We start from the raw sequence: 218,153 nt of genomic DNA on the forward strand, positions 1-218,153 counted from the left end.
ATCCTTAACTGATCGGCATTCTACGCTGTGCGGTCTTTATTTCACTTAGGGAGATCAAAGATTGGAGAAATTGAATTTCAATCTTAACAGTAGATATATTGATTAAATATCAACCCGTTGAACATATAAACTCGGATTATGGTTTTATTTGTCATACAAATAAATATAATAGGCGCTTCCGATGTAGGCCCGTATTCTTCGCCTGTACCACGGGTCTGGTTTAGTACAGGCGCTTTCTTCTAATACCTTCAGGAGCGCTTACGCGGCATCATGCGCAAAAGCGTGTTGTCTTTCCATAAATAGTGGTGTGCCAGAGCAGCAGCCGCATGAAGCCCGATAACGTAATATCCCAGATTGGCCAACGTTTCATGCCACCACTTTAATCTATCCACCAGGTCAAAATTGGCCTCTGACGCGTAAGGCATTGTCAGACCAAACGCAAACCACGGATTACCCCGGTTATACATCATCACCAAACCAATCACTGGCAATACAATAAACAGGAGATAGATCACCAAATGTCCCAAATGAGCGAGTCCCGTCATCATGGGCCTGGGTTTCGGTACAATGGGCGGCGTTGGGTATTTCAATCTGAGTAACAGACGAACCACCATCAGCACGAGAATTGAGATGCCACATGAAACGTGGATCATGTTGATCACCGGACGATCGCTACGCGGGAAAAATCCACGAAACTCCATCGCACAATAGGCTGCAATAACCAGCAAAAAGACCAGCCAGTGAATGCCAATTTGTAACCTTGAATATCTAATTCCCATAACATTTCCTGCTTTAACACAATTTGCCGTTAACATAACGAGCTTTTCTTAAAATTTCATTAAATATTGTTCACCCGTTTTCAGTACGTTACGTTTCATGGCAAAAAGGTAGATTGCCCATCCTGTCATCCTGGTCTAAGCCTGGAAAGGACTAATTTTTACCCACAAGTTCTTGACTGGAGAAAACCATGAGCAAAGTTGGCATTAACGGTTTTGGTCGTATCGGCCGACTGGTATTACGTCGGCTACTTGAGATTAAAAGTAACATTGACGTTGTCGCCATTAATGATCTTACGTCTCCGAAAATTCTCGCCTACCTACTAAAGCACGATTCAAACTACGGTCCTTTCCCCTGGAGCGTCGATTTCACAGAGGATTCACTTATTGTTGATGGAAAAAGTATTGCGGTTTACGCCGAAAAAGACGCGAAAAATATCCCCTGGAAAGTAAAAGGTGCTGAAATTGTCATTGAATGTACCGGTTTTTATACTTCCGCAGAAAAATCCCAGGCGCATCTGGACGCTGGCGCGAAAAAGGTGTTGATTTCCGCACCGGCAGGAGAAATGAAAACCATCGTTTATAACGTCAATGATGGCACTCTGGATGGCAACGACACCATTATTTCTGTGGCGTCATGCACGACCAACTGTCTTGCGCCGATGGCCAAAGCATTGCATGACAGTTTTGGGATAGAAGTTGGCACAATGACAACGATCCATGCCTATACCGGCACCCAGTCTCTGGTGGATGGTCCGCGTGGTAAAGATTTACGTGCATCGCGGGCAGCGGCGGAAAATATCATCCCCCACACTACCGGTGCGGCAAAAGCCATTGGTCTGGTGATCCCGAAACTTAGCGGCAAACTTAAAGGCCATGCGCAACGCGTGCCAGTGAAAACAGGTTCAGTGACCGAGCTGGTGTCTATCCTTGGGAAAAAAGTGACTGCTGAAGAGGTGAATAACGCACTTAAAAAAGCAACGACCAATAACGAGTCATTTGGTTATACCGACGAAGAGATTGTCTCTTCCGATATCATTGGCAGCCATTTTGGTTCGGTGTTTGATGCGACCCAAACGGAAATCACCGCAGTGGGCGATTTACAACTGGTGAAGACCGTCGCCTGGTACGATAACGAGTATGGTTTTGTCACTCAACTCATTCGTACTCTGGAAAAATTCGCCAAACTCTGACCCGCACTGGCGGAGGAAAAACCTCCGCCTCTTTCATATCTTACGACTGCAAATAGACCACCTGAGTCTGTAGATACTCATGCAAACCATGTTTGCCATCTGCGCCGCCAATACCCGACTTACGCCATCCTGCATGGAAACCTTGCATAGCTTCGAAGTTTTCTCGGTTGATGTAGGTTTCGCCAAACTTGAGTCCTTTGATGGCTTTCATCGCCACGTTAAGATTCTCGGTATATATCGATGACGTCAGGCCATAATCGCTGTCGTTGGCCATGGAGATAGCCTGTTCCAGCGTGTCAAAAGCAACTACCGGCAGCACTGGCCCAAAGGTTTCTTCGTGCATAATGGACATTTCCTGGCGGACATCCAAAAGCAACGTTGGCGGATAATAATAACCTTTCCCTTCTACAGCCTTACCACCCAACGCGATTCTCGCGCCCTCTTCTACTGCCCGCGCTACCTTTTGTTCCACCCTTTCCAGAGCCGCAGCGTTAATCAGCGGCCCCATCGCAATGTCGTTACGTTCGGCGGGGTTACCAAATTGAACCGCCTGCATTGCCTCGCCCAGTCGATTAACAAAGCGATCGTAAATACCTTTCTGCACATAGACACGTTCCGCACAGTTACACACCTGCCCGGTATTTATCACGCGTGAATCAACAATGGCTTTGACGGCCAATTCAAGATCGGCGTCATCCATCAAGATAGCAGGGGCTTTGCCCCCCAGCTCCAGACACACTTTGGTGATATTTTTCGCCGCGGTCGCCATGATTTTTTCTCCGGCAGCGACGCTGCCTGTCATGCTGACCATAGCGACTTTTGGATTACCTGCCAACTCCTGACCTACCGTTTCACCGCGTCCTAACACAAGGTTAAACACGCCGCGTGGTAGGCCAATTTCGTCGACGATTTTAGCAAATGCGATCGCATTGTTTGGCGTAAATTCGCTCGGTTTGATGACGATGGTATTGCCTGTGAGAAGAGCTGGCGCCATTTTGCGAGCGATCAGGAAAAACGGGAAGTTCCACGGTAGGATACCGGTCGTTACGCCCAACGCACGTTTAAACAGCAGGATGTTTTCCCCTGGACGATCACTTTGAATAATCTCGCCCTCGTAGCGACGAGCCCATTCCGCCATGTAATCGATATAGTCAGCAGTAAAAGCGACTTCGACTTCGGCCAGCTGTTGAATTTTGCCACCTTCCTCGACGATCAATGAGCTAATTTCACTGGCCCGTTCGCGGATCCCCGCAGAGATTTTCCGTAACCAGTTCGCTCGTTCAATCGCGGGTAATGCTTCCCATTCTGGCTGCGCTCGCTCTGCCGCATCGATTGCTTTGCGAGCATCTTCAGCCTGGCCATCAGGAATGCGGGAAATCACTGCCTCTGTTGCGGGGTTAACCACATCAATCCATGTGTCGCCGCGCCAGGTGATAAACTGTCCATCGATATACATAGGATGTTGAACGGGTACAGACATGGGCTACTCCTGCGATTGATATATTTATATTTTGTAATTCATATGTTAATTAACATCAATCACAGCAGAGAAGGCATCGTGGATGTGCAATTTTGTGAAAGGCTTCATAAAAAGAGATACGACGGGAATAAAGAGAGGAAGAAAAAGATCAGATTATTACCCGTTTGCAATCATTTGTTCACAAACGGGCAATTATTAGCGCAGTGAGCGACTCTCCATTGCCTCAATAAGCACAGCGTCATACTGTAATAGCTGCCATGCCTGCATAACTTCTGACGGAAAATCGACGTGAACGATAAAATCGCGTCCGCGCGGTCCATAGCCATCGCTGTCATCGCGCAAGCGTGGCAGCTCGCCAGTAAGTAGGGACAAATATCGCTCAACTGGCCATAGTCCTGTCAGCGGATTAGCAAACGTCACGCTGCCTGCATCATTTCCCAACTGTGGTACGAATCCCGGATAACTTAGCCAGCGAGGTGCATCAGGATTATCTCCGGTAATACGACGGAACGTCGCCATGGTTCGGCGTTGCATAGTGGGATCCTGGACGACAATCGTGGTATGGACTCGCTCTGCTAACTGATTCAATAATGCGATACTGAAACGGGCATTTTCTCCACAGTTAGTTGACTGGTCTTCAATCCAGATTTTTTCCTGCGGAATGTGCCAGAACTGATGAGCGATATCCGCCAGGATGGTAGCTTCTGCCCTGCCAGTGGTGCTGATAGTGTTGTAGTGCGGATGCTGTGCGATGGCGCTATACAAAAAAGTTGTCGAGTGACCTATACCACCACTAATCAGTAAAGGAATTTGCTGATCTCTTGCAATCTTACAAGCGGCATCGATAGTGGGAATGACAGCATTGCCTGCAAGTATCACGCAATCGGCCTGATACGGAGCTTCACCGGAGAAATCATCCTGCGCCAGCCATCGACCGATAACGTTTATAGCATCAATGGTTGACGCTGAAAGCGTCGGAAACGGGTTAATATTCATGGTCCCTCCTTATCGTTCCCTTAAGAATACTGCGTGAGATAATAATGAGAAGCGGAGCACTCTGAAAGGAGGAAGCCGTATTTCCTTAACCACCTCTCCGCAAGCCTGACATGTCTTTTACGGAAAAGCTGTAGATAAACATTATTCATCTTGCAGCAGAGAATTGTATTTTTCTGAATTCCCCAATTTTTGCCTTTACCGTTTTTAGAATGAATAAAAAACCCGGCGCTAAATGCTTACCGGGTTTTAGATTTATCAGGCAAATAGCAGAGTTAACCGCTAATCTGCTCCATCGCCTGCAAAATACGCTTATCCGATATAGGATAAGGTGTCCCCAACTGTTGAGCGAAGTAACTAACGCGCAGCTCTTCTATCATCCAACGGATCTCTTTCACGTCTTCATCCTCACGACGTGCAGGCGGCAGTTTGTTGAGCCATTGCTGCCACGCCTGCTGGACGTTTTCGACTTTCAGCATCTGCACACGGTCGCGATGTGGATCAATCGCCAGTTTTTCCAGTCGTTTTTCAATCGCCTGCAAATATCGCAGCGTGTCGCCCAGCCGTTTGAAGCCGTTACCAGTAACAAAACCGCGATAAACCAGCCCGCCCATCTGCGCTTTGATATCCGACAGCCCCAGCGCCATCGTCATATCCACCCGCCCTTTTAGGCGTTTGTTGATATTGAAGACTGCCGTAAGGATTTGCTCGACCTGCTTCGCAATATCCACCACCGTGTCGTTCAGTTCAGCGCGCACTTTTTCATGCAGCGCAGCAAAGCCTTCTTCCGTCCAGACCGGGCCACCATTGGCGTCGATCAGTTGATCCACACCGCAGGAGATACAGTCGTCAATCAGCTCCAGCACTTTCCCATACGGGTTAAAGTACAGTCCCAGCTTGGCTTTGTTCGGTAACTTTTCATGTAAATACTTAATTGGCGATGGAATATTCAGCAGCAGTAGACGGCGAAGACCGTTCCACATTGCCTGTTTTTGCTCCAGCGGGTTATCAAACAGTTTGATCGCCACACTGTCGCGCTCATCCACCAGCGCTGGCCACGCCTTCACTTTGTAGTTGCCGCGCTTCTGCTCGTAGCTTTCCGGCAGTTGCCCAAAACTCCAGATATGTAAGCCGCTCTGCTCTATACCGTCATCGGCCACCGCAGACAGCGTTTCCTGCACTTTGCCTTTCAGCGCATCTTTCAGATCTTGTAGCGAGCGCCCTTCTTTTAGCTTCTTGTTTTTGTCATCCACCACGCGGAAGGTGATTTTCAGGTGATCGGGCACCTGATCCCAGTGCCAGTCTTCGCGGTCAACGGTAACGCCGGTCATCCGCCGTAACTCGCGCTCAAGGCTGTCGAGCAACGGTAACTCCAGCGGGTTGACGCGGCCTAAAAACGCTTCGGCATAGTTTGGCGCAGGTACAAAATTACGGCGTACCGGTTTCGGCAACGATTTAATCAGAGCAATCACCAGTTCGCGGCGCAGGCCGGGGATCTGCCACTCAAACCCACTCTCCTCAACCTGGTTAAGTAACGGCAGCGGAATATGTACGGTCACACCGTCAGCATCTGCGCCGGGCTCAAACTGATAGCTCAAACGCAGTTTGAGATTGCCCTGATGCCAGAAGTTCGGGTAATCCAGCTTGCTGATTTTTTCCGCACCTTCTTTGATCAACATACTCTTTTCAAAGTTGAGCAAATCAGGCGTTTCGCGGCTGACTTTTTTCCACCAGCTGTCGAAGTGGCGTGCAGAGATCACATCATGGCTGATGCGCTGGTCGTAGAACTCAAACAACGTTTCGTCATCAACCAGAATATCGCGGCGACGTGATTTGTGTTCCAGCTCTTCCACTTCTGCCCGCAGTTTCAGGTTTTCGCGGAAGAAAGCGTGACGCGTCTGCCAGTCACCTTCCACCAGCGCATGGCGAATAAAGAGTTCACGACACAGCGCAGGATCAATCTGGCTGTAGTTAACCTTACGCGCGGCGACAATCGGCAAGCCATAAACGGTGATTTTTTCCGTTGCCATCACCGCGCCCTGCGCCCGTTCCCAGTGCGGTTCACTGTAGGTGCGTTTAATCAAATGCTGAGCGACGGGTTCCACCCATTCCGGATCGATGCGTGCCGCAATGCGCCCCCACAGGCGGCTGGTTTCTACCAGTTCCGCCACCATCACCCATTTCGGCGGCTTTTTGAATAAACCGGAACCGGGGAAAATGGAAAAACGCGCGTTACGTGCGCCGGTATATTCTTGTTTATCGGCATCTTTCATGCCGATATGGGAAAGCAAACCGGTCAGTAAGGCGATGTGAATTTCGCGATACTCCGCCGGTTCGCTGTTCACCGGAATGCCGAGTTCTTTAACTACCTGGCGCAACTGGGTATAGATATCCTGCCATTCGCGCACGCGCAGATAGTTGAGATAATCGGTACGGCACAGGCGACGGAAGGCGTTCGAAGAAAGCGTCTTTTGCTGCTCGCCGAGATAATTCCACAGATTTACAAACGCGAGGAAGTCAGACTCTTTGTCGTGGAAGCGACGATGTTTTTCGTCCGATGCCTGCTGTTTATCCATCGGACGCTCGCGCGGATCCTGAATGGAGAGCGCGGACGTGATAATCATCGCCTCACGCACGCAGCCATGTTTTTGCGCTTCCAGCACCATACGCGCCAGACGTGGGTCGACAGGCAACTGCGAGAGCTGGCGACCGAGCGGCGTCAGTTTATAGGCACTGGCCTGTTCATCCGTGGTGATCGCGCCCAGCTCTTCGAGCAGACGCACACCATCCTGAATATTGCGTTTATCTGGCGCTTCAACAAACGGGAACGCGGCGATATCGCCCAGCCCCAGCGCGGTCATCTGCAAAATAACCGATGCCAGGTTAGTACGCAGAATCTCCGGATCGGTAAACTCCGGGCGCGAGAGGAAATCGTCTTCCGAATAGAGACGAATACAGATCCCTTCTGACACACGTCCGCAGCGGCCTTTACGCTGATTAGCTGAAGCCTGTGAAATTGGCTCAATCGGCAAACGCTGCACTTTAGTGCGATAGCTGTAACGGCTGATACGCGCCGTACCTGGGTCGATAACGTACTTTATACCCGGTACGGTCAACGACGTTTCCGCGACGTTGGTCGCCAGCACAATGCGCCGTCCGCTGTGCGGCTGGAACACGCGGTTCTGTTCGCTGTTCGAAAGCCGCGCATAAAGCGGCAAGATTTCGGTATGGCGTAAGTTCAGCTTGTTCAGCGCATCGGCGGTATCGCGAATTTCTCGCTCGCCGCTCATAAAGATCAGAATGTCGCCAGGGCTTTCCTGGCTCAGTTCATCTACGGCATCGAAAATAGCCTGCAACTGGTCGCGCTCGGTGTCATCGGCTTCTTCAACAATCGGGCGATAGCGCACTTCCACCGGATAGGTCCGACCGGAGACTTCAATAATCGGCGCATTATTAAAGTGGCGCGAAAAGCGTTCCGGGTCGATAGTCGCGGAAGTGATAATGATTTTTAGGTCAGGACGCCGCGGCAGCAACTCTTTCAAATAGCCGAGCAGAAAATCAATGTTCAGGCTACGTTCGTGCGCTTCGTCGATGATGATGGTGTCGTACTGCATCAACAGGCGATCTTGCTGGATTTCCGCCAGCAAGATACCGTCGGTCATCAGCTTGACCATCGTGTTATCACTTACGTGATCGCTGAAACGCACTTTGTAACCGATGCAACCGCCCGGCTCCGTTTTCAGCTCTTCCGCAATACGGTTCGCCACCGTTCTTGCCGCCAGGCGACGCGGCTGGGTATGGCCGATCAGCCCTTTAATCCCGCGCCCCAGCTCCATACAGATTTTCGGTAGCTGGGTCGTTTTACCGGAACCCGTTTCCCCGGCGACGATCACCACCTGGTGATCACGAATTGCTTCGAGAATGTCCTGTTTTTTCTGACTAACCGGCAAATTGTCCGGGTAAGTAATTTCCGGTCGTGCCGCTTCACGCAGCAGGACTTTCTCTGCCGCCTGGTCAATCTCTTTAGCCATCTCCTGGAAAATGGCCTGTTGTGCATCAGGATTTTTAACCTTCTTCACGCCGTGCAGACGGCGAGAAAAACGCAGTCCGTCACGCAGCATCAGCGAATCCAGCCGTTGCTGTAAGGCGTTAAAGGTCAATTTTTGTTGTTCTGTCATAACGTTAGCGGGCAGTAGGCTGCCTGATTAATTTTCTTTTAAATGATAGATATAGAGTACCACATCGCAGCTTTTTATGTGTTGTTCAATAAATTCGAACATAGACTTCGATATATTGCGCTATCTCTGTGGCAGGATTGTGAATAAAGTGTCAACAAGCAACGGGGCATCGCCCATTCAAACATCTATAAGGAAACACCATGAGCAAGGTATTAGTTCTTAAATCCAGCATCCTGGCAGGGTACTCTCAGTCTAATCAGTTGTCCGATTATTTTGTTGAACAGTGGCGTGAAAAGCATTCCGCTGATGAAATCACTGTTCGTGACCTGGCTGCAAATCCGATTCCGGTCCTGGATGGTGAACTGGTTGGCGCTCTGCGTCCGAGCGATGCGCCGCTGACTCCGCGTCAGCAGGAGGCTTTAGCGCTTTCCGATGAGCTAATTGCCGAGCTGAAAGCCCACGACGTTATCGTTATTGCGGCACCGATGTACAACTTCAACATCTCGACTCAGTTGAAAAACTATTTTGATCTGGTTGCACGTGCAGGCGTTACTTTCCGCTATACCGAGAACGGTCCGGAAGGTCTGGTAACGGGTAAAAAAGCCGTTGTTATTACCAGCCGCGGCGGTATCCATAAAGATGGACCAACTGACCTGGTGACGCCGTATCTGTCCACGTTCCTGGGCTTTATCGGCATTACTGATGTGAAATTTGTTTTCGCCGAAGGGATTGCCTACGGTCCGGAAATGGCAGCAAAAGCACAGTCTGACGCGAAAGCAGCCATTGACAGCATTGTTGCTGCATAACCGGACACGATCTTGATGTGGACTGTAGTTCAGTCCACATCTCAATCCGCTAACCTGTTTTCCCACAATCTCAGCATCGCTTTGTGCTCTTCCTTCAGCACAATCTGCGAGCGTCTGGCTCGTTATTCTCGCGAAATACCATCCAACGTAAACAACACTTCCTCAGAAAGATGCAGTTTTTCAGCAGCCATATTCTCCCGTAAATGCGCGACGGAAGACGTCCCAGGGATAAGCAAAATATTCGGTGAACGCTGTAACAGCCATGCCAGCGCCACCTGCATCGGTGTCGCATTAAGGCTTGCTGCCACTTCCGAAAGCGTGGAGGATTGCAGCGGCGTGAAACCACCGAGCGGAAAGAACGGTACGTATGCAATGCCATCGCGGGCCAAAGCATCAATCATTGCGTCATCAGCACGGTGCGCGATGTTGTATTCGTTCTGTACACAGACGATTTCGGCAATCTTACGCGCCTCTGCAACCTGCGTCGGTGTGACGTTACTCAGACCAATATGTTTTACCAGCCCTTGTTGTTGCATCTCCGCCAGCACGGTCAGGCTGGCTTCAATCGATCCTTCCGCTGGGCCATGACCATCGCCAAACATAACGCGCAGGTTAACCACATCCAGTACGTCCAGGCCGAGATTACGTAGATTATCGTGCACCGCTTTTTGCAGCTCTGCCGGAGAAAAAGCGGGCAACCAGGAAGCATCCTCACCACGCCGCGCTCCAATTTTAGTGACAATTGTCAGGTCGTCAGAGTAAGGATAAAGCGCTTCACGGATAATCTGATTGGTGACATGCGGACCATAAAAGTCGCTGGTGTCAATGTGATTGACGCCCAATGCCAGTGCCTCACGCAGCACGGTTATAGCAACGTGGCGATCTTTCGGAGGGCCGAAAACGCCAGGCCCAGCCAGTTGCATTGCACCGTAACCAAGACGATTAACGGATTTTGTACCGAGAGTAAATGTGTTGCTGCTCATAACACCCTGCCCTGTAATAAAACGGAATACGAAAAATCAGTATAGAAATGAAAAACGAAAAAAATGCGAAGACGTAAACAAGATTGCCGGATGTACTGCACATACCGGCGCAGGGAAAAGCAGCAAACCGTTGGCTGGATAAGACATGCCAGGCGTCGCATCTGGCAATAAAAAACCGCAACCTGAATCAGCGTTGCGGTTTTCTTCACGACCTAATCATTAGAACGTTTTCTTAAAGTTCAGCATTACGCCTTTATCGCTGATGCTATCCTCTTTCCAGTGGTAAGCATCCAGATTCAGCGAACTTTCTTTACTGCTGTACTTCACGCCAACGCTTGCAAGATTATTAATACCGCCGCCTTTCTGACCGTCATCAACATTAAAGTGCTGACTGCCTGCGCCGGCAAGGCTTGCAGTACGCTGGCTCTTCGCATAACTCAGGTTTGGCCCACCTTCCAGTGTCGCGTTCGCGCTCCAGCCGTCTTTGCCTGCGTAGTCCAGTTTCAACCCGACGATACTGTCTACTGCCGTTTCGCTGCCGCTGTTCATACTCAGGTTAAAGTCTCCGGCATTTCGCTCCTGATAGCCACCTTCCAGTGTGTGACGCAGTTTTACACCCGCATATGGTGTGAGCTTCAGCCCCTCGCTCGGCTCGAAGGTCTTCGCTCCTTCGCTACGGAACTCAAGGTACTGCTGTTTCACATCGGTATCTGCCGTTTTGCTCGTGTTGCTAAATGCAATTGAACGACTGCTGTCGAGGTTATGCACGTCATAACGCAATGCGTTATTCCAGCTCATGCCATTCTCGAAGGACATCTGATGTTTCAGGCCAAAGAACTGGCTGTAGCCGCCAGTCACCCCGTTATCACCCGCTTTCTGTGCACCATCGCCATCGAGACGAGCGATCCCGTACTCCAGACTCATCGTCTGGCTTTCACTCAGGTCAATGGTTTTACGCAATGCCAGCATGTCGTACTCGGTGTTGTTGCCCAACTCGGCACGCGGATCGCCTTTTGCGACTACATTGAACGCCAGACCGTTACCCACCTTCGGTGCCGCATCCGCCAGCATACTGAAGCGATTACTTAACACGCGCGCTTCACGGAACACTGTCGTGGCCTGGCTGCCGCTGATTTGCTTAAGTGCGCTATTCAATTCTGCCGTAGTACCAACGTTAAGGCTGGTGTACAGCTCGTTGTTGGTATAACTCGCATCCAGTGCTTTCGCGACGTCATTCACCGAAGCATCAGTTGCCACCTCGGTGTAGGCGTTTTTACTCATGGTGACGTCAACGTTGCCATTGACATCGGTGCTGCCTTTAGCGTTCCAGACAACTGAGGAGGAAGTAATATTCTCCACGCCGCTGATATTTTCACCTTTGAAAACATCATCAATCACTACGCTGGTATCAGCAGTACCGGCACTGAAGCCGGTATTGACCGTGACGTTGTCACTTATGACCAGATTATTGGCTCTCAACGTGCCGGAACTTCCGTCACTGTTGGTACCAATGGTGTAATTGGTGAGTTTTTGCTGGGTAACTGACTCAACAGGCGCAGCAGGTACATTGCCTTGTCCTGGTATCGCAGAAGCATTCGGTACGGTGATATCAGTAGTACCATCATGATCATTTCTCGTCCCTGTTGTATTTGGTGCATAAATATCGCAACCAATATTACACAGCAGGTTGATAATACCGTTATTGACGATCGCTTTAGTGGAACCACCAAACGCCCATGAATTATCTGCGTAAAGATTAATAACGCCGTCTTTAGTGTTATTAATCGTCGTTGCAGAACCATTACCTTTAATGCCAATCAGGCCTTCACCGTTGCTTCCATCAGCTTTGCCCTGTTCAGTACCCACGTTAATCGTGCCACTGTTCACCAACTGGATTGTGTAACTGGTAGCTCCTCCACTAATGGCAACTGCACCATCACCCTGAATATTGATTGTTCCGGCATTTGCGAAATTATATCCACGGCCTAAATCAATCAATGGCGCAGTTGGATTAATACCATTAATAACGCCAGTTTCCGTATTCCAGATCCACTTACCATTACTATTTGAACCGGTATTAGCGGTTTTAATCGCGCTGTAACCATTAGTCGCGGTAATAGTACCGCGGTTAACCTGGGCAAGTGAATCACCAGTACGAGTCACATTAACGATAGCATTTTCCCCTCCCGCAATAGCATTGCCGCTATTTGTGAGCGTCGAACCTGCGTCATTATAAAGCAAGAAACTACCGTTTATTAAAGAGCTACCATCAGCAGTTACTGTCATATCACCAGTGTTAACAATATTTTGTTTATAACTAGTTCCATTAATAACACCGCTGAAAATACCTTCATTATAGAAGTTTATTCCACCATTCAACGTTAACATATCGGTTGTGATACTTCCCGAAGCACGGTTATAAATACTGGTACTAGCATTGATGGTGTCGGACTCCAGCACTCCTTTATTTTCCAATCCTTTTATGATATCCAACTTACCATTAACCGTCAGACTGGCATTTTCTTCATTGTACAACCAGTTTGATGCTTTTAAATCACCATTCAACGTTTCATTACCATTATTAACTAATGGCGCAGTAATGATAAATCCATCCTTAGTGGATGTCTTGGTAACTGATTCACCACTCTTGCTCAGCTCTCTTAATAGATCTTTGTTTTCTGTTGTAGCCCCCATATGTGGATCAGCTTCATCCATAGGAACACCAAACAGATTAATAGCACCATAATTAAGGATTGTACCTGTGCCATCGTTATAAAACGCCTGACCGGTATCAACATTAATATTAATAATACCTGTCTGGTCGTTGATAGCAGTACCATAGTTATAAACAGCCATCCCTACCAGGGTGTTTGCTGCCAGGTTTGCATCATAATGACTATTTTTCTCAAGATTAATCGTCCCCTGGTTTATGACGATATTGCTCGCACCATAAGCAGCCATCCCTGCACCGGCGTTATAGACAGTGATGACCCCGCCTTGCTGGTTGGTTGCAACTGCGTTTTCTTTTGGGCTACTACCTGTATCGGTACCCACAGCCATACCTACGCCAAAATCTCTGGCGTCAGCGGAGCCAATGTTATTATTCAACGTAGTTGTGTCGTTTACATCAACCCACAACGAATCCAGACTGATTTTCCCCGCATTATCTGCAGTGGAATTATCAATGGCCAGCATACCGATCGTGCCGCGTCCATACAAATCAATAATTCCGTCTACAGTATTGACCACTGAGCCATTGATGAACGACTCCATCCCTGTAGTGCCAGATGCTCTATTATAGAACGCAGCTGGGGTTGTACTTCCAAGGTCAGAATAGATATTCATCACACTCTGTTGCTGCATTATTTTTGCGGTAATTGTCCCATTATTTGTTGCATTACCATCTTGTGTCGCAAAGAATCCAGCACCAGCAGTTTGTACTTGCCCATAAAAATATTGTTCCAATGTAATGGAACCATTGTTAATACCGGTAGAGTCAGCGTTTGATACTGTTGCAAATCCAATGTTTCTTAGTGCTATGTCACCATTATTTATTGCACTCGCTCCTGAATTAACACCTATGAGTCTTGATTCTGGCGTGTTGTAATGATCATAAGAAGTAATATCACCCATACTTAGTGTGGCACCAACATCGACCTCAAGTATAGCTTTATTATTTAACTGAATGATACTTTCATAACCTAATGGGAAATCACCACTTATTGTTGAATCCCCTTTAAGATGAACAGTGGATTGGCCATCAACACTAATGACCTGAACATCGCCATATCCCTTGCGCTGCGCAGCTATAGCAGAACCATCGGTTAATTGATTGGCCTCACCTACCAGATGAATGCCACTATTTAAATTAATTGTATTGTCATCACCTGTCACTACCAAACCAGAGATATTCTCCTGACTACCATCATATTTTAAATATGACTGGGTAGTCGTTTCACTATCGGCAACAACTGTCAATTTACCATCGACATTTGTATTGTTATTATTGCCTTTAATACTAATGCCAGTAGAAGTATCGTAAAATTTTTCAGCACCATTATCCGCTAACTGATCTTTATCAACCTTGATGTTGCCAGTGATATCAACGTTATTACCATCACCATTAACATTAACCCCAGTGGCCGACTGCCCGGTTACATTCAGATCGGTCGTAGCCAACGTTAATTTGTTGTCGTCACCATTGAGCACAAGCCCCGTGGAGAAATCACCAATCTGCATATCGCCAGCCACTGAGACATCCCCATTATTAGTAGTGATGCTAAACCCGGTAGCTGAATTCGTAACATCAACCTTGCCGGTATTCGAAAAGGTCGCGTTCTCACCTTCGATCTGAATACCGATCGAACCCTCATCTGTAACGGTTATGGTGCCCTTGTTATTCACCGTCGCACTGTCACCGGTGATATCCATTCCATGAGCCCCGCCACTTACATTCAGATCACCGTTCTGATTGACTGTCGCATTATTTCCAGCGATTTCTGTGCCGGTGGAGTCCTTGCCGTCAATGGTGGTTTTGCCGCCGTTATTCGCCGTGGCGTCGTCACCGTTAATCTGTGTGCCGGTGCCGCCGTTGATGATAGTGCTGTCACCTTCGTTATTAACAACCGCCTGGTCGCCGTCGATCTGAATGCCGATAGATTCCGGATCGGTCACGGTCATGGTGCCGTTATTGTCCACCGTCGCGCTGTCGCCGGTGATATCAATCCCGTGACCGCCGCCGCTGACGTCCAGATCGCCGTCCTGAATAACGGTGCCGTTATTGCCGTTGATTTCCGTGCCAGTGGCATCGTTGCCATCAACGGTGGTTTTGCCGCCGTTATTCGCCGTGGCGTCGTCACCGTTAATCTGTGTGCCGGTGCCTCCGTTGGTGATAGTGCTGTCGCCTTCGTTGTTAACAACCGCCTGGTCGCCGTCGATCTGAATGCCGATGGACTCCGGATCGGTCACGGTCATGGTGCCGTTATTGTCCACCGTGGCGCTGTCGCCGGTGATATCAATCCCGTGACCGCCGCCGCTGACATCCAGATCGCCGTCCTGAATAACGGTGCCATTATTACCGTTGATTTCCGTGCCAGTGGCATCTTTGCCATCAACGGTGGTTTTGCCGCTGTTACTCGCCGTGGCGTCGTCACCGTTAATTTGTGTGCCGGTGCCGCCGTTGCTGATGGTGCTGTCACCTTCGTTATTAACAACCGCCTGGTCGCCGTCGATCTGAATGCCGATGGACTCCGGATCGGTGACGGTCATGGTGCCGTTATTGTCCACCGTCGCGCTGTCGCCGGTGATATCAATCCCGTGACCGCCGCCGCTGACATCCAGATCGCCGTCCTGAATAACGGTGCCGTTATTGCCGTTGATTTCCGTGCCAGTGGCATCTTTGCCATCAACGGTGGTTTTGCCGCCGTTATTCGCCGTGGCGTCATCACCGTTAATTTGCGTACCGGTGCCGCCGTTGCTGATGGAGCTGTCGCCATCGTTATTAACAACCGCCTGGTCGCCGTCGATCTGAATGCCGATGGACTCCGGATCGGTGACAGTCATGGTGCCGTTATTGTCCACCGTCGCGCTGTCGCCGGTGATATCAATTCCGTGACCACCGCCGCTGACATCCAGATCGCCGTCCTGAATAACTTTTCCGTTATTGCCGTTGATTTCCGTGCCGGTGGAGTCTTTACCGTCAACGGTGGTTTTGCCGCTGTTATTCGCCGTGGCGTCGTCACCGTTAATTTGCGTACCGGTGCCGCCGTTGCTGATGGAGCTGTCGCCATCGTTATTAACAACCGCCTGGTCGCCGTCGATCTGAATGCCGATAGATTCCGGATCGGTGACAGTCATGGTGCCGTTATTGTCCACCGTCGCGCTGTCGCCGGTGATATCAATCCCGTGACCACCGCCGCTGACATCCAGATCGCCGTCCTGAATAACTTTCCCGTTATTACCGTTGATTTCCGTGCCGGTAGAGTCTTTACCGTCAACGGTGGTTTTGCCGTTGTTATTTACTGTGGCATTATCACCCGTAATTATGAGTTCACCATTGTGATTATATTGCCACGTTATTGCGCCATCTGGGCTCACCCCTTCAAGGGCTACGGTATTATTTGCTTCATCAATCTGCCAAAGATTAATCGTTGCCTTACGCCCATTGCTATCTTGCAGAGAAATAGTCCCGTCAGCATTTTCGCTGTAAGTAAAAACGGTATCGCGAATCGTTAACGTTTTTGCTGTTTTATCGAAGATAACGTCATTATTGAACGAAATGGGTTTGGGGGGCGTAGGGGGATCATCTTGACCATCGTCCGGGATTATATCATCTCCGCCAGGCGTTGGGGGCACTGGCGTATCGCCTGAATCATCATCGGGTGGTGTCGGCGGTACAGGGGCATTGTTGCGATGATGATGATTACCATCATCGTTTAGTTCGACGACCGCCAGCGCGGTGATTAACGCAAAGGCACCAGAGGCAACCCACGGCATAAGGTTTTGTTGTACTTGTGGAGAACATTCGGGAGGGATTTGCTTTAACGCTTCCGGAGTCAGCTTGTCAGGGTCTGCCGGACAAGTCACATTGGTATTTTTCTTTTCGCCTATGGCCGTTTCTGTCTCTGTAATATTAGCCGCCCAACCCTGACCACTCAGAGCTAATGCAATACAGGCTGATAATAGGGTTTTCCTTTGCATAATAAATCCTTCTGACAAATATAAAGAATGCCAGGATTTATAAAAATTATTGAAATCAACAACCTTTACAAATACCTGACCATGAAACATTCAAAAAACATATGCAAGGCATTCTATATTGCTATTTGAACATTATTCAATCTATTTTGTCAGTATCGACTAATTATAGTTTCAATGAATATTTAAATCATAAAAAGATAATTTTTATATATAATTAAAAACCATCTCAATGATGATAAAGATCTCGATATTAAATTCACAAAAAGAATATTATAAGCTTTCAATATTGATTGAGATGATTTATTTAATGGGAAGCAATTCACTATAGTTGCGAACGCATCTCCTTTAAGACATTCATCTTTTTCTCAGGAATGTCGGTGTAATCGATGTTCTCCTTTGCAGCGACACAGTGCACTATGCTCTTGTGAACTAATACCCTATTTTTCACCGACTACTACCAAATGGTGTTTGAACTACCGTTGTATGTTATTTCCGTACCCACATACCATTTATGCCCTGCACGTATTCACCTGGTTTTGCCTTTTCCACCAGCTTCGTCCCTGCCAGATTCGCCACTTCCTCCAATGGGATATTATGGCTTTCAGCGAGCTTCTGATAACTCTCTTTCCGTGCTTGGTTGATATTTGCTACCAGCTCGCGTGTTTCCGGATCAGTGCTTATAGCCGCAAGGTAGCCATTATGCCTTTCACCTACCCGCCCCTGACTTCTGGCTTCATTCAGGGTTAATGCCATCGCACTACTGCTCACCAGGCCAATAATCCATACCGCTATGAGTAATGTTCTTTTCATCATTACCTCAAAAAAGATCGCTACGGGTTTTGAGCAAATCTTCAACGTCTTTGTCCGCCTTGATAATGATCTCATGCTCAATTTTAACGTTCATATTAATGGTGATTGGCTCTTTCGGTGCAGCCACTTCAATGCGCGGCGTACAGCCAACCAACATAAAAGAGGACGCGAACGCGGCTATCACTATTTTCATTGTTTTTCCTCACACTCTTTTCCTGATGGGCAGCCAGTTTCCGGGAGTCGGGCATTCTGTTCCAGCCATGCCTGGAGATTATCGCCAAAGCGTAAACTGCGCCACAGCGTGAAAATATTCTCTTCATGGTTGTAATTGAGATTTACCGTACCGGTTTTACCATCGACGCGACTATTACCACTGATCGTCGCCTGCATGGTTAACACGCCGAGATTATCTAAATTAATTTTTGTCGATGAACGGCTAATTTCCATATAGCGCAACCAGTTGATGGCAGTTCCTGCGGTCATATTGTCTTTTGCCACTGCATCGGCGGTGTCTTTATTCAGGCGCAAAGTCATGGGACCTGCGTTTGCCAGCCAGCCATCTTTCACAATCCATTTTTCATTGTTAAGCCATAGCGGCAATGCACCACTAAATGCCCCTGACATCGCGAATTGCTTCGGATTGACGGCGCTAACCAGTTCACTGGAAGAGAGATTATTCAGTCGCAACAGCGCCGGATCGTGTTGCGGCATACGTAATTGTTTCATCAGCACGTTACCGCCCAAAACATCAACACTCACATCGGTCAGTAACAAGGGTTCGTCTTCGGTCCACGGATAACGGCCCTGAAGATCGGCAGTGATATTTTTTGCCGTCACCAGGTTAACCACCTCAGCAATACGTAATGACACAGGCCGCCGCGTTCCCAGGTGCCACGCACCGTCGGCAAAACGAAATGGCAAAACAAAGTCGACACCGTTGACCTGGTTGTCTGGCATCCACGCGCTGCCACCTTTCAACACGCCATGCCCACCCGCACGGAAGCCCTGCTCAGGCGCAGCAGAAAATGCCACCTGGGCATACAACTCGCCATCGCGTAAGTTCATCTTCCAGTCTGGTGGCACCAGCGGCTGGAATACGGTCAGTGATTGTTTAGGCCACCAGGCGTTGCCGCGCAGGCGAATACCGTCCCAGCGACCATTCACCCGTACCGGACCAATCTCACCAGCATGTAAATCCCCTTTGAAGAGGAAATACGTCGGATCGCGCCCATCGACACTAAATTTTAACGTTGATGGCGGTAACACACTGCCGCCCGTGAAAAGTGTTTGTCCTGCATCCAGCGAAAGCGCGCCACTAAAAGACGGATTCTGGGCGTCGCGCACCCAGACAACGGGTTTATCAAGAATTAAGCGCGGTGTTTCCACGGTCATCGTGCCATATTGCAACTGATCGAACCCGGTTGAGAGATCGGTCAGCGTAATCGTGCTGTCCTGCCACTCACCTTTTCCTGCAACATCCCAGGTGGCGTGCATTGGGGTAAAACTGCCCTTGCCCCAGTAACGCCACTGCCAGCGGCCAGCGTCAGGAAGAAAATCATTCGCCAGTCCATCCATATGCAGCACAAAGTCGCCCAATTCATTTTCATGAGCCTGCAAAATAGCCTGCAAGCGCCCGTCAACGCCACGTTGAGTGACTTTTACCCCTGCTAAAGGCCAACGGATTTCATCGATGTCCAGCGAATCAATGACTCTCCCTTTAGAGCGTAATAATGCGCCCGGTTCAAAGGCCAGCGTTGGGTCAGCCAGACTTCCGCTTAAGTGAGCAGGTAAGCGAGCATATAAAATGAGATCTGCCTGCTTCGCTTCACCGGTCAGTTGCAGCGGCATCTGACTGTTATCCATGCTTAATTTTCCTGGGCCGAAATTAAGCACAGCGTTACCCTTACCCGCTTGCCCCTGGGTCAGCACACTCAGTCGACCACTAACCAACGCGTTCTCAAGGCCTGCCTGCCAGTTGTCGACTTTGATACCCAGCCGCCCACTCAGGGGAAAACCTTCATACGGCCAGCTCCAGCGACCATCGCTAACGGTCAACTGTTGACGGGTAATTTCCCACGGCAAATCGAGCAACGGATCGCCGTTATCTCGAGCCATTACAATCAATTGCCCACTATTTTCCTGCCACTCCAGCTCGGCATCCACCAGTGATGGTTCCTGCGGCAGGTTCAACGTTGCTGTAGCATGACCACTTACCGGAAGCCCATCCGGCACAAGCGGCATGGTAAATTCTCCCACCAGTTTTACTGGCGGCTGATTTGCAAAGGCGGCAACATCCAGTTCACTGACCGTGAGTTGCTGTCCTTTAAGTTGGCCTTGAAATTTAACTTTTTCGCCCTGATAACGCAGTTGCTGGATATCGGAGGTCAACGATAGAGAGAGTTTTCCCTGCCATTCCTGCCAGGGAGAAAAAATCAGTTTATCAATATTGATCCAGGTGTTAGGCAGCATGGATTGCCACTGCGCAAGAGTTTTCGGCACGGCTGGCGAGGGTTCTTCCTGTGGCAATTTCGCCAGGCAAGTGGAGTCAAGTTCTACTGTACCGACGTTCAATAACCAGCGACTGGGATGCGAAAGACTGGCATCGGTGATGTGTGCCAACTGGCAATCCGCCACCAAATAACGAAGATCGGGAATAATTAAACCTTTACGCGTAATGCGTGGGCTTTCATCCAATGCAATGCGTGTACCGAGCGGTAGCCAGATACCCGCCAGCGTGGGAACCCACAGCCCGAGCGTCATCAGCAGCGTCAACGGCACAAGAATAATCAGTAATAGCAGCGCGAGAACGGCTTTATATTTACCCAACATGGGTAGTTAATATCCTGATTTAGCGAAAAATTAAGCAGTCAATACAGGTATTGTGGCATGTTTAACCGTTCAGTTGAAGGTTGCGCCTACACTAAGCATAGATGTTCCTGGAATTTTCAATATCGCCATAACTTTCAATTAAATTTTAAATTTTGTAAAATATTTTTAGTAGCTTAAATGTGATTCAACATCACTGGAGAAAGTCTTATGAAACTCGCCGTATATAGCACAAAACAGTACGACAAAAAGTACCTGCAACAGGTGAACGAGTCCTTTGGCTTTGAGCTGGAATTTTTTGACTTTCTGCTGACGGAAAAAACGGCAAAAACCGCCAATGGTTGCGAAGCAGTCTGTATTTTCGTAAACGACGACGGCAGCCGTCCGGTGCTGGAAGAGCTGAAAAAGCACGGAGTTAAGTATATCGCCCTGCGCTGTGCCGGTTTCAATAACGTCGACCTCGACGCGGCAAAAGAGCTGGGGTTCAAAGTGGTACGTGTCCCGGCTTACGATCCGGAAGCCGTCGCTGAACATGCGATTGGTATGATGATGACGCTGAACCGTCGTATTCACCGCGCGTATCAGCGTACCCGTGACGCCAACTTCTCTCTGGAGGGGCTGACTGGTTTTACTATGTACGGTAAAACGGCGGGGGTGATTGGCACCGGTAAAATCGGTGTGGCAATGCTGCGTATACTGAAAGGTTTTGGTATGCGCCTGTTGGCATTCGATCCGTATCCAAGTGCAGCAGCGCTGGAACTCGGCGTGGAATATGTCGATCTGCCGACCTTGTTCTCTGAATCAGACGTTATCTCCCTGCACTGCCCGCTGACGCCGGAGAACTACCACCTGCTGAATGAGGCGGCGTTCGATCAGATGAAAAATGGCGTAATGATCATCAACACCAGCCGTGGTGCGCTGATTGATTCACAAGCCGCGATTGAAGCACTGAAAAACCAGAAAATTGGCTCGCTGGGAATGGACGTGTATGAGAATGAACGCGATCTGTTCTTTGAAGATAAATCCAACGATGTGATTCAGGATGATGTTTTCCGTCGTCTGTCAGCCTGCCATAACGTACTGTTCACCGGACACCAGGCGTTCCTGACGGCAGAAGCCCTGACCAGTATTTCCCAGACAACGCTGCAAAACTTGAGCAATCTGGAAAAAGGCGAACCCTGCCCGAACGAACTGATTTAATCTCACCGCTCCCCTGTCATACAGGGGAGCTTATTCAGATAATCCTCAAAGATATTTGATCTTCTATTCTTAAAATATGTTTTAAGGACGGATAAGACGCAATCAGCGTTGTATTCGGCAAACAGCACCAAATTTATACCTTAAGTAGAGAACTAAAATGAAGAAAGTTGCCGCGCTAGTCGCACTAAGCCTGCTGATGGCGGGATGTGTAAGTAATGACAAAATTGCTGTAACGCCAGAACAGTTACAGCATCACCGTTTCGTACTGGAAAGTGTAAATGGTCAACCTGTTGCCAGCGAGAAAAACCCACCAGAAATCAGCTTTGGTGAAAAGATGATGATTTCTGGCAACATGTGCAACCGCTTTAGCGGCGAAGGTAAACTTTCGGACGGCGAACTAAAAGTTAAAGGACTGGCAATGACTCGTATGAGGTGTGCCAATCCACAGCTTAACGAACTCGATAACACCATCCGCGAAATGCTGAAAGAAGGTGCGCAAGTGGATCTGACCGCGAATCAGTTAACGCTGGCGACCGCAAAACAGACATTAACGTATAAGCTGGCGGATTTAATGAATTAATAACTGCCACAACTTCCGGCGGCAAGCGACTGTTCGCTACAGCGTTTGCCGTTGGGCAATGCACACATCCCGATCGCTGTACCATCCAGTTGACGGGCAACGGAAAGCGAACCGCCAATCATTGCACAATTTGCCTCTCCGCTACTCGACATTGACGCTTTTAAACCTGGGGCCACATGCGCCGCGGTCGCCTGCTGAACAGGTTCACTACTACACGCCGACAACAATAAAACGGCAGCCCCTACGCACAACATTACTCGCATCTTTACTTCCTCAAATCTTTAAGTCCAACGAAACCGCCGTAATAATAGGCAGCTCAGGCGGCTACGTCGAGAACTGTATGTGAATTGCAACGTTTTTTTACTATTTTGTGGCTATTTTTTTGCCCGGGATTTGATCAAAACATTCATTACGCTGATATAGAGAACACAAAAGCGAAAATGCAGCAGAAAGCCATTTGCTAAAATTAAAAGATTACTACTGGGCGCGCAGCTTTTTCGTGCGCCCCTCATTTGCGCAATGTAAGGGTGTCGTATGATCACAATTGACGGAAATGGCGCGGTAGCTTCGGTGGCATTTCGCACCAGTGAAGTTATCGCCATTTACCCTATTACCCCGAGTTCCACGATGGCTGAACAGGCTGATGCCTGGGCCGGAAACGGCCTGAAGAACGTATGGGGAGATACACCTAGTGTGGTTGAAATGCAGTCAGAAGCTGGCGCTATCGCAACTGTGCATGGTGCTTTGCAAACAGGCGCTCTTTCGACATCATTTACATCGTCGCAGGGTTTACTGCTGATGATCCCGACGCTGTATAAACTGGCAGGTGAGCTAACGCCGTTTGTACTGCATGTGGCAGCGCGTACTGTGGCCACTCATGCGCTCTCTATTTTTGGCGATCATTCAGATGTGATGGCGGTACGTCAGACTGGCTGCGCCATGCTGTGTGCAGCAAACGTGCAGGAAGCCCAAGACTTTGCTCTCATTTCGCACATCGCAACGCTGAAAAGCCGCGTACCATTTATTCATTTCTTTGATGGTTTCCGCACTTCCCACGAAATCAACAAAATTGTCCCACTGGCCGACGACACTATTCTTGAGCTAATGCCCCAGGCAGAAATTGATGCTCATCGCATTCGCGCACTTAACCCGGAACATCCGGTAATCCGCGGTACGTCGGCTAATCCGGACACTTACTTCCAGTCACGTGAGGCCACTAACCCGTGGTACAACGCGGTCTATGACCATGTTGAACAGGCGATGGCTGATTTCGCTGCCGCTACAGGTCGCCAGTATCAGCCGTTTGAATATTATGGTCATCCGCAAGCGGAACGGGTAATTATCCTGATGGGCTCTGCCATTGGCACCTGTGAAGAAGTCGTGGACGAATTGCTGACCCGTGGCGAAAAAGTGGGCGTACTAAAAGTTCGCCTGTACCGCCCTTTCTCCGCCAGACACTTACTGCAAGCATTGCCGAACTCTGTACGTACTGTGGCGGTGCTGGATCGCACCAAAGAGCCTGGTGCGCAGGCAGAACCCCTATATCTGGATGTAATGACGGCGCTGGCTGAAGCCTTTAATAATGGCGAGCGCGAAACACTGCCGCGCGTTATTGGCGGGCGCTATGGTCTTTCATCCAAAGAATTTGGCCCAGACTGTGTACTGGCGATATTCGCCGAACTCAACGCAGCTAAACCGAAAGCGCGCTTTACGGTTGGTATTTATGACGATGTGACCAATTTGTCGCTGCCATTGCCGGAAAATACTCTGCCGAACTCCGCAAAACTGGAAGCACTCTTTTACGGGCTGGGTAGCGACGGCAGCGTTTCCGCAACTAAAAACAATATCAAAATTATCGGTAATTCCACGCCGTGGTACGCACAGGGCTATTTTGTTTACGACTCTAAAAAAGCGGGTGGCCTGACGGTTTCCCATCTGCGCGTAAGCGAACTGCCGATTCGTTCCGCTTATCTCATTTCCCAGGCTGATTTTGTTGGCTGCCACCAGTTGCAGTTTATCGACAAATATCAAATGGCCGAGCGTTTAAAACCTGGTGGCATTTTCCTGCTTAATACACCGTACAGCGCCGATGAAGTGTGGTCGCGGCTGCCGCAGGAAGTCCAGGCCGTGTTAAACCAGAAAAAAGCGCGTTTCTATGTGATTAACGCGGCGAAAATCGCCCGCGAATGTGGGCTGGCCGCACGCATTAACACCGTCATGCAGATGGCTTTCTTCCACCTGACGCAAATTCTGCCTGGCGATAGCGCCCTGGCCGAACTTCAGGGCGCCATTGTCAAAAGTTACAGCAGCAAAGGCCAGGATCTGGTGGAACGCAACTGGCAGGCTCTGGCGCTGGCGCGCGAGTCCGTTGAAGAAGTACCACTGCAACCGGTAAATCCGCAAAGTGCCAACCGTCCACCAGTGGTATCTGATGCCGCACCTGATTTTGTCAAAACGGTTACCGCTGCGATGCTCGCCGGACTTGGCGACGCCCTCCCCGTTTCGGCGCTGCCGCCAGACGGCACCTGGCCGATGGGCACTACTCGCTGGGAAAAACGCAACATTGCCGAAGAGATCCCTATCTGGAAAGAGGAACTCTGTACTCAATGTAACCACTGCGTCGCGGCTTGCCCACACTCCGCCATTCGCGCGAAAGTCGTACCGCCCGAAGCGATGGAAAACGCTCCGACCAGCCTGCATTCACTGGATGTGAAATCTCGTGATATGCGCGGGCAGAAATATGTGTTGCAGGTCGCACCGGAAGACTGCACCGGTTGTAACCTGTGCGTAGAAGTTTGCCCGGCGAAAGACCGACAAAATCCAGAGATCAAAGCCATCAATATGATGTCGCGTCTGGAACATGTGGAAGAAGAGAAAATCAATTACGACTTCTTCCTGAATTTACCAGAAATCGACCGCAGCAAACTGGAACGTATTGATATTCGTACTTCGCAGTTGATCACTCCGCTGTTTGAATATTCTGGCGCTTGCTCCGGTTGTGGTGAGACGCCGTATATCAAATTGCTCACTCAGCTCTATGGCGATCGGATGTTGATTGCCAACGCTACTGGTTGTTCTTCTATTTACGGCGGCAACCTGCCCTCCACGCCATATACCACTGATGCCAACGGTCGTGGACCGGCATGGGCGAACTCGCTATTTGAAGATAATGCCGAATTCGGCCTTGGTTTCCGCCTGACAGTCGATCAACACCGTGTCCGCGTGCTGCGTCTGCTGGATCAATTTGCTGATAAAATCCCTACTGAGTTACTGACTGCGTTGAAATCAGACGCCACACCAGACGTTCGTCGCGAACAAGTCGCTGCTCTGCGCCAGCAACTCAGAGATGTGGCTGAAGCGCATGAACTGCTGCGTGACGCAGATGCACTGGTGGAGAAATCAATCTGGCTAATTGGTGGTGACGGCTGGGCTTACGATATCGGCTTTGGCGGTCTGGATCATGTGTTGAGTCTGACGGAAAACGTCAACATCCTGGTGCTGGATACGCAATGCTATTCCAATACCGGTGGTCAGGCATCGAAAGCCACCCCGCTTGGCGCGGTAACTAAGTTTGGTGAACATGGCAAACGCAAAGCACGCAAAGATCTTGGTGTTAGCATGATGATGTACGGTCATGTTTATGTCGCGCAGATTTCTCTTGGCGCACAACTCAACCAGACGGTGAAAGCGATACAGGAAGCAGAAGCGTATCCGGGTCCATCGCTGATTATTGCTTACAGCCCATGTGAAGAGCACGGTTATGACCTGGCATTAAGTCACGACCAGATGCGTCAACTCACCGCAACTGGCTTCTGGCCGCTGTATCGCTTTGACCCGCGTCGAGCCGATGAAGGTAAACTGCCGCTGGCGCTGGATTCCCGCCCGCCTTCAGAAGCTCTGGAAGAAACGCTTCTTCATGAACAGCGTTTCCGCCGTCTGAACACGCAACAGCCGGAAGTGGCCGAACAGTTATGGAAAGATGCCGCCGCTGATTTGCAAAAACGTTATGACTTCCTGGCACAAATGGCCGGAAAGGCGGAAAAAAATAGCACCGAGTAACCTTTCTGGATAACTATTATCCAATTCAAAAAAAAGCCCGAACGAAAGTTCGGGCTTGTCTTTTTATTCGTTGGAAAAACATTAGTAATGCAATGGCCCAACCAAAAATAAAATCTGTGACAATAAAGGCATATAACCCGCGCAGAATAACCCATGCTTTATTAAATGTATAATTTTTATTTTGCATGATTCCCCAGAAACACATTCATCAAACTTATTACTATTTCCATAGAATTATTTGATTAAGGTTTTACTTAAGGCGTAACAAATGATATTTATCTGCTAACTGAACTTCTCCTTTAGGATGTTTTCATTCCCCAAACAGGGGAAATTAAGGCAAATAAAATAACTAAAGGATTTATTCAATGAAAAGCAAAGTACTGGCGCTCTTAATCCCTGCCCTGCTCGCCGCAGGTGCTGCACATGCAGCAGAAATTTATAATAAAGACGGCAATAAATTAGACCTGTACGGCAAAGTCGATGGCCTGCATTATTTTTCTGATAATGCGAATAGTGATGGCGATCAAACTTATGTACGTTTTGGTTTTAAAGGCGAAACTCAAATTACCGATCAACTGGTTGGTTATGGTCAATGGGAATATAACGTTCAGGCTAATGGCTCTGAAAATGATAAAGGCGACTCCTGGACTCGTCTGGCATTTGCTGGTCTGAAATTTGGTGACTTCGGTTCATTTGACTATGGTCGTAATTATGGTGTGATGTACGACATCGAAGGCTGGACAGATATGCTGCCTGAATTCGGTGGCGATTCTTATACCAAAGCCGATAACTATATGACCGGTCGTGCAAACGGCGTCGCGACCTACCGTAACACCGATTTCTTCGGTCTGGTTGATGGCCTGAACTTTGCTGTGCAGTATCAGGGAGCGAACGAAAACCAGGTTAGTCATGAGCAAGAAGGTACTGCAAACGGCGGCAGTCGTAATATTAAGAATGCCAATGGCGACGGTTTCGGTATCTCCTCTACCTACGACTTAGGTATGGGGGTGAGCATTGGTGCTGCGTATACCAGTTCTGATCGTACCAACCAACAGGCTGAATTCTCTACTGCAAAAGGCGATAAGGCTGACGCATGGACGGCAGGGGCAAAATACGATGCTAACAATATCTACCTTGCAACCATGTACTCTGAAACCCGTAACATGACGCCTTACGGCAATTCAGCAAATACGATTGCCAACAAAACCCAGAACTTTGAAGTTACTGCCCAGTATCAGTTTGATTTTGGCCTGCGTCCGGCTGTCTCCTTCCTGATGTCTAAAGGCAACGATTTAGTCGGTACTGATGGCGATAAAGATTTGGTTAAATACGCCGACGTTGGCGCAACATATTATTTCAACAAAAACATGTCCACCTATGTTGATTATAAAATCAACCTACTTGATGATGATGACAGCTTCTACGCTGCGAACGGTATCTCTACCGATGATATCGTTGCTTTAGGTCTGGTATACCAGTTTTAATCTTGCCTGCCCGCCGTTTGGCGGGCATTTTCTTCATATTTCTCCTCCCTTGATCTAAATTAAAAATGTGAACTCCGTCATTACACAAAATGAGTCATCTGGCGTTACACTTTATGCGGATACTAAAACAGGAGGTTTTATGAACAGAACGATTCTTGTCCCTATCGATATTTCAGATTCAGAATTAACTCAACGTGTGATTAGCCACGTTGAGGCAGAGGCAAAGATTGATGATGCAGAGGTTCATTTCCTGACGGTAATACCTTCGCTACCCTACTATGCCTCTCTGGGATTAGCGTATTCCGCAGAGTTACCGGCAATGGATGACCTGAAAGCGGAAGCCAAATCGCAACTGGAAAAAGTCATTAAAAAATTCAAACTGCCGACTGACAGAGTGCATGTCCATGTTGAAGAAGGTTCGCCAAAAGACCGTATTCTGGAAATGGCGAAAAAAATCCCTGCTCACATGATAATCATTGCTTCTCATCGACCGGATATCACCACCTACCTGCTCGGCTCTAACGCCGCTGCCGTAGTACGTCACGCCGAGTGCTCAGTGCTGGTCGTGCGCTAACACTAACGCCCGCAGACCGCTGCGGGCTTTTTGATTCATTTCGCAAATGTGCTGACATTTTCCCCTCTAATCCGTACCATACACGCCACAGTTTTTATATCAGATTTCTTATGCTGGGCGTTCCGGCATGACGCATACTTTTCTGATGCCATATAACGAATTGAGTCGCTATTAAATGTCGCAAAATCAAGAAATTAGTAAGAAAGAACAATACAATCTCAACAAATTGCAAAAACGTCTGCGTCGTAACGTGGGCGAAGCCATTGCTGACTTCAATATGATTGAAGATGGCGACCGCATTATGGTTTGCCTCTCCGGGGGCAAAGACAGCTATACCATGCTGGAGATCCTGCGTAATTTGCAGCAAAGCGCGCCAATCAATTTCTCGCTGGTTGCCGTTAACCTCGACCAGAAACAGCCTGGTTTCCCGGAACACGTCCTGCCGGAGTATCTCGATAAGCTGGGCGTTGAGTATAAGATTGTTGAAGAGAATACTTACGGGATCGTAAAAGAGAAAATCCCTGAAGGAAAAACTACCTGCTCGCTCTGCTCTCGTCTGCGTCGCGGTATCCTTTATCGCACCGCAACAGAACTGGGTGCCACGAAAATCGCACTGGGTCACCACCGCGACGATATCCTGCAAACACTGTTCTTAAATATGTTCTACGGTGGCAAGATGAAGGGGATGCCGCCGAAACTGATGAGCGATGATGGCAAACATATCGTGATTCGTCCGCTGGCCTACTGCCGCGAAAAAGATATTCAGCGTTTTGCCGATGCGAAAGCGTTCCCAATTATTCCGTGCAACCTGTGCGGCTCGCAGCCTAACCTGCAACGTCAGGTGATTGCCGATATGCTCCGCGACTGGGATAAGCGTTATCCGGGACGTATCGAGACAATGTTCAGCGCGATGCAAAATGTAGTGCCGTCTCATTTGTGCGATACCAGTCTGTTCGATTTCAAAGGTATTACCCACGGTTCAGAAGTGGTTAACGGCGGTGATCTGGCGTTTGATCGCGAAGAGCTCCCACTACAACCGATGGGCTGGCAGCCTGAAGAAGACGAAAATCAGCTGGATGAACTGCGGCTGAATGTGGTTGAAGTGAAATAATCAGGATAACGCCCGATGCGTAAGATTATCGGGCTACTCTTATGCATGCCGGATAAGACGCGGCCAGCGTCGCATCCGGCGAGATGTTTAGCCTTGCATCAGGCAATTCAACATATCGTTATTTTAATAACCGTACCCGGCAAGTTTTTCCTTTAATCTTGCCGCCCTGTAACTGCTTCCATGTCTTATGAGCAACAGCCTGTCGCACTGCGACATAGACATGCGCTGGGTGCACGGTGATTTTGCCAATATCCGCACCATCAAGCCCGATATCTCCTGTCAGCGCGCCTAATACATCACCCGGCCGCATTTTGGCTTTTTTCCCACCATCGATACACAACGTTGCCATTTCTGCCTCCAGCGACACAATGTCCCTGCTGGCTGGTAACGTTTGCCAGTTAAGTTTCATCTGCAACATGTCGGCAATGATATTAGCGCGCTGTGCTTCTTCTGGCGCACAGAAACTGATTGCCAGACCGCTATTCCCGGCACGCGCCGTACGCCCGATACGATGCACATGAACTTCAGGATCCCACGCCAGCTCAAAGTTCACCACCAGCTCAAGCGATTTAATATCCAGACCACGCGCAGCGACATCGGTCGCTACCAGCACACGAGCGCTACCGTTGGCAAAACGAACCAACGTCTGGTCGCGATCGCGCTGTTCCAGATCGCCATGTAACGACAATGCACTTTGCCCTACTTCATTCAGCGCGTCACACACAGCCTGGCAATCTTTTTTGGTGTTACAAAACACCACACAAGACGCTGGCTGATGCAAACTTAATAACCGTTGCAACAACGGAATTTTGCCCTTGCTGGATGTCTCATAAAATTGTTGTTCAATAGGCGGAAGAGCATCTGTTGTGTCTATTTCAATCGCCAGGGGATCTCGTTGCACACGACCGCTTATCGCGGCGATCGCTTCCGGCCAGGTGGCAGAGAAGAGAAGCGTCTGGCGAGAAGCTGGCGCAAAACCGATGACTTCATCAATTGCGTCGCTAAACCCCATATCTAGCATACGGTCGGCTTCATCCATGACCAACGTATTCAACGCATCTAACGAAACAGTGCCTTTTTGCAGGTGATCCAGCAAACGCCCCGGCGTTGCCACGATGATATGCGGCGCGTGTTGCAGTGAATCGCGCTGAATACCAAACGGCTGACCGCCGCATAAGGTCAAGATCTTGGTATTTGGTAGGAAACGCGCCAGCCGACGTAACTCCCCTGCGACTTGATCCGCCAGTTCACGAGTCGGACACAGCACTAAAGCCTGAGTCTGAAACAGCGACGCATCAATTTGCTGTAACAACCCGAGGCCAAATGCCGCGGTTTTTCCGCTGCCGGTTTTCGCCTGCACGCGAACATCTTTTCCAGCAAGGATCGCCGGAAGTGCGGCGGCCTGCACTGGTGTCATGGTTAAGTAACCCAACTCATTAAGGTTAGTGAGCTGGGCGGGAGGCAAAACGTTCAGGGTAGAAAAAGCGGTCACAATCTATTCTCGTGGTCATCAGCGCAAAGTTAGCAGGCGCGTATCCTCGCAGATCTACGCTCACGTTGCGACAATTTAATCGGTTCTTCATCGGGCGGCGGGTCGGGCATAGGTTGTGGACGAGGGATTGGATCGGGGACTGGGACGGGATCGCCAGGAATCGGTTCAGGGACAGGAATTTGCAAATAAATGAGTGTCATCATATTTCCCTTTGGTCATTGGGTAGACTCTTAAAGGGTAGACGTTGACAGATAACAGACAAAAAAAAGCCGACTTATCTAAGTCGGCGTCGTACGAATCAATTGTGCTATGCAGTAATTCAAAAAAGGAAGTAAGACAATATGGAGCGCAACGCCCATCGCTTGACGTTGCATTCACCTGCGTGGAAGATATTGCCCTGATTGGGTAGAGAGTTTATTGACCTCGCTCAAACTTTACGGCGTTTTTGTATACAGAAACCCGGGGAAATTGCTTTTGTTACAACCATTTACTACGATGCAACCATAAAGCAACACCACCAATAAGAACAACTAACAGAATACAAAAAAGCGAAAAACCAAATTGCCATCCTCCACCTGGAATACCGCCGAGGTTAACGCCAAATAACCCGGTTAAAAATGTACTGGGTAAAAAGACCATTGCCATCAATGACATTGTGTAAGTACGGCGGGCTAAATTTTCCTGCATCACTTGGGCGATTTCGTCCGCCATCACGCCAGTTCTCGCAATGCACGCGTCAATCTCATCCAGACCGCGCCCAAGACGGTCAGCAATATCCTGCATTCGGCGCCGTTGATCGTCATTCATCCAGGGCAGGCGCTCACTGGCAAGACGAGCATAAACATCTCGCTGCGGCGCCATATAGCGACGCATAACAATGAGTTGTTTTCGTAGTAGTGCCAGGAAACCGCGCGGCGGAATTTGTTGATCAAGTAAATTATCTTCCAGGTCGATAATTTTATCGTGCAGTTGCTCTATAAACTCATTGGAGTGATCGGTTAATGCATCACACACATCCACCAGCCAGCCTCCGCAATCAGTCGGGCCGGTCCCCTCTTCCAGATCGCTAACTACATCGTCTAACGCCAGTACTTTACGTTGTCGGGTCGAGACAATGAACCGACCGTCCATATAAACACGCATGGCGACCAGCTGGTCGGGACGTTCATCAGTACTGCCATTAATGCAGCGCAACGTAATCAACGTCCCTTCACCAAGACGGCTGACTCTGGGTCGCGTGCTTTCCCCTGCCAGCGCGTCACGCACGTTATTTGGTAGCAATGGTGTCGTTGCCAGCCACTGCGCGCTGTCATGGTGCACATAATTAAGGTGGAGCCAGCAGGGATGCTCTTCATCTATCTCATCTGTATTTTCCAGCGGTTTAACGCCGCCTTTACCATCCAACATCCAGGCAAATACTGCATCCGGTACATTTATGTCCGCTCCCTTAATCGTTTCCACAGTGCCTCCATTATCAATGCTTTATTTTGTAGTCTAGTCTTCTGGTCATCTTACGCAACATCTCCTCACCCCATTACCCTGAAATGATTAATAAAATCCTGTCAAAACTAAATACAGAAAGCAAAATACTTTTCATGATTAGAAAAGGGGTAAAGTGTTAAATAGCGTCTATCATTATCAGAATTATCTGATCATTCGTGGTGGCATTTTTGCGATCAGATAACAATAGAAAATTGATAAAAATAACGGGATTTCAATGACTACGCACAACTTCAATACCCTGGACTTATTAACCAGTCCTGTCTGGATCGTTTCCCCCTTCGAGGAACGGTTAATTTATGCCAATAGCGCTGCGCAACTGTTGATGCAAGAACTCACTTTTAGTCAGCTACGAACCGGCCTCTATTCCGTCTCCTCCCAAAACGAACTACCAAAATATCTCGTAGACCTGCATAACCAACTCGATATTGTAGAAATTCTCACGGTCAAGCGTAATGGTGAAGAGACAGCACTAAGCTGTCGGTTAACCCTCAAAGAGATTGGTGATTCTGGGGAAGTGATTATATTTGAAGGGATGGAGACACCCGCAAGTCTGGGCTTAAAAGCCAGCCGATCTGCAAATTATCAGCGTAAAAAACAAGGGTTTTATGCGCGTTTTTTTCTGACTAATTCCGCGCCAATGCTGTTGATAGATCCCTCGCGTGATGGCCAAATTGTCGACGCCAATGTGGCCGCACTCAATTTCTATGGCTATAACCATGAAACAATCTGTCAGAAACACACCTGGGAAATTAATAGTCTTGGGCGTCGCGTGATGCCTGTCATGCATGAAATTTCGCGTTTACCCGGCGGACATAAACCTCTTAACTTTGTCCATAAGCTGGCAGATGGTTCCACTCGCCATGTGCAAACTTATGCCGGGCCAATTGAGATTTATGGCGACAAGTTAATGTTATGCATCGTGCATGACATTACCGAGCAAAAAAGGCTGGAACAACAACTGGAACACGCGGCTCACCATGACGCGTTGACGGGGTTACTTAACCGCCGACAATTTTATCACATCACCGAGCAAGGCCAGATGCAGCATCTCGCAATCGCTCAGGATTACAGTTTGCTGCTTATCGACACCGATCGTTTTAAGCATATTAATGACCTGTACGGTCACCAGAAAGGTGATGAAGTTTTATGCACTCTGGCTCGTACGCTCGAAAACTGCGCTCGCAAAGGCGATATGGTGTTTCGATGGGGAGGTGAAGAGTTCGTCTTGTTATTACCCAGAACTCCGCTGGATACCGCAATTTCTCTCGCTGAAACTATCCGATTGAGCGTGGCAAAAGTGAGTATTTCTGGCTTACCGCGTTTTACGGTCAGCATTGGCGTGGCACATCACGAAGGCAATGAAGGTATCGATGAATTGTTTAAACGCGTAGATGATGCGTTGTATCGGGCGAAAAATGACGGACGCAACCGCGTACTGGCGGCTTGATATTTTCAATAGCGCGGAAGCGTCAATGAATTATCGACTGCGTTTAGCGTGACGCTCCCAGTTTTCTTGTTTCGCCTGCGCTGTTTTACGCAGTGCAACGTAACACGCCCCGCTGCCGCCATGATGCGGTAGCGCGGTGCAATAAGCCTGTACATCATCAAACTCTGTCAGCCAACGTGCGACATAACTACGGACAATGTTGGCGTGAGACTTATCTTCTCTGCCTTTGCCGTGAATAATAAGTACATTACGCAAACCATCCGCCCGCGCCTGATGAATAAAACTAAACACCATTTTGCGGCACTCTTCCACCGACTGGCGAAGTAAATTCAGGCTAGCCTGTTGCGGATATTTGCCGCTGCGTAGCTTATCGATCACCCCATGTTGCAAACCTTCCCGACGAAATTCCAGGGGCTGATTTAGCGGGATGATGTCGAGAAATCCTGTGGTGAGGAAATTATCAAGTTGCAGCGTGTCTATACGCTGTGGCGCACGTTGGTTACGCACAGGATGCCAGTGGACATCAGTAGCACGTTTCAGTGGTTGGACATCTTCCATGGCGTCAAGAAACAGCGATTTGTCGTCAAGGTTCATGTAACCTCCTATGTACCTTCGCACGTCGTGATCCAGACGAGTTAATTTTTCATACATCTGATGCTTGCTGTATCGTTCACTTCGCAAGTTGAAGCAACATCTTGCTCCATACAGGCTAGTGTCCCCGCAGGCGGGGCATTTTATACCAGCCTGGTTGCAGTATCGAACAGTTTAAGCCGGGAGTGAGCCTGCACAGGCCCTAATTAAGGCGATTTGTCCATCACAGCAACCAATATATGATGACGGTAATTTGTTGCACTTCGCCTGAAATATACTTCAGCAAATCACTCTGCAATATGTTTAAACGCCGCACAGGTTAATCATCCGCTAAATTCACCAGTCGATTAACGATGCATGATTATTCAATCAGGAGATGACCGTTTTAACATATATTTTCGTGAAATCTGTCACTGAAGAAAATTGGCAACTGATGGGCAAAACCGTTATAACACTGTCACCGGCTGACAGGAAGCAGGCCGGATTCAAGACGCGGATGCACTGCTGTGTGTACTGTAGAGTCTGGCGGATGTCGACAGGCTCTATTTTTTTATTCATTTGTTTGCATTGCAGAAAACCACATTCTCGCTGGTGTCGGGAGAAGTAACGAAGCGGCAGACGCATTTAGCCCGGAAATCCACCTCAGCGCTATCGATCAAACCGGAAACTAATCCAGGTACCTACTATTCATTAGTCGTACCGTACCCTCTTATCTTCTTGTGGTATGGCTGCTAATGTTGCTTGCATGGTATCTTGTCGGTCTGCTGATTAGTCGGGGGTTTACCCACATTTATCTTAAGAGAGAACGGATGCTGAGATTACTTGAAGAAAAAATTGCCACGCCACTGGGTCCTCTGTGGGTTATTTGCGATGAACAATTTCGTCTGCGGGCGGTTGAGTGGGAAGAGTATAGCGATCGCATGGTGCAATTGCTGGACATCCATTATCGCAAAGAAGGTTATGAGCGTATTTCCGCCACCAATCCCGGCGGGTTAAGCGATAAACTTCGTGATTATTTTGCCGGTAATCTAAGCATTATTGATTCCCTACCCACTGCCACCGGCGGTACGCCATTTCAACGGGAAGTATGGAAAACGCTACGCACTATCCCGTGTGGACAGGTAATGCATTACGGTCAACTGGCAGAACAACTAGGCCGCCCAGGGGCCGCGCGTGCCGTCGGCGCAGCCAACGGTGCAAACCCGATCAGTATTGTGGTGCCTTGTCACCGGGTCATTGGCCGAAACGGCACGATGACAGGATATGCAGGCGGAGTGCAGCGAAAAGAGTGGCTATTGCGCCATGAAGGTTATCTTTTACTGTAAACATTAAGCAATTTGTGCCTGCGTGTTCACAGTTTTACGTAAAGTTACCCTTAACAATCTAAGGTTTTTCAATTAGATAGACATAAATTTACATCTATTATCGGAATTCTCCGCTGTTAAGGTTTGCTTAGACTTACTTGCTCCCTAAAAAGATGTTAAAATTGACAAATATCAATTACGGCTTGAGCAGACCTATGATCCCGGAAAAGCGAATTATACGGCGCATTCAGTCTGGCGGTTGTGCTATCCATTGCCAGGATTGCAGCATCAGTCAGCTTTGCATCCCGTTCACACTCAACGAACATGAGCTTGATCAGCTTGATAATATCATTGAGCGAAAGAAGCCTATTCAGAAAGGCCAGACGCTGTTTAAGGCTGGTGATGAACTTAAATCGCTTTATGCCATCCGCTCCGGTACGATTAAAAGTTATACCATTACAGAGCAAGGCGACGAGCAAATCACTGGCTTTCATTTAGCAGGCGATCTGGTGGGTTTCGATGCCATAGGCAGCGGTCATCATCCAAGCTTCGCCCAGGCGCTGGAAACCTCGATGGTGTGTGAAATTCCGTTCGAAACGCTGGACGATCTGTCCGGTAAAATGCCAAATTTGCGCCAACAAATGATGCGTCTGATGAGCGGCGAAATTAAAGGTGATCAGGACATGATCCTGCTGTTGTCGAAGAAAAATGCCGAAGAACGTCTGGCTGCATTTATCTATAATCTGTCCCGTCGTTTTGCCCAACGCGGCTTCTCCCCTCGTGAATTCCGCCTGACGATGACTCGTGGCGATATCGGTAACTATCTGGGCCTGACAGTTGAAACCATCAGCCGTCTGCTGGGGCGCTTCCAGAAAAGCGGCATGCTGGCAGTCAAAGGTAAATATATCACCATCGAAAATAACGATGCGCTGGCCCAACTAGCCGGTCATACACGCAACGTCGCCTGATTTTTCCGCATAACTCACTATCCTTCTGTCATATCATTAAATTTTTCTCATTTATTGATCTGGCAGAAGGTTCATCACTGTTTCATTCACCAGATCTAGGTTACTCTTTTAATACAAACTGCATTGACAGTTGTTGTAAGGAGACTCTGTATGGCTATGTATCAGAACATGCTTGTTGTTATCGATCCTAATCAGGACGATCAACCCGCATTACGGCGAGCTGTTTATTTGCATCAACGGATTGGTGGCAAAATTAAAGCCTTTTTGCCTATTTATGACTTCTCATACGAGATGACTACCCTACTCTCCCCGGATGAGCGGACCGCCATGCGTCAGGGCGTCATTAGTCAGCGTACTGCGTGGATCCACGAGCAGGCGAAATATTATCTTAACGCTGGCGTTCCCATTGAAATTAAAGTGGTCTGGCATAACCGTCCTTTCGAAGCCATCATTCAGGAAGTACTTAGCGGTGGGCACGATCTGGTGCTAAAAATGGCGCACCAACATGACCGCCTGGAAGCGGTGATTTTTACGCCAACAGACTGGCACCTGTTACGCAAATGCCCGAGCCCGGTGTGGATGGTGAAAGACCAGCCGTGGCCGGAAGGGGGTAAGGCGCTGGTGGCGGTGAATCTCGCCAGCGAAGAGCCGTATCATAATGCGCTCAATGAAAAACTGGTGAAAGAGACGATCGAACTGGCGGACCAGGTCAACCACACCGAGGTACATCTGGTTGGTGCTTATCCAGTAACCCCCATCAATATTGCGATTGAACTGCCGGAATTTGATCCAAGCGTTTATAACGATGCTATTCGCGGGCAACATTTACTGGCGATGAAAGCCCTGCGGCAGAAATTCAGCATTGACGAGAAAATGACGCATGTCGAAAAAGGTCTACCGGAAGAAGTGATTCCCGATTTAGCGGAGCATTTACAGGCAGGGATTGTGGTTCTGGGAACCGTAGGACGCACTGGTATTTCTGCGGCATTCCTTGGCAATACGGCGGAACAAGTGATTGATCATCTTCGCTGCGACCTGCTGGTGATTAAACCCGACCAATACCAGACACCTGTCGAACTGGATGACGAAGACGACGATTAATCGTTCGTCACTTACTTTCAAGGCCCGAAGTTACGGGCCTTTTCTTTTACTTACTTTTCCTCTCCACCGAGGAAATAAATACCCAGCGGGATTGCCAGTAACACGGTAAAGACCAGACTATAGACAAAAATCATCGATGACTGAATCACATACATGGATGTCGTCCATTCGGACAGCGGGATATTGTATTGTTCAATAACACCACCGATAGTCGCGCGAGTCACTACCGACGCCGCAATAATGAAAACCGCCAACAAACCTATGAGAAACTTTCTCCCTTTCGCTGACTTCAGTTTCGCCATGATCATAATATAATCCTTTTGCAGATAAACCCTTTGTTACTTGTGTGTAACAATACCATGACATTTTGGTGTTGTCTGCCCTGAAAGCAATAGATTGTCGCGTAACATATCATCAACTCGTTGATAAATTAGCTAATGTTGCTACTTCCTTCCCTGCCTATTGATGATATGCATGAATTATCGCGATAAAATAACCCCGCCAGGGGTTTCCGGCATGACGTCAACAATCTGGAGGAGCCTAATAAAACAATGATCGCTGAACTGTTTACAAATAATGCGCTTAATCTGGTCATTATTTTCGGTAGCTGCGCAGCATTGATTCTTATGAGCTTTTGGTTTCGCCGTGGAAATCATAAAAGAAAAGGATTCTTATTCCACGCAGTGCAATTTTTAATCTACACCATAATTATCAGTGCTGTTGGTAGCATCATTAATTATGTCATCGAAAACTACAAACTCAAATTTATCACACCGGACGCCGTTGATTTTATCTGTACGTCACTGATAGCCCTTATCCTGACGGTTAAGTTATTCCTTCTAATCAATCAGTTTGAACGGAAGCAGATTAAAAAAGGCCGCGATATTACCAGTGCACGGATTATGTCGCGGATCATCAAAATCAGCATCATCGTCGTCATTGTTCTGCTCTATGGCGAACATTTCGGCATGAGCCTTTCAGGCTTGCTGACTTTTGGTGGTATTGGTGGCCTTGCAGTAGGTATGGCCGGTAAGGATATTCTGAGCAACTTCTTTTCCGGCATTATGCTCTATTTTGATCGCCCCTTTAGTATTGGCGACTGGATCCGTTCTCCTGACAGAAATATCGAAGGAACGGTGGCAGAAATTGGCTGGCGAATGACTAAAATCACCACATTTGATCATCGTCCGCTGTACGTGCCGAACTCACTGTTTTCATCTATCAGCGTTGAAAACCCCGGTCGAATGACCAACCGTCGTATTACTACGACCATTGGTTTACGTTATGAAGATGCGGCTAAAGTGGGCGCTATTGTCGAAGCGGTACGCGAAATGCTTACAAATCATCCCGCCATCGACCAGCAGCAAACCCTATTGGTTTATTTCAACCAGTTTGCCGATTCGTCGCTAAATATTATGGTTTATTGTTTTACTAAAACCACGGTTTGGGCCGAATGGCTTGCCGCCCAGCAGGACGTATATTTGAAAATTATCGATATTGTACAGTCGCATGGCGCGGATTTTGCCTTCCCCAGCCAGACGTTGTATATGGAGAATAACACACTACCAGAACAGGTGAAGTAATAACCTGCAGAAACTGGATGGCGATATGCTTATTCGCCATCCAGTCTTATTTATTATTCAATTAACAGCAGCCAGCGCGACATTATTCTCGCCAGCTTTAAACTGAACATATTGTTCCTCAGTACCAAAGAAAACTTCAGACTCCGTACTGTGACCGATCCCCGGTACCGTTTCATTCCCTGAATATTGCCAAAGCGTCCAGGGATTGCGTCCTTCAAGCTTCACACCAGCTTGTCCCCAATACCCCATCCACACCATATACTGCTCGAATCGACTATCCATGAAATGTGACAGGTTATTATGATTTCCATAAAATATGGGGGTTTTGTGATAATTTTGGTAGATTAAATCGGCAAAACGCAAAATATCATTACGTGCATTAGCCATTCCCGATTTTTTAAAGCAGTTTAGTTGAGTTGTATCTTCACCTTCAGGATTTACCAATAAAATGCCGGGCGGTAACATTTTCGGCTCTGCGGGCAGGAGACTTTTTGCCGTTTCCAATTGCGCCTCAGGTGTGCGGCAAAAATCATATTTGAAATAACCTCCACGGTCAAATTTGGAATCTGCTAATTGTTTCCAGTGAGACTTAAATGATGAATCAGGACCTCTCCAGCCAACTACTCTCGCATACACAAAACGCGCAGACGATTTTTCCTGGAATAATTTCCAGTCTATTTCACCATCGTTAGAAGAAATATCATGTCCGTGAATTGGGTAAATTTCCGGCGTTTTAAAAATACGAATGTCAGGACGGTTGGGAATTGCACTTACGGGGCCATAAGGAATCTCAATCGATTTATTATCATTTTCCTGATTATCTGCGGGGACAGGGGCTGACTTATCAATCGAGAATGAGGCTACATCAATATTCGTAAACTCCCCTGCTTTACCCGCAGCCAGCTGAGTCTTATTATCCAGACGACTTGCCGCAGGTTCATTGATGAAGAAGAATCCCCCTGGACCCGCTGGCATTTCTGTTGCACCTATCCAGGCATCGCTTAAATGTAATCCTTTACCTTGTTCATCCAGTTTTTCATTAATATCTGAATATTGATCATTAACATAGATAAATAAACTCAACGTTCTGGTTATTCCTGCGTAGTATTCCTTTTTTCCATCTACTTTTACCATATACGACTTACCAAAACGTTCGTCGGCAACGCCATTCGTTACTCCTTTGATAATTGTATCGAAAAAGACACTGCCGCGCTTTGCCTCCAGTGAGTAAACCTCTGTTTTATCATCACCGGCAGCTATTGCATAGGCACCAGGATTACTGTACGAGTTAGAATTACCCGCGCCGATAGTCATGCCATACAAGCCAGAACCAAAGCAGGCATTGACTAAAGTCAGAACATGGAAATAACGCTTTGCCAGAATATTAAGTTGTGTGTTCAGAGCTGGCATTTCATACATGCCTTTTGAACCATCAATATCCGTAGCGTTGCTCAATACAAATGCAGGTGCTTTATCAGAATTACCATTTTGAGTGCCAAAACGACCATGGCCTGAATAAGCAATTAACAAGCGAGCTTTCTTATCAAACATCATCCCTCTGGCAGGTAAATATTCCTTTAAAAAATAATTAATATTATCTAATGAAGCTTCCTGATCTCTCAATAAAATAACCTCATCAAACTTCTGTCCGTTGATCAGAAAATCAGCCATTCTTTGGCCATCCACCGCGGCTGCCGGAATATCTGCATGTAATAGTGGATATTTTGAAATTGCAATAATCAACCCGATGGAGCGCGTTTTCGCTGCATCCTGATCGGGTATTTTTAACGCATCACTGATCCGGATATCCAGTTTCCCTGGGTTCTCTGGCCCATAGTGGACAAAAAAATGACAATATTCATCAGGGACCATTGCGCCATTTTTGCAAATGTCATCTGCGCGGGCATCAGTCATTCCCAGTGATATTCCTGCAATTAACAGCCCCAGGACCGTTTTACATAAATTTGGCCATCGCCTGTTCATGATTTAAAACTCCTGCACACCCAGAGTGGAATAAAACTCAGCGGTCGGGCCCTTGTATATACTGGCATCGAATTTCTGACTTGATCCCAAATTAAGCTGCGCAGCATCGGTAAACTGCCAGATTGCCCATTTTGTCTGGTTAATTGAACGCGGCGTTTCGCTGGCCTGTGCCTGATTAGAATAATCAGCCAGCCACAGATTATGTTCTGCAACCTGGGCAAAACTTTTTTCTCCGCCGACGGCATCTTTCCACCACGCCCGCGCAGTGTAGATAACCGGTTTACGCCCTAAATCGGCTTCTACCTGCGCGGTGAATGCCTTGATCATCGTGATTATTTCAGTGGGTTTACGCTTCTGCCAGCGGTCCTTACCTGTTGATGAATCTACATCCCACTCAACATCCACCGCCGGTGGCATATCTGTCGCCCTTAACCCGCCATTGGCTTTAATAACTTTAACAAACGTCATTGCCTGCTTGCGTCCCCACAATTCCGCGTCGTCTGCCGGTGTGCCACTGGAAAGAAAGTGGTAGGCCCCACGGTGAAGTTTTATCCCTCGCTCAGTATCCCCAGCCCGCTGCCAAAAACCGGCGAATTCAGGATCAACATAACGCGTTCCTTGACTGGACTTCATATACAAGAACACAGACTTATTTTTTGCCAACAGTTCGATCGGGAAGTTTTTACCGTTATGATGGCTGATATCCACACCAAATAAAGAACTGGGTCGTGGTTGATTCAATACCGAATCGTAAGCGACATCAGCCGGAAATTTAAAATATTTTTTTACCGCAAAGGAATCAAACTCTTTATCACGAGATGGATCCGATTCCAGTATTTTTACAAACAATTCTTGTCGTGAGAGATCATTCGTTAAGTTTTCCAGCCCCAACGACGTGGCATCGGGCAGTGATTCTGCGGCCAGGCTTAAAGAAGGATAATGAAGGAGTAATAACGAGATAACTAAAGGAATAGCTAAGGATTTTTTCATTTTACCACCCCATTTTAGCTGTGTGTCTGTTTGCGAATGAAAATTTTCACAAGGAACGCAATACGTCTTGCGTTGTAAAGAAAAGTAAAGCACAACTTATATTGGGAGTATGTAATACACCTTTTAAATAAAATATTTGATTATTATTTATGCTGGACATTGGCAGAAAAATTCAAATAATTATCTTGGGTGTGATTTTTATAGGGGGGATTTTAAAAAAGAAGGTATTTTATCGGGGTTGTTAAATCTGGCGCGCATAAACGCGCCAGATGACATCATATTAATGCTTCACAATATACATTGTGCGACTATACGCCACATCTTCCGGGTTATTAATTGGATAACCTTTCAACCACGGTTTGATTAATCTCCCATTGGTATACTGGTAAATCGGTGCAATAGGCGCTTGTTCTATGAGAATTTTCTCTGCCGCGTTGTAATCGGCATTGCGCGCTTTAACGGTATTTTCAGTCGACGCCTGGGCCAGCACTTTATCGTATGCCGGATTATTAAACCGTGAAATATTTCCCGAGTGCGTTGACGTTAACAGCGTCAGGAAGGTAGACGGTTCATTATAGTCCCCTACCCATGATGCGCGGATAACGTCAAAATTACCGGTGTTACGGCTATCGATATAGGTTTTCCATTCCTGATTTTGCAATTTGACGTCCACACCAAGATTCTTTTTCCACATCGACGCTACGGCAATCGCAATTTTCTGATGGTTTTCTGAAGTGTTATACAACAGCGTCAGCTTCAGCGGTTTTTGCGGACCATAACCGGCTGCGCTCAACAAAGTTTTTGCCTGCGCATTCAGTTCTTCCTGACTCATTTGTTCAAACGGCGAAGGCTCCGGCGTAAATCCGGCAGTAACATCTGGCGTAAAATGCCATGCTGGTTTTTCACCGGTGCCTAATACTTTTTCCGTCATCAGGCGGCGGTCAATCGTCATACTTAATGCCAAACGAACGCGTTGATCTGCCGTCGGACCTTTTTGCGTATTGAAGGCATAATAATAAGTCCCCAGCTGCGGCGGTGTATAAACCTGCCCTGGAATATCCTTCAACAGCTTTTGATACATATTTTTCGGGAAGGACTCAGTGATATCAATATCACCTGCAAGATAACGTTTCGTGGCAGCGGACTCCTGGTTAATCGGCAGGAAAGTCACTTTTTGCAGTACCGTTTTTGCGTTATCCCAATAATGGGTATTCGGTACAACCACCAGCTTTTCATTCACTACGCGTTCTTTAAGCACATATGCGCCGTTTCCGATAAGTTTCCCTGGTTTTGTCCAATCTTTACCGCTTTCAACGTTGGCTTTTTGCACCGGGAAGAAGGCAAAGTTGGCCGTCAAATTAACAAACCACGGCAATGGCTTATCAAGCTGGATTTTCAGGGTATGGGCATCAACGGCAGTGACGCCAAGTTGGTCAGGCGTGGCTTTACCATCAATAATCGCCTGAGCATTGTTTACCCCCGCCAGCGCGGCAAACCAGGCAAATGGGGACAACGTTTTCGGGTCTACCAGACGTTGCCAGCTATAGACAAAATCCTGCGCGGTAACCGGTGTGCCATCTGCCCATTTAGCATCATCGCGCAGGGTAAAGGTCCAGATACGGTTGTCATTGCTTTTCCACTGGGTGGCGACGCCGGGGACAATCTCCCCTTTTTCATTCTGATTCACGAGTCCTTCAAACAAATCGCGAATCACCTGAATCTCCGGCAAACCAACCGCTTTCGCGGGATCCAATGATGCAGGCTCATCCTTAATATGACGCACCAGCTCCTGCTTGTCTGCCAGTACTGTGCCGCTCGGAACATCAGCAGCATACGAAAGAGAAATGCTGCTGACTAACAGCGCACAACAAGTTACTGAAACAGAGTGCTTCATAAGTTACCCTCAAACCGACGTTAATATTGATGCGTAATTATTTGTTTCTCCTTAAAGAAATGCAAATAACTTCCGGCAAAAAAGTGATAAAAGATCGATAACATATCGTTGTCGAAAAGGATTTGATAATCCACAAAATTTGCACAACACTGCCTGTAATACTTCTATTGTCAGAGACGATTATGACCGTGACTCGCCCACGCGCCGAACGGGGCGCTTTCCCCCCAGGAACTGAACATTACGGACGTTCATTATTGGGTGCGCCGCTGCTCTGGTTTCCCGCCCATGCCGCCAGCAGCGAAAGTGGTTTGATTCTTGCTGGTACCCACGGCGATGAGAATTCTTCCGTCGTCGCCCTCTCCTGCGCATTACGCACATTAACACCGTCTTTGCGCCGCCATCATGTGGTGCTGTGTGTGAATCCCGACGGTTGCCAGTTGGGTCTACGTGCCAATGCTAATGGTGTGGATTTAAACCGAAACTTTCCCGCGGCGAACTGGAAGGAAGGTGAAACGGTTTATCGCTGGAACAGTGCCGCCGAAGAGCGCGACGTTGTCTTGCTGACCGGAGATAAACCCGGCTCCGAACCTGAAACCCAGGCGTTATGCCAACTCATTCACCGCATTCAGCCCGCCTGGGTCGTCTCGTTCCACGATCCGCTGGCGTGTATTGAAGATCCCAGACACAGCGAATTAGGTGAATGGCTGGCCCAGGCATTTGAATTGCCGCTGGTAACCAGCGTCGGCTACGACACCCCCGGATCCTTTGGCAGTTGGTGTGCAGACCTGAACTTGCACTGTATCACTGCTGAGTTTCCCCCCATCTCCGCCGATGAAGCCAGCGAAAAATATCTTTTTGCGATGGCGAATTTACTGCGCTGGCATCCTAAAGATGCAATTCGCCGGTCGTAAACTGAAGAGCCGGTTCCACATCCACCGCCAGCCAGGTCGGCCCGTCGAGATCGGCGAAGCTGACCTGCGGCGCCAGCGGTAATGCTGCGCTAATGGCGCGTGAGGTGCATAACATGCAGCCCAACATCAGGCTGAAACCTTGTGCACGCGCTTCTGTTGCCAGCGCCAACGCTTCCGTCAGGCCGCCGGTTTTATCAAGCTTGATATTAACCATCTCATAGCGCCCTTTCAGCGCCTTCAGGTTGCTGCGGGTATGACAACTTTCGTCCGCGCAAATAGGCAATGGATGGATAAAATTCTCCAGCGCCGCATCGTCCTGAGCCGGGAGAGGTTGCTCCAGCATTGCGACGCCTAAATCGGCCAGCAACTGGCATCGAGCCGCCAGTCCTTCCGCACGCCAGGATTCATTAGCATCAACAATTAACGTCGCATCCGGCACTGCCGCGCGAATCGCCACCATCCGCTCGCTGATAAGATGATTATCCAGCTTCACTTTTAGCAGCTTAGCCCCAGCCTGCCATAGTGCTGCGGCACTGGCTGCCATCTGATCCGGCGTACCGATCACTACCGTCTGCGCAGTGGTGATCGTTTCAGGAAGAGAGATACCGTTAAGTACAGCCAGCGTCTGCTGCTGTTGTCTTGCGGCCAGATCCCACAGCGCACAATCCAGCGCATTACGCGCTGCACCGGCAGGCAGAACTTTTTGCAACTCTGCGCGCGTCAGCCCTTTTTCCAGTTGTGGGACCACGCTCATTATTTGCGCCATGACTGAGGCATCACTTTCGCCATAGCGCGGATAAGGCGTACATTCGCCCGTACCTTTGACGCCATCTTCTTCCAGTTCAACCACCACCACGCGCGCTTCACTGCGGCTTCCTCGCGCAATAACAAACGGGGTATGTAACGGCCAGGCTTCCTCAAATACCTTAACGGTTCTCATCTTTACTCCTTGTTGCCGCGGTGGTCTGCGGATTAAGCGCAAATAGCGATTGCTGTGTTATTGACAGTTAGCATAAACTAGGCGTGACGTTAACTATATGTAAACAGGAAAGATAATCATGTCACAAATCGTTCATTTCCAGGGCAACCCGGTTACAGTCGCCAATTCCATCCCGCAAGCGGGTAGCAAAGCGCAGACTTTTACTCTCGTGGCAAAAGATCTGTCTGACGTCACCCTCGGTCAGTTTGCGGGCAAACGCAAAGTGCTGAACATTTTCCCGAGCATTGATACCGGTGTTTGCGCCGCATCAGTACGTAAGTTTAACCAACTGGCAACCGAAATCGACAACACGGTTGTGCTGTGCATCTCCGCCGATCTGCCGTTTGCTCAGTCTCGTTTCTGCGGCGCGGAAGGTCTGAACAACGTTATCACTCTCTCCACTTTCCGTAACGCTGAATTCCTGCAAGCTTACGGCGTTGAGATCGCTGAAGGCCCACTGAAAGGTCTGGCAGCACGTGCGGTTGTCGTTATTGATGAAAATGATAATGTGATCTTCAGTCAGTTGGTCAATGAAATCACCACCGAGCCGGATTACGAAGCAGCTCTCGCGGTACTGAAAGCGTAAATTATTATGCCTGATGGTATTGCGCCATCAGGCATTTATCCCACTTATTCTTCGCTCTTCTTCTGACTCAATCCATATTCCCGCAATTTATTGGCAATCGCGGTGTGTGAAACGCCCAAACGTTTTGCCAGTTTGCGCGTACTGGGGTAATTGCGATAAAGCTGGGTTAATACCGAACGTTCAAAACGGCTGGTGATTTCGTCCAGCGAACCTTCCATCGCATCTTCACCAACGGCCACAGTTGCAGCGTCATAATCTGGCAGCAAAATATCCTGCGGACGCAGTTCATAACCTTCCAGTTGCGTCAGTGCGCGGTAAATGGCGTTTTTCAACTGCCGCACGTTACCCGGCCATGCATAACGTGTAAGCACGGTATTCAGATCTGCAGCTAATTTCGGACGCGGCACGCCCTGCTCGTCAGCAAATCGCGCAACAAATAGCTCGGTTAACGGCATGATGTCCTGCGGACAGTCCCGCAGCGGCGGCAGATTTAACGTCAGCACGTTCAGACGATAATAGAGATCTTCGCGGAACATGCCTTTTTGCACCAGCTCGACCAGATTCTTCTGCGTCGCGCAAATTACCCGCACATCCACATGCACTTCGTGGTCTTCCCCAACGCGACGGAAAGTGCCATCGTTGAGAAAACGCAATAATTTTGCCTGCATTCGCGGCGACATCTCGCCAATCTCATCCAGCAAAACCGAGCCGCCGTTCGCCTGTTCGAAGAATCCTTTTTTCCCCTCTGGCGCATGCCCGAACAGTTCACTCTCTACAGCATCTTCTGGAATAGAAGCACAGTTCAGCGCCAGATAAGGTTTGCTCGCACGCGGGCTTGCCTGATGGCAAGCGTAAGCAAAGAGATCTTTACCCGTGCCGGTATCACCCGTGATTAGCAGCGGCGCGCTTAACATTGCTAACTTTTGCGCCTGCTCTACCGCATGCTTCATTTTAGGACTGATGGCGACAATCTGACTGAAAGCGCTGACATCCTGGGCAGCCACATTTTGCAACTGACGGCCCATACGGATTGTTGAGCGCAGCATCACTACCGCACCGGTCAGGACATGCTGGTCGTTTTCATCCTGAAGATAGACTGGCGTTATCTCCATCAGAAAATTTTGTCCATTAATCACTACATGTTCGTTATGTGAATCCTGCGGGTCGCTCTCAAGCCAACGTAAAAAATTAAATCCGTTAATCAATTGCGCAGCGGTATGATTGCGTAAGCGATCCAGTTTTTGCCCGAATAGCTGACAGCTCGCCGGGTTTGCCATGTCCACCTTGCTTTTCATATCGACAGAAAGCACGGGTTCAGGCAATGCTTCAAGCAATGCGCTCAACGCCTGATGTTCTCGCTCGGAAGGCATCCACGGCACAGTGCGCACATCGGTAACGCCCGCAATACGGCGTATTTCCGCCATCAAACTGCTGAAACTGTCAAAATCCAGTTCGGCAAAATTCAGGTAAATCCGCCCGATTGGGTCAATCTCAATACCGCGTAAATCGATGCCTCTTAACACCAGTAGGTCGAGCAATTCGCGGGTCAGACCGAGTCGGTCTTCACAAAAGACTTCCAGACGCATGGGAACCTTCACATGAAAAAGAACAATAAATATGATGATATGACACTATTCGAGTGGCAGGAAGGTTTCTGTCAACAAACATTGACACAACGATGGATAAACGGGCACTTCGGCGTAAAGGTATCCGATCAGTGCCCGAAAGTGCACTATTTTTCGCCGGACGTTTTGCTCTTTTGTAACGTCTCTTTTACCTGACCGATGAGCTGACGACGGAAATCACCCAAACGTGGTTTGTCATTGTCAATCCACGGCAGCGGGCGGCAAAGTTCCATAGCTTTGATCCCCAGTCGTGCGGTCAGTAAACCGGCACCTATTCCCTGAGCGGCGCGAGTAGACAAGCGCGCGGCGAGATCCTGCGACATCCAGTCCATCCCCACTTCACGCACCAGTTCGCTGGCACCCGCGAAAGCGATATTCAGCAAGACCAGTTTAAACAGGCGCAGGCGGCTGTAATACCCCAGTTCAATGCCATACAGCGTGGCGATGCGATTAATCAGGCGCAAATTACGCCAGGCGATGAAGGCCATATCCACCAGCGCCAGCGGGCTGACCGCAATCATCAACGTCGACTCCGCCGCTGATCGGCTGATTTCGCGCCGCGCCTGGGCATCTAAAACCGGCTGGACCAGGTGAGCATACAAACTAACCACTTCACGATCGTTCTGCGTTTCATGGATTGAGGCATACCAGCGCTGCAGCGCCGGATGAGACTGATCAATACCCGCCTGCTGCGCCAGTTTTTCGCAAAATGCGCGGCCTTTACCCGTGCCGTGGCTGTGCAACAAATCGCGTGCTTCGTCGCGTTCGTGTGCACGCTGGCGCAAGCGCCATAAGCGCCGCCATTCTGTTACCACAGAACCCACGCCAGCGCCGATTATCAATGCCCCAGCGGCACAACCGCCCAGCGCCACCCAGTCCTGAGTTTGCCAGGCGTTCATCGTCCACTGCACACCCTGACCAACAACGCTTGCGCCAAACAGCGCCAGCCCGCCCATCACCATTTTGCGCCACAGACTGCGTTTCGGACGTAACGCTGCATCCATTACCGCTTCGACTTGCCCCTCTTCTTCCTGTGCTTCTTCGAGCGTTGCCGGGGCAAAATTTTGCGCCTGATTTTCGTCAAAGGTCTGCTGCGCCCTGAATTTTGGATTCTGATCGACCTCCAGCGGACCGTCGAAATCAATACGTGGTTTTAACGGCTCGGTCATCGCAATTTATCTCCTATTAAAAATTCCAGCGCAGCATCAAGACGAATATGCGGCAGCGGTTTGTCGACATCCATCACCTGCGGACGAAACGCCTCAAACTGGAAGCCTTGCTTATCCCAGAACGCCTGACCAGGCAAACGTGCGGGAACTTCGCCAGGATAAACAGTGAGCGGTGCGCCATCGCTGAGTCGATTACCGCGCAGCGCCGGGATTTTCTCACCGTTAACATCAATAATGCCGCTGGTGGTCGCCTGAACTGACGCCAGCCCCAGGCAGTCCATGCTGATCCCTTCGAACGCCGCATTTTGCCAAGCATCCTGAATCAGTTGTTGCAGTAATGAAACCATATTGGCGTGCTGATCGATGGTCACATGGTCCGCTTTAGTAGCAGCAAACAACAGTTTGTCGATTACCGGCGAGAACAAGCGCCGGAACAGGGTACGCTGCCCGTAGTGGAAACTTTGCATCAGCTGCGTCAGCGCCAGACGCATATCATTAAATGCCTGTGGCCCACTGTTGAGAGGTTGCAGGCAATCCACCAGCACAATCTGGCGGTCAAAGCGCAGAAAATGATTCTTATAGAACCCTTTCACCACCTTCTCACAGTAATAATTAAACCGCTCGCGCAGCATTCCGGCGTTGGTGTGTTTATCGGCCTGCGCCAGTTTGGACTCGCCCCAGGCATCGACATCAGGCCACGGGAAGAATTGCAGCGCGGGCGCTCCAGCCATATCGCCAGGCAAAACAAAGCGCCCTGGCTGAATAAAGTGCAGCCCCTGCTGTTTACATTGGTGGAGATAATCGGTCCACGCGGCGGCAATGTCTGCCAGTCGGTTTTCGTCGGCAGGCGCTAACGGATCTAGGCCTTCGCACATCATTTGCCATTTCGCCGACCATTCGCCGCGCTGGCCATTGAGTAAGCCTGTCATCTGCCGCGACCAACTTAAGTAATCCTGCGCCAGCATCGGCAGGTCGAGCAGCCATTCGCCGGGATAATCCACAATCTCCAGATACAGCGTGGAGGTGTCTTTGAAGTGACGCAGCAGTGAATCATTCGATTTAAAACGTAGCGCCAAGCGGATTTCACTGACGCCGCGCGTTGGCGTCGGCCAGGCGGGAGGATCGCCATATAACTGCGCCAGCCCTTCATCATAGGTGAAGCGCGGAATACCAAAGTCACGCTGGGGAATGCGTTTTACGCCCAGCAGGCGCTCTTCACGCACCGCGCTTAATAGCGGCAAGCGTGCTCCGGCATGAATATTGAGCAACTGATTAACCATCGCGGTGATAAACGCTGTTTTGCCGCTGCGGCTAAGTCCGGTTACAGCGAGGCGCAGATGTCTGTCGACACCCCGATTCACCAGCGCATTAAGTTCATTTTTAAGTCGCTTCATTGCTGTCCTGTGCCAGAAAGCCGTAGAAAGGATTAGATACTGGAGATAATAATGTGGGTTAATTTTGATTTATCAAATGAATAAGCGGCGTTATTTACACCGCTCAGGCAATAATTTGTTAACCTTTGACCTTCGGCATTTCGATGTCTTTCAGTCCACCGACGTTCTCAACGTGGGTATATCCCATCTCGTTGAGGATCTCTTTTGCCTGCCCGGACTGGCGTCCGGCGTTGCAATACACTTTCACGGTGTCGTTTTTATCCGGAACGGCGGTGGCTATGCGCTCTTTCACTTCCTTTAGGGGAATATTGATGGCCCCCTGAACGTGCTCTTGCTGATACTGCTCTGGAACACGAACATCTATCCAGTGTTCAGCGGCGAAAACAGGCAGTGAAAACACCAGAGTCAGAGCAAGTAAGCCTTTTTTAAACATATAAATATCCTTCTATGGATGAAAATTGCCATCCATTATACGCCTGAGATCTAACAATATTTGCGGAACTCCCCTCACCTTTTATAACGCTGCGCCAGTTTATTGGCCGCCCGACTTAATAGCGGTTCCAGCGCCACAGCCAGCAACATTTTCAGCGGTCGGCGAGCAACTGATTTTATCGCCCAACCAGCCACACCCGCCGGGCCATAGCGCAGTGCGGTAAGAAGTACCAGCTTGCCTGCTAATTTGAAACCAGGCTTCATCTTTTGCCCGGCCTGTTGCCAGCGAGTATTCATAACTTTCCTCACAGTTGACGGAAACGACTACGTAGCGTGAAGGTGTCGGAAGTGACATAACGTTCCATCTCGCGTAAACGCGTTTCACTGGCCGCCAGTTCACGGTCGACTTCATCCAGCAATTCGCTGCTGGAAGGTTGTTGTTCACCAAACGCCATGTTGTCAGGCATCGGGTCAAGCGCAAATGACAAAATGATGTAAGCAACCAGGGTAAACAGCGCCAGGCCGAAGAAAATCGACAGCACCACCAGAATACGTACCAGTTTTACCGGTACATCAAAATAGTTAGCAATCCCGGCACAGACCCCGCGAACCATGCCCTGTTGTGGAATGCGCCATAATTTTTTATTGAGATTAATACCCGCCATTAGCGATCCCTCCAGTTCGGATGTTCAGCATCAAGAATGGATTCCAGCGCCTGAATACGCTCGCGCATCCGTTTTGCTTCATCAGCCAGTTGCGCTAATCGCTGTTGTTCGCTTTGCGAAAGCTCTCCACGACTGGAGCGGTTGCTGTAATGCAGCCATAACCAAATCGGTAAAACAAACAGCACAAAGATGGTTAACGGAATAGCCAGAAATAGCGCGCTCATAAGGACTCCTTAAGGGATGAGCGGCGGCGTGTTCGGACGCCGCCAGGATGTTATTATTGATTGTCTTGCTTCATTTTGGCTTTTAATTGTGCCAGTTGCTCGCTGATTGCATCATCAGCTTTCAGCTCGGCAAACTGATCATCCAGCGATTTTTGTTTGCCGAAACTGTGGCTTTCCGCTTCTGCTTCCATCTGGTCGATACGGCGCTCGAAAGATTCGAAACGGGCCATCGCTTCATCCAGTTTGCCACTGTCCAACTGACGACGCACATCGCGCGACGAGTTTGCGGCCTGATGACGCAACATCAATGCCTGCTGGCGAGCACGAGTTTCGCTCAATTTGTTTTCCAGCTCGCCAATCTCTTTCTTCATACGCACCAGCGTATCGTCCACCAGCGTCACTTCATGTTCCAGGGACTTAATCAGATCGGTCAGTTTCTGTTTTTCAATTAACGCCGCACGCGCCAGGTCTTCTCTATCTTTCAGCAGTGCCAGTTCGGCTTTTTCCTGCCACTCAACTTCACGCGCCGACGCTTGTTCAATACGGCGAGTCAGCTGTTTCTTTTCCGCCAGCGCACGTGCCGAAGTAGAACGCACTTCAACCAGCGTGTCTTCCATTTCCTGGATCATCAGACGCACCAGTTTCTGCGGATCTTCCGCTTTCTCTAACAGAGCGTTGATGTTGGCATTCACGATGTCGGCAAAGCGAGAAAAAATACCCATAATGTTGTCCTCTTGATTTCTTCGTTCAGGATTGTCCTGCTGAACTGTTAATACAATTTGCGTGCCAATTTTTTATCTTTTTGATTTATAAAGATCTGATTGAAGAATCAACAGCAACATGCCAGGATGAATTAGCGAATTACACTAACAAGTGGCGAATTTCATCATGGCAGAATACAAAGATAACTTACTCGGTGAGGCGAACAGCTTTCTCGAAGTTTTAGAGCAGGTTTCGCATCTCGCACCGCTGGACAAACCGGTGCTCATCATCGGCGAGCGCGGAACAGGTAAAGAGCTGATCGCCAGCCGTCTGCATTATCTCTCCTCTCGTTGGCAAGGGCCGTTTATTTCCCTTAACTGCGCGGCGTTAAATGAAAATCTGCTGGATTCCGAACTATTTGGTCACGAAGCGGGGGCGTTTACCGGTGCGCAAAAACGTCATCCAGGGAGATTTGAACGTGCCGACGGCGGTACGCTGTTTCTTGATGAACTCGCTACGGCACCGATGATGGTGCAGGAAAAATTATTGCGCGTGATTGAGTATGGTGAACTGGAGCGCGTTGGCGGCAGCCAGCCATTGCAGGTGAATGTGCGGTTGGTATGCGCGACAAATGCCGATCTTCCGGCGATGGTCAATGAAGGTACTTTTCGCGCTGACCTGCTCGACCGGCTGGCTTTTGATGTTGTGCAACTGCCACCACTGCGCGAACGCGAAAGCGACATTATGTTGATGGCAGAACATTTTGCCATCCAGATGTGTCGGGAAATCAAACTGCCTCTGTTCCCGGGTTTTACCGAGCGCGCCAGAGAAACGTTGCTGAATTATCGCTGGCCGGGAAATATTCGTGAATTGAAAAACGTGGTGGAACGTTCGGTGTATCGCCACGGCACCAGCGATTATCCGCTTGATGACATCATTATTGATCCCTTTAAACGGAGTCCACCTGAAGAAGCCATCGCCGTTTCAGAAACCACCTCGCTTCCGACGCTGCCGCTGGATTTACGTGAGTTTCAGATGCAGCAGGAAAAAGAGTTGCTGCAACTCAGTTTGCAACAGGGGAAATATAACCAGAAACGCGCAGCTGAATTGCTGGGATTAACCTATCATCAGTTCCGCGCGTTGTTGAAAAAGCACCAGATTTAGCGAAGTTGGGCAATACAACTTGCCGGATACGGCGTGAACGCCTTATTCGGCCTACATAATCAATACGTTATTTGTAGGCCTGATAAGCGCGGCGCATCAGGCATTATTGCGTTGGCCTTCGCTTCTGCGTATTAATCTCTCAGCGCATCCTGCAAAATTTTCATTGCCGCATCGAATTGCGCATCCGGGATGGTCAGCGGATACAGGAAACGAATCACGTTGCCGTATGCGCCACAGGTCAGGAGTAGCAGCCCCTGCGCCAGCGCACGTTGCTGGATTTTCTGCGCAATCTCCGCTGACGGTTCGCCCGTTTGCGGATCGTTAAACTCTGCTGCAATCATCGACCCCAGACCACGTACTGCCGCGATCGCCGGAACGTTTTCTTTGGCCTCAATAAGCGTGTTTGTCAGGCGCTGGCCCAGTTGATTCGCGCGTTCGCAAAGTGATTCTTTGTCGATAATGTTGAGCACCGCGTGCGCGGCAGCCACCGCCAGCGGGTTCCCGGCGTAGGTACCGCCAAGCCCGCCCGGCGCGGGGGCGTCCATAATATTCGCGTTACCGACCACGCCTGAAAGCGGCATACCGCCCGCCAGGCTTTTCGCCATGGTCATTAAATCCGGCTTATCGGCGTAATGATCCATGGCAAACAATTTACCTGTACGCGCAAAACCGCTTTGCACTTCATCGGCAATCATCACGATGCCGTGTTCGTCGCACAAGCGGCGAATGGCAGAAACCAGCTCTTTTGGCGCCACGTTGAAACCACCCTCGCCCTGCACCGGTTCGAAAATAATCGCCGCCACCTGCTTCGCTTCAATGTCCGATTTAAACAAGCGTTCGATGGCGTCAAGGGAATCTTGCGTCGAAATGCCCTGTAAATCTGACGGATAAGGTACGTGATACACCGAACCGGGGAACGGGCCGAAACCGATTTTGTACGGCGCGACCTTTCCAGTTAATGCCATAGTCATATACGTACGACCATGGAAGCCGCCGCTAAACGCAATCACGCCAGGGCGTCCGGTATGGGCGCGGGCGATTTTCACCGCGTTCTCAACCGCTTCCGCACCGGTGGTGAAGAACGCGGTTTTAGCCTGCCCGCTCACCGGGGCCAGGGCGTTGATTTTCTCCGCCAGGGTGACGTAGCTTTCGTATGGCACGATCTGATACGCCGTGTGGGTAAACTGTTGCAGTTGCTGTTCCACTGCCGCCACCAGTTCAGGATGGCGATGTCCGGTGTTCAGCACCGCGATGCCTGCGGCGAAATCGATATATTCGTTGCCTTCAACATCCTTCAGCGTGGCATTTTCAGCCGACTGGGCGAAGAAGTTACACATCACGCCAACCCCGCGCGGAGTGGCAGAAAGACGACGCTGATGGAATTCATTGTTGCTCATGTTTCACACCTTTTGACTCTTCACTGTTAATCGGAATTTAAACGCCCAGACGATCGCGCAGGCTGTAATAAGCCGCGCCCATCGCGGTAAACGGCACGCGCAGCGTACGCCCGCCGGGGAACGGGTAATGCGGCAGATTGGCGAAGGCGTCGAAACGCTCGGCGTCACCGCGCAGCAGTTCGGCAATCAAACGCCCAGCGAGATGGGTACAGGTCACGCCGTGGCCGCTGTAGCCCTGCATGTAATAAATGTTGGTATCAAGGCGACCGAACTGCGGCATCCGTGAAAGGGTCAGCAGGAAGTTGCCCGTCCAGCGGTAATCAATTTTCACGCCCTTCAGCTGCGGGAAGGTTTTCAGCAGTTTCGGCACCACAAGACGCTCAACGTCATCCGGGTCGCGCGCGCCGTAGACCACGCCGCCGCCGTACAGCAGGCGGTTGTCGGCGGTAAGACGGTAGTAATCAAGCAGATAATTACAGTCTTCAACGCAGTAGTTTTTCGGGATCAGCGAACGGGCTAACTCATCGGAAAGCCGCTCGGTGGTGATCACCTGAGTGCCGCACGGCATGCTGCGTTTCGCCAGTTCCGGCTCCACTTTATCGCCCAGGTACGCATTCCCGGCGACAATCACATACTTCGCCGTCACCTGGCCTTTGGCAGTGCGCACCACCGCTGGCGTGGTGTGCTGGATCTGAGTCACCGCAGAGAGCTCATACACGCGCCCACCGTTCAGGCGGATGGCGTCCGCTTCGCCAATGGCGAGGTTCAACGGGTGGATATGCCCGCCACTGTGATCCAGCAGCGCGCCGGTGTAGCGATCGCTGGCCACTTCGCGGCGAATGGCGTTGGCGTCCAGCATCTCCAGCTGTTTATTACCGTAGCGTTCCCAGTTCTCTTTCTGCTCTTCGAGCGTGGCGAGCTGTTTATCATTCATCGCTACAAACAAGCCGCCGGGGCGGTAGTCGCAGTCAATCTGATAACGTTTGATACGTTCGCGGATGATCTCACCACCCTCAAACATCATGCTGCCGAGCATACGGGCGGTGTCCATGCCGTAGCTTTTTTCGATAACGTCGATGTCGCGGCTGTAGGAGTTCACAAGCTGCCCGCCGTTGCGCCCGCTGGCGCCAAAGCCGATACGTGAGGCTTCGAGAACCACCACGTCAAAGCCCGCTTCTGCCAGATGCAGCGCGGAAGACAGCCCGGTATAGCCGCCACCGACCACGCAAACGTCGCAGGAAATCGACTCATTCAGCGTGTCGAATTGCGCGTATTGATTCGCACTGGCGGCGTAGTAACTGCTGGTATGTTCGGTCATTTCAGGCCTCCAGGCTTATCCAGATGGTTTTAAGTTCGGTGAATTTTTCCAGCGCGTGCAGGGATTTGTCGCGACCATTGCCGCTCTGCTTATAGCCGCCAAACGGCACGGTCATATCGCCGTCGTTGTAGTTATTGACGAAGACGGAACCAGCTTTCAGGCGGCGGCTCATGCGGTGCGCACGGGAGAGATCGCGCGTCCATACCGCCGCGCCGAGCCCGTACTGGCTGTCATTAGCAAGCTGTAGCGCCTGATCTTCTGATGTGAAACGCGTGACCACCAGCACCGGGCCGAAAATCTCTTCGCGACTTAAGGACGCATTCGGGTCCACATCCACAAAGATGGTCGGGCCGATGGCCGCTGCCAGTTCGGCGTTGCGTCCATCCAGCAGCAGTTGCCCTTTGCCTTCGCCTTCACGAATAAAGCTATGCACCGAGTCGGCGTGAGCGCTGTCGATTAAGGTGCCCATGGTGGTCGCGGGATCAAGCGGGTGGCCCGGCTGCCAGTTTTGCGCCTGCTGTTTTAACAGGGCTAAGAATTCATCGGCGATGCTCTCTTCCAGCAACAAACGCGTTCCGGCGATGCACACCTGGCCCTGGTTGTAGAAGATACCTGCGGCTGTTGCGCTCGCCGCTTTTTGCAAATCCGGGCAGTCGGCGAAAACGATGTTGGCGCTTTTGCCGCCCGCTTCCAGCCAGACGCGTTTCATGTTGCTGTCGCCAGCATCTTTCAGCAGCTGTTTCCCGATGCGGGTTGAACCAGTAAAGGCAATGGCGTCGATATCGTTATGACGCGACAGCGCCTGCCCCGCTTCATGACCAAACCCCGTCACCACGTTCAGCACGCCATCCGGCAGACCTGCCTCTTTCGCCAGCCCCGCGAGACGAATCGCACTGAGCGGTGATTTTTCAGATGGTTTTAGAATCACGCTGTTCCCTGCCGCCAGCGCTGGGCCAAGCTTCCAGCAAGTCAGCAGCAGCGGAAAGTTCCACGGTACAATGGCAGCAATCACGCCGACCGGTTCACGCACGATCATCGCCAGCTCATGGCTACTGGTGGTCGCCACTTCGCCATACACTTTGTCGATCGCTTCGGCGTACCAGCGAATGGCGCGCGCCGCGCCGGGAATATCATCACGCAGGCTGTGACGAATCGGTTTGCCGGTGTCGAGAGTTTCCAGCAGTGCCAGCTCTTCGGCGTTGGCTTCCATTAACTCGGCGAGTTTATTCAGCACCGCTTTACGTTTTGCCGGGGCGGCCTGCGACCAGTCGCCGCGTTCAAATACGCCGCGTGCTGCGCTCACCGCACGGTCGATATCGGCGCTCTTGCCGCGGGCAATTTTCGCCAGCGGTGCCTGGGTGACCGGATCAACGGTTTCAAAGGTTTCATTTTCCGCCGCAGCGGTATATTCACCGTTAATAAATAAGCGGGTTTCAATGGCGAGGCTTAACGCTTTATCCTGCCAGTAAGCCAGATGATGAAAATTCATTATGACTCCTGTTTCACGTCTATCAGATATATGCAGTTTGTGAACGTCAGGGCGCAGAGATCCCCGGGCAATGAGCCCGTTTATTTCCGGCGACATTCTTTATATACACTTCATCCTTCAAGCCGCCTCTGCCTTGGCTGCGTTCGCTCCCCCGAATCACTTAGCTGTGTAAGCTCATCGGGATTAATGAGAGACATCCATGTCTCTCACCGAAGGCCAGCCTGTGGCTGGTCAAATTCGTTCCTGACGAATTTGTCACTCACTTGCCGCCTTGATGCAACTTGAATGATTTTGTGTATAGATTGCCGGGCGCATTGCGCTTACCCGGCTTACAGAACAAAAAGATTAAAACGTGGTGGGCGTATGGGCGCTGATAATTCGGCAAATGCCTGCCGACGTATTACTGAAACTGTGCGGGATGCCGGTATTAATGGCATAACTTTGCCCCGCGACGAGGTGGTAATCCTGACCATTAATGGTCAGAACAATTTCACCTTCCAGTACAGTGCCTATTTCCTCACCCTGATGCTTAATTCTTTCCCCAGTGGTTGTGCCCGGCTGGTACGTTTCAAAGATCATCGCCAGCGTGCGATTCGGGTTACCGTTATGCACCAGCTTCATCGACACACCCTGACTGCCCATTTCTATTAAGTCGTCCTGATTAATGACGACCTGCGGTTCATCAGGTTTTTCCGGCTCGGAAAAGAATTCCGAGAGTGACAGACCATACACCTTCAGCAGCTTTTGCAGCGTACTGATAGCTGGGCTGACTTTATCCTGCTCTATCGTACTGATAGCGCTGTGAGTCAGCCCGGAGAGTTCGGCGGCACGACGTTGTGAAAGTCCCTGCTGCTGGCGGATTTCCGACAAGCGTTTACCCGGTGCCAGTCCGTCATCACTCATATTTGCATTTCCTTAACTGTAGGGGTCAGAGTCGCTGTTTTTCAGCGATATGGTTCTGACAAGCGGTGATAAAGCCCTCAAACAATATACGCGAAAGCGCATACTCGCTACTGTTCCATTCCGGGTGCCACTGCACGCCCAGCGCGAAGGGGTGATTGATGACGCTCACCGCCTCAACCAGGCCATCCGGCGAGCGAGCTTCAACACGCAACTGCGGGCTAACGACCTTCGCCCCTTGTCCATGCAGAGAGTTTACCCAAAAGTTGCTACATTCAGGTAACAATGCAGACAGTAATCCCCCCTCTTCAACCTGAACTTCGTGCGACGGCGCATATTGCTGCTCCACCGGCAGTTCGGGATCTTCACGATGTTCCAGCAATTCAGGCTGTTCGCACAGTTTGCGATGCAACGACCCACCGGTTGCTACCACCAGTTCCTGTAACCCCCGGCAGATGGCGAAAATGGGGATGCGCCTTTCGAGTGCGGCATTAATTAACGCCATGCTCAGAAGATCACGCCCGGGATCGGCGTCAGGCTCATCGCCGTTTTCACCATATAGGTGCGGCTGCACATTGCTGGGACTACCTGGAAGATAAATGCCATCGAGTTTCGGCAGCAGTTCTTCAAGTAATGACGGTTCCGCCAGCGCATGTGGCAGCGCAATCGGTAAACCGCCCGCGTGGACGATGGCATTCAGGTACTTTTCTTGCAGAGTCTGGGTCGTATGACCCTTAAGCCTGTTCCTGCACATTACGACACCGATAACCGGATTGTTCATTATATTTTCCATGCTCAATCTCACAAAGTGGACTAAATTATCGCCATTACTGCGGTTTAAATGACCTTTATGTTCAATATTTTTTCAATCTAGCAGTCGGTTTTCATTTTTGCAAACTCAATTTAACATTTGACAAACATTTAGTTTGCATACAGATTCGAATGGTGGTCATTATATTTTACGCTTTGCTAACGAGCGGAAAACAAACCAAAGGCGAAGAATCATGGAAACCAATATCGTTGAAGTAGAGAACTTTGTTCAGCAGTCAGAAGAGAGGCGGGGTAGCGCCTTTACGCAGGAAGTGAAACGCTACCTGGAGCGCTACCCGAATACACAATATGTTGATGTTTTACTTACTGATTTGAATGGTTGTTTCCGTGGGAAACGCATTCCTGTTTCAAGTCTGAAGAAGCTGGAGAAAGGGTGTTATTTCCCGGCCTCGGTGTTTGCAATGGATATTCTGGGCAATGTAGTAGAAGAAGCGGGCCTGGGTCAGGAAATGGGTGAACCAGATCGTACTTGTGTGCCAATACTCGGTACCTTAACCCCTTCTGCCGCCGATCCAGAGTTTATCGGTCAGATACTCCTGACCATGGTCGATGAAGATGGCGCTCCCTTTGACGTTGAGCCGCGGAACGTACTTAACCGCCTGTGGCAGCAGCTACGCCAGCGCGGATTGTTCCCGGTTGTAGCGGTAGAGCTGGAGTTCTATTTACTGGATCGCCAGCGCGACGCTGAAGGGTATCTGCAACCGCCCTGCGCGCCCGGCACCGATGACCGCAATACACAAAGTCAGGTTTACTCGGTTGATAACCTCAACCACTTCGCCGATGTGCTCAATGATATTGATGAACTGGCGCAGTTACAGTTAATTCCCGCCGACGGTGCGGTCGCCGAAGCCTCGCCAGGCCAGTTTGAAATCAACCTTTACCATACCGATAACGTGCTGGAAGCCTGCGATGATGCGCTGGCGCTAAAACGCCTGGTGCGCCTGATGGCAGAAAAGCATAAGATGCACGCCACTTTTATGGCGAAGCCGTATGAAGAGCACGCGGGCAGCGGGATGCATATCCATATCAGTATGCAAAATAATCGTGGCGAGAACGTGCTTTCTGACGCAGAAGGCGAAGATTCGCCGCTGCTGAAAAAGATGCTCGCCGGGATGATCGACCTGATGCCGTCATCAATGGCGCTGCTGGCGCCGAACGTGAATTCCTATCGCCGCTTCCAGCCAGGCATGTATGTGCCAACGCAGGCGTCGTGGGGCCATAACAACCGCACCGTCGCCCTGCGTATTCCGTGCGGCGATCGTCATAACCACCGCGTGGAATATCGCGTGGCAGGTGCCGATGCCAACCCATATCTGGTGATGGCCGCGATTTTTGCCGGTATTTTGCATGGCCTTGATAACGAACTGCCGTTGCAGGAAGAAGTAGAAGGCAACGGGCTGGAGCAGGAAGGCTTACCCTTCCCGATTCGCCAGAGCGATGCCCTGTGGGAGTTTATCGAGAACGATCATTTGCGCCGCTATTTAGGCGAGCGTTTTTGCCATGTGTATCACGCCTGTAAAAATGATGAGTTGTTGCAGTTTGAGCGCCTCATCACAGAAACAGAAATTGAGTGGATGTTGAAAAACGCATAGTACCCCTTGCGGGGTTGTTTCATCGGCCTGAGCGGAGCCAGGCCTGACATTTGCTGGTAATCCAGACATTTCCCGGATGTCGCGTTATGGAGCGCAGGCGGCAACGGGCTTCCGTTAACGATTAAGACTGTGACGAGGAAATGAGATGATGCCGATGATTAAATTCCCGCATGGCGAGGGAGGCTGCGTGTGCGCCCTCCCTGCGACTGACTGGACTCCGCCCCCTTTGCTTCCCTTGCTAAACAGGTTTGATTTCAGGTCGACACGACCGCAAACCTTATTACGCAGGGGAGGCAACAATTATGGCTATTAATTCACCACTGAATATTGCTGCGCAACCCGGCAAAACTAAACTGCGCAAGTCGCTGAAGTTGTGGCAGGTGGTGATGATGGGGCTTGCCTATCTCACGCCAATGACCGTGTTCGATACGTTTGGCATCGTTTCCGGTATTAGCAACGGTCACGTTCCGGCATCTTATTTGCTGGCGCTGGCAGGCGTGCTGTTTACCGCTATCAGCTACGGCAAACTGGTTCGCCAGTTCCCGGAGGCAGGTTCGGCCTATACCTACGCGCAAAAGTCGATTAACCCGCACGTCGGTTTTATGGTCGGCTGGTCATCGCTGCTGGATTATCTCTTTTTGCCGATGATCAACGTCTTGTTGGCGAAGATCTATCTCTCCGCCCTCTTCCCGGAAGTGCCACCGTGGGTGTGGGTGGTGACGTTCGTCGCCATCTTAACTGCCGCGAACCTGAAGAGCGTCAACCTGGTGGCTAACTTCAATACCCTGTTTGTGCTGGTGCAAATCTCCATCATGGTGGTGTTTATCTTCCTGGTGGTTCAGGGACTGCATAAAGGTGAAGGCGTTGGCACCGTCTGGTCACTTCAGCCGTTTATCAGCGAGAACGCGCACTTGATCCCGATTATTACCGGGGCGACGATTGTCTGTTTCTCGTTCCTCGGTTTCGATGCGGTGACCACGCTTTCGGAAGAGACGCCGGACGCCGCACGCGTGATCCCGAAAGCCATCTTCCTGACGGCGGTCTACGGTGGCGTTATCTTTATTGCGGCGTCGTTCTTTATGCAGCTGTTCTTCCCCGATATCAGCCGCTTTAAAGACCCGGATGCCGCGCTGCCGGAAATTGCGCTGTACGTCGGCGGCAAGCTGTTCCAGTCGATTTTCCTCTGCACCACGTTTGTGAACACGTTAGCGTCTGGCCTGGCTTCACATGCCAGCGTGTCGCGTCTGCTGTATGTGATGGGGCGTGACAATGTGTTTCCGGAGCGCGTGTTTGGCTATGTGCATCCGAAATGGCGGACTCCGGCGCTGAACGTCATTATGGTCGGGATTGTCGCGATGTCGGCGCTGTTCTTCGATTTAGTTACCGCCACAGCGTTAATTAACTTCGGCGCGTTGGTAGCGTTTACCTTCGTTAACCTGTCGGTGTTCAACCACTTCTGGCGGCGCAAAGGAATGAATAAAAGCTGGAAGGAACACTTCCACTACTTACTGATGCCGCTGGTTGGCGCGCTGACGGTGGGTGTCCTGTGGGTTAACCTCGAAGCCACCTCGCTGACGTTAGGGCTGGTATGGGCTTCGTTAGGCGGCGCATATTTGTGGTATCTGATCCGCCGCTATCGCAAAGTGCCGTTGTATGATGGTGACAGATCGCCGGTGAGCGAAACGTAATATCCAGGATACACGGCGCATTATCCTGCCTGAGGGTAATGCGCCGCGCCATTAACTATAAAAAGATGTATGACCCGGATCACGAGTGCTATCATCCGCCCTTATGCTTAGCGCATTAACTCCAGGGGCAAACAATGAACCACGATATCCCATTAAAATATTTCGATATTGCCGATGAATACGCAACTGAATGCGCAGAACCTGTCGCAGACGCAGAACGCACACCGCTGGCCCATTACTTCCAGTTACTACTCACCCGTTTGATGAACAATGAAGAGATCAGCGAAGAAGCCCAGCATGACATGGCCGCTGAAGCGGGGATTAATCCCGCGCGCATTGATGAAATCGCAGAGTTTTTGAATCAATGGGGTAATGAATAATTATTTAATTGCAGACGCTCGGTCAGTATCGTTGCCCGGATAAATCGTTCACGGCGCATCCGGCTATAAATGACACGCACCGCAGCCCGCTTTAATGGGTTTCTCACGATCGTCCCGCTCTGCTCTTCGCTAAGTTGTTCTGTGAGTTATAGTTATAGAGAAATCACGGGTACGAATGTTGAACAGATGGCGACGCTACCTGTTCAACGACCAACCACACGGCCCTCATTACGACCCCTGAACACAAACGGTAATGGCAAATGTCATTAAATATTAGTAAGATAGCCTCTTTACATAAAATCCCTTAATATTATGCGCCAGGTATTATCGTCTCTTTTGGTGATTGCTGGACTTGTGAGTGGTCAGGCAATAGCCGCGCCTGAATCCCCCCCGCATGCCGATATCCGCGACAGCGGTTTTGTCTATTGCGTCAGCGGGCAAGTCAACACCTTTAACCCATCCAAAGCGAGCAGTGGGTTAATTGTCGATACCCTTGCCGCCCAGTTTTATGATCGACTGCTGGATGTCGATCCGTATACCTATCGCCTGATGCCAGAACTTGCCGAAAGCTGGGAAGTGCTCGACAACGGCGCAACCTATCGCTTCCACCTGCGTCGCGATGTCCCGTTTCAAAAAACCGCCTGGTTTACTCCCACTCGCAAAATGAATGCCGATGATGTGGTGTTTACCTTCCAACGGATTTTTGACCGCAATAATCCGTGGCATAACGTCAACGGCAGTAACTTCCCCTATTTCGACAGTCTGCAATTTGCCGATAACGTTAAAAGTGTCCGCAAGCTGGATAATCACACCGTTGAGTTCCGTCTCGCCCAGCCGGATGCATCCTTCTTATGGCACCTGGCGACCCACTATGCGTCGGTAATGTCTGCCGAATACGCCCAGAAATTAGAGAAAGAAGATCGCCAGGAACAACTCGACCGTCAGCCGGTCGGTACCGGGCCGTATCAATTGTCGGAATACCGCGCTGGGCAATATATTCGCTTACAACGTCACGATGAGTTCTGGCGTGGCAAACCGTTGATGCCGCAGGTGGTGGTGGATTTAGGCTCCGGCGGCACCGGACGATTGTCGAAACTCCTGACCGGTGAATGTGACGTTCTGGCCTGGCCTGCCGCCAGCCAGTTATCCATTTTGCGCGACGACCCGCGTTTGCGTTTAACGCTACGCCCGGGGATGAACGTCGCCTATCTGGCGTTTAACACCGCCAAACCGCCGCTAAATAATCCGGCTGTCCGCCATGCGCTGGCGTTGGCTATCAATAACCAGCGCCTGATGCAATCCATCTATTATGGTACGGCTGAAACTGCGGCCTCTATTTTACCGCGCGCCTCGTGGGCTTATGACAACGAGGCTAAAATTACTGAATACAACCCAGCGAAATCGCGCGAACAACTGAAAGCGTTGGGGCTGGAAAACTTAACGCTGAAACTGTGGGTACCGACACGATCGCAGGCATGGAACCCCAGTCCGCTGAAAACTGCCGAACTGATTCAGGCGGATATGGCGCAGGTTGGCGTGAAAGTGGTGATTGTGCCGGTAGAAGGTCGTTTTCAGGAGGCGCGGTTGATGGATATGAGCCATGATCTGACGTTATCTGGTTGGGCGACGGACAGTAACGACCCGGACAGTTTCTTCCGTCCGTTACTGAGCTGCGCGGCTATTCACTCGCAAACCAACCTTGCCCACTGGTGCGATCCGAAATTCGACAGCGTGTTGCGTAATGCCCTCTCCTCGCAGCAACTGGCGGCGCGTATTGAAGCTTATGATGAAGCGCAAAGCATTCTGGCGCAGGAACTGCCCATTCTGCCGCTGGCCTCATCACTGCGCTTGCAGGCCTACCGTTACGATATTAAAGGTCTGGTACTGAGCCCGTTCGGTAACGCCTCCTTCGCGGGGGTGTATCGCGAGAAGCAAGAAGAGGTGAAAAAACCATGATTATCTTCACCTTACGTCGTATTTTGTTATTAATCGTCACCTTATTCCTGCTGACCTTTGTTGGCTTCAGTTTGAGCTATTTCACGCCACACGCGCCGTTACAAGGCGCGTCACTGTGGAATGCCTGGGTGTTCTGGTTTAATGGACTGATCCACTGGGATTTTGGTGTTTCCAGCATTAACGGCCAGCCTATTGCCGAACAGTTAAAAGAAGTCTTTCCGGCAACGATGGAGTTGTGCATCCTCGCCTTCGGTTTTGCGCTGATTGTCGGGATCCCGGTGGGCATGATTGCCGGGATTACACGCCATAAATGGCAGGATAACTTGATCAACGCCATCGCCTTGCTGGGCTTTTCCATCCCGGTGTTCTGGCTGGCGCTTCTGTTGACGCTGTTTTGTTCACTCACGCTAGGTTGGCTGCCCGTTTCAGGGCGTTTCGATCTGCTCTATGAAGTGAAACCGATTACCGGCTTTGCGTTAATTGATGCCTGGCTTTCGGACTCACCGTGGCGGGACGAAATGATCATGAGCGCACTTCGCCATATGGTATTGCCCGTGATAACCCTGTCAGTTGCGCCAACAACTGAAGTGATCCGATTGATGCGTATCAGCACCATCGAAGTCTATGACCAAAACTATGTGAAAGCGGCGGCGACTCGCGGTTTGTCGCGCTTTACTATTTTGCGTCGCCACGTGCTGCATAACGCGTTACCTCCGGTTATTCCTCGCCTGGGCTTGCAGTTTTCCACCATGCTGACGCTGGCGATGATCACCGAAATGGTTTTTAGCTGGCCGGGTTTAGGGCGCTGGTTAATTAACGCCATCCGCCAGCAGGATTACGCAGCCATTTCCGCCGGAGTGATGGTGTGTGGTTCATTGGTCATTATTATTAACGTGATATCTGATATTTTGGGTGCCATGGCTAACCCTCTGAAACATAAGGAATGGTATGCCTTACGATAGCGTATACAGCGAGAAGCGCCCGCCGGGCACGCTGCGTACTGCCTGGCGCAAATTCTATGGAGACGCCGCTGCGATGGTCGGCCTGTACGGCTGCGCGGGGCTGGCGGTGCTGTGTATTTTTGGTAGCTGGTTTGCGCCTTACGGCATCGACCAGCAATTTCTTGGTTATCAATTGTTGCCGCCGTCATGGTCACGCTATGGCGAAGTCTCGTTCTTCCTTGGGACCGACGACCTGGGACGCGACGTTTTAAGCCGTTTATTGAGTGGCGCAGCACCTACCGTGGGGGGCGCATTTGTGGTGACGCTCGCCGCGACGATTTGTGGTCTGGTACTTGGCACCTTCGCCGGTGCAACGCACGGTCTGCGGTCAGCGGTGCTAAACCATATTCTGGATACTTTGCTGGCGATTCCGTCCCTGCTGTTGGCGATCATCGTAGTAGCATTTGCCGGACCGAGTTTATCGCACGCCATGTTTGCCGTCTGGTTGGCACTGCTGCCGCGTATGGTACGTTCGATTTACAGCATGGTTCATGACGAACTGGAAAAAGAGTACGTTATCGCCGCCCGTCTGGATGGCGCAACGACGCTGAATATTCTCTGGTTTGCGGTGATGCCTAACATCACCGCCGGACTGGTCACCGAGATCACTCGCGCATTGTCGATGGCAATTCTCGATATCGCCGCGCTGGGCTTTCTTGACCTCGGCGCACAACTGCCCTCGCCTGAATGGGGCGCGATGCTTGGTGACGCGCTGGAACTGATTTATGTCGCCCCGTGGACCGTAATGCTGCCAGGTGCGGCAATTATGATTAGCGTGTTGTTGGTTAACCTCCTTGGCGATGGCGTTCGTCGTGCGATTATTGCGGGGGTGGAATAATGCCATTATTGGATATTCGTAACCTGACTATTGAATTTAAAACCGGTGATGAATGGGTTAAAGCCGTCGACCGCGTGAGTATGACCTTAACCGAAGGTGAAATTCGCGGTCTTGTTGGCGAATCCGGCTCCGGCAAAAGTTTGATTGCGAAAGCGATTTGTGGGGTGAATAAAGATAACTGGCGTGTTACCGCTGACCGAATGCGTTTTGATGATATCGATTTGCTGCGTCTCTCCGCACGCGAACGGCGCAAACTGGTTGGACACAACGTGTCGATGATTTTCCAGGAACCGCAATCGTGTCTTGATCCATCGGAACGTGTGGGTCGCCAGTTGATGCAGAACATCCCGGCCTGGACCTACAAAGGCCGTTGGTGGCAGCGTTTTGGCTGGCGCAAACGTCGCGCCATTGAGTTGCTACACCGCGTGGGGATTAAAGATCATAAAGATGCGATGCGCAGTTTCCCGTACGAGTTGACCGAAGGTGAATGCCAGAAAGTGATGATTGCCATCGCACTGGCGAATCAACCGCGTCTACTGATTGCCGACGAACCGACCAACTCGATGGAGCCAACAACGCAGGCGCAAATTTTCCGCCTGTTGACGCGTCTCAACCAAAACAGCAACACCACCATTTTGCTTATCAGTCATGACTTACAAATGCTTAGCCAATGGGCGGATAAAATCAACGTGCTTTATTGTGGCCAGACAGTGGAATCCGCGCCAAGTAAGGAGCTGGTGACAATGCCGCATCATCCTTACACCCAGGCACTAATCCGTGCAATACCGGACTTTGGCAGTGCGATGCCGCATAAAAGCCGCCTCAATACCCTGCCGGGCGCAATCCCGCTGCTGGAACAATTACCGATTGGTTGTCGTCTGGGGCCACGTTGCCCTTATGCACAACGAGAATGCATTGTGACGCCACGTTTGATGGGGGCGAAAAATCATCTCTATGCCTGTCATTTCCCGCTGAACATGGAGAAAGAGTGAGATGATAGAAACTCTGCTCGAAGTGCGTAATTTAAGCAAAACGTTCCGCTACAGGACCGGTTGGTTTCGCCGTCAGACAGTCGAAGCGGTAAAACCATTGAGCTTTACGCTGCGTGAACGCCAGACACTGGCGATTATTGGTGAGAACGGTTCCGGTAAATCGACGCTGGCAAAGATGCTGGCAGGAATGATTGAGCCAACCAGCGGCGAGTTATTGATTGACGATCATCCGCTGCATTTTGGCGATTATTCCTTCCGCAGTCAGCGTATTCGTATGATTTTTCAGGATCCTTCGACATCGTTGAATCCCCGTCAACGTATCTCGCAAATCCTGGATTTTCCACTGCGTTTGAACACAGACCTGGAACCAGAACAGCGCCGCAAACAGATTATTGAAACAATGCGTATGGTCGGACTGCTGCCGGATCACGTCAGTTACTATCCGCATATGTTGGCCCCTGGGCAAAAACAGCGTCTTGGTCTGGCGCGCGCGCTGATATTGCGCCCAAAAGTGATTATTGCCGATGAAGCCCTCGCCTCGCTGGATATGTCGATGCGTTCGCAGTTGATTAATCTGATGCTGGAATTACAGGAAAAACAGGGCATTTCGTATATTTATGTTACCCAGCATATCGGAATGATGAAGCACATCAGCGACCAGGTTTTGGTGATGCATCAGGGCGAGGTTGTCGAACGCGGTAGCACCGCGGATGTGTTGGCATCGCCGCTGCACGAACTCACCAAACGGCTAATTTCCGGCCACTTTGGCGAAGCATTGACGGCGGATGCGTGGCGTAAAGATCGTTAGTATTCGGTACCTCATTCTGACAGGGGAAATCCCCGTCAGAATGAGGTATTCATTACTTTTGATTGTCGATTCTGGTGAGAGCAACCAGCAATGCCAGCGTATAACACACCATAATTGCCAGGCTCATTTTTAACAGCGTTTCCCCACCAAGCCCCGACAATGGCGCGGCTATACCGCCGAAGACAAACATGCTCATCCCCATCAACGCAGACGCCGTTCCAGATTCCTGCGTCCCTACTGCACTCATAGCCTCTGCCCCGCCAACAGTGCCGATGCCGCTACAAAATGCGATGGTGAAAAATAATGCCACCAGTGCCGGAATGGGTAACTGCAACCATGCGCATAAGACCGTGAGCAATGCACACAAAATTGCCGCTATCAGACCACCTCTCAGCAATATAATCGCGTTAACTCGTCGCGCCAGGCGCGAGAAGATCCATGAAGCGATGATAAGTCCGATGCCGTTAAGGCCAAACACCAGGCTAAATTGCATTGGACTAAAGCCAAATTCTTTCTGCAACACGAACGACGAAGAGCCGATGTACGCAAACAAGCCTGCCAGCATAAAACTTTGAATCAGGCAAAAGCGCATAAAACGGCGGTTCTGCACCACGCTTCGTCCGGTTAATAGCAATGATGAGCCCCTTTTATTTTCTGGCAAGGTCTCATTAATAAATAACAGGCAGCCCAGCAACAGTACGGTGCTAATTTCAGCCATTACCCAGAATAAAGTGCGCCAGTCAAAAGTGCTAACAATGTACCCGCCCAGCACTGGCGACAACACCGGTGCCAGGCCATTCACCGTCATTAACAGCGCAAAGAACTGGGTCAGCGTTACTCCCTGATATTTGTCACGAGCAATAGAACGAGAGAGCACCGAACCACCTGCCCCCGCGATCCCTTGAATAAAACGCCAGACCACCAGCCAGTAAATATTGTTCGTTGTCGCGCACAAAATGGAAGAAACAATAAACAATAGCAACGACAAGATTAACGGGCGTTTACGCCCTATTTTGTCGCTCAGAGGGCCAAATAACAGTTGTCCGACGCCAAGACCGATCAGTGATGCGGTCAGCGTTAATTGCGTTATGGTCGTGGTTGCCGCCAGTTGCTCAGACATCTCCGGCAATGCCGGCAAATAAAGATCGGTACACATCGGGCCGATACCGGCTAAAAGACCAAGAATCAACGCCCATGAAAGAGAGACTCTAGCCATACTATTCCTTACTTGAGTGATGACATGCCGCCGCCCAGCGACTGCCAGATCGTGATCCGGTTCGTAAAATCAGTCAGTTGCAATGCCAGCAGCTCCTGCTGTGCGCTCCACAAGCTGCGCTGTGCCGTCAACACGGTCAGGTAATCACCAACACCCGCCTGATAGCGACGCAGGCCAACATCGACCGTTTGTTGTTCAGCTTTAACATACTGGCGCTGTGCATCCAGTTGCTCTTCAAGCGTGGTCCGCCGTGCCAGTGCGTTAGCGACATCTTTAAACGCGCTCTGAACGGTTTTCTCATAGGTGGCAATGAGTCCACGCTTTTGTGCTTCTGCGTAACGAAGCTGCGCCAGATTACTACCGCCGGTGAACAGCGGTAATGTGACCGATGGCGCAAATGACCAGATCTGCATTCCGTGGCTGAACAGCGATGACAATGCGTCACTGCCAACACCAGCGCTGGCAGTCAGCGAAATCGTCGGGAAAAAGTTAGCCCGCGCGGCGCCAATATCGGCATTGGCGCTCTTCAGATTATGTTCCGCTTCCTGGATATCCGGGCGACGCAGCAGAACGTCAGATGACACTCCCGCAGGAACCAGGCTTATCATCTGTTCCGGCAGGCTTTCCAGTGTTCCCGGTAGCAGATTTTCCGCAAGCGTTGTACCGGCCAGTAAGTTCAGAGCATTTTTATCCTGCATCACTTGTGTCTGATAGCTGGCAACGCTGGCGCGCGCTTGCTGATAAACACTCATCGCCTCACTGACATCTGTCGCTGCCGCTGTGCCAACCTGTTGCTGGCGCTGGATAATTTTCAATGAGTTTTCTGCACTGGCCATCGTTTCTTTTGCCAGGGCCAGATTGCTGTTATCAGCCGCCAGGGTCAGCCAGGCGGTGCTGATTTCAGCAATCAGCGTTAAACGAGTGTTCTGGGCTGTAAATTCACTGGCAAGCCAGGTTTCCCGCGCCGCCCGAGATAAACTCTGATTACGACCAAACAGATCTAACGTAAAACTGGACACCGTGCCGTCAGCCTCGGCAGTGGTTCCCGTACCATTCGTCAGCGAACGACTGCGGGTCGAACTTAAGGCCGCATTCACCGTCGGGAATAACGACGCATTAGTTTGCCCATAGAGCGCCCGTGCGGAGTCAATATCAGCTATCGCTTTTTGCACATCGCGGTTACTGTTCAGAGCAATGGTCACCACCTGCTGCAATCGGGGATCGTGGATCACCTGCTGCCAGTCATGGCTGATTGCCTTTCCCTGGCCCTGTGCTCCCGGCAAGGTCGCCGGGATTGGGGATTCAGGCGTGCTGTAGTGAGGATCGAGCGAGACACATCCCGCACTCAACAGCACCAGAAAAATAAGAGAACGACGCAACATAACTTACTCCTGACGGCGCGGTTTACCGGCAAACAAACGTTTCACCAGTACAAAAAACAGAGGAACAAAGAAAATAGCCAGCAACGTAGCGGTCAGCGTACCGCCAATAATGCCCGTACCAATGGCGATACGGCTGTTCGCACCTGCGCCGGTCGCCATCGCCAGCGGCATTACCCCCGCAATAAACGCCAGCGAGGTCATGATGATTGGGCGTAAACGAGTCTGCGCCGCGCGTAATGCCGCCCGACTCAGGGAATGGCCCTCAGCAACTGCCGCTTCAGCAAATTCAACAATCAGAATGGCGTTTTTCGACGACAAGCCGATAGTGGTTAATAGCGCCACCTGGAAGTAAACATCGTTGTTTAAATCACGCATCCAGGCCGCCAGCGCCGCGCCAAGAAGCCCCAGTGGGATCACCAGAATGACCGAGAACGGAACTGACCAGCTTTCGTACAGGGCTGCAAGACAGAGGAAAACCACCAGAATAGAGACTGCGTACAGACTTAATGCCTGACCACTGGCCAGTTTCTCCTGCAATGACAAACCACTCCAGGCCCAGGTCGTTCCCGCAGGAAGACTGTTTGCCAGTTCCTCCATTTTTGTCATTGCATCGCCGGAACTAAAGCCAGTCGCGTTTTCGCCCTGAATTTCATAAGCCGCAGAACCGTTGTAGCGAACCAGTTTTTCCGGGCCATAGATCCAACGTGTAGTGGCAAAAGCAGAGAACGGCGTCATGGCGTTATCGCTACCGCGCACAAACCATTTCCCTAAATCTGACGGCGCGGAACGAAATTCACTGTCGCCCTGAATGTAGACTTTCTTCACACGACCACGGTCAATAAAGTCATTCACATAAGTACCGCCCCACGCGCTGGCCAGCGTGTTGGTGACATCGCTTAAGCTCAACCCCAGCGATACGGCTTTATTGTTATCGATATCTACCTGCAATTGCGGCATTTGCGGCAGGTCATTGGCGCGCACAGAAATCAATTCAGGGCTTTGATTAGCCTGTTCAATCAACTGATTACGCATTTTAAGTAAGGTTTCACGGTCAGTCGCACCACTTGCCATTAATTCAAACGTAAAGCCATTGCTTTGCCCCAGTCCGTCAACGGCTGGCGGCGTCATGGCAAATACCGTGGCATCACGAATTGTGCCCAACTCTTTGGTTGCCCGTAAGGCGATAGCCTGGGCGGTATTTTCTGCCCCTTTACGTTGTGACCAGTTTTTCAACGAGACAAACGCCATCCCGGTATTCTGTCCGCTGCCGCTAAAACTGAAACCATCAACGGTAAAGATGACATCTGTATTTGCTTTTTCGTTTACCAGGAACCAGTCAACAATCTGGCGATTCACTTCTGCTGTACGAGCCGCGGTCGCCCCAGCTGGCAGCGTGTACTGCACCATGATTTCGCCCTGGTCTTCAGTGGGTAAGAAACTGCCCGGCAGTTTCCACATCATCAGGGCCATTCCGCCACCCAGCACGGCATAAACACCCATCGTTCGGGCAGCACGGCGCAGGACATAAATTACGCCTCGCTGATATTTATCTTCAGTACGGCGGTAAAAGCGGTTAAATGCGCCGAAAAAGCCTTTTTTATGCGGTGGAACATGCTGAAGGACGGAACCGCACAGCGCGGGAGTCAAGGTCAATGCCACCACCACGGAAAGCAGCATTGCGGAGATAATGGTTATCGAAAACTGACGATAAATTACTCCCGTAGATCCCCCAAAGAAGGCCATCGGCAGGAATACGGCTGACAACACCAGCGCAATAGCAATCAGTGCGCCAGAAATCTCGCCCATTGATTTTTCCGTGGCTTCACGCGCGGGCAACCCTTCGTCACGCATAATGCGTTCGACGTTCTCCACCACCACAATGGCATCGTCCACCAACAAGCCGATCGCCAGCACCATCGCAAACAACGTCAGGGTATTAATCGAATAACCAAACAACGCAAGAACGCCGAATGTGCCCAGCAAAACAACGGGGACAGCTAACGCCGGAATCAGCGTGGCGCGCAGGTTTTGCAGGAATAAATACATCACGCAAACCACCAGTACGATGGCTTCAAACAGCGTCTGAATTACGTCCTCTACGGAGATTTTAATAAATTCAGTGCTGTCTTTCGGGTATGCGACGGCGTACCCCTGCGGCATATTGCGCTGGAATTCGGCAATCTTATCCTTGACCAGCGTCGCCGTATTCAGCGCATTCGCACCGGGCGAAAGCATTACAGCAACCCCGGCAGACGGGTGACCGTTAAGTTTGCCGATCGCGGTATAATCTTCACTGCCCATCTCAACGCGAGCCACATCTTTTATGCGAACAACTGCGCCGTCTGACTGGCTTTTCACGATAATATTTTTGAACTGATCCACCGTCTGCAAACGAGACTGCGCACGTACTGTCGCCGTCAGTTGCTGAGTATTCGGTGAAGGCAATGCCCCAATTTTCCCGGCAGTAACCTGCACGTTTTGCGCTTCGATAGCACTTTGCACGTCTGAAGGCATCAGCGAGTAAGACGCCAGTTTGGCCGGGTCAAGCCAGATGCGCATAGCATATTCTGCGCCAAAGACTTGCAGACTCCCCACACCTTCAACGCGCGCCAGCGGGTCCTGAACGTTACTGACCAACCAGTCGGCGATATCCGAACTGGAGGCTTTGTCAGTGGTGTCATACACGGCAGCAATCAGCAAAAAGTTGCTTTGTGATTTTTCCACTGTGACGCCCGTTTGCTGCACTTCACTCGGTAAGCGTGACTCAGCCTGCTGAATTTTATTCTGCACCTGAACCTGTGCAGTGTCGGGATCGGTACCTTGTTCAAAGGTCACATTAATACTGACCGAACCATCAGAGCTGCTGGTTGAGCTAAAATAGAGCAAATTATCCAGCCCGGTGAGTTGCTGTTCGATAACCTGGGTCACGCTGTTCTCCAGCGTTTCGGCTGAAGCACCGGTATAAGTGGCTGAAATTTTTATGGTCGGCGGCGCAACGTCAGGATATTGCGCGACGGGTAATGTGCGAATGGCCAGAATACCCGCCAACATAATCAAAATGGCGATAACCCAGGCAAAGACCGGACGGCGAACAAAAAAGCGCGAAAACATCAGGCGTTGCCTCCATTAGCCTGAACTTCAACAGCCTTGACGGTCTGCCCTGAAGTTACTTTGGCGGAACCTTCAACAATCAGTCGGTCGCCGTCATGCAGGCCGTTCAGCACCAGCCATTTATCACCATACGTTTCTCCCGTTTCGAGCGTTCGCTGCTCTACTTTATTGTCTTTATTCACCACCAGCGCAGTTGCATTGCCTTTAGCATCGCGCGTGACGCCCTGTTGAGGCGCGAGAATAGCGTCTTCCATCACGCCTTCATCGACACGAGCGCGAACAAACATGCCTGGTAATAACTGTTGTTGTGGATTGGGGAAAATCGCCCGTAATGTCACCGAGCCGGTAGACTCATCCACAGCGACTTCGGTGAGTTCCAGACGCCCTTTTTCGCTGTAGGTTGTGCCATCTTCCAGAATAAGTGAGACGCTCATGGTGTCACTGTTGGTCGCCAGTGACTGTTTGCGCAGACGTAATAAATCGACACTGGAGCGAGTGAGGTCGACATACATTGTATCCAGACCACGAATGGTCGTTAACGCCGTATCCTGCGACGCGGTCACCAGTGCGCCAGGGGTCACCGACGAAATGCCAATACGCCCCGAAATCGGCGCGGTTACCGTGGTCCAGTCAAGATTAATGCGCGCGGTTTCCAGTGCGGCTTTTTTCGCTTCAACACTGGCTTTATCTTGTGCGCAGGTAGACTGAGCATCATCAGCATCCTGTTGTGAGACACCGTTATCTTTCACCAGTCGGGCATAACGCTGCGCTTTCTGGCAATCGGCTTTTACCAGTGCCTGTGCCTGTTGTAATGCTGCCCGGGCTTCATTCCATGCCGCCCGATAACTGGCCGCATCAATTTGGTACAGTGGTTGTCCGGCCTTAACCAAATCGCCTTCAGTAAATAGGCGTTTCTGGATAATTCCCCCAACCTGCGGACGTACTTCAGCACTGAGTGCCGCACTGGTGCGCCCGGTTAATTCACTGACTACCGAAACCGGTTGAGATTTGAGCGTAACAACGCCCACTTCAGTTTCCGACGGGGATGAATTGTTATTTTGCGTATTATCACAACCAGATAAGAGTAGCATTGCCACTACAGACGTTGCCATATACTTCATTATTTTCTCCAGGGTGAACAATACCCTCCTCATTAAAATTAATGAGGATATGCCAAGGATATTCAGATATAACGAACCCGCATCGCGAAATGAATTTCGCAATGAAATAAGGGGGATTAATATCCCCCACTATCGGTTAATTCTTTTCTTATTAATTTATCAACATACTAACAATGTCCTGATATATTTTTTGCAGACGTTGGGGATCGCTTTTTTGCGGTGTCAAGCGACGATAAACCGTACCTTCCATCATGGTGGCAAGCACTTCAACGCAGCAACGAATGTGCTCATCGCTAAGATGGGGATGCATTCTTTTCATATGTGCACAACCGTTAGCGAACATTCTGGCGTCAGCTTCCTCGAGCATCGCCATCACCCGTGGGTTGCGTGTGGCTTCTGCAGCCACTTCCAGCATCAACGCGTCGTCGTCCTCATTTAAGGATTTCCGCAAAGCAAGAACTTCCGGGAAGTGATCGGTACGCGCGTCAATGTCCATCTGGGCAATACGAAAGTCGATGATACGGCGAACCATCTCTTCAATAATGGCGTCTTTATTGGCGAAGTAACGATATATCTGACCCACGCTAAGCTGAGCTTCGCTGGCAATTTGCGACATACTGGCGGCGTGAAAACCGCAGCGACGAAAACACCGACGGGCGGCGTTGATGATTTCATCCTGACGCTGTTTGTGACGTATCTCCAGCTTGCTGGTCATTTCTGTCTCCTGTCCTTCCACTTAGTGAGAACGATCATTCTCATTTTTGCCAATTATACATTTCTCCAAAGTGAGGGAAAGTATTTTTATCTTATTCATGGTGTATATTCTGATAATGAAGAGATTGTGGAGATTCTGTGAAGATAGTTGACAATATTAATTTGGGGGCTATTTGTCAGAGATAAGACAGCGACTGATTGGCGCCAGAGTATTAATCGCCGATGACACAACAAACGCCGGACCTGATAAATCCGCGTCTGTTTTATCATCAAACTTACCGGAAGTAATACGAATAGTTTTAAAGCCAGACGCTATAAGATATTTCCACAACCTGCCCCTTGCAGGCGTCGCAAAATGCTCTGGACTGCTGATTCTCTCCGGTACAGAAAGCGCAACTATAGCCACCCACAGCCAGGTTGATTATAATAACCGTTTATCTGTTCGTACTGTTTACTAAAACGACGAATCGCCTGATTTTCAGGCACAACAAGCATCAACAATAAGGATTAAAGCTATGGGTTTTCTTTCCGGTAAGCGCATTCTGGTAACCGGTGTTGCCAGCAAACTGTCCATCGCCTACGGTATCGCTCAGGCGATGCACCGCGAAGGAGCTGAACTGGCATTCACCTACCAGAACGACAAACTGAAAGGCCGCGTAGAAGAATTTGCCGCTCAATTAGGTTCTGACATCGTTCTGCAGTGCGATGTTGCCGAAGATGCCAGCATCGACACCATGTTCGCTGAACTGGGTAAAGTTTGGCCGAAATTTGACGGTTTCGTACACTCTATTGGTTTTGCACCTGGCGATCAGCTGGATGGCGACTATGTTAACGCCGTAACTCGTGAAGGCTTCAAAATTGCCCACGACATTAGCTCCTACAGCTTCGTTGCAATGGCAAAAGCTTGCCGCTCCATGCTGAATCCGGGCTCTGCTCTGCTGACCCTTTCCTATCTGGGCGCTGAGCGCGCTATCCCGAACTACAACGTTATGGGTCTGGCAAAAGCGTCTCTGGAAGCTAACGTGCGCTATATGGCCAACGCAATGGGGCCGGAAGGTGTGCGTGTTAACGCCATTTCCGCAGGTCCGATCCGTACGCTGGCCGCTTCCGGCATCAAAGACTTCCGTAAAATGCTGGCGCACTGCGAAGCCGTTACGCCGATTCGTCGTACCGTTACCATCGAAGATGTGGGTAACTCCGCAGCGTTCCTGTGCTCCGATCTCTCTGCCGGTATCTCCGGTGAAGTGGTCCACGTTGACGGCGGTTTCAGCATCGCTGCAATGAACGAACTGGAACTGAAATAATCGTTCTGTTGGTCAAGATGGGCGGCGTTCTGCCGCCCGTTTTCTCTGTTATACCTTTCTGATATTTGTTATCGCCGATCCGTCTTTCTCCCCTTCCCGCCTTGCGTCAGGATAACGATTTCCGTTATGACCAAGGAGCGCCCATGGAACAACGCCACAGTTCAGGAAAAAGCCATTGGTATCATGAAATCCAATCCAGCACTTCAGAGCATAACGTTCTGCCACTTGTACCCGAAGCCGCAAAGGTCAACGACCCTTTTTTGCTCGACGTGATTCTTGAGGAACAAACGCTGGCCCCCTTTCAGTCATGGCTGGCACCCGCACGTGCACTCGCTGGAACATTGTTCCCGGATCAGCTGGCCGTGACCCGCTTGCAGACATTCACCGCTTATGAACGCCTGTCGACTGCCCTGACTGTTGCTCAGGTCTGCGGCGTCCAGCGGTTGTGCAACTACTATTCCGCGCGCCTGACACCACTTCCCGGACCGGATTCCTCCAGGGAAAGTAATCATCGGCTGGCGCAAATCACACAATATGCCCGCCAACTGGCCTTCTCTCCATCTATTATCGACGGTCGATCCCGTGAGCATCTTAAAGATGTCGGCCTTACCGCCTGGGACTGTGTGTTCATTACCCAAATTATTGGCTTTGTCGGTTTTCAGGCGCGAGTGATTGCCTCATTGCAGGCTTATCTTGAGCAACCAGTTCGTTGGCTACCCGGTCTGGAGATGCAAAACTACGCCGATGCATCACTGTTTGCGAATGAATCAACTCGCTGGCGTACCTGCTACGCCGTAGAAAAATCATGTGAAGATGCGGTGAATAGTTCGTCGGTTGAACTCAGCCAACTGACCGAAATACTCAATCTTCACCCAGCTCTACTTTCACGCCTTGAGGAGCTATTCGCCAGCACATTGGTTAGCGCCAAAACCAACCATCAACTTGCGACGTTGTTAACCGCGCGGATTAATGGCAGTGCCGCTTGCTTCGCTAGCCAAACATATTCAACAGCAGAATATAAAGAAGCAATCCTCATTCTACGTCAGGGCGAAAATGAAATTAATCGGTGGGCTGATAGCCATTGTGTTGAGCGCGCTACCGTTCAGGCGATACAATGGCTGACCCGAGCACCCGATCGCTTTAGCGCCGCCCAGTTCAGCCCATTACTCGAACACGAAATATCATCAACACAGGTTATTAATTTGTTGGTATGGAGCGGGCTTTGTGGCTGGATCAATCGCTTAAAAATCGCGTTGGGTGAAACATATTAACCTTGCTGCGTCAGACAGAATCGCGTAAAACTGTCAGCCGCTCTAATGGCCACCAAAATAGACAATTATGTTTCAGGACAACCCGCTGCTAGCGCAGCTTAAACAGCAACTGCATTCCCAGACGCCCCGCGCTGAAGGGGTGGTAAAAGCCACTGAAAAAGGCTTTGGCTTCCTGGAAGTCGATGCACAAAAAAGTTATTTCATTCCGCCGCCGCAAATGAAAAAAGTTATGCATGGCGACAGAATTATCGCAGTCATCCACAGCGAAAAAGATCGTGAATCTGCCGAACCAGAAGAACTGGTTGAACCTTTTCTAACCCGCTTCGTGGGTAAAGTTCAGGGCAAGAATGACCGTCTGGCCATTGTCCCTGATCATCCATTATTGAAAGATGCCATTCCTTGCCGCGCAGCCCGTGGCCTGACACATGAATTTAAAGAAGGCGACTGGGCAGTTGCCGAAATGCGCCGTCATCCATTGAAAGGCGATCGTTCTTTCTATGCAGAACTCACGCAGTACATCACTTTTGGCGACGATCACTTCGTGCCGTGGTGGGTAACTCTGGCGCGTCATAACCTGGAAAAAGAAGCGCCGAACGGCGTTGCTACTGAAATGCTCGACGAAGGTCTGGTGCGCGAAGATCTGACTGCACTGGATTTTGTCACCATCGATAGCGCCAGCACGGAAGATATGGATGACGCCCTCTTCGCGAAGGCGCTCCCGGATGACAAACTGCAACTGATCGTGGCGATTGCCGATCCAACCGCGTGGATTGCAGAAGGTAGCAAACTGGACAAAGCGGCAAAAGTTCGTGCATTCACCAACTATCTGCCAGGTTTCAACATCCCAATGCTGCCGCGTGAGCTTTCCGACGATCTCTGCTCCCTACGCGCCAATGAAATTCGCCCGGTAATGGCGTGTCGGATGACGCTCTGCGCAGATGGCACCATTGAAGACAATATCGAGTTCTTTGCCGCGACTATCGAGTCCAAAGCGAAACTGGTTTATGACCAGGTTTCCGACTGGCTGGAAAACACCGGCGACTGGCAGCCAGAAAATGAGGCCATTGCCGAACAAATTCGCCTTCTGGCGCAAATTTGCCAGCGTCGCGGCGAGTGGCGCCATAACCATGCACTGGTGTTTAAAGATCGCCCGGATTACCGTTTTATTCTCGGTGAAAAAGGTGAAGTGCTGGATATCGTCGCCGAGCCTCGTCGTATTGCCAACCGTATCGTCGAAGAAGCGATGATTGCTGCTAACATTTGTGCTGCCCGCGTACTGCGCGATAAGCTCGGTTTTGGTATCTATAACGTGCATATGGGCTTTGATCCGGCAAATGCTGAAGCGCTGGCAGCATTGCTAAAAACGCACGGTCTGCATGTCGATGCTGAAGAAGTGCTCACGCTGGATGGTTTCTGCAAGCTGCGTCGCGAACTGGATGCGCAACCAACCGGTTTCCTCGACAGCCGTATTCGTCGTTTCCAGTCCTTTGCCGAAATCAGCACTGAGCCAGGCCCTCACTTTGGCCTCGGTCTGGAAGCGTATGCCACCTGGACCTCACCAATCCGTAAGTATGGCGACATGATCAACCATCGTCTGCTGAAAGCGGTCATCAAAGGCGAAACGGCGACGCGTCCGCAGGATGAGATCACCGTTCAAATGGCCGAGCGTCGTCGTCTCAACCGGATGGCGGAACGTGATGTCGGTGATTGGTTATACGCCCGTTTCCTGAAAGACAAAGCCGGGACCGACACCCGTTTTGCGGCGGAAATTGTCGATATCAGCCGTGGCGGCATGCGTGTGCGTCTGGTTGATAATGGCGCTATCGCTTTTATTCCTGCGCCATTCTTACACGCCGTACGCGACGAACTGGTTTGCAGTCAGGAAAATGGCACCGTGCAAATTAAAGGTGAAACGGTTTACAAGGTAACCGATGTTATCGACGTCACTATTGCCGAAGTTCGTATGGAAACTCGCAGCATTATTGCTCGTCCGGTAGCGTAATATTCTTTTGCGGCCCATTCATTACGGATGGGCCGTTTACTTTACTCGTCTCCGCATTCGTTTTTATCCCCCCAGATTTTTTTCACAGACTTTCGTTTGTAAACTGGCGTTTTTCCAAAACTGGATTACAAATAAATATATAAATAAAACAATACGTTTAGCCGTCGCTAATTTTATGTAATTCATGTTGGACCTTTCTTTTAATCGCGAACTCCGCTGTTAACCGGAAGACACGCTTCATGAAAACAGTTAGGGAGTCCACAACGTTGTACAACTTTCTCGGATCGCACAATCCATACTGGCGTTTATCGGAAAGCAGCGATGTTTTGCGCTTTTCCACCACCGAAACCACAGAACCTGAACGTACTTTGCAGTTATCTGCCGAACAGGCTGCTCGCATCAGGGAAATGACGGTCATCACTTCCAGCTTGATGATGAGTCTGACCGTCAATGAGAGCGATCTTTCTGTGCATCTGGTTGGACGAAAAATCAATAAGCGCGAATGGGGCGGCAACGCGTCTGCATGGCATGACACACTTGCAGTAGCCCGCGATTTATCGCATGGGCTTTCTTTTGCTGAACAGGTAGTGTCTGAAGCTCATTCCGCGATAGTCATTCTTGACAGCCGGGGAAATATCCAACGGTTTAACCGATTATGTGAAGAATACACAGGTTTCAAAGAGCACGATGTCATTGGGCAGAGCGTATTTAAGCTGTTTATGAGTCGTCGTGAAGCTGCGGCATCCAGCCGCAATAACCGCGGCTTTTTTCGCAGTGGTAATGCTTATGAAATTGAGCTCTGGATACCAACGCGCAACGGTCAACGGCTATTTCTGTTTCGCAACAAATTTGTGCACAGCGGTAGCGGCAAAAATGAGATCTATTTAATCTGTTCCGGCACCGATATTACCGAAGAGCGTCGCGCCCAGGAACGACTTCGCATACTGGCAAATACCGACAGCATCACTGGACTACCGAATCGTAACGCCATGCAGGCGTTAATCGATCATGCCATTGATCAAGCTAACGACTGTAAGGTTGGTGTTGTATATCTTGATTTAGACAATTTTAAAAAGGTAAACGACGCTTACGGGCATTTATTTGGCGACCAGTTGTTACGTGAGGTGTCACTGGCCATTTTAAGCTGCCTTGAACAGGATCAGGTGCTGGCGCGTCCTGGCGGGGATGAGTTTCTGGTGCTGGCACCCAATACATCACAAAGCGCACTGGAAGCGATGGCATCGCGTATTTTAACCCGGCTTCGCCAACCCTTCCGCATTGGTTTAATTGAAGTCTATACTGGCTGTTCCGTCGGTATTTCACTTTCGCCACAACATGGTATGGACAGCGCAGCCATTATTCGCCATGCCGACACCGCAATGTACACCGCAAAAGAAGGTGGGCGCGGACAGTTCTGTGTTTTTTCGCCAGAAATGAACCAACGTGTTTTCGAATATCTTTGGCTTGATACCAACCTGCGTAAAGCGCTGGAAAACGATCAGTTAGTTATTCATTATCAACCGAAAATCACCTGGCGCGGTGAAGTTCGAAGCCTGGAAGCGTTGGTGCGCTGGCAGTCGCCTGAACGCGGACTCATTCCCCCGTTAGACTTTATTTCCTATGCAGAAGAGTCTGGGCTAATTGTTCCATTAGGACGTTGGGTGATTCTCGATGTGGTGCGTCAGGTGGCGAAATGGCGTGATAAAGGCATTAATCTGCGGGTAGCGGTGAACATCTCTGCTCGCCAGTTTGCCGATCAAACTCTTTTTACCGATCTGAAGCAGGTACTTCAAGAACTGAATTTTGAATACTGCCCTATTGATATCGAGTTAACTGAAAGCTGTCTGATAGAAAATGATGAACTCGCCCTCTCCGTCATTCAGCAATTTAGTCAGTTAGGCGCGCAAGTGCATTTGGATGATTTTGGCACCGGCTACTCTTCGCTTTCGCAACTGGCCCGCTTTCCCATTGATGCGATTAAACTTGACCAGGCTTTTGTCCGTAATATTCACAAACAACCTGTCTCGCAGTCATTAGTGCGCGCGATTGTCGCCGTCGCCCAGGCATTGAATCTGCAAGTCATCGCCGAAGGCGTGGAAAGCACAAAAGAAGATGCCTTTTTAACCAAAAACGGCATCAATGAGAGGCAAGGATTTTTGTTTGCCAAACCAATGCCTGCCGTGGCCTTTGAACGTTGGTTTAAACGTTACCTGAAACGCTTATAAAGAGACGAATGTATATAATTAGCAATATATAATCTTATCACACATCATTTTCTCGAATGAAAATTGGCCTTTGCCACTATACGCTTCTCTTTTAGTGGCAATTTTTGCATTATTCATTTTTGCCTTTATTTGCCATAAGGATGCCCTCATGTCTGAATTTGATGCCCAGCGCGTTGCCGAACGTATTGATATTGTGTTAGATATCCTTGTGGCGGGCGATCACCACTCTGCGATCCATAATCTCGAGATACTAAAAGCAGAACTCTTGCGCCAGGTTGCTGCATCTACGCCAGACATCCCGAAGGCACCGTGGGAGATTTAACAGTCGTGCTTTCAGGCTTTCCATTTAGCAGAAAAGGATGCCAGGCGCGTCAGCTTTTTTATTGAATATTATAACGTTATAAGAATTACAGCGATGAATTCCCGACAACAAACAATTCTACAGATGGTCATTGACCAGGGTCAGGTTAGCGTAACCGAACTGGCAAAAGCCACTGGTGTTTCTGAAGTTACTATTCGCCAGGATCTCAACACCCTCGAAAAACTGAGTTATCTGCGCCGCGCGCATGGTTTTGCAGTTTCGCTTGATAGCGATGATGTTGAAACCAGGATGATGAGTAATTATACGCTGAAGCGTGAACTTGCCGAGTTTGCGGCTGCTCTGGTTCAGTCAGGTGAAACTATCTTTATTGAAAATGGCAGCAGCAATGCCCTTCTGGCTCGCACGTTAGGCGAACAGAAGAAAGATGTTACCATCATTACGGTTAGCAGCTACATTGCGCATTTGTTGAAAGACGCCCCCTGTGAAGTCATTTTACTTGGTGGCGTGTACCAGAAGAAAAGCGAAAGCATGGTTGGCCCTCTGACACGTCAGTGTATCCAGCAGGTTCATTTCAGTAAGGCATTTATTGGTATTGATGGCTGGCAACCTGAAACTGGATTTACTGGACGCGACATGATGCGTACCGACGTAGTCAATGCAGTGCTGGAAAAAGAGTGCGAAGCAATAGTTCTGACGGACAGCTCAAAATTTGGTGCCGTACATTCTTACTCCATCGGCCCTGTTGAGAAAATCAAACGGGTCATTACCGACTCGAAGATACCTGCCAGCCACCTGTTGCATCTTGAGCATAATAGACTGACAGTTCACGTCGTCGACAATTAATTTCCCCTCCTCTACGGATGATTTGCACTTTCGCAAATCATCCGCTCTAAGATGATTCCTGGCTGTTAATTAAGACTATTTACCTGTCCTTAAAACTTCAAAGTTGTAAACTTAACATTAGCGATATAACAGGAAGTGACTGTCACCTGCGTGATATAACCCTGCGCGAGAGGATTTCACGGAAAATAACTTTTTCAGAAAGCGTCTTAACTATTATAGTTAAAGAGAGCTTACTTCCGTGAATCATAAATTCAGGAGAGAGTATTATGTTTGTAACGAGCAAAAAAATGACCGCGGCTGTTCTGGCGATTACGCTGGCTATGTCTCTGAGTGCCTGTTCTAACTGGTCTAAACGAGATCGTAATACCGCAATCGGTGCGGGTGCAGGTGCTTTAGGTGGCGCAGTACTGACTGATGGCAGCACGCTGGGTACGTTAGGCGGTGCAGCAGTCGGTGGTATTATCGGTCACCAGGTCGGTAAATAATCGTAAATAAATGTCGATTAGCGACTCGCAATTATAATACGCTTAACTCTGTTCAGTACGAAATAACTGAATAATACACACAGTAAAATAAACGAAAGCCACGGAATATTTTCGTGGCTTTTTTTGTTAACCGCCTGCGAGTTTTACCTTCATGCCTTTCGCTTCAAGCATTGATTTTAATAAATCACGCTTATCACCCTGAATTTCGATAACTCCCTCTTTTACTGCCCCTCCGCAGCCGCATTTTTTCTTCAGTTCTGCCGCTAGCTTTATCAGTTCAGCTTCATCGAGATCAACACCAGTAATCAGGCAAACACCCTTACCTTTACGGCCGCTGGTTTGACGTTGAATACGCACAACGCCATCACCTTTAGGGCGTACAGGGGCTACTTTCGGTTCATCGATACGTCCAGTCTCCGTTGAATAGACCAGACGGCTGTTGGAATCACTCATTATGCACTCCGCTGTAACGAGGCGTTGATCGCTTTCAGCGTTTGCGCTGGATCTGCAGATTGCGTCACCGGGCGACCAATCACCATATAATCAACCCCAGCTGCCAGCGCCTGTTCTGGCGTCATAATGCGGCGCTGGTCTCCAGCATCACTCCCCTGAGGACGAATACCCGGCGTAACCAGTTTGAAGTCCTGACCAAACGCTTGTTTAAAACGAACGGCTTCCTGGGCAGAACACACCACGCCATCAAGACCACATTTTTGTGTCAGCGCCGCCAGACGCTCTGCATAATCCGCTGGTGACAGTGTCACGCCGAGATCCGCCAGATCGCTTGATTCCATGCTAGTCAGCACAGTTACCGCTATTAACAACGGCGCGTCTTTGCCAAACGGAACCAGCGCCTCACGAGCAGCGGTCATCATACGCGCCCCGCCAGAGGCATGAACATTCACCATCCACACACCTAAGTCAGCCGCTGCGGCCACGGCGTGCGCTGCTGTGTTGGGAATGTCGTGAAATTTCAGGTCAAGGAAGATATCAAAACCACGCTCTTGCAGTTCACGGACAAACTGTGGCCCAAACAGCGTAAACATCTCTTTGCCAACTTTCAGACGACAATCGCGTGGGTCGATTTTGTCGACAAATGCCAGCGCAGCATCACGATTATTATAATCAAGGGCAACAACGACGGGAGAACACGTAACAGCGCGGGAAGAAGATGAAGCAGTTAACGTCATGACCAGACCTTCTTGATGATGGGCACCGGAAGTGGCGCGAAAAAGGTAAACGGCGTGCATTCTACCCGTGGAAATAAAAAATTAACAGTTGCGATTTCTCCCCTGTCAGGCTTTTTCATGCAGGCGTTACCGAAGCACATTTGTTGATAACAACCATTAGTATGTTGTAACTAAAGTTGATTTTTTTTAAAAACTACAGACCGTCCAGACCACGAATTGGTTTAATGGTCGACCAGGCCCGACAGGACGGACAATGCCAGTAAAGGGTATAAGCGGTAAAACCACACTTCTGGCAGCGATAACGCGGCTTACTGCGTACCTTCTCACCAACCATATCGCGCAGCACCATCAGGCTCTCTTTTGCACGCCCTTCTTCCGCTTCATTGAGGTGGTAATCCATCAATTTGTGGAACACGCGCATGGTTGGATGACGTTGCAACTGCCGCGTAATGTAAACCTGAGCTGCATCGCTCCCGTCACGCGATTCAATGATGTCAGCAAGCATCAGTTCAGCATCAGCACCCGTATTTTCTTCCACCGCTCGCTGGAGAAACTCTGCCCATTCGTCAGTTTTACCCAACTGCTGATAGCAGGTTTGCAGCATTTCCAACGTTTCGCTGACCAGTTCTCTGTCCTGAGAAATAACGCGTTGCAGGCTTTCGACCGCTTTGCCATACTCGCCTTTGGCCATAAACACACGCCCCATCATGATGGATACGCGCGCGCTGTTTTTGTCGGCCGCCGCCCCTTTTTTCAGCAACGTCATGGCACGATCGAGATCTTCGCTGGCAATGTATTGAAGAGCTAATTCACAATAGAAATGAGCTATTTCGACCCGCTGTTTATCTTTACCCAGTTTAACCAAACGTTCGGCGACATCGATCGCCTTTTGCCATTCACTGGTGGCCTGGTAGATTTGCAGGAGTTGTTGCAAAGCGCCAACACGGAAGTCAGTTTCATCAGTCAATTGATTAAACATATCTTCCGCACGATCGTACAATCCGGCAGCCATGTAATCACGACCCAGTTGCTGAATTGCCAACAGGCGCTGTTCATAGGTCAGCGAGGCGCTTTCCATTAAGGTTTGGTGGATGCGAATTGCGCGATCGACTTCGCCACGGGATCGGAACAAGTTTCCGAGCGTAAGGTGGGCTTCAACGGTGCCGGTGTCCTCTTTGAGCATATCGAGGAACAGGTCCACCGCCTTATCTTGTTGATTGCTAAGCAGAAAGTTAACCCCCGCCACGTAATCACGTGACAGGCGATTGGCTTCATCTTGCTTGTTTTGTTGCGCACTTCTGCGGCCCATATACCAGCCATAGGCAGCGGCTACAGGCAAAAGCAGAAACAACAACTCCAGCATAGAAGGTTATTCCTTCGCCACTGACGCATGCGGCGCTACCGCCACATCAGTCGCGGGTGAAAGCTGGTTTTCCAGTCGCTTTATTTTACGTTCAGCACGCGCCAGAGAAACACGAACTCGCAGCCAGAACAGTCCGCAAATTAACCAACCGATAGCAAAACCCGCAGCAAACAATACCGCCAGCAAAGTAGAGATACGATACTCCCCTTGCGCTAACAGATAGTTAAACGTCACCTGTTGATCGTTCTGCGCACCTAACGTGACCGAAATCACGAAAATCGCCAACACCAATAAGAAAATGAGTAAATATTTCACATTACTTCCCGTTATGTGGTTAGAGCGCATAAATTATGGTCAACTTACCGCAATAGCCCTTTAAAGTACCATTTTCACGCCGACTGCGAAATGGCAACTACGTGCATTGTTGGTGATTTAAGGGCGAAAATCAGAAAATCAACCAGCGTTAACTTTCTTCTTCTCGTTGCGCTATCTCACGATTTTCTTCCGGAGGTGGTGTTAATGGCCCACAAATTCGTTGTGCAAGCCAGGTTGCCACCGCCACCAGCGCCCACGAAATCAATGTAGCCACCACCAAATCACGCGGCCAATGCATCCCGAGCAGTAGGCGGCTTCCCATGACTCCCGTGGCCCAAACCAGCAAGAGTGCAATGGTGAACGTTCGCCGACGCGGCCACAGTAACCCAACGGCCAGCAGCGCCCAACTGGCAGCAAACATCGTGTGACCGGAAGGAAAGGCAAAACCCGTCTCTTTCTGCCAGTGAGAGCGTAAATAGCCCGGTATATTATTTTCTGCAGCCAACTGTTCTTTCACTAAACTTCCGCGTTCCGCACGTTTTAAAGTGTAGAACTCCTCAACCGGAATATGATGTGTTTTTTCCAGCCATATCACAAAGGGGCGCGGCTCCTGAACTTTATCTTTTATCCAGGATTTCACGCCTTGTCCAATGAGGATCGCCGCAGCCAGAATGGTAAACAGCATAATTGCGGCTTTGAGGCGAAAACGCAGACACCAGAGAAACCAAGCGAATAAAATCAGATGTGTAATGACGCCCCAGGGCTGAGTAACGGTTTCAGTGATCCAAAAGGCCGCTTTTAACAGCCAACTTTGATCTCCTGGTTGCCAACGCCAGCCAGAAATCCATACAGCTACCGGCATTACAAGTAATAGTGCAGCTCCCACTGCGGTACGTCTGGCAATCGAACGCATGGCCTCTCCTTTTTATAATTCCCACAATCATAACTGAAAATGCCTGCTCCAGTAAAAATTGACAGATTTGTGCCATTCAGTGAACGATTGGCGCGTCGTGATTAGGAGAACCCCTTCGCGTTATGGCAAAATAAGCCAATACAGAACCAGCATTATCTGGAGAATTTCATGCAGCTTAAACGTGTGGCAGAAGCCAAACTGCCAACCCCATGGGGCGATTTCCTGATGGTGGGATTTGAAGAACTGGCAACCGGACACGATCATGTCGCGTTAGTTTATGGCGACATTTCAGGACATACTCCTGTCCTGGCACGCGTCCATTCTGAGTGTCTGACCGGTGATGCCCTGTTCAGCTTGCGCTGCGATTGCGGCTTCCAGCTTGAAGCGGCACTGACGCATATTGCCGAAGAAGGCCGTGGTATTTTGCTGTACCACCGTCAGGAAGGACGTAACATCGGTTTGTTGAATAAAATCCGTGCTTATGCGTTACAGGATCAAGGTTACGATACTGTAGAGGCCAATCATCAGTTAGGTTTCGCCGCTGATGAACGTGATTTCACCCTCTGCGCCGACATGTTCAAGTTACTGGGCGTTAATGAAGTCCGTCTGTTAACCAACAACCCGAAAAAAGTCGAAATTCTGACCGAAGCGGGTATCAACATTGTTGAACGCGTGCCGTTGATTGTTGGCCGTAACCCAAATAATGAACACTATCTCGATACTAAAGCCGAGAAAATGGGCCATTTGTTCAACAAATAACCCTTATCGCTACAGACTTAATATATTTGCCGGATGATCCACATCCGGCAACTAAAGTTGAATTACTTCAACATATTACGAATGACATAATGCAAAATACCGTCGTTCTGGTAATAGGTTAATTCTGTTGCAGTGTCGATGCGACAACGGCACGGCACAACGTCCTGCACACCATCAGCTCGCGTTACTGTCACAGAAACCGTAGCGCCAGGTTGCAGATTTTGCAGATCGGCAATATCAATCTTCTCTTCCCCCGTCAGCCCTAACGATTTACGCGTCACCCCTTGCGGGAACTCCAGCGGCAAAATACCCATGCCGATTAAATTCGAACGATGAATACGTTCAAACGATTCTGCAATCACCACGCGAATACCGAGCAGACGCGGGCCTTTTGCCGCCCAGTCTCGACTCGAACCTGACCCATATTCTTTCCCGGCAATTACCGCCAGCGGTGTATTCTCTTGCTGATAGCGCATCGCCGCATCATAAATAGAGATAACATCATTGCCTGGTAGATGGCGCGTCATCCCCCCTTCAACACCAGGCACCATTTCGTTACGAATGCGAATATTGGCGAACGTGCCACGCATCATCACTTCATGGTTACCACGACGCGAACCGTAGGAGTTAAAATCTTTACGCTCAACACCACGACCTTGTAGATATCGACCCGCGGGACTATCAGGCTTAATGCTGCCTGCCGGAGAGATATGGTCAGTGGTAACCGAATCACCCAGCATTGCCAGAATTCGCGCACCGTGAATATCTTCCACTGGCGCAGGGGTTGCCTGCATTTCATCAAAGAAAGGCGATAAGCGAATGTAGGTCGAATCATCCTGCCATCCGTAGGTATCTGATCGTACAACCTTAATCTCCTTCCACTCCGCAGTCCCTTCGAAAACTTCCGCGTACTCCTTACGGAACATTTCAGTGGAGACTTGCGCAACAGCGCGAGCAATCTCTTGAGTCGATGGCCAGATATCTTTCAGATATACCGGATCGCCTTTACGATCGTGGCCCAGAGGTTCGGAAGCCAGGTTGATATTCATATTGCCCGCCAGTGCATAGGCAACCACCAGCGGCGGCGAAGCCAACCAGTTGGTTTTAACCAGCGGATGAATACGTCCTTCAAAGTTACGGTTGCCAGACAGTACCGCGCCAACGGTTAAATCGCCCTTTTTGATCGCGGTTTCGATAGGATCGGGCAACGGACCAGAGTTACCAATACAGGTGGTACAACCATAGCCCACAAGGTTAAAGCCCAGTTCATCAAGATACGGCGTCAGTTTGGCTTTTGCCAGATAGTCAGAAACCACTTTCGAGCCAGGCGCGAGTGACGCTTTGACCCACGGTTGTCGTTTCAGCCCCAAGGTGACGGCTTTTTTCGCCAGTAATCCGGCCGCCATCAGCACGCTGGGGTTAGAGGTGTTGGTACACGACGTTATCGCGGCAATAACCACCGCACCATCAGGCAACTGATACTGATGCCCGTTCATAACATAATCGACCGGCTGGCGATCTTTATGCGTGGCGTTGACTTCCAGTTCGTTACTGGCGGCAAAAGCTTTTGGCACATCAGGCAGCGCAACACGATCTTGTGGACGCTTTGGACCGGCAAGACTAGCGACTACGTCGTCCATATTCAATTCAAGCGTACTGGTAAAGACCGGTTCATCACCTGCGTTCCGCCACATCCCCTGCGCTTTAGCATATTTCTCAACCAGTTCAACCTGGTCTTCACTACGGCCGCTTAACCGCATGTAATCGAGAGTGACAGCATCGATTGGGAAGAAGCCACAGGTCGCACCATATTCCGGCGACATATTGGCAATGGTTGCACGATCCGCCAGTGGCAGTGAATCCAGACCATCACCGTAAAATTCGACGAATTTACCTACTACGCCATGTTTACGTAGCATCTGAGTAACGGTCAGCACCAGGTCGGTGGCGGTAATGCCTTGACGCAGTTTACCGGTGAGTTTAAAGCCCACCACATCAGGAATAAGCATGGAAACTGGCTGACCTAACATCGCCGCTTCCGCTTCAATTCCACCAACGCCCCAGCCTAACACACCAAGACCGTTGATCATGGTCGTGTGCGAGTCGGTGCCAACGAGCGTATCCGGATAAGCAATCCACTCCCCCTCCTGCAATTCACTCCACACCGCTTTGCCGAGATATTCGAGGTTCACCTGGTGGCAAATCCCAGTGCCTGGTGGCACAACGCTAAAACGACTGAACGCCTGCTGCCCCCATTTCAGAAATACATAACGCTCGTGGTTGCGCTCCATTTCCAGGCGTACGTTTTCCTCAAATGCCTCATCATCGCCAAAGCGATCGACGGTAACCGAGTGGTCAATCACCAGATCGACTGGTGAGAGCGGATTCACCTTCGCGGTATCGCCACCGAGACGTTTTACTGCTTCCCGCATCGCCGCAAGATCAACAACAGCAGGTACGCCGGTAAAATCCTGCATCAACACTCTGGCTGGACGGTAGGCAATTTCGCGGTCGGCGTGGGCATTTTTCAGCCATCCCGCCAGCGCATGAATATCGTCTTCGGTGACCGAATTGCCATCCTGCCAGCGCAGCAGGTTTTCGAGCAGAACTTTGAGCGACTTAGGCAGACGGGTGATATCGCCCAGTGATTTGGCAGCAAGCGGCAGGCTGTAGTAGTGGTAAGTTTTATCTTTGGCCTGCAACGTGTCCTTACTGGCTTCTCGTAGGGTTGACGACATAGCTCCTCCTTAATAACAGGGTTGCGATGCCCTGATTCTCTTCAGGGTGAATATTAAAGATAACACAAACATCGCGTAACGATTTGATAACAACCCAAATTGATAAAAGAGGAGAAAACGTGTGGCAAAGCAAAAGAAAACCCCGCCGCAGCGGGGTCAGGGATCAGTGAGTAACGATCCAGAGGAGTTCAGCCCAGAAGAGCATCGACAGAGAAAATGCGCCCATCCAGGACCAGTATTTCGTATTTGTAGTGATCATAGGCTACACCCTTAACAGTTATTACTTTATGTTGAGATAACTCAACCTGTTATTGCTGTGGTGTAATAAAAGCCGTTATATTCATTAATATATTGGGGAACAAGAATGATGATAATTATTGTTTCTGCTGATCATCTTCAGCAAACATCTCTATAAAGGCTTGCTGTTGCGGTGTTAGTTTCCAGCTATGGGGTATAACGACGGAACAGTCCCGTTTCGTTTCCGTTGCATTGTCATTCTGCTGACATAATGGTGACGGTTCCTGATGTTGCTCCTGAACGACCATAGTTATCCCCACACTTTCCAAATCAGCAGTGCGACAACCACCCAAAAGAGCGCAGAACCAAGAAATACCGCAAGCCAGGCTTTGCGTTTTAATTCAGGGTCCCGGCGGGGGTCCTGATTTCCAGAAGGCATTGCTAACCTCATATAATCGCCATCACTTATCAGAAAGATGCTAAACGATTGGTGTAATTAATCAAATGATAGGACAAATCCTAATGAAACTTTAGTCAAAAATCCAGCGAATTTACGAATCGTTCCCAGTGAATAATTCAATCTTTTGACCTGAAATAGATATTTGAAGAGTGGAGTTTGCAACGCGGATAAATAGACACTACTTTATGCTCGATTTGCCATAAAAATTTTGTGGATATTTATATTGTGAACGACTAACAAATAAAAAGGAATAGAGAATATATTCCGGCACCTTTGTCACATAAAAAGATGCCGGAAATAACGTGGGTAATTATTTTTCTGGCAATTTGATATCTTTGAACATGACTTCAATTTCTTCATTGGAACGCAGTGCTACGGCGGCATCAACGACGTCTCGCGTTAAATGCGGCGCAAAACGCTGAATGAAATCATACATATAGCTGCGTAAAAACGTACTACGGCGAAAACCAATTTTAGTTGTGCTGTGGCTGAAGATATCATGTGCATCGACACGCACCAGATCGGGGTCTGAAACCGGATCGACCGCCATGCTGGCAATGACCCCTACTCCCAGCCCAAGACGAACGTAGGTTTTAATGACGTCAGCATCAGTTGCTGTGAAGACAATACGCGGCGTCAGCCCTGCGCGGTTAAATGCTGTGTCCAGTTCGGAACGGCCGGTAAAGCCGAAGGTATACGTTACTAGCGGATACTGCGCCAGTTCTTCAATCGTGATTTCCTTTTTGCCCGCCAGAGGATGATCCGGGGTTACCACAATGGCCCGGTTCCAGTGGTAGCACGGCAACATCACTAAATCTTCATATAAATGCAGGGCTTCCGTGGCAATTGCGAAATCAGCATTACCTTTAGAGACTGCATCAGCAATTTGTGTCGGCGAGCCCTGATGCATATGCAAAGAAACTCGAGGATAACGCTCGATAAAGCCTTTAATGACATTTGGCAGCGCATAACGTGCCTGAGTATGGGTAGTGGCAATATACAGCGAACCTTTATCAGGCCAGGTGTGTTCACCGGCTACCGATTTAATGGCGTCGACCTTTGACAACACTTCACGAGCAATACGGATAATTTCCTGCCCTGCGGGGGTTACCTGCGTCAGGTGCTTACCGCTACGGGAAAAAATTTGAATGCCCAGTTCATCTTCCAACATTCTGACTTGCTTACTGATCCCGGGTTGTGATGTGTAAAGTCCTTCAGCCGTTGAGGAGACATTCAGGTTATGATTGACTACCTCAACAATATAGCGAAGTTGTTGTAATTTCATGTTAAACCATCCAATTAGACGCCATCAGAACATCGTTTTTTCGCCACACCTGGCGGGTGACTAATACGATTTAATAATAAAAAAAGTGATAACTATAACCACTATATCATTTATAGCTTTAGTGTATAGGTATGTAGAAAAAATAATATGCAATGAAAAAGGGCCGCTTTTGCGACCCTTTGTTTATAAAAACCTGACAGACTTAAAGGTTATTTTTTCCCTTCAACCCATTTGCCATCAACATAAAATGCTGACCAGCCAGTTGCCTTTCCGTCTTTTTCCGAAGAGACATATTGCTGTTTAGTTTTGCGGCTAAAGCGAACCATTGTCTTATTACCGTCTGGATCTTGCTGCGGAGCCTCCGCCAGATAACGCAGTTTTTCCGGCAGACGGTCGCGGAAGCGATAAAGCTCTTCCACCAGCGGCGCACGCGTTTCACGAGATTTCGGGAAGGTGTTGGCAGCCAGGAACACTCCAGCAGCGCCGTCACGGAGCACGAAATAAGCATCCGATTTTTCGCACGCTAATTCTGGCAGCGGAACCGGATCTTCTTTCGGTGGCGCCACTTCTCCGTTACGTAAAATCTTACGCGTGTTTTTACACTCTTCGTTGGTGCAGGCCATGTATTTACCGAAACGCCCCATTTTCAGGTGCATTTCAGAGCCACATTTTTCACACTCAACAATCGGGCCGTCATAACCTTTAATGCGGAATTCGCCCTCTTCGATCTCGTAACCATCGCAGGTTGGGTTATTACCACAAACATGCAACTTACGTTTTGGATCGATGAGATAGCTGTCCATCGCCGTGCCGCATTTCGGGCAACGACGTTTGGCGCGCAGGGCGTTAGTTTCAGCGTCTTCGCCTTCCAGTACGTTCAGTACTTCGTTTTCCGGCACCAGGTTAATGGTGGTTTTGCAACGCTCTTTCGGCGGCAGCGCATAGCCAGAACAGCCAAGGAATACCCCGGTGCTCGCTGTACGAATACCCATTTTGCGGCCACAGGTAGGGCAATCAATGCTGGTCAAAACCATCTGGTTTGGACGCATACCGCCCTCTTCCGGATCTTTTTCCGCTTTATCAAGCTGCTGGGTGAAATCCGAGAAGAAGTGATCCAGTACGGCTTTCCATTCCGCTTCGTGATTTGCCACCTGGTCGAGGCTGTTTTCCATCTGCGCGGTGAAGTCGTAATTCATTAATTCGCGGAAATTTTCTTCCAGACGATCGGTTACGATTTCACCCATTTTTTCCGCATAGAATCGACGGTTTTCCACACGCACATAGCCGCGATCCTGGATGGTCGAAATAATCGACGCATAGGTAGACGGACGACCAATACCGCGTTTTTCCAGTTCTTTAACCAGCGAGGCTTCGCTGAAACGGGCTGGCGGCTTGGTAAAGTGCTGTGCCGGAGTCAGTTCAACAAGCGACAGAGAGTCGCCTTTATCGACTGCCGGTAAAATACGATCTTCATCGCCTTTACGCAGCGCAGGCATTACTTTCGTCCAGCCATCAAAGCGCAGAATACGTCCGCGTGCTTTCAGGCGGAAATCGCCTGCACCAACGGTCAGCGTGGTGGAATCATATTTCGCCGGGGTCATCTGGCAGGCAACAAACTGACGCCAGATTAACTGGTAAAGTTTCTGTGCGTCCGCTTCCATATCCTTCAGCGATTCCGCCATCACATTGACGTCAGAAGGACGAATTGCTTCGTGCGCTTCTTGTGAGTTTTCTTTGCTGGCGTACTGATTCGGACTTTCCGGCAGATATTTATTACCAAAATTATCGCTGATATAACCGCGAACCATATTTACCGCGTCCTGACTCAGGTTAGTGGAGTCAGTACGCATGTAAGTGATATAGCCTGCTTCATACAGACGCTGCGCCATCATCATGGTCTTTTTCACGCCAAAACCAAGACGAGTGCTGGCAGCCTGTTGCAGCGTAGAGGTAATAAAAGGAGCGCCAGGTTTGCTTGTGGTCGGTTTGTCTTCACGTTCCAGCACGCTATAGCGCGCTTTTTCCAGCAGACTTACCGCAGCCTGAGTTTGTTCTTTATTGACCGGACGGAACGGTTTGTCATTCTGATGAGTCACCTGCAAAGCCAATGCCTCGCCGGATGGCGTGGTCGTGCTGGCATCCACTTCCCAGAACTCTTCCGGTACGAACGCTTTAATTTCACGCTCACGTTCAACCACCAGGCGGACCGCCACCGACTGCACACGCCCGGCAGACAGACCACGAGCAATTTTTTTCCACAGCAGCGGAGAAACCATATACCCCACCACGCGGTCCATAAAGCGACGCGCCTGCTGGGCATTAACACGATCGATATTCAGCTCACCTGGCTTGTTAAATGCCTGACGAATCGCGTTTTTCGTAATTTCGTTAAATACCACTCGGCTATAGCGCGCATCATCACCACCAATCACTTCCCGCAGGTGCCATGCAATGGCTTCCCCTTCGCGGTCAAGGTCGGTTGCGAGATAGATGTGGTCGGCTTTTTCAGCCAGTTGTTTCAGTTCAGAGACGACCTTCTCTTTACCTGGCAACACTTCATAGTGCGCCTCCCAATTGTGCCACGGGTCAACCCCCATACGGTTGACGAGAGCGCCACGTTCATCCTTTTTAGGCTTTTTAGCCGTCTTGGTGGAGGTAGAGTCGGCACTCTTTTTGGCTGCTGAGCCACTGGTCGGCAAATCGCGGATGTGACCGACGCTGGATTTCACCACGTAGTCACTACCCAGATACTTGTTGATCGTTTTGGCTTTTGCCGGGGACTCAACGATGACAAGAGCTTTACCCATATTCACCTTACCTAATTTGATTCTTCCAGGAATGCGTCGCACATTGATAAACCTTCCACTGGCAACGAGTTACCGATATGGACTCGCTCTCTGCGGATATCAACCCCTTGTCGTGACTCTGTTCACGATAATTCAGGTGACTGAGTTAACAGGTCTGGCCTACAGGCGCTATAGCACGACGTAATTTTGGTCGAATGTCAAGCAAATCTATTGCCAGATTGACGAAAGCGTCACACTGTACCTGATAAAATCCGTTACGCAACTTTATTAGCATGCAAAATCCAAAGTTGCCAGTAAGGCGCTCTTGCCGTCAGCGTGGTATATTTGTCTGCAAGCCATGCCTGGCGTAGACTAATGTCCTTGTTTAAGGAGTAAATAATGAACAAAGAGACACAACCCATCGACCGCGAAACGCTGTTGAAAGAGGCTAACAAAATCATACGTGAGCATGAGGATACGCTCGCAGGGATTGAAGCCACCGGCGTCACGCAGCGTAATGGCGTGCTGGTGTTTAGTGGCGATTATTTTTTAGATGAACAAGGATTGCCGACAGCGAAAAGCACCGCGGTGTTTAATATGTTCAAACACCTGGCCCATGTGCTCTCGGAAAAATACCATCTGGTCGATTAAAGCAAAACGCGAGGTTTTATCCTCGCGTTTATCTTTTACATCAACGGCTTTTGCCCACGTTGCCACCAGCGTAGCAACAATCGGTCGGCGCTCTCTGCCGCGCTGCCAGTGAATCGATCGATCAACCGTTTACGCTGCATATAGCGTACATTGATCACTTCACGACCTTCCATCAGGCTAAGGATCACTTCATCACTAGTGTTGATTTCGTCAACCAGGCCTTTCTCCACCGCCTGTTGTCCGTACCAGTGTTCACCGGTTGCCACCATTTCAATGTCCAGAGACGGACGCATACGCTTCACAAAATCTTTAAATAACTGATGCGTTTCGTTCAGTTCTTCGCGGAATTTCTCGCGCCCTTCTTCGGTGTTTTCACCCAGCACTGTCAGCGTGCGCTTATACTGCCCGGCAGTGTGCAGTTCGATATCAATATCTTTGCTTTTCAGGAAGCGGTTAAAGTTGGGCATTTGCGCCACAACACCAATAGAGCCAACAATTGCAAACGGCGCTGAAACAATTTTATCCGCCACACAGGCCATCATGTAACCGCCGCTGGCAGCCACTTTGTCTACCGTAACGGTTAAAGGAATATTTTTATCGCGTAGGCGCTGCAACTGTGAAGCCGCCAGACCGTAACCATGTACCATGCCTCCGGGGCTTTCCAGACGCAGAACGACCTGATCCTGCGGTTTAAATGCCGCGAGTACCGCAGTAACCTCTTCACGTAGCGCGTTCACTTCATGGGCGTCCATGCTGCCCTTGAAATCCAGCACCCAGACTCGTGGCTTACTTTCGGCTGCCACCTCGCCCAGTTTGGCTTTTGCTTTCGCTGCCTTCGCTTCTTGCTTGTGCTTTTTCTTCTGCGCTTTGTGCCACTGTTTTTGCTGATGTGGATCCATCAGCGCCGCAGCCAGTTCTTCTTTCATCTCCTTATACTGTTCGCTGAGATTGTTGACTCGTAACTCGCCACGCTGGCGTTTATTACGTTGAGCAACATTGACAATAATGGCGGCAATAGCCGCAATCGCCACCACAACGGTGACGATTTTCGCCAAAAACAAACCATATTCAGACAACAATTCCACGAGTCCCACCTTGGTTAAACAACGCTTTGGCTCACAGTTTACAACAGGCATGTTAAGCCGTCTCGCAGAGATGTTATTGCGGCGAAAGTATGACAAAGTATTCATTTTACGGCGTTATCGCCCCAGGCTGATTGAAATGCCCTCCTGTTTCAGGCATAAAACCCCAAAGTCATAAAGTACACTGGCAGCGCGACTGTTGATGTCGTCGGGGAGTAGCCATGCATTACCAACCAAAACAAGATTTACTCAATGATCGTATTATCCTGGTGACAGGCGCCAGCGACGGCATTGGTCGTGAAGCCGCTTTAACTTATGCGCGCTATGGCGCGACGGTCATTCTGCTGGGCCGGAACGAAGAAAAATTACGTCAGGTGGCCCAGAGCATGTTCGAAGAGACAGGACGCCAGCCGCAATGGTTTCTTCTCGATTTGCTGACCTGTACGTCCGAAGACTGCCAACAACTGGCACAGCATATTGCTGTTAATTACCCGCGTCTGGACGGCGTGCTGCATAACGCCGGATTGCTCGGCGATGTTTGCCCAATGCGCGAGCAAAATCCGCAGGTCTGGCAGGACGTCATGCAGGTCAACGTTAATGCCACCTTTATGCTCACCCAGGCACTGCTTCCTTTATTACTCAAATCGGACGCCGGTTCGCTGGTCTTTACCTCATCAAGCGTTGGGCGTCAGGGGCGTGCCAACTGGGGCGCATATGCGGTGTCGAAATTTGCCACCGAAGGAATGATGCAAGTGCTGGCCGATGAATATCAGCAGCGCCTGCGCGTCAACTGCATTAACCCCGGCGGTACACGTACTGCAATGCGTGCCAGTGCTTTCCCCACCGAAGATCCACAGAAACTCAAAACACCCGCCGATATCATGCCACTCTATTTATGGCTGATGGGCGATGACAGCCGCCGTAAAACCGGCATGACCTTTGACGCCCAACCGGGCCGCAAACCAGGAATTTCCCAATGAGTGATGAACGCTACCAACAGCGTCAGCAGCGTGTTAAAGAGAAAGTTGATGCTCGCGTGGCGCAAGCGCAGGATGAGCGTGGCATTGTCATCGTCTTTACCGGCAATGGAAAAGGCAAAACCACCGCGGCATTTGGTACCGCAACTCGCGCGGTTGGCCATGGCAAAAAAGTGGGGGTCGTGCAGTTTATTAAAGGTACCTGGCCTAACGGCGAGCGCAATTTGCTGGAGCCACATGGCGTTGAGTTTCAGGTGATGGCAACGGGCTTTACCTGGGATACGCAAAATCGCGAGTCTGATACCACCGCCTGCCGTGAAGTCTGGCAACATGCAAAGCGGATGCTGGCAGATCCCTCAGTGGCTATGGTTTTGCTCGATGAGCTGACTTATATGGTGGCGTATGACTATTTGCCACTGGAAGAAGTGGTGCAGGCGTTAAATGAACGTCCAGATCAGCAGACGGTGATTATCACGGGTCGTGGTTGTCATCGGGATATTCTTGAACTGGCGGATACGGTGAGTGAATTACGCCCCGTGAAACATGCGTTTGATGCCGGTGTAAAAGCGCAGATAGGGATTGATTATTAATCTGTAAAAATGCCGGATATGACGTCCGGCATACTTTGATTAACCGTTATTACGTCCACCAGAACGACGACCGCCGCTCACCTGACTGTGACGTTTCACCGCACGACGAATCTGATTCGCCTTCATACGACGACGGTCTTTTTCTACAGCGACTTTAGAGCTGGTTTCTGGTGGTAGCTCCACCAGTTCACGCAGATAGTTAGTCTGGGCGAGATCCAGCTCCGTCCAGCCGCCGCGTGGCAGACCTTTCGGCAGTGGAATATCACCGTAACGCACACGGATCAGGCGACTTACCTGCACGCCAACCGCTTCCCACAGACGACGAACTTCACGGTTACGGCCTTCGGTCAAAGTAACGTTGTACCACTGGTTGATCCCTTCACCGCCGCTGAACTTGATGGTTTTAAAGGCTGCCGGACCATCTTCCAGCTGCACACCACGGCTTAAATCACGCAGTTTCGCGTCGTCAACCTGACCAAATACACGCACGGCATATTCACGTTCAACTTCACGGCTTGGATGCATTAAACGGTTTGCCAGTTCACCATCGGTGGTGAACAGCAACAGACCACAGGTGTTAACGTCCAGACGACCCACGGCAATCCAGCGTGCGCCACGCAGCTTCGGCAGACGGTCAAACACCGTTGGGCGCCCTTCCGGATCGTTACGGGTACACAACTCACCTTCTGGTTTGTAATAGGCCAGAACGCGACAAATTTGTTCAGCGGACTCACGTACCGAAATCAGGTGACCATCGATACGGATTTTCAGCCCAGGGGTAACTTCAACGCGATCGCCGAGTTTGGCAATTTTGCCATCAACACTCACACGACCGGCTTCAATAATAGATTCGATTTCACGGCGAGAACCGTGGCCGGCACGCGCCAGCACTTTCTGTAACTTTTCGCTCATTGAGCTTCCTTTTGGTGTCGCCTTCCCAGGCGTCTGGTATGCTTTTGTGCAACAATGAGTCAGAACTTACATCTGACTCACTGATAGTAAAGTCTGTTTGAACTCTTCAGGCCGTAGCTGGCCTGCCTTTGAGGCGGAACATCATACACGATCTTTATGGTTAAAGCTTGTTTCGATTAACATCGGCTTTATTACCAACCACCACCAGCGCCAGAACCACCACCGGAATAGCTCCGCCCCAACAAACTGGTATAGGCCCCGCAACTCAGGTGCGTCTGTAATGAGAATAAAACGCCGTTACGGGCAATCTCTGGATCGCGAATCGCCGAAGAAAGCGAAGGGGCAATGCGTAACGCCCATTCCCTCCCCAAATTTGCCGATATAGCCCAACCTAACAAAGCGTAATCCAGTTTCCGTGTTTCCCCTTTCCGCCGCCGCCCACTGTGCGTTGCCGCCTCTTTACGCGCAAGATAGTTAACGATAGCTTCACCGTGGGCATAACGTTGCTGCCCAGTTTGGGTAAACTTTGGCAGAAAAATATACCCCATGCCAGTGAGATAACCGGTCAGGACAACAGCGCTAAAATAACCCGCCGGCATATACCAGTAAAAGAATACATCTCCGACATTGATATAGAGAGAATAGAAGGCCACGCCTGAACAAATCAGTGGTAAAAACAAAGTGATGATTACACGATTAACGCAAGGCTTGTCATCATCGCGGGCCAACAAAAGCTCAAGGGAACAAAATAAAAAAGGAAGAAGCCAGCAGATCATAATAAACATATCGCCCACCAGACTCATTCCTGCCCAACCTACGGGACTCAGGTTACCGTAGAGAATGACCGCCAATATCGCCATTCCGCCCCCTTGCAAAAACGCATCAGGTCGGTAAAACGAAGACTTTTTACGCGGCAGATAAAATTTCTGCATCCGTAAAAATGCTCTGCGTAAGACTCTGTTGCGCCTCCCCGTAAGAACGACCTTATCGCCTTTACGAAATAGCGCTTCCAGTAATAACTGTTCGGTGGGCAGTAATACCGCATTATTTCTGGTCGCGCCTTCATTAACACGAATCAGGGTTCGCTGATTTTTGTCATACTGATCTTCCAGATGAATTTTTCCTTTCACAATCAGATTTACGATATCGGCACAAAAACCTTTATCGTCGTAAACCAGCTTCGCATCGAGACGTAACATGCCGGGCGTGTAATCTGGCGGAATGACATCGGTTTCAATCACATCTACCGGCGTAAATTGCGGCCTGCGCTTCCAGAGATATAACCATCCACACGCCAGGAGCAAACACGGTAACCAAATGATAAGAGACGATGTTGAGGGCCCAAAAAGATGGCTAAAAATATTCGTCGTGTGTTGTGCCGGGGCATTATCCAGCAAGGCATGAGGCCAGCGGTAGAGAACCGTGAAGTCTTCACGATAAAACGGATTGCGGGATTCAATTCTTCCGTCCTCAAGGATAAGGCCATTTCGATATGTGTCGCCCTCATCTCCGGTAAAGAGATCGATTTCACTAAATGGATTACCCGCAATATTAGAGAACTTGAGTGAAAATCGGGTCTTATAGATTTCAAACGGCCAGTTGTTACCGGTCACGTTCCAGATTAGCAGGTCAGAATCATCCTCGCGCAGGAAAGCATTTTTAACCTGATAATGAATTTGATAATGATAGTCGCCTTGAGGCAAGAAACGTTGTTTATCGCCCACGACAATACTCATTAACCCGATATGCCAGTCAAGATGCCAGAGTTCAGGAACGCCATCACGGGTGACGCCAACAATACGATAGTTCAGCAGTGCAGCATCCCCATTAGGCTGCATCCATAGTCGGGGTAAATCACGAGAAAACCCGTGCTTAATCTGCTGATTTCGCGCCTGAAAATGAATGTTCTCGTTGATGTCGAGCACCCCATCCGGTTGCAGAGTGGCTTCAACATCAAAGAGCGAGATCCCTTCTTCATATGAAGGGATCTCCGTGTTTTTCGCATAACTCAACGAAGAGAAAAAAAGCCCAACTATCAACAGCAAAATGCAGCGATATATCCCTGCCATAATCTTCCATCCGTGGAACGCAATTTTTTATAAGAAAGGCTTCACATCACCCACACCTTCACGCACCACGACCGGCGTATCATCGGTAAGATCAATGACCGTTGTCGGTTTCTGCCCGAGATAGCCGCCGTGGATAATCAAATCCACCTGTTTTTCCAGACGGTCTTTAATTTCTTCCGGATCGGATTCGGTAAATTCGCTGCCCGGTAGCATCAGCGATGTGGAAAGCATCGGTTCGCCCAATACTTCAAGCAACGCCTGCGCAATCGGGTTAGAAGGCACACGCATCCCAATGGTTTTGCGTTTTTCCTGCAACAGACGGCGTGGCACTTCCTTCGTCCCCTTCAGGATGAAGGTATAGTTGCCCGGCGTGTTGTTTTTCATTAAACGAAACGCAACGTTATCCACGAATGAATAGGTCGAAAGTTCAGAAAGATCGCGACACATCAGGGTAAAGTTGTGACCGTCCGGCAGCTGGCGAATACGACAAATACGCTCCATCGCGTTTTTATCTTCAATTTTACAGCCGAGTGCGTAGCCGGAATCGGTTGGATAAACAATCACCCCGCCTTTACGCACGATCTCCACCGCCTGGTTGATCAGACGTTGCTGCGGGTTATCAGGATGAATATAAAAAAACTGGCTCATAATTCCCTCTCTGTGGTGTTCTGCGGCTGTTCCCATAGCTGCCAGACGCCTTCAACGCCTGCGGGCAGCCAGAGTTTACGACCCAGTTCGATCCACGGGCATGGCTGATGAAAATCAGATCCTTGTGATGCCCATAAATGATGCTGGCGGGCAAGTGTCGCCAGCTGGGTACGTTCATTGGGCGATTGCTGGCACTGCGCGACTTCCATCGCGTCGCCGTGGTGTTCGGCAAAATGCGCAACCAATCTTTTCAGCCATTTAGCACTAAGATTGTACCGCCCAGGATGAGCAAGCACCGCCTTACCGCCAGAATGATGAATGACATCAATAGCTTGTTCTATTGTACACCACTGTGGCGGAACGTATCCGGTTTTCCCGCGCGCCAGATACTTTTTAAAGACATCCGCCATTGAACTGGCTTTGCCGCACTCCACCAGGAAACGAGCAAAATGACCGCGCGTCACCGCACCGCCCTGCGCCAGTCGTTGCGCGCCTTCCAGCGCCCCTGGTATTTGCGCTTTTTCAAGTCTTTCGGCAATTAGCTGCGCCCGCTGATTGCGCCGTTCTGTCTGCTGCGCGAGGAACTCACACATTAGCGGATGAGTAATATCAATATTCAGCCCGACAATATGAATTTCATGATTTTCCCAGACCGTGGAAATTTCCACGCCGGGAATAAGATTCAGCGCCAGTCCCGAACGTGAAATTTCCTCTCTTGCTGGCGCGATTGCAGCTGTGGTGTCATGGTCGGTGATCGCCAGAGTGCCGACGCGCATCTCGACCGCACGGTGCACCAACGCCTCTGGCGTCAGGCAGCCATCGGAAGCTGTGGTATGGCTGTGCAGGTCGTAAATCACTGCGTAATTCGTGTCGCTCAAGGCGCACTCCCGTTTTGGATAATGTTTTTGGCGCCGACATCATAACGGTTCTTGCAAATATTCTGAAATGAGCTGTTGACAATTAACCATCGAACTAGTTAACTAGTACGCAAGTTCACGTAAAAAGGGTATCGACAATGAAAACGATTTTCGTACTGAAAGGTTGGTGGCGCACTTCCTGAAACGGGCAGTGTATTCACCATGCGTAAAGCAATCAGATACCCAGCCCGCCTTATAAGCGGGCTTTTTTTTGAACAAAATTAGAGAATAACAATGCAAACACAAAAACCGACTCTCGAATTGTTAACCTGCGAAGGCGCTTATCGCGATAATCCCACCGCGCTTTTTCACCAGTTGTGTGGGGATCGTCCAGCAACGCTGCTGCTGGAATCCGCAGATATCGACAGCAAAGATGATTTAAAAAGCCTGCTGCTGGTAGACAGTGCGCTGCGCATTACAGCTTTAGGTGACACTGTCACAATTCAGGCGCTTTCCGGCAATGGCGAAGCCCTGCTGACACTACTGGATAACGCCCTGCCTGCGGGTGTGGAAAATGAACAATCACCAAACTGCCGCGTACTGCGCTTCCCCCCTGTCAGTCCACTGCTGGATGAAGACGCCCGCTTATGCTCCCTTTCGGTTTTTGACGCTTTCCGCTTATTACAGAATCTGTTGAATGTACCGAAGGAAGAACGAGAAGCAATGTTCTTCGGCGGCCTGTTCTCTTATGACCTTGTGGCGGGATTTGAAGATTTACCGCAATTGTCAGCGGAAAATAACTGCCCTGATTTCTGTTTTTATCTCGCTGAAACGCTGATGGTGATTGACCATCAGAAAAAAAGCACCCGCATTCAGGCAAGCCTGTTTGCTCCCAATGAAGAAGAAAAACAGCGTCTCACTACGCGCCTGCACGAGTTGCGCCAGCGACTGACCGAAGACGCGCCGCCGCTGCCGGTGGTTTCCGTGCCGCATATGCGTTGTGAATGTAACCAGAGCGATGAAGAGTTCGGTGGCATAGTGCGTTTGTTGCAAAAAGCGATTCGCGCCGGAGAAATTTTCCAGGTGGTGCCATCTCGCCGTTTCTCTCTGCCCTGCCCGTCACCGCTGGCGGCCTATTACGTGCTGAAAAAGAGTAATCCCAGCCCGTACATGTTTTTTATGCAGGATAATGATTTCACCCTGTTTGGCGCGTCGCCGGAAAGTTCGCTCAAGTATGACGCCACCAGCCGCCAGATTGAGATCTACCCAATTGCCGGAACACGTCCACGCGGTCGTCGTGCCGATGGTTCACTGGACAGAGACCTCGACAGCCGCATCGAACTGGAAATGCGGACCGATCATAAAGAGCTGTCTGAACATCTGATGCTGGTGGATCTCGCCCGTAATGATCTGGCACGCATTTGCACCCCCGGCAGCCGCTACGTCGCCGACCTCACCAAAGTTGACCGTTACTCTTACGTGATGCACCTGGTCTCCCGCGTTGTCGGTGAGCTGCGCCACGATCTCGACGCCCTGCACGCTTATCGCGCCTGTATGAATATGGGGACGTTAAGCGGTGCGCCGAAAGTACGCGCTATGCAGTTAATTGCCGAAGCGGAAGGTCGTCGACGCGGCAGCTACGGCGGCGCAGTAGGTTATTTCACTGCGCATGGCGATCTCGACACCTGCATTGTGATCCGCTCGGCGCTGGTAGAGAACGGAGTCGCCACCGTGCAGGCCGGTGCTGGCGTGGTACTTGATTCTGTTCCGCAGTCGGAAGCCGACGAAACCCGTAATAAAGCCCGCGCTGTACTGCGCGCTATTGCCACCGCGCATCATGCACAGGAGACATTCTGATGGCTGACATTCTGCTGCTCGATAATATCGACTCTTTTACTTACAACCTGGCAGATCAGTTGCGCAGCAATGGTCATAACGTGGTGATTTACCGCAACCATATTCCGGCGCAGACCTTAATTGAACGCCTGGCGACGATGAGCAATCCGGTACTGATGCTTTCTCCTGGCCCCGGTGTGCCGAGCGAAGCCGGTTGTATGCCGGAACTCCTCACCCGCCTGCGCGGTAAGCTGCCAATCATTGGCATTTGCCTCGGACATCAGGCGATTGTCGAAGCTCACGGGGGTTATGTCGGTCAGGCGGGCGAAATTCTTCACGGTAAAGCGTCGAGCATTGAACATGACGGTCAGGCGATGTTTGCCGGATTAACAAACCCGCTGCCGGTGGCGCGTTATCACTCGCTGGTTGGCAGCAACATTCCGGCAGGTTTAACCATCAACGCCCATTTTAATGGCATGGTGATGGCGGTGCGTCACGATGCGGATCGCGTTTGTGGGTTCCAGTTCCATCCGGAATCCATTCTTACCACTCAGGGCGCTCGCCTGCTGGAACAAACGCTGGCCTGGGCGCAGCAGAAACTAGAGCCAACCAACACGCTGCAACCGATTCTGGAAAAACTGTATCAGGCGCAGACGCTTAGCCAACAAGAAAGCCACCAGCTTTTTTCAGCGGTGGTACGTGGCGAGCTGAAGCCAGAACAGCTCGCGGCGGCGCTGGTGAGCATGAAAATTCGCGGCGAGCACCCGAACGAAATCGCCGGAGCAGCAACTGCGCTACTGGAAAACGCCGCGCCGTTCCCGCGCCCTGATTATCTGTTTGCCGATATCGTCGGCACCGGCGGTGACGGCAGCAACAGTATCAATATTTCGACCGCCAGTGCGTTTGTCGCCGCGGCCTGTGGGCTGAAAGTGGCGAAACACGGTAACCGCAGCGTCTCCAGTAAATCTGGCTCGTCGGATCTGCTGGCGGCGTTCGGTATTAATCTTGATATGAATGCCGATAAATCGCGCCAGGCGCTGGATGAATTAGGCGTCTGTTTCCTCTTTGCGCCGAAATATCACACCGGATTCCGCCACGCGATGCCGGTTCGCCAGCAACTGAAAACTCGCACCCTGTTCAACGTGCTGGGGCCACTGATTAACCCGGCGCATCCTCCGCTGGCGTTAATTGGTGTCTACAGCCCGGAACTGGTGCTGCCAATTGCCGAAACCTTGCGTGTGCTGGGGTATCAACGCGCAGCGGTGGTGCACAGCGGCGGGATGGATGAAGTTTCCTTACACGCGCCGACAATCGTTGCCGAACTGCATGACGGCGAAATTAAGAGCTATCAACTGACCGCTGAAGATTTTGGCCTGACGCCCTACCACCAGGAGCAACTGGCTGGCGGAACACCGGAAGAAAACCGTGACATTTTAACACGCTTGTTACAAGGTAAAGGCGACGCCGCCCATGAAGCAGCCGTCGCGGCGAATGTCGCCATGTTAATGCGCCTGCATGGCCATGAAGATCTGCAAGCCAATGCGCAAACCGTTCTTGAGGTACTGCGCAGTGGTTCCGCTTACGACAGAGTCACCGCACTGGCGGCACGAGGGTAAATGATGCAAACCGTTTTAGCGAAAATCGTCGCAGACAAGGTGATTTGGGTAGAAGCCCGCAAACAGCAGCAACCGCTGGCCAGTTTTCAGAATGAGGTTCAGCCGAGCACGCGACATTTTTATGATGCGCTACAGGGTGCACGCACGGCGTTTATTCTGGAGTGCAAGAAAGCGTCGCCGTCGAAAGGCGTGATTCGTGATGATTTCGATCCGGCACGCATTGCCTCGATTTATAAGCATTACGCTTCGGCAATTTCGGTGCTGACTGATGAGAAATATTTTCAGGGGAGCTTTGATTTCCTCCCCATCGTCAGCCAAATCGCCCCGCAGCCGATTTTATGTAAAGACTTCATTATCGATCCTTACCAGATCTATCTGGCGCGCTATTACCAGGCCGATGCCTGCTTATTAATGCTTTCAGTACTGGATGACGAACAATATCGCCAGCTTGCAGCCGTCGCCCACAGTCTGGAGATGGGTGTGCTGACCGAAGTCAGTAATGAAGAGGAACTGGAGCGCGCCATTGCATTGGGGGCAAAAGTCGTTGGCATCAACAACCGCGATCTGCGTGATTTGTCGATTGATCTCAACCGTACCCGCGAGCTTGCGCCGAAACTGGGGCACAACGTGACGGTAATCAGCGAATCCGGCATCAATACTTACGCTCAGGTGCGCGAGTTAAGCCACTTCGCTAACGGCTTTCTGATTGGTTCGGCGTTGATGGCCCATGACGATTTGAACGCCGCCGTGCGCCGGGTGTTGCTGGGTGAGAATAAAGTATGTGGCCTGACGCGTGGGCAAGATGCTAAAGCAGCTTATGACGCGGGCGCGATTTACGGTGGGTTGATTTTTGTTGCGACATCACCGCGTTGCGTCAGCGTTGAACAGGCGCAGGAAGTGATGGCTGCGGCACCGTTGCAGTATGTTGGTGTGTTCCGCAATCACGATATTGCTGATGTGGTGGACAAAACTAACGCGTTATCGCTGGCAGCAGTGCAACTGCATGGTAATGAAGATCAGCAATATATCGACGCACTGCGTGACGTGCTGCCCGCTAACGTTGCCATCTGGAAAGCATTGAGCGTCGGTGAAACTCTTCCCGCGCGCGATTTTCAGCACGTCGATAAATATGTTTTCGACAACGGCCAGGGTGGAAGCGGGCAACGTTTCGACTGGTCACTGTTAAATGGTCAATCGCTTGGCAACGTCCTGCTGGCGGGTGGCTTAGGCGCAGATAACTGCGTGGAAGCGGCACAAACCGGCTGCGCCGGGCTTGATTTTAATTCTGCTGTAGAGTCGCAACCGGGCATTAAAGACGCACGCCTTTTGGCCTCGGTTTTCCAGACGCTGCGCGCATATTAAGGAAAGGAACAATGACAACATTACTTAACCCGTATTTTGGTGAGTTTGGCGGCATGTACGTGCCACAAATCCTGATGCCTGCTCTGCGCCAGCTGGAAGAAGCTTTTGTCAGCGCGCAAAAAGATCCTGAATTTCAGGCCCAGTTCAACGACCTGCTGAAAAACTATGCCGGGCGCCCAACCGCGCTGACCAAATGCCAGAACATTACAGCCGGGACGAACACCACGCTGTATCTGAAGCGCGAAGATTTATTGCACGGCGGCGCGCATAAAACCAACCAGGTTCTGGGCCAGGCTTTGCTGGCGAAGCGGATGGGTAAAACCGAAATCATCGCCGAAACCGGAGCCGGTCAGCATGGTGTGGCGTCGGCCCTTGCCAGCGCCCTGCTCGGCCTGAAATGCCGTATTTATATGGGTGCCAAAGACGTTGAACGCCAGTCGCCTAACGTTTTTCGTATGCGCTTAATGGGGGCGGAAGTGATCCCGGTGCATAGCGGTTCCGCGACGCTGAAAGATGCCTGTAATGAGGCGCTGCGCGACTGGTCCGGCAGTTATGAAACCGCGCACTATATGCTGGGCACCGCAGCTGGCCCGCATCCTTATCCGACCATTGTGCGTGAGTTTCAGCGGATGATTGGCGAAGAAACGAAAGCACAGATTCTGGAAAGAGAAGGTCGCCTGCCGGATGCTGTTATCGCCTGTGTTGGCGGCGGTTCGAATGCCATCGGCATGTTTGCTGATTTCATCAACGAAACCAATGTCGGTCTGATTGGCGTGGAGCCAGGCGGTCACGGCATCGAAACCGGCGAACATGGCGCACCGTTGAAACATGGTCGCGTAGGCATCTATTTCGGCATGAAAGCACCGATGATGCAGACCGAAGACGGGCAAATTGAAGAATCTTACTCCATCTCTGCCGGACTGGATTTCCCGTCCGTTGGCCCACAACATGCGTATCTCAACAGCATCGGTCGCGCTGATTATGTTTCAATTACCGATGATGAAGCGCTGGAAGCCTTTAAAACGCTGTGCCTGCACGAAGGGATTATCCCGGCGCTGGAGTCCTCCCACGCCCTGGCCCATGCGCTGAAAATGATGCGCGAAAACCCAGAAAAAGAGCAGCTACTGGTGGTTAACCTTTCCGGTCGCGGCGATAAAGACATCTTCACCGTTCACGATATTTTGAAAGCACGAGGGGAAATCTGATGGAACGCTACGAATCTCTGTTTGCCCAGTTGAAAGAGTGCAAAGAAGGCGCATTTGTTCCTTTCGTCACCCTCGGTGATCCGGGCATTGAGCAGTCGCTGAAAATTATCGATACGTTGATCGAAGCAGGTGCTGATGCTTTGGAGCTAGGCATCCCCTTCTCCGACCCGCTGGCAGATGGCCCGACCATTCAAAACGCCACACTGCGTGCTTTTGCGGCAGGTGTGACCCCGGCACAATGTTTTGAGATGCTGGCACTGATTCGTCAAAAACATCCGACCATTCCTGTTGGCCTGCTGATGTACGCCAACCTGGTGTTTAACAAAGGCATTGATGAGTTTTACGCCCAGTGCGAGAAAGTCGGCGTCGATTCGGTGCTGGTTGCCGATGTGCCAGTTGAAGAGTCCGCGCCCTTCCGCCAGGCCGCGTTGCGCCATAATGTCGCACCTATCTTTATCTGCCCGCCAAATGCCGATGACGACTTGCTGCGCCAGATTGCCTCTTACGGTCGTGGTTACACCTATTTACTGTCGCGTGCGGGCGTGACCGGAGCGGAAAACCGCGCGGCATTACCGCTCAATCATCTGGTCACGAAGCTGAAAGAATACAATGCTGCGCCTCCATTGCAGGGCTTTGGCATTTCCGCCCCAGACCAGGTAAAAGCAGCGATTGATGCAGGGGCCGCAGGCGCGATTTCTGGTTCGGCCATTGTTAAAATCATCGAGCAACATATTAATCAGCCAGAGAAAATGCTGGAAGCACTGAAAGCTTTTGTACAACCGATGAAAGCGGCGACGCGCAGTTAATACGAGACAAACCGCCAGAAAACATCTGGCGGTTTATTGACGGGCAAATAATTAAAAACGATAACCCGCAGAGAACATAAATACCCACGGATCAAGGCGGACATTGTCAGAGTAATGTCCTGCTGGCAGCACTGCGCCGTTGGATTTATATTTCACCTCAGTGTCGATATCCATGTACCAGACCGACATATTCAGCAACCAGTCACGGTTGATGAGATAATCCACACCGACTTGTCCTGCCACACCCCATGAATCTTTCAGACTAAGGTCGGATAAGCCAAGACCTTCACCGGTGTCATTGAAGTCATTATTAAAAAAGGTGGTGTAGTTAATACCCGCACCAATGTAAGGACGGAATTTACTGCCGGAATCGCCAAAATACCATTGTGCCATCAGTGTTGGCGGTAAATGGTGGACTGTCGCAATATCTCCAGTTGTGGCTGTGCCAACCTTATGACGAAACGGAGATGCCGCCAGCAATTCCACACCAATGTTATCAGTCGCCATATAGGTGAAGGTCAGGCCCAGTTGGGTGTTATTGGTCACGCTAAAGCCACCCAGGCTTCCCAGAGTTCCATCCGCGCCTTCCGTTGGACGTACCGTTGCCGAACCAGCACGAATAAAGAACTCGCCTGCTTCGTGAGCATAGACGCTACCAGAGAGAAGTGTACTGACTGCCAATGCCGCCACTGTTAATTTTTTCATATTCGCTCCGTCGTTATGGTTATAAAAACGTGACGAATATACCTACATTGGAGTAACAAATGATCCTACATAGATCACATTGCATTCGCTAAATGACCATTTATTGATCTGGATTAATTTAGAAGTTGTATCGCAAATCCTGGTTAACATGATTCAAATCAATTTGAATGCTTTCCATCTCCGAAAGTATTCTTTTGCTACCTTATTGGCCTTTTAAGCAGGCGGTAAGTTGCGGTATTTATGCAAACAGCCCTTCTGCTTGTCAGGAATTTGTCGTGTCCGGAGAAAGCAATGGATCCTGTGATCGCACCCACGCACGCTGTGGATTACCTGCGCTTTACAAAGATATGCTTTTCCATACAAGTCGTGATGCTGCCACTGAAGGGATAACCAGGGTACAATTGCCCGCTAATTAACACCTGCATAAAACTCAAGGAGAGTGCATGTCTATCACGGCGCAGTCCGTATACCGTGACACCGGAAATTTCTTCCGTAATCAATTTATGACCATTCTGTTGGTATCGTTGCTTTGTGCATTTATCACAGTGGTGTTAGGACATGTTTTCTCACCCAGTGACGCACAGCTTGCGCAGCTCAATGACGGCGCGCCCGTTAGTGGCGGCGGTGGGTTGTTCGATCTGGTGCAAAATATGTCCCCGGAACAGCAACAAATTTTGCTGCGTGCTTCCGCTGCGTCTACTTTTTCAGGATTAATCGGTAACGCCATACTCGCCGGAGGCGTAATATTAATCATCCAACTGGTGTCTGCGGGTCAGAGAGTCAGTGCGCTACGCGCTATTGGTGCCAGTGCGCCGATATTGCCAAAGTTATTTATTCTGATTTTTCTGACTACCCTTTTAGTACAGATTGGCATCATGCTGGTGGTCGTTCCGGGGATTTTAATGGCCATTTTACTGGCACTGGCGCCGGTGATGTTGGTGCAGGATAAAATGGGCGTTTTCGCCTCTATGCGCAGCAGTATGCGGCTGACATGGGCGAATATGCGTCTGGTGGCACCTGCAGTACTAAGCTGGTTACTGGCAAAAACACTGTTGCTGCTGTTTGCCTCTTCGTTTGCCGCATTAACCCCGGAAATTGGTGCCGTACTGGCGAATACTTTAAGCAACCTGATTTCAGCCGTATTGCTTATCTATCTGTTCCGCCTGTACATGTTGATTCGCCAATAACCTGAAGTATTTGATTACGGAATCGTAAAATGAAGCAGTTTCTTGATTTTTTACCGCTGGTTGTCTTCTTCGCGTTCTACAAAATTTATGACATCTATGCGGCAACTGCGGCGCTCATCGTCGCCACGGCAATTGTGCTTATTTATAGCTGGGTTCGCTTCCGGAAAGTTGAGAAGATGGCCCTGATCACCTTTGTTCTGGTGGTCGTTTTCGGTGGTCTGACGCTGTTCTTCCACAATGATGAGTTTATTAAATGGAAGGTCACCGTCATCTACGCTCTGTTTGCCGGTGCTTTGTTGGTTAGCCAATGGGTAATGAAAAAACCGCTGATTCAGCGGATGCTGGGTAAAGAACTCACTCTACCGCAGCCAGTATGGTCGAAGCTGAACCTGGCCTGGGCAGTCTTCTTTATTCTTTGTGGTCTGGCGAATATCTACATCGCATTCTGGCTACCGCAAAATATTTGGGTCAACTTCAAAGTGTTCGGTCTGACCGCCCTCACCTTAATCTTCACACTGTTAAGCGGTATTTATATCTACCGCCATATGCCGCAGGAAGATAAATCATAATCTGTCTGCCGGCCCTTCGGGGCCGGCGCTGCATATCCTCTGTTCTCATTTGGAAAATCATAGTAGCATCGCGCCTGTGATTTTCCTTTTATGTCGGTTTTACCATGTCTACAACACCTAACGTCCCTCAGGGCGATCTTGTTTTACGTACTTTAGCCATGCCTGCCGATACCAATGCCAATGGCGATATCTTTGGTGGTTGGTTGATGTCGCAGATGGATATTGGCGGTGCCATTCTGGCAAAAGAAATTGCCCACGGTCGCGTCGTGACCGTGCGGGTTGAAGGAATGACTTTCTTACGGCCAGTTGCGGTTGGTGATGTGGTGTGCTGCTATGCGCGCTGTCTCCAAAAAGGGACGACATCAGTCAGCATTAATATTGAAGTATGGGTGAAAAAAGTGGCGTCTGAACCGATTGGGCAGCGCTATAAAGCGACGGAAGCGTTATTTAAGTATGTTGCCGTCGACCCTGAAGGAAAGCCTCGTGCCTTACCTGTAGAGTAATAGTCAAAAGCCTCCAAGTTGGAGGCTTTTGATTTTCTGTTTATTGAATTTCGGTGGTGCCGTTAATTTTAAACAGGATATTCACCACAATCCCACTTCCGGGTTTGCCCGGCTCATAACGCCATCTGCGCATCGCGTTTTTCACTTCGCGCTCAAACATGTTCGCCGGTTTGGCTGAAAGAATTTGTACGTTATCCACGCGACCATCCGGTGTGACGTCAAATTTAACTTTAACCTGCCCTTCAATGCGTAGTGCCTGCGCGCGCGCCGGATACTGCGGCTGATTACGGCTTAATGCCCGTGGACCAGACGCGACACTTGTGACCGGTTTGCTGGTTGCAGCCGTTGCCGTACTTGATGTTGGGCGAGCTGGTGCCGTATTTTCAAACGGTGACGCCGGACGTGACTCTACCGGTTTGACATCGCGTTTCGGCTGCTCCTGTACCTTTTTCACCGGCTTCGGTTTTGGCTTAGGTTTCGGCTTCGGCTTTTCAATGACTACCGGTGCTTCTTTTGGCGGTTCTGGTATCGGCTCAGGCTCCGGTTCTGGCTCCACCACTGGTTCCGGCGGCGGTTGAACGGCTTGTGGCGGCTCAAGTTCGGCCGGGGCAACCATGGTGACAGAAATCGGCTGCGCGGGCGCAGGTAGTTCAATAACCTGATGTACCGAGGTATAGAGTAGACCCGCCACAACAGCACCATGAATGCAGACCGAAAGTAACGTCGGCCAGGGGAAGCGGCGAGGTAAATCAAGGGTCATTGAAGTCATAATCGTTTCAGTAAAAAAACCAGGCCTCGATTTTAAATGCAAATAGCAATCATATTCAATAAGGCAAGGCGATCAGGATCAGTGAAAACGCAATTTTTGGCGCTATTAACCTTACTTTTAGTGACGCCTTAACAAAGACATCATCTTTCCGTTGCAGATCTTCGCCCTTTCAAATAACGTACTTTATAACTTTTCCGAACAAGGAGTTGTGCCCGTGTTGTATGTTATTTACGCTCAAGACAAAGCCGATAGCCTCGAAAAGCGCCTTTCCGTTCGTCCGGCACATTTAGCACGTTTGCAGTTACTGCATGATGAAGGGCGTCTGCTGACCGCCGGTCCAATGCCAGCGGTAGACAGTAACGATCCAGGCGCCGCAGGATTTACTGGCTCAACCGTTATTGCTGAATTTGAATCGCTGGAAGCAGCCCAGGCCTGGGCAGATGCCGATCCGTACGTGGCAGCGGGAGTCTATGCGCAAGTTTCCGTGAAACCCTTTAAGAAAGTGTTCTGAATATCAACATCCAGGGGCGCGGTGACAGAAACCGTGCTCTTGTTTTTTCTTTATATTTACCGATACCCCCAATCCACCACCACAAACAGATAATAACTTTATCTGTATCTCCCTATATACCCTCGGCATCTCCGTCTAAAAATGACAAAATTTCTCTGCCTGATTCGGTTTTGATCAATCAAAACCTTTGATTGCTGCGGATAAAGTCATCTACTATGGTTTAACACATTCACGTGCCGCATGTTTTTCACATTCTGTACGCGTGAAGATAATTAAACAAAATGGTGGTTACAGAGGTATCAGTGAGTCACTGGGCTACATTCAAGCAAACAGCGGTAAATTTATGGGTGACCCTGCGGCACGATGTTATCGCGCTGGCGGTCCTTTCAAATGGATTGCTTATTTTTAAAACAATTTATGGCATGTCGGTCAATCTGCTCGATATTTTCCATATCCAGGCGTTTTCAGAACTTGACCTCTCCTTGCTGGCCAATGCGCCACTGTTTATGCTCGGCGTCTTTCTTGTTTTGAACTCAATCGGCTTGCTATTTCGTGCAAAGCTGGCATGGGCTATCAGTATCATTTTATTGCTGATAACGCTGATTTACACCCTGCACTTTTATCCCTGGCTGAAATTCAGCATTGGTTTTTGCATCTTTACCTTGATAATTTTGTTGGTGCTGCGTAAAGACTTCTCTCACAGTAGTGCTGCGGCCGGGACAATTTTTGCTTTTATTAGTTTTACGACGTTACTGTTTTACTCTACCTACGGCGCACTTTATTTAAGCGAAGGTTTTAATCCGCGAATAGAGAGTCTAATGACCGCGTTCTATTTTTCGATAGAAACTATGTCAACCGTGGGCTACGGCGATATCGTCCCGGTTTCTGAATCAGCGCGCCTGTTTACTATTTCGGTCATTATTTCCGGTATTACCGTTTTTGCCACCTCCATGACCTCGATTTTCGGCCCGCTTATCCGCGGAGGATTCAATAAACTTGTGAAAGGAAACAATCATACAATGCATCGTAAAGATCACTTTATTGTTTGCGGGCATTCCATTCTGGCAATCAACACGATTCTGCAACTGAATCAACGCGGACAAAACGTCACGGTTATCAGCAACCTGCCAGAGGATGACATAAAACAGCTTGAACAAAGACTCGGTGACAATGCCGATGTTATCCCCGGTGACAGCAATGACAGTTCAGTACTAAAAAAAGCGGGAATTGATCACTGTCGGGCTATTCTGGCGTTAAGTGATAATGACGCCGATAATGCTTTTGTCGTTCTGTCGGCGAAAGATATGAGCAAAGATGTTAAAACTGTGCTTGCCGTCAGTGATAGCAAAAACCTGAATAAGATTAAGATGGTGCATCCGGATATTATTCTTTCACCGCAGCTATTTGGTAGCGAGATACTGGCGCGTATTCTCAATGGGGAAGAAATTAATAATGATATGCTCGTCTCGATGTTGCTGAATTCCGGGCATGGCATTTTCAGCGATAACAATGACGACGAAACCAAAACTGACAACAATGAATCTGCGCAAAAATAGATTTTAACGGCGGAAAGATAATCTTAATGGGCACCGCGTTGGTGCCCAGAACATTTAGATATTGTAGATCGCAAACAATAACGAGTTTCGCTGTTTGTTTAGAAGGCACTTCCTGATGCTGTGGATACGCATATTTCGGCGTGACTGCCCCTCAAGCCAACGCGATTTCCGTCGGCTAGCCTGACGCTGCATGCGCCAGCGCCCCACTTCCGTTCTACTCCGCTTCATGTTAACTACTCTATGCAATAACAGAGCGGTCATTATACCCCCGGTCCCGACGCTGACCAGTGCTTTTACCGCGTTTTTATTTGCCAGATGAATCCATATGCGTAAACTCATAACAATGCGCTTTCAAAAGGATTTCTAATCTATGACAACCGTTTATACGTTGGTGAGTTGGTTGGCCATTCTGGGATACTGGTTGCTCATTGCAGGCGTAACTTTACGCATTCTAATGAAACGACGCGCAGTTCCCTCCGCCATGGCCTGGCTGTTGATCATTTACATTCTGCCGTTGGTCGGAATTATTGCTTATCTGGCTGTTGGCGAACTCCACTTAGGCAAACGCCGCGCCGAACGCGCCAGAGCGATGTGGCCTTCCACGGCGAAATGGCTTAACGATCTTAAAGCCTGTAAGCATATTTTTGCGGAAGAAAATAGCAGCGTCGCTGGACCGTTATTCAAGCTCTGTGAGCGTCGTCAGGGGATCGCCGGGGTCAAGGGTAATCAGCTGCAACTGATGACCGAGTCTGATGATGTGATGCAGGCGTTAATCCGCGACATTCAACTCGCTCGCCATAACATTGAGATGGTGTTTTATATCTGGCAACCAGGTGGTATGGCAGACCAGGTGGCAGAATCTTTGATGGCCGCCGCACGACGCGGTATTCATTGCCGATTAATGCTCGACTCTGCGGGGAGTGTTGCTTTTTTCCGTAGCCCGTGGCCAGAGTTAATGCGAAATGCCGGTATCGAAGTGGTCGAGTCCTTAAAGGTTAACCTGATGCGCGTATTCTTACGCCGCATGGACCTGCGCCAGCACCGCAAGATGATCATGATCGATAACTACATTGCCTACACCGGCAGCATGAATATGGTCGATCCGCGCTTCTTCAAACAGGATGCGGGCGTAGGACAATGGATTGATCTGATGGCTCGCATGGAAGGCCCTATCGCCACCGCGATGGGAATTATTTACTCTTGCGATTGGGAGATTGAGACGGGAAAACGTATTTTACCACCACCGCCTGATGTCAATATTATGCCGTTCGAGCAGGCCAGCGGTCATACGATTCATACCATCGCTTCCGGCCCGGGATTCCCGGAAGACCTGATCCACCAGGCTTTGCTGACTGCAGCTTATTCAGCTCGTGAATATTTAATCATGACGACGCCCTACTTCGTCCCCAGCGATGACTTACTTCACGCAATCTGCACGGCGGCGCAACGCGGGGTTGATGTCAGTATTATTTTGCCGAGGAAAAATGACTCAATGCTGGTAGGCTGGGCCAGTCGCGCATTCTTTACAGAACTACTTGCTGCTGGGGTTAAGATTTATCAGTTTGAAGGTGGGTTACTGCATACCAAGAGCGTGCTGGTCGATGGCGAATTAAGTCTGGTTGGCACCGTTAACCTCGACATGCGTAGCCTGTGGCTGAATTTTGAAATCACTCTGGCTATCGACGATAAAGGTTTTGGTGCCGACCTGGCTGCTGTTCAGGACGACTATATTTCTCGTTCGCGTCTGCTCGATGCGCGGCTGTGGTTAAAACGTCCACTCTGGCAACGTGTCGCCGAGCGACTGTTTTACTTCTTCAGCCCGTTGCTGTAAAACGTCGCCAACAGAGATTAAACAGGTAGTGACTATGGATATGGATTTAAACAATCGCCTGACTGAAGATGAAACGCTTGAGCAGGCCTACGATATTTTTCTTGAACTGGCCGCTGATAATCTCGATCCGGCTGATGTTCTGTTATTCAATCTGCAGTTTGAAGAGCGCGGTGGTGCAGAGTTATTTGACCCGGCAGAAGACTGGCAGGAACATGTTGATTTCGACTTGAACCCGGACTTTTTTGCCGAAGTGGTGATTGGTCTGGCAGACAGTGAAGATGGCGAAATCAACGATATTTTCGCCCGTATTTTGTTATGCCGTGAAAAAGATCACAAACTTTGCCATATTATCTGGCGGGAATAACGCTTGCCATCGGATGTGACGTAGCTGCGTCACATCCGTTCTTCCTTTTACACATCTACCTTTCCCCTCCTCCCAGTTCATTGCCACAAATACGACAATACTTCGCATCGTGTGCATGATGTTGGGTATTGCATTTAGGACAACAGAGAAGTTTTTTAGTCTGTTCAAGTTCACTGGTGAGTTGCGCAGTAATAATCCCCGTCGGAATTGCAATGACTGAGTAGCCAATCAAGATTAATACCGAGGCCACCATCCTTCCTGCCGCAGTATGTGGTGTAATATCACCATAACCAACGGTGGTTACCGTCACTATCGCCCAGTATACGGCTGTGCCCAGCGAGTTAAATTCGTTTGATGCACCTTCTATGGCGTACATTAACGCCCCAGCGACGATCATCACAATGGCAATAAAAGCATAAAAAAGAATCAACTGATGGCGGGCATTATTTATCGCCCGCCATAGACTGTTTAAGGCAGGCATAAAGCGGAGCAGGCGTAAAATTCGCAACGCACGAATCGCTCTCATCGCTCGCCAGGCAAATAAATAAGTAAAACCAATTTCAGGCCATAGCCAGATGACATACAGCGGCAAAATGGTGGCCAGATCGATAAATCCCCAAAAGCTAAAAACATAACGTACCGGATTCGGCCAGCTTAATATTCGCAGGAAATACTCGATCGTGAAGACAAAAGTAAAGAAGAATTCTACCCAAACAAAGATATGCCATTCGTCGTAAGTTAGCTGGAATTGCGATCCAATACCGGATTCTATGAAGACAGCGCCAACGCTTAACAATGCGAGGAAACCAAACAGCGCCTCGCAGCGTCGCCCGGTTTTCGTATGCTGATCAAAAAGGAAATGATAAACCCGTTGGCGATACTCTGAAAGATGTCCTGTCACCTGTACCTCCCATGAAAAAGGGCCGGCAATCTGCCAGCCCTTAACACGTTATAATGGGTCTACTTTCAGGCAAGAGACGGCATGTCTGAAACTGCCTTCCAGCACCGGGCGTGTTTTGGCACACTCAGGACCGGCTATCGGGCAACGGGTACGGAACACACATCCAGAAGGCGGGTTGATGGGCGACGGTAATTCCCCTTCCAGTAACTGGATAGATTTGTTCTTCTCCAGATCAGGATCTGGAATGGGGACTGCCGACATCAATGCTTTGGTATAGGGATGCAACGGATTGTGGTAAACCTCATCATACGTCCCCAACTCTACCGCATGGCCGAGATACATCACCAGCACGCGATCGGAAATGTGTTTTACCACGGCCAGATCGTGAGCGATAAAGATTAATGACAATCCCATCTCACGTTGCAACTGCTGGAGTAAATTCACCACCTGCGCCTGGATTGACACGTCCAGCGCCGACACCGGTTCGTCGCAGATAATCAGCTTCGGTTCAAGAATAAGTGCACGCGCAATCCCGATACGCTGACACTGACCGCCGGAGAATTCATGCGGATAGCGGTTAATCAGGTTAGGTAGCAAGCCGACTTTCATCATCATCACCTTCACGCGCTCGCGAACTTCCTGGCGTGACATTTTCGGATGATAGGTACGCAGCGGTTCAGCGATGATCTCGCCGATGGTCATACGCGGGTTTAGCGATGCCAACGGGTCCTGGAAAATCATCTGAATATCACTGCGAACGGCACGCCATTCATCGGGCTTCATGCCCAGCAACTCTTTACCTAACCAGGCAACATGACCGTCGGTAGCTTTGACCAAACCGATGATGGCACGGGCAAAGGTGGACTTTCCGCAACCTGATTCCCCTACGACGCCCAACGTTTCCCCTTCATATAACCTGAGCGTCACACCGTCAACGGCCTTAAGGGTTTTCGGCGGTTGCCAGAACCACTGTTTGCCATCTTTGATCTCAAAGTGCACTTTCAAATCGGCAATTTCGAGGAGGACTTTTCTTCCTTCGGTTACAGCATTCATAACAGTTCCTCCACCGGTTTAAAGCAGGCACGCAGTCGGCCTGGCGTGAACTCTTCCAGCGGCGGCGCGCTACTGCAAATCTCCATCGCATACGGACAACGCGGCTGGAACGGGCAACCTTTCGGCAAACGTAGCAGGTTTGGCGGGTTACCTGGGATGGTCAACATCGTTTCACCTTCCGCATCAAGACGCGGTACCGCATTGAGTAAACCGATAGAATAAGGATGAACGGGTTCATAAAAGACATCGCGCGCGTTGCCATATTCCATTGTGCGCCCAGCGTACATCACCAGCACTTTGTCACAGATCCCCGCGACTACGCCGAGATCGTGGGTGATCATGATAATGGCAGTATTAAATTCCCGTTTCAGTTCATTCAATAGCGTCATGATCTGCGCCTGTACGGTCACGTCCAGCGCAGTAGTCGGTTCATCGGCAATCAGCAATTTAGGTCGGCACAACAACGCCATCGCAATCATCACACGCTGACGCATGCCGCCAGAAAACTCATGAGGAAACATCTTCATACGCTTACGCGCTTCTGGCATTTTCACCGCATCGAGCATTCGTACCGATTCTTCAAACGCTTCGGCCTTGCCCATACCTTTATGCAGCATCAGCACTTCCATCAACTGCTCGCCGACGCGCATGTATGGATTTAACGAGGTCATCGGATCCTGAAAAATCATCGAGATTTGTTCGGCGCGCAGTTTATTAAGTTCACGTTCTGGCAGATTGAGGATTTCGCGCCCATTAAAGGTTGCCGATCCACCAATGCGTCCGTTAGCCGCCAGCAGCCCCATTAAAGCAAACGCGGTTTGCGACTTACCGGAGCCAGATTCGCCAACGATACCCAGAGTTTCTCCGGCACGAAGGGAAAAATTTAAATCATTGACCGCCGTGACATCGCCGTCCGGGGTGCTAAATGTCACTCGCAAATCTTTCACGTTCAGCAGTGCGTCAGCCTGTTGCTGTGCGAGCGGCACGGTTGCAGTTTCAATTACGCTCATGGCTGCACTCCTTAACGATCTTTCGGGTCGAGGGCATCACGCAAGCCATCGCCGATAAAGTTGAAACAAAACAGTGTCACCACAAGGAAACCTGCCGGAAATAGCAGCAACCATGGAGAGACTTCCATCGAGTTCGCGCCATCACTGAGCAATGCGCCCCAACTACTTAATGGCTCTTGCGTACCCAGTCCCAGGAAGCTAAGAAAAGACTCAAAGAGGATCATGCTGGGCACCAGCAGAGAGGCATAGACCACCACCACACCAAGCACATTCGGCACAATGTGGCGAATCACAATGCCGGGCGTAGATACACCGCCAACTTGTGCCGCCTCAATAAACTCTTTGCGCTTCAGACTAAGGGTTTGACCACGCACGATACGTGCCATGTCCAGCCAGGAAACCATCCCAATCGCTACGAAAATCAGCAGGATGTTTTGACCGAAAAAGGTCACCAGCAAAATGACGAAGAACATGAACGGAAAGGAGTTGAGGATTTCCAGCAGGCGCATCATTACGGAATCCACCTTGCCGCCAAGATAACCGGAAAGTGAACCGTAAAGCGTTCCTACGACTACTGCCACCAGTGCTGCAGCAACACCAACCATTAATGAGATGCGCCCACCAATTGCAACGCGCACCAGCAGATCGCGACCGGAAGAGTCGGTACCAAAGTAGTGACCAGATTCCATATCCGGGGCGCTGGACATCATCGCCCAGTCGGTGTCGTCATAGGCAAATTGCGAGAGCATCGGCGCCAGGATAACAAACAGTGCAATAAGCACCAGTACAATCAGACTGGCCACTGCTGCACGGTTATGCATAAAACGTCGACGTGCGTCCTGCCATAAACTGCGGCCTTCGACCTCCAGCTTTTCACTGAAATTCTCCAGCGTCTCGCTGTTTTTCTTACTTAACATCATCGCGAGCTCCAGTATCAGTAACGGATTTTCGGGTCGATAACCGCATATAGCACATCGACAATGGCATTGAACAAAATGGTTAAAGCACCAACCAGAATGGTCAGGCTTAACACCAATGAATAGTCACGGTTCAAGGCACCATTAACAAACAATTGTCCGATGCCCGGCAAACCGTAAATGGTTTCGATAACCATAGAACCGGTGATAATGCCAACAAATGCGGGTCCCATATAAGAAAGTACCGGTAGCAACGCAGGTTTTAATGCGTGGCGGAAAATAATGCGCCGCATGGGCAGACCTTTCGCGCGTGCGGTACGAATGAAGTTGGAGTGTAAAACTTCAATCATTGATCCACGGGTAATACGCGCAATACTGGCGATATAAGCCAGTGATAAGGCAACCATCGGCAGGATCATAAATTTCAGCGCCCCACCATTCCAGCCACCGCCCGGTAGCCAATGCAAAATGATCGCGAATATCATGACTAATAATGGCGCAACGACAAAGCTTGGTATAACCACTCCCGTCATAGCCAATCCCATGACGGTATAGTCCCATTTGGTGTTTTGTTTTAATGCGGCAATAACGCCAGCACTAACGCCCAGTACCACTGCGAGGAAAAATGCAGCAGCTCCCAGTTTTGCTGAAACGGGAAAACTGGATGCGACCAGGTCATTGACCGAATAATCTTTATATTTAAATGAAGGGCCGAAATCGCCATGAGCAAGTTGTTTCAGATAGCTGAAATACTGCGTCATGATGGGATCGTTAAGATGATATTTCGCTTCAATATTGGCCATTACTTCTGGCGGTAATGTACGTTCGCCGGTAAAGGGACTTCCCGGCGCGAGGCGCATCATAAAGAACGAAATAGTAATAAGAATAAATAGCGTCGGAATCGCTTCCAGACAGCGACGTAGAATAAATTTTAACATTGCCGTACCTTCTGGCCTGTGCCTTCTGTAATGCGATAAAAAGCAGACACCGTGGAGCAGGATACACCTGCCCCACGCATTGCCATTAGTGCTTCACAATGTACATATTTCGGGTGTAGGTATTATCCAACGGATCTTTACCGGTATAACCCCCAACCCACGGTTTTACCAGACGCGCATTCACGTAGTAATAAACCGGAACAATGGCCGAATCTTTATCCAACTGTTGCTCTGCTTTCGTGTACAGCGCCGTGCGCTGCGCCTCGTCTGTAGCTTTCAGGGTTTCCGCCATAATACTGTCAAAGGCCGGACTCTTATAATGCGCGGTGTTCATCGAACTGTTCGACAGCATGGTGTTCAGGAAGGAAGTTGGTTCATTATAGTCTGCACACCAGCCTGCACGGGCCACATCGAAAGTACCCTGGTGGCGGGTATCGAGGAATGTTTTCCATTCCTGGTTAACCAGTTTAACGTCCACGCCGATATTTTTCTTCCACAGTGAAGAGGCGGCAATCGCCAGCTTTTTATGCAGATCGGACGTGTTATATAACAGATTAATCGTTAGCGGTTTGTCTGCGGTATAGCCCGCTTCTGCCAGCAGTTTTTTCGCTTCTTCGTTACGTTTTTCCTGGCTCCAGCCAAACCATTCTGGTTGCGTCAGTTTTGCGCCATCGGTATATGGTGGCGTGTAACCATAGGCCGGCATATCGCCCTGCGCTTTGACTTTATTAACAATGATATCGCGATCCATACCCAGTTTCAGTGCGGTACGCACACGCACATCATTGAATGGCGGTTTCTGGTTGTTAATCTCGTAATAGTAAGTGCACAGGTATGGATCAACGTGAACTTCGTTCGGGATTTCTTTTTTCAGTTTCTGGAACAGTTCGATCGGCATGTTGTTATAAGTCATATCGATTTCGCCGCTACGATAACGGTTAACATCGGTGACTTCAGAAGCGATCGGTAAATAGGTCACCTGGTTAATTACCGTTTTAGCGTTATTCCAGTAGGTCGGGCTGCGCTCAAGAACGATACGTTCGTTAACAACCCAATCTTTTAATGTATAGGCGCCGTTAGTAACGATATTGCCTGGCTGGGTCCATTTTTCGCCAAATTTCTCAACAGCGGCTTTTGGCACCGGGGAAGTAGATGGGTGAACCAGTAACTTATAGAAATACGGAACAGGTTCACTTAAGGTGACTTCTAATGTGTGGTCATCGAGGGCTTTAACACCGAGATCGGTAATTGGTTTCTTCCCTTCCAGTATTTCATCAATACCCGCAATATGCCCGTATTGTAAGTAGCTTGCGTAGGGAGAAGCGGTGTTCGGATCAACAGAACGTTGCCAGCTATACACAAAGTCTTGTGCCGTGACTGGCGTGCCGTCAGACCATTTCGCATCTTTACGCAGGTGGAACGTCCAGACTTTAGCGTCTTTGTTATCCCAGGATTCAGCCACGCCAGGGGCCGGATGACCATCAAGATCGCTAACCAGCAAACCTTCAAACAGGTCACGGCTGATATTAGACTCAGGAACCCCTTCAATTTTGTGCGGATCTAATGACTGAACTTCAGAACCATTGTTGCGAACCAGCGTTTGTTTTTCCGCTAGTGTGACTCCTGCGGGTACATCAGCTGCCAGTGCGATATTCCCTGCCATAAGCGCAGCCAGAACGCCTGCTGCCACTAAACTTCTCTTGGTGATGTTGGTCATTGTGTTTTGGACTCCCTCATTATAATTACTGGTTTTTACCAGCATGTGTAATCCCGGATTAGGATACCTGTACAGCTCGGAGACTTTTTGCTGCCAGGTTGCTTTATCGTTACTAATTGCTATCACCGACTTTATTTATTCTGGTGATTCAGATGACCACCTTATGTCGATTCTTACTGTGTCTCCCCTGTCGAGACACATTATTTTTTGCAGCGTCTTTTAATCGCAAATCATTCTCATTGCCAATAAAAATCGCCAAACGGTTGGCCGAAAAGTATCAAATGCCCTTCTTGCCAGCCAATACATTTTGCAAAATTGTTACGCAATTCTCTTTTACTAACCATACCAGTACGTATACCCCTCGTTATCCAATCAATAAAATAATTTAAAAACAAAGGGATATAACTAAAGAAAGCAATACTGCCTTTTCCGGTTATAGTCCAGATAGAAAATACGCACAATAATTTAACAAATGAATGCTATTTAGCACTTTTCTCTGCCAAAGCCAGTAGAATTACTAATATCATTTCAATTATTCTTCAGCAAGGCCCAGGATTATGATGTGATGAAAATAACATGATGTTGTGGATCGCCAGATAAGGATAGTCTTATAACTATCTGTAAAATTGGGATAAAATTATCTATTTCTTTTGTTAACTACGTTGGCTTGCAGTAAAAATAATGATGAAAGAAACGGAGCATCATGACTCCGTTTCATATGAAAGGAATTAATTGAGCAGACCCGGGAAAATCCCTTTGATACCATTGACGATAAATTCAATCCCTAATGCCATTAGCAAGAGCCCCATAATACGGGTAATGACGTTGATGCCTGTCTGACGCAGAACCCTCACCAGCCAGGGTGCCATGCGGAATAAACCCCAGCAACATAAAGCGAACAACGCGATTGCTACAAAAAAACCGAACAGATAACCAATGCTGTGATAACGCGTTCCCCATACGATAGTTGAACTGATTGCCCCTGGTCCTGCCATCAGAGGTAATGCGAGCGGTACAACGCCAATGCTTTCACGAATTGCGGTTTCTGATTTTTCTTGTTTGTTCTGTTTATCCTCGCCAAGCTTACCGCTGATCATCGACATTGCAATTGTCACGACCAGTATGCCGCCCGCGATGCGGAACGAATCAATAGATATTCCAAAAAGTTGCAGAATCGTGTCGCCGAGAAACAGTGCGATCCACAAAATAATGGCTACAGACAAGTTGGCGGTCAGATTTGTTTTGTTTCTCGCTGCCGCAGTCTGATAGCTGGTCATACTGATGAACACGGGGATGATCCCTACCGGGTTAACCAGCGCAAATAACCCGATGAAAAACTTAAAATAAACGGGAAAATCAAAAAGTGTCTGAATCACGGTTAGCTCCGAAGCAAAAGCCGGATAATGTTATCTTTAAACAAGGGTAAAAATACGTGCTGACAATACGCCTTTTGTCAGCATTTTTCACCTCCTAACTATCTAAAATTACTATCATTCATTATTGTTATCTAGTCGTACAAAACATGCTAAGGTAGCCAACAATTAATACTACAATTTATTAACTATTAGCTATTATGGCTAAAAGCGGAGCTGAAAGGTGTCAGCTTCGCGAAATTTTGATCTGGATCACTTAATCGGTACCCAGAAGTGAGTAATCTTGCTTACGCCACCTGGAAGTGACGCATTAGAGATTAATGACTCTAATGTTTAAACTCTTTTAGTAAATCACAGTGAGTGTGAGCACGAGTAAGATTTTGATTTTCAAAGGTTAAGCAAATCATCATCGCACTGACTATACTCTCGTATTCGAGCAGATGATTTACTAAAAAAGTTTAACATTATCAGGAGAGCATTATGGCTGTTACTAATGTCGCTGAACTTAACGCACTCGTAGAGCGTGTAAAAAAAGCCCAGCGTGAATATGCCAGTTTCACTCAAGAGCAAGTTGACAAAATCTTCCGCGCCGCCGCTCTGGCTGCCGCAGATGCTCGAATCCCACTCGCAAAAATGGCCGTTGCCGAATCCGGCATGGGTATCGTTGAAGATAAAGTGATCAAAAACCACTTTGCTTCTGAATATATCTATAACGCCTACAAAGATGAAAAGACCTGCGGTGTTCTGTCTGAAGACGACACTTTCGGTACCATCACTATCGCTGAACCAATCGGTATTATCTGCGGTATCGTTCCAACAACTAACCCGACTTCAACCGCTATCTTCAAATCTCTGATTAGCCTGAAGACCCGTAACGCCATCATTTTCTCACCACACCCGCGTGCTAAAGATGCAACCAACAAAGCTGCTGATATCGTTCTGCAGGCTGCTATTGCTGCTGGTGCACCAAAAGATCTGATTGGCTGGATCGATCAACCGTCTGTTGAACTCTCCAACGCACTGATGCACCACCCTGACATTAACCTGATCCTTGCGACCGGTGGTCCAGGCATGGTTAAAGCAGCATACAGTTCCGGTAAACCGGCGATCGGCGTAGGCGCAGGCAACACCCCAGTTGTTATTGATGAAACTGCTGATATCAAACGTGCAGTTGCATCCGTACTGATGTCCAAAACCTTCGACAACGGCGTAATTTGTGCTTCTGAACAGTCTGTTGTTGTTGTTGATTCTGTTTATGATGCTGTACGTGAGCGTTTTGCCACCCACGGCGGCTACATGCTGCAGGGCAAAGAGCTGAAAGCTGTTCAGGACGTTATCCTGAAAAATGGCGCACTGAACGCAGCTATCGTTGGTCAGCCAGCTTATAAAATTGCTGAACTGGCAGGCTTCTCTGTACCAGAAAACACTAAGATTCTGATCGGTGAAGTGACTGTTGTTGATGAAAGCGAACCATTCGCTCATGAAAAACTGTCCCCGACTCTGGCAATGTACCGTGCGAAAGATTTTGAAGATGCGGTAGAGAAAGCAGAGAAACTGGTTGCTATGGGCGGTATCGGTCACACATCTTGCCTGTACACCGACCAGGATAACCAGCCGGCACGCGTTTCTTACTTCGGTCAGAAAATGAAAACTGCCCGTATCCTGATCAATACCCCGGCTTCTCAGGGCGGTATCGGTGACCTGTACAACTTCAAACTCGCGCCTTCCCTGACTCTGGGTTGTGGTTCTTGGGGTGGTAACTCCATCTCTGAAAACGTTGGTCCGAAACACCTGATCAACAAGAAAACCGTTGCTAAGCGAGCTGAAAACATGTTGTGGCACAAACTTCCGAAATCTATCTACTTCCGCCGTGGCTCTCTGCCAATCGCGCTGGATGAAGTGATTACTGATGGCCACAAACGTGCGCTCATCGTGACTGACCGCTTCCTGTTCAACAACGGCTATGCTGACCAGATCACTTCTGTACTGAAAGCAGCTGGCGTAGAAACTGAAGTGTTCTTCGAAGTTGAAGCTGACCCGACTCTGAGCATTGTTCGTAAAGGTGCAGAACTGGCGAACTCCTTCAAACCAGACGTGATTATCGCGCTGGGTGGTGGTTCCCCGATGGATGCCGCGAAGATCATGTGGGTTATGTACGAACACCCAGAAACTCATTTCGAAGAACTGGCGCTGCGCTTTATGGACATCCGTAAACGTATCTACAAGTTCCCGAAAATGGGCGTGAAAGCGAAAATGATCGCAGTCACCACAACTTCCGGTACCGGTTCTGAAGTTACACCGTTCGCGGTTGTAACCGATGACGCAACTGGCCAAAAATATCCGCTGGCAGACTATGCTCTGACCCCGGATATGGCGATTGTTGATGCCAACCTGGTTATGGATATGCCGAAGTCCCTGTGTGCTTTCGGTGGTCTGGACGCAGTAACTCACGCCATGGAAGCATATGTTTCTGTACTGGCTTCTGAGTTCTCTGATGGTCAGGCTCTGCAGGCGCTGAAACTGCTGAAAGAATATCTGCCAGCGTCCTACCACGAAGGGTCTAAAAACCCGGTAGCGCGTGAACGTGTTCACAGTGCGGCAACTATCGCAGGTATCGCGTTTGCTAACGCCTTCTTGGGTGTATGTCACTCAATGGCACATAAACTGGGCTCTCAGTTCCACATTCCGCATGGTCTGGCAAACGCCCTGCTGATTTGTAACGTTATCCGCTACAACGCGAATGACAACCCGACCAAGCAGACTGCATTCAGCCAGTACGACCGTCCGCAAGCACGTCGTCGTTATGCTGAAATTGCAGACCATCTGGGTCTGAGCGCTCCGGGCGACCGTACTGCTGCTAAGATCGAGAAACTGCTGGCATGGCTGGAAACGCTGAAAGCTGAACTGGGTATTCCGAAATCTATCCGTGAAGCTGGCGTTCAGGAAGCAGACTTCCTGGCAAACGTTGATAAACTGTCTGAAGATGCATTCGATGACCAGTGCACCGGCGCTAACCCGCGTTATCCGCTGATCTCCGAGCTGAAACAGATTCTGCTGGACACCTACTACGGTCGTGATTACGTAGAAGGCGCAACCGTTGCTAAAGAAGCAGCTCCGGTTAAAGCAGAGAAAAAAGCGAAAAAATCCGCTTAATCGGTAGCTCTGTATAACATCATAAACGGTCCCATTTGGGGCCGTTTTTTTGTTTCAGGCAAAGAACTGCTATGTAAACTCAATAATCCAGCTGTATTAATTCATCATGTTTGCATTGTCGGAAAACGAGCACAAAGCGAGATTGTCGACAAATAACTCTACCTCGTAGGTAATGAGGCATCGACGCACTAAAATCGTTCTGTGGTACGTTGAGTGATGATTAAGAATAGAGAAAGGATGATGACTCGGAAGAAGTTAGTAAAACGGACTGACAGGATAAAAGCGCCCTATTCACCCTGTCAGTAAAGAAAAATTTATTAGTCGTGCCGATGATTGTCCTGAATCGCCGTCAAAGAGCCGATCTCTAACGCTTCTTTATAGTGTTTACGGCAAACCGAGACGTAACGCTCATTACCACCAATAACCACCTGCTCACCTTCGTTATAAGGTCTACCCGCCAGATCAAGACGTAGCACCATGCTTGCTTTGCGGCCACAAAAACAAATAGTTTTTAATTCGACCAGTTTGTCTGACCATGCCAGTAAGTATTGGCTACCAACAAACAATTCACCGCGAAAATCGGTACGCAAACCATAACAAAGTACGGGTATATCGAGTTGATCGACAACCTCCGATAATTCATATACTTGTTGTCTGGTTAAAAACTGGCATTCATCAACAAGTACGCAATGAATTGTCTGCTGTTCGTGTTCCGCACGAATCTCATCAAATAATGATGAATTTTGGTTAAATAATTTTGCAGGTGATGACAAACCTATACGCGAGCTGACTTTCCCTGCCCCGAAACGATCATCAATTTCCGCCGTATATACGACAGTGCGCATACCGCGTTCCTGGTAATTGTATGAAGATTGCAACAATGCCGTAGACTTACCCGCATTCATTGCGGAATAGTAGAAATATAGCTGCGCCATCAGCCACAGGCCCTCAATGATATGAAATAAAGTTGGCAGGAGTTTATCATAATTCGTCAGTTTTACAGCGTAACAGTGCGCACAGAAGTAGTATATTCGTCATCCATTACGAATGACTGGCATAATCCTTCAGAGCTATCTTTACCACGGCCTTGCTTGTTATAAACGCGTAAATGACTCTTGGTAACTATTCACAATCTTTAACCTGTTGCGCACGTAATAACCCTGTTGGCCTCCAGGAAAGAGCAATACGAAGTCCTTGCACTTATTGCGACTGTTCTACTTTTCATCATTCGCTTAATAGGGGATTTTCATAAACAGGGCTAATACCCAAGAGTGAAAAGGTTCCAGCGCATGTTAATCTCCACATAAAATGTGACATGAATCAGGAAGTTTTAACCTTAAGTGATGTGAAAGCATCGATGTAAATAGGGCTATATGCCACGTCATTTCTGGCTAATTTTATGAAAAGATATTTATTGTCGGTACGAAATAAAGAACATTTTTGAATTCCTTACATTCCTGGCTATTGCACAACTGAATTTAAGGCTCTATTATTACCTCAACAAACCACCCCAATATAAGTTTGAGATTACTACAATGAGCGAAGCACTTAAAATTCTGAACAACATCCGTACTCTTCGTGCGCAGGCAAGAGAATGTACACTTGAAACGCTGGAAGAAATGCTGGAAAAATTAGAAGTTGTTGTTAACGAACGTCGCGAAGAAGAAAGCGCAGCTGCTGCTGAAGTTGAAGAGCGTACTCGTAAACTGCAGCAATATCGTGAAATGCTGATCGCTGACGGTATTGACCCGAACGAACTGCTGAATAGCATTGCTGCTGTTAAATCCGGCACCAAAGCTAAACGCGCACAGCGTCCGGCTAAATATAGCTATGTTGACGAAAACGGCGAAACCAAAACCTGGACTGGCCAGGGCCGTACTCCAGCTGTAATCAAAAAAGCAATGGATGAGCAAGGTAAATCCCTCGACGATTTCCTGATCAAGCAATAATCTTTTCTTGATTCTGTTTGCTTAAAATCCCGCCATTGGCGGGATTTTTTATTGTCCGTTTTAAGACTCTCTGATAAGAATACGCTATAAAAAAACGGCATTGATCACTCAATGCCGTTTCGTAGAAAACATCGTGATAGATGTTACTTCTTAATGCCTATCTCTTCTTCAAGCCAGGCTTTAAATTCAGTACCCAGAGTGTTGTGGCGAATACCGTATTCAACGAAGGCCTGCATGTAACCTAATTTATTACCGCAGTCATGGCTCTTCCCTTTCATATGATAGGCTTCAACCGTTTCTTTTTCGATCAGCATATCAATCGCGTCGGTGAGCTGAATTTCATCACCTGCTCCCGGAGGGGTTTTTGCCAGCAGCGGCCAAATATCAGCACTGAGAACATAACGGCCGACAATAGCAAGATTAGACGGCGCTACATCTGCTTTCGGTTTTTCTACCACGCCGACCATCGGTACACTTTCGCCAGGCGCTAAATCCACACCTTTGCAATCCACAACACCATATGCCGTCACATCAGCAACAGGCTCCACCATTATCTGGCTGTGACCAGTTTCATCAAATCGACGAATCATCTCTGCAAGGTTATCCTGCGATAAATCGGATTCATATTCATCCAGAATAACGTCAGGCAAAATAACAGCCACAGGTTCATCACCAACTACCGGATGGGCACACAATACTGCGTGTCCCAAACCTTTCGCCAGCCCCTGACGAACTTGCATAATAGTCACGTGTGGTGGACAAATGGACTGCACTTCATCAAGCAACTGGCGTTTTACACGTTTTTCCAGCATTGCTTCCAGTTCAAAACTGGTATCGAAATGGTTTTCAATAGAGTTTTTAGATGAGTGAGTGACCAGCACAATTTCAGTAATGCCAGCCGCAATACATTCATTCACGACGTATTGAATTAATGGCTTATCGACAAGCGGCAGCATCTCTTTCGGGATAGCTTTCGTCGCCGGCAACATCCTGGTTCCTAATCCCGCAACGGGGATAACGGCTTTTTTGACTTTCGTATTAATGGCAGCCATTTAAATTCTCCTGGACTGTTCGTGTATTGAACGTGTTCATATTTCTGTGTCGCATCCCAGTATATCAGTACCCTGACGAGGCCTGGTTCTGAAAAGGAGGCGAGTTAACATAATTAAGACAATTACTTAAACGAATGGCGACGATAGTACCACCAGCCGACACCAGCGCGTAATGCAATTTTATCCCATATAATCGTTTGCTCATTCCGCAGACAACATCAAGCGCAGTCTTCCACCTGTTCCCCAAATTTGACATTGCCAGGCATCACATCGCTGGCTCAATTGATTCAAATAGGCGTTGCCTAATGTTCCTAACGGAACGCCATTACTGATTTGAATCTGGTGTTCACCAGCATTTAACGTTGCATTCAGGCCAGCGGAAACCAAAATGAGATTTTTTAATTCACGATGATAATAGCCGACTAATAGCGGGAACTGGCCAGGCAGATTGGCCTGCCGCAGTAAATGATTTACCTGCTTCAATAACGCTCCCAACTCTGGCAAACGCTGATTTTGGTGGGCAATCTGTTCATGTAATAACCCATTAAACAGCGCGCGTAATAACAAGGCGGCAAGGACACCATTATGTCCGGCGCGAGTTACATCGAGACAATAAAAAGCCAGATCGTTTTCCGAAAGAGCTGCAATATCAAGCACCAGCCCCGGTTTATCAACGGCCACCAGTTGGCGATAATTAACCCGGCAATGGGAAATCACCTGCTGAACCGGAGGTTGTAATTCTTGCAATAATTTAGCAGCCGCAGTGGGATTATCCACCATCGCATCCCAGTCGCGAAAAAGCCTTTCTTCTTCCTCTACACGCGAATTAAACATGCTGGGATAGAGACACGCAAAAACCATCTCGCGCAGACGGTTGAGATCTTTAACTGGTTTTAGCAAAACATCTTCCACGCCCAGACGTAACGCTTTCGCAATATCTGCCATGTTTTCCGTAGCGGAAATCACCAGGACTGGTGTTTGGTCACCCCGGTTGCGAATATGTTCCAATAGTTTCAGGCCGTTCATTCTCGGCATTGCAATATCACATATCATTAGATCGGGTGTGAAACCTCCCAGTAGCTCAAGGGCATCCACCCCATCAGCCGCCAGTACCGTTGTCGCTCCCAATGAGGAAAACCACGAATCCAGAAGCGAGCGAAATACCGCCTCATCTTCAACTATGAGAATCTGTTTTCCGACCAATGGCTGCGTCATGTTCTCTCCCCTGACTGGCTTTATTCAATAGTGGCATGCTATTGCCATCAGTGCCTGTCAGAATTAACTTAAGTGTAGATAAAAAATCAGGTCAAAACGTTAGTTCGAACTAGCGGTAAAAGCTCATCCATTTTCTTCTCAACCGCCAATTGTCCTGCCGAAATGGCAGCCTGCGCACGATGAAAATCGAGCGTGGAAATCTGTGGGCAAACGGGCTGAATCAGAATATCAGGCGGGTCCCCTGCCATACGGTTTCTTTTAAGGCGGTTTTCCAATACCTGAATAGAGGTAGTCATAATCTCTGTTGCTGTCGGAGCCATGACGCCTCGACGCGCAGTAATACTACTTAGTCGCTCTTTCAGCCGCGCATGCCAGGGGAGATCATCTTCACTCTCGCCATTTTCAGCACCGACATTAAATGAAAGAAGATCTTGCTGCATTAGGTGAGCGTCGTGCTGGAGATCAACCGCAATTACGATATCTGCGCCCAACGCACGAGTAAGAGAGATAGGAATGGGATTAACGACTGCGCCATCAACAAGCCAGTAGCCGTTATGCGCGACCGGTGCCATCAAGCCCGGAATACTGCAGGATGCACGAATAGCGAGATGGAGATCACCTTCGGTAAACCATAATTCACGCCCTGTGCTTAGATTGGTGGCGACTGCAGCGAAGCGGCGTGAACAATTCTCGATTTCTGTTTCTGGCATTATTTCACGATATCGATTGAACACACGCTCACCGCGCAGCAGTCCTCCGCGCTGCCAAGAGAGGTCCATCAGTCGTAAAACATCCCAATAGCTAAAAGAGGTAACCCACTCTTCCAGCGCAGATAATCGACCACAGGCATAGGCTGCGCCTACCAGCGAACCAATTGAACATCCTGCGACGATATCAATTTCAATGCCCATTTTTTTAAGCGCGTTAATGACGCCAATATGCGACCATCCTCGCGCAGCACCGGATCCCAGCGCCAGCCCTATTTTTACTTTTCTCATTGTTCCTGAAAGCGTCCCCTGGAATGCAGCCGTAGCCACATCGCTACCGCTCGGTTAACATAGTGCTACTCCGGCGGTTAAAACGCCGTTATTGTTTCCAGGGAGATTATTTGTGTCTAAGCTTTGTCCCTGTGGTAGTGCTGTCGAGTATAGCCTATGTTGCCACCCTTATGTGTCTGGTGAAAAGGTTGCACCAGATCCCGAACGTCTCATGCGTTCGCGTTACTGCGCTTTTGTGATGCACGACGCAGATTATTTAATTAAAACCTGGCATCCATCCTGTGGCGCCTCGGTGTTACGCGCTGAATTAATTGCCGGATTTGCACATACCGAATGGTTAGGTTTGACCGTATTTGAACGTTCATATCACGAAGGTGACGACGTAGGTTATGTCAGTTTTGTCGCTCGTTTTACTGAGAAGGGTAAATCCGGGGCGATTATTGAGCGTTCGCGATTTTTGAAAGAAAACGGTCAATGGTACTATATTGATGGTACACGTCCGCAGTTTGGTCGCAACGATCCCTGCCCTTGTGGTTCAGGTAAAAAATTTAAAAAGTGCTGCGGCCAATAAAGGTTGACGGTACGGTTTAGCAAACACTCTCAACAAGGTTTTTCCAGCAATGCATTCACTCCAACGTAAAGTTCTGCGTACTATTTGCCCGGATCAAAAAGGTCTGATCGCGCGTATTACTAATATTTGCTACAAGCACGAGTTAAATATCGTGCAGAACAATGAATTTGTTGACCATCGTACCGGGCGCTTTTTTATGCGCACGGAGCTGGAAGGTATTTTTAATGATTCCACCCTGCTGGCGGATCTCGATAGCGCATTGCCAGAAGGTTCAGTGCGTGAACTGAATCCCGCAGGTCGCCGCCGCATAGTCATTCTGGTGACTAAAGAAGCGCATTGCCTGGGCGATCTGCTGATGAAAGCCAACTACGGTGGACTGGATGTTGAAATCGCTGCGGTTATTGGTAACCACGAGACTTTACGTTCTCTGGTGGAACGTTTTGATATTCCGTTTGAATTGGTGAGCCATGAAGGGTTAAGCCGCAACGAGCACGATCAGAAGATGGCGGATGCCATTGAAGCGCATCAACCTGATTATGTGGTGCTGGCGAAATATATGCGCGTGCTGACGCCGGAGTTTGTCGCGCGCTTCCCGAATAAGATCATCAATATTCACCATTCGTTCTTGCCTGCGTTTATTGGCGCACGCCCCTATCACCAGGCTTATGAACGCGGCGTGAAGATTATTGGCGCAACAGCACACTATGTAAATGACAACCTGGATGAAGGTCCAATCATCATGCAGGATGTCATTCATGTGGATCACACTTACACAGCCGAAGACATGATGCGTGCAGGTCGTGATGTTGAGAAAAACGTATTAAGCCGCGCGCTTTACCAGGTTTTGGCACAGCGTGTATTTGTTTACGGTAACCGGACGATTATTCTTTAATCGCTGGCAAAATAGAACTGGTTGGCTTTAATCCGATACGGATGAAAATTACGCAACCAGTTCATTTTTCTCAACGTAACCCTTTACAGCGGCGTGTCATTTGATATGATGCGCCCCGCTTCCCAGTGAGGGAGCAGGCCAGTAAAAAGCATTACCCCGTGGTGGGGTTCCCGAGCGGCCAAAGGGAGCAGACTGTAAATCTGCCGTCATCGACTTCGAAGGTTCGAATCCTTCCCCCACCACCATCTCAAGCATTACCTACAATATGAATTACCCTTGGTGGGGTTCCCGAGCGGCCAAAGGGAGCAGACTGTAAATCTGCCGTCATCGACTTCGAAGGTTCGAATCCTTCCCCCACCACCATTACTTTCAATAATCCCTGAATTCCCACACGAATCCGTAACTGAATATTCTGCCCATACGGGGAAGGACGAGAAGCTTCGACTAAGGTTCGACTCGAGCGCCAGCGAGAGAGCGTTGCCGCAGGCAACGACCCGAAGGGCGAAGCGCGCAGCGCTGAGTAATCCTTCCCCCACCACCATCACTTCCTGCTAAAAACTCATTTCAAACTTATCGATATCGTTTCATATTCTGCCCATGCGGGGAAGGATGAGAAGCTTCGACCAAGGTTCGACTCGAGCGTCAGCGAGAGAGCGTTGCCGCAGGCAACGACCCGAAGGGCGAAGCGCGCAGCGCTGAGTAATCCTTCCCCCACCACCATCTCTTAATTCGTTTCTCAATCTATCTGCGCCTCCCCCATTCGCCGTAAAAACTGCTGCTGTAGCCTCAGCAAATCCGCTAACGTCAATAACTGATAATCCAGACCTTGCTGGCTGGCAATTTGCGCGATAATGCGGCTTAACGCTGGATAATGGCGATGATGCCAGTGAGGAAAAAGATGATGGGTAAGATGCAAATTAATTCCGCCCAGCCAGTAGCCAAGCCATGCAGGTTGCGGCGTCCAGTCAAAGGTAGTGGCGAAGGTATGCGCCAGCCGGCCCACGGCCATTTTGCCCTCTTCTGGCGGTAACTGCGTATGCCCCTTCGCCCAGTGCGTTCCGATAATCAACATCACAAAGATCAATGACGCCAGCAGCTGGCTAAGCAGATAAGTCAGCAGGATGGTCATAAAACTAAAATCAGACAAAAGCCAGGGAAGTATCAGACAGAGCGCACAATGCGCCAGTTTCCCGGCTAAGAAATACCCCCAGCCAGCAAAACCTCGCAGGGCCAGGTGCCGTGTTACCGGCGTAAACCCGGCGCGATCGAGCCAGTCCACCACCCAGATATACCAGGGAAAGGTGAGCGCGGCGACCAGCGGCCAGTAGCGATTTTGCTGGCGCATAAAAGGTCGCCACTGCTGCCACGGAGTCTGGCGAAGAATGCCATTTTCTGCAGTATCCGGATCGTAAAATTCAATATTGGTAAAGCCGTGATGAAAGCGAACGTGGCGCACCCGCCAACAGTCCGGATCAAGCCCCATTGGAAAAGCAACCCACCGGTTAAGCCACGCATTGGCCTTTTTACCGCGCAAAAACGCATCATGCGACGCGTCATGCACCACATTGACCGCTAACAGCATGGCGCAAAACATCATCGCCAGATACCACAACAGATACAGCCCCCACTGGCTTTGAGACAACGCCAGTGCATAGCAGCATAAACAGGCAATAATCAACACCGCCATTTTGGTGAATGCCCAGCCGTCGGCATAACGATGATCGCCTGCTTTTGCGAGGTACGATTTCGTGCCATTCTGCAACTGTTTCACCAGTTGCGGATCATCAGCAGGAAAAATGATTAACCTGTCGGGCTTAAACAGGTTCATAGTGTTTCCTTAGCGACTTACGTCCTACACCGATTAGGAATAACACGCAATGGGCCAGCAAAATGCCCGCTAATCCCTTCCAGAGCAGAGTGCTCCACGAACACATATATAGAATAAAATAGAGCAGTGACAACGTCACAGAGCACCACAAAATCATACCCCAACGCTGCCCGTCGCTCATGCCCCCCAGCGCAATGGAGCCTGCCACCAGCAAAACAAATAATACGGCTTGCTCACTGGTAATAAACTCGATGCCATAGCCATATTGCTGGATGTAACCAAGCACCAGCATAAACAGCAGAATCACCCCTGCCCCCACTGCCCACGCGGAACTTTGGTAACGACGTTCAATCGCTTTGCCAAACGAGCGAAAGCCCATTAAGCGTAAAAACGGCAGGTTACTCTCGCGCATCGGGTTACAGGACAAGCGACTATTTTTTACGCCATAGGCCACGTCATGATCCGGCCCGGCGTTATACGAACCAAAAAGCTTATCCCACAGCAAAAAGGTGCCGCCGTAATTGGTATCGGTATATTGCTTTTCATTCAGGTGGTGAACGCGATGGTGCGAAGGCGTGATCAGCACTTTTTCCAGCCAGCCCAGTTTCGGTGTTAGCGCGTTATGGTTAAAAAACTGCCAACTGTAGTGAATAATAGAAACCGCCAAAAAGACCTGCAACGGCACACCAAGTATCGCCAGCAGCATAAAAAACGGGATTGAGGTTAACGAGGAGTACCACGAGTTACGCACGCCTAATGAGAGGTTGTAGTGTTCCCCCTGATGATGCACCACATGTACCGCCCACAGCGGGCGCATCTCGTGATGCCAGCGATGTAGCCAGTAAAAGCCGAAATCCCACGCCAGAATAGTAAACAGCCACAGCAGGATCACCGGCGCATTATCAAACAGTCCAAGGCTGAAGTGATTGACCACCAGGCCATAGCAGAGCACTTCCAGGCAGCGAAATAACCACAGCATCATATGACCGGAGTTGATATTAAAAATCACATCCAGCCAGTCCACTTTTTGCCGCCCGGTGAATTGCAACACGCCCGCTTCGGCTAACACCAACAGCACCATCGATATGATGGGAAACAGTAAATCACTCATATTGCGTCTTCCTTTTCTCGCATGTTGCGCATATCCAACCGCAAATCGACGCCAGCAACGCGCCGCCTACTAAATCGATAAATAAATGTCTGCGTAATTGCAGAATCGAAAAGGCGATAGCTATCGCCCAAACCACGCTCATTAGTGTTAGCCAACGGCTCCCCTTTTTGGCAATTGCCCATACCGCCAACAGCGTGAGCGCGGCGTGTAAGGAGGGAAAACAGTTCTGACTTGAGTCAATGGCGATCAGCCCATTTAGAGCCCCCGCAGATATCCCCGACTGAGCAAACGCGGGATATTGCATGGTTGTGGGCCAGAGTAGATAAAACACGCCTGCCACCAGTGCCGAAAGTTGCATTGCACAGGCCAGCCAGCGCAGGTGGCAAAGTGGTGTGGATAAATAACCTAACGGCACAATTAAAAAAAACGAGAGATATAGCCACACGGCTGAGGGCGAAAACGCAATCAGATTATCAATTACTGACGGCGTTAATTGATATCCCTCACCTTGCAGGCAATCGCTAAAGTTGTAGATAACCCCAACGGTTCCCCAGCCAAGCAGCATCTGTTTCAGGCGTAGTAGTAGATTGCTCATGCCCGCCCCCACTCACGCACAATTCGCCGCCGCTTGGCTGTAAAAGAGACTGGCACAGTTTGCGATTCCAGCGACCATATCAATTGCTCTACCGCGACATTCTGGCGCATAAACAAGGCACTCAACGCTTCCCGGCACCGCTCCAGCATCCCCGGTTCGCAATCTGCTATTAGCGTTAGCTGTGCTGGCCCGGTTTGTAGCAGGCGATAATCGGCCGTTAGCGGCAGTGTCATTGCCAGCACCCGACTACAGGCATCGGCAAAAACGGTCTGAATATCGCCGGATCTTGCTGGCAGTTGCAGTTGATCGTCCTGCCGCCCTTCGATACGCGCAATCGCCATTGTCGCACTGCCACAAGGGCATGGCTGTTCGCTTGCCACCAGCACATCATCAAGTCGATAACGCACCACCGGCTGCGTGGTGCGGGTAAAGTCTGTGACGATCGGCACGAAACGGTGCTCATCCAGCCATTGCGGTTCAATGTGAACAAATTCTTCGTTGAGATGTAACGTGCCACATCGGCAGGTAGAGGCGAGAAAGCCTTCTGTCGCCTGATAGATTTCGCCCACATTGTTGAACACGCTTCGCAGTAATTCCCGATCCTGCGGCTCCAGAACTTCCGCCACCGAAATCACTTTTTTGACCTTTAGCGTTAGCTCTCCGGCAATCACCGCCAGCGCCAGTGCGCGTAATACCTGAGCTGGCGCGACAATAATCGTGGGCGCTCGCTGTTCCAGTTGTTTGAGTTGCGCCTGAAATGGCGCCAGCAGATCGTAAAAGTCGAGACTTAACCAGCGGTTATTCACGCTTTGATAGAGGTTGTTGTCCGCGCGCAAAAACAGTGCCACCCGCTCTTTGGCAAATAAACCGTCGGGCAGCACTTTTGCCAGCACACCGGCGGCCCAAATCTGTTGCTCGTGCGGGCTAACCACGAAAAGTCCACGACTCCCGGATGTACCTGATGAAAGCCCAACGCTGAACTTGCCCACGCTGGGTTTGAAATCACGACTCTGCTCACTGCGCATTGCACAAGCGAGAAGCTCGTCGCGCTTTAAACCCGCGGTATTCATCTCATCGAAATGCGTCATCATTAATGCTTTGTCCATCAACGGCCACTGGTTAAACGGCAACGCCAGATAACGCTGAAACCACGGGCTCTTAGATAAGACATTTTGCCGAAACGAATGCAGCCTTTTTGCCTGCCAGTATTCCAGCGCCTGGCGATCGGTGAAATGCAGCCTGCGGGTACGAAAGTAGCGCCAGAGTAAAGCCAACGGGATCATAAATCCCCCTCGTGGCACAACCGAATGTCCACTGCGCCGTTTTGCCAAAGTTGATGTAATTGCCCAAGCGTGCGGTAATAGGCGTGGCTGTCGGACATAACCAGATGCGCCAGTGGTGAAGGCCCGCGCAATTCGCGGTAGTTTGCAGGAGCCCAAGCGGCATCCCCAGCCAGTAAAGTCCAGCCATCGTCTGTTTGCACAAACGCACCGATATGTCCGCCAGCATGTCCGGGAAGCGGCACGAGGATAATTTCGCCATTGCTTTCTGGCAGCAAATAGCCACTCTCAAACGGTGCCAGTTCAGGAGGCATATTCACCGATGCGAAACTTTCAATAAAACGCAGTGAGGATTCAAAATTCTCCGGGATCAACCCTGGTACAAAGGCCTGACGCAGTGCGGCTATGCCACGCAGCGTTCTTACCTGCTGCCAACCTTCACCGGAACAGATGCAGGCGACATCAGGAAAATCGCGCAGACCAGCAATATGATCGGCGTGAAAATGCGACAGAATAATCGCATCAACATCTTTTGCCGCCAGTCCGTGTGCGGAAAGTTGCCGCACCAGCGCCTGTTGTGGATCGAAATAAACCGGCGTGACCTGGCGATAAAGACGAAATACGCCGGATTGCGTGTAGTGTTCGAACCACGATGAATAGCCGGTGTCCCACAGCCAGCGTTTCTCCCCCACTTCCAGCAGCCAGGCGCGGGCGGGGAATTTACACACTTTAAGCCCAGCCCCTTTTAGCGCAATACAGCCAATATGGGTACACCAGCCCGTTTCAAATGCGGTTATTTTTGCCATGTTCCCTCAGCCCATGTTCCCGCAACCATTGTCCCGTGATTGCAATACCTTGCTCCATCGAAAAGCGCGGGTGATATCCCAACTCCGTAATGGCCTTTTGCGCACTCAGCGTCATATCAAAACAGAGTGTTCCGGCGCTGTAACGTGTGATAACAGGTTCCTGATTAACGCATTTCCCGTACAGCTCCAGGCCGCGCGCGACCAGAGAAAGCAATGGCCAGGGAATGGTAGCAATTTGGTAGCTCAATCCCAGTTGCTGGCGCAGCAAGGCGTCAAGCATTACAGATAATTTCTGTGGCTGATGATTGCTGATGTTGTAAATACTGCCCGAGCACAAGCCTTCAACTTGCGTTGCCAGCTGCATGGCATACACCACATTTTGCACGAAAGTGAGATCCAATAACGCTTCACCACCGCGCGGCAAACGTAAGCTGCCGCCCCCCTGTTGCAACTGCTGCATCAGACGAGGAACAATCACCTGATCATGAGGACCAAACAAACCACGGGGACGCAAAAGAATAAACCTCGTGGCAGGATATCGAGAAACAGCTCCAGCAATAGCCTGTTCAGCAGCATATTTACTGCTGGCGTAATGACTGGAAAATGTTCGCGCAAGATAATTTTCTGGCAGGTCATAGTGATGTTGAAAATCAAAGTAAACTGCAGGCGTGGAGATATGGATAAACCGGGGAATGTTCAGCCTGCCTGCCGCCTGTGCCAAAGTGTAGGTCGCTTTGACATTGGCAAGCCAGAATGCCGTTTTGTCGCCCCAGGGCGAAGACTTTGCCGCACAGTGCCAGACGGCATCGCACCCCTCCATCAAGCGGGCGCAGTCATCCTCAGTTGCCTCGGTTAAATCGAGAGCCACAAACTGTGCACCTGCGCTTGCGAGAACTTTGCCAATCTCACGATTTCGCCCTGTTGCTACAACCGACACACCCGATTGCAACAAATATTGCACGGCATTTCGCCCGAGGCCGCTGGTCGCCCCTGTTACGAGGATCTTCACGGTAAAAGCACCATGCCAGCCAGCGTTAACCCCGCCGCCGTGCCAATCAACAGCGCAGGTTTATCCGCAGTAAAACGACCGCTAATTACTGCTTCATGCAGCGCTGTGGGTATAGACGCAGCAACCTGATTGCCGTAGAAGCGGTAGACATCAATAAGCGCAGATTCCGGCACTCGCAGCCGTTTACGCATATGTTCAAGGGAAAGATGACTAGCCTGATGCGGAACGACCGTAACGATATCAGCCAGTTGCAGGCCGCTTTTTTGCAGTAAGCGCGAAAAATAATCTTCAATAAGTGAAGAGGCAAAACGAAACAGCGGTTTCCCCTGCATATGAAAAAGAAAGTCGCTGTCACTCACACCAGAACGAGGATTACGCCGCGTGCCGCCCGCACGAATTTCACACAGTTCGCTGCCTTCGGGATACATTTCGATCAGGCTGGCGATAATCCCGCTGCGACCATCGCCCCGCTCGACAATCGCGCACGCCGCGCCATCACCAAAAATGAGTGACGACTCTTCATGATTCCAGTCGATGCCGCGTGAAGCAATATCTGCCGAGACGATAGCAATGCGCCGATATGCTCCACAGTTTAATAATCCGGCAGCAACTTCCAGAGCGGAAATAAAGCTGACACAGCTACAGTTGATATCAAATCCGGCAACGCCTGCGGGCATAGCAGCGGCTTTAAGAATATGAATTGCGCTGCAGGGTAATGCCTGTACGGCAATGGCTGACGCACAAATTAACAGATCAATATCAGAAGGTTTTAAGGCAGCCGATGCTAACGCATTATGCAACGCTTCTGCCGCCAGTTCGGCCTGGCTGGCGTCGTTGCTGGCAAAATAGCGCCAGCAAATGCCGGAACGTCGCTCAACGTAGCCCGCAGGTTTATTTAACTGAACATCCAGTTGTTGAGAGGTAATTTTATCAGGTGGTAAGGCGATCCCCGTGGCGATTATTTTTAATGCCGCAGAAATCGTCGATTGATTAGGTTGATCCACGGTCAGTGCTCCTTCACTGCTCCATAGGTGGGCCAATCATATAGATGAGGTTCGTTTCTCTACAATCTGAAATATCGACAATGTGTAACTGATGATTTCAGCAGGCTGACAACGTGCGTTACGTTATGCCGGATGCGGCGTGAACGCCTTATCCGGCATACATATCACGTAATATCAATGAATTGTACGACTCTGTAGACCTGATAAGCGCAGCGCATCAGGCACTTTGTCGTGCTTAGTGGCGAGCGCGCACCAGCTGATACTTACGTGTCAGATACTCCACCGGTACGCTCCAGATGTGCACCAGACGCGAGAACGGGAACAGCAGGAACAACGTCATCCCCAGCACCAGGTGCAGACGGAAGATAAACGCGACACCATCAAGGTGTTGAGAAGCGCCACCGTGGAAGGTCACTACCGACTGCGCCCAGCCAACCAGTTTCATCATCTCGCTACCGTCCATATGCTGGGCAGAGAATGGAATGGTCAGCAGGCCCAGCGCGCACTGGATAACGAGCAGCGACAGGATCAGGATATCCGCTCCGGTAGTGGTTGCACGCACGCGAGGGCTGAACAGGCGGCGCTTCAGCAACAGCACGCCGCCAATCAGACACAGCACGCCGCTGGCACCACCAGCAAACATCGCCATTTTTTGTTTCACTTCGATCGGCAACCACGCTTCATACATCCAGTGCGGCGTCAGCATACCGAAGAAGTGGCCGACGAAAATCCCCAGAATGCCGACATGGAACAGGTTCGACGCCAGGTTCATTCCTTTACGGTCCAGCATCTGGCTGGATGCCGCGCGCCAGGTGTACTGCCCGTAGTCATAGCGCAGCCAACTACCAATCAGGAAGACCGCCCCGGCAATGTACGGGTAGATGTCAAAGAAGAACATATTCAGGAATTGCATTAGTGCTGTCCTCCGGTGGTGATATTCAGATATTGCGGCGCGACGGCACCGGCAAAGCGACGCTGATGAGCAGTGATTGCTGAATCACCGCAGCCTTTGTCAGCAAAGAATTTAACCTGCTCTTCTTCCCAGACGGCATCCAGCGCCTGCGGCGTATCGTCGCGCGCTTCATCGGCAATTTTTTCCGCCACTTTGTCACTGTCGATAGCGGTATTCGCCAGTTTCAGCAGCAGATCAAACAGCACGGCATAACGGCTTTCACGCTGTTGCAGACGCGCGCTCAGCAATGCCAGAATCGGCGCGATATCTTTCAAACCTTCCACGGCTTCGCTTTGCGGCAGCTGTGCCAGATATTCCAGATACAGCGGCAGATGGTCCGGCAATTCGCGGCTGTTTAACTGCAAGCCGTGCTGCTCGTACTGCGCTAACAGGTCAACCATTGCCTGACCACGATCGCGGGATTCACCGTGAACATGTTCGAATAGCAACAGTGACGTGGCGCGACCACGGTCGAACAGTTCGCTGTACTGCGCCTGGGCATCCAGCAGATCCATCGCCGTTAAATCGCGCAGGAAAATGCCCAGCGCATGGGCATCTTCTTTCGACAAATTTTCCGACGCGGCAATCGCCTCGAACATCTCCTGTTGATGCTGCCATAAGGCAGCATCCGGATATTCAAGGAGACGCGATACAATCACGAGTTCGATCATGGATGCGGCTCCGTTTTGCTGGTCACATCGATGGCATCGATACGACGGCTGTTGAACAGATTGAATTTGGTATCTGAACCGTGGCAGCCGTCACCAAAGGTAAAGCCGCAGCCATTTTTCTCCGGGAAGGCTTCCCGTGCCAGTTCACGATGGCTGCTTGGTACCACAAAGCGATCTTCGTAGTTAGCAATCGCCAGATAACGATACATTTCCTGCGCCTGGGCTTCGGTCAGACCGACCTCTTCCAGCGCACGGGTATCAACTTTACCGTCAACGGTTTCAGCACGTTTGTAATGACGCATCGCCAGCATGCGTTTCAGCGCACGCAGTACCGGTTGGGTGTCGCCTGCGGTCAGCAGGTTCGCCAGATACTGTACCGGGATACGCAGGCTTTCGACGTCTGGCAAAATGCCGTTGCTGCCCAACTCGCCAGCGTCTGCCGCAGACTGAATCGGAGACAGAGGCGGCACGTACCAGACCATCGGCAAGGTGCGATATTCCGGATGCAGCGGCAGCGCCAGTTTCCATTCCATCGCCATTTTATAAACCGGCGACTGCTGCGCAGCTTCAATAACGCTCAGCGGGATACCATCTTTAATCGCCTGCTCGATGACCTTCGGATCGTTCGGATCGAGGAACACCTCCAGCTGACGCTGGTAGAGATCTTTTTCGTTCTCGGTGCTGGCCGCACGTTCAATGGCGTCCGCATCGTACAGCAGCACGCCGAGATAACGGATACGACCGACACAGGTTTCTGAACACACCGTCGGCTGACCGGCTTCAATACGCGGATAGCAGAAGATGCACTTCTCAGACTTACCGCTCTTCCAGTTGAAGTAGATTTTTTTGTATGGGCATCCGGTGATGCACATACGCCAACCACGGCATTTGTCCTGATCGATCAGGACGATGCCATCTTCTTCACGCTTGTAAATCGCACCGCTCGGGCAGGTCGCCACACATGCCGGGTTCAGGCAGTGTTCGCACAGGCGCGGCAAATACATCATGAAGGTGTTTTCGAACTGGCTATACATCGCCTTCTGGATGTTGTCGAAGTTCTTGTCTTTCGCCAGTTTGTCAAACTCGCCGCCCAGGTCATCTTCCCAGTTCGGCCCTTTTTCGATTTTCGCCATCCGTTCGCCGGTAATCAGCGAACGCGGACGGGCAATCGGCTGCGATTTGCTGCCTTCCGGCGCGGTATGCAGGTTCTGATAGTCAAAATCAAACGGCTCGTAATAATCGTCGATCCCCGGCAGATGCGGGTTAGCGAAGATTTTACCCAGTAGCATGGCGCGGTTACCCATGCGCGGTTGCAGTTTGCCATTGATTTTACGGATCCAGCCGCCTTTGTATTTTTCCTGGTTTTCCCAGTCGGTCGGGAAGCCCTGGCCCGGCTTGGTTTCCACGTTGTTGAACCACGCGTATTCCACGCCTTCGCGGCTGGTCCAGACGTTTTTACAGGTAACTGAACAGGTGTGGCAGCCGATGCACTTATCGAGATTCAGCACCATGCCGACTTGTGAACGAATTTTCATTTTACGCTCTCCTGTACCTGGTCATTGCCTTCGCCATCTAACCAGTCAATGTTCTTCATCTTACGCACTACAACAAACTCATCGCGGTTAGAACCTACAGTGCCGTAGTAGTTAAAGCCGTATGCCAGATGGGCATAGCCGCCGATCATATGCGTCGGTTTCGGCGTGATACGGGTGACCGAGTTATGGATACCACCACGCTGTTGGGTAATTTCCGAACCAGGCAGGTTAACGATACGTTCCTGCGCGTGGTACATCATGGTCATCCCTGCCGGAACACGCTGGCTGACAACCGCACGGGCAGTCAGTGCACCGTTGCTGTTGAAGACTTCAATCCAGTCGTTATCGGCGATACCCAGATCTTTGGCATCGGCTTCACTCAGCCAGACCACCGGACCACCGCGACCTAAAGTCAGCATCAGCAGGTTGTCGCTATAGGTGGAGTGGATCCCCCACTTCTGGTGCGGCGTCAGGAAGTTGAGCGCTTTTTCCGGATTACCGTTGGATTTCTGGCCCATCACTTCTTTCACCGAACGGGTGTCAATCGGCGGACGATAAACCAGCAGGCTTTCACCGAAATCACGCATCCACTGATGATCCTGATAAAGCTGCTGACGACCAGAGAGCGTGCGCCACGGGATCAGCTCGTGAACGTTGGTGTAACCGGCGTTGTAAGAAACGTGTTCATCTTCCAGACCAGACCAGGTCGGGCTGGAGATAATTTTGCGCGGTTGTGCCTGAATATCGCGGAAGCGGATCTTCTCGTCTTCTTTATTCAGCGCCAGATGCGTATGGTCACGACCGGTAAATTCGCTCAGGGCAGCCCAGGCTTTCACGGCTACCTGACCGTTGGTTTCCGGTGCCAGCGTCAGGATCATCTCTGCCGCATCAATGGCGGTGTTCAGCATCGGCTGGCCTTTCGCCGGACCTTCCGCTTTGGTGTAGTTGAGCTTACGCAGCAGATCCATCTCGCTCTGGGTGTTCCAGGCAATCCCTTTACCACCGTTACCGATTTTCTCCATCAGCGGGCCGATAGAGGTAAAGCGTTCGTAAGTTGCCGGATAATCGCGCTCTACGACCATAATGTGCGGTGCGGTTTTACCGGGGATCAGGTCGCATTCGCCTTTTTTCCAGTCTTTCACATCCAGCGGCTGCGCCAGTTCAGCGGCAGAGTCGTGCTGGATCGGCAGCGTGACGATGTCGGTTTCTTTACCCAGATGACCAACGCACACTTCGGAGAATTTCTTGGCGATGGCTTTGTAGATTTCCCAGTCACTTTTCGCTTCCCAGGCCGGATCGACCGCCGCAGACAGCGGGTGAATAAACGGATGCATATCCGAAGTATTCATGTCGTCTTTTTCGTACCAGGTCGCCGTCGGCAAAATGATGTCGGAATAGAGACAGGTGCTCGACAGACGGAAGTCCAGCGTCACCACCAGATCCAGCTTGCCTTCCAGACCGTTGTCCTGCCAGTCCACTTCTTCCGGCTTCACGCCGCCCTGCTGCCCCAGATCTTTACCCTGGATACCGTGTTCTGTCCCCAGCAGGTACTTGAGCATAAACTCATGACCTTTACCGGAAGAACCGAGCAGGTTAGAACGCCAGATGAACAGGTTACGCGGGTGGTTTTTACCGTTTTCTGGTTGTTCAGCCGCAAAACGGATGGAACCGTCTTTCAGGGATTTCACCGTATAGTCCACCGGATTCATCCCGGCTTTTTCTGCCTCGCCAGCGATAGTCAGCGGGTTAGTGCCTAACTGCGGCGCAGACGGCAGCCAGCCCATGCGTTCTGCACGGACGTTGAAGTCGATCAGATGTCCGGTATAGCGGGATTTATCCGCCATTGGCGACAGCAGTTCTTCCGCAGTCACGGTTTCATAACGCCACTGGCTGGAGTGGTTATAGAAATAAGATGTGCTGTTCATATGACGCGCCGGACGCTGCCAGTCGAGGGCAAACGCCAGCGGCTGCCAGCCGGTTTGCGGACGCAGTTTTTCCTGACCTACATAGTGCGCCCAGCCGCCACCGCTCTGACCGACACAGCCGCAGAAAATCAGCATGTTGATCAGACCACGGTAGTTCATATCGAGGTGGTACCAGTGGTTCAGACCCGCACCGACGATAATCATCGAACGACCGTGCGTCTTGTCAGCGTTATCAGCAAATTCACGGGCAATACGGATAATCTGGCTGCGAGAAACGCCAGTGATCTGCTCGGCCCACGCCGGAGTGTAAGCTTTCACATCGTCGTAGCTGGTTGCGCAGTTAACGTCGTTCAAGCCGCGTTCCAGACCGTAGTTTGCCAGCGTCAGATCATAAACGGTGGTCACCAGAGCGGTGCTACCGTCGGCCAGTTGCAGGCGTTTTACCGGCAGTTTGTGCAGCAGAATATTTTTCAGCTCCACTTTGTTGAAGTGTTCAGTGCCGTCGCCGCCAAAATACGGGAAGCCCACTTCAGCGATCTCATCCTGGCTACCCAGCAGGCTCAGTTGCAGCTCGGTTTCTTCGCCGGTTTTACCGTCGCGCTGTTCAAGATTCCATTTGCCCTTCTCGCCCCAGCGGAAGCCAATAGAACCGTTCGGCGCAACCATTTCGCCATTGGTATTAAAGGCGACCGTTTTCCATTCCGGATTGTTTTCCTGGCCCAGCGCATCCACCAGATCGGCAGCGCGCAGCATACGACCCGCAGCGTAGTAACCGTCGCGCTCTTCCAGCATCACCAGCATCGGCATGTCGGTGTAGCGACGCACATAGTCGGTGAAATACTGGCTTGGATTGTCGAGGTGGAATTCACGCAGCATTACGTGGCCCATCGCCAGCGCCATTGCCGCATCGGTGCCTTGTTTCGGTGCCAGCCAAAGATCGCACAATTTGGCGATTTCAGCGTAGTCAGGCGTTACGGCAACAGTTTTGGTGCCTTTGTAACGCACTTCAGTAAAGAAGTGAGCATCCGGGGTACGCGTCTGCGGCACGTTTGAACCCCAGGCGATGATGTAGCTGGAGTTGTACCAGTCAGCGGATTCCGGAACGTCAGTTTGCTCGCCCCAGGTTTGCGGAGACGCAGGAGGCAGGTCGCAGTACCAGTCGTAGAAGCTCAAGCAAGTACCGCCAATCAGCGAGAGATAGCGCGCACCCGATGCGTAAGAAACCATCGACATTGCCGGAATTGGCGAGAAGCCAGCGACACGGTCCGGGCCGTAGTTTTTGATGGTGTAAACGTTAGATGCGGCGATCAGTTCGTTCACTTCCTGCCAGGAGGAACGAACAAAACCACCGCGTCCACGCGCCTGCTTAAAGCTTTTCGCTTTATCGGCGTCTTCAATGATAGAAGCCCATGCCTCAACCGGATCGCTATGCAGCGCCTTCGCTTCACGCCACATTTTCATCAGGCGTTTGCGCATCATTGGGTATTTCAGGCGGTTGGCGCTATAGAGATACCAGGAGTAGCTGGCGCCGCGCGGGCAGCCGCGAGGTTCATGGTTTGGCAGGTCCGGACGGGTACGCGGATAGTCAGTCTGCTGGGTTTCCCAGGTCACCAGACCGTTTTTAACGTAGATTTTCCAGCTACAGGAGCCGGTGCAGTTTACCCCGTGGGTAGAGCGGACGATTTTGTCATGCTGCCAACGCTGGCGATATCCATCCTCCCAGTCACGGTTGGTATTGAGAAGCTGGCCATGCCCATCGGCAAAGGTTTCGCCCTTCTGCTTGAAGTAGCGAAACCGGTCCAGGAATTTACTCATCGGTTTTCTCCTGTGGGAGCCTGTCGGCTCTCTGATAAATCGACATTGCTAATGTTTAAAGGCAAGGTAACGCTCTGAAACAACGTGGGAATTGATAACGATCAAGAGTGGTGGGGATGAAAAATAAAGTAAATTCCTAAGATACTCCTTAAGGGTAATTAATGGCTTATATCTAACAGACTGTAAATTAATGGTTTTTATGCTATCTCACATTTATACATTTCGGATTTTTATACAGGTGGGTATTAAGGAGTATCCCCCATGGATGACATATTAATGGTGCTTAATTGACGCAATTGAAAATAATTATCGCCCTCAAAGTATGTTGTAACTAAATGACAAATAAAAAAAGCGCGACATTACGCCGCGCAAAGGATAATCAAATATTTTACTCTATATAATTCGAGTTACAGGAAGGCGGCAAGTGAATGAATCCCAGGAGCTTACTAAAGTAAGTGACTGGAGTGAATGAACGCAGCCGCAGCACATGTAACCCGAAGTATGACGAGTAACGATTTATTTTTTAGAATGCCGACCGTATACCGCCCAGGTAATCACCACGCAGGCGATATAGAAAATCAAAAATACTTTCATTGCACCGACTGGCGAACCCGTTAATGCCAGTGAGCTACCAAACGCTTTCGGGATAAAGAAGCCACCGATAGCGCCAATCGCAGAGATGAAACCCAGTGCCGCCGCAGTGTCGGTTGCCGCTTCACGCATGGCTCGTTCGTCAGAACCGCCTTCTGCTTTCACGCGATCCATTGTCAGTTTACGGAAGATCACGGAAATCATCTGGAAAGTGGAACCACTACCCAGCCCAGCTGTCAGGAACAGCGCCAGGAAGACCGCGAAGAACGCCATGAAGCTTCCGCCCTGCCCGTCAGTTGGTAAGGTGAGGAACAGCAAGCCACTGAAAATCGCCATCAGCACGAAGTTCACCAGCGTGACACGGGTACCGCCAAGACGGTCAGACAATGCACCACCAGCAGAACGCGCCAGTGCGCCAATAAACGGTCCGAAGAAGGCGTAGTGCAGAATCTGCACGTCCGGGAACTGCGTTTTTGACAACATGGCAAAGCCCGCAGAGAAACCGATGAAGGAGCCGAAGGTTGCCAGATACAGCAGGCTCATAATCCACAGATGCCCACGTTTGAGTACCGGTAACTGCTCCTTGATGGAGGCTTTCGAGGTAGCAAGGTCGTTCATGCCAAACCATGCCGCGATGGTGAAGATGGCGAGGAACGGCACCCATACCCAGGACGCGTTCGCCAGATACAGCTCGGTGCCATCAGGCTGTGTTACACCCTGGCTACCAAATGCAGCAAAAATTGACAGTGATACCACCAGCGGAGCAACCAGCTGCATGACGCTGACACCCATGTTGCCCAGACCACCATTCAGGCCCAGCGCGCCACCCTGCTTCTGCTTCGGAAAGAAGAAGCTGATGTTTGCCATACTGGAGGCGAAGTTCGCGCCAGCAAAGCCGCACAGCAGAGAGATGATGATGAAGACGCTATAAGGCGTGGAGGTATCCTGAACGGCAAAACCCAGCCAGACGCAAGGAATAATCAGAATACCGGTGCTGAATGCCGTCCAGCGACGACCACCGAAGATTGGAACCATAAAGGAGTATGGAACACGTAATAATGCGCCAGAAACTGAAGGTAGCGCAGTCAGCATAAATAGCTGATCGGTCGTAAAATTAAAGCCGACTTTCGGTAGGTTCACCGCAACGGCACTGAATAACATCCATACGCAAAACGCCAGAAGCAGGCAGGGAACGGAAATCCACAGGTTACGGCTGGCGATGCGTTGACCGCGTTGTTGCCAGAACGCAGGATCTTCCGGTCGCCAATCTGTAATGACTGCTCCAGTAGCCCTTTCGGGGGCGGATGAGTGACTCATAGACACCTCTGATACTCGTTTCGATGTCTGCCACCTTAGTGTCTGTAGCCAAAGGCAATTTGATGTAAATCAAACGACAATATAACTTTATCTATCATTGATATTTATCATTACCCATAGTGAGTACAGAGATTTCATAAAAATTTTGAGATTTTTCACGACACTGTAAAATCCCTACCCTTACTGACGTAAAGCGACTAACCACACGGCAAATAAGGAGTAACTCTTTCCGGGTATGGGTATACTTCAGCCAATAGCCGAGAATACTGCCATTCCAGAATGTATCGTCACATTCATTAAGGTTATTGCTCATTCAAAGCCTGAAGGAAGAGGTTTATATGCTTAAACGTTGTCTCTCTCCGCTCACCCTGGTTAATCAGGTTGCGCTGATTGTTTTGCTTTCTACCGCCATTGGACTGGCGGGGATGGCAGTTTCTGGCTGGCTGGTGCAAGGCGTTCAGGGCAGCGCCCATGCGATCAACAAAGCGGGATCGCTGCGCATGCAAAGTTACCGTCTGCTGGCGGCTGTGCCATTAAGCGAGAATGACAAGCCCTTAATCAAAGAGATGGAACAAACGGCATTTAGCACCGAGTTAACTCGTGCGGCAGAACGAGACGGGCAACTGGCGCAATTACAGGGGCTACAGGATTACTGGCGCAATGAATTGATTCCTGCGCTGTTGCGTGCACAAAACCGCGAAACGGTGTCGGCAGACGTCAGCCAGTTTGTTGCCGGGCTTGATAAGCTGGTTTCTGGTTTTGACCGCACCACCGAAACGCGTATTGAGACAGTTGTGTTGGTCCACCGGGTAATGGCGGTCTTTATGGCGCTTTTACTGGTGTTTACCATTATCTGGCTGCGAGCGCGTTTGCTTCAACCGTGGCGACAATTACTGGCAATGGCCAGCGCTGTCAGTCATCGCGATTTTAGTAAGAGAGCGAATATCAGCGGACGAAACGAGATGGCGATGTTGGGGACTGCACTGAACAATATGTCTGCTGAACTGGCGGAAAGTTATGCCGTGCTTGAGCAGCGGGTACAGGAGAAAACTGCCGGACTGGAGCATAAAAATCAGATTCTCTCTTTTTTGTGGCAGGCCAACCGCCGTTTGCATTCCCGCGCTCCGCTGTGTGAACGCCTGTCGCCTGTGCTTAACGGTCTACAAAATTTAACCCTGTTGCGTGATATCGAACTACGGGTATATGACACGGAAGATGAAGAGAACCATCAGGAGTTCACCTGTCAGCCAGATATGAGTTGCGATGATAAAGGCTGCCATCTCTGCCCACGCGGCGTTTTACCCGTTGGCGATCGCGGCACTACGTTGAAATGGCGGTTAGCGGATTCTCATATGCAGTATGGTATTTTGCTGGCTACCCTGCCGCAGGGGCGTCATCTTAGCCATGATCAACAACAACTGGTGGATACCCTGGTTGAACAGCTCACCGCCACGCTGGCGTTGGATCGCCATCAGGAGCGCCAGCAGCAGTTGATCGTGATGGAAGAGCGTGCCACCATTGCGCGCGAACTGCATGATTCTATTGCTCAATCGCTCTCTTGCATGAAAATGCAGGTAAGTTGTTTACAGATGCAAGGCGACGCGCTGCCAGAAAGCAGCCGCGAACTGTTAAGCCAGATCCGTAACGAACTGAATGCGTCCTGGGCGCAGTTGCGTGAGTTACTCACCACATTTCGTTTACAGCTCACCGAACCAGGATTACGTCCCGCACTGGAGGCGAGCTGCGAAGAGTACAGCGCCAAATTTGGCTTCCCGGTGAAGCTGAATTACCAATTGCCGCCACGTCTGGTGCCTTCACATCAGGCAATCCATCTGTTGCAAATTGCCCGTGAGGCATTAAGTAACGCCCTCAAACATTCGCAAGCAAGTGAGGTGGTGGTTACGGTGGCGCAAAACGATAATCAGGTAAAACTGACCGTTCAGGATAATGGCTGCGGCGTGCCTGAAAATGCCATCCGCAGCAATCACTACGGCATGATAATAATGCGCGACCGTGCGCAAAGTTTACGAGGCGATTGCCGCGTCCGCCGTCGTGAATCAGGTGGCACCGAAGTGGTGGTCACCTTTATTCCCGAAAAAACTTTCACAGACGTCCAAGGAGATACCCATGAGTAATCAGGAACCGGCTACTATCCTGCTGATTGACGATCACCCGATGCTGCGAACTGGCGTAAAACAGCTTATTAGTATGGCACCAGATATCACCGTGGTTGGCGAAGCGAGTAATGGCGAACAGGGTATTGAACTGGCGGAGTCTCTTGATCCCGATCTGATCCTGTTAGATCTCAATATGCCCGGCATGAACGGTCTGGAAACGCTGGATAAACTGCGCGAAAAGTCCCTCTCTGGCCGTATTGTGGTGTTCAGCGTCTCTAACCATGAAGAGGACGTGGTAACCGCATTGAAACGCGGTGCAGATGGCTATCTGTTAAAAGATATGGAGCCAGAAGATTTACTGAAAGCATTGCATCAGGCTGCCGCTGGCGAAATGGTCTTAAGCGAAGCGTTGACCCCTGTTCTGGCCGCCAGCCTGCGCGCTAACCGCGCTACGACTGAGCGTGATGTTAACCAGTTAACACCACGTGAACGCGACATTCTAAAACTAATAGCCCAGGGCTTACCGAATAAGATGATTGCCCGTCGCCTGGACATCACTGAAAGCACGGTTAAAGTGCATGTGAAACACATGCTGAAAAAAATGAAGCTCAAATCTCGTGTAGAAGCTGCGGTATGGGTGCATCAGGAACGTATTTTCTGATTACGGTTCCCAGATCGGTTCGTCGTTCGACATTGCGTCGAAAGGTTCGGCAAGCGTTAGCGTGATCTCATTGGAGGAGACACGCTGCCCCTGGTTATCCTCCACCACTACCGACAATCGCCATTGATTGCTCGCCCCTTCCCCACTTTGCCAGTCCGGCATGATCAACGTCCAGCCATCCGCACTATTGGCTGTCGCTCCCGATGTCAGACTTAACATCTGCGTATCTCCCTGCCAGATCAATTGCCGAATACCGTAATGACTGCGAATTTGTAATTTCAGTGGCACGGTTTCACCAGGTTTAAGATCCCAAGGCGGCGTTGCCAGAAACACCGTTAAGGTTTTACGTTGCCGATACTCAATAGTCGGCAGATTATTTCGCTGCGGATTGTCATAGCGACTGCCGCGTAGCGACTGGCTTTCAGCAACTTCGCCAGCAGAAAGCTGTTTGTTGAGCGGCACGCCAAAACGGTAGTTAATATTCAGTCCGAGGTTATTTTGCCTTTCTCCACTTTCCCCCTGTTTATGCAGGGCGGTTACTGTAACGAGTGGGACAGGTGTGTAATTTAGTCCAAGACTCAAGGCGACGGGATTGTGATAACCCGTGCCGGTGTTAAACAAATCAACACTCTGACCAAAATATTGTTCGAGGCTAACGCTGGTGTTGATATGCTGGTAAAACGGCATCCGCATCCGGGCCGTCAAGTCGTAACCACGCGCCATTCGTTGCTCGAGCGTGGCGGTCTGTTCACGCCAGGAGGCAAAAGGCTGGTAATAGTTTGCTGACAACCGCAAATATTCCCCCCACGCTTCGGCACCGAAACCTGCTCGCTGGAGATTTTGATCCAGCAAGTTGTCATAAAAAGTGTTATATCCCACCAGCCAGTTGCCACGCGCCCATCGTTGGCCTGCGCCAAGGTTACTGACCAGACCATCATCCTGCTGAGTGAGCCCAATCTGGCTCCATGTAAGATAACGTTCGTTATCCTGTAGCGGTACAAACCAGCTCCCCCGGCTACCTGTAAAATGTCCTTCGTTATCCACTTTGACGTCGACACTGGCGTTCCCCCACGGCGATAGCCAGGATTCCACGTGCTGATTGACCTGCTGGCTAAGCGCATCGCGGACTTTTCCCAACGCAAAAGCTCTCGCCTGCTCGCCAGTGTCCTGACCTTTATCAGTCATACTGGTTTCACCAAAATCTTTCACAATTTCAGCAAAATGTTTTTCACCGTCATGATTTTCCGCAGCCATTCCTAAGTCAGGAAGACCGTCACTGTCGTTATCAAAAGGATTTGCCGCTTGCTGTTTAAAAGAGGACTGTGCGCTAGCTATACCGCCTGCCAGCAGCAAGAGTAAACAAATTGCGATAATGCGGGGGACGAAACGGCTCAAAACGTCAGTAATTTCCAATAAAAATGAACAGCTACAGCTTTATAGAATAACGATTACTGGTAATTTTTCTTGTACTTTTGCATGCTTTATGACAAATCCTAAAAAATGTGTCGGATTGGTCAGACAGCACACAAGCTGTAAGATAGAAACTGAACATCTAATTCCCTGAATACAGGAGTAAATAATGCAAAGAATCGTGATCGTTGCCAATGGCGCCCCCTACGGGAGCGAATCCTTATTTAACAGCCTGCGGCTGGCCATTGCGCTACGAGAGCAGGAAAGCTACCTGGATCTGCGTCTATTCCTGATGTCTGATGCGGTCACTGCCGGATTGCGCGGACAAAAACCTGGGGAAGGCTATAACATTCAGCAAATGCTGGAGATCCTCACGGCGCAAAATGTGCCAGTGAAATTGTGCAAAACCTGCACCGATGGTCGTGGCATCAGCACACTTCCACTGATTGATGGAGTGGAAATTGGTACTCTGGTAGAACTGGCGCAATGGACGCTGCTTGCCGATAAAGTGCTCACATTTTAACTTCAGTATGGGGCGCTCAAGATAATAGAGATGCCCCACTGCTAAAATGTTTTATCGGGCAAACCCGGGCCGTAACACACCATCCGGGAAATTTTCCGCCAGAAGTTTTTTCACCGACACCAGTAAATCACTCAGCCCGTCATCCTGCATCCCCAGTTTGTTAAGCGCTTGTTCCAGGGAAAACAAGTACTGTGCGTTGGTTCCTAATGGCCCACTCGCCGCAGCAATCAACGGGGCAATCACCTGAGCGCGGGTATCGGATTCATACTCAGGATGACGCGGGTCCATAATGAACACCAGCGCATTGACGGTGCGGCCATCGTCAAGATGAAGCTGACACCAGGACGGCAGATAGCAGCCAGTAATCATCTCACGCTTCCACAGTAAGGTCAGCTCCTGCTCCAGAGACTCTTCCGGCAGACGATACGCAACGCCCGTGGTACGCCCGCCCTCTTTCAGTGCAAGCATCCTCCCCGGCTGGTGCGCAGTTCCCCGCCCGGCAGTAAGCCGCAAACAGAAAGCGCGATGCCACCCAACCAGCGTACCGGTGCACGACTCGGTAAACTCCAGCGCCGGATTCCACATTAATGATCCATAGCCGAAGATCCACACCGGTCCCTCATCAGGTCGACAAGACAGCGTCGCCGCCAGTGAGGCCGCCCGTTGTTCTGCCGACCATAAGAGTGATTCTTCAATGGCACCAAATGCCGTTTTACAATCGGCATTCATCAAGAAATCACGCGTTATCACCTTACACCTCCGCCACTGCATACTTCCCTGCGACAACTTTTTGGTGTCTTCCGGACATTTTTACTGCTCATTTTGAAACCACTATTGGGACAATATGCAATCCACAGACCACTTGCAAGGCAACACCGCACGAATAGCTTTAACTTGCCGCTGAGTTTTACGATGTTTTATGCCATTTATCATCATCGCCTTTGGCATATTCATGTTTCACCGCAGCCCAGGCTACTTTATGTGCGGTCTCTTCGCGACTGGCATCATCACGCCGGTCTTCTTTATCTTTATATTGCTCCCAGGCGCTGTTGAATGCTTCTTTATAGATATCCTGGGCATGAGTGGGTAAAACGTGTTTTACGCTTTCCGGCAGGTCGCTTTTCGTTTTATACGGCATTGTTGACTCCTTTATTAAAATTGAACATTAAGTGTGGTCAACAATATCCCCTCTTGCCAAAACATAAGAATTCTCAGGTCAGACTCTTCTTAAGAGACGCGAATACAAACATTGTCTAAACACGTAGCTTATTTTTATGCTCCGAAGAGTAAAAAAACGACTACGGGGTAAAATTTCGTAAAATGTTACCGACATCCTGACACTTTCTGTTATTTTTCCTGCCTATTTATTACATTTCCGACAAATTCATCTGCAAAGGATAACCATAATGACAAATGCTCACGAGGCGGTAAAAACCCGCCACAAGGAGACTTCGCTTATTTTCCCGGTTCTGGCGCTGGTAGTGCTGTCCCTGTGGGGAAGCAGTCAAACACTACCAGTGGTTATTGGCATCAACCTTCTTGCTCTTATTGGTATTTTAAGCAGTGCTTTTAGTGTTGTCCGTCATGCGGACGTACTAGCCCATCGTCTGGGTGAACCTTACGGTTCGCTTATTCTTAGCCTTTCCGTCGTTATTCTTGAAGTCAGTTTGATTTCAGCCTTAATGGCGACCGGCGATGCAGCGCCGACGTTAATGCGAGATACGCTCTATTCAATCATTATGATTGTTACCGGCGGGCTGGTTGGTTTTTCATTACTGCTGGGTGGACGTAAATTTGCTACCCAATATATGAATCTGTTTGGTATTAAACAGTATTTAATTGCCCTGTTCCCATTAGCCATAATCGTGCTGGTATTTCCGATGGCGCTGCCTGCGGCGAACTTTTCGACCGGTCAGGCGTTACTTGTGGCATTAATTTCCGCAGCAATGTACGGCGTATTTTTGCTGATTCAGACCAAAACGCATCAAAGCCTGTTTGTCTATGAGCATGAAGATGACAGCGATGATGACGATCCGCATCATGGCAAACCGTCCGCTCATAGCAGCCTGTGGCATGCCATCTGGTTAATCATCCATCTAATTGCCGTTATTGCGGTCACCAAAATGAACGCCAGCCCGCTAGAAACATTGCTCACCAGCATGAATGCGCCGGTGGCCTTTACCGGTTTCCTGGTAGCGCTATTGATTCTGTCGCCGGAAGGTTTAGGCGCGTTAAAAGCAGTTTTAAGCAACCAGGTCCAGCGCGCGATGAATCTGTTCTTTGGCTCGGTATTAGCGACTATTTCGCTTACCGTACCTGTTGTAACGCTTATCGCCTTTATGACGGGTAATGAATTGCAGTTTGCTCTGGGCGCACCAGAGATGGTGGTAATGGTAGCCTCTTTGGTACTGTGCCATATTTCATTTTCAACTGGCCGTACCAACGTGCTCAACGGCGCGGCGCATCTGGCACTGTTTGCAGCTTATTTAATGACAATATTTGCCTGACATTTATATCTCCTCCGATGGCGGAAATCGGAGGAGATAATAAAAATTATCTGCTTATAGTATTTCTTCATACTACCTGAACAGATCGTTAATCAGATTTGCGAGCCTGTACCACAACCTGCACGAAACCACTGCAACAGCTGATGAAAAGCCGGAACGCGTACAGCATTGCGCACATTTCAGGGATGAAGTGAATATAAATTGAGCCGTAGTATCCACACCAAGCCGGAGTTATCCGGTGAGGCGCAATGTTGTGGGGGCTTTATCCCTGGCGGCATTGGTTGCTGGAAAGAGAAAACCCCCGCACGTTGAGAGGTCAAACCTGACAACAGAACGGGGGCTAATCTTGAACCAGAACAATTCAAGAATAGCCGCGAAATGTTGTCATTACAACAAAAAGGCGGTTATATGACGCTCGCGCAGTTTGCCGTGATTTTCTGGCACGACCTGGCAGCACCGATCCTTGTGGGAATTATTACCGCAGCGATTGTCAGCTGGTGGCGTTGCCGGAAGTAAGGTAAAACGAGCGTCAGGCTGCCGTAATGGCAATATGCGCCCGAAACCGGCCGCAGGGTTAACAGCCTGCGGCCTTTTTTGTATTTATCTCTTCCACAAGTAGACACTGGCAACCAGATCTGGAAGCTCATCCAGTGCACTCATGAAACAACTGCAACAGCTGATGAAAAGCCGGAACGCATACAGCATTGCAAACATTTCAGGGATGAAGTGAAGATGAATTGAGACGTAGTATCGACACCAAGCCGGAGTTATCCGGTGAGGCGCAATGTTGCGGGGGCTTTATCCCTGGTGGCATTGGTTGCTGGAAAGAGAAAACCCCCGCACGTTGAGAGGTCAAACCTGACAACAGAACGGGGGCTAATCTTGAAACCAGACACTTCAAGAATAGCCGCAAAATGTTGTCATTACAACAAGGCGGCTATATGACGCTCGCGCAGTTTGCCGTGATTTTCTGGCACGACCTGGCAGCACCGATCCTGGCGGGAATTATTACCGCAGCGATTGTTGGCTGGTGGCGTAGCCGGAAGTAAGGTGAAAACGGGCGTCAGGCTGCCGTGATGGCAATGTGCGCCCGAAACCGGTCGCAGGGGTAACAGCCTGCGGCCTTTTTTGTCTTCTTTGACCATGAAAAAAGCCCTATCGTATAACGATAAGGCTTTTGTTTTCAAAGCAGAAAAGATTACTTGCTGGTATCCAGTTCTTCGAAACCTTTAACCAGATCATCAATCGCTTTCATCTGCTTGAGGAACGGCTCCAGTTTAGCCAGCGGCAGCGCGGATGGACCGTCACATTTCGCATGTTCCGGATCCGGATGCGCTTCAATAAACAGACCAGCCAAACCTACAGCCATACCGGCACGTGCCAGTTCGGCAACCTGGGCGCGGCGACCACCAGAAGCTGCACCAAACGGATCGCGGCATTGCAGTGCGTGGGTAACGTCGAAAATTACCGGGGAGTTGCCAGAGACTTTCTTCATTATGCTGAAGCCCAGCATATCAACGACCAGGTTGTCGTAACCGAAGTTAGCGCCACGGTCACAAAGAATCACTTTATCGTTGCCGCCTTCTTTGAATTTATCAACGATATTACCCATTTGGCCTGGGCTCACGAACTGTGGTTTCTTGACGTTAATTACCGCGCCAGTCTTCGCCATTGCTTCCACCAGGTCAGTCTGGCGAGCAAGAAACGCTGGCAACTGAATAACATCTACCACATCAGCAACAGGCTGTGCCTGGCTTGGCTCGTGAACGTCAGTGATAATTTTTACGCCAAATGTCTGTTTCAGTTCCTGGAAGATTTTCATCCCTTCTTCCAGTCCTGGTCCACGATAAGAGTGGATGGAGGAACGGTTGGCTTTGTCAAAAGAGGCTTTGAACACGTAAGGGATACCCAGTTTCTGGGTTACGGTTACGTAGTGTTCGCAAATGCGCATCGCCAGATCGCGAGATTCCAGCACGTTCATACCACCAAACAGCACGAACGGCAGGTCATTTGCTACGTTGATGTCGCCAATGCTAACCACTTTTTGTTTCATAGGATCGCCTTAATCTTAAGTAAAGTGTCGATTAATTAATGCAGCACAATATGTTTATGCGCGATGTTGTTAATTTGCGCACGTATCATTTCGCTTATCGGGTCTTCCGGACACTGTTCAACGAAATAATTTAAATCATTCAACGCAACGTGTTCGCAATCCAGTTGCGCGTAAATCAACCCACGATCGCGAATTTCATACGGATCTTCCGGGTTAAATTGTAATAAGGCCTCGCTGGTGCGTAATGCCAGTTCCATCTGATTTTCTTCCATCAGCGACGCTTTCAGCGTATCCAACAGTTTACGGATAACCTCAATGTTATCGGCTTCATCCAGGTCTTCATAAAACAGTTCCGCAGACGGGCTGATATTTCCCTTTAACCACACATCCAGCATATGTTCGCTTAATGATTCACCGTTAAAAGGGTTAATCAGCCAGATTTCTCCGTCCGGGCATTCTATGCGCAATATAAGCTGCGTTGGGAATATCACCGGCAATAGTGGCAAATCGAGACGATTAGCAACCCACAATAAAACGGCGCCTAACGATACCGCACTGCCCTGCCGATTTTTTAGCACTTGATCAAGCCATAATGCATCGGAAAGACGATAAACACCACGTGAGGCTTTAAACCCCCATTCGCCGTAAAACAGCGCGATTAATTTTTCCAGCTGCTCTTCTAATGGCAGAAGCTGGCTAATTTCTTCCTTCGCCAGACTAACGAGACGCTCCAGTTCGTCGTAGACATCTTGCGAGGGAAAATCGCGGCGGATTGCTTCGCAAGCCAGGATCATGCCTTCGCACAATGGTGCTTTATTAAATTCGAAATCAGCTAACGATCTCATGACTTACCCCAGTAACGGTACTTTTGTGGTGGCGAGTTTAATGATGATGTACAGCACCACCAGCGCCAGCGGGAAGGCAATAATGCGCGCCTGCTGACTGTGCATCCGACGATAATCGAGTGCAATAAAACCCAAAACGATATAAATGATAACTCCAAACAGCTTTTCAGTCAGCCATTCAGCCTGCCCGGAAAATGGCAGGATGTGCGCTTTAGCCATCAGCGCGATGCCGCTAAGCAATAACACCGTGTCGACAACCGGCGGCACAATGCGCGTCCAACGAGCGAATGCCAGCGGATGCTCCTGGTAACGTAGCCAGAATCGTAGGGTTAAGAGCCCAACAGAAAGCGCAATGCTAATGAGATGAACGCTAAGCAGCGTAGTAAAACTTAACATCGATAATAGCGACCGAGCGTTACACGCTCGTTATCACCATAGTCCCGACAGGTTTCGACTTCATGATATCCCGCGTGGATAAATGCCTGTCGCACAGCTTCGCCCTGCTGCCAGCCATGTTCCAGAAGCAGAAAACCGCCGGATGCCAGCGCGTTACGCGACTGTTCGATGATATGCACGATGTCTGCCATTCCGCTGTCTGCCGCAACCAGCGCAGTGAGTGGCTCAAAGCGAACATCGCCTTGTTGAAGATGTGGATCCTGCTCGTCGATATACGGCGGATTGCTGACAATCATCGTAAACTGCTGCCCGGCTAGCGCGCTAAACCAGTCGCTTTGCAGGATGTGGATATTTTTGATTGCCAGATTTTGCGCATTGCGCTTCGCAAGAGCGATAGCGTCAGGCATTCGGTCAACCGCCGTAACATCGCAATCCGGGCGTTCGCTGGCCAATGCCAGTGCAATTGCCCCTGTGCCAGTTCCAAGATCGAGAATGCGGCAAGGTTGTTCAGGCAATCGCGCCAGTGCCTGTTCCACCAGACATTCCGTATCCGGGCGCGGAATTAAGGTCGCTGGCGAAACAAATAACGGCAACGACCAGAACTCACGCACACCGGTTAAATGAGCAATAGGTTCACCGGCACGGCGACGGGCTAAAAGCGCGTCGAGTTGCTCACATTGCTCTTCAGTCAACTGCGTTTCACCAAAGGCGAGAATATAAGTGCGCCCCTTGCCGGTAACATGCTCCAGCAGGATTTCAGCATCGCGCCGCGGGCTTTCGCTCGCCTGAAGTTGGCTTATTGCTTCACGTAACCAGTGTTGATATTCCATTATTCCTGCTCGGACAACGCCGCCAGTTGGTCGGCCTGATGTTCCTGGACGATCGGTTCTATCAGCATATCCAGTTTACCTTCCATTACTTCATCCAGACGGTAGAGCGTCAGGTTGATGCGGTGATCGGTAACACGCCCCTGCGGGAAGTTATAGGTACGGTTACGATCGCTGCGATCGCCGCTACCCAGCAAGTTGCGACGGGTGGAAGCCTCTGCCTGCTGGCGTTTTGCCATTTCCGCCGCATGGATACGAGCACCGAGCACTGAAAGCGCCTTCGCTTTGTTTTTATGCTGCGAACGTTCGTCCTGACATTCAACAACAATACCGGTCGGCAAGTGAGTAATACGAATTGCCGAATCGGTGGTGTTGACGTGCTGACCACCTGCGCCTGAGGAACGGAAAGTATCGATACGCAAATCTGCCGGGTTGATATCCGGTAGTTCCGCTTCCGGCAGCTCTGGCATTACCGCTACGGTACAAGCAGAAGTATGAATACGCCCTTGCGATTCCGTCGCAGGAACACGCTGCACGCGATGGCCGCCAGATTCGAATTTCAAACGTCCATACACACCATCACCGCTAATTTTGGCGATGATCTCTTTATAACCGCCATGTTCACCCTCGCTGGCGCTCATGATTTCTACACGCCAGCGGCGGGCTTCGGCGTAGCGGCTGTACATACGGAACAGATCGCCAGCGAACAGCGCCGCTTCATCACCACCAGTTCCGGCACGCACTTCAAGGAAGGCGTTACGTTCGTCATCGGGATCTTTTGGCAGCAAAAGAACCTGTAACTGTTGCTCCAGTTGCTCGCTTTTTTCTTTAGCTTCACGCAGCTCATCCTGCGCCATCTCGCGCATTTCCGGATCGTCGAGCATCATCTGCGCGGTTTCAATATCTTCCTGAACCTGTTGCCAGTCGGTGAAACAGCGCGAAACATCACTTAACTGCGCATATTCACGTGATAATGCGCGAAAACGTTCCTGGTCGGCGATGGTTTGCGCATCACCCAGCAGTGCCTGAACTTCTTCATGGCGTTCATGCAGGGCTTCCAGTTTGGCAACGATAGAAGGCTTCATAGGCGTAAATGCACCCTGTAAAAAAGAAAATGATGTACTGCTACTCCAGCCCGAGGCTGTCGCGCAGAATATTCAGGCGTTCGTTATCCCCGTCACGGGCGGCCTGTTGAAGTGATTTCGTTGGCGCATGGATCAGGCGGTTAGTCAGTTTCCATGCCAGATCCTGCATTATGGCTTGCGCGTCGCCGCCCTGTTCCAGGGCCGCTAACGCTTTGGCGGTCAACTCATCGCGAACTTGTTCAGCCTGGCTGCGATAATCGCGAATGGTTTCGCTGGCGCTTTGTGCGCGTAGCCACGCCATAAATTCGCTGGTTTCCTGGGCGACGATAGTTTCCGCCTCAACTGCGGCGGCTTTACGTTGCGCCAGGTTGTGCGAAATAATGCTTTGCAGATCATCAACGCTGTAAAGGTAGGCATTCGCCAGTTTGCCAACTTCTGGCTCAACATCGCGTGGAACGGCAATATCGACCAGCAGCATCGGTTGGTTGCGACGACTTTTTAATGCGCGCTCCACCATGCCTTTACCGATAATCGGCAACGGGCTAGCGGTGGAACTGATGATGATATCGGCTTCACACAGACGCTCGTCGATATCGCTCAGGGCAATCACTTCCGCGCCGACTTCATCTGCCAGAATTTGGGCACGTTCGCGAGTACGGTTGGCGATAATCATCTTCTGTACTTTGTGTTCGCGCAGATGACGCGCCACCAGCTCGATGGTTTCGCCCGCGCCAACCAGCAATACGGTCACCGTAGAGAGCGATTCAAAGATCTGCCGCGCCAGCGTACAAGCCGCAAATGCAACAGATACCGCACTGGCGCCAATATCCGTTTCAGTGCGAACGCGTTTCGCCACGGAGAAAGATTTCTGGAACATACGCTCCAGTTCGCTGGCCTTCATATGGCCTTTTTGCGAATCGGCAAAGGCTTTTTTTACCTGGCCGAGGATTTGCGGCTCGCCCAATACCAATGAGTCCAGGCCACTGGCAACACGCATTAAATGGCTGACCGCGTCGTTATCCTGATGCCAATAGAGGCTATTACGCAGATCTTCTTCGTTGAGATTATGGTAATCGCACAACCAGCGAATGAGCGCCTCTTGCAGGTTATCCTGCTCTTCAACGCTAAGATAAAGTTCTGTGCGGTTACACGTCGACAGCACCACGCCGCCCTGCACCATCGGCTGCGCAAGCAGGCTGTCCAGCGCCTGATCGAGCTTATCCGGCGAAAACGATACACGTTCTCGCAGCGATACAGGTGCCGTTTTATGGTTGATACCGAGTGCTAAAAGGGTCATGTCTGCGGGAAATAATACCAACGTTGATATGGTTAGTCTGCTCGCATCATACAGGATGCGCGGAATCAATAAAAGAGAGCGCCCCCTTTTGGAGTAATTGCCTAAACCCGTTAGATTCTGGCAATTAAGACAACTTGAACATAGACGATGGCTGACGGTAACGCTAGCATTAAGGGTTATAACTGCAACGTATCTCAAGGACTTGTCATTATTATGCCCCTGCCCGATTTTCGCTTTATCCGCCTGCTACCGCTGGCTGCTCTCGTGCTCACGGCCTGTTCCGTTACGACGCCGAAAGGTCCGGGCAAAAGCCCGGATTCGCCACAGTGGCGTCAGCATCAGCAAGACGTGCGCAACCTGAATCAGTACCAGACACGCGGTGCGTTTGCCTATATTTCTGACCAACAAAAAGTGTATGCCCGTTTCTTCTGGCAGCAAACTGGCCAGGATCGCTACCGTCTGCTGCTGACTAACCCATTGGGCAGCACTGAGCTGGAGTTGAATGCCCAGCCGGGTAATGTGCAGTTAGTGGACAATAAAGGCCAGCGTTACACCGCCGATGACGCCGAAGAGATGATTGGCAAATTGACCGGAATGCCGATTCCGCTCAACAGTTTGCGCCAGTGGATTTTAGGTTTGCCAGGTGATGCAACCGACTACAAACTGGACGACCAGTACCGCCTGAGCGAAATTACCTATAGTCAGAACGGTAAAAAATGGAAAGTGGTATACGGCGGTTATGACACTAAAACGCAACCTGCGATGCCTGCCAATATGGAACTCACCGAAGGCGGTCAGCGCATCAAGTTAAAAATGGATAACTGGATAGTGAAATAATGCGGACTCAGTGGCCTTCTCCGGCAAAGCTTAATCTGTTTTTATACATTACCGGTCAGCGTGCGGACGGCTACCACACGCTGCAAACGCTGTTTCAGTTTCTGGATTACGGCGACACTATCAGCATTGGACTTCGCAACGATGGGGAAATCCGCCTATTAACGCCAGTTGAAGGTGTGGAACACGAAGATAATCTGATTGTTCGCGCGGCACGGTTGTTGATGAAAGCAGGCGCCGCCAGTGGGCGTCTTCCGAAAGGAAGTGGTGCAGATATCAGCATTGACAAGCGTTTGCCTATGGGTGGTGGTCTGGGCGGTGGTTCATCCAATGCCGCAACAGTTCTGGTAGCTTTAAATCATCTGTGGCAATGCGGACTGAGTGTTGATGAGTTGGCAGAAATCGGGCTGACGCTGGGCGCAGATGTCCCGGTTTTTGTCCGTGGTCATGCTGCTTTTGCCGAAGGGGTCGGCGAAATATTAACGCCGGTGAATCCACCAGAGAAATGGTATCTGGTTGCGCACCCTGGCGTGAGTATTCCTACGCCAATGATTTTTAAAGATCCCGAACTCCCGCGCAACACGCCAAAAAGGTCAATAGAAACGTTGCTAAAATGTGAATTCAGCAATGATTGCGAGGTTATCGCAAGAAAACGTTTTCGCGAGGTTGATGCGGTGCTTTCCTGGCTGTTAGAATACGCCCCGTCGCGCCTGACTGGGACAGGGGCCTGTGTCTTTGCTGAATTTGATACAGAGTCTGAAGCCCGCCAGGTGCTAGAGCAAGCCCCGGAATGGCTCAATGGCTTTGTGGCGAAAGGTGTCAATCTTTCCCCATTGCACAGAGCCATGCTTTAAGCCGGGCAAGCTGAGTTTCGGTGACAACGTCACCTTGTTCCAGACGTTGCATCGCGCTCTTTAATACACCGCCTGGAAAGAATATTGCCTGGCCCGCACAGTTTTCGGCAGATTCTTTCCACCAATGGACGCATGCCTGAGGTTCTTCTCGTGCCTGATATGAAGCTTTTTGCTGGTAACGCCACCCCGGAACTAGCACAACGTATTGCCAACCGCCTGTACACTTCACTCGGCGACGCCGCTGTAGGTCGCTTTAGCGACGGCGAAGTCAGCGTACAAATTAACGAAAATGTACGCGGTGGTGATATTTTCATCATCCAGTCCACTTGTGCCCCTACTAACGACAACCTGATGGAATTAGTCGTGATGGTTGATGCCCTGCGTCGTGCTTCCGCAGGTCGTATCACCGCTGTTATCCCCTACTTTGGCTATGCGCGCCAGGACCGTCGCGTCCGTTCCGCTCGTGTACCAATCACTGCGAAAGTGGTTGCAGACTTCCTCTCCAGCGTCGGTGTTGACCGTGTGCTGACAGTGGATCTGCATGCTGAACAGATTCAGGGTTTCTTCGACGTTCCGGTTGATAACGTATTTGGTAGCCCGATCCTGCTGGAAGACATGCTGCAGCTGAATCTGGATAACCCGATTGTGGTTTCCCCGGACATCGGCGGCGTTGTGCGTGCCCGCGCTATCGCTAAGCTGCTGAACGATACCGATATGGCAATCATCGACAAACGTCGTCCGCGTGCGAACGTTTCCCAGGTGATGCATATCATCGGTGACGTTGCAGGTCGTGACTGCGTACTGGTCGATGATATGATCGACACTGGCGGTACGCTGTGTAAAGCTGCTGAAGCTCTGAAAGAACGTGGTGCTAAGCGTGTATTTGCGTACGCGACTCACCCGATCTTCTCTGGCAACGCGGCGAACAACCTGCGTAACTCTGTAATTGATGAAGTCGTTGTCTGCGATACCATTCCGCTAAGCGATGAAATCAAATCACTGCCGAACGTGCGTACTCTGACCCTGTCAGGTATGCTGGCCGAAGCGATTCGTCGTATCAGCAACGAAGAATCGATCTCTGCCATGTTCGAACATTAATCGAACCCGGCTCAAAGACCCGCTGCGGCGGGTTTTTTTGTCTGTAATATCCATTTGTATGACCTATGCCTCCTTCACCTGCCATTTAGTTGACAGATGATGCGCTCACGGATGAAACATTATTGTGAACAAAATATTTTCCTCACATGTGATGCCTTTCCGCGCTCTGATCGACGCTTGCTGGAAAGAAAAATACACTGCCGCACGGTTTACCCGTGACCTGATTGCCGGGATAACCGTTGGGATTATTGCTATTCCTCTGGCGATGGCGTTGGCAATTGGCAGTGGTGTGGCTCCTCAATACGGTTTATATACCGCTGCCGTTGCGGGGATTGTCATAGCTCTGACGGGTGGGTCGCGCTTTAGCGTTTCCGGTCCGACTGCAGCATTTGTAGTAATTCTCTATCCCGTTTCGCAACAGTTTGGACTGGCAGGCCTGCTGGTTGCGACGTTGTTGTCGGGGATCTTTTTGATCCTGATGGGTCTGGCGCGCTTTGGTCGTCTGATTGAATATATTCCGGTTTCCGTCACCTTAGGTTTTACCTCGGGTATCGGGATCACCATCGGTACCATGCAGATTAAAGATTTTCTCGGTCTGCAAATGGCTCATGTCCCGGAACATTATCTACAAAAAGTCGGCGCATTATTTATGGCGCTGCCGACCATTAATGTGGGTGATGCTGCTATTGGTATCGTGACGCTTGGCATTCTGATTTTCTGGCCACGTTTGGGTATTCGTTTACCTGGTCACCTTCCGGCCTTGCTGGCTGGTTGCGCGGTGATGGGGATTGTTAACCTGCTTGGCGGACATGTTGCTACCATCGGGTCGCAATTCCACTACGTTCTGGCCGATGGTTCTCAGGGTAACGGTATTCCGCAACTGCTGCCGCAACTGGTGCTGCCGTGGGATCTGCCTAATTCAGAATTCACACTAACCTGGGATTCTATTCGCACTCTGCTGCCTGCGGCATTCTCAATGGCAATGCTCGGGGCAATCGAATCTCTGCTCTGCGCCGTCGTACTGGATGGTATGACCGGGACTAAGCACAAGGCGAATAGTGAACTGGTCGGTCAGGGGCTGGGGAATATCATCGCTCCATTCTTTGGTGGTATTACCGCTACTGCTGCCATCGCACGTTCTGCCGCTAACGTCCGTGCTGGGGCAACTTCCCCTATCTCGGCGGTGATCCACTCTATTCTGGTTATTCTCGCCCTGCTGGTACTGGCACCACTGCTCTCCTGGCTGCCGCTTTCCGCCATGGCAGCCCTGCTGTTGATGGTGGCGTGGAACATGAGTGAAGCGCACAAAGTGGTCGACTTGCTGCGTCATGCGCCGAAAGATGACATCATCGTCATGCTGCTGTGTATGTCACTGACCGTGCTGTTTGATATGGTTATTGCCATCAGCGTGGGGATTGTTCTGGCATCGTTGCTGTTTATGCGCCGTATCGCCCGTATGACTCGTCTGGCGCCGGTGGCAGTAGACGTTCCTGATGATGTGCTGGTCTTGCGTGTTATTGGCCCGCTGTTTTTCGCGGCGGCTGAAGGTCTGTTCACCGACCTGGAATCACGTCTGGAAGGAAAACGGATTGTTATTCTGAAGTGGGATGCCGTTCCGGTGCTTGATGCCGGTGGTCTTGATGCGTTCCAGCGTTTTGTGAAGCGCCTGCCTGAAGGGTGTGAACTGCGCGTGTGTAACGTGGAATTCCAGCCTCTGCGTACAATGGCCCGATCCGGTATTCAACCGATTCCGGGACGTCTGGCGTTCTTCCCGAATCGCAGCGCAGCGATGGCTGATCTGTAAGAAAGGCATTAAATTGACCAGTCAGCGCAAACTGACTGGTCAGCAAACTACTTTAGTTGTTAGCTATGACGGCGATTATCGCTACGGCGGCAACGTTTGTCATAGTGGCGAACCCACCAGTAACGGTCGCACACCTGTTCATGCCCGCCAACACGGGCTCCCGCCAGCCAGAGAATGGCACCGACGAAAATACTCAGCACTGCACCGTGTGCGAAATACTGGGGCATATCAAACTGTGGTAATTGGTTGAGGATTGAATACCCCACGCCGACCACCATCACCACCAGACCCAACCCCATAAGCACGTTACCGAGTAACGAAGCGTTTTTGCGTTTCATGTGTCACCTCCGGAACTTTCTGGGTTGTAACAGGGAATACCCCTCTTCCTTATGTGTAAAGTATAGACAACACCCTGTGGCTTATGTGCGGGCGTGATCACAATTACAACCCTTATTTCAACAAAACTTTACAAATAACCGTCTGAACACCTTGACTTTCTAATAGTCGATACTGGCAATTATTATGTTATCTGCGTTTAACACGCTGTTTTTTGTCAAGCGGGGCCGCAACCAGTAAACTACGCGCCAGTTATGTACTCACTCAGGACAAAAAAACGTGACGATTAAATTGATTGTCGGCCTGGCGAACCCCGGCGCTGAATACGCCGCAACGCGACATAATGCTGGCGCCTGGTTCGTTGACTTACTGGCGGAGCGTTTACGCGCTCCCCTGCGCGAAGAGGCTAAATTCTTTGGTTATACCTCGCGAGTTACCCTCGGAGGCGAAGATGTCCGCCTGTTAGTCCCGACTACATTTATGAATCTCAGCGGCAAAGCCGTCGCCGCGATGGCCAGTTTTTTCCGCATTAATCCGGACGAAATTCTGGTCGCTCACGACGAACTGGATCTGCCTCCGGGCGTCGCCAAATTTAAATTGGGCGGTGGCCACGGTGGTCACAATGGACTGAAAGACATCATCAGTAAATTGGGTAATAACCCTAACTTTCACCGTTTACGCATCGGAATCGGTCATCCGGGCGATAAAAACAAAGTTGTCGGGTTTGTGTTAGGCAAACCACCTGTTAGTGAACAGAAGTTAATTGATGAAGCCATCGACGAAGCGGCGCGTTGTACTGAAATGTGGTTTACAGATGGTTTGACCAAAGCAACGAACCGATTGCACGCCTTTAAAGCGCAATAAGTCGTTGTCTGCGGCATTTTTGCCGAGTGCCGTGTATAATAGGCAAAGTTATTTCCATTTCTGCAATCTGTTTGTGATAACAGGTTGATTATTAAGATATTAAGGTGATTTAAATCATGGGATTCAAATGCGGTATCGTCGGTTTGCCCAACGTCGGGAAATCTACCCTGTTCAACGCGCTGACCAAAGCCGGTATTGAAGCGGCCAACTTTCCATTCTGTACCATCGAGCCGAACACGGGCGTCGTACCAATGCCTGACCCTCGCCTGGATCAACTGGCTGAAATCGTAAAACCGCAGCGTACGCTTCCCACGACCATGGAATTTGTCGATATCGCCGGTCTGGTAAAAGGCGCGTCGAAAGGTGAAGGTCTGGGTAACCAGTTCCTGACCAACATTCGTGAAACCGAAGCGATCGGCCACGTTGTTCGCTGCTTTGAGAATGACAATATCATTCACGTTTCCGGCAAAGTTAACCCGGCGGACGATATTGACGTTATCAACACCGAACTGGCGCTGGCGGATCTCGACACCTGCGAACGTGCGATTCACCGCGTACAGAAGAAAGCCAAAGGTGGCGATAAAGACGCGAAAGCCGAGCTGGCGGTACTGGAAAAATGCCTGCCACAGCTGGAAAACGCAGGCATGCTGCGCGCGCTGGATTTAAGCGCTGAAGAGAAAGCGGCGATTCGTTACCTGAGCTTCCTGACGCTGAAACCAACGATGTACATCGCCAACGTCAACGAAGACGGTTTTGAAAACAACCCGTATCTTGACCAGGTGCGTGAAATCGCGGCGAAAGAAGGCTCTGTTGTGGTTCCGGTTTGTGCTGCTGTTGAAGCTGACATTGCCGAACTGGACGACGAAGAACGTGACGAGTTTATGCAGGAACTGGGGCTGGAAGAACCGGGCCTGAACCGTGTGATCCGTGCCGGTTATAAACTGCTGAACCTGCAAACTTACTTCACCGCTGGGGTGAAAGAAGTGCGCGCATGGACCATTCCAGTTGGTGCAACTGCACCACAGGCTGCTGGCAAAATCCACACCGATTTTGAAAAAGGCTTTATCCGCGCACAAACCATCTCGTTTGAAGATTTCATCACTTACAAAGGTGAACAAGGTGCGAAAGAAGCGGGCAAAATGCGTGCAGAAGGTAAAGACTACATCGTTAAAGATGGCGATGTGATGAACTTCCTGTTCAACGTCTAATTCCGCGTAACATCCTGGCGGTTAATAACGAGCCATTATGTGAGTCGCACATAATGGCTTTTTTACGCCTGCTACGCTGCTTCTTTCAATTCTGAGTTACCGAACCCCATAATCAGACTCCTGGCAATATTAACAATGCGGCTTTTATGTGATAACAATCACAGTGCATTAACCGTTCAAGAGTTTGTCATGAAAAAAACATTTACCTTCAGTCTGTTAGCAATTGTCTTTGCGAGCCTGTTAAGTGCTTGTGTTCCTCACCATCATCACCGCCACAACGATGGCCCGCGTGGTCCTGCGGCTTCCGGTAAGCCAATGCCACCTTCAAATGGTGGGCCAAATCATGGCAGTCATGGTCGCTATTAATTAGCAAGTCATACGCGGGAGAGTGCCTACTTTCCCGCTATCCACGGCGCTTAAACTGACTCGCATCAATGCCGTATTGCTTCATTTTTCGCCACAGCGTAGTGCGACCAATCCCGAGTAAAACTGACATTTCCTGAATACGTCCGCCAGTAACCTGGGCCGCGTTAATAATCGCTTCTTTTTCAACTTCCGCGAATGACAGACTGGTAGAAAGGCGTGTAGCGCTGGCATCATCTGTCGCCTGTTCAGTAAACAGGTGTTCCGGCAAATCACTGACACGAATGCGTCCGTTTTCGCTACTCAGCGCAAGATTCTCGATGACGCTGTAAAGTTCAAAATCATTGCCGGGCCATGCGCAAGAAACCAGGCGAGTAAGCGCATCGTCATCAATTTTCAGACGCGTAGAGAAGCGTTTTTCAAGACTGCGTAATTTGTTATTCACCAGCGCCGGAATACTGTCGCGCCGCATCCGCAAAGGAGGGATGGTAATTTCAAATGCATGAAGCGCGTAATAAAGCTGGCGACTAAAGCGATTTTGCTCCACCAGCATCGCCAGGTCCGCTGTTGTAGTGGCAATCACTTTGACATCAATGGGTATTAAACGCCGCGCATCCAGTCTTGTGATGACGCCTTGTTTGATGACCTGGAGCAACGCAGACTGTAACTCTGCCGCCAGATATTCAATCTTTTCAAGGAACAACGTGCCGCCATGTGCCAGTTCCAACCGACTCAGACGACCATTTTCATTCTCCGTTCGATCGCCACCAATAAATTCTTCCGCCAGCGCCGCATCGCCATATAACTCGCAATTAACCGCGATATAGGGACCCGCCGCACGCTCGCTTTCATTGTGAATGGCCTGGCTTAACAGTGCTTTGCCAACGCCTTCTTCTCCACAGAGTAGCACCGGGAAACTGCTGCGCGCCGCCTGGCGGCCAAAATGGATCAACCGGCGGGTTTGCGGATCGTCCTGTGGCATATGAGCAAAGGTATGGCTGACTTTTCCTAATTGACTGGTCATCAACTGCCGCATCTGTTCTACCGGATGGAGCAACAGAATAAAGCTGGTCCCTTGCGTTTCAATTATCGGTTTAAGGGTAATGACCGCATCAATAAACTGGTGCTGACTTTCAAAAGTCGCTTCCACATGTTTGAGGGGATGAGCTTGCTTTATTGCCTGTTGCAATACGGTTGGTAGCGTTAATAGCTCAGTGATCGCCCTTCCCTGACTTGCCGTCGCGTCCAGACACAAAACACGCGCCGCCTGGGCATTGATAAATTGCAAATTACCCTGCTCGTCCCAGCTAATCACGCCATCGTCCATACTTTCTAGCAAGGCGTTAAGCTGATTTAAATGCCGGTTTGTTTCAGCCAGTAAACTGTCTGTCAGCAGTAAATTTCCTACCTCGCGCGCAATTGCCAGCGTCAACGGCAAATCGGCTGCGGTGGTTTGCTCAACCGGACACGCCAGCGCTATCGTTCCCGTTAATCGGCCCTTGCTGTCAAACAGTGGCGTTGCACAAAATGCCCAATCCCATAGCGCCTGCTTGAAATGTTGATCGGCCATCGTTTTCACTGCCTGACCGGAGATAGCCGCTAACGATAGCGCACAAGTACCAATAATTCCCTCTGCGCAATACGTGCCGTCATTGAATCCCAGGACACTAAGCTGGTGCAACGTTTGTGGATCGCCATAACGACTAAGGATGCAGGCGGTTTCATCAAGGATGAACAGTCCGCACGCCCGCGATTCCATATATTCCCAGGCATCTTCCAGTGCCGCTTGCCCGAGAGCCAGCATCGCTTCCTTACGCCGATAGATAGAAGCAAATGTCACGCCCCGAGCCTGATGCGGTACGCTCCATGACTCCCGTTTCATCAGCTTGCGGCATCGCTCCCAGGATGCTGCTATCAAGGGAGATACGCTCTGTTGCTGGTTGTTAAAACCGTCATTCATATTTGCTGCCCTTATGACAAAAAGGTGTTCCGCATCGCAAATTTACTTATCCAGGTTCGGCATTGTTCCGTTATGGAACATTTATTAAAGCATATGTTTCATTATGAAACATAATTTGGGTTAATTTTCTTTTCCCCTCCCTGATGCACAATGGATTTACCGGCAGTCAGTGGTCGCCGTGTCGTTGAACATCATCCATGCCCTACCCTAATTGCTGGAGCAAAATAATGAAAAAATTGATCAATGATGTGCAAGACGTACTGAACGAACAACTGGCGGGACTGGCGAAAGCGTATCCTTCGCTGGCACTGCATCAGGATCCGGTGTATGTCACCCGAGCCGATGCGCCAATTGCAGGGAAAGTGGCGTTATTGTCAGGCGGCGGCAGCGGACACGAACCCATGCACTGTGGTTATATTGGCCAGGGTATGCTCTCGGGGGCGTGTCCGGGCGAAATATTCACCTCACCGACGCCCGATAAAATTTTTGAATGTGCCATGCAAATCGATGGTGGCGAAGGTGTACTGCTGATTATCAAAAATTATACCGGCGATATTCTTAACTTCGAGACAGCGACCGAATTACTGCACGATAGTGGCGTAAAAGTGACCACCGTGGTCATTGATGACGACGTTGCAGTAAAAGACAGTCTTTATACCGCCGGGCGGCGCGGCGTTGCCAATACAGTATTAATTGAAAAAATTGTTGGCGCAGCGGCAGAACGCGGTGACTCGCTGGAGGCTTGTGCACAACTGGGGCGTAAGTTGAACAATCAGGGCCACTCTATTGGTATCGCCCTCGGTGCCTGTACCGTCCCTGCTGCAGGCAAACCTTCTTTTACGCTGGCAGATAATGAAATGGAATTTGGTGTCGGCATTCATGGTGAGCCGGGTATTGACCGCCGCCCCTTCTCCTCTCTTGATCAAACTGTCGATGAAATGTTCGACACGCTGCTGGAAAATGGCACATACCACCGCACGCTGCGCTTCTGGGATTATCGACAAGGTAGCTGGCAGGAAGAGACGCAAACTAAACAACCGCTTCAGTCTGGCGATCGAGTGATTGCGCTGGTCAACAATCTTGGCGCGACACCGCTTTCTGAACTGTATGGCGTCTATAACCGCCTGACCACGCGTTGCCAGCAAGCTGGCTTGACTATCGAGCGCAATTTAATCGGCGCGTACTGCACCTCACTGGACATGACCGGTTTTTCCATCACCTTACTGAAAGTTGATGACGAAACGCTGGCGTTATGGGACGCCCCGGTCCACACCCCGGCGCTTAACTGGGGTAAATAAGGAGATAACCATGTCACTGAGCAGAACTCAAATTGTTACCTGGCTCACTCGCTGTGGAGAAATTTTCAGCAAAGAGAGCGATTATCTTACCGGGCTGGATCGTGAAATCGGCGACGCTGACCACGGGCTGAATATGAATCGTGGCTTTAGCAAAGTGGTGGAAAAACTCCCTGCCATCGCGGATAAAGACATCGGTTTCATTCTCAAGAATACCGGCATGACGTTGCTTTCCAGCGTCGGCGGTGCCAGCGGCCCACTGTTCGGTACGTTCTTTATCCGTGCGGCACAGGCCACTCAGGCACGTCAAAGCCTGACGTTGATAGAGCTTTATCAGATGTTCCGTGATGGCGCAGACGGCGTAATCAGCCGGGGGAAAGCAGAACCAGGCGATAAAACCATGTGCGATGTCTGGGGGCCGGTGGTTGAGTCGTTACGCCAGTCCAGTGAGCAAAACCTTTCTGTTCCGGCGGCGCTCGAAGCCGCCAGTAGCGTCGCGGAATCCGCCGCACAAAGCACGATTACGATGCAAGCCCGCAAAGGCCGCGCCAGTTATCTCGGTGAACGCAGTATTGGTCACCAGGATCCTGGTGCAACCTCCGTGATGTTTATGATGCAAATGTTGGCGTTAGCCGCAAAAGAGTAAGGAATTGGTGATGGTAAACCTGGTCATAGTTTCACATAGCGCCCGACTGGGAGAAGGTGTCGGTGAATTAGCTCGCCAGATGTTAATGGGCGATAGTTGTAAAATCGCCATTGCCGCAGGAATTGACGATCCGCAGAATCCCATCGGTACAGATGCCGTCAAAGTGATGGAAGCCATCGAATCCGTTGCCGATGCCGACCATGTGTTGGTCATGATGGATATGGGTAGTGCGTTATTGAGTGCAGAAACCGCACTGGAATTGCTGGCGCCAGAGATCGCCGCGAGAGTACGTTTGTGCGCTGCACCGTTGGTCGAAGGAACGTTAGCAGCCGCCGTCAGCGCAGCCTCGGGAGCGGATATCGACAAAGTCATCCATGACGCCATGCATGCGCTGGAAGCCAAACGAGAACAACTGGGTTTACCATCATCCGCTACTGAAATCTCCGACATATGCCCCTCGCACGATGAAGAAGCCTGTTCTCTGGCAGTGGTGATTAAAAACCGTAACGGACTCCACGTCCGTCCAGCCTCCCGACTGGTCTATACCTTATCGACATTTAATGCAGACATGTTGTTGGAGAAAAACGGTAAGTGCGTAACACCGGAGAGTATTAACCAGATTGCGCTGTTACAAGTCCGCTGTAACGATACGCTGCGCCTGATTGCAAAAGGGCCAGAGGCTGAAGAGGCGTTAGCCGCTTTTCGCCAGTTGGCTGAAGATAACTTTGGTGAAATGGAAGAGATAGCACCGCCAACTCTGCGTCCAGTTCCGCCTGTCACAGGCAAAGCCTTTTATTATCAACCTGTTTTATGCACAGTACAGGCGAAATCATCACTGAGCGTGGAAGAAGAACAGGAACGGTTACGCCAGGCAATTGACTTCACGTTGTTAGATCTGATGACGTTAACGGCAAAGGCAGAAGCAAGCGGGCTCGACGATATCGCAGCAATTTTTTCCGGCCACCATACACTATTAGACGATCCTGAACTGCGGGTAGCGGCAAGCGAACTCCTTCAGCATGAACATTGCACGGCGGAGTATGCCTGGCAGCAGGTTCTTAAAGAACTTAGCCAGCAATACCAGCAGATTGATGATGAATATTTGCAGGCTCGCTATATTGATGTGGACGATCTTCTGCATCGCACCCTGCTCCACCTGACACAGACAAAAGAAGAACTCCCTCAGTTTAGCGCGCCGACCATTTTACTGGCGGAGAACATTTATCCCTCCACGGTACTTCAACTGGATCCGACAGTCGTTAAGGGCATCTGCCTTAGTGCCGGAAGTCCGGTATCCCACAGCGCTCTAATTGCCCGTGAACTGGGTATTGGCTGGATTTGTCAGCAGGGAGAGAAGCTGTATTCGATTCAACCTGAAGAGACGCTAACGCTGGATGTAAAAGCACAATGCTTCAGGCATCAGAGTTAAATTAGATTTGTCTGTCAGTTCGCAGAAAAAGATTTCAATCATGCTCTTACGGCGATCCTGAACTAAGGTTTTCTGATACTTGAATACCGTTTTGTTCGGTATCGCCAAAGGAGAATGATTGATGAAACCACTTGTCCCTCGTCGCTCGCAGAAAGTGGCGTTAATACCTGCTGCCGTATTATTGTGTGCCACCGCGCTATCTGCACAGGCAGAAGAAACACCGGTGACGCCACAATCGCCTGATATTTTGTTAGGCCCTCTGTTTAACGATGTGCAAAACGCCAAACTTTTTCCTGATCAAAAAACTTTTGCCGATGCCATTCCTAACAGCGATCCATTAATGATCCTCGCAGACTACCGGATGCAGCAGAATCAGAGCGGGTTCGATCTGCGCCATTTCGTTAACGTCAATTTCACTCTGCCGAAAGAGGGAGAAAAATATGTGCCTCCAAAGGGGCAGTCACTGCGCGAACACATTGACGGACTTTGGCCGGTGTTAACCCGTTCTACCGAAAGTACCGAACAATGGGATTCTCTGTTGCCGTTGCCGAAACCCTATGTCGTGCCGGGAGGTCGTTTTCGCGAAGTGTATTACTGGGACAGTTACTTTACCATGCTGGGGCTTGCCGAAAGCGGTCACTGGGATAAAGTGGCTGACATGGTGGCAAACTTTGGTCATGAAATAGATACTTATGGGCATATTCCAAACGGTAACCGCAGCTATTATTTGAGCCGATCGCAGCCGCCCTTTTTTGCCTTGATGGTAGAGTTACTCGCGCAACATGAAGGTGACGACGCGTTGAAACAATATCTGCCGCAACTGCAAAAAGAGTACGCGTACTGGATGGACGGTATTGAAAACCTGCAGGCCGGGCAACAGGAAAAACGCGTTGTTAAACTCAAGGATGGCACTATTCTTAACCGCTATTGGGATGACCACGATACGCCACGCCCGGAGTCGTGGGTAGAAGATATTGCCACCGCCAAAAGTAATCCGAACCGCCCTGCCACTGAAATTTACCGCGATCTGCGTTCTGCCGCCGCGTCTGGCTGGGATTTCAGTTCACGCTGGATGGACAACCCGCAGCAGTTAAATACGTTACGCACCACCAGCATCGTACCGGTCGATCTCAATAGTCTGATGTATAAGATGGAGAAAATTCTCTCCCGCGCCAGTAAAGTCGCCGGGGATAACGCGATGGCCAGCCAATATGAAACGCTCGCCGATGCCCGTCAGAAAGGGATCGAAAAATACCTGTGGAACGATCAACATGGCTGGTATGCCGACTACGATCTGAAGAGCGATAAAGTACGCAATCAGTTAACTGCCGCCGCCCTGTTCCCGCTTTATGTCAATGCAGCGGCAAAAGATCGCGCGACCAAAATGGCTGCTGCCACTAAAACACATCTGTTGCAACCAGGCGGACTGAACACCACATCGGTTAAAAGTGGACAGCAATGGGATGCGCCAAATGGCTGGGCTCCCCTGCAATGGGTCGCGACAGAAGGGTTGCAAAACTACGGGCAGAACGAGGTGGCGATGGACATTAGCTGGCACTTCCTGACCAATGTTCAGCACACTTATGACCGGGAGAAGAAGCTGGTCGAGAAATATGATGTCAGTACCACCGGAACAGGTGGCGGCGGTGGCGAATACCCGTTGCAGGATGGCTTTGGCTGGACCAATGGCGTCACGCTGAAAATGCTCGATTTGATCTGCCCGAAAGAACAGCCGTGTGACAACGTTCCGGCAACGCGTCCGACCGGTAAATCAACCACACAGCCGGTTAAACAAAAAGAGGCGGAACCTACGTCTTAACTTTACTGTATATCGGGCAATGCCATTGCGCGCATAAAATTGGCATTGCTCTTTTTTTCCACGAAAAACCAAACATCGATTATTATACGATCTATGTCTTAATTTTCTTATATCAGAGAAGATATTAATTTTACATTATCAATTTATTAATCATTACTCTTCTATTTATATTTTTCCGCCACTCACGCATTCTCCCTGACAATTTTCTTGTTGAACAAAGCGTTGTTTAGCAAATAAGCAGATCATTCTGTTTCTTTAGACAAATCTTGACATCAAACATGATCTTTACCGATATATATGTAAATATATAGCGGTTTTAATTGTCAGGATATTACTTATGTCACTAACCAGACGGATGTTTACGCAGGCTCTTGCGTCTACCTTGTTCCTGCATCATCTGCCGTCCTTTGCACAATCAGTTAAATTCTGGGCCTCATTGACGCTTCCTGAAGCCAAAAAAATTACGCGTATTGTCAGTGCCGGTGCGCCTGCCGATCTGCTTTTGCTGGCTGTCGCGCCAGAAAAACTGGTCGGTTTTTCTTCTTTTGACTTTGCTCGCGAGGCGGCAATTCCATTAACTCCGGCAATACGTCATTTACCTAAACTTGGACGACTCGCCGGACGCGCCAGTTCGCTTTCAATGGAAGGGCTTATGGCATTGCAGCCCGATTTGGTCGTTGATTGCGGCAATACGGATGAAACCTGGCTCTCCCAGGCACGGCAGGTTAGCGAACAGACACAAATCCCCTGGTTATTGCTTAACGGAAAACTGGAGCAATCGGCAGAACAGTTAACAACGCTGGGCAAAACATTAGGCGAAGAGCACCGCACCGCAGAACAAGCCAATCTCGCCAGCCGCTTCGTTGGTGAAGCTCAGGCATTCGCCACCTCACCCGCCGCTAACCTCCGCTTTTATGCTGCGCGCGGTCCCCGAGGGCTGGAAACGGGCTTACAGGGTTCGTTGCATACCGAGGCGGCGGAATTATTAGGTTTGCACAACGTCGCGCAAATAGCCGATCGCCATGGCCTGGCACAGGTTTCCATGGAAAATCTACTGCGCTGGCAGCCGGATATTATTCTGGTTCAGGATGCTGTGACTGCAAACTTTATCCGTAACGATCCTCTCTGGCAGGGCGTAAAAGCCGTTGCGGAACATCGCATCCTGTTTTTGAGTGGCTTGCCTTTCGGCTGGCTGGATGCCCCGCCGGGAATCAACCGTCTTCTGGGATTGCGCAGACTCCACGCCTGGCTGGATCCCGCAGTCAACAGCCAGTTTAAAAACGATATGCAACGTTACGCTCAACTGTTCTGGCATTGCCCATTAAGTGACGCCGGCTATCAAAAAATGGTGGCGAGCTAATGAGAACCGCGAACGGATGTATTCTGCTGCTGGCAGCTATCAGTATCACTTTTGCCGCCGTAAATGGGGCTTATCATCTCGATATGCAGCAACTGCTGGCGCTAATTCTTCGTCAAGAAGATGTTCCTGTGCAGGAACAAATTGTCTTCTGGCAAATCCGCGTGCCGCGCATTCTGGCGGCGTTGTTACTGGGCGCTGCGCTGGCAGGCGCCGGAACCACCTATCAGGGGATGTTTCGTAATCCCTTAGTTTCACCGGATATTTTAGGCGTCTCCGCCGGTGCCGGACTTGGTGCCTGCGCTGCAATCCTGTGGGGATTATCGATAGCTTACATCCAACTCTATGCATTTTGCGGCGGTCTGCTGGTGGTCGCAGGCGTCTGGCTGATTACATGTCGGGTGACTCGTCACGATCCGGTGCTCACGCTGGTGCTGGTCGGCATTGCGTTAGGAACGCTGTGTGGAGCGGGGATATCGCTAATTAAAACGCTGGCCGATCCCTATACCCAGTTGCCCTCGATTACCTTCTGGCTACTCGGTGGCCTGTCTACGGTAACCTTACGCGACCTTTACTACGCGGCACCGCTCATTCTGGCTGGCACCGTTCCTCTGCTATTCCTCCGCTGGCGCATGAATTTACTCACGCTTTCTGATGACGAAGCCTGTTCGCTGGGGCTGAATGTTGCGCGTCTGCGATTAGGATTGATTGTCTGCGCCACACTAATCACCGCCAGCACGGTAGCAATAGCGGGCATTATTGGTTGGGTTGGTCTGGTCGTTCCGCACATTGCCCGCTTGTTGACCGGTCATAACCATCAGCAACAGTTGCCCATGGCAATGTGTACTGGCGCGATTCTGCTCCTGCTTACCGATACGCTGGCGCGCAGCATTGGGACAACAGAAATCCCGCTCGGCATTCTGACCGCTTTTGTTGGCGCACCGTTTTTCCTGCTTTTGTTGTTACGCGGAGGTCGCCAGTGACTTTGCTTGCCGTCCGTCATGCGTCTCTGGGTTACTCCCGCCATCCGGTGCTAAGTGACGTTTCCTTCGCCCTGTCGCAAGGAACAATTTGTTGTCTGCTTGGCGCCAATGGTTGCGGCAAAACCACACTCATGCGCTCCATTCTTGGCGTTATTCCGTTATTAAAGGGCGAGATCTTACTGGATAGCATCCCTGTTCAGACACTTAGCCATCGCCAGCGCGCGCAAGCAATTGCCTGGGTACCGCAGGCGCACGACGGTATTTTTGCTTTCAGTGTGCTGGATATGGTGTTGATGGGCCTGGCCCCCACCATGGGCGCTTTTTCCGTTCCCGGTAAGCAAGAACGCCTGAAAGCAACGGAACAACTGGAAAAGCTGGGTATTTTGCATCTGGCGACAAGACGCTGGAATACCCTTAGCGGTGGTGAACGCCAGCTGGCTTTAATCGCCCGTGCACTCGTCCAACAACCGCGCTTGTTGTTACTGGATGAGCCCGCCTCCAGCCTCGATTTCGGTCATCAGATCCAACTTCTGGACACGCTGGCGCAGCTAAAAAATAACGGCATGACAATGTTAATGTCGACTCACCATCCGCTCCATGCCAACGCCATTGCCGACAGCATTATCCAGGTAGAGCCAGATGGACGAGTAACACAAGGCTTACCGACCGAACAGTTAACAACGAACAAACTGGCGGCCCTGTATCGGGTTTCTGCCGACCAAATTCATCATCACCTCTCTGCAATTAGCCGCTAAGGAACAATCATGCTCATTGATGATATTGATTTTGCAGACCTTTATCTGCAGCAACTCAAACTGGCTCACCGCACAGAAAAAACGCCCGATCACTGGGATCAACGGGCGGAGAAAATGGCTGAAAATTGTGCCTCGCCAACGGACAGCTACCTGCAACAACTGATCGCTAAAATTGACCTGCAAGGCGCGCAGACCTTATTCGATATGGGCTGCGGACCAGGCACCGTATCGCTGGCGCTGGCTGACAAACTCACTACGATTTATGGCGTTGATTACAGTCAGGGGATGCTGAACGTTGCCGCCCGCCGCGCCGCCGCGCTGAAGGCAGACAATGTCCACTGGATCCAGCGCGCCTGGGAAGAGGACTGGAGTGACCTGCCACGCTGCGATATTGCCGTGGCTTCCCGATCCACACTGGTGGCTGATATGCGCCAGGCAATGAGCAAACTGAATAATCAGGCACGGCTGCGCGTCTACACCACCCATCTGGTCAGCACCTCGTTCGTCTCCCCGGCCATTCAGCGGGCGGCAGGTCGGGAAGTGATCGAATTACCCAACTATATCTTTGCGCTCAACGTCCTGTATCAAATGGGAATTTATGCTCACGTCGATTTTATCCGTGGACAAAATTGCCAACAGGATAACAGCACCTGGGAACGTTTTGAGCAGAACGTCAGCTGGAGTCTTGGCGCGCTTAACGACGATGAGCGTGAACGGTTATATCGCTGGTATCAACAACAAGATGCTCGTGCCCTCGCCCCTGCCAGCCGCGACTGGGCGCTCATCTGGTGGGATAGCGTGCCGCCGGAGGCACTGCGATGATCTTCATTTCTCAGGCACAAATCGATGCGTTACTTCTGGAAGATATCCAGGGCGGTGACCTGACCACGCGGGCATTAAATATTGGACACCAGCCTGGCTATATTGCGTTTTTTCACCGCCAGGGCGGCTGCGTCAGCGGCGTTTCTGTCGCGTGTAAGATGTTAACCACGCTGGGGTTAACCATTGATGACGCGGTCAGCGACGGTTCACAAGCGGATGCAGGTCAGCGGCTGATCCATGCCCACGGCGACGCTGCTGCACTTCATCAGGGATGGAAAGCGGTCCAGAACGTACTGGAGTGGAGTTGCGGCGTCTCAGATTATCTCGCGCAAATGCTGGCGTTGCTTCGTGAACGTTATCCTGACGGCAATATCGCCTGCACCCGAAAAGCTATCCCTGGAACCCGGTTGCTGGCAACACAAGCTGTCATTGCCGCTGGCGGGCTGATTCACCGTGCCGGATGTGCGGAAACTATATTATTGTTCGCCAACCACCGTCATTTTCTTGCTGACAATCAGGACTGGTCGGGCGCAATCGCCCAGTTACGTCGCCACGCCCCCGAGAAGAAAATTGTTGTTGAAGCCGACACGTCTGAAGAGGCTATCGCCGCGTTACGCGCGCAACCAGACGTACTTCAGCTCGACAAATTTAGTCAGCAGCAGGCAACTGAAATTGCGCAAATAGCGCCGTCGATGGCTCCCCACTGCACGCTGGCTCTGACCGGCGGAATTAATCTGACGACACTCAAAAATTACCTCGACTGCGGCATTCGCCTTTTTATTACTTCCGCGCCTTATTACGCGGCACCGGCTGACATCAAAGTCAGTCTGCAACCCGCAGCCTCTTTTTAATTCTTTGTTAAACGGAATTTATTCTATGAGACTCAAAAAACGTTATCTCTGCACAGCACTATCACTTGCCTTTACCCATCAGGCCGTAGCGGCTCAGGAGAGCGACACGCTGACCGTATGGTCCAGTCCGGTATCATCGACGACGACCACCGTTCTCGATCACCCCACCATGAAGGCCCTGGATAAGCAGAATGTCGCTCAGGCATTAAGCGTCGTCCCTGGCGTAGTGCTGCAAAAGTCAGGCAGCCGCAACGAAGAACAGGTCAAAGTTCGTGGTTTTGATAGCCGTCAGGTACCGGTCTATTTCGACGGCGTGCCGATTTATGTTCCCTATGACGGCAACCTCGATCTGGCGCGGATTCTGACCAACAATCTGGGCGCGGTCGAAGTTTCCAAAGGGTATTCGTCGCTGCTTCAGGGGCCTAATCAGATGGGCGGTGCCATTAATATCACCACCCAGAAGCCAACGAAACCTCTGGAAGCAAATCTGGGATATCGCCAGGGATGGAGCCGTAGCCAGGACAATGCCTACGATATGCATGCTTCATTTGCCGCCAGCAACGATCTGGGGTATTTGCAAGTCAGCGGTAGCCAGCTAAAGCAGGATTTTCTCGGCCTGCCGCATGGTGTGAATAACGATATTGCAGGCAAACACGGCAAGATGATTAACTCATCGGCTGATGATAAACGCGGCATTGTGAAGCTCGGTTTTACACCGCGTGAAAACGATGAATACACACTGACTTACATTAAGCAGGATGGTGAAAAAGATAACCCGCCATACAGCGGAAACAGTGGTCAGAAATCACGCTACTGGCAGTGGCCGGAGTATGACAAAGAAAGTTTTTATTATCAGGGAACGACCCAGCTAAACGAGCGTTTTACTTTGAAAAGTCGGCTGTATCGCGACACCTTTGAAAATACGCTGATGATGTACAACTCGCTGGCTGATTTGAAAAATAAAAAAGGCAGCTACAGCCATTATTCCGATTACAGCGACGGTGCCGGGTTACAACTGGCAGCCGATGTGCGTGAAAACGATCTGCTGTCGTTTGCCGTTAACTGGAAAGATGACGTACACCGGGAAAAAGGTGCGCCGCACGCCGCTTACGATCGCTATGAAGATCGCACCTGGTCGCTCGCCAGTGAATATCAATGGGCTGCCGCCGATAATGTCGATGTCGTGGCGGGAATCAGCTATGACTGGCGCGATAGCGTAGAAGCGAAAAAACATGAGAACGATGGCAGCATCACCCATTATGACGACAACAATCAGTCAGCTTTTAACTGGCAGGTGATGGGGAAATACCACTTTGCCAATGAAGACACGCTGGCGCTTTCGTACTATGACCGCACACGCTTTCCGACGCTGAAAGAACGCTATACCACGTCCAAACCAGCGTATAACCAGATAGCGATTGTTAACCCGCAGCTCAAGCCGGAACGCGCGCGCGGGGTAGATTTAACCTGGAATGGTGCCTTCACGCGCGACTGGGGATTTGAGGTCAGCGTTTACTATAATCGGGTGAGTGATGCCATCCTCTCGCACAATATCGATGCCGATACCATTCAAAACCGGAACAGCGGCACGGTGGATTACAGCGGTCTGGACGCCGGTATTAAGGGGAAAATCAGCAATATACTGGATGTAGGGTTGAGCTACGCCCTGATCCACGCTGACGCCAAACGCAAAGACATCGGCAAGATAACCGATCTGCCAACGCAGACAATGACCGCATGGATGACTCTCAAACCGTGGGAGCCGTTAAGCGTAACACTGTCGGAAGAGGCGCGTTCCTCCAGCTACAGCAACAGTGACGGTTCACAAAAAGCCGCCGGTTTTGCGGTGACCCACATTCGAGCCGATTACGCCTTAGGTCATGGCTTCAGCGTCAATGCGTCGATCAATAACCTGTTTGATACCCAATATGCCTACAGTGAAGGGTTTATTGAAGAAGGTCGCAATTTCTGGGCAGGTGTCGAGTATACGTTCTGATGTGAAAGCGGATAGCGGCATCTGTATCGCTATCCGCCTTATGAAAATCTTATTCTCTTCGCAGGAGGCGGAATACGCCCAGAACGAGAATAGCTCCCACTACCGCCACCAGGAAGCTGTGCAGATTAAAACCGCTGATGGAGCCGCCAATGCCAAACATGGTCGCCAGCCAGCCGCCGACCACCGCACCGACTATCCCGAGAATACAGGTCAGGAAAAATCCACCACCATCACGCCCCGGCATGATTAGCTTGGCGATAATGCCGGCTATCAGGCCAAAAATAATCCAGGCAATAATTCCCATGTTCAGGCCCTCGTTTCTATGAACAGGACGCAAGAAATGCTTACGTCAACGCTCTAAGTATAGGCAAGGGTAAGTTTGATGTTGGGCGTCTGGCGGTTGATTTGCAGCCAATATGTAAAAAAAATTCTCATTTGTATAAAGTTTTGTTAATCGCTACCGATAAACCAAAGACAGTTTGTCGGTCAGGAGTTTTTCCGCGTGAGTCACTACCATGAGCAGTTCCTGAAACAAAATCCTTTAGCAGTGTTGGGCGTTTTACGCGATTTGCATAAAGCCGCAATTCCCTTGCGTATCAGTTGGAGTGACGGTCAACTGATCAGCAAAATACTGGCAATAACCTCGGATAAGCTGGTGCTGGATTACGGCAGTCAAGCAGAAGACAACAATGCCGTGCTTAAGGCGCGGCACATTACCATTACCGCCGAAACTCAGGGTGCGAAAGTCGAGTTTACTGTTGAACAATTACAGCAAAGTGAATACCTGCAGCTTCCGGCCTTTATTACCGAACCACCTCCCGCGCTATGGTTTGTGCAGCGACGCAGATATTTCCGCATCTCCGCCCCGCTCCATCCGCCTTATTTTTGCCAGACCAAACTGGCGGATAACAGCACGTTACGTTTTCGCCTGTATGATTTGTCGTTAGGCGGCATGGGCGCATTACTGGAAACGGCAAAGCCTGCCGGATTGCAAGAAGGCATGCGCTTCGCACAGATTGAAGTCAACATGGGACAATGGGGCATTTTTCACTTTGATGCCCAGTTACTGACGATCAGCGAGCGTAAATTGATTGATGGTAAAAATGAAACCGTCTCCACTCCCCGTCTGAGCTTTCGTTTTCTTAACGTCAGCCCGACGGTGGAGCGGCAATTACAGCGAATTATTTTCTCACTGGAGCGGGAAGCCCGTGAGAAAGCGGACAAAGTACGCGACTGAGTTACATTGCGTCCAGAGCCTGCTCGAGTTTATAGATATAGCGTGGAGCCTGCGGCGCGGGGTGATTTCTCGCGACGTGATCGAGGAACTCGTCAGCGTCCAGATCGTTGATTTTGCTGATCGCCTTTTTCCGATCTGAGGAGAAAGTCCGTAGCAGTGCGCCTGCCCCGTTAGCGTATGACACTACCAGCGCATATTGCAGTACTTTCGGATCTTCAATACCTGCCAGCGGGCCGGTTTCCAGAATATTCAGGTAAGCTGCCCCCATTGAGATATTACGCTCTGGATTTTTCAGCTCACTGGTCGTCGGCTCACCACTCCAGCCCATACGGCGATAAACATCGCGTCCGGACGTGGAGGCTTTTAACTGCATCAAACCAATGGCATTCGATTTACTCACCGCGTTCGGGTTACCGCCCGACTCGATAGCGATAATCGCCGTGATCAATTGTGGATCGACACCCCAGGCAGCACCGGCTTTCTGACTTATTGGCATCCACTTCATTGCACGTTGTACCGGAACTTTCGCGTTCCACGGAGGATTCGTATAGTCATGTTTTGATGAACAACCCGCTAATAACACAATCAAAAAGGCAAACCATCTCAATTTCACTTCATCTATCCTTATAGCCTGGAATCGCCGTTGAGGTGACAACGGCACACCTAAGCGGCATGATATACAATTCGTTTCTGTTGTCAGCAAGGAATTGCCATGTCTCAGTTTCACTTAATCGCCCCGTCGGGTTACTGCATTAATCAGCACGCCGCGCAGCGCGGTATTCAACGCCTGATGGATGCGGGTCATCAGGTCAATAACGTAGAGGTCATTGCCCGTCGCTGTGAGCGGTTTGCAGGTACGGAAACGGAGCGTCTGGCGGATATTAATTCCCTTGCAGGGCTGACATCACCCAACACTATCGTACTGGCGGTTCGCGGCGGTTACGGCGCCAGCCGCTTACTGGCGGATATTGACTGGCAGGCGCTGGTTGCTCGCCAACAACATAATCCGTTGCTGATCTGCGGGCATAGCGATTTCACAGCCATCCAGTGTGGACTGCTGACCCAGGGTAATGTCATCACCTTTAGCGGCCCGATGCTGGTGGCGAATTTTGGCGCGGAAGAGCTGAACGCCTTTACCGAGCACCATTTCTGGCTGGCATTACGCAATGAAACATTCACCATTGAATGGCAAGGGGAAGGCCCGACGTGTCGGACCGAAGGCACGTTGTGGGGAGGCAATCTCGCGATGCTGATTTCGCTGATTGGTACGCCGTGGATGCCGCAAATTGAGAACGGTATTCTGGTGCTGGAAGATATTAACGAGCACCCTTTCCGCGTCGAACGTATGCTGTTACAGCTCTATCATGCCGGAATTTTACCGCGTCAGAAGGCGATTATCCTCGGTAGCTTCAGTGGTAGCACGCCCAATAATTATGACGCGGGTTACAACCTGGAGTCGGTGTACGCGTTCTTGCGTTCCCGCCTGTCTATTCCACTCATAACTGGCCTCGATTTTGGTCATGAACAACGCACAGTTACGCTGCCGTTGGGCGCACATGCCATCCTTAATCACACCCAGGAAGGCACACAGTTGACGATTAGTGGTCATCCTGTTCTTAAAGTGTAAAAAAATCACGTTTCAGGGCTAAGTAAAACGCTGTTTCTGCCGCTAATATGGTAGGGTTTATATAAGAGACAGCGTAATCAGGAGTAACCGACCGTTGGATGCCACAACAATAATTAGCCTTTTCATCTTAGGATCCATCCTTGTCACCAGCAGTATTTTACTTAGTTCATTTTCTTCCCGTCTTGGCATTCCCATTCTGGTTATTTTTCTGGCGATCGGCATGCTGGCGGGGGTTGATGGCGTCGGCGGCATCCCGTTTGATAATTATCCTTTTGCTTACATGGTAAGTAACCTCGCGCTGGCGATTATTTTGCTCGACGGCGGGATGCGTACCCAGGCCAGTTCATTTCGCGTGGCGTTAGGTCCGGCGCTGTCACTGGCGACGGTGGGCGTGCTGATTACTTCTGGTTTAACCGGCATGATGGCGGCATGGCTGTTTAATCTCAATTTGATTGAAGGCTTATTAATCGGCGCCATTGTCGGTTCCACGGATGCCGCTGCAGTATTTTCTCTGCTTGGCGGCAAGGGGCTTAACGAACGTGTTGGCTCGACGCTGGAAATAGAATCCGGCAGTAATGATCCGATGGCCGTGTTTCTGACCATTACCCTGATTGCGATGATCCAGCATCATGAGAGCAATATTAGCTGGATGTTCATTGTCGATATTCTGCAACAATTTGGTCTGGGCATCGTAATAGGTCTTGGCGGCGGTTATTTACTGCTGCAAATGATCAACCGCATCGCCCTGCCCGCCGGATTATATCCATTGCTGGCATTAAGCGGCGGTATTCTGATTTTCTCATTAACCACTGCGCTGGAAGGTAGCGGTATTCTGGCGGTGTATCTGTGCGGTTTTCTGCTGGGGAATCGCCCTATTCGCAACCGCTACGGCATTCTGCAGAATTTCGACGGCCTCGCCTGGCTGGCGCAAATCGCCATGTTCCTGGTGCTTGGGCTGTTGGTTAACCCAAGCGACTTACTGCCTATTGCCATTCCGGCGCTCATTTTGTCCGCATGGATGATTTTCTTCGCTCGTCCCCTTTCGGTATTTGCCGGATTGCTGCCGTTCCGTGGCTTCAATTTGCGCGAGCGCGTATTTATCAGTTGGGTCGGGCTGCGCGGCGCGGTGCCGATTATCCTGGCGGTATTCCCGATGATGGCGGGCCTGGAGAATGCACGGCTGTTCTTTAATGTCGCCTTCTTCGTGGTTCTGGTTTCGCTGTTGTTACAGGGAACGTCGCTCTCGTGGGCGGCGAAAAAAGCCAAAGTGGTGGTTCCGCCCGTCGGACGCCCGGTATCACGCGTTGGCCTTGATATTCATCCGGAAAACCCGTGGGAACAGTTTGTTTATCAGTTGAGTGCCGATAAATGGTGCGTGGGCGCGGCGCTGCGCGATCTGCATATGCCAAAAGAGACGCGTATTGCGGCACTATTTCGTGATAACCAATTGCTTCATCCCACTGGCAGCACCCGACTGCGTGAAGGCGACGTCTTGTGCGTGATTGGTCGGGAACGCGATCTCCCGGCGCTCGGTAAACTGTTCAGCCAGTCACCGCCAGTCGCGCTGGATCAACGCTTCTTTGGTGACTTCATTCTTGAAGCCAGTGCCAAATATGCCGATGTGGCGCTGATATATGGTCTGGAAGACGGTCGGGAGTATCGCGATAAACAGCAAACGCTGGGGGAAATTGTCCAGCAATTGTTAGGCGCGGCTCCGGTTGTCGGTGATCAGGTGGAGTTTGCCGGGATGATCTGGACGGTGGCCGAGAAAGAAGATAATGAAGTGCTGAAGATTGGCGTTCGGGTAGCGGAGGAAGAAGCCGAATCTTAAGTTTGATCCGTCTTGTATCGCCGGATACGACGCTGGTCGCATCCGGCTACAACAAGTTACACCGTCACAACAGGCACACGTAACGCCAGCGCGCACATCAACTCATAGCCAACGGTTCCGGCAGCGGCGGCGACATCATCAATTTTGATCTCTCTGCCCCACAGCTCAACCGGTGTACCAATACCCGCCTGCGGGCAAGGCGTTAAATCGACCGCCAGCATATCCATCGAGACAGTCCCTACCGTCATGGTGCGTACGCCGTCGACTAAAACAGGGGTACCGGTTGGCGCATGACGCGGATAACCGTCAGCGTATCCGGCGGCAACAATGCCAATTCGCTGTTCATCGCGCGCGGTATAGCGACCGCCATAGCCCACACGATCTCCCGCTTTTAGCGTCTGGATACCAATAATCTCGCTGCTTAACGTCATTACCGGACGTAATCCGGTATTGGCGATATCGCGCCACTGACCGGACGGCGATGCACCATACAAAACAATCCCCGGACGCACCCAGTCAAAATGCGCTTCCGGATGCCACAGCGTCGCGGCCGAGTTAGACAACGAACGTCGACACTCAAGCCCTTCCGCCGCCTGGTCAACACGCGCCATCGCCTCGGTAATCCCATCAGGATGCTCGGCCTCGGCAAAATGCGACATCAGGGTCATTTCGCCAACATTCGCCATCGCCCGCAGTTGCTGCCAGACGGTGGACACGCGATCGGGCAGGAAGCCCAGCCGATTCATTCCACTGTTCACTTTAAGATAAATATCCAGTGGTGCTTTTAGTCGCGCGTTTTGCAACGCTTTAAGCTGCCAGTTACTGTGAACGCAGGTAGTCAGGCGATACTGGTCATAAATCTCCAGATCCTGGGCGTGGAAAAAACCTTCCAACATGAGGATCGGCCCTTTCCAGCCGCGCTCACGTAGGGTAATGGCCTCTTCCAGATTAAGTAAGGCAAAGCCATCAGTCGCCCCGAGCGCACTCCAGATACGTTCAATACCATGCCCATACGCGTTCGCTTTTACCACCGACCAGACGCGCGCATGCGGCGCGGCCTGGCGGACAATGTTCAGATTCTGTTTTAATGCCTGTAGATCGAGGCTGGCCTGTATCGGTCTGGTCATCTCGATTCCTTAGCTGTGCGCGCCATGTAAATGGCCCGGGCGTGATGGCGTAAATCCACGGCTGTAGCGCGCTACGCTTAAATCCTCATACGGGATAGCAGGCGTGCGCCCCGAGAGCAGATCGCTTAACAGCTGACCGGAACCGCAAGCCATCGTCCAGCCGAGCGTACCGTGACCGGTATTCAGCCACAGATTTTTAAAGCGTGAACGACCAACAATCGGCGTGCCGTCTGGCGTCATCGGGCGCAGACCGGTCCAGAAAGTAGCCTGCTCGACATGACCACCGCGCGGATAGAGATCGCGAACGACCATTTCCAGCGTTTCACGACGCGGCTGTAACAGTTCAGTGTTAAAGCCAACAATTTCCGCCATTCCGCCAACGCGGATGCGGTTATCGAAACGGGTAATGGCGATTTTGTAGGTTTCATCCAGAATGGTGGATACCGGCGCGCCATCTTCCTGCGCAATTGGAATGGTCAGGGAATACCCCTTCAGCGGATATACAGGAATATCAACAATGCCTTTAAGCATCGCCGTCGAGTAAGAACCAAACGCCATAACATACGCATCGGCCTTAATCACTTCATCACCACACTTCACGCCATAGATTTGTTCGCCGTCACAAAGCAGCTGATCAACTGGCGTATTAAAGCAGAATTTAACCCCTGCCTGCTCCGCCATCCGCGCCAGATTCTGGGTAAACAGCTGGCAGTCTCCGGTTTCGTCATTGGGCAGTTGCAGACCGCCAGTCAGTTTGTGCGCCACTTCTGCCAGCGCGGGCTCCACCTCCGCCAGGCGGCTGGATTCCAGTAATTTGTACGGCACACCAGCATCTTCCAGCACGGCGATATCGCGAGTGGCATTTTCATACTGTTGTTCGGTACGGAACAGTTGCAGCGTCCCGCCCTGCCGACCTTCATACTGGATATTTGTCTCTGCGCGTAATGCTTTCAGGCAATCACGGCTGTATTCCGCCAGGCGCACCATCCGCCCTTTATTTTCCATATAGTGGCTGGTGTCGCAGTTACGTAACATTTGCCACATCCATTTCAACTGGAACTGCGTACCGTCGAGACGAACGGCCAGCGGCGCATGGCGCTGAAACATCCATTTAATCGCTTTTAAAGGCACGCCTGGTGCTGCCCACGGCGCGGCATAGCCGGGGGAGATTTGCCCGGCATTCGCTGCGCTGGTTTCAAGAGCCGCCCCCGGTTCCCGATCAATGACGGTGACCTCATGTCCTGCCTGATTCAGATACCAGGCGCTGGCAACGCCTACCACACCACTTCCCAGTATGACAACTCGCATAGCCACTCCGATAACGGTAGATACAGTAAAAGAATAATAATCTAATTACATCTTGATAACTCAGTTGAAAATATTATTCAACATATGGGTTTTTTATGGTGAGCCAGCTCACATCTCCCTGACACAGCGGGAATATGCTGTCTTTGGCATCTCCTGCTGAACGTGCTTTTTATCCAGCAGAAAATTCCGTTGAGAAGCTAATTATTGGCACTCCGATAATAAGAAATCGCAAAGAAAAAAATTCTCCGGTGACGCGGTTTTTAACAGGTGTTCTATGCTTGAAATGAGGCGTTCCACACAGAGAGCGCCGACAACAATGAGGTGCGCGTATGGCGACGATCGATTCTATGAATAAGGACACCACACGTTTGAGCGATGGACCCGACTGGACGTTCGACCTGCTGGATGTTTACCTTGCAGAGATAGACCGGGTGGCGAAACTCTATCGGCTGGATACCTACCCGCACCAGATTGAAGTGATCACTTCGGAACAGATGATGGATGCCTACTCCAGCGTCGGCATGCCGATTAACTATCCGCACTGGTCATTCGGTAAAAAGTTTATCGAAACCGAACGTCTGTATAAGCACGGTCAGCAAGGGCTGGCCTATGAAATTGTCATTAACTCTAACCCGTGCATCGCTTACCTGATGGAAGAGAACACCATTACCATGCAGGCGCTGGTGATGGCACACGCCTGCTATGGTCACAACTCTTTCTTCAAAAACAATTACCTGTTTCGCAGCTGGACTGACGCCAGTTCCATTGTCGATTACCTGATTTTTGCCCGTAAATATATTACCGAGTGCGAAGAGCGTTATGGCGTTGATGAAGTAGAAAAGCTGCTGGACTCCTGTCATGCCCTGATGAACTACGGCGTGGACCGGTACAAACGTCCGCAAAAAATCTCTCTCCAGGAGGAAAAAGCCCGGCAGAAAAGTCGCGAGGAGTATCTGCAAAGTCAGGTCAACATGCTGTGGCGTACCCTGCCGAAGCGCGAAGAAGAGAAAACAGTCGCCGAAGCGCGCCGCTATCCTTCCGAGCCGCAAGAAAACCTGCTTTATTTTATGGAGAAAAATGCCCCACTGCTGGAATCATGGCAGCGTGAAATCCTGCGCATCGTGCGAAAGGTGAGCCAGTATTTTTATCCGCAAAAACAGACCCAGGTGATGAATGAAGGCTGGGCGACCTTCTGGCACTATACCATCCTTAACCATCTGTATGATGAAGGGAAAGTAACGGAACGTTTTATGCTGGAGTTTTTGCACAGCCACACCAATGTGGTCTTCCAGCCGCCCTATAACAGCCCGTGGTACAGCGGAATAAATCCGTATGCGCTTGGTTTCGCCATGTTCCAGGATATTAAACGGATTTGTCAGTCGCCAACGGAAGAAGACAAATACTGGTTCCCGGATATCGCCGGTTCTGACTGGCTGGAAACATTGCATTTTGCGATGCGTGATTTCAAAGATGAGAGTTTTATCAGCCAGTTCCTATCACCGAAAGTAATGCGTGATTTCCGCTTCTTCACCGTGCTGGATGACGATCGCCATAATTATCTGGAAATTTCTGCCATTCATAATGAGGAAGGTTATCGGGAGATCCGTAACCGATTATCGTCGCAATATAACTTAAGTAATCTGGAGCCGAATATTCAGATCTGGAACGTGGATTTACGCGGCGACCGTTCACTGACGCTGCGCTACATTCCGCATAACCGCGCTCCGCTGGACCGGGGGCGTAAAGAGGTGCTGAAGCATGTGCATCGCCTGTGGGGATTTGATGTGATGCTCGAACAGCAAAACGAAGACGGCAGCGTCGAGTTGCTGGAACGTTGCCCGCCAAGAATGGGTAATCTGTAAAAACAACAAAAAACCCCTCGTTTGAGGGGTTTGCTTTTTAAACGGAAGGGATTATCGCCCCTGAATGGCTAAATCACCTGGCAGATTTTTCTGCATCCGGTGCCATATCTCGCCACTCTCATGCCCATAGCGGCGCACTGTTTCGTAAACCTGATCATGCGCGCCTTCAGTGCACAATGCCGATAACTTGTGATAGAAGCCCAGTGCCAGACTGCGCGCCTCCGGATTAGCGAAATAGTGACGACCAATTCGCGTATACAGCCCTTTCATCCCGTTAAGGATCAGACCGTAAATTGGGTTACCGGAAGCAAACGCCAGACCGCGGAAAATGTTGTAATCCAGATCAGCAAAGGCGTCGGCGTGATCGGCCACTTCATTGGCGGTTGCCAACACTTCTTGCGCTTTATCAGGATGCTGACGAAACGCGGTGCGAATAAAAATGGTTGAAATATTGGTACGCACCGACAGCAAATTATCAATAAGCTGCGGCACACTTTCGTGATCCAGTCGCGCCAGCGTCTCAAGAATATTCAACCCGGAGGTTTCCCAGAAATTATTCACCTTCGTCGGTTTGCCGTGTTGAATAGTCAGCCAGCCGTCTCGCGCCAGGCGCTGCAACACTTCGCGTAACGTAGTACGCGTTACGCCAATTAATTCTGAAAGTTCACGTTCTGCGGGCAAAATAGTCCCGGGAGGGAAGCGGTTATTCCAGATACTTTCAATAATGTACTCTTCCGCGAAACCCGCCGGGCTTTGCGCCTTAATGACCATAGTGAGATTTCCATAACACAGCAAAACAAAGTTGCACTCATCATACCAGAGGGCTAATCACGCTGATAGCAGACAAAAAGAAGAAAAAAGGGATCAAGGCTTCATTTTCTGCATCTCTTTCTCCTTGATCATCAATACTTGCCTCACTCCTGCCCGACCGTTAAGCTTTGCGCTTAAACATAAAAACATCATTGATTATTACTAAGGTAAGGGAAACCATCATGGAAATCTCCTGGGGCCGCGCGTTATGGCGCAATTTTTTAGGCCAGTCACCCGACTGGTACAAACTTGCCCTCATCATTTTTTTAATTATTAACCCGCTCATTTTTCTCGTCAGTCCTTTTGTTGCTGGCTGGCTGCTGGTAGCGGAATTTATTTTCACGCTGGCAATGGCCCTGAAGTGCTATCCGCTACTGCCAGGTGGTCTGTTGGCTATCGAAGCCGTATTTATTGGCATGACCAGCGCAGGACATGTTCGGGAAGAGGTGGCTGCAAACCTTGAGGTTTTGCTGCTACTGATGTTTATGGTTGCGGGGATCTATTTTATGAAACAGCTATTGCTGTTCATTTTTACCCGCTTGCTGTTAAGCATTCGCTCCAAAATGCTGTTGTCGCTCTCTTTTTGCATTGCGGCAGCATTTCTCTCCGCGTTCCTTGATGCCTTAACCGTCGTGGCGGTGGTGATCAGCGTCGCTGTCGGTTTTTATGGTATTTATCACCGCGTAGCCTCTTCCCGCACGGAAGATACCGACCTGCAAGACGACAGCCATATCGACAAACATTACAAGGTGGTGCTGGAGCAGTTCCGTGCTTTTCTACGTAGCCTGATGATGCACGCGGGCGTCGGTACCGCATTAGGCGGCGTGATGACTATGGTAGGCGAACCGCAAAACCTGATTATCGCCAAAGCCGCTGGCTGGCATTTTGGCGATTTCTTTCTGCGCATGTCGCCGGTAACCGTTCCGGTCCTGATCGGCGGCATGTTAACCTGCCTGCTGGTGGAAAAAATGCGTTGGTTTGGCTACGGTGAAACACTGCCGGAGAAAGTCCGCGAAGTGCTGCAGCAGTTTGACGATCAAAGCCGCCAACAGCGTACCCGCCAGGATAAAGTTCGCCTGATTGTCCAGGCCGCCATCGGCGTCTGGCTGGTTATCGCGCTGGCACTACATCTGGCAGAAGTTGGCTTAATTGGTTTGTCTGTGATCATTCTGGCGACATCACTGACCGGTGTGACTGATGAACACGCTATCGGTAAAGCCTTCACCGAATCACTTCCGTTTACCGCATTGTTGACGGTCTTTTTCTCGGTAGTTGCGGTGATTATCGACCAGCAATTGTTCTCGCCAATTATTCATTTTGTCCTACAGGCATCGGAACACGCCCAGTTGTCACTGTTCTATATTTTCAACGGCCTGCTGTCATCCATTTCGGATAACGTCTTCGTGGGGACGATTTATATCAACGAAGCGAAGGCAGCTATGGAGAGTGGCGTTATCACCCTGAAGCAATACGAGCTGCTGGCGGTCGCTATTAACACCGGGACCAACCTGCCCTCCGTCGCTACACCGAACGGACAGGCTGCATTCTTGTTCCTGCTGACCTCCGCACTCGCGCCATTGATTCGCCTCTCTTATGGCCGCATGGTGTGGATGGCCCTGCCTTATACCCTCGTACTGACTCTCGTCGGACTGCTCTGCGTCGAGTTTACTCTTGCCCCTGTAACCGAATGGTTTATGCAAATGGGGTGGATAGCAACGCTTTGATAACAACTTACCGGGCATATTTATGCCCGGTTTGCCTTTTCGCCCGATAATTGTTCAATTACATCCTATTTTTACTCCCTCCTGGTGGCGCAACGAATGAATTGGTTTAAACTGCGCATTCGATGCATATTGCAGGGAAATTATTATGTTGCGATTTTTGAACCAATGTTCACAAGGCCGGGGGGCGTGGTTGTTAATGGCGTTAACCGCTCTGGCACTGGAACTGACGGCGCTGTGGTTCCAGCATGTGATGTTACTAAAACCTTGCGTGCTCTGTATTTATGAACGTTGTGCGTTATTTGGCGTTCTGGGCGCTGCACTCATTGGCGCCATCGCCCCGAAAACTCCGCTACGTTATGTAGCAATGATTATCTGGTTATACAGTGCGTTCCGCGGTGTACAGTTAACTTACGAACACACTATGCTTCAACTCTATCCCTCACCGTTTGCGACCTGTGATTTCATGGTTCGCTTCCCGGACTGGCTGCCGCTGGATAAATGGGTGCCACAAGTGTTTGTCGCCTCTGGCGATTGTGCCGAGCGTCAGTGGGAATTTTTAGGTCTGGAAATGCCACAGTGGTTGCTCGGTATTTTTATCGCTTACCTGATTGTCGCGGTGCTGGTGGTGATTTCCCAGCCGTTTAAAGCGAAAAAACGTGATCTGTTTGGTCGCTAATCAATTCGGCGCTCCTGCGGGAGCGTCTTTTTCCTGCCGCTATGTTTATTTGACCCGCAGTAAATCAGAACTTCGCGTTGTATAACGAGGTGAAAGCATGGCACGCTTCATCTGCCATTGTTGCTGGATCCCCTGTCCGGCAAAATAGAGTGTTCCCCTGCCATCCTTAGCATTCAGCATATCCATTACCGCCATCAATTGTTCACTACCGGGACGCGGTGCGTTGTCATCGAACAAATTTAGCTGCGCCACTCCCTGACTGAAAAAATCGCCCAACATCACGCCCGCTTTTTGGTAGCGATGGCCCGCTTGCCAGATGGCGTCCAGAGATCGCGTAGCCGCGTTAATAATGTCTCTGCTGTCCTGGGTAGGCGTCAGCAGTTTTACCGACGCACTATTACCGTAATAGGATTCATTGAGCGCAAATGGCGACGTTTTAATAAACGTGGAGATAAACCGACAATATTGATGCTCACTGCGGAGTTTTTCTGCCGCCCGGGCGGCGTAACTACAAATGGCCTGCCGCATCGATTCATAATCCGTGATACGTTCGCCAAACGAGCGGGAACAGATAATTTCCTGCTTCGTCGGTGCAAACTCTTCCAGCTGCAAACAGGGTTCGCCGCGCAGTTCACGCACCGTTCTTTCGAGCACGACATTAAAGTGTTTACGAATAAACCGGATATCTGTATCCGCCAAATCCAGAACGGTTTTGATACCCATCGTGTTCAATTTTTTGCTGATGCGCCGTCCAATTCCCCAGACTTCATCTACGGGTAAAGCGGCCATTAATTTACGCTGGCGTTCCAGATTAGATAAATCCACCACCCCACCGGTCTGCCGCTGCCATTTTTTTGCCGCATGATTGGCAAGTTTTGCCAGCGTTTTGGTCTGAGCGATACCCACCCCCACGGTGAGATGCGTTCGTTGCAGTACCGTTGCGCGAATTTCTCTGCCAAAGTCAGTGAGATCGCGGCAGTTACGTACCCCCGTCAAATCGCAGAACGCTTCATCAATACTGTAAATCTCCACGCGAGGAGATAGCTCTTCCAGCGTCGACATCACCCGATTGCTCATGTCTGCGTAAAGCTCATAATTGCTGCTAAAGCAGACAACGCCACAGCGACGAAACAGCTCTTTTTGTTTGAACCAGGGATCGCCCATTTTAACGCCCAGCGCCTTTGCCTCAGCGTTTCGGGCAATAACGCAACCGTCATTATTCGATAGCACAACCACCGGTTTACCCCATAAGTCAGGGCGAAACACCGCTTCACAACTGGCATAAAACGAGTTCACATCGCAAAGGGCAAACATCAGCGCATCGCCTTTATTACATGGACAACTACGCCAAAGACATCCAGCGTATCCTCGCTGCCGAGGGTAATCGGCGAGTACGCGCTATTCATGGGAATAAGCTGTACCGTCGGGCGCAACTGCAATTTTTTCACCGTAAACTCGCCATCGACAGCAGCGATGACGATATCACCGTGGCTGGCGGTAATAGCGCTATCGACAATCAATAAATCACCGTCACTAATCCCACCGTCAATCATGGAGTCTCCGCTCGCTTTGACGAAGTAAGTCGCGCTGGGATGCTGAATAAGCAATTGATTCAGATCGATACGCTGTTCAACGTAATCCGCTGCCGGTGAAGGAAAGCCACACTGAACAAGATCGCTAAATAGCGGAAAAGTCACAATTTCGCGGAGATCCGCAGGCTTGATAAACAACATAATAATCTGCCTGAAGCTATACTGTTTTTATATACAGTAGTCTGTTCTTACCAGCAGATCAATACTGATTCAGGCTATCAATATCTGTCGCTGCGTAGGCTGATCCTTAAGGATTGCCGCCCCACTGTTAACCGTCTGAACGCGGTATGGATATGTCGGTAAGCATTACCTAAAAATACGGTTAATTTTATAGTTTAAACCTTTTTTAGTTATTAGTAAGATACCTGTGCTTCCAAAAAAGCTGGGAAATTCAACGACTCTTGGAAATTTTTGGACCTTGTCCCGCGGCTACAATCCGACAGCCGCGTTTCTTTTTACTATCTAACCCACCGTAAACCTACCTACGGACCTTGCTCTACAGCTCATCCTGTACCCGTGTGATCCTGGCCACGTAATGAATGGATAGCAGTGACTTATCCGGTTACGACATCAACCAGTTCTTTGGTTTCATCACTTTGGACTCTGCCCACCACAATAAATCTGAGAAGATGGACAACGAGAGCAATAACACAGACCATAAATAAGCCTCAAAAAAAATAATAAAAGAAGCCATTTGTTTTATTAACAACGAGGATTTAATGATCAATAGAATTACAGATGTTTTAGTTAATGGGATATCTTCGATATTAAAATGATATAAAGAGTAGTTATTATTTTCCTGACACATTGTTCCCGGTGGCGGCCTTCAAGATGGTCATTGATAATGATCAAGTCAATAATATCTTCCAATATTTATATTTTTATCGTGAAGCGTTTTTACTATAGCGCTAAAGTTTATCGATCAGCTAAAGACACGTTACCATGGATTAACAGTATGAATGGAGTTTTTTCAGCACGGCGTGATATTAATCACGCCAGAGTTGGATAATGAAAAGCAATATGACAGACAAAAAGTTAATGCAGAACTTTTCCATGAGTGGGGGGGAGTTGCGTAACGTTGGGTATTTACGCTCAGGAAGATGGGGGTATTTATTATGTTGAAAATCATAGGGTAGATCAGGATCTTGCTGTGACCTATCCTGCTCAGGCAGTAGCATTCTACGGCGAATCCATCGCCTGATGGCGCTTCTTTGTCCACTGTCATTTGCATTATTGTAGAGTAAACATAGACTGGAATTGAACAATCTCACGTAATCAGAATCACCCATTCTCAGTTTCAACCGCCAGTGCATAGCGCTAAATAAAGCTAACAATATAAAAGGACTTTATGAATTTTTCACATATTCTACAAGCATATTCACGAGTATTTTTATATCAACTCCCTGTAGCTCGGATATATAACGGCGTCGTTTGATGTCCGAATTTACCGTCTTTCATTTTATACCCACCAGAACACCTGAGTAGAATAAGCATGCATGTTCAGGCAGTCTCATAAATGTGTCCATTGGTTACGGCATTTAAATTATTGTCATACCGTAGATTATCTTTTTTCGCGTGCTGCAATTTACTTAGAAACAGCGATGACGCTCTCACTTTTTAGCTCGAAAATTTTTTGCAGGATTCAGGATTAATACGTCAGCCCACCAGTACAAAATATTTCATACTTCCAATATACCGCCAGCCCAAACTTCATCGTGGCACTCTGGCGACACGTCTGGGAAATCGGTTCATTTCGTCCCAGGTAGCAAATCGCTAATACACTGTGCGCCAGACCTTGTTATTGATGACCAGAAAACCGCAAGGACCATTTTCGCGGCGGTTTGACTGATGCGGATTATTGCGCCCAGTCAGGTTTATTTAAGATATGGTCCTGCCAGTCAATCACTTCCGACTCTTTCACCGCGATATGGCGCACTGAAATGCGTTCGCCATGCATGGCTGCTTTTGAACCGGTAAGTAGCGGATGCCACGCAGGTAAATCTTTACCCTCCGCCAACAAGCGATAAGCACAAGTCATCGGTAGCCATTCGAACGTAGGCAGATTTTCACGAGTTAATTTAATGCAGTCGGGTTCAAACTCGAAGCGGCGTTCGTAGTTCCGACATTGACAAGTTTTAATATTGAGCTGACGGCAGGCAACGTTAGTGAAGTAGATTTCGTCGGTGTCTTCATCCATCAGTTTATGCAGGCAGCACTGACCACAACCATCACACAACGACTCCCATTCTGCATCGCTCATTTCGTCCAGGGTTTTACTTTGCCAGAAAGGTATATCGCTCATCAGGTGTTCCAACATTACGTTAAAACGCACCTTATAACCAGTCTGGCACGGCGATGCAAGCTTTGCCGCCCCTTTCAGGCGGCAAAAGTATTACAAAACGCGAGTTGTCAAAGAATGACCGCCGAAAGTAACCGTCAATTCATCGCCACTGTGCAGCGGACCAACACCATCAGGCGTGCCTGTCAGCACAACGTCACCGGCCTTAAGGGTAAAAAACTTGCTCATATAAGCAATCAGTGGAACGATTTTGTGGATCATGTCCGCAGTCGTACCTTGTTGGCGTTGTTCGCCATTTACACTTAGACCCAGCGACGTATTTTGTGGATCACCGCTGAACTCTGCTGCAGGAATAAACCCGGAAAGTGGACACGAGTTATCAAACCCTTTGGCCTTTTCCCATGGCTGTCCGGCTTTCTTCATTTTTCCCTGAACATCACGTAATGTCAGATCGAGCGCCACACCGTAACCTGCAATAGCTTTGCGCACATGCTCTTCCGTGGCCTGGCGTAGCGTCGCGCCAATCAACACCGCCAGTTCAACTTCATGATGAACCGAGCCGAAATCAGAGGGGATAGCCAAGGGCTGGCGCAGATCACACAGTGCCGTTTCAGGTTTAATAAACAACACGGGCTCTTCGGGCACTTCACTCCCCATCTCTTTAATATGTTTGGCATAGTTACTGCCAACACAGACGACCTTACTCACCGGATAATCCAGCAGCGCACCTTGCCAGTTGTGATGTTGATACATAACGTTCCTCTCACTTCATCGTGGTTCTTAAAACCCGCTCCAACGAATATGATGCCACCGCCGGATATCGGTTATTTGTCAGTACTGTCTGTATTTTTCGCCATCACAGAAAGATGTTGTTTAAGCAAATCCTCAGGTGGTGGTGGTAACTGGAGATAATAACCTTGCTCGGCTAATGCCTGTTTAACTTTCTCAATATCGGCATTTACCAGTTTTTTCCGCCCATCCAATGGCAGAATCATCGCGAGTTGAGGTTGGCCAAACCCTTTCATCAGCTCCTCTGGAACACGCGAAAAATCGTCTTTTTTTTCGACATATAAATAGGTCTGGTCACGTTTGCTACTTCGATAGATCACACAAAACATAATTTTACTCTGAATAAATGTGGGGGTGACTTGCCTCAATATAATCCAGACTATAACATGCCTGATAGTCTTCGTAATATCATCGCTCGCTGATGATGATAATTAGCTAATTGAGTAAGGCCAGGATGTCAAACACGCCAATCGAGCTTAAAGGTAGCAACTTCACCTTATCAGTGGTTCATCTGCATGAGGCAGAGCCTAAGATTATTCATCAAGCGCTGGAAGACAAAATCGCTCAGGCCCCGGCATTTTTAAAACATGCACCCGTCGTACTCAATGTCAGTGGCCTCGAAGAACGGGTCAACTGGTCAGCAATGCACAAAGCTATCTCAGCAACTGGCTTGCGGATAATTGGCGTCAGCGGTTGCAAAAATGCGAAACTGAAAGCTGAAATAGAAAAGATGGGGCTACCAATCCTGACTGAAGGAAAGGAAAAAGCGCCACGTTCAGCTCCCGTTCCCCAGGCACCAGCGCAAAATACGATCCCGGACACAAAAACACGTTTAATAGACACTCCTGTACGTTCCGGTCAGCGCATTTATGCTCCACAATGTGATTTGATTGTTACAAGTAATGTAAGTGCAGGAGCAGAATTGATCGCGGATGGTAACATTCATGTCTATGGCATGATGCGCGGTCGTGCGCTGGCCGGGGCAAGTGGTGACCGGGAAGCGCAAATATTTTGTACTAACCTGATGGCCGAACTAGTATCTATTGCTGGTGAATACTGGCTGAGTGATAAAATCCCAGTAGAATTTTATGGCAAAGCGGCACGGCTGCAATTAGTCGAAAACGCTTTGACCGTTCAATCGTTAAATTGATCCCTTTTTAACAAGGAATTTTTATGGCACGCATTATTGTTGTTACTTCGGGGAAAGGGGGCGTTGGAAAGACCACCTCCAGCGCGGCCATCGCCACTGGTTTGGCCCAGAAGGGAAAGAAAACTGTCGTGATCGATTTTGATATCGGCTTGCGTAACCTCGACCTGATTATGGGTTGTGAGCGTCGGGTCGTGTACGATTTCGTCAACGTCATTCAGGGCGATGCAACGCTAAATCAGGCGCTAATTAAGGATAAGCGTACTGATAACCTCTACATTCTCCCGGCATCGCAAACTCGCGATAAAGATGCCCTCACCCGCGAAGGGGTGGCCAAAGTTCTTGATGACCTAAAAGCGATGGACTTTGAGTTTATCGTTTGTGACTCACCGGCGGGTATTGAAACCGGTGCATTAATGGCTCTTTATTTCGCTGATGAAGCCATTATTACCACGAACCCGGAAGTCTCATCAGTTCGTGACTCTGACCGTATTTTAGGTATTCTGGCGTCGAAATCACGTCGCGCAGAAAACGGCGAAGAACCCATTAAAGAGCACCTGTTGTTAACGCGCTATAACCCTGGTCGCGTGCACAGAGGAGACATGCTGAGTATGGAAGACGTGCTGGAAATCCTGCGCATCAAACTCGTCGGTGTGATCCCAGAGGATCAATCCGTATTGCGCGCCTCTAACCAGGGTGAACCGGTCATTCTCGACATCAATGCCGATGCGGGTAAAGCCTACGCAGATACCGTAGAACGCCTGTTGGGTGAAGAACGCCCTTTCCGCTTCATTGAAGAAGAGAAGAAAGGCTTCCTCAAACGCTTGTTCGGAGGATAAGTTATGGCATTACTCGATTTCTTTCTCTCACGGAAGAAAAACACGGCCAACATTGCAAAAGAACGACTGCAGATTATTGTTGCTGAACGTCGTCGCAGCGATGCAGAACCACACTATCTGCCGCAGTTGCGTAAAGATATTCTTGATGTCATTTGTAAATACGTACAAATTGATCCCGAGATGGTAACCGTACAACTCGAGCAAAAGGATGGCGATATTTCCATTCTTGAGCTTAACGTGACCTTACCAGAAGCAGAAGAGCTGAAATAAGCTGTATTAGCTCAAACCTGATCTGACAGTTACCGGTTGTTTATACTGGTATCTGTCAGATTGCATTTGGTCTAAATTTTGTTCTCCCCTTCTATTGTCAGCTCAAATCGCCGCTAATTCACACTATTGCCACCAGAGCGAAATTACTTACCCTGCCTTTTTTGAAAAATATTTTTTACATTTAAATCACACAACAATATTGATATTTCAGATCGCCTAACCTTTACAATACCATGTTAACACCTGATGACATTTCTTGAAGAAAATATTTCAAATCAATGAGTTAATCTTTATTTAAGATTATTCCCATTCAAGCATAAAACACAATTACTATTATACCATTCGCGCTCATTTTGAATTATCTGAATAATAGCGAGCGTTCTTTAGTTAAGTGAATATTAATTAAAGACGAAATTATTGTGTGTGCAACTTACTTAATACCGGACATCTAAGTTGAAGAAAAAAATACTCGCCTTCGGGCTTATCTCAGCATTGTTCTGCTCCGCACCAGCAATGGCGGATATGAATCGCACCACGAAAGGTGCGCTGTTAGGTGCAGGCGTAGGTTTACTGACTGGCAATGGCGTTAATGGTGTGCTGAAAGGCGCTGCTGTGGGCGCTGGTGTTGGTGCAGTAACTGAAAAAGGTCGTGACGGTAAAAATGCCCGCAAAGGTGCGAAAGTGGGTGCTGCCGTTGGTGCAGTCACTGGCGTGTTGACCGGCAATGGTCTGGAAGGCGCGATTAAAGGTGCTGTAGTTGGCGGCGCAGGTGGTGCCATTCTGGGTAAAATGAAATAAGGAATGATGATGAAAAAATTTGCATTATTGGCTGGTCTGTTTGTTTTCGCACCAATGAGCTGGGCGCAGGACTACAATATTAAGAACGGTTTGCCAGCAGAAACCTATATTACTTGTGCTGAAGCCAACGAAATGGCAAAAACTGACAGCGCACAGGTTGCAGAAATTGTGGCTGTAATGGGTAACGCCAGCGTTACGAGCCGTGATTTAAAGATCGAGCAATCTCCGGAACTCAGTGCCAAAGTGGTAGAAAAACTGAACCAGGTTTGTGCTAAAGATCCGCAAATGCTGTTAATTACCGCCATTGATGACACCATGCGTGCCATTGGCAAAAAATAATCATTAATGCAGTACCGCGCCGATTGATTCGGCGCGTTTTTTTAGCAGGCGAAGGAATCAGAACTTATATTTAAATCCCACCATAACTGCGGTGTCATTGTAGCCATTATCACCGAGTTGAACGCCAACATTTCCCCAGACGCTGGCCGCTGGATTCAGATTGCCATTTACGCCAAGTTTAATTTCCCCCAGATTACGCGCACCGTCTTGTTCAACTTTCACGCCGTTCATTGAAACAGCAAAATCTTTACTGTTATGACAAGAAAATTAAATATATAAACAGAGACAAAGCGTAAAAGATAAATAAGCCGACATTATCATTATATTACTTATTTTTATGATATTGCTCACTTAACAGAGGAAAAACTGATTAACAAATAACTTATCAACTGCAAAATGATTAATAGTTACCAGTGAAATTAGTATGCATATATATAAAATCCATTATGATTACACCACTCTTGATAACTGTTTGTGCAATATTCCCGCCTGTGGTCTGTCTTCCGAAATCATCAAGCTGCAACTCAAACCAGGTGAAAGCAGAATCCTGATACGCGAGATATAGCCCAATAAATGGTGGCTTAATCGCCAGGTCATGTCAGGATAAGGCGTTCACTGCCAGCAACTCATTTAGCCGTTTTCTGACAGTGATAACAGAAGGATTAATGCTGATCCCTATGGCTAACGAGTTTTTCCCTTAACCGATTAACCACATTGATCGCCAACCAAACCAACGCATTTAGCAAATTTATAGTAACAAGCACTTCTCCCAGCCAGGTGCTGGGTTTGGCAAAAAGGATAACCAGGAAAGTGATTAGCATAAATGCAATGGAGAAAATGATATATAAAGTAAAATAATCCAGATTATTACTCTTGTTCATGCTACTGATGGTAATCCTGTCAAAAATTTCAGACAATTATAGCAAACAGAATAATGAACAATAGTAACAAGACGAAACGAGCTAATTAGCTGTCTATAATTACGTCACCTCACGCTCAGGCGATCATTTTTCACTCAACCACCACTTTCACCTTCGGTTTTGAGAGAATAATTTTGACCAGCTCAATATATGTCACCGGTTTATAGAAATAGTATCCCTGTTGGAACGTGATGTTGTTTTGGTTCAGGTAATCGAGCTGCTCCTTCGTCTCAACACCTTCAGCGACAATACTGATAGAAAGTTTGCGCGCCAGATCCAGCACGCAGTCCAGGATCCGGGTGGAATCTGGATCTGCGTTGACCCGCCCGACGAAGCTGTGATCAATCTTAATATAATCAATATGTAGATCATGGAGATAAGAAAGCCCCGAGTATCCAGTACCAAAATCATCCAGTGCGATGACAAAACCATTTTCATGCAAAATGTTTAGTCGCTGGACCAGACTTTCATCAACATGCAAAGGCTCACGCTCAGTGACTTCAAGCACGAGATTCAAATCACGGCGCGTGAAGCTGTCCTTGTATTTCAGGCATTCTTCAACAAATGTCGGCGAAATAATATGCGAGGCGCTGAAATTTATCCCAACGTGAAAACCTTCTGGCAGTTTACTTTCGATCGCATTCATTTGTTTGGCGACCTGGCTCATCAAACTTTGGGTGAGCGGAACTATCAACCCTGATTTTTCAGCAAGAGGAATGAAAGCCGCAGGAGAGATATATCCTCCCCGAGGGTGTTTCCAGCGGGCAAGGACTTCCACGCCGCGTAACGTCCCTTCCAGCCCATTTACCACTGGTTGATAAAAAGGCACAATTTCACCATTATGTATTGCCCGCCGCAGGATCTCTTCCGGTGTCGCGCTTTTGTTGAAATATTTATCAAGCAGGAAGACAACGGCGCAGGAAATCAACAAAATGAATATCAAAATCCCCAGACCTTTATCGATAAGTCTGCTAAAGCTAAATAGAGGCGGCTGGTTATAAATAATACTGAAATGATATTTTGTGGAACTGACTCGTCCAGAAAAATGATTTTTACCATTGAGAGCTGTCACATCTCCCGACGGGCCAATAATGCTACCGCCAACGAGTAAAGTATATTTCGCCCCCTTCAACGGCACATTGAGCGCGCCACGAATATGTTGATCGCTAATAGTCACCAAAACTCGGGTATCTGCGAACTGATTCTGATAAAGCAAAATGGGCATTTTATTAACAGTATCGATTGCCGGAGCTAGCAGTAAATTGCTTTCAGGAATCACGGGTATACGTGATAGCAGTACGTGGTTCCCCGGCAATGAAGTACACCAGACCGCATCTTGTTTGAGAATGATGATCGTACGCAGATGTGGCTTGAGCGCTGCTTCTGTACCTAGTTGATATTGTTCATCCAGATCACACCCTTTTCTGGCTATTTCCCGTACCGTTTGAATCGCCTGTGACGCTTCCTCAAGTATATAATTGATATTGTTTGCGGCATATCTCGCCCCTGCCAGGCTCTCCGCTTTTGCGGAATACCAGAGCTGGATGTTCAAAATAGAGACGCCGGTAATAAACAGGCAAACCGCAGCGAGGATAGGGATAAGTGTATTGCGCATCTGCGTGTCCCTGACAACAGGTTAATAGAGGGGGTTGACATTCATTCGCTCAATCTGGCGTCTACAGAGAGCATGGTCGAGAGAATCAGAAATATCCACGCATCAGATGAAATTTTGCCCAACATGCCGCAAGTCTTTCAATGACTGATGAAAAACTAATGTTCGCGCTGATCAATGGGTCTTTAAGCAGACAAGAGGCATGGGGTAATAATTCGGGAGCAAAAATATAGGTTGAGCACGTTTCTGTTTAGCTTTAACCTTCGCCTTTATACATATGTGAATCAATAGGTTGAATGCATTTCTGTACCAGCAATTCCAGCTTTTTCAGCGTTTGTATCGCCGTTGAGTCAAGTCCATAACATTTCAATTCTTCTGCCGAATGAAATCTAACGTTGACCTGACCTCCGGGCAGCTGGCGAAGGAGTACCCTGAAAGGTAAATCCAGAGCGAGGTCTGGATGTTCCAACATCAAAGGCGTTCCCTTTTCAGGATTACCAAATACCAGAACAGTCGTTGGCGGCATTACAAGACCTGCATTTCGGGCAGCTTTCGCGTGGTCAAACTCGCCAAATAAAACCAGACCATTATTTGATACCGCCTTAAGAAGACGTGTTCTGGTATGCTCGAAGTCAAATGCACTATTGAATTGAATCATAACGTTATTACCATTAACACAATAATCAATGTGAACGATGAGACAACCGTAATATAAATACAAAATATTATAACCTGAGCTTGCTCATATTTTTGAACATCAGAGAAATAACATTTTCTGATGAGTCCCTTTAATCAACCAGAATTAAAACAATCACAATATCCACCATGCTTATAAAATCATCCTATAGTAACAAGATAATGTAGACTCTGATTCCATAAAGCACTCCCTTCCTAAACCCTGTAGTTACAAATTGTAAAGATTAATTTACTCTGTTTATATTTTGACTATCTGGTTATATCTCAGTGGATATGTAAAATTAATAACAGCTGGTGATCATTCAGTAGTTGACTATAGAAAATTCACCAGCCGGTCACAGACACGCATCTTTACAGGGCGTGTCTGCATTTTTTGTTATGATGTATTGTGATGTATATAGTAGTACTGGTGAATTATGAGCAATCTGAATCCATGCCTGGCGTGTGGTGCCTGTTGTGCATTTTTCCGCGTCTCTTTTTACTGGGCCGAAGCAGATGATGCAGGCGGCACTATCCCGGCTCATCTTACTGAGCAAATATCCCCTTACCACCGATGTATGAGCGGTACTAACCAGAAGGATCCACGTTGTGTCGCCCTGGCAGGAACGCCTGGAAAAAACGCATGTTGCACCATATACAAGAATCGCTCATCGACATGTCGAGAATTCGCCATGTCTGGCGAGGATGGGAAGATTAATGAGGCATGTAATCGCGCCCGAGCAAAATATGGGCTGCCGCCAATTTAAAAAGCACTTTTCATTTTTAATGGGCGCTATAAAACTGCGTATCCATGATTATATTCTGATGTAACATGCCCATTGCCCGAGTATCAAGAATACAATGCCATATGTTCCTGGTACCGGGCAACATTTTGGTGAAAACTGCCATTTTAGAATTCAGTTCTTGATGATCATTCTTGATATTTTACGTAACAATTAACAGGCATTACATTCTGATATTTCGACTGTAAACCATTACGTTTTTCGCGCTATTTCCACTCATCGGATGATCCTTTGCCGTTAATCATGAGATAGTTAAAACCAGTAATTTCGATTAGTCTTATTTTTTAGATGAGAAGTGTTTTATATGTTTTTAACATTTTTTAATAATAAGAAATCTGCCATAAAGACAGATTTCTTTAATTTATAATTAGAGATTTGCAACGTTATGATATACTTTTTGAACATCATCGTCATCTTCGAGGGCATCAATAAGTCCTTCAAAGATTTCTAAATCTTCTGGTGAAAGCTCAACTTCTGATTGCGCAATCATTTCTAATTCTGTTGTTGAGAACTCAGTAATTCCAGCTGCTTTTAGAGCTGCAATTCCTTTATGAAGGTCTGTAGGCTCAGTATAAATAACGATGTTTCCTTCTTCTTCGGTCACATCACGGACATCCACTTCAGCTTCAAGCAAAATTTCAAAAATACGGTCAGGGTCAGTTCCTTTAAATACAATCACGCCAGTATTGTCAAACATATAGCTGACAGAACCTGCCGCGCCAATGTTACCGCCTTTTTTATTGAAAATTGTACGAACGTTAGCAATCGTACGGTTAACGTTTGAAGTCAACGTTTCAGCGATAATCATTGAACCATTGGGTCCAAAGCCTTCATAACGTCCTTGTACGAACGTTTCGTCTCCGCCACCTTTGGCTTTATCAATAGCTTTATCAATAACGTGTTTTGGAACTTGCGCCTGCTTCGCGCGTTCAATAACGAACTTTAAAGAAGTGTTTAATTCTGGGTCTGGTTCACCTTGTTTAGCCGCAGCATAGATTTCCACACCGAATTTTGCATATACTTTAGACGTTGCCCCGTCTTTAGCCGTTTTTTTAGCTACGATATTGGCCCATTTACGTCCCACTGGAATAATCTCCTCGAAATTTATTTACATCAATAACAGGTTGATAACCTGCGATTTTCGTCATATTATATCATAACATGAAAAATTTCGTCTATGAGAATTAGAAATAAGATAAATGTATAGCGGCACTTTAATTTTCCATTATTTAAAAATGTTACCAGATTATTTTTCTGATTTAGTTTTAGATTTTTGTTCTTAATAATTGAAACGCTATAATAATACATAAGGCAAAAACAATGTGATAATCCCGACTAATCATCTGGAAACCGTTTTTAAAACAAATCCATTCTTAATCGACTGATATTTAATGATAAATTTCATTTAATTGTTCTTTTATCAATTGAAATCAGCCCTTTCCCAACCATTTGATATAATTGATATTATCCTTCATTTTAGGAAGTGTTTTTACTATCACTTATATCAAAATAACGTTTCTTTTCACCAACAATTAAGAGGAACTTTTAATGATTACGGTTGAGCTATGAGCGAAAAGCGGACGTTACCGATACCCGCCTATCTTCACTAATGTAGCACTCCAAATGAATATATACCTTAAATCAGGTTCAACTTCGTTACTACATATGAAAAATAATGTGTTGATATATAAATTATTTTTTCTTATGTTAATTCATTCCAACCTGTGCTCAAGCACTCTTTCTTAACAACGAAAGGCCATAAAATGAATATCGAAGCATTTGCTTTTGGCACCACCAACTGGGGTGAAGTCGAAAAAACAGAACATCCCGGGGAAACAGGCATGGCCTACTGGCGCACACAATTTTTTGGTCACAAGCCGAACCAAATCCGTGTGCGAATGGTTGAATATACCCCAGGTTACCTGGCGGATCATTGGTGCAGTAAAGGTCATATCCTTTTATGCATAGAGGGAGAACTCGAAACACTGCTCGCAGATGGCCGCAAATTCACTTTAACTGCGGGGATGAGTTATCAGGTTGGTGATAACGCAGAGCCACATCAGTCCAGAACAGAGACAGGAGCAAAACTCTTTATTGTGGACTAAAGGATTCGTCGTTGTTGCGATTGCGACATCCGATTCTGGCACAGAATTGGAACCTGGCAGTAGAACAACCATCTGACCATCCCCCAACTACCTGGGGGTTTTGATAACTTATTTTGATAACCGTTAGCATCCTGACAAAAATAACGGGAGCGTTACGCTCCCGTTAATGGATTTAATAAATTACCGAATTACATGTTCTTGATGATCGCATCACCAAACTCTGAACATTTCAGCAGCTTAGCGCCTTCCATCAGACGTTCGAAGTCATAGGTTACGGTCTTCGCGTTGATTGCGCCTTCCATACCTTTAACAATCAGGTCTGCGGCTTCAGTCCAGCCCATATGGCGCAGCATTAGTTAGATGACTAAATCGTAACTATTTGACATAGCAACATAATTTTACTAATTTGCATATAATTCATTAGCTCTTAGCATTTCTATAACTCATTGATTATCAACATGTGTTTTTGAGTTTTGATAACCATTTTTAGCATAAAAATAGCAGTTAACATTTGCAGAAGTTAAGATCAGAGAAAATTTTTACCCTGTAGGGTATTACGTCTTAAATGTGACTTTAATAAACAATTTTATTTCTGTAATCAGTTTATTTTAACGTAAAGCATCTCGATTAGTTCTTTCGCATTTTTACTATAGTGCAATTCTCTATGGCAATTCTGATAAAGTGCAGCACCGTTATCTTTAGTATCAGCAACGTCTGGAGACAGGGGAAGTTCGCCGTAGATCTAATGGTGTGCAATACCTCGGGCATACTCCACGATATACCTCCGTTACAATGTAACATCTCAGCATAACTGTTAGATCAGTAACAACATATGATTAATTCTATTGTATTAGTTCAGACTCTGTCTGACACAATTTACACAAAGGTATGAATGGCGATTGTGCTCAACTTCGTGCCTACTAAAAATTGCTTATTTTTGACCACCTCAAATGCAGGATAACTTTAGCCAATACTATTGGTTGTGAATTCTTACAACATTCATTAACATATACAGCACAAATAATTCACAGACAATGAAAAATGGATATTACTGAGTTTCCCTCTGGAGTAATTGAGCACCTTGGCTGGTATGTATACCGATTGATTGATCCGAGGGACGGAAGTACCTTCTATGTAGGGAAAGGAAAAGATAATCGCGTATTTGCTCATATGCGCGGTAAAGTAGCAGCGGATGATAATGGCGAGTTGCTTAGTAACAAGCTAAAGCAAATTAGAGAAATAAAATTAGCCGGGCTTGAAGTTATCCATGTCATTCATCGACACGGTATAACTAATGAAAAGACAGCTTATGAGGTTGAAGCCGCGCTTATAGATGCATACCCAGGGTTAACGAATATCATGAATGGGGCTGGCAGCAATGAATTCGGCGCCGCACATGTCAAAGAGTTGATAGCAACATATCAACCCGAAACCATAACATTTCATCATAAAGCATTAATGATTTCCGTTAACAGAAGTGCAAAAGATTCAGAGCTTTATGATGCGGTTCGATTTAGCTGGCGCATTAATGTCTCGCGCGCCAGTAAAGCAGAAGTCATTCTTGCTACTGTAAGGGGGATCGTTCGAGGAGTTTTCATTGCTGATAAATGGCTAAAATCAACGCGTGAACATTTTCCTACGATGAAATACTGGGACGAAGACCCTGACTTTGAGGCAACACAAAGCTCTCGCTATGGTTTTGAAGGTCGAGAAGCTCCACCTGAAATAGCAAACCTTTATCTTGGGAAAAAAATACCAGATGAATTAAGAAAAAAAGGAGCTATGTCCCCAGTTCGTTACTCACCTAATTTTTGAATCTTCAAGTGGTAAGCATAAACCGCAGCACGATCTTGCATACGACGTGCTACGGTTTCATTTATCTCCGACCGGAAACTTCTTATACAAAGTCGATACGCCAACATCATAGATGATCGCCACCTTCTGGCGAGGAACGCCTGATGCAATTAATCGCCCGGCCTGCGCCCATTGTTCTGGTGTAAGTTTGGGCCGACGTCCACCAATTCGTCCCTGTGCGCGAGCAGCTTCCAGTCCAGCTTTTGTTCGTTCAACAATCAGTTCTCGCTCCATTTCAGCCTGGGCACCTGTAAATAGACCCGTTTTAGTTCCATGCATTTTTTGAGAACCCGGCCAAATAATGGTGAAGTCGGTATTCCTCCGGTGTCATATTGTTCAGTGATTCATGCGGGCGTTCACAGTTATATTCTGATAACCATTTCTCCGTAATTTCCCGTACTTCATTCAGCGTTCTGAACAGATAAAAATCGAGTATTTC

At 49.7% G+C, this 218,153-nt stretch carries 196 protein-coding genes, 2 tRNA genes, 2 other RNA genes, 6 pseudogenes and 1 other annotated feature; of the genes and pseudogenes, 96 read left to right on the forward strand and 110 right to left on the reverse strand.

Features of this window, described 5'->3' with window-relative positions:
* Positions 1-248: 248 nt before the first annotated feature.
* Positions 249-779 (reverse strand): cytochrome b561, encoded by a 531-nt coding sequence (gene cybB / locus FEK42_RS04695; RefSeq protein ID WP_130210235.1) that lies wholly within the window; start codon positions 777-779, stop codon positions 249-251.
* Positions 780-967: 188 nt separating this feature from the next.
* Between cybB and gap the strand changes: the two genes are divergently transcribed.
* Complete coding sequence (gene gap, locus FEK42_RS04700; protein ID WP_135492435.1) at positions 968-1,969, forward strand: type I glyceraldehyde-3-phosphate dehydrogenase; 1,002 nt, start codon at positions 968-970, stop codon at positions 1,967-1,969.
* A gap of 40 nt (positions 1,970-2,009) precedes the next feature.
* Here the strand turns inward: gap and aldA are convergent, their stop codons facing one another.
* From aldA to hrpA, 3 genes are all read right to left on the reverse strand, one after another.
* A complete protein-coding gene (gene aldA, locus FEK42_RS04705) occupies positions 2,010-3,449 on the reverse strand; it encodes an aldehyde dehydrogenase (RefSeq protein ID WP_135492433.1) in 1,440 nt (479 codons plus the stop codon).
* 195 nt (positions 3,450-3,644) lie between these two features.
* A complete protein-coding gene (ydcF, locus tag FEK42_RS04710; protein ID WP_130210241.1) occupies positions 3,645-4,445 on the reverse strand; it encodes a DUF218 domain-containing protein YdcF in 801 nt (266 codons plus the stop codon).
* Positions 4,446-4,717: 272 nt separating this feature from the next.
* The gene (gene hrpA, locus FEK42_RS04715; protein WP_135492431.1) at positions 4,718-8,620 is read right to left on the reverse strand and encodes an ATP-dependent RNA helicase HrpA; all 3,903 of its coding nucleotides are present in this window, start codon (positions 8,618-8,620) and stop codon (positions 4,718-4,720) included.
* Positions 8,621-8,820: 200 nt separating this feature from the next.
* On the opposite strand from hrpA, the gene azoR reads away from it, so the two are divergent.
* Positions 8,821-9,426, forward strand: coding sequence for an FMN-dependent NADH-azoreductase (gene azoR, locus FEK42_RS04720; RefSeq protein ID WP_135406526.1), 606 nt, complete (start codon positions 8,821-8,823; stop codon positions 9,424-9,426).
* Between the two features lie 41 nt (positions 9,427-9,467).
* Here azoR and FEK42_RS22970 read toward each other — a convergent pair.
* The 6 genes and pseudogenes from FEK42_RS22970 to FEK42_RS04745 form a co-directional block, all read right to left on the reverse strand.
* Positions 9,468-9,548 (reverse strand): annotated as a pseudogene (locus tag FEK42_RS22970) (hypothetical protein); the annotation flags it as partial.
* Positions 9,549-10,409: a pyridoxine 4-dehydrogenase gene (gene pdxI, locus FEK42_RS04725; protein WP_135492429.1), complete on the reverse strand. Its 861-nt coding sequence runs from the start codon at positions 10,407-10,409 to the stop codon at positions 9,549-9,551.
* A gap of 219 nt (positions 10,410-10,628) precedes the next feature.
* On the reverse strand, positions 10,629-17,108 hold the full coding sequence (locus tag FEK42_RS04730) for an autotransporter domain-containing protein (protein WP_138211756.1): 6,480 nt from the start codon (positions 17,106-17,108) through the stop codon (positions 10,629-10,631).
* Between the two features lie 486 nt (positions 17,109-17,594).
* The gene (locus FEK42_RS04735) at positions 17,595-17,918 is read right to left on the reverse strand and encodes a YdbL family protein (RefSeq protein ID WP_135491304.1); all 324 of its coding nucleotides are present in this window, start codon (positions 17,916-17,918) and stop codon (positions 17,595-17,597) included.
* Between the two features lie 7 nt (positions 17,919-17,925).
* Entirely contained in the window at positions 17,926-18,111 is a 186-nt protein-coding gene (locus tag FEK42_RS04740) for a YnbE family lipoprotein (RefSeq protein ID WP_000706310.1), read from the reverse strand.
* On the reverse strand, positions 18,108-20,747 hold the full coding sequence (locus FEK42_RS04745; protein ID WP_135492415.1) for a YdbH family protein: 2,640 nt from the start codon (positions 20,745-20,747) through the stop codon (positions 18,108-18,110). Before FEK42_RS04745 ends, FEK42_RS04740 begins: the two co-directional genes overlap by 4 nt.
* A gap of 207 nt (positions 20,748-20,954) precedes the next feature.
* On the opposite strand from FEK42_RS04745, the gene ldhA reads away from it, so the two are divergent.
* Positions 20,955-21,944 carry a D-lactate dehydrogenase gene (ldhA, locus tag FEK42_RS04750; protein WP_135492413.1) on the forward strand — a complete coding sequence of 330 codons (990 nt, stop codon included), beginning with the start codon at positions 20,955-20,957 and terminating at the stop codon, positions 21,942-21,944.
* A gap of 157 nt (positions 21,945-22,101) precedes the next feature.
* Positions 22,102-22,524 carry a heat shock protein HslJ gene (gene hslJ / locus FEK42_RS04755; RefSeq protein ID WP_135492411.1) on the forward strand — a complete coding sequence of 141 codons (423 nt, stop codon included), beginning with the start codon at positions 22,102-22,104 and terminating at the stop codon, positions 22,522-22,524.
* Here hslJ and FEK42_RS04760 read toward each other — a convergent pair.
* Positions 22,521-22,787: a DUF333 domain-containing protein gene (locus tag FEK42_RS04760; protein ID WP_064527363.1), complete on the reverse strand. Its 267-nt coding sequence runs from the start codon at positions 22,785-22,787 to the stop codon at positions 22,521-22,523. The two genes, hslJ and FEK42_RS04760, sit on opposite strands and share 4 nt — an antisense overlap.
* A gap of 271 nt (positions 22,788-23,058) precedes the next feature.
* Here FEK42_RS04760 and nifJ point away from each other — a divergent pair, with 271 nt between their 5' ends.
* The 4 genes from nifJ (at position 23,059) to ttcA (ending at position 29,752) form a co-directional block, all read left to right on the forward strand.
* A complete protein-coding gene (gene nifJ / locus FEK42_RS04765) occupies positions 23,059-26,583 on the forward strand; it encodes a pyruvate:ferredoxin (flavodoxin) oxidoreductase (protein WP_135492409.1) in 3,525 nt (1,174 codons plus the stop codon).
* Between the two features lie 365 nt (positions 26,584-26,948).
* Positions 26,949-28,067 (forward strand): porin OmpC, encoded by a 1,119-nt coding sequence (ompC, locus tag FEK42_RS04770; RefSeq protein WP_130208757.1) that lies wholly within the window; start codon positions 26,949-26,951, stop codon positions 28,065-28,067.
* 139 nt (positions 28,068-28,206) lie between these two features.
* Positions 28,207-28,641: a universal stress protein UspF gene (uspF, locus tag FEK42_RS04775; protein ID WP_130260872.1), complete on the forward strand. Its 435-nt coding sequence runs from the start codon at positions 28,207-28,209 to the stop codon at positions 28,639-28,641.
* Between the two features lie 175 nt (positions 28,642-28,816).
* Entirely contained in the window at positions 28,817-29,752 is a 936-nt protein-coding gene (ttcA, locus tag FEK42_RS04780) for a tRNA 2-thiocytidine(32) synthetase TtcA (RefSeq protein ID WP_135492407.1), read from the forward strand.
* A gap of 118 nt (positions 29,753-29,870) precedes the next feature.
* Here ttcA and dbpA read toward each other — a convergent pair whose 3' ends face one another.
* The 3 genes from dbpA to zntB all read right to left on the reverse strand — a co-directional run bounded on the left by dbpA (position 29,871) and on the right by zntB (position 32,705).
* A complete protein-coding gene (dbpA, locus tag FEK42_RS04785; protein WP_130208763.1) occupies positions 29,871-31,244 on the reverse strand; it encodes an ATP-dependent RNA helicase DbpA in 1,374 nt (457 codons plus the stop codon).
* A gap of 29 nt (positions 31,245-31,273) precedes the next feature.
* Complete coding sequence (gene ynaL, locus FEK42_RS23180) at positions 31,274-31,447, reverse strand: protein YnaL (RefSeq protein ID WP_276319618.1); 174 nt, start codon at positions 31,445-31,447, stop codon at positions 31,274-31,276.
* Positions 31,448-31,721: 274 nt separating this feature from the next.
* A complete protein-coding gene (gene zntB / locus FEK42_RS04790; protein ID WP_130208765.1) occupies positions 31,722-32,705 on the reverse strand; it encodes a zinc transporter ZntB in 984 nt (327 codons plus the stop codon).
* A 256-nt stretch (positions 32,706-32,961) separates the two neighbouring features.
* Between zntB and FEK42_RS04795 the strand changes: the two genes are divergently transcribed.
* A complete protein-coding gene (locus tag FEK42_RS04795; protein WP_135492405.1) occupies positions 32,962-34,194 on the forward strand; it encodes a sensor domain-containing diguanylate cyclase in 1,233 nt (410 codons plus the stop codon).
* Positions 34,195-34,224: 30 nt separating this feature from the next.
* On the opposite strand, the gene smrA is transcribed toward FEK42_RS04795, so the two are convergent.
* A complete protein-coding gene (smrA, locus tag FEK42_RS04800) occupies positions 34,225-34,788 on the reverse strand; it encodes a DNA endonuclease SmrA (protein WP_130208769.1) in 564 nt (187 codons plus the stop codon).
* Positions 34,789-35,442: 654 nt separating this feature from the next.
* On the opposite strand from smrA, the pseudogene FEK42_RS22760 reads away from it, so the two are divergent.
* From FEK42_RS22760 to uspE, 4 genes and pseudogenes are all read left to right on the forward strand, one after another.
* Positions 35,443-35,584, forward strand: a pseudogene (locus FEK42_RS22760) (AbgT family transporter); the annotation flags it as partial.
* Between the two features lie 10 nt (positions 35,585-35,594).
* A complete protein-coding gene (gene ogt, locus FEK42_RS04805; protein WP_130208908.1) occupies positions 35,595-36,110 on the forward strand; it encodes a methylated-DNA--[protein]-cysteine S-methyltransferase in 516 nt (171 codons plus the stop codon).
* Between the two features lie 194 nt (positions 36,111-36,304).
* The gene (gene fnr / locus FEK42_RS04810) at positions 36,305-37,057 is read left to right on the forward strand and encodes a fumarate/nitrate reduction transcriptional regulator Fnr (RefSeq protein ID WP_000611911.1); all 753 of its coding nucleotides are present in this window, start codon (positions 36,305-36,307) and stop codon (positions 37,055-37,057) included.
* A 150-nt stretch (positions 37,058-37,207) separates the two neighbouring features.
* Positions 37,208-38,158 (forward strand): universal stress protein UspE, encoded by a 951-nt coding sequence (gene uspE, locus FEK42_RS04815; RefSeq protein ID WP_130208771.1) that lies wholly within the window; start codon positions 37,208-37,210, stop codon positions 38,156-38,158.
* Positions 38,159-38,208: 50 nt separating this feature from the next.
* On the opposite strand, the gene FEK42_RS04820 is transcribed toward uspE, so the two are convergent.
* Positions 38,209-38,466 carry a DUF2534 family protein gene (locus FEK42_RS04820; protein WP_130208773.1) on the reverse strand — a complete coding sequence of 86 codons (258 nt, stop codon included), beginning with the start codon at positions 38,464-38,466 and terminating at the stop codon, positions 38,209-38,211.
* Positions 38,467-38,709: 243 nt separating this feature from the next.
* Here FEK42_RS04820 and ynaI point away from each other — a divergent pair, with 243 nt between their 5' ends.
* On the forward strand, positions 38,710-39,741 hold the full coding sequence (gene ynaI / locus FEK42_RS04825; protein ID WP_130208775.1) for a low conductance mechanosensitive channel YnaI: 1,032 nt from the start codon (positions 38,710-38,712) through the stop codon (positions 39,739-39,741).
* A gap of 57 nt (positions 39,742-39,798) precedes the next feature.
* On the opposite strand, the gene FEK42_RS04830 is transcribed toward ynaI, so the two are convergent.
* The 3 genes from FEK42_RS04830 to mppA form a co-directional block, all read right to left on the reverse strand.
* Complete coding sequence (locus FEK42_RS04830) at positions 39,799-41,724, reverse strand: GH25 family lysozyme (protein WP_135492403.1); 1,926 nt, start codon at positions 41,722-41,724, stop codon at positions 39,799-39,801.
* A gap of 3 nt (positions 41,725-41,727) precedes the next feature.
* A complete protein-coding gene (locus FEK42_RS04835) occupies positions 41,728-42,714 on the reverse strand; it encodes a GH25 family lysozyme (protein ID WP_130216102.1) in 987 nt (328 codons plus the stop codon).
* A 280-nt stretch (positions 42,715-42,994) separates the two neighbouring features.
* Positions 42,995-44,608: a murein tripeptide ABC transporter substrate-binding protein MppA gene (gene mppA, locus FEK42_RS04840; protein ID WP_135406509.1), complete on the reverse strand. Its 1,614-nt coding sequence runs from the start codon at positions 44,606-44,608 to the stop codon at positions 42,995-42,997.
* 182 nt (positions 44,609-44,790) lie between these two features.
* On the opposite strand from mppA, the gene mpaA reads away from it, so the two are divergent.
* A complete protein-coding gene (gene mpaA / locus FEK42_RS04845) occupies positions 44,791-45,519 on the forward strand; it encodes a murein tripeptide amidase MpaA (protein ID WP_064527321.1) in 729 nt (242 codons plus the stop codon).
* Here mpaA and ycjG read toward each other — a convergent pair.
* Positions 45,494-46,459 carry an L-Ala-D/L-Glu epimerase gene (ycjG, locus tag FEK42_RS04850; protein ID WP_138211757.1) on the reverse strand — a complete coding sequence of 322 codons (966 nt, stop codon included), beginning with the start codon at positions 46,457-46,459 and terminating at the stop codon, positions 45,494-45,496. The genes mpaA and ycjG overlap by 26 nt on opposite strands.
* A 118-nt stretch (positions 46,460-46,577) precedes the next feature.
* On the opposite strand from ycjG, the gene tpx reads away from it, so the two are divergent.
* Positions 46,578-47,084, forward strand: coding sequence for a thiol peroxidase (gene tpx / locus FEK42_RS04855; RefSeq protein WP_064527317.1), 507 nt, complete (start codon positions 46,578-46,580; stop codon positions 47,082-47,084).
* A 44-nt stretch (positions 47,085-47,128) separates the two neighbouring features.
* On the opposite strand, the gene tyrR is transcribed toward tpx, so the two are convergent.
* The 8 genes from tyrR to pspA form a co-directional block, all read right to left on the reverse strand.
* Positions 47,129-48,670 carry a transcriptional regulator TyrR gene (gene tyrR, locus FEK42_RS04860; RefSeq protein WP_130208787.1) on the reverse strand — a complete coding sequence of 514 codons (1,542 nt, stop codon included), beginning with the start codon at positions 48,668-48,670 and terminating at the stop codon, positions 47,129-47,131.
* A gap of 146 nt (positions 48,671-48,816) precedes the next feature.
* A complete protein-coding gene (locus FEK42_RS04865; protein WP_130208789.1) occupies positions 48,817-49,878 on the reverse strand; it encodes a YcjF family protein in 1,062 nt (353 codons plus the stop codon).
* On the reverse strand, positions 49,875-51,272 hold the full coding sequence (locus tag FEK42_RS04870; protein ID WP_135409891.1) for a YcjX family protein: 1,398 nt from the start codon (positions 51,270-51,272) through the stop codon (positions 49,875-49,877). The genes FEK42_RS04865 and FEK42_RS04870 overlap by 4 nt, the downstream gene beginning before the upstream one ends.
* 118 nt (positions 51,273-51,390) lie before the next feature.
* The gene (gene pspE, locus FEK42_RS04875) at positions 51,391-51,705 is read right to left on the reverse strand and encodes a thiosulfate sulfurtransferase PspE (RefSeq protein WP_064527288.1); all 315 of its coding nucleotides are present in this window, start codon (positions 51,703-51,705) and stop codon (positions 51,391-51,393) included.
* A 74-nt stretch (positions 51,706-51,779) separates the two neighbouring features.
* The gene (gene pspD, locus FEK42_RS04880; RefSeq protein ID WP_096839698.1) at positions 51,780-52,001 is read right to left on the reverse strand and encodes a phage shock protein PspD; all 222 of its coding nucleotides are present in this window, start codon (positions 51,999-52,001) and stop codon (positions 51,780-51,782) included.
* An 8-nt stretch (positions 52,002-52,009) separates the two neighbouring features.
* On the reverse strand, positions 52,010-52,369 hold the full coding sequence (gene pspC, locus FEK42_RS04885) for an envelope stress response membrane protein PspC (RefSeq protein ID WP_130208793.1): 360 nt from the start codon (positions 52,367-52,369) through the stop codon (positions 52,010-52,012).
* The gene (gene pspB, locus FEK42_RS04890) at positions 52,369-52,593 is read right to left on the reverse strand and encodes an envelope stress response membrane protein PspB (protein WP_001274965.1); all 225 of its coding nucleotides are present in this window, start codon (positions 52,591-52,593) and stop codon (positions 52,369-52,371) included. The genes pspC and pspB overlap by 1 nt, the downstream gene beginning before the upstream one ends.
* 53 nt (positions 52,594-52,646) lie before the next feature.
* The gene (pspA, locus tag FEK42_RS04895) at positions 52,647-53,315 is read right to left on the reverse strand and encodes a phage shock protein PspA (RefSeq protein WP_000511019.1); all 669 of its coding nucleotides are present in this window, start codon (positions 53,313-53,315) and stop codon (positions 52,647-52,649) included.
* A 166-nt stretch (positions 53,316-53,481) separates the two neighbouring features.
* Here pspA and pspF point away from each other — a divergent pair, with 166 nt between their 5' ends.
* The gene (gene pspF / locus FEK42_RS04900) at positions 53,482-54,459 is read left to right on the forward strand and encodes a phage shock protein operon transcriptional activator (RefSeq protein ID WP_135492401.1); all 978 of its coding nucleotides are present in this window, start codon (positions 53,482-53,484) and stop codon (positions 54,457-54,459) included.
* 131 nt (positions 54,460-54,590) lie between these two features.
* Here the strand turns inward: pspF and puuE are convergent, their stop codons facing one another.
* The 5 genes from puuE to puuD all read right to left on the reverse strand — a co-directional run bounded on the left by puuE (position 54,591) and on the right by puuD (position 60,356).
* Positions 54,591-55,856, reverse strand: coding sequence for a 4-aminobutyrate transaminase (gene puuE / locus FEK42_RS04905; RefSeq protein WP_131161811.1), 1,266 nt, complete (start codon positions 55,854-55,856; stop codon positions 54,591-54,593).
* 37 nt (positions 55,857-55,893) lie between these two features.
* Positions 55,894-57,174 carry a gamma-glutamylputrescine oxidase gene (gene puuB / locus FEK42_RS04910; RefSeq protein WP_135492399.1) on the reverse strand — a complete coding sequence of 427 codons (1,281 nt, stop codon included), beginning with the start codon at positions 57,172-57,174 and terminating at the stop codon, positions 55,894-55,896.
* Position 57,175: 1 nt separating this feature from the next.
* Positions 57,176-58,663: an aldehyde dehydrogenase PuuC gene (gene puuC / locus FEK42_RS04915; RefSeq protein WP_135492397.1), complete on the reverse strand. Its 1,488-nt coding sequence runs from the start codon at positions 58,661-58,663 to the stop codon at positions 57,176-57,178.
* Positions 58,664-59,008: 345 nt separating this feature from the next.
* Entirely contained in the window at positions 59,009-59,566 is a 558-nt protein-coding gene (puuR, locus tag FEK42_RS04920) for an HTH-type transcriptional regulator PuuR (protein WP_015964977.1), read from the reverse strand.
* A 25-nt stretch (positions 59,567-59,591) separates the two neighbouring features.
* On the reverse strand, positions 59,592-60,356 hold the full coding sequence (puuD, locus tag FEK42_RS04925; protein ID WP_130260919.1) for a gamma-glutamyl-gamma-aminobutyrate hydrolase: 765 nt from the start codon (positions 60,354-60,356) through the stop codon (positions 59,592-59,594).
* A gap of 211 nt (positions 60,357-60,567) precedes the next feature.
* Between puuD and puuA the strand changes: the two genes are divergently transcribed.
* The 9 genes from puuA to sapF all read left to right on the forward strand — a co-directional run bounded on the left by puuA (position 60,568) and on the right by sapF (position 69,649).
* Complete coding sequence (puuA, locus tag FEK42_RS04930; RefSeq protein WP_130216076.1) at positions 60,568-61,986, forward strand: glutamate-putrescine ligase; 1,419 nt, start codon at positions 60,568-60,570, stop codon at positions 61,984-61,986.
* A gap of 148 nt (positions 61,987-62,134) precedes the next feature.
* The gene (locus tag FEK42_RS04935) at positions 62,135-62,299 is read left to right on the forward strand and encodes a hypothetical protein (RefSeq protein ID WP_135492424.1); all 165 of its coding nucleotides are present in this window, start codon (positions 62,135-62,137) and stop codon (positions 62,297-62,299) included.
* The gene (gene puuP / locus FEK42_RS04940) at positions 62,289-63,674 is read left to right on the forward strand and encodes a putrescine/proton symporter PuuP (RefSeq protein ID WP_135492395.1); all 1,386 of its coding nucleotides are present in this window, start codon (positions 62,289-62,291) and stop codon (positions 63,672-63,674) included. The genes FEK42_RS04935 and puuP overlap by 11 nt, the downstream gene beginning before the upstream one ends.
* A 134-nt stretch (positions 63,675-63,808) precedes the next feature.
* Entirely contained in the window at positions 63,809-64,054 is a 246-nt protein-coding gene (locus FEK42_RS04945; protein ID WP_130208809.1) for a YmjA family protein, read from the forward strand.
* 312 nt (positions 64,055-64,366) lie between these two features.
* Positions 64,367-66,010, forward strand: a complete 1,644-nt coding sequence (sapA, locus tag FEK42_RS04950; RefSeq protein WP_130208811.1) for an ABC transporter substrate-binding protein SapA — start codon at positions 64,367-64,369, stop codon at positions 66,008-66,010.
* Complete coding sequence (gene sapB / locus FEK42_RS04955; RefSeq protein ID WP_064527260.1) at positions 66,007-66,972, forward strand: putrescine export ABC transporter permease SapB; 966 nt, start codon at positions 66,007-66,009, stop codon at positions 66,970-66,972. Before sapA ends, sapB begins: the two co-directional genes overlap by 4 nt.
* Complete coding sequence (gene sapC / locus FEK42_RS04960) at positions 66,959-67,849, forward strand: peptide ABC transporter permease SapC (RefSeq protein ID WP_130208813.1); 891 nt, start codon at positions 66,959-66,961, stop codon at positions 67,847-67,849. The genes sapB and sapC overlap by 14 nt, the downstream gene beginning before the upstream one ends.
* A complete protein-coding gene (gene sapD / locus FEK42_RS04965; RefSeq protein WP_130258932.1) occupies positions 67,849-68,841 on the forward strand; it encodes a peptide ABC transporter ATP-binding protein SapD in 993 nt (330 codons plus the stop codon). Before sapC ends, sapD begins: the two co-directional genes overlap by 1 nt.
* A 1-nt stretch (position 68,842) precedes the next feature.
* A complete protein-coding gene (gene sapF, locus FEK42_RS04970; RefSeq protein ID WP_000573415.1) occupies positions 68,843-69,649 on the forward strand; it encodes a peptide ABC transporter ATP-binding protein SapF in 807 nt (268 codons plus the stop codon).
* Between the two features lie 52 nt (positions 69,650-69,701).
* Here the strand turns inward: sapF and FEK42_RS04975 are convergent, their stop codons facing one another.
* The 5 genes from FEK42_RS04975 to FEK42_RS04995 form a co-directional block, all read right to left on the reverse strand.
* Complete coding sequence (locus tag FEK42_RS04975) at positions 69,702-70,865, reverse strand: multidrug effflux MFS transporter (RefSeq protein ID WP_135492393.1); 1,164 nt, start codon at positions 70,863-70,865, stop codon at positions 69,702-69,704.
* An 8-nt stretch (positions 70,866-70,873) separates the two neighbouring features.
* On the reverse strand, positions 70,874-72,247 hold the full coding sequence (locus tag FEK42_RS04980; protein ID WP_135492391.1) for a TolC family protein: 1,374 nt from the start codon (positions 72,245-72,247) through the stop codon (positions 70,874-70,876).
* A 3-nt stretch (positions 72,248-72,250) separates the two neighbouring features.
* Positions 72,251-75,358, reverse strand: coding sequence for an efflux RND transporter permease subunit (locus FEK42_RS04985; protein ID WP_167852518.1), 3,108 nt, complete (start codon positions 75,356-75,358; stop codon positions 72,251-72,253).
* Entirely contained in the window at positions 75,358-76,479 is a 1,122-nt protein-coding gene (locus FEK42_RS04990; protein ID WP_135409886.1) for an efflux RND transporter periplasmic adaptor subunit, read from the reverse strand. Before FEK42_RS04990 ends, FEK42_RS04985 begins: the two co-directional genes overlap by 1 nt.
* 151 nt (positions 76,480-76,630) lie before the next feature.
* Complete coding sequence (locus FEK42_RS04995; RefSeq protein WP_130208821.1) at positions 76,631-77,194, reverse strand: TetR/AcrR family transcriptional regulator; 564 nt, start codon at positions 77,192-77,194, stop codon at positions 76,631-76,633.
* A 514-nt stretch (positions 77,195-77,708) separates the two neighbouring features.
* Here FEK42_RS04995 and fabI point away from each other — a divergent pair.
* The 3 genes from fabI to FEK42_RS05015 all read left to right on the forward strand — a co-directional run bounded on the left by fabI (position 77,709) and on the right by FEK42_RS05015 (position 81,770).
* Positions 77,709-78,497 carry an enoyl-ACP reductase FabI gene (gene fabI / locus FEK42_RS05005; protein ID WP_000506490.1) on the forward strand — a complete coding sequence of 263 codons (789 nt, stop codon included), beginning with the start codon at positions 77,709-77,711 and terminating at the stop codon, positions 78,495-78,497.
* Positions 78,498-78,640: 143 nt separating this feature from the next.
* Complete coding sequence (locus tag FEK42_RS05010) at positions 78,641-79,768, forward strand: CMD domain-containing protein (protein ID WP_135492389.1); 1,128 nt, start codon at positions 78,641-78,643, stop codon at positions 79,766-79,768.
* Between the two features lie 67 nt (positions 79,769-79,835).
* Positions 79,836-81,770: an exoribonuclease II gene (locus FEK42_RS05015; RefSeq protein ID WP_138211758.1), complete on the forward strand. Its 1,935-nt coding sequence runs from the start codon at positions 79,836-79,838 to the stop codon at positions 81,768-81,770.
* Positions 81,771-81,833: 63 nt separating this feature from the next.
* Here FEK42_RS05015 and FEK42_RS05020 read toward each other — a convergent pair whose 3' ends face one another.
* On the reverse strand, positions 81,834-81,956 hold the full coding sequence (locus tag FEK42_RS05020; protein ID WP_130208829.1) for a hypothetical protein: 123 nt from the start codon (positions 81,954-81,956) through the stop codon (positions 81,834-81,836).
* Positions 81,957-82,009: 53 nt separating this feature from the next.
* Here FEK42_RS05020 and pdeR point away from each other — a divergent pair, with 53 nt between their 5' ends.
* The 4 genes from pdeR to osmB all read left to right on the forward strand — a co-directional run bounded on the left by pdeR (position 82,010) and on the right by osmB (position 85,645).
* The gene (gene pdeR, locus FEK42_RS05025) at positions 82,010-83,995 is read left to right on the forward strand and encodes a cyclic di-GMP phosphodiesterase (protein WP_135492387.1); all 1,986 of its coding nucleotides are present in this window, start codon (positions 82,010-82,012) and stop codon (positions 83,993-83,995) included.
* Positions 83,996-84,143: 148 nt separating this feature from the next.
* Positions 84,144-84,317, forward strand: a complete 174-nt coding sequence (gene yciZ, locus FEK42_RS05030; RefSeq protein WP_130208833.1) for a protein YciZ — start codon at positions 84,144-84,146, stop codon at positions 84,315-84,317.
* 93 nt (positions 84,318-84,410) lie between these two features.
* Entirely contained in the window at positions 84,411-85,160 is a 750-nt protein-coding gene (locus tag FEK42_RS05035; protein WP_130208835.1) for a DNA-binding transcriptional regulator YciT, read from the forward strand.
* Positions 85,161-85,426: 266 nt separating this feature from the next.
* Positions 85,427-85,645, forward strand: coding sequence for an osmotically-inducible lipoprotein OsmB (gene osmB, locus FEK42_RS05040; RefSeq protein ID WP_000498252.1), 219 nt, complete (start codon positions 85,427-85,429; stop codon positions 85,643-85,645).
* Positions 85,646-85,771: 126 nt separating this feature from the next.
* Here the strand turns inward: osmB and yciH are convergent, their stop codons facing one another.
* From yciH to pgpB, 5 genes are all read right to left on the reverse strand, one after another.
* Positions 85,772-86,098 (reverse strand): stress response translation initiation inhibitor YciH, encoded by a 327-nt coding sequence (yciH, locus tag FEK42_RS05045; RefSeq protein ID WP_130216056.1) that lies wholly within the window; start codon positions 86,096-86,098, stop codon positions 85,772-85,774.
* The gene (pyrF, locus tag FEK42_RS05050) at positions 86,098-86,835 is read right to left on the reverse strand and encodes an orotidine-5'-phosphate decarboxylase (RefSeq protein ID WP_135492385.1); all 738 of its coding nucleotides are present in this window, start codon (positions 86,833-86,835) and stop codon (positions 86,098-86,100) included. The genes yciH and pyrF overlap by 1 nt, the downstream gene beginning before the upstream one ends.
* Positions 86,836-87,028: 193 nt before the next feature.
* The gene (lapB, locus tag FEK42_RS05055; RefSeq protein WP_130208841.1) at positions 87,029-88,198 is read right to left on the reverse strand and encodes a lipopolysaccharide assembly protein LapB; all 1,170 of its coding nucleotides are present in this window, start codon (positions 88,196-88,198) and stop codon (positions 87,029-87,031) included.
* A 6-nt stretch (positions 88,199-88,204) separates the two neighbouring features.
* Positions 88,205-88,513, reverse strand: a complete 309-nt coding sequence (lapA, locus tag FEK42_RS05060) for a lipopolysaccharide assembly protein LapA (RefSeq protein WP_130208843.1) — start codon at positions 88,511-88,513, stop codon at positions 88,205-88,207.
* Positions 88,514-88,661: 148 nt separating this feature from the next.
* Positions 88,662-89,426 carry a phosphatidylglycerophosphatase B gene (pgpB, locus tag FEK42_RS05065; RefSeq protein WP_130259732.1) on the reverse strand — a complete coding sequence of 255 codons (765 nt, stop codon included), beginning with the start codon at positions 89,424-89,426 and terminating at the stop codon, positions 88,662-88,664.
* A gap of 168 nt (positions 89,427-89,594) precedes the next feature.
* Between pgpB and ribA the strand changes: the two genes are divergently transcribed.
* Entirely contained in the window at positions 89,595-90,185 is a 591-nt protein-coding gene (gene ribA, locus FEK42_RS05070) for a GTP cyclohydrolase II (protein WP_130208847.1), read from the forward strand.
* Between the two features lie 62 nt (positions 90,186-90,247).
* Here ribA and acnA read toward each other — a convergent pair whose 3' ends face one another.
* The 6 genes from acnA to topA form a co-directional block, all read right to left on the reverse strand.
* Entirely contained in the window at positions 90,248-92,923 is a 2,676-nt protein-coding gene (gene acnA / locus FEK42_RS05075; protein ID WP_135492382.1) for an aconitate hydratase AcnA, read from the reverse strand.
* Positions 92,924-93,086: 163 nt separating this feature from the next.
* Entirely contained in the window at positions 93,087-93,182 is a 96-nt protein-coding gene (ymiC, locus tag FEK42_RS05080) for a small membrane protein YmiC (RefSeq protein WP_130208851.1), read from the reverse strand.
* 115 nt (positions 93,183-93,297) lie between these two features.
* Positions 93,298-93,468 carry a hypothetical protein gene (locus FEK42_RS05085; RefSeq protein ID WP_130208853.1) on the reverse strand — a complete coding sequence of 57 codons (171 nt, stop codon included), beginning with the start codon at positions 93,466-93,468 and terminating at the stop codon, positions 93,298-93,300.
* 2 nt (positions 93,469-93,470) lie between these two features.
* Positions 93,471-93,611 carry a YmiA family putative membrane protein gene (locus FEK42_RS05090; RefSeq protein WP_212741620.1) on the reverse strand — a complete coding sequence of 47 codons (141 nt, stop codon included), beginning with the start codon at positions 93,609-93,611 and terminating at the stop codon, positions 93,471-93,473.
* Between the two features lie 319 nt (positions 93,612-93,930).
* The gene (gene cysB / locus FEK42_RS05095) at positions 93,931-94,905 is read right to left on the reverse strand and encodes an HTH-type transcriptional regulator CysB (protein ID WP_064527218.1); all 975 of its coding nucleotides are present in this window, start codon (positions 94,903-94,905) and stop codon (positions 93,931-93,933) included.
* Between the two features lie 209 nt (positions 94,906-95,114).
* A complete protein-coding gene (gene topA / locus FEK42_RS05100) occupies positions 95,115-97,712 on the reverse strand; it encodes a type I DNA topoisomerase (protein WP_130208855.1) in 2,598 nt (865 codons plus the stop codon).
* Between the two features lie 378 nt (positions 97,713-98,090).
* Between topA and FEK42_RS05105 the strand changes: the two genes are divergently transcribed.
* Complete coding sequence (locus FEK42_RS05105) at positions 98,091-98,342, forward strand: YciN family protein (protein WP_130208857.1); 252 nt, start codon at positions 98,091-98,093, stop codon at positions 98,340-98,342.
* Between the two features lie 35 nt (positions 98,343-98,377).
* On the opposite strand, the gene sohB is transcribed toward FEK42_RS05105, so the two are convergent.
* Complete coding sequence (gene sohB, locus FEK42_RS05110) at positions 98,378-99,427, reverse strand: protease SohB (RefSeq protein WP_131161800.1); 1,050 nt, start codon at positions 99,425-99,427, stop codon at positions 98,378-98,380.
* A gap of 218 nt (positions 99,428-99,645) precedes the next feature.
* Between sohB and FEK42_RS05115 the strand changes: the two genes are divergently transcribed.
* On the forward strand, positions 99,646-100,404 hold the full coding sequence (locus tag FEK42_RS05115) for a YciK family oxidoreductase (RefSeq protein WP_135492380.1): 759 nt from the start codon (positions 99,646-99,648) through the stop codon (positions 100,402-100,404).
* Positions 100,401-100,991, forward strand: coding sequence for a cob(I)yrinic acid a,c-diamide adenosyltransferase (gene cobO, locus FEK42_RS05120; RefSeq protein WP_135492378.1), 591 nt, complete (start codon positions 100,401-100,403; stop codon positions 100,989-100,991). The genes FEK42_RS05115 and cobO overlap by 4 nt, the downstream gene beginning before the upstream one ends.
* A 39-nt stretch (positions 100,992-101,030) precedes the next feature.
* On the opposite strand, the gene rluB is transcribed toward cobO, so the two are convergent.
* From rluB to rnm, 4 genes are all read right to left on the reverse strand, one after another.
* Positions 101,031-101,903 (reverse strand): 23S rRNA pseudouridine(2605) synthase RluB, encoded by an 873-nt coding sequence (gene rluB / locus FEK42_RS05125; protein ID WP_001291216.1) that lies wholly within the window; start codon positions 101,901-101,903, stop codon positions 101,031-101,033.
* Positions 101,904-102,094: 191 nt separating this feature from the next.
* Positions 102,095-103,972, reverse strand: a complete 1,878-nt coding sequence (locus FEK42_RS05130) for a DUF2207 domain-containing protein (protein WP_138211759.1) — start codon at positions 103,970-103,972, stop codon at positions 102,095-102,097.
* Positions 103,973-103,999: 27 nt separating this feature from the next.
* On the reverse strand, positions 104,000-104,620 hold the full coding sequence (locus FEK42_RS05135) for an L-threonylcarbamoyladenylate synthase (RefSeq protein ID WP_001516499.1): 621 nt from the start codon (positions 104,618-104,620) through the stop codon (positions 104,000-104,002).
* Entirely contained in the window at positions 104,617-105,498 is an 882-nt protein-coding gene (gene rnm / locus FEK42_RS05140; RefSeq protein ID WP_001285663.1) for an RNase AM, read from the reverse strand. Before rnm ends, FEK42_RS05135 begins: the two co-directional genes overlap by 4 nt.
* Positions 105,499-105,635: 137 nt before the next feature.
* Here rnm and trpL point away from each other — a divergent pair, with 137 nt between their 5' ends.
* From trpL to trpA, 6 genes are all read left to right on the forward strand, one after another.
* Positions 105,636-105,680, forward strand: coding sequence for a trp operon leader peptide (trpL, locus tag FEK42_RS05145; protein WP_131161820.1), 45 nt, complete (start codon positions 105,636-105,638; stop codon positions 105,678-105,680).
* Positions 105,657-105,750, forward strand: a sequence feature (Trp leader region). (Overlaps the previous gene by 24 nt.)
* Before the next feature lie 21 nt (positions 105,751-105,771).
* On the forward strand, positions 105,772-107,334 hold the full coding sequence (trpE, locus tag FEK42_RS05150; protein ID WP_138211760.1) for an anthranilate synthase component I: 1,563 nt from the start codon (positions 105,772-105,774) through the stop codon (positions 107,332-107,334).
* On the forward strand, positions 107,334-108,929 hold the full coding sequence (trpD, locus tag FEK42_RS05155) for a bifunctional anthranilate synthase glutamate amidotransferase component TrpG/anthranilate phosphoribosyltransferase TrpD (protein ID WP_135492376.1): 1,596 nt from the start codon (positions 107,334-107,336) through the stop codon (positions 108,927-108,929). Before trpE ends, trpD begins: the two co-directional genes overlap by 1 nt.
* Complete coding sequence (trpCF, locus tag FEK42_RS05160) at positions 108,930-110,291, forward strand: bifunctional indole-3-glycerol-phosphate synthase TrpC/phosphoribosylanthranilate isomerase TrpF (protein WP_171022631.1); 1,362 nt, start codon at positions 108,930-108,932, stop codon at positions 110,289-110,291.
* 11 nt (positions 110,292-110,302) lie between these two features.
* Positions 110,303-111,496 (forward strand): tryptophan synthase subunit beta, encoded by a 1,194-nt coding sequence (gene trpB / locus FEK42_RS05165; RefSeq protein WP_130258918.1) that lies wholly within the window; start codon positions 110,303-110,305, stop codon positions 111,494-111,496.
* Positions 111,496-112,302, forward strand: coding sequence for a tryptophan synthase subunit alpha (trpA, locus tag FEK42_RS05170; RefSeq protein ID WP_135492375.1), 807 nt, complete (start codon positions 111,496-111,498; stop codon positions 112,300-112,302). Before trpB ends, trpA begins: the two co-directional genes overlap by 1 nt.
* A gap of 51 nt (positions 112,303-112,353) precedes the next feature.
* On the opposite strand, the gene ompW is transcribed toward trpA, so the two are convergent.
* Entirely contained in the window at positions 112,354-113,007 is a 654-nt protein-coding gene (gene ompW, locus FEK42_RS05175; RefSeq protein WP_135492373.1) for an outer membrane protein OmpW, read from the reverse strand.
* Between the two features lie 201 nt (positions 113,008-113,208).
* Between ompW and FEK42_RS22975 the strand changes: the two are divergent.
* The 4 genes and pseudogenes from FEK42_RS22975 to yciA form a co-directional block, all read left to right on the forward strand.
* Positions 113,209-113,423 (forward strand): annotated as a pseudogene (locus FEK42_RS22975) (YkgJ family cysteine cluster protein); the annotation flags it as partial.
* 27 nt (positions 113,424-113,450) lie between these two features.
* Positions 113,451-114,194: a YciC family protein gene (locus FEK42_RS05180; protein WP_130208877.1), complete on the forward strand. Its 744-nt coding sequence runs from the start codon at positions 113,451-113,453 to the stop codon at positions 114,192-114,194.
* A 29-nt stretch (positions 114,195-114,223) separates the two neighbouring features.
* Positions 114,224-114,763: a septation protein A gene (locus FEK42_RS05185; RefSeq protein WP_000808667.1), complete on the forward strand. Its 540-nt coding sequence runs from the start codon at positions 114,224-114,226 to the stop codon at positions 114,761-114,763.
* 104 nt (positions 114,764-114,867) lie between these two features.
* Positions 114,868-115,266: an acyl-CoA thioester hydrolase YciA gene (yciA, locus tag FEK42_RS05190; protein ID WP_130208879.1), complete on the forward strand. Its 399-nt coding sequence runs from the start codon at positions 114,868-114,870 to the stop codon at positions 115,264-115,266.
* 40 nt (positions 115,267-115,306) lie between these two features.
* Here the strand turns inward: yciA and tonB are convergent, their stop codons facing one another.
* The gene (gene tonB, locus FEK42_RS05195; RefSeq protein WP_064528843.1) at positions 115,307-116,026 is read right to left on the reverse strand and encodes a TonB system transport protein TonB; all 720 of its coding nucleotides are present in this window, start codon (positions 116,024-116,026) and stop codon (positions 115,307-115,309) included.
* A 223-nt stretch (positions 116,027-116,249) separates the two neighbouring features.
* On the opposite strand from tonB, the gene FEK42_RS05200 reads away from it, so the two are divergent.
* Entirely contained in the window at positions 116,250-116,546 is a 297-nt protein-coding gene (locus FEK42_RS05200; protein ID WP_135409875.1) for a YciI family protein, read from the forward strand.
* Between the two features lie 302 nt (positions 116,547-116,848).
* Entirely contained in the window at positions 116,849-118,102 is a 1,254-nt protein-coding gene (gene kch / locus FEK42_RS05205) for a voltage-gated potassium channel protein (protein WP_130259718.1), read from the forward strand.
* Positions 118,103-118,156: 54 nt separating this feature from the next.
* Here kch and FEK42_RS05210 read toward each other — a convergent pair whose 3' ends face one another.
* Entirely contained in the window at positions 118,157-118,330 is a 174-nt protein-coding gene (locus FEK42_RS05210) for a YciY family protein (RefSeq protein ID WP_122983112.1), read from the reverse strand.
* A gap of 142 nt (positions 118,331-118,472) precedes the next feature.
* Here FEK42_RS05210 and cls point away from each other — a divergent pair, with 142 nt between their 5' ends.
* Positions 118,473-119,933: a cardiolipin synthase gene (gene cls, locus FEK42_RS05215; RefSeq protein WP_130208884.1), complete on the forward strand. Its 1,461-nt coding sequence runs from the start codon at positions 118,473-118,475 to the stop codon at positions 119,931-119,933.
* Between the two features lie 34 nt (positions 119,934-119,967).
* Complete coding sequence (locus FEK42_RS05220) at positions 119,968-120,297, forward strand: HI1450 family dsDNA-mimic protein (RefSeq protein WP_000366958.1); 330 nt, start codon at positions 119,968-119,970, stop codon at positions 120,295-120,297.
* Positions 120,298-120,352: 55 nt separating this feature from the next.
* Here FEK42_RS05220 and FEK42_RS05225 read toward each other — a convergent pair whose 3' ends face one another.
* From FEK42_RS05225 to ychE, 7 genes are all read right to left on the reverse strand, one after another.
* A complete protein-coding gene (locus FEK42_RS05225) occupies positions 120,353-121,198 on the reverse strand; it encodes a potassium channel family protein (RefSeq protein WP_135559629.1) in 846 nt (281 codons plus the stop codon).
* A 48-nt stretch (positions 121,199-121,246) separates the two neighbouring features.
* Complete coding sequence (gene oppF, locus FEK42_RS05230; protein WP_130222797.1) at positions 121,247-122,251, reverse strand: murein tripeptide/oligopeptide ABC transporter ATP-binding protein OppF; 1,005 nt, start codon at positions 122,249-122,251, stop codon at positions 121,247-121,249.
* Positions 122,248-123,261 carry a murein tripeptide/oligopeptide ABC transporter ATP-binding protein OppD gene (oppD, locus tag FEK42_RS05235; protein WP_130208888.1) on the reverse strand — a complete coding sequence of 338 codons (1,014 nt, stop codon included), beginning with the start codon at positions 123,259-123,261 and terminating at the stop codon, positions 122,248-122,250. Before oppD ends, oppF begins: the two co-directional genes overlap by 4 nt.
* Positions 123,262-123,272: 11 nt before the next feature.
* Entirely contained in the window at positions 123,273-124,181 is a 909-nt protein-coding gene (gene oppC, locus FEK42_RS05240) for an oligopeptide ABC transporter permease OppC (protein ID WP_000979659.1), read from the reverse strand.
* A 14-nt stretch (positions 124,182-124,195) separates the two neighbouring features.
* Positions 124,196-125,116, reverse strand: coding sequence for an oligopeptide ABC transporter permease OppB (oppB, locus tag FEK42_RS05245; protein WP_001516507.1), 921 nt, complete (start codon positions 125,114-125,116; stop codon positions 124,196-124,198).
* Positions 125,117-125,201: 85 nt separating this feature from the next.
* Positions 125,202-126,833 carry an oligopeptide ABC transporter substrate-binding protein OppA gene (gene oppA, locus FEK42_RS05250; RefSeq protein WP_131161789.1) on the reverse strand — a complete coding sequence of 544 codons (1,632 nt, stop codon included), beginning with the start codon at positions 126,831-126,833 and terminating at the stop codon, positions 125,202-125,204.
* A gap of 728 nt (positions 126,834-127,561) precedes the next feature.
* Complete coding sequence (gene ychE, locus FEK42_RS05255; protein WP_000616766.1) at positions 127,562-128,209, reverse strand: NAAT family transporter YchE; 648 nt, start codon at positions 128,207-128,209, stop codon at positions 127,562-127,564.
* Positions 128,210-128,686: 477 nt separating this feature from the next.
* Here ychE and adhE point away from each other — a divergent pair, with 477 nt between their 5' ends.
* The gene (adhE, locus tag FEK42_RS05260; protein WP_130208892.1) at positions 128,687-131,359 is read left to right on the forward strand and encodes a bifunctional acetaldehyde-CoA/alcohol dehydrogenase; all 2,673 of its coding nucleotides are present in this window, start codon (positions 128,687-128,689) and stop codon (positions 131,357-131,359) included.
* A 317-nt stretch (positions 131,360-131,676) separates the two neighbouring features.
* On the opposite strand, the gene tdk is transcribed toward adhE, so the two are convergent.
* Positions 131,677-132,294: a thymidine kinase gene (tdk, locus tag FEK42_RS05265; RefSeq protein ID WP_130208894.1), complete on the reverse strand. Its 618-nt coding sequence runs from the start codon at positions 132,292-132,294 to the stop codon at positions 131,677-131,679.
* Between the two features lie 600 nt (positions 132,295-132,894).
* Between tdk and hns the strand changes: the two genes are divergently transcribed.
* Positions 132,895-133,308, forward strand: a complete 414-nt coding sequence (gene hns, locus FEK42_RS05270; RefSeq protein ID WP_105289150.1) for a histone-like nucleoid-structuring protein H-NS — start codon at positions 132,895-132,897, stop codon at positions 133,306-133,308.
* A gap of 143 nt (positions 133,309-133,451) precedes the next feature.
* On the opposite strand, the gene galU is transcribed toward hns, so the two are convergent.
* The 3 genes from galU to rssA form a co-directional block, all read right to left on the reverse strand.
* A complete protein-coding gene (galU, locus tag FEK42_RS05275) occupies positions 133,452-134,360 on the reverse strand; it encodes a UTP--glucose-1-phosphate uridylyltransferase GalU (RefSeq protein WP_130208896.1) in 909 nt (302 codons plus the stop codon).
* A 201-nt stretch (positions 134,361-134,561) separates the two neighbouring features.
* The gene (gene rssB, locus FEK42_RS05280; protein ID WP_135492369.1) at positions 134,562-135,575 is read right to left on the reverse strand and encodes a two-component system response regulator RssB; all 1,014 of its coding nucleotides are present in this window, start codon (positions 135,573-135,575) and stop codon (positions 134,562-134,564) included.
* 86 nt (positions 135,576-135,661) lie between these two features.
* The gene (rssA, locus tag FEK42_RS05285) at positions 135,662-136,573 is read right to left on the reverse strand and encodes a patatin-like phospholipase RssA (RefSeq protein WP_131161788.1); all 912 of its coding nucleotides are present in this window, start codon (positions 136,571-136,573) and stop codon (positions 135,662-135,664) included.
* A 112-nt stretch (positions 136,574-136,685) separates the two neighbouring features.
* On the opposite strand from rssA, the gene FEK42_RS05290 reads away from it, so the two are divergent.
* The 6 genes from FEK42_RS05290 to FEK42_RS05315 all read left to right on the forward strand — a co-directional run bounded on the left by FEK42_RS05290 (position 136,686) and on the right by FEK42_RS05315 (position 138,756).
* A complete protein-coding gene (locus FEK42_RS05290) occupies positions 136,686-137,144 on the forward strand; it encodes a YchJ family protein (RefSeq protein WP_130208902.1) in 459 nt (152 codons plus the stop codon).
* Positions 137,145-137,193: 49 nt separating this feature from the next.
* Positions 137,194-138,036 carry a formyltetrahydrofolate deformylase gene (gene purU, locus FEK42_RS05295; RefSeq protein WP_130208904.1) on the forward strand — a complete coding sequence of 281 codons (843 nt, stop codon included), beginning with the start codon at positions 137,194-137,196 and terminating at the stop codon, positions 138,034-138,036.
* Between the two features lie 160 nt (positions 138,037-138,196).
* Positions 138,197-138,281: transfer RNA gene (locus FEK42_RS05300), tRNA-Tyr, on the forward strand.
* A gap of 33 nt (positions 138,282-138,314) precedes the next feature.
* A tRNA-Tyr gene (locus FEK42_RS05305) sits at positions 138,315-138,399 on the forward strand.
* A 46-nt stretch (positions 138,400-138,445) separates the two neighbouring features.
* Positions 138,446-138,577: non-coding RNA, RtT sRNA (locus tag FEK42_RS05310), on the forward strand.
* Positions 138,578-138,624: 47 nt separating this feature from the next.
* Positions 138,625-138,756, forward strand: a non-coding RNA gene (locus tag FEK42_RS05315) — RtT sRNA.
* Positions 138,757-138,772: 16 nt separating this feature from the next.
* Here the strand turns inward: FEK42_RS05315 and FEK42_RS05320 are convergent.
* The 12 genes from FEK42_RS05320 to narK all read right to left on the reverse strand — a co-directional run bounded on the left by FEK42_RS05320 (position 138,773) and on the right by narK (position 154,475).
* On the reverse strand, positions 138,773-139,864 hold the full coding sequence (locus FEK42_RS05320; protein WP_135492367.1) for an acyl-CoA desaturase: 1,092 nt from the start codon (positions 139,862-139,864) through the stop codon (positions 138,773-138,775).
* Entirely contained in the window at positions 139,851-140,975 is a 1,125-nt protein-coding gene (locus tag FEK42_RS05325) for a sterol desaturase family protein (RefSeq protein WP_138211761.1), read from the reverse strand. The genes FEK42_RS05320 and FEK42_RS05325 overlap by 14 nt, the downstream gene beginning before the upstream one ends.
* Positions 140,968-141,570, reverse strand: a complete 603-nt coding sequence (locus tag FEK42_RS05330; RefSeq protein ID WP_135492365.1) for a phosphatase PAP2 family protein — start codon at positions 141,568-141,570, stop codon at positions 140,968-140,970. Before FEK42_RS05330 ends, FEK42_RS05325 begins: the two co-directional genes overlap by 8 nt.
* Positions 141,567-142,853, reverse strand: a complete 1,287-nt coding sequence (locus FEK42_RS05335; RefSeq protein WP_135492363.1) for a F390 synthetase-related protein — start codon at positions 142,851-142,853, stop codon at positions 141,567-141,569. The genes FEK42_RS05330 and FEK42_RS05335 overlap by 4 nt, the downstream gene beginning before the upstream one ends.
* The gene (locus tag FEK42_RS05340; RefSeq protein WP_135492361.1) at positions 142,850-143,656 is read right to left on the reverse strand and encodes an MBL fold metallo-hydrolase; all 807 of its coding nucleotides are present in this window, start codon (positions 143,654-143,656) and stop codon (positions 142,850-142,852) included. Before FEK42_RS05340 ends, FEK42_RS05335 begins: the two co-directional genes overlap by 4 nt.
* Positions 143,634-144,665, reverse strand: coding sequence for an NAD(P)-dependent oxidoreductase (locus tag FEK42_RS05345; protein WP_135492359.1), 1,032 nt, complete (start codon positions 144,663-144,665; stop codon positions 143,634-143,636). Before FEK42_RS05345 ends, FEK42_RS05340 begins: the two co-directional genes overlap by 23 nt.
* Complete coding sequence (locus tag FEK42_RS05350; protein WP_135492357.1) at positions 144,662-145,669, reverse strand: 3-oxoacyl-[acyl-carrier-protein] synthase III C-terminal domain-containing protein; 1,008 nt, start codon at positions 145,667-145,669, stop codon at positions 144,662-144,664. Before FEK42_RS05350 ends, FEK42_RS05345 begins: the two co-directional genes overlap by 4 nt.
* Positions 145,670-145,904: 235 nt before the next feature.
* Positions 145,905-146,582, reverse strand: coding sequence for a respiratory nitrate reductase subunit gamma (gene narI / locus FEK42_RS05355; protein WP_135492355.1), 678 nt, complete (start codon positions 146,580-146,582; stop codon positions 145,905-145,907).
* The gene (narJ, locus tag FEK42_RS05360; RefSeq protein WP_130205691.1) at positions 146,582-147,292 is read right to left on the reverse strand and encodes a nitrate reductase molybdenum cofactor assembly chaperone; all 711 of its coding nucleotides are present in this window, start codon (positions 147,290-147,292) and stop codon (positions 146,582-146,584) included. Before narJ ends, narI begins: the two co-directional genes overlap by 1 nt.
* The gene (gene narH / locus FEK42_RS05365) at positions 147,289-148,827 is read right to left on the reverse strand and encodes a nitrate reductase subunit beta (protein ID WP_000702664.1); all 1,539 of its coding nucleotides are present in this window, start codon (positions 148,825-148,827) and stop codon (positions 147,289-147,291) included. Before narH ends, narJ begins: the two co-directional genes overlap by 4 nt.
* Entirely contained in the window at positions 148,824-152,567 is a 3,744-nt protein-coding gene (locus tag FEK42_RS05370) for a nitrate reductase subunit alpha (RefSeq protein ID WP_135492353.1), read from the reverse strand. The genes narH and FEK42_RS05370 overlap by 4 nt, the downstream gene beginning before the upstream one ends.
* Before the next feature lie 516 nt (positions 152,568-153,083).
* Positions 153,084-154,475: a nitrate transporter NarK gene (gene narK, locus FEK42_RS05375; protein ID WP_130205687.1), complete on the reverse strand. Its 1,392-nt coding sequence runs from the start codon at positions 154,473-154,475 to the stop codon at positions 153,084-153,086.
* Between the two features lie 338 nt (positions 154,476-154,813).
* On the opposite strand from narK, the gene narX reads away from it, so the two are divergent.
* Together narX and narL are read left to right on the forward strand one after the other, a co-directional pair.
* Positions 154,814-156,610: a nitrate/nitrite two-component system sensor histidine kinase NarX gene (gene narX / locus FEK42_RS05380; RefSeq protein WP_130216003.1), complete on the forward strand. Its 1,797-nt coding sequence runs from the start codon at positions 154,814-154,816 to the stop codon at positions 156,608-156,610.
* A complete protein-coding gene (gene narL, locus FEK42_RS05385; protein WP_000070491.1) occupies positions 156,603-157,253 on the forward strand; it encodes a two-component system response regulator NarL in 651 nt (216 codons plus the stop codon). The genes narX and narL overlap by 8 nt, the downstream gene beginning before the upstream one ends.
* Here narL and FEK42_RS05390 read toward each other — a convergent pair whose 3' ends face one another.
* Entirely contained in the window at positions 157,254-158,648 is a 1,395-nt protein-coding gene (locus FEK42_RS05390; RefSeq protein WP_130205683.1) for a YchO/YchP family invasin, read from the reverse strand. It abuts the gene before it with no gap.
* Positions 158,649-158,832: 184 nt separating this feature from the next.
* Between FEK42_RS05390 and ychN the strand changes: the two genes are divergently transcribed.
* Positions 158,833-159,186 (forward strand): DsrE/F sulfur relay family protein YchN, encoded by a 354-nt coding sequence (ychN, locus tag FEK42_RS05395; RefSeq protein ID WP_064528737.1) that lies wholly within the window; start codon positions 158,833-158,835, stop codon positions 159,184-159,186.
* 51 nt (positions 159,187-159,237) lie between these two features.
* Here the strand turns inward: ychN and chaC are convergent, their stop codons facing one another.
* A complete protein-coding gene (gene chaC / locus FEK42_RS05400) occupies positions 159,238-159,936 on the reverse strand; it encodes a glutathione-specific gamma-glutamylcyclotransferase (protein ID WP_135486218.1) in 699 nt (232 codons plus the stop codon).
* A gap of 157 nt (positions 159,937-160,093) precedes the next feature.
* Entirely contained in the window at positions 160,094-160,324 is a 231-nt protein-coding gene (chaB, locus tag FEK42_RS05405) for a putative cation transport regulator ChaB (protein WP_131162217.1), read from the reverse strand.
* Positions 160,325-160,592: 268 nt separating this feature from the next.
* Here chaB and chaA point away from each other — a divergent pair, with 268 nt between their 5' ends.
* The 3 genes from chaA (at position 160,593) to FEK42_RS05430 (ending at position 162,742) form a co-directional block, all read left to right on the forward strand.
* Positions 160,593-161,693: a sodium-potassium/proton antiporter ChaA gene (gene chaA / locus FEK42_RS05410; RefSeq protein ID WP_064528732.1), complete on the forward strand. Its 1,101-nt coding sequence runs from the start codon at positions 160,593-160,595 to the stop codon at positions 161,691-161,693.
* A gap of 408 nt (positions 161,694-162,101) precedes the next feature.
* On the forward strand, positions 162,102-162,209 hold the full coding sequence (locus FEK42_RS05420; RefSeq protein WP_135492420.1) for a type I toxin-antitoxin system toxin Ldr family protein: 108 nt from the start codon (positions 162,102-162,104) through the stop codon (positions 162,207-162,209).
* A 425-nt stretch (positions 162,210-162,634) separates the two neighbouring features.
* Positions 162,635-162,742, forward strand: a complete 108-nt coding sequence (locus FEK42_RS05430) for a type I toxin-antitoxin system toxin Ldr family protein (protein ID WP_016265910.1) — start codon at positions 162,635-162,637, stop codon at positions 162,740-162,742.
* Positions 162,743-162,891: 149 nt separating this feature from the next.
* Here the strand turns inward: FEK42_RS05430 and kdsA are convergent, their stop codons facing one another.
* Genes kdsA through hemA form a run of 6 tightly spaced genes read right to left on the reverse strand, consistent with a single transcriptional unit; the run spans position 162,892 to position 168,196 of the window.
* Positions 162,892-163,746, reverse strand: a complete 855-nt coding sequence (gene kdsA, locus FEK42_RS05435) for a 3-deoxy-8-phosphooctulonate synthase (protein ID WP_000811058.1) — start codon at positions 163,744-163,746, stop codon at positions 162,892-162,894.
* Between the two features lie 35 nt (positions 163,747-163,781).
* Positions 163,782-164,591, reverse strand: coding sequence for an invasion regulator SirB1 (sirB1, locus tag FEK42_RS05440; RefSeq protein ID WP_001764444.1), 810 nt, complete (start codon positions 164,589-164,591; stop codon positions 163,782-163,784).
* Between the two features lie 3 nt (positions 164,592-164,594).
* Positions 164,595-164,987, reverse strand: coding sequence for an invasion regulator SirB2 (gene sirB2, locus FEK42_RS05445; RefSeq protein WP_130259705.1), 393 nt, complete (start codon positions 164,985-164,987; stop codon positions 164,595-164,597).
* Positions 164,981-165,817, reverse strand: a complete 837-nt coding sequence (gene prmC / locus FEK42_RS05450; protein WP_130205675.1) for a peptide chain release factor N(5)-glutamine methyltransferase — start codon at positions 165,815-165,817, stop codon at positions 164,981-164,983. The genes sirB2 and prmC overlap by 7 nt, the downstream gene beginning before the upstream one ends.
* Positions 165,817-166,899 carry a peptide chain release factor 1 gene (gene prfA, locus FEK42_RS05455; RefSeq protein WP_130205673.1) on the reverse strand — a complete coding sequence of 361 codons (1,083 nt, stop codon included), beginning with the start codon at positions 166,897-166,899 and terminating at the stop codon, positions 165,817-165,819. Before prfA ends, prmC begins: the two co-directional genes overlap by 1 nt.
* Before the next feature lie 40 nt (positions 166,900-166,939).
* The gene (gene hemA, locus FEK42_RS05460) at positions 166,940-168,196 is read right to left on the reverse strand and encodes a glutamyl-tRNA reductase (RefSeq protein ID WP_130205671.1); all 1,257 of its coding nucleotides are present in this window, start codon (positions 168,194-168,196) and stop codon (positions 166,940-166,942) included.
* Between the two features lie 213 nt (positions 168,197-168,409).
* Between hemA and lolB the strand changes: the two genes are divergently transcribed.
* The 4 genes from lolB (at position 168,410) to dauA (ending at position 172,786) form a co-directional block, all read left to right on the forward strand.
* Positions 168,410-169,033, forward strand: a complete 624-nt coding sequence (gene lolB / locus FEK42_RS05465; RefSeq protein WP_130205669.1) for a lipoprotein insertase outer membrane protein LolB — start codon at positions 168,410-168,412, stop codon at positions 169,031-169,033.
* Complete coding sequence (ispE, locus tag FEK42_RS05470) at positions 169,033-169,884, forward strand: 4-(cytidine 5'-diphospho)-2-C-methyl-D-erythritol kinase (RefSeq protein WP_135492351.1); 852 nt, start codon at positions 169,033-169,035, stop codon at positions 169,882-169,884. The genes lolB and ispE overlap by 1 nt, the downstream gene beginning before the upstream one ends.
* Before the next feature lie 150 nt (positions 169,885-170,034).
* Positions 170,035-170,982 carry a ribose-phosphate diphosphokinase gene (gene prs / locus FEK42_RS05475; RefSeq protein WP_001298109.1) on the forward strand — a complete coding sequence of 316 codons (948 nt, stop codon included), beginning with the start codon at positions 170,035-170,037 and terminating at the stop codon, positions 170,980-170,982.
* Between the two features lie 124 nt (positions 170,983-171,106).
* Positions 171,107-172,786: a C4-dicarboxylic acid transporter DauA gene (dauA, locus tag FEK42_RS05480; RefSeq protein ID WP_130205665.1), complete on the forward strand. Its 1,680-nt coding sequence runs from the start codon at positions 171,107-171,109 to the stop codon at positions 172,784-172,786.
* Positions 172,787-172,845: 59 nt separating this feature from the next.
* Here the strand turns inward: dauA and ychH are convergent, their stop codons facing one another.
* A complete protein-coding gene (ychH, locus tag FEK42_RS05485; protein WP_064528711.1) occupies positions 172,846-173,124 on the reverse strand; it encodes a stress-induced protein YchH in 279 nt (92 codons plus the stop codon).
* A gap of 277 nt (positions 173,125-173,401) precedes the next feature.
* Here ychH and pth point away from each other — a divergent pair, with 277 nt between their 5' ends.
* The 3 genes from pth to FEK42_RS05500 all read left to right on the forward strand — a co-directional run bounded on the left by pth (position 173,402) and on the right by FEK42_RS05500 (position 175,560).
* Positions 173,402-173,986, forward strand: a complete 585-nt coding sequence (gene pth / locus FEK42_RS05490) for an aminoacyl-tRNA hydrolase (protein WP_000152933.1) — start codon at positions 173,402-173,404, stop codon at positions 173,984-173,986.
* 116 nt (positions 173,987-174,102) lie between these two features.
* On the forward strand, positions 174,103-175,194 hold the full coding sequence (gene ychF / locus FEK42_RS05495; protein ID WP_135409858.1) for a redox-regulated ATPase YchF: 1,092 nt from the start codon (positions 174,103-174,105) through the stop codon (positions 175,192-175,194).
* Between the two features lie 189 nt (positions 175,195-175,383).
* Complete coding sequence (locus FEK42_RS05500) at positions 175,384-175,560, forward strand: hypothetical protein (protein WP_165383448.1); 177 nt, start codon at positions 175,384-175,386, stop codon at positions 175,558-175,560.
* A 37-nt stretch (positions 175,561-175,597) separates the two neighbouring features.
* Here the strand turns inward: FEK42_RS05500 and dhaR are convergent, their stop codons facing one another.
* Complete coding sequence (gene dhaR / locus FEK42_RS05505; protein ID WP_130205661.1) at positions 175,598-177,517, reverse strand: dihydroxyacetone kinase operon transcriptional regulator DhaR; 1,920 nt, start codon at positions 177,515-177,517, stop codon at positions 175,598-175,600.
* 227 nt (positions 177,518-177,744) lie between these two features.
* Between dhaR and dhaK the strand changes: the two genes are divergently transcribed.
* From dhaK to FEK42_RS05555, 10 genes are all read left to right on the forward strand, one after another.
* Positions 177,745-178,815 carry a dihydroxyacetone kinase subunit DhaK gene (gene dhaK / locus FEK42_RS05510; RefSeq protein WP_130215987.1) on the forward strand — a complete coding sequence of 357 codons (1,071 nt, stop codon included), beginning with the start codon at positions 177,745-177,747 and terminating at the stop codon, positions 178,813-178,815.
* Positions 178,816-178,825: 10 nt separating this feature from the next.
* Positions 178,826-179,458, forward strand: a complete 633-nt coding sequence (gene dhaL, locus FEK42_RS05515; protein ID WP_130205657.1) for a dihydroxyacetone kinase subunit DhaL — start codon at positions 178,826-178,828, stop codon at positions 179,456-179,458.
* 10 nt (positions 179,459-179,468) lie between these two features.
* Complete coding sequence (dhaM, locus tag FEK42_RS05520; RefSeq protein WP_135492349.1) at positions 179,469-180,887, forward strand: dihydroxyacetone kinase phosphoryl donor subunit DhaM; 1,419 nt, start codon at positions 179,469-179,471, stop codon at positions 180,885-180,887.
* Between the two features lie 121 nt (positions 180,888-181,008).
* Positions 181,009-182,706 (forward strand): alpha,alpha-trehalase, encoded by a 1,698-nt coding sequence (locus FEK42_RS05525; protein ID WP_130205653.1) that lies wholly within the window; start codon positions 181,009-181,011, stop codon positions 182,704-182,706.
* 337 nt (positions 182,707-183,043) lie between these two features.
* A complete protein-coding gene (locus tag FEK42_RS05530) occupies positions 183,044-184,066 on the forward strand; it encodes an iron ABC transporter substrate-binding protein (protein ID WP_138211762.1) in 1,023 nt (340 codons plus the stop codon).
* Positions 184,066-185,046, forward strand: coding sequence for an iron ABC transporter permease (locus FEK42_RS05535; RefSeq protein ID WP_135492347.1), 981 nt, complete (start codon positions 184,066-184,068; stop codon positions 185,044-185,046). The genes FEK42_RS05530 and FEK42_RS05535 overlap by 1 nt, the downstream gene beginning before the upstream one ends.
* Positions 185,043-185,801: an ABC transporter ATP-binding protein gene (locus FEK42_RS05540; protein WP_130215977.1), complete on the forward strand. Its 759-nt coding sequence runs from the start codon at positions 185,043-185,045 to the stop codon at positions 185,799-185,801. Before FEK42_RS05535 ends, FEK42_RS05540 begins: the two co-directional genes overlap by 4 nt.
* A 9-nt stretch (positions 185,802-185,810) precedes the next feature.
* Positions 185,811-186,623 (forward strand): class I SAM-dependent methyltransferase, encoded by an 813-nt coding sequence (locus tag FEK42_RS05545; protein WP_130205645.1) that lies wholly within the window; start codon positions 185,811-185,813, stop codon positions 186,621-186,623.
* Positions 186,620-187,474, forward strand: a complete 855-nt coding sequence (gene modD / locus FEK42_RS05550; RefSeq protein ID WP_135492345.1) for a ModD protein — start codon at positions 186,620-186,622, stop codon at positions 187,472-187,474. The genes FEK42_RS05545 and modD overlap by 4 nt, the downstream gene beginning before the upstream one ends.
* A 25-nt stretch (positions 187,475-187,499) precedes the next feature.
* The gene (locus FEK42_RS05555; protein ID WP_135492344.1) at positions 187,500-189,470 is read left to right on the forward strand and encodes a TonB-dependent receptor; all 1,971 of its coding nucleotides are present in this window, start codon (positions 187,500-187,502) and stop codon (positions 189,468-189,470) included.
* A 49-nt stretch (positions 189,471-189,519) separates the two neighbouring features.
* On the opposite strand, the gene FEK42_RS05560 is transcribed toward FEK42_RS05555, so the two are convergent.
* Positions 189,520-189,774 (reverse strand): GlsB/YeaQ/YmgE family stress response membrane protein, encoded by a 255-nt coding sequence (locus tag FEK42_RS05560; protein ID WP_000511315.1) that lies wholly within the window; start codon positions 189,772-189,774, stop codon positions 189,520-189,522.
* Between the two features lie 198 nt (positions 189,775-189,972).
* Between FEK42_RS05560 and FEK42_RS05565 the strand changes: the two genes are divergently transcribed.
* Complete coding sequence (locus FEK42_RS05565; protein WP_135492342.1) at positions 189,973-190,707, forward strand: flagellar brake protein; 735 nt, start codon at positions 189,973-189,975, stop codon at positions 190,705-190,707.
* A 1-nt stretch (position 190,708) separates the two neighbouring features.
* Here the strand turns inward: FEK42_RS05565 and emtA are convergent, their stop codons facing one another.
* Positions 190,709-191,320 carry a membrane-bound lytic murein transglycosylase EmtA gene (emtA, locus tag FEK42_RS05570; protein WP_130205637.1) on the reverse strand — a complete coding sequence of 204 codons (612 nt, stop codon included), beginning with the start codon at positions 191,318-191,320 and terminating at the stop codon, positions 190,709-190,711.
* Positions 191,321-191,419: 99 nt separating this feature from the next.
* On the opposite strand from emtA, the gene ldcA reads away from it, so the two are divergent.
* Together ldcA and FEK42_RS05580 are read left to right on the forward strand one after the other, a co-directional pair.
* On the forward strand, positions 191,420-192,334 hold the full coding sequence (gene ldcA / locus FEK42_RS05575) for a muramoyltetrapeptide carboxypeptidase (RefSeq protein WP_130205635.1): 915 nt from the start codon (positions 191,420-191,422) through the stop codon (positions 192,332-192,334).
* A 94-nt stretch (positions 192,335-192,428) separates the two neighbouring features.
* Positions 192,429-194,165 carry a potassium/proton antiporter gene (locus tag FEK42_RS05580; RefSeq protein WP_064528688.1) on the forward strand — a complete coding sequence of 579 codons (1,737 nt, stop codon included), beginning with the start codon at positions 192,429-192,431 and terminating at the stop codon, positions 194,163-194,165.
* Positions 194,166-194,221: 56 nt separating this feature from the next.
* Here FEK42_RS05580 and dadX read toward each other — a convergent pair whose 3' ends face one another.
* A complete protein-coding gene (dadX, locus tag FEK42_RS05585) occupies positions 194,222-195,292 on the reverse strand; it encodes a catabolic alanine racemase DadX (protein WP_130205631.1) in 1,071 nt (356 codons plus the stop codon).
* Positions 195,293-195,301: 9 nt separating this feature from the next.
* Positions 195,302-196,600 carry a D-amino acid dehydrogenase gene (gene dadA / locus FEK42_RS05590; protein WP_135492340.1) on the reverse strand — a complete coding sequence of 433 codons (1,299 nt, stop codon included), beginning with the start codon at positions 196,598-196,600 and terminating at the stop codon, positions 195,302-195,304.
* Between the two features lie 329 nt (positions 196,601-196,929).
* Between dadA and FEK42_RS05595 the strand changes: the two genes are divergently transcribed.
* Positions 196,930-198,462 carry a SpoVR family protein gene (locus FEK42_RS05595; protein WP_130205627.1) on the forward strand — a complete coding sequence of 511 codons (1,533 nt, stop codon included), beginning with the start codon at positions 196,930-196,932 and terminating at the stop codon, positions 198,460-198,462.
* A 51-nt stretch (positions 198,463-198,513) separates the two neighbouring features.
* Here FEK42_RS05595 and fadR read toward each other — a convergent pair whose 3' ends face one another.
* Positions 198,514-199,233 (reverse strand): fatty acid metabolism transcriptional regulator FadR, encoded by a 720-nt coding sequence (fadR, locus tag FEK42_RS05600; protein ID WP_130215962.1) that lies wholly within the window; start codon positions 199,231-199,233, stop codon positions 198,514-198,516.
* A gap of 221 nt (positions 199,234-199,454) precedes the next feature.
* On the opposite strand from fadR, the gene nhaB reads away from it, so the two are divergent.
* Positions 199,455-200,996 (forward strand): Na(+)/H(+) antiporter NhaB, encoded by a 1,542-nt coding sequence (nhaB, locus tag FEK42_RS05605; protein WP_130259690.1) that lies wholly within the window; start codon positions 199,455-199,457, stop codon positions 200,994-200,996.
* 145 nt (positions 200,997-201,141) lie between these two features.
* Positions 201,142-201,672 (forward strand): disulfide bond formation protein DsbB, encoded by a 531-nt coding sequence (gene dsbB / locus FEK42_RS05610; RefSeq protein ID WP_130205621.1) that lies wholly within the window; start codon positions 201,142-201,144, stop codon positions 201,670-201,672.
* 45 nt (positions 201,673-201,717) lie between these two features.
* Here the strand turns inward: dsbB and umuC are convergent, their stop codons facing one another.
* The 5 genes from umuC to FEK42_RS05640 form a co-directional block, all read right to left on the reverse strand.
* Positions 201,718-202,986, reverse strand: coding sequence for a DNA polymerase V catalytic protein (gene umuC, locus FEK42_RS05615; RefSeq protein WP_135491162.1), 1,269 nt, complete (start codon positions 202,984-202,986; stop codon positions 201,718-201,720).
* Positions 202,986-203,405, reverse strand: coding sequence for a translesion error-prone DNA polymerase V autoproteolytic subunit (locus FEK42_RS05620; protein ID WP_130205617.1), 420 nt, complete (start codon positions 203,403-203,405; stop codon positions 202,986-202,988). The genes umuC and FEK42_RS05620 overlap by 1 nt, the downstream gene beginning before the upstream one ends.
* A gap of 1,714 nt (positions 203,406-205,119) precedes the next feature.
* A complete protein-coding gene (locus FEK42_RS05630; protein ID WP_205712811.1) occupies positions 205,120-205,566 on the reverse strand; it encodes a YcgN family cysteine cluster protein in 447 nt (148 codons plus the stop codon).
* 90 nt (positions 205,567-205,656) lie between these two features.
* Entirely contained in the window at positions 205,657-206,316 is a 660-nt protein-coding gene (locus FEK42_RS05635) for a fumarylacetoacetate hydrolase family protein (RefSeq protein WP_135404263.1), read from the reverse strand.
* Between the two features lie 71 nt (positions 206,317-206,387).
* Positions 206,388-206,681, reverse strand: coding sequence for a YcgL domain-containing protein (locus FEK42_RS05640; RefSeq protein WP_130205736.1), 294 nt, complete (start codon positions 206,679-206,681; stop codon positions 206,388-206,390).
* Between the two features lie 125 nt (positions 206,682-206,806).
* Between FEK42_RS05640 and minC the strand changes: the two genes are divergently transcribed.
* The 5 genes from minC to FEK42_RS05665 all read left to right on the forward strand — a co-directional run bounded on the left by minC (position 206,807) and on the right by FEK42_RS05665 (position 209,745).
* A complete protein-coding gene (gene minC / locus FEK42_RS05645) occupies positions 206,807-207,502 on the forward strand; it encodes a septum site-determining protein MinC (RefSeq protein WP_130215951.1) in 696 nt (231 codons plus the stop codon).
* Positions 207,503-207,525: 23 nt separating this feature from the next.
* The gene (gene minD / locus FEK42_RS05650; RefSeq protein WP_064528664.1) at positions 207,526-208,338 is read left to right on the forward strand and encodes a septum site-determining protein MinD; all 813 of its coding nucleotides are present in this window, start codon (positions 207,526-207,528) and stop codon (positions 208,336-208,338) included.
* Between the two features lie 3 nt (positions 208,339-208,341).
* Positions 208,342-208,608: a cell division topological specificity factor MinE gene (gene minE, locus FEK42_RS05655; protein ID WP_001185664.1), complete on the forward strand. Its 267-nt coding sequence runs from the start codon at positions 208,342-208,344 to the stop codon at positions 208,606-208,608.
* Positions 208,609-209,061: 453 nt separating this feature from the next.
* Positions 209,062-209,406 carry a YMGG-like glycine zipper-containing protein gene (locus FEK42_RS05660; protein WP_135492336.1) on the forward strand — a complete coding sequence of 115 codons (345 nt, stop codon included), beginning with the start codon at positions 209,062-209,064 and terminating at the stop codon, positions 209,404-209,406.
* A gap of 3 nt (positions 209,407-209,409) precedes the next feature.
* Entirely contained in the window at positions 209,410-209,745 is a 336-nt protein-coding gene (locus FEK42_RS05665; protein ID WP_074399524.1) for a YmgD family protein, read from the forward strand.
* A 57-nt stretch (positions 209,746-209,802) separates the two neighbouring features.
* Here the strand turns inward: FEK42_RS05665 and FEK42_RS05670 are convergent.
* The 4 genes and pseudogenes from FEK42_RS05670 to FEK42_RS05685 form a co-directional block, all read right to left on the reverse strand.
* A pseudogene (locus tag FEK42_RS05670) lies at positions 209,803-210,003 on the reverse strand (autotransporter outer membrane beta-barrel domain-containing protein); the annotation flags it as partial.
* Positions 210,004-210,407: 404 nt separating this feature from the next.
* The gene (gene ymgF / locus FEK42_RS05675) at positions 210,408-210,626 is read right to left on the reverse strand and encodes a cell division-associated protein YmgF (protein WP_130205608.1); all 219 of its coding nucleotides are present in this window, start codon (positions 210,624-210,626) and stop codon (positions 210,408-210,410) included.
* Between the two features lie 130 nt (positions 210,627-210,756).
* Positions 210,757-212,280 (reverse strand): cyclic diguanylate phosphodiesterase, encoded by a 1,524-nt coding sequence (locus FEK42_RS05680; RefSeq protein ID WP_135492334.1) that lies wholly within the window; start codon positions 212,278-212,280, stop codon positions 210,757-210,759.
* A 253-nt stretch (positions 212,281-212,533) separates the two neighbouring features.
* Positions 212,534-212,935, reverse strand: coding sequence for a DUF302 domain-containing protein (locus FEK42_RS05685; protein ID WP_135409846.1), 402 nt, complete (start codon positions 212,933-212,935; stop codon positions 212,534-212,536).
* A gap of 454 nt (positions 212,936-213,389) precedes the next feature.
* Between FEK42_RS05685 and FEK42_RS05690 the strand changes: the two genes are divergently transcribed.
* Positions 213,390-213,719, forward strand: coding sequence for a YkgJ family cysteine cluster protein (locus FEK42_RS05690; RefSeq protein ID WP_130205601.1), 330 nt, complete (start codon positions 213,390-213,392; stop codon positions 213,717-213,719).
* A 403-nt stretch (positions 213,720-214,122) separates the two neighbouring features.
* On the opposite strand, the gene FEK42_RS05695 is transcribed toward FEK42_RS05690, so the two are convergent.
* A complete protein-coding gene (locus FEK42_RS05695) occupies positions 214,123-214,839 on the reverse strand; it encodes a YebC/PmpR family DNA-binding transcriptional regulator (RefSeq protein ID WP_130205599.1) in 717 nt (238 codons plus the stop codon).
* 679 nt (positions 214,840-215,518) lie between these two features.
* Here FEK42_RS05695 and FEK42_RS05700 point away from each other — a divergent pair.
* The gene (locus FEK42_RS05700) at positions 215,519-215,860 is read left to right on the forward strand and encodes a DHCW motif cupin fold protein (RefSeq protein WP_130259684.1); all 342 of its coding nucleotides are present in this window, start codon (positions 215,519-215,521) and stop codon (positions 215,858-215,860) included.
* Positions 215,861-216,048: 188 nt separating this feature from the next.
* On the opposite strand, the pseudogene FEK42_RS05705 reads toward FEK42_RS05700, so the two are convergent.
* Positions 216,049-216,216, reverse strand: a pseudogene (locus FEK42_RS05705) (isocitrate/isopropylmalate family dehydrogenase); the annotation flags it as partial.
* Between the two features lie 685 nt (positions 216,217-216,901).
* Here FEK42_RS05705 and FEK42_RS05715 point away from each other — a divergent pair.
* A complete protein-coding gene (locus FEK42_RS05715; protein WP_135492332.1) occupies positions 216,902-217,675 on the forward strand; it encodes a hypothetical protein in 774 nt (257 codons plus the stop codon).
* Positions 217,676-217,732: 57 nt separating this feature from the next.
* Here the strand turns inward: FEK42_RS05715 and FEK42_RS05720 are convergent.
* Positions 217,733-217,963: pseudogene (locus FEK42_RS05720) on the reverse strand (helix-turn-helix domain-containing protein); the annotation flags it as partial.
* Positions 217,964-217,979: 16 nt separating this feature from the next.
* A partial coding sequence (locus FEK42_RS05725; protein WP_138211763.1) for an integrase core domain-containing protein occupies positions 217,980-218,153 on the reverse strand: 174 nt, incomplete at its 5' end.

Source organism: Escherichia sp. E2748 (assembly GCF_005781125.1).
Classification (GTDB): domain Bacteria; phylum Pseudomonadota; class Gammaproteobacteria; order Enterobacterales; family Enterobacteriaceae; genus Escherichia.

Bases quoted from the DNA above. Each gene is read 5' to 3' on its own strand.
- FEK42_RS04985 (WP_167852518.1), bottom strand. From the start codon at position 75,358: ATGTTTTCGCGCTTTTTTGTTCGCCGTCCGGTCTTTGCCTGGGTTATC.
- yciZ (WP_130208833.1), top strand. From the start codon at position 84,144: ATGTCTGAATTTGATGCCCAGCGCGTTGCCGAACGTATTGATATTGTG.
- galU (WP_130208896.1), bottom strand. From the start codon at position 134,360: ATGGCTGCCATTAATACGAAAGTCAAAAAAGCCGTTATCCCCGTTGCG.
- FEK42_RS04990 (WP_135409886.1), bottom strand. From the start codon at position 76,479: ATGAAGTATATGGCAACGTCTGTAGTGGCAATGCTACTCTTATCTGGT.
- minE (WP_001185664.1), top strand. From the start codon at position 208,342: ATGGCATTACTCGATTTCTTTCTCTCACGGAAGAAAAACACGGCCAAC.
- ynaI (WP_130208775.1), top strand. From the start codon at position 38,710: ATGATCGCTGAACTGTTTACAAATAATGCGCTTAATCTGGTCATTATT.
- FEK42_RS05525 (WP_130205653.1), top strand. From the start codon at position 181,009: ATGAAACCACTTGTCCCTCGTCGCTCGCAGAAAGTGGCGTTAATACCT.
- tdk (WP_130208894.1), bottom strand. From the start codon at position 132,294: ATGGCGCAGCTATATTTCTACTATTCCGCAATGAATGCGGGTAAGTCT.
- FEK42_RS05680 (WP_135492334.1), bottom strand. From the start codon at position 212,280: ATGCGCAATACACTTATCCCTATCCTCGCTGCGGTTTGCCTGTTTATT.
- FEK42_RS05685 (WP_135409846.1), bottom strand. From the start codon at position 212,935: ATGATTCAATTCAATAGTGCATTTGACTTCGAGCATACCAGAACACGT.
- gap (WP_135492435.1), top strand. From the start codon at position 968: ATGAGCAAAGTTGGCATTAACGGTTTTGGTCGTATCGGCCGACTGGTA.
- FEK42_RS05330 (WP_135492365.1), bottom strand. From the start codon at position 141,570: ATGAGCAATCTACTACTACGCCTGAAACAGATGCTGCTTGGCTGGGGA.
- FEK42_RS05630 (WP_205712811.1), bottom strand. From the start codon at position 205,566: ATGAGCGATATACCTTTCTGGCAAAGTAAAACCCTGGACGAAATGAGC.
- ogt (WP_130208908.1), top strand. From the start codon at position 35,595: ATGCTGAGATTACTTGAAGAAAAAATTGCCACGCCACTGGGTCCTCTG.
- ycjG (WP_138211757.1), bottom strand. From the start codon at position 46,459: ATGAGAACCGTTAAGGTATTTGAGGAAGCCTGGCCGTTACATACCCCG.
- pdxI (WP_135492429.1), bottom strand. From the start codon at position 10,409: ATGAGCAGCAACACATTTACTCTCGGTACAAAATCCGTTAATCGTCTT.
- ompC (WP_130208757.1), top strand. From the start codon at position 26,949: ATGAAAAGCAAAGTACTGGCGCTCTTAATCCCTGCCCTGCTCGCCGCA.
- FEK42_RS05620 (WP_130205617.1), bottom strand. From the start codon at position 203,405: ATGTTGTTTATCAAGCCTGCGGATCTCCGCGAAATTGTGACTTTTCCG.
- osmB (WP_000498252.1), top strand. From the start codon at position 85,427: ATGTTTGTAACGAGCAAAAAAATGACCGCGGCTGTTCTGGCGATTACG.
- ribA (WP_130208847.1), top strand. From the start codon at position 89,595: ATGCAGCTTAAACGTGTGGCAGAAGCCAAACTGCCAACCCCATGGGGC.
- FEK42_RS04995 (WP_130208821.1), bottom strand. From the start codon at position 77,194: ATGACCAGCAAGCTGGAGATACGTCACAAACAGCGTCAGGATGAAATC.
- FEK42_RS05430 (WP_016265910.1), top strand. From the start codon at position 162,635: ATGACGCTCGCGCAGTTTGCCGTGATTTTCTGGCACGACCTGGCAGCA.
- FEK42_RS04830 (WP_135492403.1), bottom strand. From the start codon at position 41,724: ATGAACAGGCGATGGCCAAATTTATGTAAAACGGTCCTGGGGCTGTTA.
- dhaK (WP_130215987.1), top strand. From the start codon at position 177,745: ATGAAAAAATTGATCAATGATGTGCAAGACGTACTGAACGAACAACTG.
- trpCF (WP_171022631.1), top strand. From the start codon at position 108,930: ATGATGCAAACCGTTTTAGCGAAAATCGTCGCAGACAAGGTGATTTGG.
- FEK42_RS04980 (WP_135492391.1), bottom strand. From the start codon at position 72,247: ATGTTGCGTCGTTCTCTTATTTTTCTGGTGCTGTTGAGTGCGGGATGT.
- FEK42_RS05015 (WP_138211758.1), top strand. From the start codon at position 79,836: ATGTTTCAGGACAACCCGCTGCTAGCGCAGCTTAAACAGCAACTGCAT.
- FEK42_RS04945 (WP_130208809.1), top strand. From the start codon at position 63,809: ATGAACCACGATATCCCATTAAAATATTTCGATATTGCCGATGAATAC.
- acnA (WP_135492382.1), bottom strand. From the start codon at position 92,923: ATGTCGTCAACCCTACGAGAAGCCAGTAAGGACACGTTGCAGGCCAAA.
- puuD (WP_130260919.1), bottom strand. From the start codon at position 60,356: ATGGAAAATATAATGAACAATCCGGTTATCGGTGTCGTAATGTGCAGG.
- ymiC (WP_130208851.1), bottom strand. From the start codon at position 93,182: ATGATCACTACAAATACGAAATACTGGTCCTGGATGGGCGCATTTTCT.
- sirB1 (WP_001764444.1), bottom strand. From the start codon at position 164,591: ATGAGATCGTTAGCTGATTTCGAATTTAATAAAGCACCATTGTGCGAA.
- narX (WP_130216003.1), top strand. From the start codon at position 154,814: ATGCTTAAACGTTGTCTCTCTCCGCTCACCCTGGTTAATCAGGTTGCG.
- oppA (WP_131161789.1), bottom strand. From the start codon at position 126,833: ATGACCAACATCACCAAGAGAAGTTTAGTGGCAGCAGGCGTTCTGGCT.
- FEK42_RS05530 (WP_138211762.1), top strand. From the start codon at position 183,044: ATGTCACTAACCAGACGGATGTTTACGCAGGCTCTTGCGTCTACCTTG.
- FEK42_RS05560 (WP_000511315.1), bottom strand. From the start codon at position 189,774: ATGGGAATTATTGCCTGGATTATTTTTGGCCTGATAGCCGGCATTATC.
- chaA (WP_064528732.1), top strand. From the start codon at position 160,593: ATGACAAATGCTCACGAGGCGGTAAAAACCCGCCACAAGGAGACTTCG.
- fadR (WP_130215962.1), bottom strand. From the start codon at position 199,233: ATGGTCATTAAGGCGCAAAGCCCGGCGGGTTTCGCGGAAGAGTACATT.
- FEK42_RS05210 (WP_122983112.1), bottom strand. From the start codon at position 118,330: ATGAAGCGGAGTAGAACGGAAGTGGGGCGCTGGCGCATGCAGCGTCAG.
- FEK42_RS05500 (WP_165383448.1), top strand. From the start codon at position 175,384: ATGAAAAAAACATTTACCTTCAGTCTGTTAGCAATTGTCTTTGCGAGC.
- sapB (WP_064527260.1), top strand. From the start codon at position 66,007: ATGATTATCTTCACCTTACGTCGTATTTTGTTATTAATCGTCACCTTA.
- FEK42_RS05715 (WP_135492332.1), top strand. From the start codon at position 216,902: ATGGATATTACTGAGTTTCCCTCTGGAGTAATTGAGCACCTTGGCTGG.
- tyrR (WP_130208787.1), bottom strand. From the start codon at position 48,670: ATGCGTCTGGAAGTCTTTTGTGAAGACCGACTCGGTCTGACCCGCGAA.
- sapC (WP_130208813.1), top strand. From the start codon at position 66,959: ATGCCTTACGATAGCGTATACAGCGAGAAGCGCCCGCCGGGCACGCTG.
- fabI (WP_000506490.1), top strand. From the start codon at position 77,709: ATGGGTTTTCTTTCCGGTAAGCGCATTCTGGTAACCGGTGTTGCCAGC.
- puuR (WP_015964977.1), bottom strand. From the start codon at position 59,566: ATGAGTGATGACGGACTGGCACCGGGTAAACGCTTGTCGGAAATCCGC.
- fnr (WP_000611911.1), top strand. From the start codon at position 36,305: ATGATCCCGGAAAAGCGAATTATACGGCGCATTCAGTCTGGCGGTTGT.
- puuE (WP_131161811.1), bottom strand. From the start codon at position 55,856: ATGAGCAACAATGAATTCCATCAGCGTCGTCTTTCTGCCACTCCGCGC.
- FEK42_RS05220 (WP_000366958.1), top strand. From the start codon at position 119,968: ATGGATATGGATTTAAACAATCGCCTGACTGAAGATGAAACGCTTGAG.
- ymgF (WP_130205608.1), bottom strand. From the start codon at position 210,626: ATGAACAAGAGTAATAATCTGGATTATTTTACTTTATATATCATTTTC.
- FEK42_RS04835 (WP_130216102.1), bottom strand. From the start codon at position 42,714: ATGAAAAAATCCTTAGCTATTCCTTTAGTTATCTCGTTATTACTCCTT.
- ynaL (WP_276319618.1), bottom strand. From the start codon at position 31,447: ATGATGACACTCATTTATTTGCAAATTCCTGTCCCTGAACCGATTCCT.
- aldA (WP_135492433.1), bottom strand. From the start codon at position 3,449: ATGTCTGTACCCGTTCAACATCCTATGTATATCGATGGACAGTTTATC.
- oppF (WP_130222797.1), bottom strand. From the start codon at position 122,251: ATGAATGCTGTAACCGAAGGAAGAAAAGTCCTCCTCGAAATTGCCGAT.
- minD (WP_064528664.1), top strand. From the start codon at position 207,526: ATGGCACGCATTATTGTTGTTACTTCGGGGAAAGGGGGCGTTGGAAAG.
- FEK42_RS05340 (WP_135492361.1), bottom strand. From the start codon at position 143,656: ATGGCAAAAATAACCGCATTTGAAACGGGCTGGTGTACCCATATTGGC.
- dhaL (WP_130205657.1), top strand. From the start codon at position 178,826: ATGTCACTGAGCAGAACTCAAATTGTTACCTGGCTCACTCGCTGTGGA.
- FEK42_RS04760 (WP_064527363.1), bottom strand. From the start codon at position 22,787: ATGCGAGTAATGTTGTGCGTAGGGGCTGCCGTTTTATTGTTGTCGGCG.
- lolB (WP_130205669.1), top strand. From the start codon at position 168,410: ATGCCCCTGCCCGATTTTCGCTTTATCCGCCTGCTACCGCTGGCTGCT.
- tpx (WP_064527317.1), top strand. From the start codon at position 46,578: ATGTCACAAATCGTTCATTTCCAGGGCAACCCGGTTACAGTCGCCAAT.
- FEK42_RS05325 (WP_138211761.1), bottom strand. From the start codon at position 140,975: ATGAGTGATTTACTGTTTCCCATCATATCGATGGTGCTGTTGGTGTTA.
- dadA (WP_135492340.1), bottom strand. From the start codon at position 196,600: ATGCGAGTTGTCATACTGGGAAGTGGTGTGGTAGGCGTTGCCAGCGCC.
- ttcA (WP_135492407.1), top strand. From the start codon at position 28,817: ATGTCGCAAAATCAAGAAATTAGTAAGAAAGAACAATACAATCTCAAC.
- narI (WP_135492355.1), bottom strand. From the start codon at position 146,582: ATGCAATTCCTGAATATGTTCTTCTTTGACATCTACCCGTACATTGCC.
- FEK42_RS05370 (WP_135492353.1), bottom strand. From the start codon at position 152,567: ATGAGTAAATTCCTGGACCGGTTTCGCTACTTCAAGCAGAAGGGCGAA.
- FEK42_RS04935 (WP_135492424.1), top strand. From the start codon at position 62,135: ATGCCGATGATTAAATTCCCGCATGGCGAGGGAGGCTGCGTGTGCGCC.
- trpD (WP_135492376.1), top strand. From the start codon at position 107,334: ATGGCTGACATTCTGCTGCTCGATAATATCGACTCTTTTACTTACAAC.
- FEK42_RS05545 (WP_130205645.1), top strand. From the start codon at position 185,811: ATGCTCATTGATGATATTGATTTTGCAGACCTTTATCTGCAGCAACTC.
- hrpA (WP_135492431.1), bottom strand. From the start codon at position 8,620: ATGACAGAACAACAAAAATTGACCTTTAACGCCTTACAGCAACGGCTG.
- pspF (WP_135492401.1), top strand. From the start codon at position 53,482: ATGGCAGAATACAAAGATAACTTACTCGGTGAGGCGAACAGCTTTCTC.
- FEK42_RS05690 (WP_130205601.1), top strand. From the start codon at position 213,390: ATGAGCAATCTGAATCCATGCCTGGCGTGTGGTGCCTGTTGTGCATTT.
- ispE (WP_135492351.1), top strand. From the start codon at position 169,033: ATGCGGACTCAGTGGCCTTCTCCGGCAAAGCTTAATCTGTTTTTATAC.
- azoR (WP_135406526.1), top strand. From the start codon at position 8,821: ATGAGCAAGGTATTAGTTCTTAAATCCAGCATCCTGGCAGGGTACTCT.
- narJ (WP_130205691.1), bottom strand. From the start codon at position 147,292: ATGATCGAACTCGTGATTGTATCGCGTCTCCTTGAATATCCGGATGCT.
- narH (WP_000702664.1), bottom strand. From the start codon at position 148,827: ATGAAAATTCGTTCACAAGTCGGCATGGTGCTGAATCTCGATAAGTGC.
- oppB (WP_001516507.1), bottom strand. From the start codon at position 125,116: ATGTTAAAATTTATTCTACGTCGCTGTCTGGAAGCGATTCCGACGCTA.
- nhaB (WP_130259690.1), top strand. From the start codon at position 199,455: ATGGAAATCTCCTGGGGCCGCGCGTTATGGCGCAATTTTTTAGGCCAG.
- FEK42_RS05180 (WP_130208877.1), top strand. From the start codon at position 113,451: ATGTCTATCACGGCGCAGTCCGTATACCGTGACACCGGAAATTTCTTC.
- FEK42_RS05535 (WP_135492347.1), top strand. From the start codon at position 184,066: ATGAGAACCGCGAACGGATGTATTCTGCTGCTGGCAGCTATCAGTATC.
- oppC (WP_000979659.1), bottom strand. From the start codon at position 124,181: ATGATGTTAAGTAAGAAAAACAGCGAGACGCTGGAGAATTTCAGTGAA.
- dhaM (WP_135492349.1), top strand. From the start codon at position 179,469: ATGGTAAACCTGGTCATAGTTTCACATAGCGCCCGACTGGGAGAAGGT.
- adhE (WP_130208892.1), top strand. From the start codon at position 128,687: ATGGCTGTTACTAATGTCGCTGAACTTAACGCACTCGTAGAGCGTGTA.
- trpA (WP_135492375.1), top strand. From the start codon at position 111,496: ATGGAACGCTACGAATCTCTGTTTGCCCAGTTGAAAGAGTGCAAAGAA.
- FEK42_RS05335 (WP_135492363.1), bottom strand. From the start codon at position 142,853: ATGATCCCGTTGGCTTTACTCTGGCGCTACTTTCGTACCCGCAGGCTG.
- uspE (WP_130208771.1), top strand. From the start codon at position 37,208: ATGGCTATGTATCAGAACATGCTTGTTGTTATCGATCCTAATCAGGAC.
- mpaA (WP_064527321.1), top strand. From the start codon at position 44,791: ATGACCGTGACTCGCCCACGCGCCGAACGGGGCGCTTTCCCCCCAGGA.
- yciA (WP_130208879.1), top strand. From the start codon at position 114,868: ATGTCTACAACACCTAACGTCCCTCAGGGCGATCTTGTTTTACGTACT.
- prmC (WP_130205675.1), bottom strand. From the start codon at position 165,817: ATGGAATATCAACACTGGTTACGTGAAGCAATAAGCCAACTTCAGGCG.
- ompW (WP_135492373.1), bottom strand. From the start codon at position 113,007: ATGAAAAAATTAACAGTGGCGGCATTGGCAGTCAGTACACTTCTCTCT.
- sapD (WP_130258932.1), top strand. From the start codon at position 67,849: ATGCCATTATTGGATATTCGTAACCTGACTATTGAATTTAAAACCGGT.
- pspB (WP_001274965.1), bottom strand. From the start codon at position 52,593: ATGAGCGCGCTATTTCTGGCTATTCCGTTAACCATCTTTGTGCTGTTT.
- ychN (WP_064528737.1), top strand. From the start codon at position 158,833: ATGCAAAGAATCGTGATCGTTGCCAATGGCGCCCCCTACGGGAGCGAA.
- FEK42_RS04740 (WP_000706310.1), bottom strand. From the start codon at position 18,111: ATGAAAATAGTGATAGCCGCGTTCGCGTCCTCTTTTATGTTGGTTGGC.
- FEK42_RS05105 (WP_130208857.1), top strand. From the start codon at position 98,091: ATGAACAAAGAGACACAACCCATCGACCGCGAAACGCTGTTGAAAGAG.
- FEK42_RS04865 (WP_130208789.1), bottom strand. From the start codon at position 49,878: ATGACCGAGCCGTTAAAACCACGTATTGATTTCGACGGTCCGCTGGAG.
- pgpB (WP_130259732.1), bottom strand. From the start codon at position 89,426: ATGCGTTCGATTGCCAGACGTACCGCAGTGGGAGCTGCACTATTACTT.
- FEK42_RS05595 (WP_130205627.1), top strand. From the start codon at position 196,930: ATGGCGACGATCGATTCTATGAATAAGGACACCACACGTTTGAGCGAT.
- cls (WP_130208884.1), top strand. From the start codon at position 118,473: ATGACAACCGTTTATACGTTGGTGAGTTGGTTGGCCATTCTGGGATAC.
- FEK42_RS05185 (WP_000808667.1), top strand. From the start codon at position 114,224: ATGAAGCAGTTTCTTGATTTTTTACCGCTGGTTGTCTTCTTCGCGTTC.
- ychH (WP_064528711.1), bottom strand. From the start codon at position 173,124: ATGAAACGCAAAAACGCTTCGTTACTCGGTAACGTGCTTATGGGGTTG.
- hslJ (WP_135492411.1), top strand. From the start codon at position 22,102: ATGAAGAAAGTTGCCGCGCTAGTCGCACTAAGCCTGCTGATGGCGGGA.
- sapF (WP_000573415.1), top strand. From the start codon at position 68,843: ATGATAGAAACTCTGCTCGAAGTGCGTAATTTAAGCAAAACGTTCCGC.
- modD (WP_135492345.1), top strand. From the start codon at position 186,620: ATGATCTTCATTTCTCAGGCACAAATCGATGCGTTACTTCTGGAAGAT.
- FEK42_RS05090 (WP_212741620.1), bottom strand. From the start codon at position 93,611: ATGAGGTTAGCAATGCCTTCTGGAAATCAGGACCCCCGCCGGGACCCT.
- FEK42_RS04795 (WP_135492405.1), top strand. From the start codon at position 32,962: ATGACTACGCACAACTTCAATACCCTGGACTTATTAACCAGTCCTGTC.
- cybB (WP_130210235.1), bottom strand. From the start codon at position 779: ATGGGAATTAGATATTCAAGGTTACAAATTGGCATTCACTGGCTGGTC.
- rssB (WP_135492369.1), bottom strand. From the start codon at position 135,575: ATGACGCAGCCATTGGTCGGAAAACAGATTCTCATAGTTGAAGATGAG.
- FEK42_RS05555 (WP_135492344.1), top strand. From the start codon at position 187,500: ATGAGACTCAAAAAACGTTATCTCTGCACAGCACTATCACTTGCCTTT.
- hns (WP_105289150.1), top strand. From the start codon at position 132,895: ATGAGCGAAGCACTTAAAATTCTGAACAACATCCGTACTCTTCGTGCG.
- hemA (WP_130205671.1), bottom strand. From the start codon at position 168,196: ATGACCCTTTTAGCACTCGGTATCAACCATAAAACGGCACCTGTATCG.
- sapA (WP_130208811.1), top strand. From the start codon at position 64,367: ATGCGCCAGGTATTATCGTCTCTTTTGGTGATTGCTGGACTTGTGAGT.
- puuB (WP_135492399.1), bottom strand. From the start codon at position 57,174: ATGACCGAACATACCAGCAGTTACTACGCCGCCAGTGCGAATCAATAC.
- puuA (WP_130216076.1), top strand. From the start codon at position 60,568: ATGGAAACCAATATCGTTGAAGTAGAGAACTTTGTTCAGCAGTCAGAA.
- cobO (WP_135492378.1), top strand. From the start codon at position 100,401: ATGAGTGATGAACGCTACCAACAGCGTCAGCAGCGTGTTAAAGAGAAA.
- FEK42_RS05115 (WP_135492380.1), top strand. From the start codon at position 99,646: ATGCATTACCAACCAAAACAAGATTTACTCAATGATCGTATTATCCTG.
- pspD (WP_096839698.1), bottom strand. From the start codon at position 52,001: ATGAATACTCGCTGGCAACAGGCCGGGCAAAAGATGAAGCCTGGTTTC.
- uspF (WP_130260872.1), top strand. From the start codon at position 28,207: ATGAACAGAACGATTCTTGTCCCTATCGATATTTCAGATTCAGAATTA.
- dhaR (WP_130205661.1), bottom strand. From the start codon at position 177,517: ATGAATGACGGTTTTAACAACCAGCAACAGAGCGTATCTCCCTTGATA.
- umuC (WP_135491162.1), bottom strand. From the start codon at position 202,986: ATGTTTGCCCTTTGCGATGTGAACTCGTTTTATGCCAGTTGTGAAGCG.
- pspC (WP_130208793.1), bottom strand. From the start codon at position 52,369: ATGGCGGGTATTAATCTCAATAAAAAATTATGGCGCATTCCACAACAG.
- chaB (WP_131162217.1), bottom strand. From the start codon at position 160,324: ATGCCGTATAAAACGAAAAGCGACCTGCCGGAAAGCGTAAAACACGTT.
- minC (WP_130215951.1), top strand. From the start codon at position 206,807: ATGTCAAACACGCCAATCGAGCTTAAAGGTAGCAACTTCACCTTATCA.
- trpE (WP_138211760.1), top strand. From the start codon at position 105,772: ATGCAAACACAAAAACCGACTCTCGAATTGTTAACCTGCGAAGGCGCT.
- lapB (WP_130208841.1), bottom strand. From the start codon at position 88,198: ATGCTGGAGTTGTTGTTTCTGCTTTTGCCTGTAGCCGCTGCCTATGGC.
- FEK42_RS05700 (WP_130259684.1), top strand. From the start codon at position 215,519: ATGAATATCGAAGCATTTGCTTTTGGCACCACCAACTGGGGTGAAGTC.
- nifJ (WP_135492409.1), top strand. From the start codon at position 23,059: ATGATCACAATTGACGGAAATGGCGCGGTAGCTTCGGTGGCATTTCGC.
- FEK42_RS05640 (WP_130205736.1), bottom strand. From the start codon at position 206,681: ATGTTTTGTGTGATCTATCGAAGTAGCAAACGTGACCAGACCTATTTA.
- FEK42_RS05010 (WP_135492389.1), top strand. From the start codon at position 78,641: ATGGAACAACGCCACAGTTCAGGAAAAAGCCATTGGTATCATGAAATC.
- mppA (WP_135406509.1), bottom strand. From the start codon at position 44,608: ATGAAGCACTCTGTTTCAGTAACTTGTTGTGCGCTGTTAGTCAGCAGC.
- FEK42_RS05320 (WP_135492367.1), bottom strand. From the start codon at position 139,864: ATGAACCTGTTTAAGCCCGACAGGTTAATCATTTTTCCTGCTGATGAT.
- purU (WP_130208904.1), top strand. From the start codon at position 137,194: ATGCATTCACTCCAACGTAAAGTTCTGCGTACTATTTGCCCGGATCAA.
- ldhA (WP_135492413.1), top strand. From the start codon at position 20,955: ATGAAACTCGCCGTATATAGCACAAAACAGTACGACAAAAAGTACCTG.
- puuC (WP_135492397.1), bottom strand. From the start codon at position 58,663: ATGAATTTTCATCATCTGGCTTACTGGCAGGATAAAGCGTTAAGCCTC.
- topA (WP_130208855.1), bottom strand. From the start codon at position 97,712: ATGGGTAAAGCTCTTGTCATCGTTGAGTCCCCGGCAAAAGCCAAAACG.
- tonB (WP_064528843.1), bottom strand. From the start codon at position 116,026: ATGACCCTTGATTTACCTCGCCGCTTCCCCTGGCCGACGTTACTTTCG.
- rssA (WP_131161788.1), bottom strand. From the start codon at position 136,573: ATGAGAAAAGTAAAAATAGGGCTGGCGCTGGGATCCGGTGCTGCGCGA.
- pspE (WP_064527288.1), bottom strand. From the start codon at position 51,705: ATGTTTAAAAAAGGCTTACTTGCTCTGACTCTGGTGTTTTCACTGCCT.
- FEK42_RS04975 (WP_135492393.1), bottom strand. From the start codon at position 70,865: ATGGCTAGAGTCTCTCTTTCATGGGCGTTGATTCTTGGTCTTTTAGCC.
- smrA (WP_130208769.1), bottom strand. From the start codon at position 34,788: ATGAACCTTGACGACAAATCGCTGTTTCTTGACGCCATGGAAGATGTC.
- oppD (WP_130208888.1), bottom strand. From the start codon at position 123,261: ATGAGCGTAATTGAAACTGCAACCGTGCCGCTCGCACAGCAACAGGCT.
- yciH (WP_130216056.1), bottom strand. From the start codon at position 86,098: ATGAGTGATTCCAACAGCCGTCTGGTCTATTCAACGGAGACTGGACGT.
- FEK42_RS04745 (WP_135492415.1), bottom strand. From the start codon at position 20,747: ATGTTGGGTAAATATAAAGCCGTTCTCGCGCTGCTATTACTGATTATT.
- FEK42_RS05020 (WP_130208829.1), bottom strand. From the start codon at position 81,956: ATGAATTACATAAAATTAGCGACGGCTAAACGTATTGTTTTATTTATA.
- pyrF (WP_135492385.1), bottom strand. From the start codon at position 86,835: ATGACGTTAACTGCTTCATCTTCTTCCCGCGCTGTTACGTGTTCTCCC.
- FEK42_RS04730 (WP_138211756.1), bottom strand. From the start codon at position 17,108: ATGCAAAGGAAAACCCTATTATCAGCCTGTATTGCATTAGCTCTGAGT.
- rluB (WP_001291216.1), bottom strand. From the start codon at position 101,903: ATGAGCGAAAAGTTACAGAAAGTGCTGGCGCGTGCCGGCCACGGTTCT.
- FEK42_RS05135 (WP_001516499.1), bottom strand. From the start codon at position 104,620: ATGAGCCAGTTTTTTTATATTCATCCTGATAACCCGCAGCAACGTCTG.
- cysB (WP_064527218.1), bottom strand. From the start codon at position 94,905: ATGAAATTACAACAACTTCGCTATATTGTTGAGGTAGTCAATCATAAC.
- FEK42_RS04820 (WP_130208773.1), bottom strand. From the start codon at position 38,466: ATGATCATGGCGAAACTGAAGTCAGCGAAAGGGAGAAAGTTTCTCATA.
- ychF (WP_135409858.1), top strand. From the start codon at position 174,103: ATGGGATTCAAATGCGGTATCGTCGGTTTGCCCAACGTCGGGAAATCT.
- ydcF (WP_130210241.1), bottom strand. From the start codon at position 4,445: ATGAATATTAACCCGTTTCCGACGCTTTCAGCGTCAACCATTGATGCT.
- trpB (WP_130258918.1), top strand. From the start codon at position 110,303: ATGACAACATTACTTAACCCGTATTTTGGTGAGTTTGGCGGCATGTAC.
- FEK42_RS04870 (WP_135409891.1), bottom strand. From the start codon at position 51,272: ATGAAGCGACTTAAAAATGAACTTAATGCGCTGGTGAATCGGGGTGTC.
- dadX (WP_130205631.1), bottom strand. From the start codon at position 195,292: ATGACCAGACCGATACAGGCCAGCCTCGATCTACAGGCATTAAAACAG.
- kdsA (WP_000811058.1), bottom strand. From the start codon at position 163,746: ATGAAACAAAAAGTGGTTAGCATTGGCGACATCAACGTAGCAAATGAC.
- FEK42_RS05665 (WP_074399524.1), top strand. From the start codon at position 209,410: ATGATGATGAAAAAATTTGCATTATTGGCTGGTCTGTTTGTTTTCGCA.
- pdeR (WP_135492387.1), top strand. From the start codon at position 82,010: ATGAAAACAGTTAGGGAGTCCACAACGTTGTACAACTTTCTCGGATCG.
- pspA (WP_000511019.1), bottom strand. From the start codon at position 53,315: ATGGGTATTTTTTCTCGCTTTGCCGACATCGTGAATGCCAACATCAAC.
- narL (WP_000070491.1), top strand. From the start codon at position 156,603: ATGAGTAATCAGGAACCGGCTACTATCCTGCTGATTGACGATCACCCG.
- narK (WP_130205687.1), bottom strand. From the start codon at position 154,475: ATGAGTCACTCATCCGCCCCCGAAAGGGCTACTGGAGCAGTCATTACA.
- ldcA (WP_130205635.1), top strand. From the start codon at position 191,420: ATGTCTCAGTTTCACTTAATCGCCCCGTCGGGTTACTGCATTAATCAG.
- puuP (WP_135492395.1), top strand. From the start codon at position 62,289: ATGGCTATTAATTCACCACTGAATATTGCTGCGCAACCCGGCAAAACT.
- FEK42_RS04735 (WP_135491304.1), bottom strand. From the start codon at position 17,918: ATGAAAAGAACATTACTCATAGCGGTATGGATTATTGGCCTGGTGAGC.
- FEK42_RS05035 (WP_130208835.1), top strand. From the start codon at position 84,411: ATGAATTCCCGACAACAAACAATTCTACAGATGGTCATTGACCAGGGT.
- FEK42_RS05420 (WP_135492420.1), top strand. From the start codon at position 162,102: ATGACGCTCGCGCAGTTTGCCGTGATTTTCTGGCACGACCTGGCAGCA.
- dsbB (WP_130205621.1), top strand. From the start codon at position 201,142: ATGTTGCGATTTTTGAACCAATGTTCACAAGGCCGGGGGGCGTGGTTG.
- FEK42_RS05130 (WP_138211759.1), bottom strand. From the start codon at position 103,972: ATGGCAGGGATATATCGCTGCATTTTGCTGTTGATAGTTGGGCTTTTT.
- FEK42_RS05085 (WP_130208853.1), bottom strand. From the start codon at position 93,468: ATGGTCGTTCAGGAGCAACATCAGGAACCGTCACCATTATGTCAGCAG.
- sirB2 (WP_130259705.1), bottom strand. From the start codon at position 164,987: ATGTTAAGTTTTACTACGCTGCTTAGCGTTCATCTCATTAGCATTGCG.
- prfA (WP_130205673.1), bottom strand. From the start codon at position 166,899: ATGAAGCCTTCTATCGTTGCCAAACTGGAAGCCCTGCATGAACGCCAT.
- FEK42_RS05635 (WP_135404263.1), bottom strand. From the start codon at position 206,316: ATGTATCAACATCACAACTGGCAAGGTGCGCTGCTGGATTATCCGGTG.